This is a genomic window from Aneurinibacillus thermoaerophilus (assembly GCF_019603355.1).
Classification (GTDB): domain Bacteria; phylum Bacillota; class Bacilli; order Aneurinibacillales; family Aneurinibacillaceae; genus Aneurinibacillus; species Aneurinibacillus thermoaerophilus.
The window spans coordinates 1,026,477-1,257,162 of sequence record NZ_CP080764.1; the positions used below are offsets into that span (position 1 = coordinate 1,026,477).

Below are 230,686 nucleotides of genomic sequence, written 5' to 3' on the forward strand. Positions count from 1 at the left end.
GTGGGAGGTATTCGATTCTTTATCCGGGCAAGCGATGCTTGGTATTTCGAGGGAGGAACGTTATCGCATAATAAATATTTAGGAGAGTATGGATTTGAGTTTCACAATCCTTTGCTGGAATAGAGAAGAGGGGTGTGTATGAACCGGATATTGCAGTTTGATGAATGGACGGAAGCGGTCGGGGGGCTGTTTCATGAAATCGAACAAGCTCCACAACGCTTTGAAGCGCGTGCTGCTGAATTGTATGCCCAGCTGTCTCGGTGGAAAGAGCAAATGGATGAGGAGCAGCTTCGTCCGTGGGAAGCGATGTTGTACACATGCCTTGGGATTTTACAGTGGAATAGCCAGCCAGAAGGAAAAGGAGCGGAAAGCTGGTTGCGTCGGGCGGTTGATTTGGCACCAGAATTGGAAAAGGCATGGAAATACATGAAGCTTGTGCTGCTTGCCGAACTTGCTTCTCTGTTTGACGATATTTCCTTTTTTCCGCTGCGCCAGGTAGATCCGTCCGAGCGTCGTAAACAGAAAACACTTGAAGTTCTTCAGGGTATTGAGCGTCTTACCGGGGAAAAAATCAAGCTGGCCGAGCGGTGGATTGCAGAAGGGAAAGCAACGGAGAAACATCTTGCTGCAAAAGATATTGTATGGGAGGAAGCATCCGCCTGGCTGGCTGGACTGTCGGAATTGGTGCGCGAAGTGGAAGCGTGCGCTATGGCCTACCATCAGTCCATTAGTGGCTTGTATGCGCCCGAAGAGATGTTGCGGGAGTTTAACGAAGCGCTTGAGAGACTAAACGCTTATTTCGAAGACTGGAACACGGCGATGGTCGGCTATCGAAGGGAAGCGAAACAGTCGCCTTCCGCATTGGAACGTCTGGATGCGCTTGTCGGTATGAAAGATATCAAAAAGCGGATTCATGATTTGTATTATTTTTTGCTTTATTTAACAAAGCGCCGAGAGCTTGGATTCAAGATGCAGGACGAGATTGGACTGCACGCGATTCTCATGGGAAATCCAGGCACGGGCAAGACGACGATAGCCCGTCTTTTGGCAGAAATTTACCATGAACTTGGGCTTCTGGAACGCTCTTCCGTTATTGAGGTGGATCGTTCCCAGTTGGTGGGTTCTTATGTAGGGCATACGGAGCAGAAAGTAATGGAAGCGGTGCAGCGCGCGGTTGGCGGGGTGTTGTTTATTGATGAGGCGTATAGTTTAAAACGCGCAGGAAGCGCGGAAAACGATTTCGGACAGGTGGCGATCGATACCCTTGTCGCGGCGATGACCGGGGGGGAATATGCCGGTAAATTCGCTGTTATACTGGCCGGATATCCGGAAGAGATGAGAAATTTTCTGCTGGCTAATCCTGGTTTACGCAGCCGTTTTCCAGAAATTGGTCATTTTTACCTGCCCGACTTTACGATGGATGAACTGGTGGCTATTGGACAGATGGTGGCCCGCAATAATCAGTTTGTGCTAACGGAAAGTGCGGTTGCTGCTTTGAAAGAGCGGATTGAAGTGGAGCGTGTGGACGCTACGTTTGGCAACGCGCGTACAGTCAAAAATATCGTGCTTGACGCGATTACGGCAAAAGGACGTAAGCTGAAAGGCAAAGAAGAGCTGCCAGCTGATGAATTTACCATTTTATATGCGGAAGATTTTGCACGTCCGCTTCCGCAAGCGAAGCCGGCAACTGAACGCTTGCATGCTTTGGTCGGGTTGAAGGAAATTAAAGAAGAGATCAAGACATTGTTTGCGCTTTTATCCATTCAGCGGAAACGGAAAGAGCAAGGCTTACCCGTTACGCCGCTGCAGTTTCATGCCTTTTTTTCCGGCAATCCGGGTACCGGTAAAACGACGGTAGCAGAAATTTATGCTTCGATCTTGAAAGAAGCGGGCATATTGAAGCGAGGACATTTGGTTACGGTCGGAAGGGCAGATTTAGTAGCTGAATATGTAGGACAGACAGCCGTTAAAACGAGGCGAAAAATCACCGAAGCGCTGGGTGGCGTGCTATTCATTGACGAAGCTCACGCCTTGATCCCATCCGGCTCGAATGATTACAGTGCAGAAGCGATCGATACGCTGGTTGAAGAAATGACAAAACATAAAGAAAATCTTGTTGTTGTGCTGGCTGGATATCCCGGCTTTATCGAGCAGTTATTGGATACGAATCCAGGCCTGCGTTCCCGGTTCAAAAAGTATTTTCATTTTCCGGATTATTCATTACAAGAATTACTCGAAGTGGCAAGAACTTATGCCGCTGAACAGGGCTATCAGCTTTCGTTGGAAGCCATCAACCGTTTGCGTCGGTATTTCGAACAGCGAAGCGGAGAGCGAAGCGGCAATGCTCGGCTTGCGCGCGATGTTATTGAGGAGGCCATGCAGCGCCAGGCAAGGCGTTTGATGGATACGGGGCACACAGCATTTACGCGGGAAGAATTAATGCGATTGGAAGAAAGTGATATCCGCCCCTTCCCGTTTTTGTCATAAATATCTATGATAAGTATAGAAGAGCTACGGCAGAATAGGAGGAAACGGCATGATAATCCGGCGAAACGGATGGGTGCACCGTTTGTTGGTTGAGCTGGCCGGAAAAGCGCAAAAGGTAAAAGAAGAAAAAGACATGTTGCAGACGATTATTGATCATGCCTACGAAGGTGTGTTAATTGTCGACCCGAACGGATATATCTTAATGGCCAACGAAATTTACGCGAATTTTCTGGGCTGGAAGCTTAGCGATATGATTGGTAAGCATGTGACTGAAGTCATTGAAAATACGCGGATGCACATCGTGGGTCAGACTGGAAAGCCGGAAATTGCCCAAATTCAAAAAATTAATGGGCGCGAGATGATTGCCAGCCGCATTCCGGTGTTTAACCAGGGAAAAGTGGCAGCCGTTGTTGGAACGGTGATGTTCCAGGAAGTTGATGATTTATTTGCGCTTACCACTAAAGTAGAAAATCTGCGCAAAGAGTTGAATTATTACAAAGACGAGCTGGACAAGCGGTTGCAGGCGAAATACTCGTTTGATACGATTCTTGGCACAAGTGAAGAACTGGAAAAAGTAAAAATACTAGGGCGCCGTGTAGCCAAAAGTGATACAACTATTTTGCTTAAAGGGGAGAGCGGTACAGGCAAGGAATTGTTCGCCCATGCTATTCACCGGGAAAGCTACCGCAGCGCGGGGCCGCTTATTAAAGTGAACTGCGCCGCCATTCCGGATACGTTGCTTGAGTCGGAACTGTTCGGTTACAAAGGAGGTTCCTTTACAGGGGCGAAAAAATCCGGAAAGAAAGGGAAATTCGCCCTCGCGAAAGGCGGTACGATTTTTCTTGATGAAATTAGCGAAATGCCTTTAATGATGCAGGCGAAATTGTTGCGGGTACTTCAGGAAAAAGAAATTGAACCGATCGGCGCGGATAAGCCAGAATCAGTTGATGTGCGTATTATTGCTGCTACCAACAAAGATTTACTCACTCTTGTGGAGCAGGGAAAATTCCGCCATGATTTGTATTATCGCTTGAATGTTGTAATGCTTGAAATTCCGCCGTTGCGTGAACGAAGCGAGGATATTCCGCTGTTAATTGAATCGTTTTTGCAGCAGTTGGAGAAAGAGACAGGTATCCGTGCCAAAGGTGTAGAAGATGAGGCGATGCGTGCCTTGCTTGCTTACTCGTGGCCAGGTAACATTCGTGAACTTCGCAATGTGCTGGAGCGTGCTTTATACGTAAAAAACGGGGAAATGATTGCGTTGCAGGATTTGCCGCCGCTGCTGGCAACCAGCCCCCAGACAGAAAAGAAAATGGTAACATTAAAGCAAGCGGTGGAGAAAGCGGAAGCGGAGGTCATTCGCGAAACGATTCGTCGAACAAAAGGAGATAAGATTGCTGCAGCGCGGCAGCTTGGTATTAGCAAGTCCGGTTTATATGTCAAGCTGGCCCGGTACGGTTTAAACGAAGAAAGGTATCAATAATTGTTTGATACCTTTTTCTATTTTCTTGGAATTTTCGTCTATAATTTTGGAAAAGATGAAAGGGTTTTTATTTACAAATGATTTTGTTTTTTACATAAATAAGAAAAAATGAAGACTTTTCAAGCTCTATTTGTTATGCATAACGACCATCAAAAGTAACCAGAGTGTTTGGCACGATATTTGCTCCCTAAATCAGTAAGATTATTAAGAAAAAAAGAGAGGAGCGGGTATGGTACGTAGGTAGAAAGTAGAGCAAGAAAAGAATTGAAAGCGGTTCAATACATGGTATAGATAAAGGGAGGAAGCTGGATGGAAATTGTAGTTATTTTATTGGCGCTGTTTTTCCTGATGTTTGTCGCTTATCGTGGCTTTAGCGTCATTTTGTTTGCGCCCATTGCCGCACTGTTTGCGGTGCTTCTGACTGATCCAGGGTATGTGCTCCCATTTTTTTCAGGTGTATTCATGGACAAAATGGTCAGCTTCATTAAAAACTATTTTCCTGTATTCTTGTTGGGAGCGATCTTTGGTAAAGTCATTGAAATGTCCGGCTTCGCGAAATCGATTACGGGCGCGGTTATCAAAATGATCGGTCCGAGTCGGGCGATGCTGGCTATTGTATTGGTTGGCGCGATTCTTACGTATGGGGGCGTTTCCTTATTCGTTGTGGCGTTTGCTGTATATCCATTTGCAGCGGAATTGTTTCGAGCAGCTGATATTCCGAAACGCCTGATTCCAGGAACTATTGCACTTGGGGCGTTTACGTTCACAATGGATGCTTTTCCGGGAACGCCACAAATTCAGAATATTATTCCGACGACATTTTTCAAAACAGATACGTGGGCTGCTCCTTGGCTTGGTTTTATAGGTGGACTTTTTGTTTTCATTCTTGGTATGATTTACTTAGAATATAGGAGAAGAAAGGCAAAGGCAGCAGGAGAAGGGTATGGTACAGGTCACAAAAATGAGCCTGAGCTGGTTGCGGATGAGAAACTGCCGCATCCACTTATTGCTATCTTGCCGCTTGTTGTTGTCGGCGTATTTAACAAAATTTTCACAAATATGATTCCACAGTTCTACGGAAAGACGTTTGACTTTGCTGCCATCAATATTCCGAAAGTGGATCCGGTTGATATTTCTAAGGAGACAGCCATTTGGGCTGTTGAGGGCGCGCTTGTGCTCGGCATCTTGACGGTATTGGTTTTTTCATTCAACCGGATCAAAGAAAATTTCAACGCGGGAATTAACGCATCGATCGGTGGCGCGATGCTGGCGACGCTTAACACGGCTTCCGAGTACGGATTTGGCGGCATTATTTCGCTGCTTCCCGGATTTAAGGCTGTGAATGAGGCAATGGCGAATACGTTTACAAATCCGCTGGTCAACGAAGCTGTAACAACAACGACGCTCGCTGGTATCACCGGCTCCGCATCGGGCGGGATGAGCATCGCGCTGGCAGCTATGGGGGAGACCTATTTGGAACAGGCGCAGAAGATGGGCATCGACCCGGAAGTGTTGCATCGCGTAGCTTCCATGGCGTCTGGCGGCATGGATACGTTGCCGCATAACGGTGCTGTAATTACGCTGCTTGCGGTTACCGGGCTGACACATAAGCAATCCTATATTGATATTTTCGTGATGACTGTTATCAAGACAGTCGCTGTATTCTTTATTATCGCACTTTATTATATGTTTGGTATTGTTTAAAATTTCGCTTCATTGCAAGCGATTTCAATTCTATTCTCAGAGCAATGATTACTAATTTCGATGAGGAGTGAGTCGAGTGAGTGTCTACACATCCATTGAGGAAGCCTTAAGCGGAATTCAAGACGGGGCGACGATTATGGTGGGTGGCTTCGGCCTAGTAGGAATTCCAGAGAAGTTGATTCTCGGATTGCGCGACCTTGGCGTAAAGGATCTAACAATTATTTCGAACAACTGCGGCGTAGACGATTGGGGTCTGGGCGTGCTGTTACACAATAAACAAATCAAAAAAATGATTTCTTCTTATGTAGGAGAGAACAAAGAGTTTGAACGTCAGTTCCTTTCCGGTGAACTAGAAGTGGAATTGGTGCCCCAAGGGACATTGGCAGAACGCATTCGTGCGGGTGGCGCAGGTATCCCGGCATTCTATACGCCTGCCGGCGTAGGTACGCCGCTGGCGGAAGGACGTGAAGTGCGCGTATTTAACGGCAAAGAATATTTGCTGGAAACGGCGTTGACAGCTGATTTTGCCCTCGTGAAAGCGCAGAAGGGGGATACGATGGGCAACTTGATTTATAACAAAACTGCGCGCAATTTTAACCCGATGATGGCGGCGGCTGGTAAGATTACAATTGCTGAAGTAGAAGAACTTGTAGAGCCGGGCGAACTCGATCCGGATCACATTCATACGCCGAGCGTGTATGTACAGCGCATCATTCAATGTACAAATTATGAGAAACGAATCGAGCGCAGAACAGTGCGGGCATAATGGCTAGGGACAGTCATGCGGATCATAATGAGGAGGGGAATACAATGGCATTAACCAGAGAGCAAATTGCGATGCGAGCGGCGCAGGAGATTGAGGACGGTTTTTACGTGAATTTGGGAATAGGCATTCCGACGCTGGTGGCTAACTACATTCCGAAAGAAAAACGCGTAGTGTTACAATCGGAGAACGGTCTTCTCGGCATTGGGCCATATCCAACGGAGGACGAAGTAGATCCGGAAGTAATTAACGCCGGTAAAGAAACGATTACAATGATTCCAGGCGCGAGCATTTTTAGCAGTGCAGAATCGTTCGGAATGATTCGCGGCGGTCATATTGATTTAGCGATTCTTGGCGGCATGGAAGTATCGAAAAATGGCGATCTTGCCAATTGGATGATTCCAGGCAAAATGGTCAAAGGCATGGGCGGCGCGATGGATCTTGTGCACGGCGCGAAGCGCATTATCGTCATTATGGAACACGTTAACAAATACGGACAGCCGAAAATCCTGAATGAGTGCACGCTGCCGCTGACCGGAAAAGGCGTGGTAAACCGTATCATTACGGATCGGGCAGTCATCGATGTAACTGAAAAAGGGCTGGAATTGGTAGAAGTTGTTCCGGGATATACGGTACAGGATATTCAGGATTGTACGGAACCGGAATTAATAATTTCTCCAAAATTAGCAAGTCAGGCATAGTTGAATGATAGTAAGGAGATTTTGCTTTTATGACAAAATTGGTGAGGGATAAAGCGGTATTTATTACGGGAGCCGCAAGTGGCATCGGTCTGGAAATTGCGAAAGAGTTTGCCAAAGAAGGAGCAAAAGTAGCGATTAGCGATATAAATGCTGAAGCGGCTATAGCTGCTGCTTCCGAACTGGAAGCGCAAGGGTATACGGCCATCGGTATGGGATGCAACGTGGTGGAAGAGGAACAATTGAAAGCTGCGCTTGACGAAACGGTAGTGAAATTTGGATGTCTCGATGTATTAATTAATAACGCAGGATTGCAATATGTTTCCCCGATTGAGGAATTTCCAACCGAAAAATTCGAATGGCTGGTAAAAGTCATGCTGGTAGCGCCATTTATGGCGATTAAACACGCATTTCCAATTATGAAAAAGCAAAGATACGGTCGGATTATTAATATGGCTTCCGTTAACGGTCTCGTTGGCTTTGCTGGTAAAGCGGCGTATAACAGCGCAAAGCACGGTGTTATCGGGTTGACAAAAGTGGCGGCGCTGGAAGGCGCGGCGTATGGTATTACTGTTAACGCGATTTGCCCTGGGTACGTGGATACGCCACTTGTGCGCGATCAGTTGATCGACTTGGCAAGAACGCGCAATGTACCGCTAGAAAAAGTATTGGAAGAAGTGATTTACCCACTTGTGCCTCAGCGCAAGCTATTGTCTGTTAAGGAAATTGCGGACTATGCGCTGTTTATCGCAAGCGACAAAGCCGCCAGTGTCACCGGCCAGGCTATTGTTATTGACGGTGGTTATACAGCACAATAATTGGAAAAATTCCGGATGCTTATGCTCCGGAATTTTTTCTTATCCGATCGGACAGAAAAGGCTTGTGACTTACGCTTCTTCTCCCGATTCTTTACCGAAGAACAGCACGACGAGTACAGCGAGCATTGTCATGGTAAAGAACATGGTGAAAATGTACGGGAATCCGATGCCTATACTGATTAGCAATCCGACTAGATACGGAGCGATAATGCCGGCGATACGTCCGAAACCGGCTGCCCAGCCAGTACCGGTGGCACGGAAGGAAGTCGGGTACTGCTCAGCAGTATATGCGTAGGTTGCTCCCCAGGCACCGAGGTTGAAGAAGGACAGGCAAACGCCGGAAATAAGCAGTGTCCATACGTTAGGAGAGAGACCAAACGTAAGGGATGAGAGAGCGGCCAACACCATAAATGTTACGAGCGTAGCTTTTTTGCTCCACTTGTCAACAAAGTAGGCGGCGGTAAAGTAACCCGGAATTTGCACCAATGTCATGAGCAGTACATATTCAAAGCTTTTAATAAGAGTAAACCCTTTCATAACCATGATAGAAGGCATCCAGAGCAGCATGCCGTAGTAGGAAAACACGGAAGCGAACCAGAGAAGCCAGAGCACGAATGTTGTGCGGCGGTAGGAAGCGGACCAAAGCAGCTTAATTTTTTGCCCAATTGTTTGTTGATTCGTCTGTCTTGTAAAAGCGGGAGTTTCCGGAAGCGCCCGGCGTAAATAGAGTGCATATAGCGCGGGTAGAGCGCCTATGAACAGGGCGATACGCCAACCGTATTCCGGAATGACAAAGTAAGAGATAACAGCAGCTAAAAGCGCTCCACCTGCCCAGAAGCTTTGTAGCCAGACAACCCATTTTGCGCGATTTCGTTGTGGGGCAGATTCTAGCACGTACGTTGTAACAACGGGTAATTCCCCTCCTAGGCCAAAGCCAACGATAAAGCGAAATACCATAAAGATGATAAGGGAAGTGGCGAGCGCGTTGAGTCCGGTTGCGATGCTGTAAATTAATAGTGTAATAATAAAGAGCTGCTTGCGTCCATAACGGTCGGCCCACAAACCGGCCAGGGCTGCTCCTAACGCCATACCAATAAAGTTAATGGTACCAATAAATCCCATTTCAGTTGGTGCTAGGCCCCATTCTGCCTGTAGCGCAGCAAGAACAAAAGCTAGAATGCCGACGTCCATGGAGTCAAACAGCAGACCGACGCCGGAGACACTAAGCATTTTTAGCGCCCGGCGTTTTTTCTTTTTTTTGTGCATATCATTCACCCTTTCTTGTTATTTTAATGATACATTGGATCTTGGATGCTATATTGTATTCAAGCGCAGATGAATTGCTTATGTGAAAGAAACCGGTAAGAAAACTTTATTTTTGAAATAAAAAACAGGCGGATGGGTATCGCGCCTGTTTTGTGGTGATATGCTGTTATGCGATTTCAATCAGAGTATCTAGCTTGCAAATTTGGAGAATTCTTTTTACCGGAAGCGAACTATTAATCATTTTTACTTCATAATGAGAAAGCAGCGGATGAATCCAACTGATTAAGAAGCCGATTCCCGTACTGTCGATACATCGTACTTGGCGTAAATCGATAATAAGCTGATTCGGGTATTCTGGAAGCTCTACTTCTTTTACTTTTTCTTCCATTTGTCGTACAGTTTCAAAATGGATATCCTCTTGAAAAATAAATACCACTTGATTTTCCTGTACCTTATAATCAATCATTATTTTGTCCCCTTTATCTTTCTTTTTCATTATTTACTTTCTTTCAAAAATGAGGCCAGATGTTTTCTAAATTTTGTAAAATTTGAATTGTTTACTTAATTTTTATTTTTTGTTATGAGGTAATTTTTTAGATAAGGGTGACGGTACTCATTCCGTGTTCCACCTATGTTCCTTCGTAATGTCCTATTCCTGAATGTTGAATTTGCCATTTAACTGATTGCTAAGCAAGCTCAATTCTTCCGCCATCTTCGCCACCTGTTCAGAAGCGGTGGCAACTTCGCTAAATGTTTGCTGAAAATCGAGAATATATTGGCTTACATTCTGGATTTTTTCGCTGTTTGCGCGCACTTGAACGGAAGAATTATTCATAATCTCCATAATAGCGTTGTTCATCTCACGGAAACGGCTTGTTTGTTTTGTAATTTGTTCAAACGAGTCTTCAAAAGAATTTACATTGTTTTGCACCATAGAAATTTGTTCATGAATATGCTCAAGCGCTGCTTGCGTCTGCATGGCCAGATTCCGCACTTCTTTGGCAACAACAGTAAAGCCGCGCCCGTGTTCGCCAGCGCGCGCTGCTTCGATGCTCGCGTTAAGAGAAAGTACATTCGTTTTATTAGAGATCGCGTGAATAACTTGTACGATTTCGCCAATTTTATTGGCGCTTTCGATTAACTCTTTTGATTTCTCGCGCGTTTCGTCCATGATTGTTGCGATGCGGTCGATTTCTTTCAGCGCCGACGAAATTTCTGCTTTTCCTTCTTCTACATCTTTCACCATTTTTTGTGATCTTTCTTGAATGTCGCGCGTGCCTTCGAGCATTTGGGTGACATGCGCCTCTTTTTCGCAAATGGAAGCGCTGGTTTGTTCTGCGGTGGCGACAAGCATCTCCGATGATTCATTGAGGCGGTGTTGAATGTGCTCGATTTCGTTTAAGCGCATCATGGAAGCAGTATACGAATCGATATAGGTGGCAATAGCGATTTGCATATCAAGCGAACAAAGGCGCTGAAAGGAAACAAACGCTTCATACGCTTCTTCTACAGAGGGCATTTCTCTAAGAAGCACAGCAAGCACTTCGTTCTGTATAAGCGTGTAAGCACCAATATACCATTCTGGAAAGAGGTTAATGCGGTTGTGCACATTGCCAATAATTTTGCGGCGTATGATATACTCTTGGCCAATTTCGCCGGATACCATATCCATCAGGTAACGTTCCAACGTCTGGCGCAACTTATCTATGGAACTGTGATGATTAATAATCGTCATGAGGTCTGGAACTTGTGACAATTTCTCGTAAAAAGCATGTACAATGTCTTTTACATTTTTACTGAAAATAGGACGAATTGAAACAAGACGCTGCAAATCTTCCACAGTAAGCCCTACAAATTTGACTTTGGAAGCTTCTGTACTATTCATCAGTTCCTTGTAGTAGCGTGAGACGTCAACGGAAGGCGACGCTTTAGACGAAGGCGATTTTGTCCCTTTTAAAAATCCTAAAGCTTTTTTTTCGTTACCGGATAAATATTCAAACGGACGTCCTTTCATTTTTCTTCTCCTTTACACGTGATATATAAAATTCTAAATAAGTCAGCGGAAGAATAGTTAAAATCAATGAAGATTATACCATGACAGTAGGTTGTAAACTCATACTTTTATACTGAAAAAGTATAATAAATTTGTATATTTCTTAAAAACTGTTTTTTTTAATATCCATTATATGTAGGTCAAAAGGGTTGTTTTGTATGTAAATTGTTGAGGGGGAAGCAATTGCTACGACGCCAGCGTCATAGTAGGCACCAGCGTCGGTGGATTGGTGAGTTGTTCTTACTTTAATACAAGGTAGAACCCTAACATTGTCATAAAAGGAATAGTAGTAATGGAAGCCAATGTGGAGAATACGGTCATGGCTGCTCCGTATTCTTCATCGCGCGAATAACGTGCAAACAAAATAGATGCCAATGTAATCGAAGGCATTGTAGATTGCACGATAATAATCTGCGCCACTTCCTTCGGCAAAGAAAGAACATAGAGCAAAAGCGCGGTGATTACAGGAAAAATGCAGAGCTTCATCACAAGCGGCATGCTGATATGATGAAGGGTAACCGAGCTTTTTTTTCTAAGCATAGAAGGAATAAGCATCCCAATATATATCATGGCGAGCGGAGAAGCGAGACTAGCAAGCGTCTCCGTTAGTTTCATGACCCCGGAAGGCGGTGTAAATTGGAAGAATGCTACAAGCATGCCTGTAAAAATAGCCAACATCGGAATATTGATGAGCGCTTTTAATGCTTGGAAATTCAACTTTTTCTCCCTTTGCAGCATGATGACACCAAGCGTCCAGATTGTGAAATCGAGTCCGGCATCAAAGATAGCGGCCAAAAGCGCGCCTTTTGGTCCGAATAGCGCCGCACAGAGAGGGATGCCAATGAATCCAGTATTTCCGAGTCCGGATAAAAGCGCCATTTCTTTCGCCTTGTCGGGTGGGACACGCATGGCCTGTGCTGCCATCCAACCGAGGAACACACCTAGGCAGTTAATGATAATGGAACCGAGAAAAGTTAGCAAGACAAGTGAAAGGAAAAAACTGTCTATCTTTGTTTGAAAAACACCGTTTAAAATGATACATGGCATTGCCACATTAATAATGATAGCAATCAATAGTTGACGGCGTTCAGTGGTAAAGGGAATGCGGTTTGCCAATAAAGCTCCGATAAGGATCATAGCCGCCATAATTAGGATAGAAGATAAAACGGCTGAAATCTCCACCTTTCTCTCCCTCTTTCTTTCTATGTTTAAATATTTTGCCGAGAATATCATAATAAAAAGCGGCCTGTTCCGGCAATAGGAAGAGGCCACTTCCTGTTGGGTTATACGCTTTTCATACGTTCATAGAGTCCATCGTAGAAGCGCGCTTCAGAGCGGGTGATGTAAGCGCCAGCGCGGTACATCAATTCTAAATCCTGTGGTGAGGTATAACGGTTGAGTACGTTCTTGCATAATTGATAATGACGCGGTTCGTGGTGATCGGCGTGTACCGTCCAGAATGTTGTGTTCAGCTTATGTTCTTTGTTGTAATTCGGGTGTTCCAGGCCTTTGCCGATAAGTTTCATCACTTTGCCGGCGAACAGTTCGGAACCGAACCCAATGGCCGCCATCGCTTCCAGCGGAGTTGCATTGCGCAGAAAGTAGATGAATGTATCCACCGCTTCTTTCGCCGCCGGAGCAACCGGGTAGTCAGGCACGTATTTTTCATTGGTCGGCACATCAGGAGCTGCAGTAATAAGAAAAGAGTGATAGAGGCGGGAATGATAGGCTTTTGGATTGCCGCGTCCTCCTTCATCCCACAAGTTGTCGACAAGCGGTACCCACCAGTCGTCTTCAGGTTTCACCGCTGCTATCGCTGCGCCAAGAATGCGCGGGAAATTGCGGCTGTAATAGCTATATTGCAATGCGAATTCGCGCACTTGCGCCTGTGTCCATTGACCGGCCAGTAGCGTTTGCATGAATGTTCCCTGAATGATTTCTGCTTCAACGATGTCCCAAATTTTTTGTTCAATTTGCTCATAATTCTTAATCGCCATCAGACAAAACACTCCCTATATAATAATCCTTTGTTTTCAGCATTGTTCAGCAGTATATAAGTGTAACTACAGCCTTATGTATTTTACATCCTATGATTTTGTGAACATAAAAACTTACTTATTATACTCATAACTATTGCCAGAAAGTCAAGGTTGTTTTGTTTTGATTTGTCGTCTGAACGCGTGGTTGGCGAGTTTCGCTTTTATTGATAGTATTAAGAAGAAAACGAGTATAGTAAGCGTAGATTTTTAGCGTGAAATATAGTATGTCATATGTGGTGTATGAACAATGTTGTTTTTTATGGAACTCTTTTGACCAATGATGTTAAGGTGGTTGGCCTAGAAAAACCGGCGAAGATAAATTTTTCAGCTTTATCTGGCGTAGGAAAAAGAAAGGATGATGATGATGCAAAAAATAGCGGTTTTAACTAGTGGTGGAGATGCACCCGGCATGAACGCGGCCATCCGCGCCGTTGTGCGGCGCGGCATTTCATACGGGATGGAAGTGTACGGTATTTATCATGGCTACGCCGGACTGATGGAGGGACAGATCGAGCCGATGAACGTAGGTAGCGTCGGCGATATCATCCAGCGCGGCGGTACGATTCTTCACAGCAGCCGTAGCGAAAAATTTAAAACGGAGGAGGGACAGCAGGAAGCGATTGCGCAGCTTAAAGCGAAGGAAATCGAAGGGCTGGTTGTCATCGGTGGCGACGGTTCATTTCGTGGCGCACAAAATTTGGCTGATAAAGGGTTTCCAACGATTGGGATTCCTGGGACAATCGACAATGATATTCCCGGGACAGAGGTAACGCTCGGCTTCGATACTGCTGTGAACACTGTCATTGAAGCGATTGATAAAATTCGTGATACAGCCACTTCGCATGAGCGTATTTTTGTCGTCGAAGTTATGGGCCGGCACTGCGGCGATATCGCGCTTTGGGCAGGCTTAAGCGGCGGTGCGGAATCGATTTTAATACCAGAAGTTGATTTTGATATGAAAGAAGTGACTTATCGCTTGCTGGAAGGAAATAAGCGGGGGAAAAAGCATAGTATTATTATTGTAGCGGAAGGCGTGTGCCCGGCTGCGGAAATCGCTCAAATGATTAAGGAGGAAGCGGGGCTGGAAACGAGGGTTACGGTGCTTGGTCATGTGCAGCGCGGCGGTTCACCGACCGCTTTCGACCGTATGCTCGGCAGTCGTCTGGGAGCCAAAGCTGTTGATTTGCTGCGCGAGGGCCAGACCGGAAAAATGGTCGGAATTCAACGCAACCGGATTGCCGTGGTCGATTTTGCCGACGTATTTAGCGGGAAGCATAGCATTGACCTAGATATGTACGAACTCGGGAAATCACTTTCCATTTAATCTATTTTTATTGCTCTAGGAGATGCTCTCCGTGTAAAATAATGGTGTTTTGTTTAAGGAAGGAGAGCTTGAATGAAAAAGCGAGTTACATTCGATTATATACAAGCGGAGCAGTTTTTCACGGAGCGCGAATTGGAACAGATGGCTCCGCAGGTACGGAAGGCGCATGAGATGTTACATACGGGCGCTGGTCCCGGTGGCGAGTATACAGGATGGGTAGAGTGGCCACACGTGTATGACCGCGGTGAATACGGGAGATTGAAGCAGGTAAGCGCGAAGATTCGTGAAAAAGCGGATGCTTTTGTGGTAATCGGGGTCGGCGGCTCTTATCTTGGGGCACGCGCTGCGCTGGAAATGCTGAAGCCCGCGTTCTATAATCAGCTGCCTAGAGCGCAGCGCGGCGGCCCGGAGATTTATTTTGCGGGCCATCAGTTAAGCGCTTCATATACAGCACAATTGTTGCGACTTTTGCAGGATAAAGAAGTATATGTAAATGTTATTTCAAAATCGGGCACTACGTTGGAGCCGGCGCTCGCATTTCGCTTGTTTCGCGCTTTTTTGGAGAAGCGATACGGAAAGAAGGAGGCGCGAAACCGGATCATTGCAACGACGGACAAGGCAAGAGGAGCGCTGAAACAATTGGCTGATGAGGAAGGGTATGAAACGTTTGTTGTGCCCGACAGTATCGGTGGACGTTATTCCGTGCTGACGCCGGTGGGTCTTTTGCCGATGGCGGTGGCAGGACTTGATACTGACCAGATAATGGAAGGTGCCGCAGATGCAGTATCTTTGTGCAGCAAGTCTGATATTTACGCCAACCCGTCTTATCTGTACGCCGCGCTCCGTAACTTGCTTTATAATAAGGGGAAAACGATTGAACTTTTTGTCGGGTACGAGCCGTCTCTTCTTTATATGGCTGAGTGGTGGAAGCAGTTGTTCGGGGAAAGTGAAGGAAAGGGCGGCAAAGGACTGTTTCCGGCCAGCTTGAATTTTTCCACTGACCTTCATTCTCTCGGCCAGTATGTGCAAGATGGTCGGCGCGATTTATTCGCTACGACGCTTTGGATCGAAGGCACGCGCGAGCGGGTGGCCGTTCCGGAGATGGAAAATGATCTGGACGGATTGAATTATTTGGCTGGTGTCACATTGGACGAGATTAACGCGAAAGCATGCGCAGGCGCGATGTTAGCTCACACGGAAGGCGGGGTTCCGAATCTGAAGGTAGCTGTTCCAGAAGCAACACCTTATTATTTCGGACAATTGGTATATTTCTTTGAAAAAGCGTGCGGCATAAGCGGACATTTGCTTGGGGTTAATCCGTTTGATCAACCCGGTGTGGAAGCGTACAAGCGCAATATGTTTCGCCTGCTGGGAAAGCCGTCCGTAACATAGTAAATACTATACCGCCGCTCCGTTTCGGGGCGGCGGTATGGTTTGTGATGATAGAAGCTGTTTGCGCATAAATGTGTATCGTTTTACTAGAATAGAAAAAAAGAAAGGTTAACGTATGACGAAGCGAGAAAGATAGCGGCATGGATGGAATAAGCTTATCTTACGCAATGAAAGGAAATAAGTGGAGTATAATGGGAGAAACGGGAGCAACCCGCAATTTACCGAATGAGGAGAGGAAAAAATGAATTGGGAGCAAAAGGTTACCAAGTGGAGAACATATCCTGCGCTGGATGAAGAAATAAAACAAGAGCTGAACAAAATGCAAAACGACCGGAAGCAATTAGAGGACTGCTTTTATCGCACTCTTGAATTCGGAACAGGGGGCTTGCGCGGTGAAATCGGACCGGGTACGAATCGAATGAATATTTATACCGTACGCAAGGCGTCAGAAGGGCTTGCGCGCTATATGGAAGAGAAGGGAGAAGAAGCGAAGCGGCGCGGTGTGGTGATCGCGTATGATGTGCGCCGCAAATCGCGGGAATTCGCGTTCGAAGCGGCGCTGACATTGACCAGGCACGGCATTCAAACATACGTGTTCGATGATATCTGTCCTACGCCGGTATTGTCATTCGCGGTGCGCCATCTTGGAGCGTATGCCGGAATTGTCATTACAGCCAGTCACAATCCTCCGGAATATAATGGGTATAAAGTGTACGGCCCGGACGGTGGACAGTTGCCGCCTGTGACAGCGGATGCTGTGATTGCCAAAGTAAATGAAGTTGAAGACGAACTGGCAGTTGAGACAGCTGATGAGCAGGCGGCGAGAGCGGCGGGCTTGTTGCGTATCATAGGCGCGGAAATTGATGACGCATACATACGGAACGTTTGCGCGCTCAGCGTAAATCCTGAACTTATTAAACGGATGAAAGACAGGCTTAGCATTGTATTTACTCCGTTGCATGGCACTTCCAATAAGCTCGTGCGCCGCGGTCTTCGAGAACTTGGCTTTACGAATGTCACCGTCGTCAAAGAACAGGAAGCGCCGGATTCGGAGTTTTCCACAGTGGCTTCCCCGAATCCGGAGGAACATGCCGCGTTTGAAATCGCCATTCGCTACGGAAAACAGATAGACGCCGATATTTTGCTCGGAACAGATCCGGACGCGGATCGTGTTGGCGTTGCGGTGAAAAATACCCAAGGGGAATATGTCGTGCTCACTGGCAACCAGACGGGAGCGCTTCTCTTGCATTATCTGCTCAAACAAAAGTGTGACAGCGGCTCTCTGCCGAAAAATGGAGTCGTACTGAAAACGATCGTAACGTCGGAAATCGGGCGCGCCATTGCCGATTCGTTTGGCCTTCAGACCGTTGATACGCTGACAGGGTTCAAATTTATCGGAGAAAAAATCAAAGAGTTTGAAGAATCGGGCGACCATACATTTGTGTTTGGCTATGAAGAAAGTTACGGATATTTAGTAGGCGACTTCGTCCGTGACAAAGATGCGATACAAGCGTGCCTTCTAGCGGCGGAAGTGGCCGCATACTATAAATCGCGCGGGATGACCATGTATGAAGGTTTGCTTGAGCTGTTTGCAACGTATGGGTATTATCTCGAAGACCTAGCATCTATTACGCTGAAAGGAAAGGAAGGACTTGCAAAAATCAGGGCGATTCTGCAAGCGTTCAGGCAACAGCCTCCTGTAGAGCTGGCAGGGCAACAGGTTACTGTCATTGAAGATTATAGGGCGGGTTTGCGGACATTTGCCCGTGAAAAGCAGAGCGAGCGGCTGACGCTTCCTTCATCTGACGTTTTGAAATATATATTAGAAGACGGGTCATGGTTTTGCCTCCGCCCGTCCGGAACCGAACCGAAAATCAAGTTTTATTTTGGCGTAAAAAGAAACTCTATGCAAGAAAGCCGTCAATGGCTGGAACAACTAAAGGCGGAAGTGATGAAGAAAGTAAATAAAATTCTTGCATAAACAGGAGCTGAAGAAGTTCCGCATTCTGAGAGAGGGGAAGCCTCTCTTTTTTTCTTATCCCCTTACTTATCCTCTTCCTCTTCTTGCTTCATGAATTTCCAAAAACGTTGTAATTCTTCGCGTTTTTCTTTCGGTGCGCTCAAATAGTCCTTAAAAAATGTATTAATTTCAGGGTCATTGATGATAGCGGAAAAATGTTCGGCTTTATATGATAAAGGATTATTGGTACGCCCGAGTAAATAGTCTGTCGTCGTATCAAAGTAATCGGCCAATTTGCTAAGCGTTTCGTAATCAGGCTGCCTTCTGCCCGTTTCGTATGCCGTGTACGCAGGTCTGGTAATTCCCAGAAATTTAGCCATTTCCTCTTGGGTCTTCTTTTTTCTTTTTCGCATATGAAGTAAACGTTCCGCTAACATCATGATTCTCCCTTATCTTTATTTACTTATTCCTATTTTACTGTAACAATATGTTACGAATAAATATCAGTAACAAATCGCTCCATTACACGACCGAACCCCCTTGACTTGTAGCGTTTCGACACATATAATAAATGTCATGATGTGTCGAATTGTTACTTAGAAAGGAGGGGAACGGGTGAGAATATGGCTCCGGGAAAAACGGATCAGCAAAAAGATGACGCAGGAAGAAGTAGCGAAAGCAGCTAATATTCAACGCGCTTACTACACGATGATCGAGAATGGCACGAGGAACCCCAGCGTTGTTGTAGCCAAAAGAATCGGAGCGGTTTTGGGCGTTGATTGGACCTATTTTTTTAAACATAAAAGTAACGAAACGACACATTATAAAAAAACAGCATAAATAAGGAGGTGCTATATGTTTCCCACGGAAAAAATCCAATCGAGTAGTATGGAAACCATACTGTTCTACTGCGCCGTCTTGGGAATATTGCTGTTTATCGGCGTAGTGTTAAGAGTGAAAGTGAAGTTTTTTAAGAAGTTTTTTATTTCGGCTTCTCTTATTGCGGGAACATTAGGGTTGTTGTTAGGGCAGTATGGTCTGGGTGTTTTACCCGCCGAAATGACGGAAAGCTGGGGTGCTTTGCCCGGCGCACTAATTACAGTCGTTTTTGCTCCGATGTTAATGGGCGTATCCATTCCAAATCCAAAGAAAATGGGGAGACTTATCGTTCCACATCTTTTATTCGGTTATATGGGTGAATGCATACAGATAGCCTTACCCTTTATTATAACCGGTCTTGTACTGATTCCGGTATGGAATGTTAATGAAATGTTTGGGTCTATTGTAGAAATCGGCTGGTCGGGTGGACATGGAACGGCTGGAGGTATGGTTGACGTATATAATCGCCTGGACTGGTCTGATGGAGGACCATTAGGTTTAACATCGGCAACCGTAGGGCTATTGGTCGGGATTATCGTCGGTATGGTGATCATTAATTATGGTGTCCGTAAAGGGTACACGTCAGTGATTAAAAATGTTCAAGAGCTTAACGTAAACCAAAGCGAAGATATTTTACCGCGGGCAAAGCAACCGTCCGGCTCGGCGGTGACAATGAATAAAGACGTGGTGGAATCGTTAGCCTTCCACGGGTCGCTAATTTCAATCGCGATTTTGATCGGCTGGGTTTTACAGAAGTTGCTCGGCGGGCTCGTTCCGGGGCTGCCATTATTTCCGATGGCGATGGTCGGTGGTTTAGTGGTGCAATTGGTCATTTCTAAAACGAAATTTGCGGAAGCAATAGACACCGGATGTTTGCATCGAATTCAAGGGCTGGCTCTGGAGTTTCTGATTATGGCGGCGATTGCTTCGATTAAGATCCCTGTTGTTATTGAATATGCGTTTCCTCTGTCCATTCTCATGGTAGTGATGACACTCGTCATGGTCTGGTATTTCTTTTGGGCCGGACCACGATTGTTCGGTAAAGATTGGTTTGAACACGCGATTGTTAATTATGGATCGCTTACTGGTGTGACAGCGGTTGCTTTGATGTTGTTGCGCACGGTTGATCCTGAGATGAAAACCGAAGCGGGCACAGGTTATGCCCTAAGAGCGCCATTTATCAGCCCGATTATTGGGGGTGGTTTGCTTACCTCAATTCTGCCTGTGATGGCCCATAATTACGGGTCGCTAAACGTTGGTGTCGTTTTTTTGATACTATTGTTCGTGTTATACATTCTTGCCAGAAGGCTTGGTTTTTGGACAAGGACGACGTGAATGAAGGTTCGTTGCTGAGAGAGTGTGGTCTGTAATAAATCGAAGCAAAGGTAATATATACTAAAATTATAAAATACTAGGGAGAGGTGAACAACCTGTTGCTTATAGCAAGATAAATAAACTGAAAATTTCTTGTATTTTAAGTAGCAGGAATCTTTATGTCGAAATATGAGTTTCTTTATTTGTCTCAGAGTGATGTGGTTGCGTGCGGAGCTTTGGTTATGGATGATGTAATTAAAGATTTGGAGTATGTGTTTACACTTCATCATGCAAACGATTATATCTTACCTTCTAAAGTGGTGTTGCGCTGGGGAGATGCAGAAAGTGAAGGAACGCGGGGAAGGATTAATGCGATGCCTGGCTATGTTGGAGGAGGTGTGGATATTGCCGGGATCAAGTGGATTGGAAGCGCGCCGAAGAACCCTCATGAATACCGTTTGCCGCGAGCATCGGCTTTGATTGTATTAAATGACCCGGAAACGATGCTTCCTCTTGCCGTTATGGATGGTACGGTCATTAGCGCGATGCGTACGGGAGGCGTAACCGGAACGGCCGCCAAATATCTTGCCCGGCGCGATTCGAAGGTGGCGGGAATGATTGGGGCCGGCACCCAAAATAGAACACAATTAATGGCGCTTAAAGCTGCGTTACCCCAATTGTCCAAGGTGAAGGTATATGATTTGTCACTTGAGCGTGCGGAATCGTTTGCGGCAGAAGTGAGCGAAACGCTAAATGTGGAGGTTATCCCTGTTTCCAGCGGAGAAAGAGCGGTTGTTGGCGCTGATGTTGTCGTTACGGCAACGACGGCAAAAGAGCCTGTTATTAAGGCGGAATGGATCAGCGAAGGCTGCTTTTACTCTCATGTTGGAGGATATGAGGCGGAGTTTTCTGTCATTGAGAAAGCGGATAAAATCGTTGTAGATGATTGGGAAGAAATTAAACATAGAGGGGTACAAACGCTGGCGCTGATGCATGCAGAGAAACAATTCCATACCGAAAACATTTATGCTGAGCTAGGTGAAATTGTTGTAGGGCATAAGAAAGGCAGGGAAAATGCACAAGAGTTTATTTATTTTAACTCCGTCGGCATGGCGATTGACGATTTAGTTGTGGCGAAGCGAATTTATGAAAATGCGAAACAAAAAGGAGTAGGAACACCTTTAACATTGTGGGATAAACCAGTATTTGTATAATGTAAGATGAAGCAAATAAGAACATCTTCTATGATGCTTTCAGGTTGTTGACAAGGTATTAAGTCAACAGCCTTTTTTAATTTTTTTCTATTATGTATATAATGAAAAAGAATTTGAACGGAGCGGACGAGGGAGGTACAGGGGATGTCATCAAAAACATTGTGGCGGGTTTTTGTCGTTTTTGCGCTTTTTTCTACTCTGTTTTTAACCGTTGGATTTTATTTAGGGGTCAAGGATATTCTGTATCCGTCCGCGGTTTCGTGGAGTACGGATAAGGGCGCGGAAGAGAAGGCAGAGACGCAGTATGAAAGAAATGTGAAAATTGTTGCGCTGGGAGATTCGCTTACACGCGGCACTGGAGATCAAGCGGGGCTTGGCTATGTAGGAAATTTGCGTGTGAAGCTGTCAGAGGCGAACGGTAGAAATGTGTATGTACTAAATCATGGGGTGAACGGATACCGAACGGACGATCTGCTTAGTGACTTGCGGAATAAAGAAGACATACGGCGTACCATTAGGCAGGCGGACATTATTACGTTGTCTATCGGTGGCAACGATTTGTTCAACGTGCAGTCTGAAGAAGTGAACCCGGAAGCAAGCAGTGCCCGTATTCCAGGGGCTGTAGTGCGGTATGAAAAAATTGTGGAGATAATTACTTCACTAAATCCGAAAGCGAAAGTGCTATATATGGGTCTGTATAATGCGTTTGGCGATTTGCCAAACGCGAAGAAAAGCTATGACGTTGTACGGCGTTGGAACGAGGAAACGGCCCGCGTGTTATATCGATACCCGAATACGATTTTTGTTCCTACGGATGATTTGTTCCGTGTAGGCGGTACGAAATATTTATCAAGCGACCATTTCCATCCGAACCAAGCTGGATATCGTCGCATAGGTGAACGGATGGCGGAAGTTTTGAAATAGGAGGAAAGACGATGGAACGGGAAATTACGCTGGAACTTGAACACGTGGAAAAAGTAATTCGTGGTAAACGTATTATTAAGGGGATTTCATTTTGTGTTCATGCAGGTGAAGTGTTTGGCTTTCTTGGACCTAACGGCTCCGGAAAGACAACGACAATTCGGATGATGGTCGGACTTATTCGGCCAACCGCTGGCCGGATTAAGGTATGTGGTTACGATATTCAAAAGCAGCCTACAAAGGCATTGGCTAATGTCGGTTCCATCGTTGAAAATCCGGAGCTGTATCCGTACTTAACTGGAATGGAGAACTTAGAGCATTTCGCTCGCATGATTCCGGGTGTTACCAAGGAGAAGATTGACGATGTTGTACTGCGCGTCAATTTGAATGAACGCATCCATGACAAAGTAAAAGATTACTCACTTGGTATGCGGCAGCGTCTTGGCATTGCACAGGCTTTGCTTGGCGATCCGAAGCTGTTGATTTTGGATGAGCCTACCAATGGCCTTGATCCACAAGGAATAAAAGAGCTTAGGGACTTTATTCGTCAGCTGGCAAACGAAGGTTTGAGCGTTTTTGTCTCAAGTCATTTGTTAAGTGAAATCCAGCTGATGTGTGATCGGGTAGCGATTATCAATGAAGGCGAAATGATTCGGGTTGGGGAAGTAAATGAGTTACTTAAGCAGGATATGCGCCATATGGTGTGGTATGTCGAGCCGGAAGAGAAAGCGCGCCGTATACTCACTGCATTTTCACATGTCCGATTGCTTGACCGAGCGGATGAAGGAATGATAACGGAAATCGCTCCTGAGCATATTCCGCGCGTGATTGCCAGGCTTGTTGCCGGTGGAGTAGATATTTATGGCGTGGAATGGAAGAAGCTGAGTCTGGAAGACTTATTCCTCACTATGACAGGGGAAAAGTAGCATGTACAGTCTTGTGATGAATGAATCGATTAAAATGTTACGAAAAAAGAGACTTTGGGTTGTAGTGCTGATTCTGCTTGTGCTAGTGCCGATTTTTACATATGCGCAGCTTAGGGCTACGCTGAACAATCAAAAGCAACTTGGTACAACGGATTGGAAAGTGCAGGTGCGTCAGAGCATTAACGATACGACCAACCGGTTAAACAGCACGCGAATCCCAGAAGAATGGAAAAAATGGATGCGGATTCGCGTACAGCAGCTTCAATATTATCTCGACCATGATATTAACCCGACATCGCCCAACGGGGTCACGTTTACGCGCGACTTTATGAGCAATGCCGTTGCATTGTTTATTCCGCTTTTAATTGTTATCGTCTCTTCCGATATTGTTTCGGGGGAATATACGGGCGGAACAATTAAAGTATTGCTTACTAGGCCGGTGAAAAGGTGGAAAATTCTTACCAGCAAGCTAATTACCATTGTGTTGTTTGTTTCAGTCATTGTGGTGCTTACCGGGATTGTTGCTTACGCGATTTCAGGATGGGTATTCGGTTATAAAGGCTGGACATACCCTGTATTGACAGGGTTTCAAACCAAAGGGGAAGAGATTGAGACATCGGGTGTGCATGTGTTGCCGCAATGGCTTTACATGATTATGGAATATGGTTTGGCTTGGTATGCATGTCTTGCGGTGGCTTGTATTTCATTCATGGTGTCGGTGCTTGTGCGCAGTACGGCGGTCGGCATGGGGATTATGGTGTCGGCGCTCATTGCGGGCACGCTTCTTACCAATATGGCGTCGGCGTGGGAGTCAGCCAAATATTTTTTTATGGTCAATTTGCGGCTGACCGATTATCTTGCTGGCACGATTCCACCGATTCCTGGCCTGAGCCTGTCTTTTTCCGTTGTCAATCTTGCCGTGTGGAGCATTGGCTCCCTTATTATTGCGTACGTTGTCTTTATTCAGCGCGATGTTTTGTAAGAAAAACGAGGCCCGGATTGTTGCTCCGGTTTGCCTCGTTTTTGCCTGCAACAGTCATTCCGCTTTTTTGCCCGGTTCCGGTGACGGTGACGGGAGCGGAGCTATTTGATATCCTTTATTTTTCAGTAACTCAATAATTTTCGGCAGTAGTTTAACCGTTTGTTCTTTCTCATGCATGAGAATAATAGATCCTGGCTTCACTTCGCTTGCGATGTTGTTCATAATTAAATCCGGTCGTTTTCCGTATTTCCAATCCAGACTATCCACATTCCAATAGGTTAAAATTTGATTTGTTTCTTTTGATGCCAGCATCGTGTTTTGATCGACCGCGCCATACGGCGGGCGGAAATAAAAAATCGGGGCGCCTATTTTTTGAGAAATGTACTGTGTCGATTCGCGAATCATTTGTACTTGCTCATCTTTTGGCTTTTTACGCAGCGGTTGGTGATGCATCGTATGTGTACCGATAATATGACCATTAGCTATCATTTGCTTAGCTAACGCTATATGTTCGTCGGATTTCAAGTTCTCACCAATCCAGAAAAATGCGCCTTTCAGCTGATGTTCGTCTAAAATGTTGACAATGTCTTTCGTATATTTTCCTGGGCCATCATCGAATGTTAAATATACGGTGGGCCGCTTTTGCGAAATTTTGGCGATCATTTTTCCGACAGCTGGCATTGCTGGGGAAGTCGCCGCGTTAGCTGGGGATTTTTCTGGCTTAGCTGGATGCTGTTGTTTGGGTATCCTTGTTTCTTGAGGGGCTGACGGATTTGAGGATGTGTCTTTTTCCTTGTCCGGTTGTTGCCCTGTCTTCTCCTGTTCTTGTGCTGCTGGCGCTTTGCTGGACATCGAGTTTAAAAACGCGGTTGCCGATTTAACAGGTGAGCTGTCATTGAAAATCAAGTTGAGTTGTATAATGACACCGAATGACAATAAGGCAAGCCAAATTCTGTTTCTTCGTTTTCTCCTCCGGTCGTTCTCCACAACAATTCCCTTCTTTCTCTCTATAAAGCATAAACTTGGGCATAATGCCTATTTTACTATATAGACGGAAACAATGTATAGAAAGTTTCAGGAAAAATGAAGCTTTTCCAAGTCCGTGAGCTTGCTTTCGATCTTCACTATAAAATTATACATTAATAAACTTTTTTGGAAATAGGAAAAATCACTCAACCTGGCAACCTAGGCATAGCGGAATGCGCTGCGGAACTTTTCTCCTGAGAAAGAAATCGCTATAATGAAAGAAAATTATTTTTCGTTGCTGGCAATATATTAAGAGTGATGAAGAATATAAGAAATGACAACGGAGGGATTTATGTTATGATGTCGTATGACGAATATATGCGTTCGGTTATTCAGCCGATGCGCACAGAATTAACATCCGCAGGTTTTGAAGAATTACTGACACCGGAAGAGGTACAGGAGAAGTTCGAAGATATGAAAGGCACTGCTCTGGTGGTAGTGAATTCTGTGTGTGGATGCGCCGCAGGACTTGCGCGCCCGGCTGCCATTTATTCTGTACAGCACAGCGAGAAAAAGCCGGATTACCTTTACACGGTTTTCGCCGGCCAAGACAAAGAGGCAACTGCGAAAGCCAGAGAATATTTCACCGGTTATCCGCCTTCCTCTCCTTCTTTTGCCCTTATGAAAGACGGAAAGCTTGTTTATATGATGGAGCGCCATCAAATCGAAAACCGTCCTCTTGAAGTGATCGCAGCTGACTTAATGGGCGCGTTTGAAAAACATTGCGGGTAATTGGAATTTCTGAATCAGGAGCGTTGACTGACTTTTGTATTCGCTTTTTGCGAAGAAACTGTATTTGTGCGCCGCTTTGATCAAAGCGGCGCATGTAAAACATCAAAGGATGGAAACAGACTAAGGCCACTTTTTCGCTTTTGCTCATCATGCTGGTGGGAGAAAAGCCTAAGAGCGCAGACGAAGAATAGATGCAAAGCGGTCGTGTGATAAGCCTTTAAAAAACTATTGCATTCATAAAAAACTGATGATAAAATAAAGCTTGTCGCTGTTGATGAATATGGACAGGTGTCCGAGTTGGTCGAAGGAGCACGATTGGAAATCGTGTAGGCGGGGATAACTCGTCTCGTGGGTTCGAATCCCACCCTGTCCGCCATGCAATATGGAGAAGTACCCAAGAGGCTGTAAGGGGCTCCCCTGCTAAGGGAGTAGACGGGTCACACCGTGCGCGGGTTCGAATCCCGCCTTCTCCGCCATTTCACATTATTGCTATTGGGGCGGCGTAGCTCAGCTGGCTAGAGCGTACGGTTCATACCCGTGAGGTCGGGGGTTCGATCCCCTCCGCCGCTACCATATTACTTACTCTTGGTGAGTGCATTTGATGGTTTGAAATGTATGTTCCGGGAAGTGGCTCAGCTTGGTAGAGCGCCTCGTTCGGGACGAGGAGGTCGCAGGTTCAAATCCTGTCTTCCCGACCATTTTTCGTTTGGTGTCTGCATACATCGTGAATAGACAAGCCCTGATTCTTTTCTAAGGATTAGGGCTTTTTTTGTCGTATAAGTTGTATGAGAAGGTATGCATCGCTTTATTACTATAAAGCGATGCATACCTTCTCTTTATAAGTAAACGAGAAAACACTCGCGAGGCGCGTGCTACGCAGGGAGAGACAGACCGGCAACGTTTATTGATTCTCCTTAATATGTAAAAAATGCTTGTAGATGTAAAGTGTAAAGAGGATTTATATTGTCTTTCGATACATAACAATAAAGGGGGGGACAAACGTTTTTCTCCTTTTTTTAAATTGTAACTTGTTTCGATGAAGAAAATGGTGGATACTGGTATTGTAGGGTTTTTTGCCTAATTATTTTAGGAATGACTATATGAATGAGGGTGTTGCAATGCTTACCATCGTTGAATAGTAAAGGCTAAATGTAATTGCGAGAACCTTGAAAATACCGGGCTTTTCATGAAGTGCAATCAGTGGAGTTTTGCAACACCCTATTTGGAACAAATAGGAAAAAAGGAGAATATAGTATGGAAAAGAAATACTCCCCACGTGTAAAAAGAACAAGAGAGAAAATCTTGCAGTCCGCAGTGGAAGTCTTTTCACAAAAAGGGTTCCAAGCTTCAACGATTCGCGAAATTGCCCGTTTGGCTGGCGTAAATGATTTAACAGTATACCGTCACTTTGAAAGCAAAGAAAAATTGTTTAATGAAATGTTTCGACGCCACAGTTTGTTTACCGAAATTAGTGAGTATATCGTTCAGGGGATAAGTGATGACTTTGAGCGCGATATTCGTTTGATTATCAGGACATTTATTACGGTATTTAAAAAAGAATTGCCGTTGATTAAACTGTTGCTGAGCGAAGCGGAAAAAATGAAAGAATGCAGGAACTATACGTTTTTATTTACAAAAAATATTATCGAAGCGCTAACTTCCTTTTTCGAATATTATAAACTCGCTGGACAAATTCGTCGGGATGTTAACAGTCACGCGGTTGCTTCGGGGTTATACAGTATTTTGTTTGCCCGTGTATACGCTTTAATTTTATACGGGGAAGGGAAGCAGAACTCTGCCACGATTACAGAAGAAGAGCTTATGGAAGGTTGGGTCGATTTATTTGTTGCGGGAACGGTAAATTCCGAATATTCGTATGCTAAATAACGAACGAAAATATATGTTTAAAAAAAAACATTCGTTTTTTGTTGATTCTTTGCAGGCCAGGAGTTATAATCATGGAGGTCTCAATTAAACAATGTACATACCTCAAGGAGGCTTTCGATCATGAAATATGATGTAGTAATTGTAGGAGCGGGGCCTGCTGGTATTTTTACCGCGTACGAACTAACGAGAAAGAATCCTCATCTGGATGTTTTATTAATAGATAAAGGGCATGATATTTTTAAACGGCGCTGTCCGATTCTGGAGAAAAAAATTAAAAAATGTCCGCCACCAGCTGGAAAAAAAGAATTTAGCGGCTGTTTGCCGGCCTGTTCCATTACAAATGGGTTTGGTGGCGCCGGTGCATATTCTGACGGTAAATTTAATATTACGACTGAGTTCGGAGGCTGGATGACAGATTATTTGCCGCCTTCTCAAGTGCTTGAGCTTATCCGCTATGTGGACGAGATTAATCTAGAGCATGGCGCAACGCGCAACATTACGGATCCGACAACGCCGGCCGTGCGCGAAATTGAGCGCAAAGCAGCGGGTGTAGGATTGAAATTGCTTCGTGCCAATGTGCGTCATCTAGGAACTGAGCAGAATCTTGAAATTCTGGAAAGTATCTACCGCGAACTGGAAAAGAAAGTTCAGATGAAGTTTAAGACGGAAGTAGCCGATATTATTGTAGAAAAAACGGCCGTTGGAATGGAAATTCGCGGTGTAGAATGCCGTAATGGCGAAACATACTTGGCTGATAAAGTGGTTATTGTTCCGGGACGGGACGGTTCGGAATGGTTTGGCAATATGTTGAAACGCCAAGGGTTGCGTCTCTTAAATAACCAGGTCGACATTGGGGTACGCGTAGAAACAACGAATGTTGTCATGGAAGAAATCAACCATCATTTGTATGAAGGAAAATTTCTGTACAGATCTTCTACAGATCAGGTTATTCGCAGCTTTTGTTCTAACCCGAGTGGATATGTAGTAGTGGAAAATCACAGCGGCGTTATGGCAGCAAATGGTCACGCTTACAAAGATGAAAAGCTTGGATCGCCGAATACGAACTTTGCACTGCTTGTGTCCCATGTATTTACAGAGCCGTTTGACAAGCCGAATGAATATGCCAAGGAAATTTGCCGTCGTGCGAACGATTTGTCCAATGGCTCAGTTATTGTGCAGCGGTACGGAGATATTAAGCGCGGCCGTCGTACAACCGAGAAGCGCTTAAAGGAAGGATTTATCGAACCGACGCTTAAAGAAGCGGTACCGGGCGACTTGGGGTTAGTGCTGCCGTACAATACGATGAAGAGCCTGATTGAAATGGTAGAAGCGCTTGATCATGTTACGCCCGGGATTGCGAGCGACCATACGCTTTTCTACGGCGTGGAAGCGAAATTTTATTCCGCACGGCCGTATTTGAATGAAAACTTCGAGACAGAGATTAAAGGGTTGTACGCAGGCGGGGATGGCGCGGGTATTACGCGCGGCTTGGCTCAAGCCGGTGCCTGTGGCGTGCACATCGCGCGCGATATTTTAACCAAAAAAAAGACTATGTAATATTTCCTAACCCCCCGTGATTCTCTATATTTCGGGCGATGATGATGATTATGATATATAATGAAAGGGAGGACGGGATAAGGATTGAAAGGAAAACCGCTTGTACTTATTGTAGATGATGATGTGGATATTTGTTTTTTAATGGCGACGGCCATTCAGTCGGAACAAGTGGAAATTATAACAACGCATTCGGGGCAAGAGGCGCTGGAGCTATACGCTCAGCGTCACCCCGAACTCGTATTGCTGGATATTCAGTTGCCGGAAATGAACGGTATAGAAGTATTGAGCAAGATGAAGGAAATGGATGAAGATTGTCAGGTTATTATGGTTACCGCCTACGCTACGATTGAAACCGCCGTACAAGCTATGAAACTCGGCGCCTTGGATTATATATGCAAGCCCTTTAAGCTCCCACATTTGCGCGAAACGGTACAGAACGCAATTGATTTTATTATGAGCGTACCGGAGCATTTGCCGACGCTTGAAGAAGTTGAGCGCAGACATATTGAAAAAGTGCTTCACGAAGTGGAGGGCAACCGGCGTCTTGCGGCTGAGAAGCTGGATATTTCTCTTCGCACATTGTATTACAAGATTAAACAGTATAATATTCAGACCCATTAAAAATCCAGAATCGTATAACTCTGGATTTTTTTTCTGCAATTTTTGCACTACAGTCCGTTAAGGTGGGACGCTTACAATAGGAATATAGCCATGAAAAAGGGTGGGCTTTATGTTAAGAAAGTTGCTTTGTTTGCCGATTTTGGTGCTGTTCGTTGGCTGTTCATTGTTACCCCAAGCCGAAAACCCGGTCAATCCGTCCGTTGAAAAGCCGTTTAAAGTGGCGCTATTAGTGGAAGGAAAAATATATGACCAAGGATGGGATAACCAGGCTTATATGGGGTTAAAAGAAATCGAGCGCAAAATGCGCGCACAAATTCTTTGTGTTCAATATGTCAATACAGAAGAAAAACAGATAGCACAGGCGGAAAGTCTTGCTAAGCAGGGATATGAACTGATATTTGGAAACGGCCGGAGTTTCGAGGCCGTTTTTAATCGGCTTGCGCCTGCTTATCCGAATACCCGCTTTGTTTTTTTTAATGGTAAAGCGCTTGCGCTGAACGTCTTGGCTGTTAACTTTACTCCAGAATCGATGGGGTATTTCTCAGGGATGGTAGCGGGATTAATGACAAAAACAAAAAAAATTGGCTTGATTCCCGCTTACAGTTCCATGAAAGAAATCGAACCTTTTATCGCTGCGGTTAAACAACAAAACAGAGAAAATAGTGTTATGATGGAAGAAGTAGGAAGCTGGAGCGACGGTGCCAAAGCGATACAGATTGCTCGGCGCATGATAGATAAGGGCGCCGATATTCTCGTGCCAATGGGAGATGGGTTTAACATTGATGTCATAATGGAGGCGCATCGTGCCAAACGGTTTGCAATTGGATACATTTCTGATCAGTCGTTTGTATCCAAAGAAACCGTATTGACCAGCACGGTGCAGAATGTAACGTCCGTTTATCTGAAAATAGCGCGCCAGCATAAATCGGGACAATTACTTGGCAATTGTCTTACGCTTGATTTTGCGGACGGTTCGCAAGATTTGGCCGCATTCGGAGCGATGGTGCCGGAAGCAGTTCGAAAGAAAGTAAGGCAAAAGCTATATGAATATAAAACGGGCGTGTGGAATTTGCCTGTACAATACCATTCTTTGCGGTGCCGGTAGAAAGCGTGGGGTAGGCGATGGGACTGTTTCAAAAATGGAATAATCTTTCGATTCATCTGAAGTTTTTTAGCGTATTTCTGGTCATTGTGTTGTTCGCCGGATGCAGCATGCTCTTGTTAAATAACCAATTGTTACACGTTGTGCGTGACAACGATAAAATCATCAATCAATCTGTTCCTAATTTAACGACACAGCTTCAGGTTAAAAGCACGATTATGCAAAGAATTAATTATGTCATGCTATATATTACTACCGGGAATGAAGAATTCCACGAAAAGTTCGAAGAGGCAAGCGAACAGGCGCGGAAGATTGAAAATCAGTTGAAACAGATGGCGCTTCCTCATGAACGAGAGGCGATGGAACAGTTTATTATTCATAGCGAAAACTGGGAGAATATTTTGCGTGATAGGGTGATACCGGTTTATCAGCGGAATAATGCGAAAGATGCTATGGAAACATTGAATTCACAAGCTCATCCTATCGCTATTAAGCTTATGAATGAAGTAGAGAAGCTGTCACAGCAGAAAGTGCTGGAAATTAATCATGATAATCAAAAAATGCTGGATGATGCTTGGTTGTCAGTAAAGATTGGGTATGCAATTGCCAGCGTTACCTTGTTGCTGGCGCTATTATTCTCTTTCTATATGTCACGCAGCATGACCAACCCCATTCTAGCATTACTAAGCGGTGTGCGTAAAATGACGAACGGAAATTTCTCGGCTAGAGTACCGGCCGAGACTAAGGATGAGTGGGGAGAGTTGGGCAAAGCGTTTAACAGGATGAGCATCAGCATTGCCAATCTCGTGGAGGAATTGCGAGCGACGAACCTTAGACTACAGGAAGAATCGCGTCGTGCTCAGGAATCCACCCGTTTGAAATCGGAGTTTTTGGCAAATATGTCCCATGAGCTGCGGACACCTTTGACGGGCATTATTGGTTTTGCCGAATTGTTACATGAGGAGACGGAAGGAAAGTTGCTACCGTCGCAAAAAAGTTTTACGCAAAACATTATAAAAGCGGGCGAACACCTTTTGACGATGATTAATGATATTCTTGACTTATCAAAAATTGAAGCCGGAAAATACGAATTGGATTTGTCTTCGTTTGATATCGTTGAACTTGTTAAGAATACGTTAACGATGCTTCAGTCGAAAGTAAAAAAGAGAGGGATTTTGCTTCAGGTGGAAACGTCGTGCCCTTCTTTGAATATCGAGGCGGACGAACTAAGGATTCGCCAAGTACTGCTTAATCTTCTCAGCAATGCGATTAAGTTTAGCCCGGACCATAGCACGGTGCGGGTAAAAATAGAACGAACCTCCCAAACCGTAACGGTTCATGTGATTGATCAGGGGATTGGTATTGAGGAAGGTAAAATCGATAAAATTTTTGAACAGTTTTACCAAAACGATGGCCGCTTGGAACGCAAATATGAAGGCACGGGTCTAGGATTGACGCTTTCGCGGCAGCTTGTAGAGTTGCATGGCGGAACGATAGATGTGGAAAGCGAACCAGGGAAAGGAAGCGTTTTCTCCTTCCATCTTCCTTATCGGTCAGCACAAAAAGCTGATTGCGGGAAAAGGGAAGCGACAGCTGAAGCGGAACCACTGCTCATTTTGTATCCAGAAGATTTTTTGCCCTTTTTTCCTTGTTTTTACAAAAGAATCCAAGAATCCTCACTTTCTTTTTTGCCTTTTATGGTAGAATCAAAACAGAGAGCTGTTGAAGTTGTTCAACGCTATCCTGGAAAAAATGCGCTTGTTGTAGCTGTATCGTTTCATCCTGCATATGTCGAATTGCTTGAGGCGATACGTGAGCATACAGATAAAAAAATATTTACTTACATCAAGCATCCGCCCCGGTTGGTGGAACGTGGGCAGATTATGAGAGTGGCTGATGCGATTCTTTCTTCTCCAGAAGACATTCTTTCAGCTAGGTAATGATTCTTGAAAAGTAAAGGGGAAGTGCAAGATGGCACAACATATATTGCTTGTAGAGGATAATCCTTCTAATCGAGAATTGTTTGTGGAAATTTTGCAATTAAAGCCAGAATATACAGTGCATGTAGCTGAGAATGGCTTAAAGGCGTTGGAAATGCTAGAAGAATTCCATCCTGACTTAATTTTAATGGATATTCATATGCCGGGAATGGATGGACTAGCTGTAACGCGGGCGATTAAATCCATCCCCCAGCTTGCGTCTATCCCTATTGTCGCGCTTTCTGCCCTCGCGATGAAATCGGACATTAAATCCGCTTTGGAAGCGGGATGCGTAGGCTATATTACGAAGCCTGTCCGGATCCGCAGTTTTCTTGAGAAGATCGAGATGTATATGACCAAGGGAAAAAACGAAGAGTCGCCATCCGTTTCTTTGTCTTGTGAGGAGGAGTAGAAAAAAGCGGTGAAAAAGAAAATTTCGTTAGGTTTTGGCATGCTGTTTTTTTTGATCATTTTTCCTTTGGTAGGATGGCTGATTTATATGCTTATCGCCGCGCCGGAACGGATTTGTAGTACAGAGTTGAGAGTCAGCGTGCTGATTATTCTTTGGCTCATTGGCTTGCTTGGCGCTTTTATCGTTAAAATGTCGCGGCAAAATAAAATGCTGGAGGAAAATAACCGGCAATTAGCTGAGCTAGATCGTCTAAAAACGGAATTTTTAGCGAATGTATCCCACGAACTACGCACGCCACTTACGGTTATTATCGGATACTCAGAGCTTTTGGCCGAGCGTCTTTCCAAAGAAGAAGGGGACGCGACCAATTTAAAGTGTATTCAGACCGTTCACCGTAAATCAGAAGATTTGCTGCTCCTTATTAACGACTTAATCGATTTTTCACGCATTGAATCTGGAAAGTTGGAGATGAAAATATCTCGTGTTCAACTGGAAGAGATTGTGAATGAGACGGTTGAAGAATTTGCGACAAGCATAGTAAAAAAAGGGCACAAAGTAGAAGTGGTTCATAAAGACACTCCGCTTTGGCTTTATGCGGACAGAGGAAAAGTCAAACAAATTATTGCTAATTTGCTTCATAACGCCATTAAATACACGCCATCCGGTGGACATATTACCATCCGCACTTATACGTTAAAAGGATATTGCCGCCTAGAAGTAGAAGATAATGGTATAGGAATTTCCGAAGATCAGATTACCCAGATTTATCAGCCTTTCAAACAAGCAGACTCTTCCTACAACAAAAAATACGAAGGCTTTGGTTTAGGGCTTGCGATTACGAAAAGCTTGGTGCGCGGCCACCAAGGAAAAATTGAGGTGCGTAGCCAACTTGGTAAAGGTTCTTTGTTTATTGTTTCCCTACCCAGGGAAAAAACAATATAGGTTATGCATAGAGTAGTAGTGGGCGAAAAATTGGGAAGAAGAAAGGGTGATGAAGATGGCTAAATTATCGCAAGAGCAAATCGAATTGAATCTTTCCAAAATCTTTGGTTGGAACCTGGAAGGCGGCGCGTATATTGAACGAAACATTACGTTCGCGAATTTCCGTGAGGCGCTTGCGTTTGTCAATCGTGTAGGTGAGTTTGCTGAAGACGCAAATCATCATCCTGACATTGACATCCGCTATAACAAGGTCAAATTACGTCTCATCACGCACGACGAAAACGGGCTAACAGGCAAAGACTTTGCGCTTGCACAAAAAATCAATCAGCTCCTCGTATCACGACCGAAAGCGATTTAATTGTACGTAAAAGGTAATTAGAATCATTACAGAAGTAGTGTATTAAACACTACTTCTTTTTTTTGGTTAAAATTCCTTTAATTGTATTGTGTTTTTTCCTCCTTTTTATTTTATTTGGGGAACTATTCTTTTTGGTCCTTAAAGTTTTTGGTATAGTCAACAATTTACTATGTTAAGTAGCGAAAGTATATAGAGATGTACTGGCCACTTCCTGGCTCAACCATATACACAGTGCAACTAAATCTTGATTTAGAGACTTTGCTAGAAGAGATTATGGTTTAAAGATTAGGGAACCATTCATTCAGTTCACTTAACCGTATAGATAGATACCGATTCCTTTTTTATCTGATGTTATATATTCTAAGCGGGTGCGCATATATACAACTAATGAATGTACGAGCGGTTTAAAGGAGCTGAAGCAGGAGTGTGGGTACGCAACATTATCTGGTGTATCTTGCTGCTTGGTATTGTTATGCTTAGCATTTTGCTTTTTTTGTTTGTGATGACTCCCATAACGGATTATCAAGATACGGCTCCTGTGCAATCAATGGAATCGGATCATGGCGAAACGCAAGCGGCAAATGAGGGAAACAAGGCGGTGGAAGGAGAAGAGGGGGGAATCATTGAAACACCCGGACAGCAGGGTGAAGCACTCCATCAGTCCTCTCCTTCCAGTAAACAAAAAACGGAGGCGAATCCCAAACAAGGAAAGACGGTCGTATTGCCTATTCAGGAAGAAAAGCCTACACAAGAGCAGGGGCCGCCTGTGGAGAAAGCCGGCGGTGAACCGGCTGATGGCAGCATGTTGTATCAGATTGGACAGGGAATTGGTTATCTTGCGGTCATTGCTGCTTTGCTTCCATATACACTATTCGCTGTGTTAAGCCGCGGCGGCCGCACAGCATATCGCCGATCTGGCCGCGCGGGCGCTCATGGTTTGTCTTTTCTTTCACAGTTGGCGGTAGCGGTCGCTGCACTCCACGGTGCGATCATGCTAAGGCTGGTAGAGAATTGGAACCGGCATATGCTTGCAGGTGTGTGGCTATTTGTGCTTATCGTTCTTTTTTTTCTGTGTATAAGCATTTATAGCCTGGCTTCTTCGCTGAGAAAAAACAATCCGTTTTCCATACTTATGATTGGAATTTTACTATTGTTTATTATTCATACGATTGGCTAGTGCGGCCGATTGCGCAATTCCTTTTTGAGAATTTTTCCAGTCGCGTTTTTTGGTAACGAATCTACGATTTCTACAAAGCGCGGCATTTTGTAAGCCGCTAGGTGAGGTTTCAGGAAATCAAGCACCGTTCTGCGGTCCAGTGTTTCTCCTTCTTTCGGTACAACGAATGCTTTAACAACCTCGCCTTTTACCGAATCCGAAACGCCAATAACAGCAGCTTCCAGTACAGCGGGATGCTTGTACAATACTTCTTCAATTTCACGTGGATATACGTTCAGTCCGCGCGTAATAATGATATCTTTCTTGCGATCGACGATAAAAATATAACCCTCTTGGTCGATATAGCCGATGTCGCCGGTATGTAGCCAGCCGTCTACAATCGTTTCACTGGTCGCTTTCGGCATATGATAATACCCTTGCATGACATTTGGGCCGCGTACGATAATTTCTCCGCTTTCTCCAGCGCCAAGCTTATTTCCCTTTTCATCCACAATGCGTACTTCCACGCCCGGAAGTGGTTTGCCGATGGAGCCTGGTTTTTTCTCACCGTGCAACGGGTTTAAGCTTACTACTGGCGATGCCTCCGTGAGCCCATATCCTTCTACAAGCGGGATTTTATACTGGTGATTAAATAGGGTAAGCACTTCTACCGGCAGCGGCGAACCACCGGAGATGGCGAAGCGCAAGTCCGGAAATTCCACTTTACCTGATCGCATTGCCTGTGCCAACACAACGTACATTGCCGGTACGCCGCAGAATACGGTTACACGGTTTTGTAGTAAAGATTGTATAATTTCTTTAGGTTGGAACGCCTCATGGATGACAATGGTTGAACCCGCGTACAGCGGAAGTAGGACGGAAGTAGTGAATCCGAACGTGTGGAACATCGGAAGCACACACATAAAGACATCATTTGCGTTCAACTCCAGTAGGCGATTGCATGACGCGGTATTTGCCAGCAAGTTTTCATGGCTCAGCATTGCACCTTTCGGTTTTCCGGTTGTACCCGACGTGTATAGAAGGGTAGATATTGCTTTCGGGTTGACTTCCGTTGCTTCGTCTGGCGTAAGCGCGGCGATGGATGCAGATGTCTCGGCATTGATGACAAATACGCTATGCAGACCAAGCGCTGTTTTTAGTTGCTCGGGAGCTACTTTCAGCTTGGCTAAAATGTTTTCATGGACAAATATCGCTTTCGTATTGGCATTTCCGATAATATATGCAATTTCTTCCATTGTAAGCGTAAGATTAAGTGGTACAACAATCGCCCCAATGTGGGCAATCGCAAAATAGCTGTAGATAAACTCTGGAGTATTGTAGCAGCTAAGCGCTACCACGTCGCCCTTTTTTATGCCGTTTTGCCGCAAATAAGCAGCGTATTGCCGGATATTTTTGTCCAGCTTTTCATAGGTAATTTTTTTATCGTGGTAAATCAAGGCTGTATCGTTGGGCTTAGAATGAGTTAAATAAAAATTTCCGAGATGCAACCCTTTAATTTCATTGATTATCAAATGTTATTCCTCCTTTACCTTTATTCAGTATACATAGGGAACAATGAAGTGTAAAATAGCGTTTTTTCTAAAATTCCTTCTTTATTTATGATGGAAAAACCGGGTAAAATAGAATAAGTATGGAGTGATACGGAAGGGGATGTAGGATGGAAATTGCTTCATCGCAGTGGTTTATGGATGGAGTCATCTTGTCGATGGCTGAGAAAAAACCAAAAATCAAACAAAAGCTAGGAGAAGAAATGCTATCCGGACAATCCGGCACGTTTGCGGATATGCTGGCAGCTGCCGTAAAGGACGAAGCGGCTCTGCTTGCGATGAATCCGGATCGAGAAAGTATGGCACCGGATTTGATAGCGGCGATGATGGCAACGTCTTCACGGGCGACGACGAACATTGGACAATCCGTGGCCGGAGAAATTGCCGGACAGCGTGAAGAATTTACGCCTTTGCCAGCAGCGCTGACAGCACGGGCCGTGCCGATAAATCCATACGGGGGATCGGCAGGACGTGCGGAAATTGAAAGGGTGATTGTTGCGGCCGCTGAGCGGCATGGAGTGCCTGCGAAATTGCTTAGGGCTGTCATCCATCAAGAAAGTGGGTTCAATCCGAATGCGCGTTCCGGGGCAGGTGCGATGGGACTTATGCAGCTTATGCCCCGGACGGCTGCGGCGCTTGGCGTAAAAAATCCGTTTGATATTGAAGAAAACGTGAACGGCGGCGCTCGTTATTTAAAATCGCTGCTGGATCGCTACAACGGTAATATTGAATTGGCGCTTGCCGCTTATAATGCTGGTCCCGGTAATGTGAAGAAGTATGGTGGCATTCCGCCGTTTAAAGAAACGCAGAATTACGTACGCAAAATCACCGCCATGCTTGTATAGTTTGCGAAAAGCAGAAAGGCTCCTTACCGTTCTGTTTCAGAATCGGAAGGGGCCTTTTCTGCTTCAGCGATTTTTAGGCGTTCGGCAAGTTTTGGACTAAACGCCGGGATAAGATAATAACCGAGCGTGATGACTGCAGCTAATCCAACAAGAAACGCTGCAAAATTCATGTACGGTTTACCCCCTTTTCCATAGACGTTTGGTGTTACTGCGGTTTGTCCCATAGCCTGCCCTGGTTTCGTAAAAATATTCATTATAGGGAAGCAAGGTGGTTTGTCGTCTCGTCATCCGGTGAATTCACCATATGATGCGCCACTTGAATCAAACGCTGGTACATATATTCCCGGGCGGGACCTTCCATTCCGATTTCATCCATTGCCTCTTTCATCAATGCAAGCCAGCGTTCCGCACGCTTCGGGGTAATCTGGAACCGCATATGGCGTGCCCGCATCATCGGATGGCCATATACGTTGCTATAGAGCGGTTCTCCGCCTAAAAATTGTGTAAGAAACATGAATTGTTTCTGTGTAGTTAGCGTCAAGTCTTCAGGAAAGATCGGACGCAACAAAGGGTCTTTGGCTACCCGCAGGTAAAAAGCATTTACCAGTTTGCGAATCGTTTCTTCGCCCCCGATGGCTTCGTAAGGAGTTTGTGATATCATCGTTTATTAATCCCTCCAGATGCTCATGCTTTTTTCATTATACATTATTTTATCTGGAACGATAGAAAAAAGCGGTGCTAGATACGATAGCTAAAAAAAGCGCCCCTGTGGCAAGACAGGGGCAAAATAGAGGAGTGGTTATAGCAACAAGATTCCGATTGGCTACGGTTTACGGCTAGCATGACCTACACCCGCTATGACAGTGCCAATAGGAGATTACACATATATTATGCCACAGATTGCATGTGAATCTTGTCATAATTTGGTATTAAATTCCAAAGGAAATGATTCTATTTTTGTCGAATTTGTCAAAAAAGAGGAAAAATAAGAATTTCTATTTTCTTATGGTACATTTATTTCGTATTACAATGGCGAAAATCAGCGGGAAAGGGGAAAGAGACATGGAGAAACAAGCTTTTGCCAAAGCGCTCGTTTCGCTGTCCGATACGGTCGCGCGCCTGTTATTCGCTTTGATGGACAAAAGCAATGTATTAGAACTTTTGTCTGGCAAATTAAGCTTAACGATAGAAAGAGAAGCGGCCAGAGCCAGCGGATGGTCGCGCAACGAATTGCTCCTAAAGCTGTTAATTCGTTTAAATCAGGCCGTGCATAATGAAAAATTATCATACATAACGAAAGAGGATTTTGTGCAAAATACAAATTTTATTGTGCAGCAAGCGATTGAGGAACTTTCGAAATCGGACAAGGAGTTCCAAGGAGAGACATTGCTTGATTTGCTTGTGTACGAAGGCGAAAAGATCGAAACGATTCGGCGCGAAGGGGAAGGAATCCAGGAGACGCTGTGCCCGGACGCGCAGAGTATCGCCATATATGTCCAGCGCCTGCTTGAACCGACGGGCAAAACGTTGCCTGCGTTTTCTGCCCAGCGTTTGCGTGAGAAGTTGCTGCCGTTTGCGCTCTATGTCGTGTTTCTTTGGAACGAGCAATTGACTTCGGAAGAAACAGAGGCTAGGATTCAGAGCTTCTTGCGTTACTGGCAGGAAAAGAAAGGAATTTATGACCACCTTCAGAAAAAAATGAGCGAGCATACGTATGCGATTGAGTTGGAAGAACGTTTGCTGGAACAGAAGACAAGTAATATGAAAGTGCTGCAGCGTCAGCTGGATCAGATCGCTGAAGAAAGAGAAAATATTAAGGCGGCGCTAATGAATCGTATACCGCATGATATTCAAAAATTTGAAGGGATTTTCGGCGGGAAAGCAAAAGTTGTTTGGAACCGGATGGTAGAGCTTGCGGAACGGAGAGAAGAAGAAAAGGATGATGCCCAAGAGGAGGAAGGCTTGCTGCGCAGCCTATGGCACCGAATTGATACGAGCATTAGCGACGCGCAGATGGAACGGGAAACGAAACGGCTTGCGGCGAAACTGGTTGAAGAGATGGTCGCCATGAAGAAGGATATTATTCGGCTTCCGGTTTATTACATGGATCGTATTAAACAAATTCATGATTGCGACGGCAAGATTCAGGAAATTCGGCGCTGGCGTTATCAATTAGAGCAGGAAGTAGAAAAGCACAGAGAAAAAATCCAGCATCATAAAGTGCATCGTTCTACGCTGGAGCAACAAATGAAGCAGTGGGAGAAAGAGCTTTTTCTATAAAAACCGAAGCGGACATGCTTCGGTTTTTTTTGTGACATAAAACCGCAATGGACAAGAATAACATGTACAAGAAGGGAAAAGAGCGGAGGGGGATTGAGTTGAAAAAGAAAATCGGAAAATATTTGATTTTGTACATGTTCATTCTTACCGTTTTTTATCTTGGATTTATGAAATATCAACAGCATGTGGCAGCAAGTTATTTAACGGAATTCCAGGCGTTGCACGGCGAAGAAGTGATTGAACAGATAAGCACTATATATAAAGATATTCTGGAGTATCAGGCAAGGTATAAGTTAACCCCTCAGGTCAGCGCTCAATTGGCACAGAATTTGTTAGTGACAGGAAAGAAGTTGAAGGATGTAGACCAGAAGCTAAAGCAGAAATATCCGCATAGACATGTTGACTTCTCATACTTGTACCAAGATTTATTTCTTGTTGTTAAGCAATTGCAAGATAAAGCGAACGACACGAAACTGGGCATTATGGTTGTGCATGCTGTTGAAGGGTTGGGGAATGTGAAAGTGCAAATATACAGTTGTAAAAAGTAAAATCCCAGCGGTTTTTTCCGCTGGGTGATTGTTATAGAAATAGCGCCACAATTTTATAGAAAATGCCGGCAAGCAGCGCGGAAATTGGCAAAGTAATAATCCACGTGATAACGATCCGTCGAGCTACCCCCCACTTTACACCTTTGACCCTTTTGGCGGCACCTACGCCCATAATAGCCGAAGAAATTACATGGGTCGTGCTAACGGGTAAATGGAGCGCAGTGAATCCAAAGATAATAAGTGCCGAAGATAAATCTGCCGCAGCCCCATTGACCGGTTGCAATTTCATAATTTTTCCGCCGACTGTTTTGATAATTTTCCAGCCGCCAATTGATGTGCCCAGCCCCATAGCGAGTGCAGCGCTAAACCGCACCCACTCCGGGATATCGGTCGTACTCTGAAATCCCCCGGCAATTAACGCTAGCGTAATAATCCCCATCGCTTTCTGTGCATCATTTGTGCCGTGCGAGTATGATTGTAGGGCAGCGGTAAAGATTTGAAAGGTTCGGAATCCCCGGTTCGTTTTGCCAAGATTGAAATTTTTAAATATGATCGCAAACAGAGACATGATGATAAAACCGACTGCTAACGCGATAAATGGCGAAATGACAAGGGATTCAATAATTTTGATAAAACCGCTATAGTTCAGGGCATCAAAACCGGCAGCCGCAATGGCTGCGCCTGCAATAGAACCAATGAGGGCGTGCGAAGAGCTGCTCGGAATTCCATACCACCATGTAATCAGGTTCCAGGCAATCGCCGCCATCAAAGCTGCCAGTACAACGGCAGAACCGTTTTCCAGCGTAAAAGGGTCTACAATTCCTTTTGTTACCGTTTTGGCGACCCCGGTGAATGTAAGCGCGCCAACGAAGTTCATCGTAGCCGCAAGAATAATTGCCACGCGTGGGGAGAGCGCACGTGTCGATACCGAAGTCGCGATTGCATTGGCCGTGTCATGAAATCCGTTAATAAAGTCGAACGCCAACGCGAGACAAACGATCGCAATGATAAGTACCAGTGTTGTATCCATAAAAAAGAGCCTCTCCTTACGCGTTTCGCATGATGATCGTTTCGAGGGTATCGGCTACGTCTTCACAGCTGTCTGAAATGCTTTCAAAGATTTCATACAGCTCTTTATATTGCATAATTTTAATCGGGTCTTTTTCTTTGATAAACAGTTCTTTAATACAGACACGGAGCAATTCGTCGCACTGAGATTCCAAATCGTTGATTTTAATCGCGTGCGGACGGATATCCATCAATTTCTTTTTGTTCAGTAATTTGGTGGATTTAGCTACTTCCTCCGTACTTTCGAGAATTTTTTTGGTAAATTCGATCATGTAGTCATCGGCTTGTGTGATGTTATACATCTCAAAACGTGAAGCACATTGTTCCATGCCATCCAGAATGTCGTCCATCGCGTTCGCTAATTCGAGGATATCTTCTCTTTCCAGCGGGGTAATAAACGTCTTGTTGAGTGCTACAATAATTTCATGAATGTACTTGTCGCCTTTTGTTTCATATTCTTTCATCTTAGTGGCGAATTCTTTTAAATCTTCTTCGTTTTTAATTTTAAAATCAACGAAGTATTTCGCTGAGTCTCTGACATTGTCTGCGATTGTGGAAAGCATCTCCAGGAAAACATCTCGTTTTGCCGAGAAAATCATGCAACAATACCTCCAAAAATTTTTTCATACAAAGTTCATTTTAGCAAATCACGTTGGACATTGAAATCTTAATTAAAAATTTACCGAAAGACAACGTGGATCTTATAAAATTTACATAAACTTTACAAAGTAAAATATGCTTCTGCTTAGATAATAGTTTTTTTTATCAAAAATAACATGGAGATTGTCTTGTTTTTTTGCAGGGATTGCTGCATGCTATATTGAAAAGCAGGCACAATAGGAGGAGAAGAGAAAAAATGGAAACCATCGGCTTTATCGGAGCCGGGAGGCTAGGCACCGCTTTCGGCATTTATTTGGCGCGGCGCGGCAGGAGGGTCGCCGGCTATTATAGCCGCACATACGCGCATGCGCAAAAAGCTTCCGCATTTGTTAGCGAGACATGCCAGGCATTCCAAACAGTGCGTGACCTATTGGAACGCAGCGATTGGATCGCCATTACAACGAATGACGGAGCTATTGAACGTGTAACGGAAGAGATCGTCGATAGCGGAATACATATTGCAGGAAAGTTGATTTTTCATATGAGTGGAGCCGGTACTTCTGAATTATTGGCGCCGCTTACGGCCAAAGGCGCGCTAGTTGCTTCATTGCATCCTCTGCAAACGTTTGCTGATGGAGAATCGGGTGCACGAGCGATGGAGGAGGCAATGTTTAGCATAGAGGGTGAGGCGGCCGCAGTGGAAATGCTGAGCGCCTGGCTGGATGAATTGGGTCGCCGGTATTTTGTGATTGATGCCCGACAGAAGCCGCTGTATCATGCAGCTGCCAGCATCGCTTCCAATGGTCTGGTCGGTGTTATTGATTATGCATTGGAATTAATGAAGCTGGTCGGAATTGAGGAGGAACAGGCATTGCCAGCTCTTGTTCCTCTTATCAAAACGACGGTGCAAAATGTGGCTGAAAAAGGGACAGTTAGGGCACTGACAGGGCCGGTGGCGCGCGGAGATGTGGCAACGGTCGCGACGCATATCACGGCGATTCAAGGGTGCGCTTCTCATTTTGTGCCCGGTTATCGAGCGCTCGGACAGATGACGCTTTCCACAGCTAGGCGCGCGCAATTAAAAGATCAAGAAAAAATCACCGAATTGACGCGTTTATTTGAATAATTTATTTTTAGAGTTGCGCGGTAGATAGTTATAGAGAGAATGCTTAGTTAAGGTAGAAAAGGTGACATAAAATGATGATGCAACGCTTTTGGTTTGTTTTATTTATCGCGCTCCTCGTTTCGTATGAAATTGGCTTTAACAGCTTATTTATTATTTTGCTTTTTCTTCCCCTTACGGTAACGGAGCGTGACATGGAGCGGATACGATGTGCAAACCGCCATCAATGGCTTACGAACACACTTATTCTGCTGCTCATTGTTGGAATGGGCATTATTTCTACATTAATTTTCCAGGCCAATGAACCGTTGCATGCCTGGGCGCAGAAACAGCCGTTTTATTTTGACGCAAATGCATTCATGGCCTCTATTCCCTACAATGACGGATCATTTTTTTGGTTTCGGGAACCAACGGTACATGATCCATTGTATGACGTGTACGTTATTGGGTTTATCGCCGTATATCTTGTATACGCGGTGTATGCGTACATAACGGTGAATCGCCAAACCCTTGTTCGTCTTTTGTTCGTAAACTGGTTCGTGCACGGAATGATCGCCTTGCCGTTTTATTTATTTTTTAACGTGCATGAGGTGTGGTCGATCATGGGACATAACTGGGGTCACGTTCCTTATTCCGTGAAAAACTGTTTTCCGAGTCTGCATACGTCGGTCGCATTCTCTTGCTTGCTTTTGGCTTTGCGTGAGAACAGACGGTTTGCGACTCTGTGGAGCATTTATAGCGTGCTTATTATTTTTACGACGCTGTATTTGCGCATTCATTGGGTATTCGACGTGCTGGGTGGGCTTGTACTTGGCTGGGCGTTGTATCTTGTAGCCGAGCGGCTTGCACCGTTTATTATTGCGCGTTTGGAAGCAAGGGAAATGTTGCGGGCTTCACGCGCGGTAACGCGCGCCATTCCGATTCACGGAGAAAGCAAAGCTATACAGCGGATCAATCGTTAATAAAGAGGGGGCATAAGCCCTCTTTTTTTCTTTTAGATTGTCCCCGTCTGGTAAAGATGCGCGGAATTATAAAGTAGAAAGGCCGACGGGCCGAAGGGAAGGAGGGAGCAAAATGGCAGTAAAAGAAAACGTAAAGGCTATGCAGATGGTATTGTTGTTTGAAGACGGAATGGATGCCAAAGGAGACATGAAAGTAACGAAAAAAACGTATAAGAATTTGGCGCTGACCGTTAGCCAGGAAGACATCTGGGAGGTAGCCAATGCTTTAGGAGCGCTTCAAACTCTGCCGCTTGTTGGTGTCTATCAGATCGTAGAGCGCGAATTGATAGAAGCGTAAATCTTGATGTCTAAAAAGGTGAAGGAGGAAGACAAAATGAAAACGCTGGAATTGACGTTCACGATGAGCAGTGGCGGCACCATGCGGATTATAATTCCTAATCCGAAACTGCCGGTAGATTCGGTGGAAGTGGCCCGGGTGATGGACCTTATTGTGGATAAACAGATGTTTGTAACAAAAGCGGGCCATGTGGTCGGAAAGAAAGCTGCACGTTTGCTTGATCAGACCGTATCCTCTATCGTGGTGTAGGAGAAAAAGTGGTGAATGAGTGGGTAGCGTTTATTTCCAATGTCGGATTTCCGGTGACAATTACGCTTTATTTGCTTGTTCGCATTGAAGCAAAATTGGAGCAACTCGCATCCTCCATCACGCAACTGACGCAGACGCTTTACTCAATAAAGGAATAGGTGAAACAAAAGCGGCCCTTCCTCGCAAGCGGCGGGGCCGTTTCTCATGTAGACAAGTCATATTTATCTGGAACGGACGTATATATGACAGAAACGTTACGATTTTCATCACAAATTATGATAAATAAAAGTGTTATAATGTTGGTAAAGCGTTTTCATAAAGGAGGATTAAAATAGATGAAAGAAATAACGGATGTGGCTAGCCATCCGAAACTATATGAAATTCGTTTATTGATTTGTGTGGCGCAAGCAGATGGATACATGGATGAAGAAGAAAAGGAAAGAATTTTTCAGCAAGTAAACCTGGATACATTTACTGTGCGTGAGCGCCAGATCTTCCATGATGATTTGGAAAACCCGAAAGATCCGAAAGCGTTAGCATTAGAGGTAAGTCCTTATCTTACTACACTGGAGAAAATGATGTTGATTCGCAAAATGTTTAAGTTGGCGTCGCTGGACAAGGAAATTGTGTCGGAAGAAATTGCTCTTATCTACTCGATAGGGCAGGCGCTTGGTCTTGCCCTGGATAAAATCAAAGAAATCGAACAGTGGGTAAGGGAAGGGATTGCTTGGATGGCGCGTTGGGAAAACATTGTGACAAACCGTTAAGGAACTTTCGTTGCAAAATATATTTGTTGTGCTATTCATATGATTAGCATTAATAATAGAAGGAAAACGCATACATTTGTCGAACTTTTACTGCAAAAGTGTATGGAAAACGATAGGAAAAGTGAGGGCAAATGCATGAATAATGAAGGAGCGGCAAAATCGAAAGTACTGATGGAAAAAGAGGGACACCTTGCATTTGTAACACTGAATCGTCCCGATGAATTGAATTGCTTTGATTATGAAACGCTCACGCAACTTGAGCAAACTCTTGATCAGATCCGCTTTGACAGGGACATCCGTGCCGTCATTTTCACTGGGGCTGGAGAGCGTTCGTTCAGCACGGGTGCGGATCTGAAAGAAAGACGGACAATGAGCGAAGCGCAGGTACGCCAGTTTATCCATAAAATTCGCTTCGTGTTCGATATGGTAGAAGAGCTTCCCCAGCCGACCATCGCCGCGATTAACGGCTTTTGTTTCGGCGGCGGCTTTGAAATGGCGCTAGCCTGCGATTTTCGTTATGCGGTCGACTCAGCGAAGCTTGGCATGACAGAAGTAAGTTGGGCGATTATTCCGGGCGCAGGCGGGACGCAGCGCCTGCCCCGCCTTATCGGAAAAGGCAAAGCAAAAGAACTGATTTTGACAGCGCGTAAAATCGATGCGGCAACAGCTGAATCGCTCGGCATTCTTAACGGAGTGACAACGCGTGAGGGACTTATTCCTAAATGCCGGGAACTGGCGGAAGAAATAATGCAGAATGGGCCGCTCGCCGTTATTCAGGCGAAATATGCTATCAACTACGGGACGGAAGTTGATTTGAAAACCGGCTTGAAAATTGAAACGAAAGCTTATGAAACGATTATTCCGACTAAAGATCGCGTGGAAGCGCTCAATGCTTTCAGCGAAAAGCGCAAGCCGCAGTTCAGAGGAGAATAGTGAGAGGATGAGAAGACAAAAAACAGACCATAGCGAGGTATCAATCTCGTTATGGTTTGTTTTCTATCAGGCGTGTTGATTAGTCAATTTTAGCAGCATTTAGTTTGACACCCTGCTGTAAAAGCAGGGTGCGTATATTATTTAGTCACAGTAATAATTTTGTTGTAGTGGCCTGGTCGCGCATAGTCCGGTTCGCAGAGAATGACTATGCTTTTGTCATCTTCATATACTGAACTCACTTCCATTGTCCCGATGCTTTGCGTATTAATATCGAGGTAGAAATGCAAGCATTGGTGTTTATTTCCCATAATTTCGGCTGATACTTTTTTTAGAATTCCTTTCATTTCTTTCTTCTCTTGGTTTGTTTCCACTGTTACAGTCACTTTTTTCCCTATCAAAGCGGACAAGCATTTTTTAGCATCAGTTTGTAGTTCTTCCAGTGACTTTGCTTTATTTTCCCTCTTCAATACACTCCTGAAAAAGCTGACCATAATTCCTCTCCTTAACTTTGCCTACGAGGTTAGCTGACGGGTTCGGACACAAGGCAATGCCCTACACCAGAGGTGATTCACCCCTATTATATGGGTCCCCCGCTCCTTTCGGATTCGGCGATTGAATCATGATTGGATTATAATAAAGCACAGGCACGATTGTTGTCAATTAGATTTTTAGCGTGCACGGATTACGTGCTTTTGATGCTTTTCGTGTCGTTTTTTTCCCAGTAAAATAGTGTAGGAAAAAAAGAAAAGCGTGTCGAATACGTTGAGGAAAAGGCAACAGGAGGATGAAGCATGGTCAGACAATTCCTGCGCAAAGTATTTGCAGGACGAAAGCAGAAAGAACACGAAAGTGAGTGCGTGGATGCGGAACGGACGGGCGAGATACCTTGGGAAGAGCTAGCGGAGGAAAGTGCTTCTCTACCTAATTCGGGGGAAAATGAACATGGTTCAAACAGAGCGTTGGAACGACGTGATGAGCCGCAAATATATGTTATTACCCGGGAAAAAATTGAGCATCACAGTTATAAACAAATCGCTCGTATAGTGGAAGACATTTTAGGACAAATTGAGCTGGGGTTACGTCGAGAAGGTCGGCTGCAACTGCGTCTCTCTCCAGAACTGATGGCAGAAGCGGATGAATTTTTAGGCAAACGCATCGGAAAATACATTGAAGGGGCGGAGAGAGAAACCTATGATGCGACCGCATTTTTTGATTGGACAGATGAGGAGACGGCACAGATTTACCGGACGTTCGTGCTTCCTTCTCACCCGGAAAAACAGCGAACGTTTATGCAGAGCCGATTTGTGATGATTTATGATACGTGCGAGGCGCTTGGATGGGATGCTCGTGAACGGGCTACAGCGTTTGCCGAAGCCATTGGCTGGGAATTGGACGAAGCGGATTGGCGCCGTTTTGAAGAATGGTTGAAGATGATGTCGGAACGTATTGCGATGGAAGAAAAGCAGGCGGAGATAGGGGGGGAACCGGAGCGCGCAGAAGAGGAAGAAGAGCTGGCAGAAGATAATGAGTTCGCCCATATTACGCCCATCCAAATTTCGCGCGAAGAGGTTGAGCAGGAGGATATTTCAAAACTGGTTACTTTTTTTGACGAAGTGTTGCAAGACAAAGAACGGATTCGCCAGAAAAAGGCAGGACTTGTGTTTTCATTTTACGGTTTTTCCGGCGAACTGGAAGATGTTATGCAGAATGAAGCGGTGAACGCCTGGGCAAGTCGCCTTGTTGAACAATATCCGTACGTGTTTTATTTTCTTAATGACGAATACGTGCCGATGACGCGATTCGTTACTTCTATGGTGGTGACTTCGAGCGTTAACGGGGATGAAATTGTATTTAACGAGGAAGAACTGGAAAAGTTTATCGCATTTATCCGTGAGGCGCTTGCTCGTTTGGCGGAATGGACGGGAGAGAACCCGAATCTCATCATTCAGGAGTTTGAACAGAAATTGTTTTGGACATAGGAATGTCGCTTTTGGAACGAAGGTGCATCTTTCACAGAAAGGCAACGTAAGAGCGGAAAGAAGAGGTGAATGTTTTATCTCGATTTTGGCGAATGAATAGCGACGGGGAAAATATAAAGTGTAAGGAAGAGATAAAGATGGAGGAAAACAGAAAGCTGGAACTAAAAAAAGAAGTGCATCAGCGAGTCGTCCGAAATTTAAGCCGCTCGCTTTCAGAAGAATGGCAAGTTATAGGTGATATAGAGCGGCTGGAGACTATAACGCTGCGCCACTCCGAAAAGCAGGGCGGTGAACTAGAAATTAGGCTCACCCCGCTATTTACGAAAGTGGAGCAGCATGAATCAGAAAAAGAACAATGGATTGAGGATTTTGTGGCTAAAGTGGTTGTAACGGCCAGCGAAGCCGTGAAGGAGCATGCGCTACACGGCAATGAGACGCGGATTTATCCGGTTATTCGCCATCCTTCTTTTGTGAAAGCGGAGAAAAATAAAGAGGTGGTATGGCGCGAACATACAGCTGAAACTGTGCTGTTGTATGCGCTCGATTTGGAAACGAGCTATTTTTTGATTACTCGGGATATGGTCGCGGAGGCGAAGATAACAAAAGATAGATTGCACGAATTAGCGCTCGCTAACCTTGCGCGGCTTGAAAGTACGCCGAAGCAGGATCGTATTGGTAATAATGTATTTTACTTTTTTACAGGTGAGGATAGTTACAGCGCTAGCCGTGTGCTAAATCCGGATTTGCTATCTTGGATGGAGCAGAAAGTAAAAGGGAAAATGGGTGTGGCGCTGCCGCATCAGGACGTCCTTATTATTGCGGATTTGGCCGACGCCAAGGGAGCGTATATACTGGCGCAGATAGCGGTCGATTTTTCCATGCGTGGGGATGTGCCGATTTCACCGATTCCGTTCATGTACGAGAATGGGGAATTGGAACCGTATATGGTCATGCGGCATCCGAAATCGCGCCATAAATATCCGAGCTTGGGCGGTAAGAGAAAACGGCCACCAGAGCGGTAAGAATCCAAGCTTTTTTATGATACAGGAAAGGATATGTTACTTTACAGTGATAAAGAAACATATCCTTTTTCTCTACGAGGAAACACTATTTGTTGAATTTTGTCGACAAAAGAAATAGATAAAATATTCTGCTTTTTTTAAAAAAATATATTTATTTTGCTAACGTTTTCATATATAGTAGGAGGTGGAGTTACATTCCAAAAAAGTATAAGGAGGCATTTGTTCATGCAGTTAGCTTCCCCATCTTTACACCCGAATGTTGAAAAATTCCTCAAAGAGCCGAAAAAAATGCTTATTAATGGTCAATGGGTCGAATCGGCAAGCGGCAAAACATTCGAAACGGTCAATCCGGCAACAAAAGAAGTGCTATGCCAGGTGGCCGAGGGAGACGCTGAGGATATTAACAGAGCTGTTAAAGCGGCAAGAGAGGCTCTGAATGGCTCATGGAGCAAGATGACTCCGTCACAGCGGGGACAATTGTTGTATCGGCTGGCTGATTTGATTGAACAAAATGCGGAAGAATTAGCACAACTTGAAACGCTGGATAACGGAAAACCAATCCGCGAAACGCTGAACGCGGACGTACCGCTAACAGTTGACCATTTCCGCTATTATGCGGGGTGGGCAACCAAAATTTATGGACAGACGATTCCAGTATCCGTACCGAATTACTTTAACTATACAAAACGGGAGCCCGTAGGCGTAGTCGGGCAAATTATTCCATGGAACTTCCCGTTGCTGATGGCGGCATGGAAACTTGGAGCAGCGCTGGCCTGCGGTAATACAGTCGTACTGAAACCTGCAGAGCAGACGCCTTTGACCGCACTTCGTCTCGGGGAGTTGATTATGGAAGCTGGCTTCCCGGAAGGGGTCGTAAATATCGTGCCTGGCTTCGGCGAAACAGCAGGTCAGCCTCTGGTCGAACATCCTGACGTGGATAAGATCGCGTTCACCGGCTCAACAGAAGTAGGACGCCTGATTATGCAGAAAGCAGCGGGCACCCTGAAGAAAATTTCGCTTGAACTTGGCGGCAAGTCGCCGAACATTATTCTGCCGGACGCAGATATGTCGCGGGCGATTCCAGGTGCGCTAACAGGTATTTTCTTTAACCAAGGTCAGGTATGCTGCGCCGGTTCGCGTCTATTCGTTCACAAGAAAGTATACGATAACGTGTTAAGTGATATGGTATCGCATGCCCAGAAAATTAAAGTCGGCAATGGTTTATCCCCGGACACGGAGATGGGGCCGCTGGTGTCTGCTGAACAATTTAACCGTGTCATTGATTATATTGATATCGGACAGAGAGAAGGCGCACGCATGATAACTGCTGTGCGGGAAGAAGAAGCGTTGAAGCAGGGATATTTTGTGCAGCCGACCGTTTTCTCTGATGTGACGGACGATATGACAATTGCCCAGGAAGAAATCTTTGGTCCGGTATTGGCCGCGTTGCCGTTTGAAGACATAGATGATTTGGTTGAACGCGCGAATCGTACGATATATGGCCTTGCAGCGGGCGTATGGACACAGAATATTACCAACGCTCATAAACTGGCCGACAGAATCAAGGCAGGTACCATTTGGGTGAACTGCTACAATGTATTTGACGCCGCATCGCCGTTTGGCGGTTACAAGCAAAGTGGCATCGGACGTGAGATGGGAAGTTATGCGCTTGAACTTTACACCCAGGTCAAGAGCGTATGGGTCAACTTGCGTGGATAATATTTTAATGCAACTAAAACTCCTCGTAAAAATTACGGGGAGTTTTTCGTGTGTGCCCGGCATGAGTGTCATCTCTAGAGTTTAAGTCCCGAATGGCGAAGGTAGTAGTAGCCATTAGCTTATGGCAAGGGTGTCGACCGTGAGGTTAAATCTGAAGGAAGCCGGCGGCAACTCTTCGGCCTGAGGAACACGAATCTCATATGAGGCCAGCGTTCGTTGGATGAGCCTGCATGACAAGGCAAAGTTCGTATTGCTAAAGGCGAGCGAAGGTAAATGAGATAGCCGCAAAATAAGAAGCGATTCGACAACCTATTCCCCTGTACAGATGAAAGGAAAACAGAGAAAATAAAAGTAAAATTTTGTGCGGGGGGAAACGGGAAGGTGAAAAGGAACTTGGGAATCGTGCACTTTAGCAGGTACTTTTTGGTTCTTGCGATGTTGCTAGTGATGGTACGCATCTTCTTTTTCGCGCCATATGTAGTGGAAGGGGTCTCCATGTATCCGACTCTGGGAGACAATGAGCGTATCGTAGTTAATAAATGGATATATTATGTGCGAAACCCAAGATATGGCGATGTCATTGTTTTGCATGCGAATGATGAAGAAGATTATATTAAGCGCATTATCGGTGTCCCAGGCGATGAACTGGAATTAAAAAATGGTGTTTTGTACCGTAACGGCAAGATAGTGGATGAGCCGTACATTAACGAAGTTACGTTAGGGGAGTTTGACAAAATTAAAGTGCCGCCTAATTCGTACTTCGTGATGGGTGATAACCGGAACCGTAGTATGGATAGCAGAGAGATCGGTTTTATTTCTCGCAGCAAGGTGGTAGGAAAAGCGGAGTTTATTTTTTATCCGTTTCAAAACGTGAAATGGATAGAGTAGAAGAATGGTTTACACTGAAGTGTTTGTTAATGGTAAACACTGAAAAACTGGCGAAGCGTACCCGCCCGCGAGTTTTTCAGTGCTTTAATTTATGCTTTCGCGTATAGATGCTTCTTCATTTGTGTCCACTTCACTTTGAAAACCAATTTGCTTTTTGCTCCATATCCCATCATCCAAAACCCGTATGTTTCGTACATAAAGCTGGAAAAATGCATCTTTTGCCAGAATAGCAAATTTTCTGGTGCACTTTCAAGAATGATAACCCAGTGACGTTCTTTCGCATATTCTTTCATAATTCTAACCAGGTTAGCGCCGATATTTTTGCCGCGGTGTTTATGAGGAATGCGAATCATTCCGAGAAACATCGCTTCGTTTTTGTTATCAAAGAACAGATCAAGCATTATATTGTCAGCCGTCATGCCAGCATCCCGCATTTCCTCGTCAGTACGGTAGAGGTAGCGATATTCCCCTTTTTTTTCTGGATGATAGGGGATGCCGTGCGTTTCGAAAACACGTTGGAACTCCTCAAAAATATTCATGACTATTCCTTCCCATTTACTTTACGTTTTTGCTGATCCGAGTGTATTTTACATGATATTCCTACACCAATATACATGGATTTTATACGCATCGCACACGTTGTTTCTAAACAATTTGTGAAAAATGAAGATGCCCGGAGCAGTAAGGAGCTTTCTGGTTATTTTCTGCCTTTTCGTGATTTTTCCAGGTTGAAAGAGTAAAATGAATAAAAAAGAACATTTCATGTGGAGGATTCACAATGTATAAAATAGTAGTGACAAATGATGACGGGATTCATGCCCTTGGTATTCATAAATTGGTAAAGTCGCTGGAAGGACTTGCTGAAATTATCGTGGTGGCTCCTGATACAGAACGAAGCGCAGAAGGTCACCGTATTACTGTGCGGGAAGGATTGACCGTTAAACAGGTTGACTTCCATGGTATGAACGATGTTAAAGCATGGGCGGTAAATGGTACGCCGGCCGATTGCGTAAAAATGGCCCTTAATGTCATTTTAAAGGGACGTCCTGATCTGGTTATTTCTGGAATAAATGCTGGGGTTAATCTTGGAAAAGATATTTATTATTCCGGTACAGTAAGCGCAGCGCGTGAGGCGGTGATTTACGAAATTCCGGCGATCGCTGTTTCATATGATAACCATTTCCATAAAGATGATTTCGGAGAAGTGGAAAAACTTGTGCGTCCCGTTTGGGAAGAGATAAAAATTCATGACATCCCGGTCGATGTGCTGATCAATATGAACATTCCACATGTGAAAGCAGACGAATTGAAGGGCGTGGTTGTCACAGGACTTGACATTCACCACTATCGCGATCGCATTGATGAAAGGCCGGGTGCATTCGGTGTGCCGGAATACTGGCTGGATCGCGAATATAGTGAACTGAAGAAAATCAAAAACAATGATTACCATATGATCAAAAACAAATACATTACGATGACGCCAATTCATATCGATTCTACAGACTATAAATTTATAAAAAAAATGGAAAAGTGGAAAGTTATTAAGAAAAATTTGCTTGCGGAAGAATAGGGGAGGGCGCGGATGTGAGCGAAGCGTGGCAACGGTTAAAACCTGATATCCCTTTGCCGGAAGAACGGGTTTCGCCGGGGGAAGAAACGATGGGAGAGGTATTAAACCGCCTGGCGTTTCAGGATGTATACCATATGGTCGAAGAAGACGGAAAGCAATACTTTCCCCGATTGAATGCTAGGGGAGATGTAGAGATTGTGATTGTTTATGATGATATTGACGCGTTCGGCGAGCAAGCGGAGGCAAAGGTTTATCTGGATTTCACGCGTTATAAACAGAACTGGATCGCGGTGCTTTGGGTAGTGACTGACCCGGAAGAGCCACTCGGCTACCCGCTCCTGTTTGATGCGGTGGATGACACGATGCGGTATATGGCGGTTCGCTTTCTTGAACAGAACGCTGTTTGGGTTCATTACACAGCCCAGGCCGACTCCGGTCTTATTCACCTTTATTCAGAGGCGATTTCGTTTCCTGTGACCGAAAAGGAGAAAGCGACTACATTGTTGCTTGAAGCTTATCACTACGATCCAGGTGAAGAAGAGGATGAGGGGATGCCAGAGAAAACGGCACCAGGCCGAGAGCTTTCCTTTGAGAGACTTAGTGAAAAAGGTTTTTCGTTTTATTTTGATTATCGCTTAATGGAGAACCGTTTCGGGGAAGAGGGTGCACGGGAGCAAGCAATGGGGGCGATGTACCGGGCGCTTTGGATGATGCGGCGTCACCCGAACCCGCAGGCGCGCGAAGCTGAGATTTTGCTGTGGGTCGGTGAGAAAGTGGGAAAAAATAGAGCAGGAGAAGAAACCCGCCTGCTCGTCGTGACCATGACGCCGCAATTACTTGATGTATATCAGATCGTTAATCTGAGCGAACTGGAAGCAAACCCGTTAGCTACGATGCTAATGTCGCTTACAGAATATCAGAAATTGGAAGAGGAATACCCGCTTCAGCAGGGGTATATCCCGATTGCTGGATATGAAAACGGAACACTCTTGCATATCGAATGGGATGAGCGTTCGTTTAAACGGTTAGCTGATGCGTATGCAGGAGAATGGCCTGGTCATCAAACAAACCCTTATCAAACTATAGCGGACGCATAAAACTATCACGTTTTACTGTTTGGTTTGCAAAATATATGCTAAAATAAAAATAGAGCGGAAGGAAGTGAAACTAATGGGAAGTTCTATCGTATAGGAGAAGTAGCGGCACAAGCGCAGGTAAGCAAGCGCACGATCGATTATTACACGAATCTTGGACTTTTGAGTGCGGAGCGATCGGAAGCGAATTACCGCCTGTATCCTGAGGAGACGATCGATCGCCTGCGATTGATTGAGTGCTTAAAACGCCAGAAGCTAACGCTTGAAGAAATTAGGGAACGGATCGTTCAGTGGCAGGATGGCGAAATGACGAAAGATGTGGTAGATGTCGTACAAAGCGTGCAGGAAATCCAGGGCGAGATGCGAAACTTGGAACAACGCGTGCGGGAATTAACGCTACATCTTAGGACAATGGATGAGAGGCAGGCGCGTCTGGTCGCCAAACAACTCTCGCTACAGGGAAGTTCGCTTTTGCATACCCTTATGTTGCTTCTCGGCGACGCACCGTTTTAAGAAATCTTAAATCATACTGTTATAATGAATCAAGGAGGAGTTGCAACCGTGGTATTTACATGGATTACGCCGTTGATTTTGGCCGCTTTCGCGCTAACTATCTGGGCACAATTTAAAGTAAAAGGGAACTTCAATCAATTCGCCCAAGTAACGGCGCGGTCTGGGTTGAGCGGAGCGGAAGTGGCGCGCCGTATTCTGGATGATAATGGGTTGCATCATGTGCCGGTCGAACCAGTGCCTGGAACACTGACTGACCATTTTGACCCGATATCTAATGTGGTGCGTTTGTCAGAGCCGGTTTATTACGGAAATTCCATTGCATCCATTTCCGTTGCGGCGCACGAAGTTGGGCATGCGATTCAGCACAAGGAAGGATACAGTATGCTGGTATTGCGCCACCGCATGTTCCCGGTCGTGAATATTACCTCCGGAATTGCGCCGTTTTTGTTGCTTGCCGGGATTTTCTTTAAAATGACGAATCTTTTGCTTATTGGGATTATTTTCTTCGCTGCGGCAGTGGCCTTTCAGGTCGTAACGTTGCCGGTCGAATTTAATGCGAGTGCGCGCGCCAAGCGCCTGATGCTTGCTGAAGGGTTTGTTGCAGAGAGCGAAAAGCGTGGCGTCGATAAAGTGTTGGGCGCAGCCGCGCTGACGTATGTAGCTTCCACGCTGGTAGCCGTGCTGCAATTGCTCGAATACATTTGGATTTTTTCATCTAATGACAGAGACTAAGATGGACGGGCTGCGTGCGGTGCTCGCGGCCCGTTTATAAATTATCTATCATGTGGTATAAATAAACTATATGGGTAGATGTGCGTTTTTTGATTTTTTGAAGCGATAAGGAGGTGTATCTGTCATTCTTGCGAGTGACAGAGACTAGTTGAGTACTGATCCATTGTCTACCTTGCTTTACATTGCTGCCGTTTTCTTTTTGGTTTTTTTAAACGGTTTCTTTGTGGCAGCGGAGTTTGCACTTGTGAAGGTGCGAAGTACAAGAATTAGCCAGCTTATTATGGAAGGAAACAAGCGCGCCGGCTTGGCTAAAAAATTGATCGACAATCTGGATGCTTATCTTTCCGCGACCCAGCTTGGCATTACGCTCGCTTCACTCGGATTGGGATGGATCGGAGAACCCGCCATCGCCCAATTGCTCGGGCCGGTGATGCACGCGTTGCATGTGCCAGAACCGCTTGTTCATACGCTCTCTTTTGTGATTGCTTTTTCCATTATTACGTTTTTGCACATTGTCCTTGGGGAACTGGCGCCTAAATCCATGGCAATCCAAAAGTCGGAGTCGACGACACTATGGACAGCCGGGCCTTTGGTTTTATTTTATAAAGTTATGTACCCGTTTATTTGGGCTTTAAACAAAGCCGCATTTTTCTTCCTTAAATTCATAGGTATTCAGCCAACAACGGATCACGCTTCTGCGCATACGGAGGAAGAAATCCGAATTTTAATGCAACAAAGCCATAAGAGTGGTCTGATTGACCAGACCGAATTGACATTGGTAGACAATGTTTTTGAATTCGCGGAGCGCAATGCCCGGGAGATTATGATTCCACGTACGGATATGGTATGCGTGTTTCGGGACGATCCGTTTGAGAAAACATTAAAGACTGTCATGGAAGAAATGCATACGCGTTATCCGGTAGCGGCGGAAGATAAAGACAATATTATCGGGTTTGTCCATATTAAGGATATATATCGTCTTTACATGAGTGACAGGCAGAATGATTTGAGCACCATTATTCGTCCAGTGGAGCGCGTGCCTGAATCGATCCATATTAGCGATTTGCTGAAGCAGATGCAGCGCAACCGTTCGCAGATGGCGATCGTTATTGATGAGTACGGCGGAACAGCGGGGCTTGTGACCGTAGAAGATATTCTCGAAGAAATCGTAGGAGAAATTCAGGACGAGTTTGATGAGGAACGCCCGCATATCGAACAAAAAGGGGATACCTCCTATTCAGTTGACGGACGCTTATTAATTGAGGAAGTTAATGACCGCTTTGGTCTGGACATTGATTCGGATGATTATGATACCATCGGGGGCTGGGTGTTTTCCCAGGTGGAGTTTCCGCCACAAGTGGGGCAGACTGTATACGCTCACGGTTATGAGTTCAAAGTGACCGAGGTAGACCACCTGCGCATTGTCCGCCTATCGCTGCGTAGGCTAGAGAAAGACGAGAAAGAGGAGCTTGCGGGAGCGGCGGATGCAAAGGGTGAAAGAATGGTGTATGAGTAATAATAAGTAAAAGGCCGCGAGTCCGCGGCCTTTTACTTATGCTTTGGAAGGAACTTGGCTTTTGGCTTTCTTTTTGGAAGAGAAGCAGAAGAAATTCCAAGAGAAGCCTTTTTTCTTTTTAGTCTGCTGTTTTTGTACAGCACCGAGCATCTGGATTTCAAAGTTTATTTTGCGTATTTCAAGGCGGAGACTTTCCTGTTTTTTCTCCATTTCTTCCATTTTGCGTAGAATTTCTTTGTAATATTGTGTAAGCATCAAATCGGCCGGAGGGGTTTCTTCTTTCGGTTGGTAGGAAACGGATGCTTCGTATGCTTGCATAAATTCTTGCATGGTTTCCAATAGTTGTTGACTAAGATGGCGTTCCAGTTCATTCATCCGTTCAAACAGGCAACGTGTTGTATTGTCTTCAGGGGGACTCATTGGTTCGGTTTCTTCTTGGAATTTGTAGTTAATATCCAGGTTCTTTTTTTCGGGAAGAATTTTTTCCAGCAATAGCACTTCTTCTACTTCCTTTAGCGTTTGCACTCCAGAGTCTTTCACGCGCTTGATTTCAACAAGTAGATTAAATGCCTGCTCGCTTAAAAGAAAGTGTCCTTGGCTATTCTTTTGCAATACCATATATGAGCTGAATGTATCGATCCAGTTGCGGACAGTCCGAACGTTTACATCCAGTTTTTCCGCTACATCTTTTGACGCCATCCACATGCTATTGCTTTGCATTTTTTCCAACCTCCTCATTGGCTCGTGCTTTAAATTAAGAATACGGCATAAATAAAAAAGTTCCTACCCGCTCGACAAAGGTTATCAAAAGAAGTGTTCTTTCGCTTTTTTCGACATAAAAGCATAAAATGTACTAAGCGAGGGAAGCTATCTGTATACATTGAAGCTGAAAGGATGGATGGGGGAATATGGCTTTCATGCGAAGCAAACAGCAGATCGAGGAAATTCCATTGTACGAAATGAAGGTGTGGAGCTGTGATAATGATGAATGCAATGGTTGGATGCGGCAGGATTTTTCATTTTCCGAACAGCCGACCTGTCCTCTCTGTCAGTCGCGCATGACTCAGGAGACACGGATGTTGCCGGAGTTAGCTCACTATATTAATTCTTAGTAATATGCGACCCCTATAACGTCGAGTTACAGCGTGCTGGAAAAGAAATGCGGGAACACAGAACGAGAGTACGGATATGAAAAGCTAAGCGGATATTAGGGGGAAGGAAACCTTGTGAACGGATGGTACTCCGCATCACAAGGTTTTTTGTCGGTTGCAACAAAAAATAACCTGTAGTACGCTACCATTATAGGTATATTGAAATAAGGAGAGAGAGAAATGGATTGGCTACCTGTAGTACTGCTTGTACTTTTAGTTATCTTTATTATTATGCGTATGCTACCTCCGCGCGGTGTCAAAAGCGTCTCGGCCGATGAGTTGCAGGAAGTGCTTAAGCAACCAAAGGGCAAGCAGATCATCGACGTACGGGAACCGAACGAATACCGACGCGGCCATATTCAAGGCGCGCGTAACATTCCGCTTGGCCAGGTAAGATCCGCGGTCAGTGGTATTCCGAAGGACAAAGAGACGTATCTTATTTGCGAGAGCGGATTCCGTAGCGCGCAGGCAGCCCGCATTTTGAAAAAAGAAGGATTTAAAAATTTATACAACGTATCCGGCGGTATGAAACGCTGGAAGGGTAAAGTTGTAAGCAAATAACAGGAAAGAGAAGGAGGACGCCAGAGAGCGATTTTCCTTCTCTTTTTTTTGTATGGAACCTTTTCAACTCTTCCATACTAGAAAGTGAAGGAGATGATCGGTATTATGCTGTCGTACCTAAGAGGAAACAATCGCATAGTGAGAGGAAAGGTCAGATGCGGGCATGTGACGAAGCAGGTCGTGTCTGCACTTTGCCCTGGAGATATCGCCATCATTTCCCATACTAACATTGATGAATTAGCGGCCCGTGAACTGATTGAGCGCGGAGTGGGAGCGGTAGTGAACTGTGCTGTATCGTTTACCGGGGATTACGAAGCGCAGGGGGCGAGAGTATTGCTCGAACATTGCATTCCACTATACGATTGCCCGTCGCATCCTGACTTACTTACGCAATTGTCGAACGGTGAGAACGTTATTATTAACGGTCATTATTTGTTCCGCGAACGGGATCAATCGATGGTAACCCGTCTTGCTCCGGTTACGCCGGAACAATGGGAAGCTTTGCGTCACAACGCCGAAAAAAATATGCCTGAACAGCTTAAACGTTTTGTAGAGAATACGTTGCGCTATGCCGAGCAAGAAAAAAAACGCTTGTTTACTCCGCTTGTTTCGCTTCCCCTCCGTACGTCTATTGCTGGCCGGCCCGCACTTATTGTTTCGCGCGGCAAATATTATAAAGAAGATTTGCATGCGCTTAGCAATTATATTGTGGCACGTAGGCCGGCATTAATCGGTGTAGATGGCGGCGGGGACGCCTTACTTGAACAGGGGTGGTGTCCCGATATTATTATGGGCGATATGGACAGTGTAAGTGACAAGGCGCTGCGCGCGGCTCAGGATATTGTTGTTCATGGATATATGGATGGCAGTGCGCCGGGAGCGGAAAGAGTAAAACAACTTGGTCTTGCCTATCATGTGCTTCCAGCACCAGGCACGAGCGAGGATATGGCATTGTTGTACGCATATGACAACGGAGCTGATTTGCTGATCAGTGTGGGAGCACATTCGGCGATGGGAGATTTTTTAGAGAAAGGAAGGCAAGGGATGGCAAGCACATTGCTGGTACGCATGAAAGTGGGAGGACGGCTTGTCGATGCGAAAGGGTTACACCATTTATACCCGAAAAGCGGAAGGATGCGCCTGCCGCTTTTGCATTATTTAAAAACATGGGTGTAGGTGAAACGATGAAGCATGATACTTCGATAATTATACCGGCTTATAATGAGGCAGCCTGGATTAGAGAAACATTGCGCTCGCTTCGGGCCCATCCGTTGCTTCGCGAATGCCAGTTAATTGTGGTGGATGATGGAAGTACGGACGATACCGCTTTGCTGGCCGCCAGCTGGGCGGATCGTGTGGTGAGACTGCTTCAAAATGAAGGAAAAGGCAGTGCGCTTCGGCGTGGAATAGAAGTGGCGGAAGGCCAGCATTTTTTATTTGTGGATGCCGATCTTGGAAGTACGGCCCGGGAAATGATCCGATTGTTGGAGTTTTTGCAAAGCGAGAAGGTCGATATGGTGATCGCTTCCCCTTTGCACATTTTAAAAGGGGGATTCGGCTGGACAAAGCGTATGGCACGGCGGAAAATTTACCGGCTGACCGGCGCGCGGATCGAAGCGCCTTTGTCCGGCCAGCGGGCGCTGACACGCCGCGCGGTTGACGCGGTACGCAACTGGAATTGCGGGTTTGGCATCGAAGCGGTGATGACGCTCGATATTCTTAAAGCAGGTCTTCTTGTCTGCGAATTGCCGCTTTCATTTCGGCATCGGGAATATGGCCGCACGCTTGCTGGCTTTTGGCACCGTGGTCGGCAATACGCAGCCATTCAAAAAGCGATGACGGCCCGGGAGGTACGCTAAGGTGCTGGCTCTTGCGTTTTGGGCAGGAAGCGGGTGGCTTATCGGATGGTGGGGGATGAGAGCGATAGACTATATATTTTGCCGTTTCGGTTGGCTTGCGGCCAATTACCGTGGGGAGATGATTCCGCTTGGTTATGGACTCGTATTTTCAATGGCCCTTCTTGTCTACATCATTATTTGCGCGACTGTTGCGCAAAATGGGAGCAACGGGCAGGAGTTGCTGCTTGCCTGCGGTTTGAGCCTGGTGGTTTCTCTTGCAGGTTGGTTGGATGACCGGATAGGTCGGTATGACGTAAAAGGCATACGTGGGCATTTTAGGGCGCTTTGGTGTGAAAGACGCATCACGACCGGCGCTGCTAAAGCTGGGATGATCATGAGTTGTTCGCTCGGGATATCCTTTTTATCCGCTTCTTCTTTTGGGGAAAGGGTGGTGAATGCATTTTTGCTTGCGCTTGCGGCCAACTTTATCAATTTGCTTGATGTGCGTCCGGGGCGCGCGCTGAAAGGATTCTGGTTGATTATGCTGCTTTGTTTGGCGGCCGGCACTGTGCCGGAATCGGTGCTTCCTTTATTCGCTTATACATTGATGATTTCGTTTGCAGTGGCTCCGTACGATTTTTCAGGACGGGCGATGCTTGGGGATACGGGAGCCAATCTACTTGGCTTTTTGGGCGGAATTTTTTGCGTTTATGCCTGGAGTTTATCCGTTAAATGCATAGTTGTAACGCTGCTGCTCGGGCTTCATTTCTATGCAGAGGGGGCTTCCCTGACGGTTGCAATTGAAAAGAACCGCATTCTGCGCTGCCTGGATCAGTGGGGGCGGGTGAGGTGAAACAGAGGAACGAAATGCCGGAAGAAAAGGCAGATTGGTAGAAAAACTGCTACGGCTGCTCCTTTTTGCGAAACCGCGGTTGTACCAGATTTTTTTTACGATCCGTATGTAAAATAAAGCCGCCAATAAATGCGATTCCCAGCACGAACAATACGAAACCTAGCATGAATTTTCCGATGAGAAAGGTATGGATAGCAGGGTCGAAGTACAAATACAGCGTATCTCGCATCATTTTAAAACCGTAGGCAGCAACCGCGCCCGGAATAATATAAACAATAAAAACGGCGACAAATCGTAAAAACATCGTACATACCTGCCTTTTTTCATTTTACGTCCTCATCTTAACCGTTTCTTCCTTGTTTGTCCACTATTGCCGTCATAGCCATACTCTGGTTAAATAAAAAGGGGCCTGCAATTTTTTTCATAGGAAAGGGGGATGTGAATGAAAGTCGTTATTGTGGGAGGTAGCCGGGACGGAATGGCATTGCTCAATGTGCTGCATCGGATGGATAGTATTGAGGTTGTCGGTGTCGTTGATATTGATGAAGGGTCTCCGGGGTTTTTGCGTGCAAAAGAGCTTTCTATTCCTGTGAGCACGCGGATTGAGTCGTTTTTCGAGCGCGGAGTGGATGTGATACTAGAAGCGACCGGCGATGAAACAATGTACCGGAAACTACAGATGATAAAGCCGGGGGATGCGGTGATTATTCCGGGAAGATTAGCTTCTGTCATCATTCGCTTGGTAGAAGAGAAGACGGCATTGGTTCGCGTGCTGCATGAGAAGCAACGGGAAATCGATACGGTGTTAAATTCGACATATGATGGCCTGGTTGCTGTTAACAAAGAAGGGCTGATTTTCATTTATAACCGTGCGGCGGAACGGATTCTCGGCATAAAAAAAGAAGATGCGCTCGGCAAATGGGCGGAGGATGTCATTCCGAATTTAAGATTACATACTGTACTTCGCACCTGTATACAGGAATTAAACCAAGAACAGGCGCTGGACGAAAGCAGACGCATTGTAATGAATCGCGTTCCGATTTTGGACCGGGACGGGCGTGTTCATGGAGCGGTGGCAGTGTTCCGAGATATTACGAAAGTGGCGACCCTGACAAATGAGATTATTACGCTGAAAGATATGCAGAGTTTACTTATGGCGATTATTCAATCGTCGGATGATGCCATTTCCGTAGTGGATACGCACGGAAATGGATTGATGATTAATCCAGCGTACACACGCCTAACCGGGCTGACGGAAGCGGACGTGATTGGCAAACCGGCCGATGTTGATATTTCAGAAGGCGAAAGCATGCATATGCAAGTGCTGAGGACGGGAAAACCGGTACGCGGCGTCCCGCTTAAAGTCGGTCCAAAAAAGCGGGATGTCGTGGTAAATGTCGCGCCTGTCGTCGTCGACGGCGTACTGAAAGGCAGTGTCGGCATTATTCATGATGTGTCGGAGATCAAGAAGCTGACGGAGGAGTTGGAGCGGGTCAAACGGCTTGTACGTAAACTGGAAGCGAGCTATACATTTGATGACATCATCGGAACGAGCGAAGAAATACTGCATGCCATCGAGCAGGGGCGGAAGGCAGCACGCACGCCTGCGACCGTGTTATTGCGGGGAGAATCTGGCACAGGCAAGGAACTGTTTGCTCATGCGATTCATAATGAAAGCGATCGGAAGTACAATCAGTTTATCCGTGTCAACTGTGCATCCATTCCGGATACGTTGCTTGAATCGGAACTGTTCGGCTATGAGGAAGGCGCGTTTACCGGAGCGAAACGCGGCGGAAAGAAAGGTCTGTTTGAAGAGGCGAGCGGCGGCACCATTTTCCTTGACGAAATCGGCGAATTATCGATGAGCACACAGGCAAAGTTGTTGCGTGTGTTGCAAGAAAAAGAAATTGTACGCATCGGCGGCACGAAAGCCATTCCGGTAGATGTGCGTGTGATTGCTGCTACCCACGTTAATCTAGAGCGTGCGATTCAGGCGGGTGCGTTCCGCGAAGATTTGTATTACCGCATTAATGTATTGCCGATCGTGATTCCGCCACTTCGGTATCGAATGTGCGATATGGAGGAACTGGTTGAGCATCTTATTCATAAATATAATCAAGAGTATGGGCGGAACGTGCAGGGGGCGGCGCCGGAAACGCTGGAACGCTTAAAGCGGTATACGTGGCCCGGGAATGTCCGGGAGCTTGAAAACGTGATTAGCCGTTCCATTATCAATATGAAGTTTCAGGAGACGCTTATACAGCCGCACCATCTGCCGGAATTGTCAGCAGCCGGGCAGGCCTATACGCGGACAGAGGCGGGAGAAAGCGGGAAGCTGGAAGCGGTGGCGGATACGCGAACGTTAAATGAACGGCTGGAAGAGGTGGCAAAAGCGATAATTGCAGAAGCGCTGACACGCAACAATGGAAATAAAACAGCGACAGCCAAGCAACTTGGATTGTCGATTCGCAATTTGTATTATAAAATCGAAAAATACGGATTATGAGAAAAATATTGCCTGCATTTTTTTTCACATTATGAATTTTTTTGCAAGTGGAAGAGTGTAAAAATGTAATATTGCCAGGATATTTTTCGGAAGCGTTTACAAAGGAGGTTTTGGCATATTTTTTGCGAAACGCGATAAATGGAAAGGTAACAGGAGTTGTACTTTGCTATCTATTTCATTTCTTATTATCAAAGAACGTGTAGGTGATATGTTTACTTACCTATGCTTAGGAGGCATGAGTTTATATGAAAATCTTTGAGTATATGGAGAAATATGATTATGAACAACTGGTTTTCTGTCAGGATCAGAACTCCGGTTTAAAAGCGATTATCGCGATACATGATACAACGCTTGGTCCCGCCTTGGGAGGCACGCGCATGTGGATGTATGACACGGAAGAAGATGCGATCGAAGACGCGCTGCGGCTTGCGCGCGGGATGACGTACAAAGCGGCCGGTGCGGGCTTGAATCTGGGTGGTGGCAAAGCAGTCATTATTGGCGATCCGCGCAAGGATAAGAGTGAAGAAATGTTCCGCGCGTTTGGACGCTACATTCAGGGGCTGGGTGGCCGTTATATTACGGCGGAGGATGTGGGGACGACAGTGGCCGATATGGATATTATCCATATGGAAACTGACTATGTAACCGGTGTGTCGCCTGCGTTTGGCAGCAGCGGTAATCCTTCGCCTGTAACCGCATATGGCGTATACCGCGGCATGAAAGCGGCCGCCCGTGAAGCGTTTGGCACGGACGACTTAAGCGGGAAAACAATCGCTGTGCAGGGCGTGGGGAATGTGGCGTACAACTTATGCCGCCATTTGCACGAAGAAGGGGCAAACTTAATTGTCACAGACATTAATAAAGAAAATGTGCAACGTGCGGTCGAAGAATTCGGCGCAAAAGCGGTGGATCCGAACGACATTTACAGCCAGGAATGCGATATTTTCTCCCCGTGTGCGCTGGGTGCCATCATTAATGATCACACCATTCCGCAGCTCAAAGCAAAAGTTATTGCTGGTTCGGCCAACAACCAACTGAAAGAAGAATGCCACGGCGACATGCTGCAAGAACTGGGTATCGTGTATGCTCCCGATTACATTATTAATGCCGGAGGACTCATTAACGTGGCGGATGAGCTGCAAGGCTATAATCGCGAGCGTGCGCTGAAAAAAGTGGAAATGATTTATGATAATATTTTAAGGGTATTTGAAATCTCGAAGCGGGATAACATTCCCACGTATAAAGCGGCTGATCGGATGTGTGAAGAGCGCATCACGCGTTTGCAGCACTCGCGCAGCATGTTCCTGCAGAATGGCAAACATGAACTGTCTCGTATCCATCATAAATCATAATGAATGAGCGGGGGTGGCTTTATGTCGAATGAATATGACGTGGTTGTGCTTGGCGGAGGCACGGGCGGTTATGTAGCCGCTATCCGCGCTTCCCAGTTAGGCATGAAAGTGGCGGTAGTTGAGAAGGATAAGCTAGGCGGAACGTGCCTGCACCGCGGATGTATTCCGAGCAAAGCGCTGTTGCGAAGCGCCGAAGTATACCATACCCTAAAAAACGGCGCTTACTATGGCGTGGAAGTGAGCGATATCGGCATCAATTTCCTGCGGATGCAGGAGCGGAAACAGGAAATTGTTGACCAGCTGCACAAAGGCGTACAACATTTAATGAAGAAGGGAAAAATTGACGTATATGAAGGTACGGGCCGCATTATGGGTCCCTCTATTTTTTCGCCGCAAGCAGGAGCGATCAATGTGGAGTATACGAACGGTGAAGCGGAAATTCTTGTGCCCAAATTCGTCTTGATCGCCACCGGTTCTCGCCCTCGCACATTGCCTGGGCTTACGATTGACAAAGAGGCGGTGATCACGAGCGATGAAGCGCTGGAGCTTAAGGAACTTCCCAGGTCGGTGCTGATTATCGGCGGCGGTGTCATCGGAATTGAATGGGCGTCGTTGTTCAACGATTTAGGAGTAGATGTTGAAATTGTTGAATACGCAGATCGGATTTTGCCGTTTGAGGACGAAGACATCAGCAAGGAAATCGCGCGCCTGTTCAAAAAACGTAAAATCAAAGTACATACTGGAGCAAAAGTTCTACCCGAGACGCTCTCGCGCGGCGAAGGGAACGTTACAATTAAAGCGGAGCAAAACGGCAAAGAGCTTGCGTTTACGGCGGAGAAAATTCTTGTTTCCGTCGGGCGTCAGGCCAACGTGGAAGACATTGGCATGAATAATGTGGACGCGCGAATCGAGAACGGTGTGATTAAAGTGAATGAAATGTATCAGACGAACGAGCCGCATATTTATGCTATTGGAGATGTAATCGGAGGCTTGCAGCTTGCACACGTCGCTTCACACGAGGGAATTGTCGCCGTCGAGCATATGGCAGGTCTGCGCCCCCGGCCGATTGATTACACAATGGTGCCGAAATGCACATACAGCCGCCCGGAAGTGGCGAGTGTCGGTCTGACAGAGACGGAAGCAAGGGCCAAAGGATACAGTGTCAAGATCGGAAAGTTCAGCTTTCGCGCGATTGGCAAAGCGCTCGTATACGGCGAATATGACGGGTTCGTGAAATTCATTGCTGATGAGAAGACGAACGATGTGCTCGGTATTCATATGATCGGCCCGCACGTAACCGATCTGATCGCCGAAGGAGCGCTTGCACGCGTGTTGGACGCGACGCCGTGGGAGATTGCGCATACCATCCATCCGCATCCGACGCTATCCGAAATTATGGGAGAAGCAGCGCTTGCGGTCGACGGAAAAGCCATTCATTCTTAGTATGTACATTATCTATTCAAATATATAAGGAGGCGAGCCGCAATGGTGGAAAATCGTCATCAGGCAGCAGGCTTAACCGACGAACAAGTTATGGATATGTATTATTACATGCTTTTGGCCCGCAAAATTGATGAGCGGATGTGGCTTTTAAATCGCGCGGGAAAAATTCCGTTCGTAATTTCTTGCCAGGGGCAGGAGGCGGCCCAGGTCGGTGCGGCGTTCGCGTTTGACCGGAAAAAAGATTACGCCTGCCCGTATTACAGGGATATGGGCGTCGTACTCGTATTCGGTATGACGGCAAAAGACATGATGCTATCCGCGTTTGCGAAAGCGGAAGATCCGAACAGCGGCGGACGTCAAATGCCAGGCCATTTCGGCAGCCGCAAGCATAACATTCTGACCGGATCTAGTCCGGTAACAACCCAGGTGCCGCACGCAGTCGGCATTGCGCTTGCGGGACGGATGGACAACAAAAATCCGGTTGTCTATACATCGTTTGGTGAAGGGTCAAGCAACCAGGGTGATTTCCATGAAGGGGCAAACTTTGCCGGTGTGCATAAACTTCCGGTCATTTTCTTCTGCGAGAACAATAAGTACGCTATTTCCGTGCCGGTTACGAAGCAGCTCGGCTGCAAAAGCGTGGCTGAGCGCGCACAGGGCTATGGGTTCCCGGGCGTATCCATCGACGGTAACGATCCGATTGAGGTGTACAAAGCGGTAAAAGAAGCTGTGGATCGCGCCCGCCGCGGCGAAGGGCCGACGTTGATCGAGGCGGTGACGTATCGGCTTGTGCCACATTCGAGCGATGACGATGATCGCTCATACCGTTCGCGCGAAGAGGTAGAAGAAGCGAAGAAGAAAGATCCGCTTCTTCGTTTTGCCTCTTATTTGCGCGAAGTCGGAGTATTGATGGAAGAAAAAGAGCAAGAAATCAACGAGCGTGTGACCCGCGAGGTGGACGAAGCGACCGAATATGCCGAAAACGCGCCGTATCCGGAGCCGGAATCCGCGCTGCGGCACGTATACGCGGAATAAGGGGGTAGATGGAATGGCAGTTATTTCTTATATTGATGCGGTAACCCAGGCGCTAAGGGAAGAAATGCAGCGTGATAAGCGCGTATTTGTATTAGGAGAAGACGTAGGCGTGCGTGGAGGCGTTTTCCGCGCGACGAACGGTTTGTATGAAGAATTTGGTGAAGAGCGTGTGATTGACACGCCGCTGGCTGAATCAGCGATCGCCGGCGTGGCGATCGGCGCGGCCGCTTATGGTATGCGTCCGGTGGCGGAAATGCAGTTTGCTGATTTCATTATGCCGGCAGTGAACCAGATTGTAAGCGAAGCCGCGAAAATGCGCTACCGCTCAAACAATGACTGGCATTGCCCGCTCGTTATCCGCGCCCCTTACGGCGGCGGTGTGCATGGCGCGCTGTACCATTCTCAGAGCGTAGAAGCGATGTTCAACAGTGTTCCGGGTTTGAAAATAGTGGCCCCTTCGACTCCGTATGATGTAAAAGGGTTACTAAAAGCAGCGATTCGTGATGATGATCCGGTTCTCTTTTTTGAACATAAACGTTGTTATCGACTGATTAAGGGCGAAGTGCCGGACACGGACTACACGGTACCGATCGGCAAAGCCGATGTGAAGCGCGAAGGAGAGGACCTTACGGTTATCAGCTACGGCCTTACGTTGCACTTCGCTTTACAGGCAGCGGAAAAGCTGGCCGAGGAAGGAATCAGTGCGCATATTCTTGACCTGCGCACGCTTTATCCGCTCGATAAGGAGAGCATCGTAGAGGCGGCGCGTAAAACCGGAAAAGTGCTTATCATTCATGAAGATAATAAGGAAGGCGGCATTGGTGGGGAAGTGGCGGCAATTATTGCCGAAGAATGCTTGTTCGACTTGGACGCGCCGATTAAGCGCCTAGCTGGTCCGGATATTCCGGCGATGCCATACAGCCCGCCGCTGGAGAAATTCTTCATGCTCAATCCAGAGAAAGTGATGGTCGCAATGCGCGATTTGGCCGAGTTTTAACATAGTAAATGTATAGTATAGAAGCAAAAAGGAGGCAGTACGCGTTATGGCAACCGAAGTGCTTATGCCCCAGCTAGGCGAGTCTGTCACGGAAGGCACGATCAGCAAATGGCTGGTAAAACCGGGAGATAAGGTGAAAAAATACGAACCGTTGTGTGAAGTGACGACAGATAAAGTGAACGCTGAAGTTCCGTCAACGGTGGAAGGGGTCGTCAAAGAGCTGGTGGCGAACGAAGGCGACACGCTTGCCGTCGGAAAATTAATTTGTTATATCGAAACGGAAGATAAAGAACCTATCGCAACCCAGATGGCTGACATCCCGGAGTTTGAAGCGCCGAAGCAATCGGCTTCTGCCGGTTCCGCTTCCGGTGTGAGCATGGCAGCAGCAAAAGCGGCTGGCAAACGTTTTTCACCGGCAGTGATGCGTCTTGCCCAAGAACATAGCATTGATTTAAGCCAGATTGAGGGTACAGGAAGAGAGGGACGGATTACGCGCAAGGATGTGCTAGCCGTGATTGAGAGAAAAGGCACAACACAGGAAAAGCAGCCGGAAGCGGCGCGGGAGAGCGCTTCGCAGGCAGAGCAGTTATCCGTGCAGCAACAGCTAACAGAACGGCAGCCTAAGACCGCGCCGTCCCCGACTGTACGCCCTGCCGTAAGCACGTCAGAAGTGGCGGTTTATCCGGGCGATACGGAAATTTCGGTTACAAGCGTGCGCAAAACAATCGCGAATCGTATGGTCCAGAGCAAACATGAGATGCCGCATGCCTGGACGATGGTTGAAGTCGATATGACCAACCTCGTCAAATTGCGCAACAGCCTAAAGGCTGAGTTCAAGGCCAAAGAAGGGTTCAACCTTACGTTTCTGCCCTTTTTTATCAAAGCGGTTGTGGAATCCATTAAGGAATTCCCGATCATGAATTCCGTCTGGGCGGGCGACAAAATCATCATGCGCAAAAATATTAATATTTCTATCGCTGTAGCGACCGATGATGCATTGTTCGTTCCGGTCATTAAAGACGCTGATCAGAAAAGCATTTACGGATTGGCGCGTGCGGTAGACGAACTGGCCGCAAAGACGCGCCAGGGTAAGCTAACGGTGGACGACATGTCAGGAGGCACGTTTACTGTCAACAATACAGGTTCGTTTGGCTCCGTGCTTTCCGCGCCGATTATTAACTATCCGCAGGCTGCGATCATTAGCATGGAATCGATTGTCAAGCGTCCGGTTGTCATCGACGATATGATCGCCATTCGTGACATAGCGAATGTGTGCCTATCGCTTGACCACCGCGTGCTCGATGGTCTGGTGTGCGGACGCTTTTTGCAAAGCGTCAAACAAAAGCTTGAAGCGTATGGTTCGCATACAAGCATATATTAAGTGGATGCTAAGATGGAGAACCGGGAGCCCCGGTCTCCTTTTTTCGTATACAAAATTTTGCCGAAGGAGGGCAGGAATTTACGAAAAAAAGAAGAATATGTAGAAAGATTGGAACAATTCCTTTGTTTCAAAATAGAAAAAGAAAGAGAAACAATATGGAGTGTTCTATGAGGAGGGAAAACCATGGGTAAAAACAAAGCAAAGAAAGCGCTTCAGGCGTGGGAAGAAAAAGTAAAAGAACGCCTCGCCAAAGTACCGGAGCGCAAGGAGAAGTTCGAAACTTCATCAGGCATTGAAGTGGAACGGGTTTATTTGCCGGAAGAACTCACCGACGAATATATGAAAAAGGTAGGCTTGCCTGGCGAATATCCATACACGCGCGGCGTACAGCCGACGATGTACCGCGGACGTTTTTGGACGATGCGCCAGTACGCCGGTTTCGGCTCCGCGGAAGAAACGAACAAACGCTTTAAATATTTGCTTGAGCAGGGTCAGACTGGCCTGAGCTGCGCCTTTGACCTTCCGACGCAAATCGGCTACGATTCTGACGATCCGATGTCGACAGGCGAAGTCGGAAAAGTGGGCGTGGCCATTGATTCGCTTGAAGATATGGAAATTCTGCTGGATGGCATTCCGCTTGACAGGGTGAGCACCTCCATGACAATTAACGCTCCAGCGGCGGTGCTGCTCGCGATGTACATCGCCGTAGCTGAGAAGCAGGGCGTGCCCTCTGAGAAGCTATCCGGCACGATTCAGAACGATATTTTAAAAGAATATATCGCGCGTGGTACATACATTTTCCCACCAAAACCGTCCATGCGCCTTATCACTGACATTTTCGCATATTGTGCAAAGCATGTGCCGAAATGGAATACGATTAGCATTAGCGGTTATCATATCCGCGAAGCGGGCTCAACCGCAGTGCAAGAGGTCGCCTTTACGCTGGCGGACGCTATTGCATACGTCGAAGCCGCACTGGAAGCAGGACTTGATATTGACGAATTTGCGCCACAATTGTCTTTCTTTTTTAACGGTCATAACCATTTCTTTGAAGAAATCGCGAAATTCCGCGCGGCTCGCCGCATTTGGGCCCGCCTCATGAAAGAAAAGTATGGTGCAAAAAATCCGAAATCCTGGCAATTTCGTGTTCATACGCAAACGGGCGGTTCCACGCTGACCGCGCAACAGCCTGACAACAATATCGTGCGCGTGACCATTCAGGCGCTGGCGGCCGTTCTTGGTGGTACGCAGAGCCTGCATACTAATTCGCGCGATGAGGCGCTGGCGCTGCCGACGGAAGAATCAGCCCGCATCGCGTTGCGCACACAGCAAATTATTGCGTATGAAACGGGTGTGACCGACACGGTGGACCCGCTGGCAGGTTCGTATTATGTAGAAAGCTTGACTGATCAGATTGAGGCTCAGGTGCTCGATTACCTGAAAAAAATTGAGGATATGGGCGGTGCGGTAGCCGCGGTTGAGCAGGGATACATGCAGCGTGAAATTCATGAGAAAGCGTACGAATTCCAGAAGAAAGTCGAGTCCGGCGAAGAGGTCGTTGTCGGGGTGAATCGCTTCCGCATTGAAGACGAGAAGCAGCCGGAGCTTTTACGGGTTGATCCGAACCTTGGTAAAATTCAGCGTGAGAAGCTTGAAAAATTGCGGATGCGTCGCGATAACGATAGGGTGAAGCAGACGCTGGAAGCGCTGCGTAAGGGTGCACAAGGCACGGATAATCTAATGCCGCTCATTTTGGATGCTGTCCGCGCGTATGCGACGATTGGCGAAATCTGTGGCGTGCTTCGTGAAGAATTTGGCGAATACCGTCCAGTTTAAGGGGGAGGATGAGAGAGATGGAGAGAAAAATACGCGTATTAGTAGCGAAACCAGGACTTGACGGCCATGACAGGGGCGCGCTCGTTATCGCACAAGCGTTGCGTGACGAAGGAATGGAAGTGGTGTATACCGGCCTGCGCCAGACCCCGGCGCAAATTGTAGCGAGCGCGATTCAGGAGGACGTAGACGTGATCGGTCTTTCCTGCCTGTCCGGCGCACACAATGAACTGTTCCCGGAAGTTGTTCGCTTGCTGAAAGAACAGGGGGCAGATGATATTATTGTAATTGGCGGCGGCGTCATACCGGATGAAGATATTCCATTTTTGGAAAGCCAGGGTATCGCCAAGGTGTTTACGCCGGGAACGAATACGAAAGATACAGCCGATTTTATTCGCCATAAAGTGATGGAAAGGAATGGCGGGAGCGAACCATTGATGAACGCTCCTGAAAAGATCGAACATATCGGGATCGCGGTGAAAAACCTCGATGAATCTGTAAAATTTTATACCCAGATGCTCGGATTAAAGCTGGTTGGATTTGAAACGGTGGAGAGCGAGAAAGTACGGGTCGCTTTCCTTGAGATCGGCGAAACGTATATTGAATTGCTTGAACCGACAAGCGAAGAAAGCGCAATTGCCAAATTTATCGCCAAAAAAGGCGAAGGTATCCACCATATTGCGTTCAAGGTCGACAATCAGCAAGAGCGTCTGAACAAGCTGAAAGAAGCAGGTGTGCAGCTTATCAGTGATACACCGAAGCTAGGGGCGCACAACAATATGGTCGCGTTTTTGCATCCGAAAGCGACGCACGGCGTGCTGCTGGAGCTTTGCCAGAAAGCGGAGAGCGCAGAACCCGCTGGACATGAGGATAAACATTAAAATATAAAGAAAGGAAAAACGCGGAACATAGGGGATGTTTTGTGTGCGGACGCGGTGCGAAAGAGCCAGCGTCCGCTTGTCCTGAATCCCGGCCGTTATAGAAAAGAAGCGAGATAACGGCACGGATTTGTTTCCGCGGAGCGTCAAGGATAGGAGGGCTATACTAACATATGAGCACCATGTATGAAAAAATTGATGAAATGTATGAGCGGCGCCGTAAGGTCGAATTGGGTGGCGGAGACAAAAAAATCGACGCGCAGCACGACCGCGGTAAATTGACGGCACGCGAACGCCTTGATTTGCTGCTGGATGAAGATTCGTTTGTAGAACTTAACCCGTTTATTGAGCACCGGGCGACCAACTTCGGCATGGATAAGATCGAAGGACCAGGTGAAGGGGTCGTTACCGGCTACGGCAAAATCAATGGCCGCCTCGTATTTGTATTTTCCCAAGACTTTACCGTGTTCGGCGGCGCGCTTGGAGAGATGCATGCCCTGAAAATCGCGCGGATTATGGATCTGGCGGCAAAGACAGGAGCTCCTGTCATCGGTTTGAACGATTCGGGCGGTGCCCGCATTCAGGAAGGTGTAGAATCGCTGGACGGCTACGGCCATATTTTCTATCGCAATTCGATTTATTCTGGCGTCATTCCACAAATTTCCGTTATTATGGGGCCATGTGCCGGCGGGGCGGTATATTCCCCGGCGATTACAGATTTTGTCTGCATGGTCGAAAAAACAAGCCAGATGTTTATCACCGGTCCGAAAGTAATCGAAGCGGTGACCGGCGAAAAAATTTCGTCTGAAGATTTAGGAGGGGCGAAGGTACACGCCTCTGTCAGCGGCAATGCGCATTTCACTGCTCCGTCCGAGCCGGAGATGCTGGAGCAGGTGCGCCGCCTGTTGAGTTTTTTGCCGCAAAATAACAAAGAACAACCGCCTTTCGTACCTCCTAAGGAGAAGGATGACGGCTGGGATGACGACCTGGCGGAAATTGTGCCGATCGCGCCGACCAAGGTGTATGATGTACGCAAAGTCATTTATAAGATTGTTGACGGCGGCGACTTCATGGAGGTTCAGCCGGATTTTGCGAAAAACGTTGTGATTGGATTTGGCCGCATCGACGGATATAGCGTCGGTATCGTGGCAAACCAGCCGAAATTTATGGCGGGCGGGCTTGATATTAATTCATCCGACAAATTGTCGCGTTTCGTTCGCTTCTGCGATTCGTTTAATATTCCGCTTATTACGTTTGAGGATGTATCCGGCTTCTTTCCGGGCGTTAATCAGGAACACGGCGGCATTATTCGGCATGGCGCCAAAATTTTGTACGCATATTCCGAGGCGACGGTACCGAAGATTACCGTCATTTTGCGCAAGGCGTTCGGCGGTGCGTACGTGGCTCTGAATTCAAAAGCGATCGGCGCGGATATTGTATATGCGTGGCCGAATGCGGAAATCGCGGTGATGGGCGCGGAAGGTGCAGCCAACATTATTTTTGCGAAGGAGATCGAGAACAGCGAGAATCCGACCGCGACGAGGCAGGCAAAAATCCAAGAATACCGCGAACGTTTTGCCAACCCTTATGTTGCTGCCAGCCGCGGTATGGTCGATGATGTTATTGACCCGCGCGAGACGCGTAAAAAGTTGCGCGAAGCGCTGGAAATGTTGCGCAACAAGAAAGAGGAACGACCGGCGAAAAAGCACGGCAATATTCCATTATAATTTCCATTATAATAGCGAAAACCGGGGATTTCCCCGGTTTTTTTACTAGTCCAACAGCCTAAGCGCTGCGTGCACAAACATTTTACCCTGTTTTCCAAAGCGTCTTCATCAATCTTATGGGATGTACCGCCAACAAATCTTATAACAGAAATGACAAAGCTACCAAGCGGATTCATGTTTCTTGAAACGATATACTGCTAAAGGGGAAGGGCACATCATTTATTGAATTTCATCAAAAATTGGTAAAGAATAAGAATGTATAAAATATATAGAGAATAGGTGGGAACAGGACGATGATTCAGCAAGATCGAATGGTTGCAGAGTTTATGGAACTTGTCCGCGTCGATAGCGAAACGAAGCACGAACGCATCATCTGCGATGTACTGAAAGAGAAGTTTACCGCGCTCGATCTTGAAGTGAGCGAAGATGACGCGGCGGAAAAAACGGAACATGCAGCCGGAAATTTAGTCGCGACATTGAAGGGAACGATTAAAGACTGCCCGGTTATTTATTTTACGTCTCATATGGATACGGTTGTGCCGGGCAAAGGCATTCGGCCGAGCATACGGGACGGCTACATCGTCTCCGATGGAACAACCATTCTCGGCAGCGACGACAAGGCTGGCATCGCGGCGATGCTGGAGGCAATCCGTGTGCTGAAAGAGCAAAACAGGCCGCACGGCACGGTGCAATTTTTGATTACGGTCGGTGAAGAATCTGGCCTTATGGGAGCCAAAGTGTTTGATCCTTCGTTGCTTCAGGCTGAATACGGATTTGCGCTCGACAGTGATGGCAAAGTGGGAGATATTATTATCGCTGCGCCGTATCAGGCGAGAATCTCAGCTACTATCCGGGGCCGCTCCGCTCATGCCGGAGTGAATCCAGAAGCGGGTATCAGCGCGATTCAGGTGGCGAGTAAAGCGATCTCCCGCATGCCGCTTGGCCGTATCGATGAAGAGACAACAGCGAATATTGGCAGCTTCCAAGGCAGCGGCCCGACTAACATTGTTTGCGATCAGGTCGAAATTATGGCCGAGGCACGTAGCCTGGTGGAAGAAAAACTGAACGCGCAGACGGAAAAGATGAAGCGCGCATTTGAGGAAGCGGCGGCGGAATTTAGAGCTACAGCTGAAGTTGCGATTGCGCTTGCATATCCTGGATTTGCATTCAAGGAGGACGATCCGGTCGTGCAGCAAGCAATCGCCGGAGTAAAAGCGATCGGGCGTGAGCCGCGGCTTCTTGCGAGCGGCGGTGGCAGTGACGCCAATATTCTGTCCGGCCATGGCATTCCGACGGTCAATCTTGCCATCGGCTATGAAGACATCCATACAACAAACGAAAAAATTCCAGTGGAGGAGCTGGTGAAAGCGGCTGAACTTGTCGTGGCGCTTTGCGAACAAGCGGTAAAGCGATAAGAATAAGATATTATCCTATCTACTTTTTTGTCCTTTCCTGCTCTCTACATGCATATTCTTCCTGTAGAAAAGGAGGGATTGCATGATTGCATGGTCATACGGCACGGTCATGCGGATCGTGCGGGACGAGGAAGCGTTACAGGAGCTTGAGGTTCGACTTGTGAATGAAGAGGTGGCGTTGGCGCTTAACTATCCTGAGCTGACGGGGCGCGCAAGCCCAGAAGAGTGTGTCATTGTCAATACGACCGCTGTGGAACTTGGATTGGACAGCGGCGGCAAACACTTTGTCACAGCGAGACTAAGCCCGGAGGGGACGCCGTTATCAGGCAGAGGAGAGGTTCGGCGCGAAGGGCACATCGTGAAAATGCGCTATACCCCTTTTCAGCATACCGTACAATCAGTAGAAGAGAAGGAAAGCGAATACCACGAAATTTTCCAGAAGGTAGAGGGTAAAACATTAGGGAGGATTCCGGTCGTTATCGGCGAGGTTCATAGCATGCTCCCGGCGTTTGTGCTTTCGCTATGGCATTTGTGGCGCCGGGCGGGAGAAAGTAAAATGCCGCGTGTCTGCTATATCATGAGCGAAGGAGGAGCGCTGCCGCTCGCGCTCAGCGACCATGTTCGTTATTTGCAGTCTGCCAGCATGTTAACTGGTACGCTCACATACGGTCATGCTTTCGGGGGACAGACAGAATGCGTAAACTTGTACACAGCGCTTTTGGCGGCCAAATATGTATGGAAAGCAGATGTTATTGTCGTGGCACCAGGGCCGGGTGTGGCTGGCACAGGGACGAAATTCGGATTTAGCGGAATGGAACAGATTACGATTATTGAAGCGGCTCATAAGCTGGGCGGACTTCCTGTGCTAATTCCAAGAGTTAGTTTCGCTGACGGGCGCGAGCGTCATACAGGTATTAGTCATCATACGCTTACGGTGCTTCGTTTTGTTCCGGAAGTACCGCTTGTGCTGAATGTTGAACATCACCCAAAACTAATTGGACAATTGCAAGATCAATCCGTACGGCATACGATCGTATTTCATGAACCGAAAGATATGGAAATATGGCGGAATATAACTGAATCGTATCCTGTTCCGCTCGTGTCTATGGGCCGTACGATAGAAGATGATCCTGCATTTTTTGCCCATATGTATTATGCTGCACGCTTCATATGGATGAGGTGCTTGAAACGGGAAGAGATGAAAAAAATGGATTTGTTCTCCTGAATATGCTTCAATAGAGGGGAAGATCATACCGGAAAGGATGAACACAGAAGTTATGATGGAAAAAACCGTAGCAAGCCAAACCATTTATGATGGAAAAATTATCAAAGTAAAAGTCGATGACGTGCAGTTGCCGAACGGAAAAACCGCCAAGCGCGAAATCGTTAATCACCCGGGGGCGGTCGCGGTGATGGTGATAACCGATGACAATAGAATGGTGATGGTGCGTCAGTTTCGGAAGCCGCTGGAGCGGATGCTTGTGGAAATCCCGGCCGGAAAGTTGGAGCCGGGAGAAAATCCAGAAGCGTGCGCGCGCCGGGAATTGCAGGAGGAAACGGGATATACGTGCGCCTCGCTCCGCCATGTGGCTTCTTTTTATACCTCGCCGGGCTTTGCTGACGAAATTGTTCATCTGTACCGCGCGGAAGGGGCAAAACCGGGGACGGCACAGCCGGATGAGGACGAGTTTGTAGAAGTAATGTACGTCACGCCTGAGGAAGCGCAGCGGTTGATCGCTAGCGGCGACATTCGCGACGCGAAGACCATTCTTGCTGTCTATGCTTGGCAGTTGAATGCAAAATGACAGCGTATATGAACGAGTGTTTCGCTGACCTGCACATTCATATCGGCCGCACGATGCGGGATCGCCCGGTGAAAATTACGGCTTCGCGCAGCTTGACGCTTACGGCTATCGTGGAGGAGGCTGTAAAACGGAAAGGAATGCATATGATCGGCGTCATCGATTGCCATTCTCCAGAGGTACAGGAAGAAATCGACACTCATATCAGAGTGGGCCGTATGCAGGAATTGCCGGGTGGCGGTTATGTGTACCGGATACCGGAAGGGGAAGTCACGCTGATTGCCGGCGTGGAAGTGGAGCTTAAAGTCGGAGCTGGGCTGGCGCATTTTCTTGTTTATTTGCCGGATCGCGCCGCGTTTGCTGCGTTTCGTGGTTGGTATCACACCAAAGTAAAAAATATTCACTTGAGCACTCAACGTGTGTATGCGGACCTGGATGAGCTCGTGACGCACGTGGATTCGCTGGGCGGTATTGTAATCCCGGCGCACGCCTTTACGCCACATAAGAGCGTATACGGGGCCTGTGTTGATCGGCTGTCATCCGTTATCGATGTGAATCGATTTGCTGCGATTGAGCTAGGTTTAAGTTCCGACTCGAATTTGGCAGATGGCATACAGGAGCTTAGCGGTCTTACATTTGTGACAAATTCGGACGCTCATTCCGTAGGGAAAATCGCTCGCGAATACCAGGACTTGCGCGTTCAGCGCCCGGATTTTTCCGAGTTGTGTCTGGCGCTCAGGCGACGGGATGGAAGAGGTGTGCGCACAAATTATGGTTTGCATCCGCAGTTGGGGAAATACTACCGCACGCGCTGTACGAACTGCGAAGAATTGATTGCGCAATCCGATGCGCTGCGCTGCCCGCATTGCGGCAAGGAAGGAAAAAAGGTCATTACGCGAGGCGTATACGAACGCTTTTTGCAGATCTCAACACAGGCGGCCGGTACGCATCCAGCGCACCGGCCGCCGTACCGCTACCATATTCCGCTGGAGTTCGTCCCGGGCCTTGGCCCAGGACGCATGCAAAGGTTGCTGAACGCTTTTGGAACAGAAATGCGAATTTTACACCATGCAACGGTGGAGCAACTGGCTAACGTCGTGGGTACGGCTGTCGCGGAGAACATTGACCGCAGCCGACGCGGCGAAGTGATGTTTCTGGAAGGTGGCGCCGGGATTTACGGAAAAATCGCGCTTGAGTAATACGTCTAGTAATACGTCTCCCCTGTCTTTCATATATATCGTGATAAGAGACGGACAGGGGGGATTCCCATTGGTAAGGAGTAAAATTGGACAAACATTACAGCAGAATGTGCGAGAGAATTCATCGCTCTATTTGTTTACCATTGTGCTGTTCATTATGGGGGTTGGCTTTGGCGCCGTCGTCGTCAATTCGCTCGGCATGACGCAAAAGCAGGAGTTGTTCATGTATGTCAGCCAGTTTTTCCATGAGCTCACAAACGATGATATTACCGACCCGCTGCGCAGCTTTCAAAGTTCGCTCGGCCATTACCTGAAGTATATAGGTTTTATGTGGATTCTCGGACTTTCTATTATCGGTCTTCCGCTCATTCTCATAATGGTGTTTCTAAAGGGTGTCGTAGTCGGGTTTACGGTCGGTTTTTTGGTGAACCAGTTGCAGTGGAAGGGGCTATATTTCGCCGCGGTTTCTGTGTTGCCGCAAAACCTGCTGGTCATTCCGGCGATGATTATTGTAGCGACGGCAGGTATTTCGTTTTCTCTGCATCTTATCCAATCGCGTTTTATGAAGAAAGGCGGTGCATTGTATCCCCGCTTTTTTGTATACAGCGCGCTGATCTTAATTATGGGTGTTGTGATGACGGTGGCAGCCGGGTTTGAGGCGTTTGTTTCTCCTTCGCTGATGAAGCATGCGAGCGCGATGCTTTTAAAATTTATAATAATTATTATTTAAGAAGAGTTTTATTTGACTCCCTATTTACGCTCCACTATAATGAGAATGTAGGAAGCTGCTCGGGGAGGTCTTTGTATTATGGAAATAGAAGAAAGAATTGATAAAATTAGACAGCAATTGCATGCCCATAGCTACAAGCTGACACCGCAGCGCGAAGCGACGCTTCGTGTTCTATTGGAAAATGAAGAAGATCATTTATCCGCAGAAGATGTTTATTTGCTCGTCAAGGAGAAAGCCCCTGAAATCGGTCTGGCTACCGTATATCGTACACTTGAATTGATGAGTGATTTGCATATTTTGCAAAAGATTAATTTCGGCGACGGGGTAGCCCGTTATGAGTTTCGTAATGAAAATGCCGAGCACCATCACCATCATTTGATTTGTGTCATGTGCGGCATCGTAGATGAGATACATGAAGACCTTCTGGGCGAAGTTGAGCAAGCGGTTAGCGATAAATTTAAATTCCATATTCTTGATCATCGTTTGTCTTTCCACGGCATTTGCCATCGTTGCATTGACAAAGTGGATAAGAATGAACTTGCGAATGTAAGAAGCAATATTCCAGGCTGAAAAAGCAGTGGTACCTTTCCGGGCCCTGCTTTTTTTCGTAGTGAAGGAGAATGATCCGCAAAAGTAAAAAAGCATGCTGTTCCGCCCGGACAGCATGCTTTTTATGAAGTTTACTCAGTTTTTTTGTCTTTCGGCACGGCTGTTTTCGGATCGTATGGCTTATCCGTAGGGCCAAGGCCAATGTATTTGTCATATGCTTCATAAATGGCACGGGCGATGCGACCAGCGGATTGAGAGCCATAGCCCCCTTCTGGAACGATAACAGCAACAGCCAGTTTCGGATCCTCAACCGGAGCAAAGGAAACAAAGACCCCATTATTTATTTCTTTATACTTGCGCCAGTTTACCTTCTTCGTAAAATCTGTTGAATCAGGCACATAAATATCTTGTTGCGATGTTCCTGTTTTTGCTGCTACGCGATAAGGAAACCCGGCAAATGCGCTGGTCGCGGTACCGCCTTGGGTAACCATTGCCATGCCTTGATGTATTGTACGCCAATTAATATCCGATTCTTTTATTACATTTAGCACTTCTGTTTTATACGGACGAACAACATTTCCTTTAGCATCCACAATGCGATCCACCAGTTGCGGGCGCAAGCGCACGCCTTTATTCGCAATCGTGGCAACGTATTGTGCCAGCTGCATAGCCGTATAGCGGCCCTGCTGGCCGAAGGAAGCCTGCACCATCGCAGCGAGAGGGCCATAGCGCTTATTCATGACGAGAAAATCTTCGTTGCCGGCCGATTCTCCCGGCAAATCGACGCCTGTTTTCACGCCGAGACCGAAGGCGTGATAGTACTTCTGATAGACGGTAACGGAATTTTTTCCATGCTTTTCGCTCATAAGCTTACCAATGCGCGCCATATACGTGTTGGCTGATTTTTGAATCGCCGTTCTGGGCGTCAGCATGCCATAATTATGACCGCTGTCGTTGCGTACGACGTCGGAAGCGCCACCATAGTGGTACGCACCTGGGTCAGCCCAATAATCATACGGTGTAATTAAGCCTTCCGACAATCCCATTAGCACGGTGAGCGGCTTCACGACAGAACCGGCCGGTACGATGGAAGCTGGATGTTTATAGTTCTCCATCTCCGCAGCTTTTCCGGTTTTGGGGCGCACATCATACGGTGCGCTGCGGATTGTCCCGTTTGTAAAGGAATACTTATTTTGTTCGTATGTTTCTTTGTCAGGGCCGGATGTCCAAATGTTCGGGTCGTATTCCGGGTAGCTGACCATCGCAACAATTTTACCTGTCTTTACTTCCATAGCCACCGCGTACGCTGTTTTTGCGTAGGAGGCGTTACGACCTGTGGCCCGCAGTTTGGGCAGGAAACTCTTAATGAAGTCGCGCGTTTCAAGTTGCACGCGCTGGTCAATTGTTAGATACAAATTGTTGCCGCGCTTTGGCGGAACTTCCTTGATCTGTTTTAGGATGTTTTGATGGGCATCCACCTGATACAGACGGTAACCATTCTCGCCGCGCAGTTCTTCTTCATAGCTGCGCTCAATTCCGTCATAACCGACCGTTTGGTTCGGCAAATAATCGTCCTTTCGCTGTCGATAGTATTCGATGCCCTGATTATCCGCAACGTTAAACGGGCGCACATATCCGATGGTTTGCACGGCCACCTGTTTCGGATCGTATTCGCGGATCGGTTTCGTGATGACGGCTACACCATCCAATTCATTGCGGTGCTCTGATAGGTAGGCGATTTCTTTTTGGGATAGGTCGTGTTTCAAGTCTTTTTCCAAAAATTTTTGGGTCATGCGCGGGGATTTGACGACATTTCCGTTTTTATACTCGTATCCGACATCCATTTTTTTGAGCAAATCCTCTTTAGTCGTGCCTTCCAGAATTTTTTCCAGCTTGGTGGCTAGCTGGATGTAATAATCCTTGTCCATATATTCTTTTTCCTGGAAGACGGCAGTAAAGGAGCCACGACTATGCACGATTAGGTTGCCGTGCCGGTCGTATATGTTGCCGCGCATCGCCGGAATTGGCACTTTCTTGTCCGATTTGGACACCGCTTCTGCCTGATACTCCTCCCCTTTTACAACCTGCACGTAGGCCAGTCGGAAAATGATAAGGGCGAATATGAGGAACACGAGCAAAAGCAGCAGGTTCAAACGGTTGAACACTTGCTTGAGCCGGCTATTTTCTTTTTCTTGTTGATTGTACATCGGTTTGACCACACCTTGCCGATAATTGTTAATCACAAAAATAAATTGTATCATGCAAAACATAAATTGAAAACGAGCGAAAGGTATAAAATTGCTTGGAAATGAATAGGATGGGATAAAAACGTGTGCGGAAGGAGAAAGGTGCATGTTTATTCCGTATAATAGAATCGCGGAAATGCTGCGTTTGCTTGCCATTTTTGTATTTTGTACATTTATATTTTATTGTATTATCTCTTACCTAAACGATGCGATTAGGCCGGCGCAGCCGTACAAAGAACCGCAGGGGAAAGCGGTGAAAGTTATGAACGATGTTCCTTCTTTGAAAAAAACGTATCAAGAAATGAAGCAGCGATTGTTTGCGTTTTATTGGTACGGTGAATAAATTTTTGTTATCGGGCAGGAAACAAGGAACCCTTGTGGAATAAAATAATAAAGGACATGCTTATCTAACAGATAGAGGAGATCGGATGTTAAGGAGATTCGCAAATGAATGAATTAATCACCCAATTTATCCATTACTTAACAGTGGAAAGAGGGTTAGCAAAAAACACGCTTGAATCGTATCGCAGAGATTTGATAAGCTATTGTGCGTATTTAGAACGAGAGGGATTCAAGGACATAAGCGAAACAAGCCGCACGCAGATTATGGGCTATCTGCTCTATCTTCAAGAACAGGGACGGGCGACGGCGACGCTGTCGCGCAACCTTGCTTCCATCCGCGCATTTTACCAGTTCTTATTGCGGGAAAAGTTTATTGATAAAGATCCAAGCGTTAATCTTGAATCACCAAAAATTGAAAAAAAGCTTCCGCAGGTGCTTTCGGTGGCGGAAGTGGAAATGTTGCTGAACGGACCGGACACCCGCTTTCCGTCCGGCATGCGGGACAAAGCGATGCTAGAGCTTTTGTACGCGACCGGCATTCGCGTATCTGAGCTCGTATCGCTTAATTTATCAGACGTGAATCTGAATATGGGTTTTATTAAATGTTTTGGAAAAGGTTCAAAGGAGCGCATAATTCCGCTTGGACGTTTGGCTATTGTGAACGTACAGACGTACCTTGAACGCGGCCGCCCGTTTTTAAAGAAACGAGGACAGGAAGAAGCGTTATTTTTGAATCATCATGGCCGCCGCTTGTCGCGTCAAGGATTCTGGAAAATTATCAAGAAATACGCCCAGCTGGCGAACAGTCACAAAGAAATTACCCCGCATACGTTACGTCACTCGTTCGCGACACATCTGCTTGAGAATGGGGCGGATTTGCGCTCTGTGCAGGAGATGCTCGGACACGCCGATATCTCAACTACGCAAATTTATACGCATGTTACGCGTTCACGGTTGAAGGAAGTGTACGCAAAAGCCCATCCTCGGGCATAAAACAGGGTACTTCGGGGAAAAGTGTGAAGTGCCTTCCTTATTTTACGCATGATTTTCATGCGCTGGCTAAGAGGCTTGTCCCGCTGAATTGAAACGAGGAGGAGACAGCTGTATGAAGCGATTTAAACGCGTATTTCTTATCGTGCTTGATAGCGTCGGCATCGGCGAATTGCCAGATGCGAAAGACTATAACGACGAAGGGGCGCATACGCTCGGTCATATCGCCGAAAGAATGAATGGCTTGAACGTGCCGAATCTGTCGCGCCTTGGACTCGGACATATCGAGAAGTTGGAAGGCGTTTCTGCGGATGCTCCGCCTGAGGCCGCTTTCGGTAAAATGAAAGAAATTTCGATAGGGAAAGATACAACAACCGGTCACTGGGAAATTATGGGTCTTCGCATTGAGACACCGTTCAAAACGTGGCCGAACGGGTTCCCTGATAGTCTAATCAAGCCGTTCTCTGAGCGGATTGGCCGCGGCGTGCTCGGAAACAAACCGGCTTCCGGTACGGAAATTATTGCTGAATTGGGCGAAGAACATATGAGAACCGGTGACGTTATTGTTTATACTTCGGCGGACAGCGTGTTCCAGGTGGCAGCCCACGAAGAAATTGTGCCGCTTGAAGAGCTGTATGAAATTTGCAAGGTTGCGCGTGAACTTACGCTTGATGATGAACATTCCGTCGTGCGTGTGATTGCCCGTCCGTTTGTTGGTGAACCAGGCCACTTTACCCGCACGGCGAATCGTCGTGATTTCTCTGTATCGCCGCCGGGCAAAACGGTGATGAATGAGTTGCAGGAAGCAGGATTTACTTCCATCGCCATTGGTAAAATCTCTGATATCTACGCGGGCGAAGGCATAACGGAAGCGCTGAAAACAAAATCGAATATGGACGGTGTCGATAAACTGCTGGAAACGATGCGAAAAGATTTTACCGGACTTTCGTTCGTAAATCTCGTAGACTTTGATGCTATGTACGGGCATCGTCGTGATCCGATTGGCTATGGCAAAGCGCTTGAGGAATTTGATCGCCGTCTTCCAGAAATTCTGGGTGCGCTCGGCGAAGATGACCTGCTCATCATTACGGCGGATCACGGAAACGATCCGATTCATCACGGAACGGATCATACGCGAGAATACGTGCCGTTGCTTGTGTATTACATAGGCATGAAAGGCGGCCAACCGCTTGGCGTGCGCGAAACGTTCGCCGACGTCGGCGCAACCATCGCCGACAACTTTCAGGTGACAAAGCCCAGCATTGGTACGAGCTTTTTGCGACAGATTACTGAATAAAGAGGATAAGGGAGGCAGAGGGGATGTCGCTTACAGCAAACATTGCAGAAGTGAAAGCTTATATTGAAAGCATAACGGATATCAAACCGGAGATTGGCTTAATTCTTGGCTCTGGTCTTGGCGTACTGGCCGATGAAATTGAAAATCCGGCTGTTATTCCATATAAGGAGATTCCGCATTTTCCTGTATCTACGGTAGAAGGACATAAAGGCCAGCTTGTCATCGGCACGCTGAAAGGAAAGAACGTTGTGGCGATGCAGGGACGCTTTCACTATTACGAAGGGTATGGACTGGACGCAGTAACGTTTCCCGTACGTGTCATGAGAGCGATCGGGGTGGACAGGATGATCGTGACCAACGCGGCTGGAGGCGTAAACGAAAGTTATGCGCCGGGCGACTTGATGTTGATTAAAGACCATATTAATTTTACGGGGCGCAATCCGCTTATTGGGCCGAACGATGAAAAGTTGGGGGTACGTTTCCCGGATATGTCGACCGCATATTGCCCTGACTTGCGCGCACTTGCACACAAGGTAGCTAATGCGCACGGAATTAAGGTGCAGGAAGGTGTGTATGTGGGCCTATTGGGACCGAGCTATGAAACGCCGGCGGAAATCTGCATGCTGCGCATTCTGGGCGGGGATGCGGTCGGTATGTCTACGGTTCCGGAGGTTATTGTAGCGCGTCATGCAGGCATTCGCGTGCTCGGCATTTCTTGCATCAGCAACATGGCCGCAGGCATTTTGCCGCAGCCGCTGTCACACGAAGAAGTAATGGAAACAACAGAAAAAGTTAAAAGCGCATTTTTAACGCTAGTAAAAGCAATCATAAAAGAGATATAGGGCATGTAATCAAAAAGTCTGGAGCAAAAGATACGCTGTTTGTTTCAGGCTTTTTATTATAAGTATAAGAGGAGGTTTTTTCATGAGAGATTATGTTGCCAACTTGAAAGACGCAGCAGAATACATTCAAAGCCACATTTCTGTGAAACCAGAAATCGGTTTGATTCTCGGTTCCGGTCTTGGCGTGTTGGCGGATGAGATAGAAGATACGGTGTGCCTCAGTTATCATAAAATTCCGCATTTTCCTGTATCTACGGTAGAAGGACATAAAGGCCAGCTTGTCATCGGCACGCTGGAAGGAAAGAACGTTGTGGCGATGCAGGGACGTTTTCACTACTATGAGGGCTACAGCATGAAACAGGTTACCTTTCCGGTTTATGTAATGAAGTTGCTCGGCGTCCATTCGGTTGTTATTACAAACGCATGCGGCGGCATGAACCGCACTTTTGCGCCGGGCGACTTAATGATTATTGAAGACCATATTAATTTTACGGGTGATCATCCGCTTATTGGCCCGAATATAGAAGAGTTTGGCCCGCGTTTCCCGGATATGTCGGAAGCGTATGCGAAAGAATACATTCATCTCGCACAGGAAACGGCCAAAGAGCTGGGAATTTCCATACAGCGAGGGGTATATGTTGGAATTAGCGGGCCGTCGTATATGACGCCAGCAGAATTGACAATACTGGCTCGATTAGGTGGAGATGCGGTCGGCATGTCCACCGTTCCAGAAGTCATTGTGGCGCGCCACGCTAGTTTAAAGGTGCTGGGAATTTCCTGTGTAACCGATATGGCGATCGGTGAAGAACTGGAACCTTTGACACATGAGCAAGTAGTGGAAGTAGCGAACCGTACCCGTCCAAAGCTTATTTCTCTCCTTAAAGCTGTACTTCCAAAATTGAACGGATAATAGGAAAAACGTATAAATTCATAAATAATTTTACGAATTTAATAAAAATATTATTTACATTAATTGTATATCGTTTTATATTTATATTATGATGTATTAAGAAAATTGATTTACGAAAAACATAGATTTTTGGTGAAATTATGCCGCAATCGTAAGTCGAATTTTCTGAATGATTATTTTTTTTAGGAAAGGAGGGGGGTGGGTGAGAAAGTTGGATTTGCTTGATTTTCAGATTCTTCAAATCCTTCAGGAAGATGCTCGGAAATCATATACGGAGATGGGACATTTGCTTGGAGTAAGCGAAGGCACGGTTCGTTCGCGTATCAACAGGATGATTGAAGATAAAATTTTTTATTTTATCGTACATACTGACCCTATAAAAGTCGGTTTAAATGTGCAGGCTATCATCGGTATGTCCACCAGGCTCGGCTACCAGGAGAAAGTTGCCGAAGAGCTGGGAAAACTGCGGGCGGTGCGTTTTATTGGCGCGTTTTCCGGGCGCAATGATTTAATCATTCAGGCGTATTTTCGCTCGAATGAAGATCTGGTTACATTTGTGAACAAAGATTTAGCCAATGTTGAAGGGATTGTTTCGGCCGAAGTTTCAATTGAACTGAAGCAATATAAAGATTCATTTTCGTATGTGACGTTGGATGGGTTAGAGGACAACGCGGGCTAATGAATGGCCGTGTGGAAACGTCCTTTATAGGAAACATGATTTGAAACTAAGGGGGTTGATGACTGTGAAGAAAAGTTTCTCGATTTTCTTAAGTTTTGTTCTCTTATTTATGTTAGCGCTTACAGGTTGTGGCGGCGGAGAAAAATCGGCCGGAGGCGAAAAGGCCGGAGAAAAAATCCTTCGCGTCAATAACTCTACTGAGCCTGGCTCCCTGCATCCTGCGAGAGCGCAAGGTACGCATGATAGTTGGCCGATGCGTCATTTATTTGTTGGTCTGACGATGAAAGAAGAGGGCGGGAAAATTGTGCCGGCGATGGCCGAGAAGTGGGATATAAGCCCAGATAAGAAAAAATACACTTTCCATCTGCGTGACGGACTTAAATGGTCCAACGGTGATCCGCTGACAGCCCATGACTTTGAATACGCGTGGAAATATGTGCTGAACCCTTCTACACCTTCGGATTATGCTTGGATTTTATATTACATCGACGGAGCCCAGCAGTACAATGAGTCGAAAGAAAAGGATCCACAAAAATTGAAAGCGCTTGAAGACAAAGTGGGTGTAAAAGCGCTTGACGACAAAACGCTTGAAGTCAAACTGAAAAATCCGACCCCGTTCTTTGAAGAACTCGTATCTTTCTATACGTATTTTCCAATCGATAAAAAGGTGCAGGAACAAAATCCGAATTGGGCAAACGATGCTAAAACATTCGTTTCCAACGGACCGTTCAAATTGGTCGAATGGCAGCATAAAAGTCATTTGAAAATGGCGAAAAATGAAAATTATTTTGAGAAAGACCGCATTAAATTAGATGGCATACATTGGACGATGGTAGAAGATGAAAATACGGCATGGCAGTCTTTCCGCTCCGGCGATTACGATTTGCTTTATCCGCTGCCGAGCGATGTGATTGGACAGCTTAAGTCTAGCAATTCGCCTGAGTTTAAATCGGCGATTCAATTCGCTACGTATTTTTACCGTTTCAATACGACAAAGAAACCGTTCAATAACAAAAAGGTACGTTTGGCCTTAACGCTGGCGATTGACCGCAATACCATTACACAAAATGTCACGCAAGGCGGGGAGAAGCCTGCGTTTGGTTATGTCGGACCGGGTGCGAAAGAACCGAGCGGCAAAGAGTTTCAAGAAGTGAGCGGCAATTTCTTTAAAGAAGATGTAGCGCTGGCGAAGCGCCTGCTGGCGGAAGGTCTTAAGGAAGAAGGCATGACCAGCATGCCGAAATTTACGATTTTGTATAACACGCTTGATGCACACAAACGTATCGCGGAAGCGATTCAGGAAATGTGGCGCAAAAATCTTGGACTTAAAGTCGGACTAGAAAACGTGGAATTCCAGGTGAAAATCGATCGTGAGCATAAGCTTGATTACGATGTAAGCCGGTCCGGCTGGATCGCCGACTATACAGATCCGATGACCATGCTGGAAATGTTCACTTCCTATAGCAAACAAAATGACACGGGCTGGAAAAACAAAGAATATGATGCGCTGATTGATCAGGCTCAGAAAGCGGCTGACCAGGCAAAACGCATGGAACTCATGCATAAAGCGGAAAAAATTTTGATGGATGAGATGCCGATTATGCCCATTTACTTCTATGCGATGCCGTATGCGGTGAAAGAAAATGTAACCGGCGTTTATACGGTGCCGGATGAGTATCCGGTCATGAAATATGCGGACAAAAAGTAGTGCGCATAAATCAGGGGGTACCCGGCTTCTGGGTATCTCCTATTTCCTAAACATGAAGGAATGGAGGGGATAAGGTGTTACGATATACTTTGCAACGCTTGGGGTGGGCTCTCGTAACGCTGTGGGTGGTGATTACGCTAACGTTTGGTTTAATGCATGTAATTCCAGGTGACCCATTTGCAAAAGAAGGAAACATGCCGCCCGGTGTATACGAAAATTTACGAGCTTACTACAATCTGGATAAACCGTTAATTGTTCAGTACGGATTATATTTAAAATCGTTGTTACAACTTGATTTTGGTCCATCATTAAAATCGAGTGCGATCACAGTCAACGATTATATTGCGCAAGGATTTCCCATTTCGTTTTATCTTGGTTTACAGGCGCTGGCGATCGGGGTTACGCTTGGCTTAATTTTTGGGGTCATTGCCGCTTTATATCACAATAAATGGCCTGATTATTTGTCGATGATTCTTGCCATCGTCGGACTTTCTGTGCCGAGCTTTTTTTTGGCAACGGTTTTCATTAACTATATTGCTGTAGAAATGAACATTTTTCCGCCATCCGGCTGGGGAACATGGCAACATACCGTTTTGCCTTCGCTGGCGTTGGCGGCGATGCCGATGGCATTTATTGCGCGTCTTATGCGTTCCAGCATGCTGGAAGTGTTAGGGCAGGATTATATTAAGACGGCAAAATCAAAAGGTTTGACACGCAATATTGTTATTATTAAACATACGTTACGAAATGCAATTTTACCGGTTGTTACCGTGCTTGGTATTATCACAGCGAATCTTGTAACAGGAAGTTTTGTGGTTGAGCATATTTTCGGTATCCCCGGAATGGGCGAAATGTTTGTGAAAGGTATTTTTAATCGTGACTATCCGGTGATTTTAGGTTCTACCGTTTTTTATAGCGCCATTCTTATTTTTTTGATTTTCGTTGTGGATGTACTTTACACGTGGATTGATCCACGCATTAAGGTTGCAGGGGGGAGTAAGTAATGCAGCATGAACCGCAATTGACCGCTGATATGTTCCGACCTGTAACAGATCACTTTAAAGATGCGGAAAAAATCGAGCGCCCCAGCGTCTCCTATTGGGCGGATGTATGGCGCCGTTTGAAGATGAATAAATTGGCGATGATCGGTCTTTTGATGATTATCGCGCTTGTCATTATGGCTATTATCGGACCGATGATTAGCGGCTATACGTACTATAAACAAGATTTTAGTATAAAAAACATGCGACCAAGTGCCGAGCATTGGTTCGGTACCGATTCTTCCGGGCGTGACATTTTTACCCGAGTCTGGTACGGTGCGCGTATTTCTTTGTTTATCGGTGTCATGGCGGCTTTTATCGATTTTGTGATCGGTGTACTGTATGGCGGTATTTCCGGTCTGAAAGGCGGGCGCATCGACAATATTATGATGCGAATTGCTGAAGTGTTGTATGGTATACCGTATTTATTAATGGTTATCCTGCTTATGGTTGTTATGGGGCAGGGATTGTGGACGATCATTATTGCGATGACAATCACAGGGTGGATCCCGATGGCCCGCCTTGTGCGCGGACAGGTATTGCAGCTCAAAGAGCAGGAATATGTTCAGGCAGCGATGGTTCTCGGCGCTGATACGAAGTGGATTTTGCGCAAGCATATGATTCCGAATATGATGGGGCCGATTCTTGTAAATGTGACCCTGACGGTTCCAACTGCGATCTTTGCCGAAGCGACGCTCAGCTTTCTCGGTCTTGGCATTCCAGCGCCGCAGGCCAGCTGGGGTACGATGGTGAATGATGCGCTCGTAAGTTTGCTTGTCGGAAACGTCTATCAGCTGTTCATTCCGGGCTTCTTTATTTCGCTCACGATGTTCGCCTTTAACGTGTTAGGCGACGGTTTGCGTGATGCGCTTGACCCGAGAATGCGCAAATAACGTAAGCAAAGGGTGAAAAACCTATGGAAAATATACTTGAAGTGCGTGACCTGCATGTTTCGTTCCATACGTATGCGGGCGAAGTGAAAGCTGTGCGCGGCGTAACCTTTCATGTAAAAAAAGCCGAAACGGTCGGTATCGTAGGCGAGTCTGGCTGCGGAAAAAGCGTAACCGCTCAGTCGATTATGAAGCTTCTGCCGCATCCTCCGGTCAAGTATAAGAAAGGAAGCATTTTATTTAATGGAGAGGACTTGCTGAAAAAAAGTGAAAAAGAAATGCAAAAAGTGCGGGGAAACGATATTGGGATGATTTTTCAGGATCCGATGACGTCCTTAAACCCGACGATGAAGATCGGGCAACAAATTACGGAAAGCCTGATCAAACACCAGGGAATGTCGGCTGGAGAAGCGCACAAGCAAGCGATCGAATTATTAAAGATGGTCGGCATTCCACAGCCGGATAAGCGAGTGAACCAATATCCGCATGAATTTTCCGGTGGGATGCGGCAGCGCGCCATGATTGCTATTGCGCTGGCCTGCCGGCCGAAACTGCTGATCGCTGATGAACCGACGACAGCGCTGGACGTAACGATTCAGGCGCAGATTTTAGAGTTGATGAAAAAGCTTCAGGCCAAAACGAAAACATCGATCATTTTAATTACGCACGATCTCGGAGTGGTGGCCGATATGTGTGATCGTGTTGTCGTCATGTACGCAGGTGAGATTGTGGAGACAGGAACGGTCGATCAAATCTTTTATGAACCGCAACACCCGTATACAAAAGGGCTCTTGCAGTCGGTGCCACGCCTTGATATGAAAAAAGACGAACCGCTCAACCCTATTATCGGTACGCCGCCGGACCTTTTGCGTCCGCCTGCCGGTTGCCCGTTCTTTGCTCGTTGTGCCTATGCAATGGAAGTATGCCGTAACCATAAGCCCGCGCTTGAAGAAATGGACAGTAATCATCAAGCGGCTTGTTGGTTGCACCATCCATTGGCCAGACAGGTGAACCGGAAGGAGGGATTTGCACAATGAGTACGGTTGTAACAGAAACTTCGGTACAAAACGATAAAAATCAGGAGATTCTGCTGGAAGTGCGCAATCTGCAAAAATACTTCAATGTCGGAGGCGGTGTAGTAAAGGCCGTCAGCGACGTAACGTTTGATGTAAAACGCGGTGAAACGCTCGGCGTTGTAGGAGAATCCGGGTGTGGAAAATCGACGATGGGCCGCACCATTCTTCGTCTGTATGAAGCAACCGGAGGCGAGGTGCTGTTCGAAGGAAAAGATGTGCACCGAGCGAATCCGCGGGAGTTGAAAAAGCTGCGCCGTGATATGCAGATGATTTTCCAGGACCCGTATGCGTCTTTAAATCCGCGGATGACGGTGGCCGATATTATTGGCGAAGCGCTTGATCTGCATAGATTGGCGACCGGAGCGAAGCGCAGGGAACGCATTCAGGAATTGCTTCATCTGGTCGGATTGAAGCCTGACCATATGAACCGGTTTCCGCATGAGTTTTCCGGCGGTCAGCGTCAGCGGATTGGCATCGCCCGCGCGCTCGCGGTAGAGCCGAAGTTTATTGTCTGTGACGAGCCGATTTCTGCGCTGGACGTATCTATCCAGGCGCAGGTCGTGAATTTGCTGGGCGAATTGCAAGACAAAATGGGGCTGACATATTTGTTCATCGCCCATGATCTGTCGATGGTAAAGCATATTAGCGATCGGGTGGCAGTCATGTATCTGGGCAAAATCGCTGAACTCGCCGAAGGCGAGACGCTGTATGCGAATCCTTTGCATCCGTATACACAAGCGCTGCTATCTGCGATTCCGATTCCGGACCCGGAAGTGGAGCGCAAACGCCAGCGTATCGTATTGAAAGGTGATGTACCGAGCCCGATGAATCCGCCGAGCGGGTGCCATTTCCGTACCCGTTGTCCGCATGCCATGGAAGCATGCGCCAAAGTTGAGCCTGTTTGGCGGGAAGCGGAACCCGGACACTTCGTCGCTTGCCATCTTTACGATAGAAATGTGATGGGGGCCAGTGTAAGGAAAATGAATCATTTGAAGCATTAAATCATTGCCAGGAAATGCGCGCGTATTTGTGAAGTGTGCGGCCGTATATGTTTACGTTGCACAGAAGAATGCAGAGCTTTTGCCATGGCGTAAGTTTTGAAGGATAGGATCGAAACATTAAAGACGATGTATATCGATAAAAAAGCAGGGTGAGTGATGTGCGATCATCCTGCTTTTTTATGTTCAATGGAGGTATATAATGTCAAACTTCATGGCGAAAATAGATACTATTATGATTGGAGGGGACAAGTTTGATGAAGAAGCTGCCTATTGTATTGCTTTGCATATTTCTGATAATGTCACTGTTCAGCGGGCCTGTATCCGCAGAAGAAAAGACAAAGCAAACTACTGACCAGCAGCAAGGCGTAGACCTTACACCGAATGCGGTTTCGGCCGTGTTGATGGATCGTGACACAGGGGCGGTTCTGTACGAGAAAAACGGACATAAACCCCTACCGCCCGCCAGTATCACGAAAGTTATGACGATGCTCCTCATCATGGAAGCGCTTGATCGCGGCGAGATTAAGCTGACGGATAAAGTGCGGACAAGCGATTATGCGGCTTCTATGGGAGGTTCGCAAATCTTCCTTGAGCCGGGCGAGGAAATGACCGTGGATGAAATGCTGAAGGGTATTGCGCTCGCTTCTGGCAACGATGCGTCCGTCGCGATGGCGGAACATCTCGCCGGCACGGAACAAGCATTCGTTGAGAAAATGAACAAGCGCGCGAAAGAACTGGGCATGGACGACACATTATTTAAAAACTCCAATGGATTGCCGGTGGAGGGACATGTCTCTTCCGCCCACGATATTGCGCTCATGTCACGTGAACTCTTAAAGCATGAAAAAATTACAAAATATACGGGCCTTTATCAGGACTATTTGCGCAAGGACACGAAAAAGCCGTTCTGGCTGGTAAACACGAACAGGCTTGTCCGCTTCTATCCCGGCGCGGATGGCTTGAAAACCGGCTACACGTCTGAGGCAAAGTATTGTTTAACCGCGACTGCAAAGCGCGGCAATATGCGCGTAATCGCGGTAGTGATGGGCGCACCTGATTCCAAAACACGCAACCAGGAAATTGCCGCGATGATGGACTATGCGTTTAACCAGTATGACAGCCAGCCGCTTTACAAGGAAAACCAGGTGGTGAAAACCGTGCCGGTTGAAAAAGGCATGCAAGAAACGGTCGACATTATTGTGCCGTATCATTTTAGTATGCTGGTGAAAAAAGGGGAAAAAGCTTCTCAGTATGAAAAAGTGATTGCCATTCAATCGGAGTTGAAAGCGCCGATTAAAAAAGGGGTAAAAATCGGTGAGATAGTAATTAAAAAAGACGGCAAAACCGTCAGCACCGTTGATCTGGTTGCCGCAAGCAACGTGGAAAAAGCCGGATGGTGGAAGTTGTTTAAACGAGCGGCCCGCAAAATGTTCGGCGGATAACAGGTGCGAAAAATCGGGAAAAAGGAGAAAAATGCCACATTTCCCCGGTTTTTTTCTAGTTTTGTCGGGTGGCAGGAATCGTGACCGGCTTCGTAGAATCTCCCAGTATCACTTAAGCGAAGGAGTGGCTCTGCGTGAGTTTACGAGTTGATATGGAAACAGTTCATGGTGTTTTGATCGTCCGACTGGAAGGAGAGCTGGATCACCATACAGCGGATATGTTGCGAACAAACATCGAGAAGAAACTCGCGGAAGAACCTGTCCAGCATATTTTATTAAGCCTTGCTCATTTGCATTTTATGGATAGTTCCGGCTTGGGCGTTATTCTCGGGCGTTACAAGAAGATTTCTGCCCGTGGCGGGGATATGGTCATTTGTTCGATCAATCCGGTCATTTACCGTCTGTTTGAACTATCTGGTTTGTTCAAGATTCTAAAAATCAAGGAGTCTGAACAGGAAGCGCTCCTTGTGCTGGGGGTGGCGTAAATGGAAAACAAAACCGGTCACAATTTCATGCGATTAGAATTTGCGGCACGTAGCGAGAATGAAGGATTTGCTAGAATCGCGGTCGCTTCGTTTTTATCCAGGCTTGATATTACGCTGGAAGAAATGGAGGAAATCAAAACGGTCGTATCCGAGGCGGTTACAAATGCCATTATTCACGGATACGAAGGTGACGAGAACGGAACCGTGATGATTATGACGACGTATACGCCATCTTTCATTGAAATTATTGTGGAAGACCACGGCATTGGCATCGCTAACCTGGAAGAGGCACGGCAGCCGCTTTTTACGACAAAGCCGGAACTGGAACGTTCTGGAATGGGCTTTACAATTATGGAAAACTTTATGGATCAAATGGAAGTTGAAACGGAAATTAACCGGGGTACACGCATTCGGTTGGTGAAGAACCTGATAAAAAACGAAGCGCTATGTAATTAGGAGACATGCCGATGGAGACCAATGTAAGGAATGCCAATCACGCTTATCTATCCGACAAGGAAGTAAAAGAATTACTTGCGCAAAGTCAGGCGGGAGATACGACAGCACGAGATACATTGGTGAACTGCAACATTCGTCTGGTATGGTCGGTCGTTCAGCGCTTTTTGAACCGTGGTTATGAAGCGGACGATTTGTTTCAAATCGGTTGCATCGGCCTGCTAAAAGCGATTGATAAGTTTGATTTGACGTTTGACGTGAAGTTTTCAACATATGCAGTGCCAATGATTATTGGCGAAATTCAGCGGTTTTTGCGCGATGATGGTACGGTGAAAGTGAGCCGTTCGCTGAAAGAAATTGCCCATAAAGTCCGGCGGGTCAAGGATGAGCTGTCGAAAGATCTTGGGCGTCTGCCCACGGTAAAAGAAATCGCGGAAGTGCTTGGGATTACGCCGGAAGAAGTGATTTATGCGCAGGAAGCAAACCGGGCCCCGTCTTCCATTCATGAGACCGTATTTGAAAACGACGGCGACCCGATTACGCTTATGGATCAAATTTCGGACAGAGACGAAGACAAGTGGTTTGACAAAATTGCTTTAAAAGAAGCGATCGGCAAGCTTTCTGAGCGGGAGCGGCTTATTGTATATCTTAGGTATTATAAAGATCAGACGCAGTCCGAAGTCGCGGAACGGCTCGGAATTTCCCAGGTGCAGGTGTCGCGTTTGGAAAAGAAAATCCTCCGCATTATGAAGGAACAAATTGAAAAGTAAAAGCAAACGGCGCGAAGGAAGTGCAATTTCCTTCGCGCTTATTCGTTTTTTATGCATTTTTTTTCCTTGTTAATTTCAATCGAGCTGTACAAGAAGCAAGACGGAGCACGCAGCGGTCTTCATCAGCATAGCCTTCTTTCGTCAGACAAATACTATTTGGTGTAAGGAGGGATGGTGCATGGCCGATCCAGTCCGCGTGTATGTGAAATTAAAAGGAAAAGTGCAGCTTCCGCCAGGGGCAGTCGTTCGTGTGAAAGATGTAGCGGAATTGGTGACAAACAGCCCTGCTGAAACAGCGATTCGAGAGCAGGTGCTTCATGTACTGAAGCCCGGGGACGGGAACCGCTATGTTGTCGATATGATTCAAATCATTGAAACGCTTCAGCGCGCATATCCCGAATTGTTCGTGCATAACATCGGAGCGGAACAAATGATCATCGAAGTCCAATTGCCGAAGAAAAAAATTAGCCTGCTGCTTGTTGCATTTGTCTGGATTGTGCTTTTTATCGGCTCAGGACTTGCGATTATGAACTTTCATACTGATGTCAGCATGCCGGAAGTGCACCAGCGCATTTATGAACTGGTCACCGGGAAAAAGAATCCGCATCCGCTCATTATTCAAATCCCGTATTCGCTCGGTGTCGGTGCAGGCATGATTTTATTTTTCAACCATATTTTTCGTAAAAAGTTTAATGAAGAACCGAGTCCGCTTGAATTGGAAATGTTTTTGTATGAGCAAAATGTGGACGAGTATGTATTAGCGCATGAAGCGCCCGGAGCAAAGAAAAAATGATCATTTCTTTGTTTCTGGCTCTTGTGGGTTTAAGCGGAGGGCTGATTGTTGGCGGAGGCATTGTCGCTCTCATTACGGTGCTTGACTTAATTCCTCGTTTTGTCCAGATTACAAAAACCGATCAGTATCTTTTACATTTTCAATGGGCTGTCGTTTTTGGTGCATTTTTCTTCACAGTGTTTGACTTTTTTTCTGCTCCTTTGTATTTGCCTGTTTTCCTGCTGGGTATTGTTGGTGCGTTTATGGGGATTTTTGTCGGATTTCTTGGGGCCGCACTGACGGAAGTGCTGAATGTTATTCCCATTTTATCGAAGCGCATGCAGGTATATGACTATCTTCATTGGTTTATCATAGCGCTGGCGTTCGGCAAGATCGTCGGCTCTTTATTTCACTGGATGATTTATTTGAAATGACGTGAAAGGAGTATGAAACGTTTATGGCTTCTTCTGTAAAAAAGTGGAATCAAAACAGACTTATGAAAGCGCAACAAGCCTATAGCGAACGCGCAGCTAAATACAAGCCGAAACCACCCTATTTAGCAAACTGTGTAAAGGCGTTTTGGGTCGGTGGCGCAATTTGTGCGTTTGGCCAGCTAGTATCCAACTTTTATATTCGTTTTTTTAATTTCACTAAAGAAACGGCGGGCGACCCGACAGTGGCAACGCTTATTTTTATCTCTGTATTGCTTACTGGATTTGGCGTATATGATAAGCTCGGGCAGTATGCAGGAGCGGGATCGGCTGTGCCTGTCACCGGATTTGCCAATTCGATGTCATCGGCGGCGATCGAACATCGTGCGGAAGGATGGGTGCTTGGTGTCGGCGGAAACATGTTTAAACTGGCGGGGGGAGTTATCGTATACGGAGTCGTAGCCGCGCTTGTCGTTTCGCTGATCAAATGGCTCATTATCAAAGTGTAAGGATGTGAAAGGATGAAAGCAAGGCATCGATGTGGAAGCCAGACGTGGCGTTTTGTGAACGACATCCGTATACTGGGCAGCGCTGTTTCCGTCGGACCGCTCGAGGGGGAAGGACCGCTTGCGGCGGAATTCGACCATATCCATTCTGATATGTATGCAGGACAGGCTTCATGGGAAAAAGCGGAGCAGTTTATGATGTACGAGGCGGTGCAGACGGCGATTAAAAAGAGCGATTTGCTGGAAAGCGAGATTGATATTATTCTGGCAGGAGATTTACTGAACCAGACGATTTCCTCCAATTTTATGGCAAGTCAGTTAAATATTCCGCTTATCGGAATGTTCGGTGCTTGTTCGACTTCGATGGAAACGCTTTCGGTCGGTTCGGCGCTGGTGGATGCCGGATACGCATCGTACATTGTCGCTACCTGTAGCAGCCATAATTGTACGGCGGAAAAACAATTCCGTTATCCGACAGAATACGGCGGACAAAAACCGGAATATGCTCAATGCACGGTAACCGGAGCGGGAGCGGCGGTTGTCGGATGCGGCCGAAGCGGCCCGCGCATCACGTATGCAACCATCGGAAAGGTAGTAGATATGGGAATCAAAGATCCGTTTGATATGGGGAGCGCGATGGCACCGGCTGCGGTCGATACGCTTTCTACGCATTTCCGTGATACGGATCGGATGCCATCCGATTATGATTTGATTGTTACTGGCGATTTGGGCAAAGTCGGATACGCGATTTTAAAGGATGAAATGAAAGACCTTTCATATGACATGACCCCGGTGTATAACGACTGTGGCTTAATGATTTACAGTCCGGACCAACAGGTATTTTCCGGTGGAAGCGGCTGTGCGTCCAGTGCCGTGGTTACTTACAGTTATATTTTGAATCGGCTAAGAGAAGGAAGCATTAAGCGGGTGCTGATTTGCGCGACCGGCGCGCTGTTCAGTCCGGTCAGTTATCAGCAGGGTGAAAGCATTCCATGTATCGCGCATGCCGTGGCGCTTGAAGCGGAGGAGGTATAACAGCATGGGACAGGTGATGATCGCTTTTTTTGTCGGAGGATTGATTTGTGTCATAGGTCAGCTTTTATTGGATATAGCCAGGTTGACGCCCGCCCATGTGATGAGTATTCTTGTCGCCACCGGTGCGGTGTTGGATGGGCTTGGGTTATACGATCCGCTCATTGAATTTGCGGGTGCCGGAGCCACTGTGCCGATTACGAGCTTTGGGCACGCTTTATATCATGGTGCATGGCAGAAAGCGGAACAGACCGGGATTATCGGTCTGATTGCCGGAATTTTTGAAGTTCCGAGTGCTGGCATTTCGGCTGCCATCGCGTTCAGTTTTTTTGCTGCGCTTATTTTTAAGCCGAAAGGATAGGCCATGCAGCGCAGAAAACGGAGAATCATTATTATTACGGATGGGGATTTTGTGGCTCGCAGTACAGTAGAAGAAGTGGCGCGGCGAATCGGTGGCCGCTGCATCTCCCGTTCGGCTGGAAACCCGACGCCATTGAACGGTCCGCAGATCGTTTCCTTGATCAAAAAGGCCAAACATGATCCGGTACTGGTTATGTTTGACGACAACGGTGATGTTCACATGGGAAAAGGGGAAGAAGCGTTGTATTATGTATCTACCCACCCTGATATTGAGGTGCTGGGCGCTATCGCCGTTGCATCGCGAACGAAAGGCGCACTTGGTGTAAAAGTAGATATTTGCATAGATAGATACGGCCGAAAAGTCAGGCGTCCGGTAAATAAAAATGGGTTTGTGGAAGCCGGAAGTGAAGCATATATTATAGGTGATACAGTAGATGTTTTGAACATGTTGCAGATCCCGGTTATCGTCGGAATCGGAGATATCGGCAAAATGAAAGGACGTGATGAGACATGCGTGGGTTGCCCAGTGACACTGGCAGCGGTCAAATTTATTTTGCAGAAGAGCGGTTATTTCCCTAAATATTCGCGAAAATTGCGAAAGAAGTAAAATGTCTAGTTGTCATACTTTCGCAAGGTATGGTACTGTATAAGATATTTATAGGGTATAAAATGAGGAGGAAGCCGAGTGTTTTTACATGGAACGAGCAGAGTAAACGGGAGAGGGCATTTGGAAATCGGCGGCTGCGACACGACGGAACTGGCCCACACATACGGTACGCCACTTTATATATATGATGAGGCGCTCATAAGGGAGAAGTGCCGCGCTTATGTTAAAGCGTTCGAGGAAAGTGGATTCCGCTTTCAGGTAGCGTACGCCAGCAAAGCGTTTATGTGTATAGCGATGTGCCAGTTGATCGCCGAGGAAAATATGTCGCTGGATGTTGTATCAAGCGGCGAGTTATATACGGCGCTTAAGGCAGGATTTCCGGCAGAACGCATTCATTTCCACGGCAATAATAAAACGGAAGATGAGTTAAAGATGGCGCTTGACGCCGGTATCGGCTGCTTTGTCGTCGACAACTTTTTCGAGCTTGAGCTTTTGCATGACTTGGCGCAAAAAGAGGAACGAATTGTGTCGATTCTGCTTCGTCTAACGCCGGGAATTGAAGCGCACACGCACGAGTACATTTCCACCGGTCAGGATGATTCGAAGTTCGGTTTTGGCGTCGCCAGTGGACAGGCGCTGCAAGCGGTGAAGCGCGCGCTCGATAAGCCTTTCTACAAGCTGCTTGGCATTCACTCCCATATCGGTTCGCAAATTTTCGAGACGACCGGCTTTATCGGGGCGATTGAAGTGCTGGGCGAATTTCTGGAACAGGTACGCACTGAGACGAAATACGAGATCGAGGTTCTGAATCTGGGCGGAGGTTTTGGCATCCGCTATACGGCAGAAGACGATCCGCTGCCGGTAAGTAAATACGTACAGGTTATTACGGAAGAAGTGCGCCGTCAGTTTACGGCGCGCAATTATCCATTGCCGGAGATCTGGATTGAGCCGGGCCGAAGCATCGTGGGCGAAGCTGGCACCACACTTTATACGGTCGGAGCGATTAAGGATATCCCTGGCATCCGTAAATACGTGGCGATTGACGGCGGTATGTCTGATAACATTCGTCCTGCATTATATCAAGCAAAATACGAGGCAATGCTTGCGAATCGCGCAGATGAGCCGGCTGCCGAGGTTGTTTCGATCGCTGGGAAATGCTGTGAGAGCGGCGATATGTTAATTTGGGATTATGCACTTCCAAAGGCGGAGCCCGGCGACTTGCTCGCTGTTTCTTGTACGGGCGCGTACGGATATTCCATGGCGAATAATTATAACCGAATTCGCCGCCCTGCTGTCGTGTTTGTCAAAGACGGGCGCGCCGATGTGGCGGTGAAAAGAGAATCGTATGAAGACCTTGTGAGAAATGACCGCGTTATCGTATGCGCGTTAAGTCAGTCGGTGTAAACGATAAAGAAAGGAGCGAACGATTGGTTCGCTCCTTTATGTATACATGCCCTATGACTCGATGCCAGCGGCGATATGAGCAGCGATTTCTTGCAGATCGCTAGGTGTATACTGGGCGTTGTTCTCCTGTAATGTTGGATGGAATCCGTCTTCTTTGCCATAGCGCGGCAGGATGTGCAGATGGTAATGGAATACTGTTTGTCCCGCTACTTTACCGCTGTTATTGAGCAGGTTCACCCCTTCTATGTTAAACTGCTTTTTCATGGCGTTTGCGATCTTCGGCACGCATGCGAATAGATTGGAAGCGATGTCCGGTGTTAATTCGAAAATGTCTTGCTTGTGGGTTTTCGGAATAACAAGCGTATGGCCTTTCGTTGCCTGGCTGATGTCAAGAAACGCGACGACATGTTCATTTTCGTATACTTTGGCTGACGGGATTTCCCCTTTGATGATTTTGCAGAAAATGCAGGTATTGTTCAGTGCCATCGTATCATCCTTTCCATTTTCTTTTTATTCTATCATTATCACCTTCTCTGATTAAGCGGAAATGTACATAAAATTTTTAAATGCTATATAGCATTATATTGATGCAAATTAGCATTAAAAATAAATACAAAGTTATAAATAATACATAGGTTATAATTATTCAGTATATTAAAATAGATTTGAATGCGAAATTGCATTAATATTCTCTCCCTTCTTTTATAAGAATTCCTCAGAAATAAAGTTTTTAATTTTGGCATAGTATTTGCTATTTAGAAAATGTGCAGGGAAGAAAAATGAGAAGGGAGACGAGGAAGCAGGTGAGGGTTTTGGAAACGTATGCTGCACCGGATATTGACAAGCTGTGGATGCAGATGCCGTACGGCATGCTTGCCCTGTCTCCAGATGGATTTATTATTCATTGGAAGGGCAAGATGGAGAATTGGTTTATCTTTAAAGAAACGGACGTAGTACGCAAGCATCTGTCTGATGTCTTACCTCTTGTTTTTTCTTCCTATGAATCGTTTTGCCGGGTTGGACAGGACTTTTGGGAGACGCAGATTAAAACTCCTTCTTTTTCTTTGCGCGGGGAATGGAAGCGGTGTTACGAAGGTGGTATTCATACGGCGGATTTTCTTGTCCTGCGGCGCGATGATCAGTACTTTGAGCTGGAAAATATCTTTGATACGTCGTTTGATGAGATTTTGGTGACGGACGGAGAAGGAAGAATTTTGCGCGCTGGGCCGAAAAGTGAGCAGTTGTACGGAAGGCCCATTGGTGAATTACTGGGAAAAAAAACGACGGAACTTGCCGCAGAAGGCGTATTTACGCCGAGCATTACGCCGGAAATTATCAGAAAGCGGACAAAAGTGTCCGGCGTTCAGGTGACGGTAAATGGAAAAAAGCTGCACGTAATCGGAAACCCGGTATTCAACCCGGACGGCAGCCTCCATCGAATTATCTTTAACTCACGAGAGTACGAAGAAGTCGAGATGCTGCGCCAGCGTCTGGAAACGACGGAAAGCTTGCTGGATGCTTACCGTCTTGAATTGGAGAAGCTGAAGCAAAGCAAAGATGAACCTCAGGACGACATGGTGGTGCTTTCGCCGGAAATGCAGCAAATTTACCAGCTGGCCGAACGGGTGGCTCACGTTGACTCCACCATTTTAATTATGGGGGAATCTGGAGTTGGGAAAGGGATGATTGCGCAACGTGTGCATCGGGCGAGTCACCGCCGTACGAAAAACTTTGTCCATATCAACTGTGGGGCCATCCCGGACACATTGATTGAATCGGAATTGTTTGGATACGAAAAAGGGGCGTTTACCGGAGCGAATACGTCGAAAAAAGGTGTGCTGGAAATCGCGGACGGCGGTACCGTGTTTCTTGACGAAATCGGCGAAATTCCGTTAAGCGTGCAGGTGAAACTTTTGCAATTCTTGCAGGATAATACGTTCCGTCGGCTTGGCGGAAATCAGTTGCTAACGGTAAATACGCGTATTATTGCTGCGACCAATCAAGATTTACACAAGCTGATTGCAGAAGGTCGTTTTCGTGAAGATTTGTTTTACCGTTTGCACGTTATTCCGATCTCAGTTCCTCCGCTTCGCCAGCGTAAAGAAGAAATTCCAGCTCTTATTCAACACTTTATCGCTCGTTTTACAAAAAAATACGGGTTGTACAAGCAGTTCCATGAAGACACAATCGAGATTTTGAGCGCTTATGACTGGCCCGGCAATGTGCGAGAACTGGAAAATATGGTGGAACGCTTGATTGTAACAAGCGAAGGGACAGAAGTATTACCACACCATTTGCCGGCGAGTCTTTGGGAAGACAGCAAGAATTACCAGGAGGCCTGGGCAATAAAAATAAAAGGATTATGTCCACTGAAGCAAGCCGTCGAAGAAGTGGAAAAGCAATTGATTTCTATGGCCTACCAAAAATACGAAAATACGTACCGTTGTGCTGAGGCGCTAAAAGTCAACCAATCTACGATTGTGCGAAAGATGAACAAATATTTAGGAAAAGGAAAGGAAGAGAACAGATGACGACAAACGCACAAACATCACAAGGTCCAAAATCTGCAAAATTACATGCTCGCCGTCAAGAGGCGGTTCCTGTAGGTCCGTATCATGTAACTCCGCTATATATACAATCGGCGCAAGGAGCCATCGTTACTGATGTAGATGGCAATGAATTGATTGATTTTGCTGGTGGTATCGGTATGCAGAATATTGGTCACTGTCATCCGAAAGTGGTAAAAGCCATTCAAGAGCAGGCGGCGGCTTCTATTCATAGCTGTTTTCATGTTATGCCGTACGAAAGCTATATTGAGCTTGCAGAAAAATTGAACGAAAAAACGCCGGGCGATTTTAAAAAGAAAACCATGTTTGCGAACAGCGGCGCGGAAGCGGTGGAGAACGCTGTGAAAATCGCCCGGAAAGCGACCGGTCGCAGCGCTGTTGTTTCGTTTGAACGCGGCTACCATGGCCGTACCTTAATGACCATGTCTTTAACAAGCAAAGTAAATCCGTATAAACATGGCTTCGGACCGTTTGCCCCGGAAACATATAAATTGCCTTACCCTTATTATTATCGTGCACCGCAAGGAATGTTGCCAGAGGAACTGGACGAGCAAGTTTTACATCATTTTGAACAATTCTTCCTCGGTGAAGTGGGAGCAGATCATATCGCTGCTATTATCATGGAGCCAGTACAGGGCGAAGGTGGATTCATTGTTCCTTCCACTACTTTTGTACAGGGCGTACGCCGCATTTGTGACAAGTACGGCATTCTTATGATTGCGGATGAAATCCAAACCGGTTTTGCCCGTACAGGGAAATTGTTTGCGATGGAAAACTACGGGGTAGCGGCGGACATTACTACAATGTCCAAATCCATTGCAGCAGGTATGCCGCTTAGTGCCATTACAGGACGCGCTGAATTGATGGATGCACCTGGAGCTGGACAGCTTGGTGGCACATTCGCTGGAAGCCCAGTGGCATGTGCGGCAGGCCTTGCGGTGCTTGATGTTATTGAAGAAGAGAATTTGGTAGAACGTGCGCAAGTCATCGGCGATCGCATGATGAATGCCTTCCGCAGTTGGCAGGAGAAATACGATCTTATCGGAGATGTACGTGGGCTTGGTGCAATGGTTGCGCTTGAATTAGTAAGGGATCGCGTAACGAAAGAGCCGGCGAAAGAAGAGACAGGCAAAATCGTGACAGAATGCTGGAACAACGGCTTAATCGGTTTAAGTGCGGGTATCTTCGGCAATGTGCTTCGTTTCTTGCCACCGCTTGTGATTACAGATGAACACTTAGAAAAAGGGTTGCACATTTTAGAACAAGCGATTGCAAAAGCTTCTAAATAAGTAAATATGGGCGGATACCATTACATTTCATGTTGGTCAATTTTAGTGGTATTCCGCTCCTATTTAGCACTTTCTCAGGACAAAAATAAACAAATTTGTAAAGGCGGTGGAGCTTTTGGAACAGCAGGCACTACACAAAGATCTGAAAAAACGGCATATAACAATGATTTCTATCGGTGGAGTTATCGGCGCTGGCTTATTTGTAGGGAGCGGCGCCATCATTACCTCGGCAGGCCCCGGTGCTCTTCTATCCTATATAATTGGAGGCTTGATCGTAGTTCTTGTTATGCGTATGCTTGGAGAGATGGCTGTTTTGAATCCTGATAGCGGTTCTTTTGCTACGTATGCACATCAAGCGCTTGGGCCATGGGCCGGATATATGATTGGCTGGTTATACTGGTTTAACTGGGTGATCATTGTCGCAATTGAAGCCACGTTAGTAGGGGCTATGATTCATCAATGGCTCCCTTCCATACCTGCGTGGATAGGAAGTCTAGCTTTGACTGTTTTGATGACGCTTACCAATATCTATTCAGTCAAAACATATGGAGAATTTGAATACTGGTTAGCTTTTATTAAAGTAGTTGCTATTATTGCGTTTTTATGCCTGGGAACAGCGATGATCTTTGGTTTCGTACCGGGCATTGAATCACCGGGTCTTTCTAACCTTACCGGAAACGGTGGATTTTTCCCGAACGGATTTCTCCCGGTTCTTCTCAGCGTTGTCTTTATTACATTCTCCTTAGTGGGAAGTGAGGTCGCAGCCATTGCGGCGGGGGAATCGGAAAACCCGGAAAAGAACGTTATGAAAGCCATAAACAGTGTGGTTTGGCGCATTCTTGTGTTCTTTATTGGTTCAGTCGCTGTGCTGGTTACTGTTCTGCCGTGGAATGCTAAAGACTTGCTCAAAACTCCATATGCGAGTGTATTTGATATGGCGGGCCTGCCAGCTGCGGCTCAAATTATGAATATCGTTGTTTTCATCTCTTTGCTTTCTGTCTTGAATTCAGGGCTTTATACAAGCTCACGTATGCTGTATTCTCTTGCGCAAAAAGGAGAGGCGCACCGTATATTTTTACAGGTAAATAAGAGAGGGGTACCGGTTTGGGCGGTACTGGCAAGCACATGCTTTGCTTATATTTGTGCAATATTCAAATTTGTGTCCCCTGATAAATTGTTTGCTTTTTTGGCAAATAGCTCGGGTGGCGTTTCGATGCTTGTGTATATATTTATCGCTCTTTCACATATACGTATGCGGAGAAAGATCGAAAAAGAAAATCCGGGAGCCCTTAAGGTAAAAATGTGGTTGTTTCCCTACTTAACCTATGCGACTATTATCATCTTGTTAGGTATTTTTGTTGCACAAGCTTTTATTGAGGACATGTGTTTGCAATTCTATCTTACTTCACTTATCGCAGTTCTTGTTATTGCTTCCTATTTTGTATTTTATCGTAAGAAGCAACCGTCTTCGGGCTTCGAAGAAAGGCAAATCGAAAAAGTGATATAATCAAAAGACACTGACAAATGCAATTTTGTTAACTTAGGATTTCGTTTACATTTAACGCAGGCAGAAGATCGAAAAAGGAAGCACAAGGTAAAAATTTGCAATTTTTAAAATAGGTGTTTTAAAATAGGTGGTGGACAATAACATGCGTTATTTAAACTATATCAACGGTGAATGGAAAAAACCTGTGAGCGGCGAATATATCGAAAATCGTAACCCGCACAACTGGGAAGAAGTGCTAGGCGAGTTTCCGATGAGCGCAGCGGAAGATGTGTATGAAGCGGTCCAAGCAGCGAAAAAAGCGTTTGCGGTATGGAAAAAGCTTTCTTTTCAGCAGCGTGCATCCTACTTGCTAAAGGCGGCTGAATATTTAAAGGCAAATTTGGAAGAAGTAGGCCGCGATCTAACGCTAGAAGAAGGGAAAACGCTGGTGGAGGGAATCGGAGAAACACAGCGGGCCATCAGCATTCTCGAATACTATGCGGCGGAAGGACGGCAGCCGGTCGGTGAAGTGGTTCCTTCGGCGAACGCGGAAACGTTTCTTTATACGACCCGTGTGCCAGTGGGGCCGATCGGTCTGATTACGCCGTGGAACTTCCCGATTGCCATTCCTGTGTGGAAAATGGCTCCGGCGCTTATCTATGGCAATACCGTGGTCATTAAACCTGCCGAAATTACGCCGAAATCTGTGTACCATGTAATGAAAGCGTTTGAAGCAGCGGGCCTTCCTGCGGGTGTTGTTAACTGCGTGTTTGGCAGCGGTTCGGTTGTCGGGTCAGAGATCGTTGAACATCCGGATATTAAAGCAGTGTCTTTCACCGGCTCAAATACGGTTGGCCTGCGCATTCAAGAGCGCGCAACTGCAAAAGGAAAAAAAGTGCAGCTGGAGATGGGCGGTAAAAACCCGCTTATCGTGCTGGCTGACGCCGATCTGAACAAAGCGGTGAATATCGCTATTAGCGGCGCGTTCCGTTCCACAGGACAAAAGTGTACGGCCACAAGCCGTGTGATTGTGGAAGAAGGAATTTATGATGCGTTTCGTGACTTGCTTGTTGAGCGTACGAAAGCGCTCAAAGTGGGCAATCCTCTGGAAAAAGACACGTTTATGGGCCCGGCTGTTTCTAAAACACAGCGCGATGGTATTATGGCGATGATTGAGGCAGGAAAACAAGAAGCGACGCTGCTTTGCGGCGGTGAGGCGCCGGCCGATCCGGAACTTGCGAACGGCTTCTATGTGCTGCCGACGATTTTTGAAAACGTAAGCCGCGACGCCCGTATCGCGCGCGAGGAAATTTTTGGGCCGGTTATCGCGCTTTTTAAAGTAAAGAACTACGAAGAAGCAGTTGGACTGGCGAACGATACAGAATATGGCCTCAGCTCCGCGATTTGCACGAATAACCTTACCTTGGCGCAACGGTTCGTGGATGATATTGAAGCGGGCATTGTGCACGTGAATTCAGAAACAGCGGGAGCGGAGCCGCAAGTGCCGTTTGGCGGCTGCAAAAACTCCAGCACTGGATCCCGTGAACAAGGGAAAGCAGCGATTGAATTTTATACCCAAGTGAAAACGGTATACATGGATCGGATGTGACATTTTGTATTTCATCATAAAAAATTGACACCTGCAAATATGCAGGGGTATGATCAGGAGAAAGAAAATCTCCCGGAAAGTGGTGTTGTGGTTATGTTCACAGGCAAGACGTATTTTATCGCAGGCCATGCTCGTTTGCCGCAGGGAATGGCGGCACGCAGCATTTTTGATACGTTGACGATTACGGTTGAAGCGGATGCGAAATACCACGTGATTCTGGAAGCGTCCTGTACGCTTGCGACCGAACACGGCCGGGATTTTATCGGTCAATTGCTGCGCGGTTGCAGCCTGCAGGATGGCATTGAAGCGCTGAGCCGGCGCATCATAGACTTTTATCAAGGTAAAGCCCAGAATGCACTTGTCGCTGCTCTTCGTGATCTGCATAACCAGTATTTACTTTATAAAAATAGCGAAAATAGTAAAAAAAATGATTGACAAAAATTTAAGATTACGATACCATTAAAATATAAATGCAGTAGCAAATGACAGAACCTTGCAGAGAGGTTTTCCCTACTCGCATACCGGTTTCTGTCAAGCCTGTGAATGAATTGTTTTATAAGAATTGCATACATGAAACTGTCTAATTTACTGCCCTTCAAGTAATTGGAGAGGTTTCGTAAATGAGAGCCAGTTATACTTCAACCCTTGTTTTTGGGGAGAAGTGTAACTGGCTCTTTGTTTTTATGCGCAACAGGTTCACCCTTCATCTGTCGCGCATAAATAACCCCAAAGGCTGACAGGCCGGACTTGGTCGGACACCGACACGATCTTTTCAGCTGTATGACTCACATTTTTTATCAAATGGAGGAGGAACGAAACGATGACAATGGCTACCGAGACAAAAAGAGAGATGAAATTTGTGCAAAAACAACCAGGCTATGAAATTATGCCGCATCCTGACCACAAAAGGCTATATCACATTCAGTTAGATGACCGATTGCTTGAAACGTTTTTTGCCGGCTGCAAAGAGCACAGCGAACAATCCTTGCGCTATGTTCCGTATTCCCGGCAAGTGCTGGCGCACCAGTTCAGAGAATTGTTCGGTCAATCGTTCATGGATAATATCCGCGAAATTCTTCAGGATCGCGAATCAGGCGGCTTCACTATCAGTGTGCAGGGCAAAACGGAAGATGTAGAAGATTTTGTAAAATTTGGGACAGCTTTAACGCACCTGATCGGCATCCCGAACTTTGACGCGATGACCGGAACATTCTATGCGCGTTTTACAGTGAAAGATACAGACAACAGCGACTCTTATTTGCGTCAAGCGTATCGCCTGTTCACACTTCATACGGATGGCACATTCGTAGATGAGCCGACAGACTGGTTGCTCATGATGAAAATGGACGAGAAAAATGCGGTTGGCGGTGAATCTCGTTTGCTGCATCTCGATGACTGGGAAGATCTTGAAAAGTTCAGCAAGCATCCGCTCGCGAATGTGAAAATTACGTATAAAGCACCACCGAGCAAAAATGTGGAGCAAGTTGTGCATCGCGCTACTTTTTATGAAATCAATAACAAGCCTTGCATCTGCTTTATCGACCAATTCGCGTATCCGGAAACGATCGAACAGGCTCTTTATTTGAAAGAGTTATCTGAATCCCTGGAAAATTCTCCGGCAGTGCATGCGTTAAAACTTCCGGTAGGCGATTTGGTGATTCTGAACAATAGCTTCTGGATGCATGGTCGTGCCCCGTTTGAAAAACATCCGGAATTGTACCGTGAGCTGATGCGCCAGCGCGGGTATTTTGCCCGTGTATAAAAGGATTACAGGCAGGCCTCTCTTCTTGCAGGCCTGCCTTATATGGCATATAAATATAAATAATAAAAATAGACAAATACTAGCAGCATCCCATAAATGGGGATAGAGGAGGAACATAGCATGTATGATTTTGCGATTGTCGGCGGAGGGATCGTAGGCTTATCGACAGGGATGGCGCTCATGAAGCGGTTTCCGGGTGCAAAGATCGTCATGATTGAAAAAGAAGCCGATTGGGCCCGGCACCAGACGGGACACAATAGCGGTGTTATTCATTCCGGGATTTATTATAAGCCTGGCAGTTTTAAAGCGCGTTTTGCACGGGAAGGGAATGCAGCGATGGTGAAGTTCTGTGAAGAACACGGCATTGCATATGAAGTGTGCGGCAAGGTGATTGTAGCAACAGAGCCGGAAGAGTTGCCGCTGATGGACAATTTATATAAGCGCGGTTTGCAGAATCAATTGAACGTAACGAAAATTGGCCCGGAAGAATTGAAAGAGATTGAACCGCATGTGCGCGGCCTTGGCGCGATTCGTGTGCCGAGTTGCGGGATCGCGGACTATAAAGGAGTTGCTCGCACGTTTGCGCGAATGATTGAAGAGGGTGGCGGTGACTTGCGCCTGTCCACCAAAGTGGAGAATATTGCCGAGGAAAAAGGCGGCGTCACAGTTGAAACAAATCGCGGCACGATTAAAGCACGCTTCCTGATTAACTGTGCCGGCTTGCACAGTGACCGGGTAGCCAAAATGGCCGATATGCACACCGGGATGAAAATCGTGCCATTCCGTGGTGAATACTATGAATTGATTCCTGAAAAACGCCATCTCGTAAAACATTTAATTTATCCGGTGCCTAACCCGAACTTTCCCTTCCTCGGTGTTCATTTTACTCGTATGATTAATGGGGAAGTTCACGCTGGGCCGAACGCAGTATTAGCCTTCAAGCGTGAAGGTTACACCAAAAAGGATATCAGTTTGAAGGATCTGTTTGAGGTGTTAACCTATTCAGGCTTCTGGAAAATGGCAATGCCAAATATGAAGGAAGGTATCAACGAAATGGTTCGCTCTTTCAGCAAACAGGCGTTTCTGCGCAGTTTGCAACGTCTGATTCCAGAATTGACTGAGAAAGATATTGTCCCGACCCATGCCGGGGTGCGGGCACAGGCGATCATGCACGATGGAAGCATGGTGGACGATTTCGCCATTTTTTCAGGTAAACGCTCGATGCATGTATGCAATGCCCCTTCACCAGCAGCCACAGCCTCTATCAAAATCGGTGAAGAGATCGCAAATCGTGTGCCGGATCATATGATAGACAATATAAAGAAAACGATAGCCCCGGCCGTTCTGGTATAGTTCGATGAATACGGCCACGATGTCAATTCATTGCCACTGTACCTGTCCTCTCGTATCGCGCCCGAATCTGAGATTTTATCGTCCCTGCGGGAGTAATGGTACATTTGATAAAAATATCTACATATAAACCCGAAAGGCAAAAAGCCGGAAATCGGGCGCGCAGGAAGTTTATCCTTTGCGCCCGCTGGTGCATACATTATTCTTCATCCCATACTTTTACCGCAACCATTTTATCACCGTTGCGTAGATTTTTTGCGTGCTCAAGCCCTTCGATAACTTGCCCGAATACAGTATGCACGCCGTCGAGGTGCGGCTGTGCTTCATGCACGATGAAGAACTGGCTGCCGCCGGTGTCTCGTCCTGCGTGTGCCATGGAAACAGCGCCTGGGATGTGTTTATGTGGATTCCCTTCTGTTTCGCATTTGATCGTATAGCCCGGGCCGCCTGTTCCTGTGCCGTACGGGCATCCTCCCTGGCTTACGAAGCCTGGAATGACACGGTGGAACGTAAGTCCGTTATAGAAGCCGGAATTGGCGAGCTTTTCAAAGTTTGCAACCGTACCCGGAGCGGCTTCAGGAAAAAATTCGATCGTAATTTTGTTGCCGTTTTCAAGTTCAATGCTACCTTTTTTCTTTGCCATGTTTGTTCCTCCTTATTGGTTCGTTCGCTCTATTCTATCATAGGACGTTTTAAAGCCTCAATGTGCGTATGCTTGTTTCACATTATAAAATTTTCGTGTGGACAGCGGAATATCAATTGGCTATACTAAAAATACAACTGAATTATACAAATCCTTCGGGGCAGGGTGAAATTCCCGACCGGCGGTGATAGAGGCTACGAGCCTCTTCAGTCCGTGAGCTGCGGCTTTTTTGGCCAATGCTGACCCGGTGCAAGTCCGGGACCGACAGTATAGTCTGGATGGGAGAAGGATGGATCAGAGCACGCCAGGTGTTGCTTTCTTGTAGTTTTTTGTATGCATTTTATTTGCTGCTGTATTGCCTTTGCTTCGTGGAGCAAGGCGAAGATGCTGCGGTACAAATGTCAAAGTATTCAAGGTGATGTATACAGCTTTCCTTTTACAAGTTTGCTGTATCTGACTAAAGAAAACAAAGATTGTTCCTGGCCTAGACTAGATCTACCTTTTTGTGAAAAAGCCCTGAAAACGGTTGAACCGTCTTTCAGGGCTTTCTATATGTATGGCTTTTTCGAGGAAAAAGGACGAGGCATAAGTACGCGAGTTGCTCACAGTATGGCAACGGGAGAATTCAGATAAGTCAAAACGCTTTTGTTGCATAGATAAGGCAAGCAGAGCGCGCAATCCATCTCTCTTTTCTTACCCCAGGGAAATTCCGTGAAAAGAGATGGTATTGTGCGTTTTTGTTTTTGATGGAAGGAGAAGCGATGATGGAACACAGAGAGTACATGGAGCTTGCGCTTAAACTTGCGGCGGCGGCACGCGGGCAGACAAGCCCGAATCCCATGGTCGGTTGTGTGCTTGTAAAAAACGGGGAAGTCGTTGGTATGGGTGCCCATTTAAGGGCTGGGGAAGCGCACGCGGAAGTGCAGGCGCTGCGCATGGCGGGCACGAAAGCGAAAGGCGCCACTGCCTACGTAACGCTGGAACCGTGCAGCCATTATGGACGAACCCCTCCCTGCGCGGATGCGCTTATTGAACATGGTGTGCAGACGGTGGTTGTCGCCATGCTGGACCCGAACCCGCTGGTGGCGGGCAGAGGAGTAGCCAAACTTAAGGAAGCAGGAGTAAACGTCCTGACGGGTATATGTGAAGCGGAAGCGAAACGGCTGAACGAAGTGTTTATTACCTTTATTACAACAGGCCGGCCGTTTGTTACCGTGAAAACTGCGATGACGCTTGACGGAAAGGTGGCGACATATTCCGGAAGCAGCCGCTGGATTACAGGTGAGGAAGCGCGTCGGGAAGTGCACCGTATGCGACACGAGCACGACGCAATTCTTGTAGGAGTTAATACGGTGCTAGCCGATAACCCGCAGCTTACAACCCGGCTTTCACCTGGCGGCAAAAATCCGATTCGTGTCATCGTTGACACGACGCTGCGCATTCCGATGGATGCAAACGTGTTAACGGACGGACAGGCTCCGACCTGGATTTTTACGACGGAACACGCGGACAGGACGAAGCGGGCGCAGCTTGAAGAGAAGAGGATCCGCGTTTTCTCCACCGGGGACGGCCCGAAAGTCGACATTGACTGCTTGCTTGCGACCCTCGGCGAACAGCAGGTTTCTTCGTTGCTGGTTGAAGGCGGCAGCCAGATAAACAGCGCGTTCTTACACGCGCGGGCGATCAATAAAGTCGTTGCCTACGTCGCGCCGAAGCTGGTAGCGGGCCAGAATGCTCCCACGCCGTTCGGCGGCCTGGGAATTGAAGAAATGGCGGATGCCATTTCACTTATGGATGTCTCGTTCGAAAAAGTGGGGAACGATATGAAAATTTCTGGATATCCGGTCTGGAGGTAAGCGTATGTTTACTGGGATTATTGAAGAAATTGGAACCATTCGCCGCATTCAAAGAGGGAACCGTTCCGCCGTCCTGGAAATTGCGGCTGAAAAAGTGCTGACAGATGTGAAATTGGGTGACAGCATTGCTGTGAATGGTATTTGCTTAACGGTTGTTGAGTTTTCTGGCCGCCATTTTACGGTGGATGTAATGCCGGAGACGCTTGACAGGACAAGCTTATCCGCTCTTGGCCCGGGTTCTCCGGTCAATCTAGAACGGGCGCTGGCCGTAGGGGATAGACTTGGCGGCCATTTCGTCTCCGGTCATGTTGACGGGACAGGCGTTATTGTCGACAAGCGTCCATACGATAATGCCATGTTGTTTGAGGTGCGGACTGGAGAGGAGCTTTTGTGGTATATTATTCCAAAAGGTTCCATTGCTATTGACGGGATTAGTTTAACCGTCGTTGATGTAGCGGGAGATGGCTTTACGGTATCCATTATTCCGCACACGCTGGAGGAAACGATCTTGCAATACAAAGGAAAGGGCGACCTCGTCAATTTGGAATGTGATATGCTTGGCAAATACATTGAACGGTTCATCGCTCGGCGCGACTTGCGTGATCGGGAAAAACAACCGACGCTTACGAAGGATTTTCTCGTCGAACATGGGTTTTGTTGATTGAGCGCTGGAAAGGAGTGGGGAATATGTTTCATTCAATTGAAGAAGCGATTCAAGATTTGAAAAACGGCAAACCGGTAATCGTCGTGGATGACGAAGATCGCGAGAATGAAGGCGACTTTATTGCGCTGGCGGAAAAAACAGACGCCGCGATGATTAATTTCATGGTTACGTACGGTCGCGGTCTTGTGTGCGTGCCGATTACAGAAGAGCGCGCCGCTGAGTTGAAACTTGAGCTGATGGTAGACAGGAATACGGATGCGTACGGGACCGCGTTTACCGTCTCCATCGATGAGAAAACAACCACTACTGGCATTTCCGCGCATGAGCGGGCACAGACGGTGCAGGCGCTGCTTGACCCGGCCAGCAAACCGGAAGATTTTCGCCGTCCCGGCCACATTTTCCCGCTTATTGCAAGAAAAGGCGGCGTATTGCGTCGGGCCGGCCACACGGAAGCGGCTGTTGATTTGGCGCGTTTATGCGGCGCGTATCCGGCCGGTGTTATCTGCGAGATTATGAACGAGGACGGAACGATGGCGCGGGTGCCTGATCTGGTGCGGATCGCTGCAAAGCACGGACTCAAAATGATTACGATTGAAGAATTAATCCGTTATCGCATGCGTTTCGACAAGCTCGTAAGGCGTGAAGTCGAAGTGGAGCTGCCCTCTGAATACGGACATTTTCGCATGGTAGCATATACGAACGATACAGATGATAAAGAACATGTGGCACTGGTTAAAGGAGACATCCATCCAGATATACCGACGCTTGTAAGGGTGCATTCCGAATGTCTCACTGGCGATGTGTTCGGTTCGTTCCGTTGCGATTGCGGTCCACAACTTCATGCGGCGCTCAGACAGATCGAAGAAGAAGGGCGCGGCGTGCTGTTATATATGCGCCAGGAAGGGCGCGGCATTGGCCTTATTAACAAACTGAAGGCGTATAAACTGCAGGAGCAAGGGCTTGACACGGTGGAAGCAAACGAAAAGCTGGGTTTTCCCGCCGACTTGCGGGAGTACGGCATTGGCGCGCAGATTCTTGCCGATTTGGGGCTGGGACAAATCCGCCTTCTGACTAATAATCCCCGCAAAATTAAAGGCATTGAAGGCTATGGCCTGTGTGTAGTGGAGCGCGTGCCGCTGCAGATGGAGGTGGTGGAAGCGAACGAACGGTATTTGCGCACGAAGAAAAGCAAGCTCGGCCATTTATTGAATTTATAATCGCTTTGCATTTGAACCATAAAGATATAGTAGAAAAATGGAGGAATGATGATGGCAAAAGTATACGAAGGAAATCTTGTGGGAACAGGGCTTAAAATTGGCATTGTCGTTGGACGCTTTAACGAGTTTATTACAAGCAAGCTTTTGACCGGCGCATTGGATGCGCTGAAGCGTCATGGTGTGGCTGAAGACGATGTGGAAGTTGCTTGGGTACCGGGAGCTTTTGAAATTCCGCTCATTGTCAAAAAAATGGCAGAATCCAGCAGGTATGATGCTGTCATTGCGCTTGGCACGGTGATTCGCGGCGCTACACCACACTTTGATTATGTATGCAACGAAGCAGCGAAAGGCATTGCGTCCATCGGACTGACCACTGGCGTACCTGCGATTTTTGGTGTGCTGACGACCGATACGATTGAGCAGGCGATCGAGCGCGCTGGCACAAAAGCAGGCAACAAAGGTTGGGAGGCGGCGGCCACAGCGATTGAGATGGCCAACCTGACAAAAGCTTTTGCATAATGCGGATAGCTAAATAATGTGCCCCTGTTTTCGCAACGGAAAGCAGGGGTTTTTTCACGAAAACGGGAAAACGGCAGAATTGTGCAGATGACAGGCATATGGTAGAATGAGTTGCAGCTTGATACGGTAAGGGGGAGCGGCATTGTTTTATTTTGACTGGGATTCGTTGCTTTATCGAGTGATTGCGTTTGTGATCGCGTTTTCTGTTCATGAGTGGGCGCACGCGTATGTTGCTTATAAATTGGGAGATCGTACGGCAAAAAACGAAGGACGTCTGACGCTCAATCCAATTAGCCATGTTGATCCGTTCGGGATGCTGCTGATTCTATTCGGGCCGTTTGGTTGGGCGCGTCCGGTGCCGGTAAACATGTTTCATTTCCGCGGCAACCGCCGTTTAGGCATGGTATATGTAGCGGTCGCGGGACCGTTGACCAACTTGATTTTAGCGTTTTTGTTTTTGCAGCTACATGTATATTTGCTTACGAGTGGTGTGATGAATACGTGGCCGACATGGGCTGAAACGCTTGCGGTAAACACGGTCGCTTGGAGCTTTACTATTAATGTAGCTTTGTTTGTGTTTAATATGCTCCCGTTTGCTCCGTTGGACGGTTCGAAATTTTTGCGTTATATTATGCCGCGTCGCTATGATGCTTTCTTTGAGCGAATGGAGCCGTACGGCATGTTTGTTCTGCTCCTGCTTATTTTTATTCCTGGTCTTGGCTCGATCATTTTGTACACACCATTTGAATGGGTGCGAAACATGCTGGTTTCCTTTGTACAGTAGAAAGGTGGACGATCGGTGGGAGTCGATATCAAACTTGATACGTTTGAAGGGCCGCTGGATTTGCTGCTTCATTTAATTGAACGGGCGGAAGTCGATATTTACGATATTCCGGTTGTAGAAATTACCGATCAGTATATGGAGCATTTATATATTATGCAGGAGTTGCAGCTTGATATCGCGAGTGAATTTCTTGTTATGGCGGCGACGCTGCTCGCGATTAAAAGCAAAATGCTTTTGCCGCGTCGCGAAGAACCGGTGTTTGATGAATGGGGCGCGGAGGTTTATGAAGAGGAAGGCGACCCACGGGAAGAGTTGGTGCAGCGCCTTTTGGAGTATAAAAAATACAAAAAAATCGCGGAAACATTCCGTGATCGGGAAAAAGAGCGGAGCCGTGTGTATACGCGACCGGCGGAAGATTTATCTCGATTCATTCCGGAAGATGAGAACCCGATCGCCAACGTGACGATTTACGATCTGGTAGATGCGCTTCAGAAAGCGCTAAAGCGAGTGAGCCGCAAGGAGCGTGCGGTGAAAGTGCAACGCGACGAGATTTCGTTGCGCGATCGCATAGAGGAAATCGAGCGGTTGCTTGCGGTAGCTGGCGGAAAAATATACTTCTCTCAACTTTTAGAAAAAGGAAACTCCAAAATCGAGATCGTAACGACATTTCTTGCGATCTTGGAAATGATGAAGAAGCGAATCGTTGTTTGCGAGCAGGACGGATTATTTGAAGATATTACAGTATCGCGGATGCAGGAGGATGCGGTATGATTGACATAGAACGGTTGAAGGCGATTGTGGAAGGGCTCCTGTTCGTAGCCGGGGACGAAGGAATTGAAGCAAAGCAGCTTGCTTCGATTCTCGATCTGGAAATCCATGAAGTAGTTGCCCTTATGGATGAAATGAAAAAAGACTATAAAGAACAGAATCGCGGTTTGCAAATTGTCGAGATTGCACAGGCGTACCAGTTTACGACGCGTCCGGAATTCGCGGAGTATTTTGAGAAACTGGCGCATACGCCGTCACACGCAACGCTTTCGCAAGCGGCGCTTGAGACGCTGGCGATCATCGCGTACAAGCAGCCGATTACGCGTCTGGAGCTGGAGGAAATCCGGGGGGTAAAATGCGAGAGCGCAATTAATCGCCTAACGAGTAAAAATTTAATTAAAGAAGTGGGCCGGGCTGATACAATAGGCCGTCCGATTTTGTACGGTACAACCAAAGAGTTTCTTGAATATTTTGGCCTGCGCAGTCTGGATGAACTGCCGCCTCCACCCGAATTCCCTGCGGAAGGCTCCGAAGTCGAAGAAGAAGAAGCGTATCTTTTCTATCAGAAAAATAAAGCAGAACCTACACCCTAAGCGGATACAGAGCGCTTAGGGTTTTATTATTAGTGGTTGCGGGTGATAAGAAGCTAAAATTTGTTTGAACGCTCATAATCTCCTGGATGAGCCATATACATGTACATAGATGGGACAGGACAAACTGTGCAAATGGCAAAGGGGGATCGGAGTGAAAAAGCTCGTTTTTATACTCATTGCTTTTCTGATGATGCTGCCGCAACCGACGATCGCTGCCGGGCCCGCGCTTCCGCCCGTGTCTGCGGAAACCGCCGCACTTATTGACGTCGCCACCGGACGCATTCTCGCGGAAAAGCAAGCGGACAGACGAATGCGTATTGCCAGCCTGACAAAAATTATGACAGCTATTGTTGCGCTTGAAGAAGGGAATAGTCAGGATATTGTCACAACGCCGAATAGCGCATACGGCAAAGAGGGCTCCTCCATTTATTTGAAGCGTGGCGAAAAAATGAAAATGGAAGATATGTTGTACGGCTTGATGCTGCGTTCGGGTAATGACGCTGCCGTGGCGATTGCCGAACATGTGGGGGGCTCTATCGAAGGCTTTGCTCGTCTTATGAACGAAAAAGCGGAATATATTGGCATGCACTCCAGCCATTTTACGAATCCACATGGACTTGATGATAGCGACAATCACTATTCTACAGCGCGGGATATGGCGTTGTTGACCGCGTATGCCCTGCGCAACCCGGAATTCCGCAAAATCGTTTCCACACAAGTAAAATACATTCCGTGGGAAGAAGAGCAATGGGATCGCAAGCTGGTGAACAAAAATAAAATGCTCCGCCTGTATAAAGGAGCAGACGGGGTAAAAACGGGATACACAAAACTGGCGAAACGGTGCCTATCTTCTTCCGCTACCCGGAACGGACAACAGCTTGCTGTCGTAGTATTAAATGCGCCGCAGGATTGGGAAGACTCCATGAAATGGTTGGATTACGGATTCAGCCAGTTTCCGCGCACGGAGGTTATACGCGCGGGCGAACGGGTAGGCGAAGATAAGCGGGAAGATGGCGTACTTGCCTATTATACCAAGCAAGCATTCTCCTATCCGCTGTCGCAAGAGGAGAAATCGCGGATAGAAAAGCAATTGGTTCGCAATATTCGAGGGCCGTTCCTTGAGATTAGGCTTGATGGTAAACTCATTGGGCGGGTAGCGCTTACGATCGAACAGGAAACAGTGGCACAGGCGATCGGGAACCGCTTTACATCGAATCTGGAATCGTTCTTCAGGACGATGCTGGAGGGGATGTAGATGGTAAATTATATTTGGGCGGGTATGATTTTTATCGGAATTGTGACCGCGTTTGTAACAGGAAATGTGGACGCGGTCAACAAGGCGGTGTTCGAAGGAGCCAAAACCGGCGTGACTGTTACGTTTGGGTTAATCAGTATTCTTATTTTCTGGATGGGTGTGATGAAAGTGGCGGAAGAAGCGGGCCTGCTGGACAAAATGGCTCGCCTGCTTGGGCCGCTCGCCCGCTGGTTATTTCCTACCGTACCGAAAGATCATCCTGCTTTTGGCTACATTCTTTCAAATATGACGGCCAATCTCTTTGGTCTTGGAAATGCGGCGACGCCGATGGGGATAAAAGCGATGCAGGAGCTGCAAAAGCTAAATCCTGATCCGAAGACCGCCACCCCAGCGATGTGTACGTTGCTTGCTTTAAATACCGCTAGTATGACGCTGATTCCCACTACGATTATCGCGATCCGCATGAATTACAATTCGGCCAATCCGGCGGAAATCGTCGGAACGACCCTTCTTGCCACGTTTATCGCTACTACAGGTGCTATTCTGATCGATCGCTGGTACCAGAGAAAGGAGTGGAAGCGGTAATGTATGCCCTTGTTACACAATTGTCCGTCTGGGCGATTCCGTTCCTTCTTTCATACGTACTTGTATACGCGCTCTATAAAAAGGTACCGGTCTATGACACGTTCATCTTCGGCGCGAAGTCCGGTTTTGGAACTGCCATACGCATTATGCCCCACCTGGTTGGAATGATGGTAGCAATTACGATTTTTCGTGAATCGGGTGCGCTTGATGTGCTGCTTAGGCTGCTCCGTCCTGTGCTTGATCTTGTACATTTTCCAGCGGAGGTTCTGCCGCTCTCGCTTCTGCGTCCCATTACCGGTTCGGGATCGCTTGCGATTACAACTGATCTGATCGCGCAGTATGGTCCAGATTCATATATTGGTCGCCTGGCGAGTACGATTCAGGGAAGCACAGATACGACATTGTACGTGCTTACGGTGTACTTCGGCGCGGTGGCGGTGCGTAACACAAAGTATGCGCTGAAAGTCGGACTCATGTCCGATTTTATTGGCGTGATCGCTTCGCTTCTTGTCGTTTGGTTTGTGTTTGGATAAGTTTTATATCTTTTCCGGAGCGGGGGTAGTGTAAAGAGATAGCGCTACCCCGCTCCAAAATATACGGGTATAAGAAAGCGCATTCATCACATGCTTGACAAAAGGCCCCCTTATTCATTATATTTTACTTAAGTTATATTTTGCTTAAATCTTCCATCAAGCATGTTACCTTAAGTGGGCATAAGCTTGAGAAGCTAATTTTTTGCTTCTTAAGCTTATGCCCACTTTTATTTTTTTTTGAATTTTAAAAATAAAGGGAGGAAATAGGATGATGAATGTATTAAGTGCATTACAAAAAATCGGTCGCTTACTTATGATGCCGATTGCGGTCTTGCCGGCAGCCGCAATTCTTTTGGGAATCGGTGCCATGAAATTTCAAAATCCATTCATGGCACACCTGGCCAAAATTTTTTCGGCAGGCGGAGGGGCGATACTTGGAAATCTGCCGATGTTGTTTGCCATTGGCGTTGCCATCGGTTTGACGGATGGAGCCGGTGTTGCCGGGCTGGCTGCGACGCTTGGTTATTTTGTTCTAACCAATGTGTTGAATGTTTTTGATGTTATTGGGCCGAATGGAGAAAAGATTGTTCATTTAGATATGGGGGTAATAGGGGGGATTATTACTGGTGCTGTGACAGCTTTTTTGTATAGACGATACAAAGACATTCGACTGCCGCAAGCGCTTGGCTTTTTTAGCGGAAGCCGATTTGTTCCGATTGTTACTGCGCTGGTGATGGTTGTTTTTGGTGTGGTGATGGGCTATGTATGGTTGCCGGTGCAAAATGGTATTCATGCACTGGGAATGTGGATTGTTTCGGCAGGTGGAATCGGCATGTTTTTATACGGCTTGTTAAATCGCTTGCTAATCCCATTTGGCTTGCATCATATTTTGAATTCAATTACATGGTTTCAAATCGGGGAATTTACCAATGTAGCAGGGGATGTTTTTCATGGCGATTTATCCAGATATTTTGCGGGCGATAAGACGGCAGGGATGTTTATGACAGGGTTTTTCCCGATCATGATGTTTGGGCTTCCGGCCGCTTGCATAGCTATGGTCAAGGAAGCCAAACCGGAAAAAAGAGCTTTCGTTTCATCCGTATTGCTATCGGCCGCTTTCGCTTCGTTTTTGACAGGGGTTACGGAGCCGATTGAATTTTCGTTTATGTTTTTAGCGCCGCTATTATTTATCATACACGCGATTTTAACGGGTCTTTTTATGGCTTTCACGTATTTGTCAGGGATGCATTTGGGGTTTGGTTTTTCGGCAGGTTTCATCGACTATGTTCTTAACTGGCATTTGGCTACCAAACCGTGGTTGCTGATACCGTTTGGAGCCGCTTGCTTTATCGTGTATTATTTTGTATTCCGGTTTTTCATTCGCATGTTTGATTTGAAGACGCCGGGACGGGATGAGGTTCCGACTGAATCGGGAACAACGTTCAAAGAAGAGGGCAATGCTTTAGAAATGAAGGAAAGGGCGATGTCTATTCTTCCGTTGATTGGCGGAGTCGAGAACATCAGGAATATTGATGCGTGCATTACCCGTTTGCGGCTAATCGTAGGTGATGATTCCCTTGTGAAAGACGAGGAGTTAAAAAAGTTGGGCGCAGCCGGCGTTATGCGTTTAGGAAAAGGAAATGTACAAATTGTATTTGGAACAGAATCGGAACTTATTAAAGAAGAGATAAAATCACTACTGAATCAAAGCGCAAGCTAAAAATTTTTTATGAAATTTATACCATAAACTTTTGAAGTTAAGCATGAAATGGATAGGGGAGGTTGTTGTGGTGAAGACAGTAGTATCCGGAATTCTAAACCAAGAACGCCAGCAGATTTTAATTGAGGATGGAATAATTACAGCAACCGGGCAACTTTCGAAGACAGATTTGGAAGGCGCTACATTGATTGAGACAAATGGAGAGTTGTATCCGGGTTTTATCGATATTCATGTGCATGGCGGCGGGGGAGCAGATACGATGGATGCCTCGCCTGAGGCATTCCAAACGATTGCCAAAACGCATGCGGCACATGGTACAACAGGTCTCTATTTAACGACTATGACCGAAAGTCCGGAGCGTATTCAGCGAGTGATGGAAACATTGGAGCCTACCTTTCAATCTGAAGGAGCTCAGGTGTTAGGGTTTCATCTGGAAGGCCCGTTTATTAATCCCGATTATCCGGGAGCGCATGCACAGCAACATATTATAGAGCCGAATATTGAACTTCTTGCAGAATGGATCGAACGATCGCGACATCAAGTGAAGATTATAACAGTTGCTCCGGAGCTTCCGGGGGCGGAGGCATTGATTCGCTTTGCCACTGAACAGGGAATCGTAGTATCGATGGGCCACAGTGCCGCTGACCTTTCTGATGCGCAGCAAGGAAAAGCATGGGGGGCACAGAGTGTTACTCATCTTTTTAATGCAATGAGTAGATTTCACCATCGCGAACCGGGGCTTGCTGGATTTGGTTTATCGGATGAGGAGATTTATGTTGAGTTGATTGTCGATTATCGGCATGTCCATCCGTTTGTAGTCAAAGCGATGATGCGAGCTATGGGAGAAGAACGGCTGCTTTTGATTACTGATGCGATGCGGGCGGCGTGCATGAAGGACGGGATATATGAATTGGGTGGACAAATGGTTTTTGTTCGGCAAGGAGTGGCGACTCTTTCCAACGGAACGATCGCGGGTAGTACATTGACCATGGATCAGGCAGTCAGAAATTTGCTCGATGCAGGAACACTGGGAAAACAGGAAATATCCAGGGTCACTTCCCAAAATCAGTCCCGCCTTCTTAAACTTCGCAAAGGGGTGATTGCACCTTCATTTGATGGAGATATCATCGCATTCGATGAACGGTTACAGGTGACGCATACCATTGTCCGCGGAAACTTAGTATTTAGAAAGTAAATTAGGAGGATAGGGAATGGATATTCGGATTTTTTCGGCAGCCAGAGAAGGCGCTATTTATAGTGCAACTGTTATTGAACAGATTATCAAGAACCGTGCGTATCCGGTTCTTGGATTGGCCACAGGTTCGACGCCGATTCCTCTTTATTACGAGTTGATTCGAATGCATCAGTGGGGGCTTGATTTCTCCCGCGTGACAACGATTAATCTGGATGAATATGTGGGGATTTCTGCTGATCATCCGCAGAGCTATCGTTATTTTATGAAACGCTATTTATTTGATCATGTGAATATCGATCAATCAAGAACATATATTCCAAGGGGAGACGCGGAAGATCTTGAACAGGAATGCCAACGGTATGATCAGATTATTCAATTGAATCCTATTGATATTCAAATCTTAGGAATCGGCATTAACGGGCATATTGGATTTAATGAGCCGGATGTTTCTCTAAAATCGAAAACGCATATTGTTAAGCTTGCCCATGTGACCATTCAGGCAAATGCCAGATTTTTCGAAAGTCCAGGTGAAGTGCCTGAACATGCCATCACGATGGGGTTGCAGTCGATTCTATTATCCAAACAAATTTTGCTGTTGGCATTTGGGGAAGAAAAGGCGCAAGCTGTGGTAGAAGCTGTGTATGGGGATGTGCGGACAAGTTTGCCCGCCAGTATTCTGCAACTTCATCCTAACGTTACCTTTGTACTTGATGAGGCCGCTGCCGCCTTACTTTTGAAAAGAGAGAAAAACAGGGGATAAACATGCGTGAGGGGATTGATTATGGAACGAAAGATTGTGCAAGTTTTATCTCATAATGTAGTGCTTGCCAAACTCTTATCCGGAAATAATTCCATAGTATTTGGAAAAGGTATCGGATTTAAAAAAAAAACGGGGATTTAATCGATCCGGCCGCTATCTCGCAGGAGTTTCTCTTGCATACGGCAGAAGCGATTGAACATTATCAGCAAGTGATTAAGATGGTAAACTTTCCGATTATTGCAGCAACAGAAGAGGTGATTGCGCTGGCGATTCAAAAATTGTCGGGCCCTTTCTCTGATACAATTCATGCAGCCTTGATTGATCATATTAACTTTGCCATTGAGCGAATTAAAAGAGGGATTTATTTAAGCAATCCGTTCGTTTTTGAAATTAAGTATCTATATCCCGAAGAATATAAAATCGCGGAAGAAGCGGTTGCGTACTTGAATAAGAAGCTTGATGTTACTCTCCCGGAAGAAGAGATCGCATTTTTGGCTACACACTTTCATTCAGCCCGATCTTTTTCTGATAAAAAAGTAGCTTTGGGGATTGCACGGATTGTTTCCAAAATCTTAGATCAGCTAAAAGCCGAAGGGTATAAGATGGACGATTCGTTTTCTATGATTCGTTTTGTATCGCATTTAAAAGCCTTGATTGATCGTGTAAAGTCCGGCAAAACCATAGATAATCCACTTATTGAGAGTATTCGTGAGCGGTATTCGGACGGATTTGCAAAAGCGCGAAAATTAGCCGACATCATTGCTGAAGAGTTAGGCAAGGATGTACCGGATAAGGAGATCGGTTTTTTAACGTTACATTTGGAACGTTTGCCTTATGAATTTCAATAGGTAAAAGATGATTCGTTATCATTCATCGTAGAAAACCGCATGTTCACATAAGAATGGCAGGAGCGGTTTTGCTTTATAGAAAGGAGACAAATCATGTTTAAAAGGTGGTTTGGAGAGAAAGACACAAGAGAAGTCATTATGGCTCCCTTACATGGTGAAGTGGTCAGAATAGAAGAAGTGCCTGATCCCACCTTTTCAAAAAAAATGGTAGGGGAAGGAGTTGCGATTATACCAAAAGAAGGGAAAGTTGTCTCCCCTGTAAAAGGGGAAGTTGTTCAGGTATTTCCGACGAAACATGCTGTTGGCTTGCGTTCAGAAAAAGGAGTGGAACTATTGATTCATATTGGCTTAGAAACCGTCTTTATGCAGGGAGAAGGGTTTGTCGCTTATGTAAGAGCCGGGGATAAAGTAAAAGTTGGGGACCCGCTTCTTGAGTTTTCCATAGATTTGGTAAAAGAAAAAGCGAAAAGTGCGATAACACCGATTGTCATTATAAATCCAGATCGAATGGACCAAATCGAAATGGAATGGCCTAAAGAAGCGAAAATGGGAGAAACGTCCATTATGAAAATGAAAGTGAAATGATGAGAAAAGGAGTTCATTTTACTTATGATCGAAAAGAAAATAATCGTTAATCTTCAACAAGGTCTTCATGCTCGCCCAGCTGCTCAACTTGTAAGTAGAGTAACTTTATTTAATAGCGATATTTCCATTGGTAAAAATGGTAAATTTGTAAATGCGAAGAGCATAATGGGGGTTATGTCGTTGGTGATTGCCAAAGGGGAAGAAGTCACATTGACCGCAAATGGAATCGACGAACAAGAAGCGATTGCTTTTTTGGAGCAATTTTTGCTAGAAGAAAGAGGATGAGCCCAGCTTTTTTTGTTTGCGCGTTGTATCCGGGCGACGGGAAGGGTATGATGGGAAAGGAGGGTGATACATACATGGAACGATTGCAGAAAATTATGGCCCGGGCAGGGGTTGCTTCCCGCAGAAAGTGCGAGGAACTTATTGCGGCTGGTCGCGTGAAGGTCAACGGAGAAGTAATTCGGACGCTCGGTTTCAAAGCCGATCCAGAGCGGGATGAAATTGAAGTGGATGGACAAAAAATCGTGCTTGAAAAACATGTGTATTTTCTGTTAAATAAACCGGTCGGCTATATTACATCGGTCACTGATCCGCAAGGAAGAAAAACGGTGCTGGATTTGATGGAGCATGTTAAAGAACGGATTTATCCGGTGGGAAGGTTGGATTACGATACGTCCGGCCTGCTGCTTCTCACGAACGACGGCGCGTTCGCCAACCGTATCATGCATCCGCGTCATGAACTGGATAAAGTCTATGAAGCAGTCGTGAAGGGAAGAATAGGAGAAGAAGCGCTTATGCGGCTGTGCAAAGGTGTGATGCTGGAAGACGGAATGACAGCGCCCGCGCAGGCGGAGCGGCTTTCCTACGATGAAAGAAACAGAAGAAGTGCCATCCGGTTAACCATCCACGAGGGACGCAACCGGCAGGTGCGCCGGATGTGCGAAGCGGTGGGGCATCCTGTGTTGAAGTTAAAGCGGGTTCGGCTCGGGTTTCTGACGCTGGATGGTGTGCCAGAAGGAAAATACCGCCCGCTAACAAAAGAAGAAGTGGATGGGCTTTTGTCTCTTTAACATAGGCAGATGCAGTGCGCTACCAGTTGATTTCGTCGATATCCGCGCGCGCAATGACTTCAAACAAGTCTTGTTTATTCGGCACGATTAAAATCACCTGTTCATCGGTCACATTATATAAGTCGCCCGTAATCTTTTGTCCTTTTACAATTACGGTCACGGTCGCATGACGCTGCAACAAAGCGTTCCATTGCATTTCTGTCGGAATCATCTTATGTCCACTCCTTTTTCTTTGTGAAACATACAGGTAAGATAAATTCAATTCTACAACGAATAAATACATATGTAAATAAATATTTATGCATCATTTTTGTAGTCTTTAATGGAATTGTGTGTCAGTATTATAGACGTATTTGCATCTGACATAAATCAAGGTAAGTTAATTTATGAAGGAAAAGCCGCAGGCATATTTTTGTCCGGGTGTCACATAATGTTCAAAAAATGCGCAACGCAAAGGAGTAAATGTTATAAATGTTATGATGAATGCTAGGATGAATGTTATAATTTGTGTATAGTGATCCCTGATTTGACAATGGAACCAGTAGTTATTGCAGAGTGTAGAGGAGGTTACCTATGGAATCGAGAAAGGTAACGAGACTGCTCGTGCTTGCCGTCATTGTGCTTGCCGTTGGCTGGACATTTTACAGCGCTTATTTTAAAGACGAATCGACTGTGAAGGTAGGACAACCTGTTCCCGATTTCGTAGCTCAGCAGGTCGACGGGGATAAAGTGCGATTGAGCGATTTGAAGGGAAAAGCGGTTGTGTTGAATTTCTGGGGTTCTTGGTGTGAGCCTTGCCGTGATGAGATGCCGGCTTTAAACCGGGCGGCGAAAGAATTTGTAGATAAAAATGTCGTTATTCTTGCAATTAATGTTGGGGAGTCGGAAGTTCCTGTAAAATCTTTTGCGCGTCAGTATCAATTGGATGCGCTACCGCTTTTGATGGACCCGTCCAGAGCTATTACGCGTAAATACCAAATTGGAGAGATGCCGTCTACATTTTTTGTAAAGGCGGATGGAACGCTTTACAAGCATATTGTAGGAGGGCCGATGTCATATCAGACAATTCGGAACAATATGCAGCAGATTGCTCCGTGAAAATTTGAGGTGAAGCCATGTTAGAGAAAGTCAAATGCGAATGTGGACACGCAAACCCGGTGGGCACGATGCTTTGTGAATCCTGTGGCGCGCCGCTTGTTAGCGAAAGCAAGGGGCGAAAGCTTGATATGCGTTATGAAGGGGCAGCTCGACGTTCCCAAACATTTCAAAGAACATTCGTGGATCGCATCTGGAATTTTTTCTCCTCTGTGCGCAATGCGGTCATTATGATTGTGATTACGCTAATCGCTTCAGCTATCGGTACGATTTTTCCGCAGGAGCGCTACATTCCGGTGCCGAAACCGGCGGAGCAGTTTTATCCAGAAGCATATGGATGGTTTGGGCTTATTTACTACAAGCTTGGACTTCATAATTTGTATTCTTCCTGGTGGTATATTGCGCTTTTGCTCGGCATAGGTATTTCGCTTGTCGTATGTAGCCTGGATCGCGTGGTGCCGTTATATCGGGCGCTGAAAAAGCAGCGTGTTAAGCGAGATAGAAAGTTCTTGCAAATTCAAAAAGTAAGCGCTGAGCTGGAACTGAACGGAAGGGACGGAGACGGGCTTCTTGAAGTGCTGGGACGGTCGCTGGAGAAAAAACGCTACCATGTACGCCGCGAACAAAACGCTCTGCTGGGGGAGAAGGGGCGCTTTAGCCGCTGGGGGCCGTACATCAACCACGTTGGCCTTATTATTTTTTTAATCGGATGTTTGATGCGTCTTATTCCCGGCTTTTATCTCGATCAATACGTGTGGGTGCGCGAAGGGCAGACCGTGCCCGTACCAGAGACGAATTATTACATAAAAAATGAATCTTTTATTAAAGAGTATTATCAAGATAATGAATTTCCAGAAAAATTGGATTTAGATGGTCTTGTCGTCAAAGAGTACAAAACGAAAGCGGTGCTTTATAAAAACGAGAACGCTGAAATTCCGGGTGCCGAGCCGAAGCTTACGGAAGTTGCGCGGCACGATATCGAAGTGAACCATCCTTTGGAGTATGAAGGATTGCGGCTAATCCAGTCAGGGGAAGAAGAAAACAAGCTTCAGGCATTAAATTTAAGATTGATTGATACTGCAACCGGACAACATCTGGGCGATATAAAATTGGACTTGCTGTCGCCGCCGACGGAAATTAAAGTAAACGATCAGGTGAAAGTGCAAGTGTTGCAGTATTTTCCTGACTTTGCGCTGGATGAGAGAAAGAAGCCAATTACAAAAACGACGGAACCGAACAATCCAGCGTTTATCGTCAATACGATTTCGCCTAAAACACCGAATGGAGAGAAGCAATGGGTTTTCCTCGGCAGCACGCTGACGGCGGACGGTAAACCCCCGGTTGTAACGTATGAGTTTGAAAAGCCTGATCTTGTGGATGTAAGCGGACTCATGGTGCGTAAAGACAAGAGTCTGCCCGTCGTTTTCTTTGGATCTGGTGTCTGCATGATCGGACTGATCATGGGTTTTTACTGGCAGCACCGCCGCATCTGGTTCCAAATTGATGGGGACAAGCTGCTAGTGGCGGCGCATACAAACAAGAATTGGTTTGGCATAAAGAGAGAAATCGTGAAGGTGCTTGAGGAGAACGGATACCAAATATCGGCCGCGCAATTGGAAAAGGAGGATAAAAAACGTGAGTAATCTTATCGGGCTTAGCTACACGATGTTGACTATCGCTTTCATTTTTTATTGCGTTGCAACGATTTTTTTCTTTGTTGCTGTAACCGGGCGTAGCTTTCGCAACCGCACGCCGGAACAGCACGCGCGCCGGTTCGGACGTCTTGGGTACGCGGCAGTGGTCATCGGTTTTCTTTTGCACGCGGTCTTTATCGGTGTCCGTTGGTATGTAGGCGGACACATTCCGACTAGCAATATGTTTGAGTTTATGCAGTTTCTTGGCTTTGCGATGACGCTTGCGTTTCTTGTTATTTATCTTATATATCGCATTCCGCTCATCGGTATGTTTGTAATGCCCATAAGCGTCATCATTATCGCATACGCAGCAGTATTTCCACGCGAAGTGACACCTTTGATTCCGGCGTTGCAAAGCTATTGGCTGCAAATACACGTAACAACCGCGGCTTTGGGTGAGGGCGCATTTGCTATCGGTTTTGCGGGCGGACTGATGTATTTGCTGCGTACGGTGAATGCCTCCGAGAAGTCTGCGTCTGCCGCATGGCTGGAATTCGTAATGTGGGTAGTATTCTCATTGATCGCTTTTATTGTGCTCGTGTTTTACTTTCAGTTCATCGGTTATCAGGCTGTGTTTAAAGCACCATTTCAGACGCCAACAGGCCAGGTTGTCGAATCGGAAATTAAATATCATATGCCGCCGATCGCTGGTCCGAAAGGTGGCCAATTGTTGACGGTGGACAAAATGAAACCTTGGTTTGAGGCGCCTGGTTTTATGAAAGGAAATCAGGCAGCACGTAAATTTAACACGTTTATCTGGTCCGTGGTAGGTGGTACGTTGTTATACGTGGTTACGCGTCTTGCCTTGCGTCGCCGCGTTTCATCATTGGCTGGACGCCTGGTGCGCCATTTGGATCCGGATCTTGCAGACGAAATCAGCTATCGGGCTGTGGCGATTGGTTTTCCTATTTTTACGCTTGGCGCGCTCATTTTTGCGATGATTTGGGCGCATGAGGCGTGGGGTCGCTTCTGGGGATGGGACCCGAAAGAAGTATGGGCGCTAATTACGTGGCTATTCTACAGCGCGTATTTGCATCTCCGCTTGTCTCGAGGCTGGCACGGCAAAAAATCGGCGTGGATGGTCGTAATCGGATTTATTATCGTGATGTTCAATCTTGTTTTTGTCAATCTTGTCATTTCCGGTCTTCATACTTATGCATAGGAAAAATAAGAAAAAATTCGCCTTGCCCAGACATTGTCCGGGTAAGGCGGATTTTTATTCTTCAAAGTCATCCGGGCTCTTATCTTCGAACATCTCTTCCTGTGCTGCATTTTCGGTATGGTGCCACGGGTTATCGCCCATTTCTGAATAATCCCAACCGTCTTCGATGACGCCGCTTTGATAGGCGTTCATAACATTCTGCTGCACAATTTTTTCGCCTTCTGCGTCATAGCCAAATTTTTGTTCCGGCTTTTTCATAAAATCCCCCCCTTCCTCTCCTATAGTGTGTCCATGAAGTTGAAGTATGAAACAAAAACGGATGAGCATGCATAGCCTGTGAGTTTTTCTTATTTTGGGAACGATATAATTTGTACGATTATCGCCATGAATTTGTAAGGTTATGGTCACAATTCACTGCTAAAAATGGTAAAATAAGCAGAAAAGAAAGCTTTGCATGAAAATGCCAACCGAGGTGAGAGTAAATGGAACATCAAGCAAAAGTGCTCGTAGTAGATGATGAAGAACGCATCCGACGTCTGCTGCGCATGTATCTAGAGAGAGAAAACTTCATTATCGAGGAAGCGGAGGACGGGGAAAAAGCCTTGGAAATGGCGCTTGCCAACGACTATGATATTATTTTGCTTGACTTGATGCTTCCGGGAATTGACGGCATCGAGGTATGTACACGACTCAGAGAAAAAAAAGCAACGCCGGTCATTATGCTCACCGCTAAGGGAGAGGAAGCAAACCGGGTGCAAGGTTTTGAATCGGGCACGGACGATTATGTTGTCAAACCGTTTAGCCCGCGTGAAGTTGTCTACCGGGTGAAAGCGCTGTTGCGACGTTCTTCGGCGACCGCGTTTTTAACGACACAGAACAGTTCACACAATGTTATCGTATTCCCTGAATTGTCTATAGATCACGATGCACACCGGGTGACAGTGGCGGGAGAGGAGGTTAGCCTGACGCCGAAAGAATACGAATTGCTGTATTATTTGGCGCGCCACCCCGACCGCGTATTCTCCCGGGAAGATTTGCTTAAGGATGTGTGGCACTATGAGTTTTTCGGAGATTTGCGCACTGTTGACACTCATATCAAGCGCTTGCGTGAAAAGTTGAACAAGGTATCTCCCACGGCTGCCAATATGATCGCAACCGTATGGGGAATCGGTTATAAGCTTGAGGTGCCAAAATAAGTGTTGAACCGTGTTGTTGTCAAACTCTGGTTTACGATTATTGGGCTTGTCGCGGTTGTGTTGACCGTGCTCAGTCTTACGTTGATGTCATTTTTAGACGGTTTTTATGAAAAACAGCGCACGGAAGATTTAAAACAACTGGCGCAAAATATCGCGCACGTTATTCTGGTTTATAAGGATAGGGAAAAAACGCTCAGCATTGCGCGAGAGCTGGTGGATGTATATGATACCCGTATGGTGATTACCGGTTCGCTTGGCAAATACATCAATCAGGATGTAGATCGGCGCGATAAAACGATCCCGGAAGTGAAAGCGGAAGAGTTTTTGAAGCATCCAGTGCTGAGACAGGCACGCAATGACCGGATCGCTGTGACGCGTGACTTTTTTCAAGTGGTGCCGGATAAAGGCAGGGTTCCGCGTTATGAGGAATTCGTGGCTGTAGCGGTGCCTTTGCATTCGCCCGATTTGAACAATGAATTGATTTTATACCAGACGATGGATGAACTGCGTGAAACGACCAATAAGACGACATGGCTCATTTTCTATGCCGCAGTCATAGGCATTATTTTGACTACCTTTTTCGCTTTTTTCTTGTCTACGCGTATTACCCAGCCATTGCATTCAATGAAAAAGGCGGCCGATTTATATGCACAAGGGGATTTTTCAGCACAAATCTCCATTCGTACCAACGATGAAATCGGAGATTTGGCCAGTACGTTTAATCATATGGCCTCACGTTTGAACGATTTAATCGTAGCCCTATCCAGAGAAAAAGAGCAGTTGTCCAGTGTGCTTAAAAGCATGGTGGATGCTGTGATGACGTTCGATCACCACGGACGGATTATTGTTACGAATCCTCCGGCAGAGGCGCTTTTGAAAGCATGGGAGTACGAACAGGGAATGGAGGAAGATAATGATGTAGAAAAGGGCATCAAATTTCTCCCGGATTCCATGCGCTCCATTCTGGAACAAGCCGTGCGCAACGCGGAAGAAGTCGTAACGGATGTCGTTGTGCAAGGTCGCATATACGCCGTTGTGATGGCGCCGTTGTACGACGATGATCAAATTCGTGGCGCTGTTGCGGTGTTGCGCGATATGACACAAGAGCGGAGGCTGGATAAGCTGCGCCAGGATTTCGTCGCCAATGTGTCGCATGAATTGCGCACACCGCTTATGATGCTGCAAGGATACAGCGAAGCGATTATTGACGATATCGCCCAGACGGCGGAAGAAAAGAAGGAACTTGCGCAAATTATTTATGATGAGTCGTTGCGCATGTCTCGTCTGGTCAACGAATTGCTCGACATAGCCCGCATGGAGGCCGGTTATACTCAGCTTGATATCCGGCCGGGTAACTTGCTTCAGCTTGAAGACAAAGTGATTCGTAAATTTAATGGTGTGGCGAAAGAGCAGGGGATTTGTTTACAGATGGATTGGCAGGCGCCGGACAGTATGTTTTATTTTGACGCCGATCGCTTGGAGCAAGTGTTGACGAATCTGATTGACAATGCGATACGGCATACCGGCCAGGGAGGTAGAGTAACGTTAAGAACGTTTATGCAGGATGAGATGTACATCATTGAGGTAGCGGATACTGGAAGCGGAATCCCGGCCGATGATTTGCCGTTTGTGTTTGAGCGCTTTTACAAAGCCGACAAGGCCCGAACGCGTGGTCGTGCCGGTACAGGACTTGGGCTTTCCATCGTAAAAAATATCGTAGAAGGCCACCATGGCACGATTACCGTGCGCAGCAAGCTGGGAGAAGGGACGACATTCTCTATCCAGCTTCCGATTCAGCCTGAGGAAGGAAGAAACAGATGAAGACATTTGCTGAAAGCTCACTGGCCCCTTTCTTAATCCAGGGACTTGAAAGAATGAACATTAAGACGCCGACACCGATCCAGCAGCGCACCATACCGCTGTTGCTTGCTGGGCAAAGCGTGGTCGGTGAATCACAGACTGGAACGGGGAAGACGCTTGCGTATTTGCTGCCGATTTTGCAGCGAATTGATAGCACGTCCGTAGCTGTTCAGGCGCTCATTCTTGTTCCAACGCGCGAGCTAACAGTACAAATTCGCGATGTTTTGGACGAGTTGTGTGCCGGTACGGACATTCGCTTTCAGATTATTATGGGCGGGGTGGATAGTAAGCGGCAGATAGAGAAATTGAAGCAGAAGCCGCATGTGATTGTCGGCTCTCCAGGGCGTATGTATGACTTAATCGAGAAAAAGAAGCTCAAGGTTCACGAAGTGAAAATGGTCGTGATTGATGAGGCAGATCAGATGCTGGAAGCGAACATCATGCCGGAAGTGGAGGCGGTAATAAAGCGCACGCCGCGGGATCGTCAACTGTTTGTTTTCTCTGCGACGATTTCTTCTTTGGTGGAAGAATGGGGAAAGAAATGGTCAGAAGAAGAACCACAGGTGATTAAGATGAAAGGAAAGTCCCGCTTACCGGAAACGATTGAGCATTATTTTATTGTGACTTCGGAGCGGGAAAAGTTTGATATGTTGCGTCGCCTGCTGCATGCACTAAAACCTGATCGTGCTCTTATTTTCGTAAAGAAGCAGCATCAAGTTGGGGAGATTGTCAGCTGGCTTTCCAAAAAAGGAGTAAATGTCGCCGGTATTCATAGTGAAGCAAACAAGCAGGAACGTGAGCAGGCGATGAATGGTATCCGGGGCGGTCGCATCCAATATCTGGTCACCACTGATTTGCTGGCGCGCGGGCTTGATGTCGAAGGCGTCACACATGTGGTTAATTTTGATCTGCCGTTGGATACGGACGGTTACATTCACCGTGTTGGGCGTACCGGTCGTGCCGGAAAGTGCGGTATGGCGATATCGTTGCTTGCGCCGAAGGAGAAGTTCATGGCCGGTAAGCTAGCCAGACAGCTTCGTATCGAGATCCCGGAGCGTGTACTATTTCAGGGACAACTCATTTCCCCGGAAGAGCACCGTGGCCACCCGATGTTTACAAAGAAAAAAAACGTCCAAACGAAAAAAATGCATACGAAAAACGGGGACAATGGCTGAATAGCCGATCTTGTTAGGTCGGCTGTTTTGGATTAACAGCTGCATATGAAGTATGTAGATTTTACCTTTCTTCATCTGGAAAAAGGACTTGCGAGCATCAGCCCGCAAGTTTTTCTTATGCGCACTCAGGAAGCGGAGCGGTCGAACAGGCGGGCCAGTTTTGTTGGAACCGGACGGCTTTTGCGGGTCTTGCTGTCCATGGTTACGCTTGTGACCAATGCATCCGCGACGAGCTCGCCGCGCTGGTTATGTATTTCCTGTTTCAGGACATAACTGGTTCGGCCGAGCCGTTCCGGCTTGGTCGTAATCGTTAGGCGATCGTTTTGCAGGCACTCTTTGCGGTAGTTAATATTAATATTAACCGTTACGGTCTGGATTCCCATCTCAAGAAACGTATCATAGGGCAGTTCGGCTTGTTCATACCATTCTTCCCGTCCCCATTCCAGATACTCAAGATATTTGGCATTGTTAACGTGGCCATTCACATCGATTTCGGTTGAACGTACTACAATTTCAAGCGAAGCTTCCATCCATTTTCCTCCCATTTGTAAACGTTTTTTCTTCTATCTTACCTTTTCTCAAAAGCTGTGCCAACCTGGGTTTTGTATATGGGTTAGATGATAAGAACATAAATTGATCATATTTTTATCAAAAAAAGTTCTTATCTGCTTCACGAGCTTGTTACATTTTTCTTGTAAAGTAAAAAGCGTTGGGAGGTGAGAAACGGAGCATCAACGGACGGTATGCTGCTTCATTAACGATCAATCGTGGGAAATGACATCAAAAGACCAATAAACGAGCAAAACGCCTGTACAATACCACAGCAAATAAATGCCGTCTATTTATAATACGAAAGTTTATAATCATTACTTTAAAGTTTCCATAAAAAATAAAATATAAGCTTCACGCTTCTTCTTCCTAAAATAACCGGTACAAATGTACCGGTTATTTTAATTTTAGAAATCGCTTCCTTTATCCTGGACACTCGGTACATGTTGCATGCGAATTTTATAAACAAACGCTGCGAACTTACAAACAGAAAGCGAAAAATATGGTATACTAATAAAATAGCAACGATTGCGGAGCCGGATTCCGCCTGATTTTTTGCATGCGGAATGGAGGGGAAGAGATAATGAACGGAACAAAAGTACTTGTTGCTGATGATGATACGAATGTGCTGGAGATTATTCGCCTCTACTTCTCACAGCAGCAAATTGATTTGATAGAAGCGCATGATGGAAGCGAGGCGGTTGCGCTTGCGGAGCGCGAGAAACCGGACGCTATTATCCTGGACGTAATGATGCCGAAGATGGATGGGTATCAGGCGTGCCGTGAAATTCGCAAGACTATGGACACGCCGATTATTATGCTTTCTGCTAAAGGAGAAGAATTCGACCGGGTGCTTGGACTGGAATTGGGAGCGGATGATTATGTAACCAAGCCGTTTAGCCCGCGTGAACTTGTAGCACGGATTAAAGCAATTTTTCGCCGGATGCAGCCACGGACAAATGAGGAGAAAGAAGCGGAGTCAGCAAACGTGCTTCAGTTTCAGGATCTTCACATTGACTTGCAGGGGCGCCAGGTGACCGTATCGGGCGAAAAAGTAGCTTTTCGTCCGAAAGAGTTTGATTTGCTGGTGTTTCTGGCACGTTCACCGGGAAGCGTGTTTACTCGGGAACAGTTGCTTGAGCGAATCTGGGGCTATGACTTTTTTGGAGATATCCGGACTGTGGACGTACACGTTAAAAAAATTCGCCAGCATTTGGCGAAGTTGCCGTATGAGTGCATTCATACGGTATGGGGGGTCGGTTACAAATTTGAGGTGGAAGCTTCGTGCTCAGCATAGTGAGAGAATGGTTCGGAATTAATAAAAGTATTTTTCGCAAACTCTTGTTCAGCTACATGATTACGATGTTGCTAGGGCTGGGCGCTCTTGGCCTTTCCATGTCAGTGCTGGCCAAAAATTACATATATGATGGAACAAAAGAAGAATTGCTGCGCAAAGCGAAAAAGGTAAACCTTGCCATTCAAAACGATCCGATGCCGTCCGATCAGACGACGGCGATGCTCGCTTTTTTAGATCAGACATTCGATACGCGTATTTGGGTGTTTGACCGCCACGGGCGAATTATTTCCACTTCGACGCAGGATGAGGTGTTTATTGGTAAATCGGTAGCCCGTTCGATTGTTGAGCAGGTCATGCAGGGTAAGGACGTGGTTCAGGATTTGAAATTTGAAGGGCTCAGCAAGCCGATGCTGTCCGTCGTCGTGCCATGGGGACAGAAGAATGAAGTGTTTGGGGGCATTGTGCTGCATGCGCCGGTAGAAGGCATTGATGAGACAGTCGGCAACATGCGGGAAATGATTGTATGGGCAACGCTTTTCGGTATTTTGCTATCGACGGCGATGGTTTCTTATCTTTCCTGGACAATTTCCCGCCCGTTGAAGCGGATTGACGAAGTAGCGCTGGAGATTGAACGCGGGAACTACAAACAGCGGGTAGCGGTAACGACCGAGGATGAAATCGGTGATTTGGCGCGGACGATCAATCGGATGGCCAGTACGCTGGAACAAGTGGAAGTGGAGAGAGTAGACTTCGAACAGACACGTCAGGATTTCTTGGCGAATGTTTCACACGAATTGAGGACACCGCTGACCGCGATGCAAGGCTTTCTGGAAGCGTTGCAGGATGGTCTTGTCACCGACGAAACGTCACGGCAGAAGTATTATGATGTCATGTATAAAGAAACGATGCACATGAGCCGATTGGTCAATGATTTGCTGGAACTTGTACGCCTGGAAAAACAGGAGGTCAACCTTGTGAAGCGGCCGATTGATATGAATTCGTTTTTGAATCGGCTCGTATTTGCTTTTAAAGAAGAAGCGGCCAAACGCAACCTCGATTTACGACTGGAAGTGGTTGATCCGCTGCCGACGATCATTGCTGATCCGTACCGTGTTGAGCAGATTTTTACGAATTTAATCGGCAACGCTTTAAAATTTACGGAGCAGGGACATATCAAGCTTGCGGCACGGGAAAAGGCCGACGGCATTGAAGTGACGGTGGAAGATACGGGCATCGGCATTTCTCAACATGATCTTGATTTTATATGGGAGCGTTTTTTCAAGGTGGATCGGGTACGTTCCCGCAGAGAAGCGGGGACAGGGCTTGGTCTTGCGATTGTCAAAGAACTGGTTGAACTTCATCATGGAAATATTCGCGTAGAAAGTAAGATAGGGGAAGGGACACGCTTTGTCGTATGGCTCCCTTCGGAGAAAAAAGTAGGATAGGCTGCGTTGCTAAAGGAGATGTTGGTGCCTCGGAATGATGGAGCGCGCAAACGTGAAAAAATGAGGGAGGGTATGGAAGGCATGGATATACAGGGTACGCTTGTAGAAGTGCTGGGAATTGAGATAAAAGAAATGACACCAGAACGTGTGGTGGCAACGATGCCGGTGAACAAAACGGTGCATCAGCCGTTTGGACTGTTGCACGGAGGCGCTTCAGTTGTCCTTGCGGAAACGGTGGCCAGCATGGGCACATGGAGTGCAATCGACCAAGAGAATGAAATGGCGGTCGGACTTGAGATTAATGCCAACCACGTGCGCCCGAAGCGGGACGGGCTCGTTACGGCAGTAGCTACGCCGCTCCATAAGGGACGGACAACGATGGTATGGGATATTAAGATTACTGACGAAGAGGATAAACTCATTTGCGTTTCCCGCTGTACTGTAGCGATTGTGAAGAAGAAAAAGGTGTAAGCAAATTAAAAAAATGCGCCTCTTTTTCCGTGCGTTTTGTTGACTGGCTGCCAAGAGGGAGTAGCCAGAAGCGCGCGGCAAGAAGAGGCGCATGTATTGTCATGTGCTGTTACAATAGCGAGAAGTTATTTTTCTTCAATCGTAATGGTCTTGATAAATACATTTTCTTTCGGAAAGCTAGGTGTAGGTTCCTTGTGTATGCCTTGCTCAACAGGTGTATTAGCGATCGCTTCCACAACATCTATACCTGCAATCACTTTTCCGAAAATCGTGTAATAAGGTTGCGTATTTAATGTTTCTACTCCAGCACCGCTCCCGATGAAGAATTGGCTTCCATTCGTATTCGGTCTGGAATTTGCCATCGCCACAATCCCTTTTTCATATTTATGCTTGGAAGATAATTCATCTTCGAACTGATAGCCTGGACCCCCGGCCCCGATTTGAGGATTATTTTTTAGATTTTGGACATTCCCTTTTGCTTGCGGATCGCCAACCTGGATAACAAAATCTTTGACGATCCTATGAAAGATAATGCCATCATAAAATTTTTCGCGCGCCAGAAATACGAAGTTGTTCACTGTTTTTGGCGCATCTTTGGCGAATAGTTCAATAGAGAATGAGCCTTTGTTCGTGTCCACATGTGCGATGTATGTTTTGTTCGGGTCAATTTGCATTGCTGGCGGCTTGTCCCACTGTTGGAATGCTCGTTTGTCTGCCTTCTGCGCAGGGGCGGCGTTTTGCTGGTCGTTGCTTTGCTGCTGTGAGCAGGCAGTTATGCTCAAGCCGGCGGCAAGCATAAGTGCAAGCAGAAAAACTCCTTTTTTCTTCATGTTTTTCCCTCAGCCTTTTTTGTTGTATTCCCTTATTTTTGGTATTCTTTCGGCACAACCGGACGCATAATCACCTGGTTCATAATAACGCCTTCCGGTGCGGCTGCCATCTGGTACGCGATATATGCTACTTCTTCCGGTTTGAGCGCATAGGATTTGGGGTCGCTCTGCCCGAAGTATGTTTGCACCGAACCCGGACAGATGACAGATACTTTAATATTGTGCGGCTTTAGCTCTTGCGTTAAAACGTCCGTGAACGCCATCAGACCGAATTTGGACGTGCAGTAACCGCCGCCGCCCGGGAACGTAACCGTGCCGGCCACGCTGGAAATATTGATAATGTGGCCGCTTTGCTGCTTAAGCAGGTGGGGCACTACATACTTGGTACAGAGGAACACGCCTTTCAGGTTCACATTCATCATTTCATCCCACTGCGTTTCTGTCAATTCGTGAATCGGGCCGAAATGGCCAAGTCCGGCGTTATTGATCAATACATCGATCCGTTCTTTTTCACGGACAATTTGGCTAATAAGCCGTTGCACCGCTTCGCTGTCGGTTACGTCGCACGGTGAAGCGATGATGTTGCCACCTTTCGTCTTAGCTTTTTCCGCCAGTTTGTGCAGTAACTCTTCGCTGCGCGCAATGGCATATACGGTGGCGCCTTTTTCCGCGAACAGCAGGCACATAGCCTGGCCAATGCCCTTGCTTGCGCCGGTAATGAGTACAACTTTGTTATGTAAGGATTGAAATTCCATAAGCTCAGCCTCCTTTTTTTTCATTTTATCATACTTTACTTTATCACCGGAAAATTTGCGGAAAAAGGCGATTATTTTGCTTAAAATATGTTAAAATGTTCGTGTTGGGTCGATTACAATGTTAGAGGAGCTGGAGAAGAAGAAATGTTTCGTACCATTTTATTTGATGTTGACGGTGTTTTACTAAGCGAGGAGCGCTACTTCGACGCTTCCGCGCTGACGGTATGGGAGATGCTGTATAGCCCGAAATATTTGGGGCTTTCCGGTGACACGTTTGAGCCGGCGCCGGAGGAGGGTACGATCCGCCGCGTGCGCAAGGAAGTGTTTGATGATGATAAAGTGTTAAATTTCATAAAAACAAGAGGTATTAACGCCAACTGGGATATGGTCTATCTTGTGTTCTCCTACGAGTTGGTGCGTTTGCTGGCGGAGTTGCATAAGACGAAGTCCGCAGAAGTGGAGACGATCTTAACATCGCAAATTCATCGTGAAGCGATCGCCAAAGTGCAAGAGATGGCGAAAGGCGTAGAATTTAAAGTGGACTACGCGTCCTTCGTTGCAGACTTCGAAAAAAGCACGGCAGAAAAACAGGCGCTGCTTCTTTATTTGAACGATTTGGTTCGTGAGAAAACAGGGATTGAGACGGACATTTTCTCGCGCAATAGTGAATTGTGGGATCTTTGTCAAGAGACGTTCCAGGAATGGTATCTCGGTGACCGCTTGGTAGCCCAATCGATCGGTCGTCCAGCGTATCAAGAAGGCAAACGCGGATTTCTTGATGACGAGATTCCGATTGTAGAACCAAAGAAAATGGCGAAAGTGCTAGCCGAATTGAAAAACCGCGGCTATGTGCTCGGCATCGGCACCGGTCGTCCGCGCATCGAAACGGTGGAACCGCTCAAAACGATGGGATTGCTTCAATATTTTGATGAAAACCGTGTGGTGACCGCAAGTGATGTACTGGAGGCAGAGAAGCGTTATCCGGAGCGCGCGCCGCTCGCCAAGCCACAACCGTATTGCTACATTAAGGGCATGCTTGGCATGGATGCGCATGATGAGGAATGCTTCAACCTTGCGCTGCCGATTGAAAACGGGGAAGAAATTTTAGTTGTGGGCGATTCGGTCGCTGACTATATGGCTGCCCGCAGCATCGGCTGTAAGTTTGCCGCCACGCTGACCGGCCTGACGGGACAGGAAGCTCGCGCCAAATTTGAAGAATTGAAAGCTGATTATATTCTGGATGATATGACGCACATTTTAACGATTTTATAATTATGGTGAAGTGAAAGGCGGGCGCACGGGGCGGAGTGCCCGCTTTTTTTGGTGGATAAGAAAGCATATGTTGTTGTAAAGTAAGAAAGCGGCTGTCCTGCTTCCACAAGGAAGCGGGACAGCCGCCTTTGTATCACTGCGGGCACATCTTATAACTTTCAAGACAGGCCGAGAGAAACCAGCCTGTCTTGAAACGGCTTATAGTTCGAGTTGCGTTACGCTTGTAATCTCATTTAGTTCACCTAGCGTGTCCAGTACGTTCGGACTTACTTCCTTGTCGACAGTTAGAAGCATGATGGCTTGGCCGCCTACATCGCGACGTCCTACCTGCATGGTTGCGATGTTCACATCGTTGTCGCCAAGGATGGTACCTACGCGGCCAATGGCACCCGGACGGTCATTGTGATGGACAAGCAGCAGGTGTCCTTGCGGAACGAGGTCGATGGAATAGCCGTCAATTTTAACGATGCGCGGACCGTAGCCATTCAGCAGTGTACCGGACACGGTTCGTTCTTCCTGGCTCGTTTTCAGCGTAACTGTAATCAGGTTGCTGAATCCACTGCTGTATGTTGATTTTTGCTCAGTTACATGAATGTCACGGTTTTTCGCAAGAATCGGTGCGTTTACATAGTTTGCGGCCGAGCCGAGATGATAGGACAGAATGCCTTTCAGCGTCGTGCGCGTCAGAGCCGCCGTATCAATATCATTCAGCTCGCCGGAATAAGTAATGATTACTTCTTTCAAGCCGCCGACCGCAATCTGTGCGATAAAGGAACCGAGTTTTTCGTTCAGTTCAAAGTACGGCTTTACTTTTTCCATGACATTGGCCGGAATAGACGGTAGGTTCACCGCGTTTTTAAATGGCTCGTCATGTAGAATATGCAGAATTTCTTCAGATACGTCGATGGCAACGTTCTCCTGCGCTTCGACGGTAGACGCCCCAAGGTGCGGCGTCACAATGACTTGTGGCAATTTCAACAGCGGATTGTCCACGGGCGGTTCTTGTTCGAATACGTCGATGGCGGCGCCGGCAACCTTGCCACTTACAATCGCTTCATACAGCGCTTTTTCGCTGATAATTCCGCCGCGGGCACAGTTAATGATGCGTACGCCGTCCTTCATTTTTTCAAATTGTTTCGTATTAATGAGATATTTTGTATCTTTTGTCAATGGAGTGTGGACTGTAATGAAATCGGCTTGCGTAATCACATCATCGAGCGTGCCGAATTTAACGCCCAATTTGTCGGCACGTTCTTGAGTCAGGAACGGATCGTATGCGATCACGCTCATATTAAACGCTTTAGCACGTTTTGCTACTTCAGCGCCAATTCGTCCCAGACCGATGATGCCCAGCACTTTTTTGTTCAATTCTACGCCCGTGAACGACTTGCGATCCCATTCGCCTTCTACCAGTTTTTTGTATGCTGGTGGAATACGGCGAGCCAAAGCCATAATCATTGCAAAAGTATGTTCTGCCGTAGAAATCGTATTTCCGTCCGGCGCATTGATGACAACGATTCCCGCATTTGTTGCAGCTGTCAGGTCGATGTTATCCACTCCAACCCCTGCACGGCCGATTGCTTTTAGTTTTTTACCTGCTTCAATAACAGCGGCCGTTACTTTTGTTTGACTGCGCACAAGCAGCGCGTCATATTCTCCGATAATATCGATCAGTTCCGCTTCGGAGAGTCCTGTCTTGCGGTCAACCTGAACGTCTTCCGCCTCCAGCAATTTTTGAATGCCAAATTCACTTAATGGGTCGCTTACTAATACTTTAAACATGTAATTTACACCTCCGCGGCGCTTGACGCCTTTTCCCCCTAGATATATTTTTGTACTAAAAAAACCTTTCGTGCTCACTACATTCCTGTAGTGAGGGACGAAAGGCTTTGTTTCGCGGTACCACCCTCATTCGCTACTGTCTCGCAACAGCAGCCTCGACCGGTTCTATACACGAGAACCGCAGCTTGTAACGGAGCATCCGTTCAGACCTACTTCTTTCGGTTCAGCCTGACAACTCAGGAGCGCTCAAACGGCAGGGGATTCACCGGTTCGCAGCGACCACCGGCTCTCTGAAGAATCACGTCTGCAGTTCCTCTCCGTCATTGTTGTTTTACGATATTGTTTGTTGTCTGAAAACAATTTATCACGAAAAAAGGATGGAGTCAAGTGTTTTTGGATTAAAAACTTAACATTCTTTATTAAAAAATTATTAATGTTCGGTTTTAGCCCGAATCTTTATTTTTATTCTACCAAGTTGTCGCTAGGATGTAAAGCTGTTTTATATCTCAAGAGTTTAAAAATGTAGAAAGCAAGTTTTATGATATTATTTGTTTCAGACGTGCGAAAATGGTGCCTGCATGATAAAGTTAAAGATAACTCGCAAGCTTTTCTTATTCATCAAAAAAAGGAGAAAGCACAATGGAGATTCGCAAATTGCGCGGCCATCATTTGTTGTGTGTGCACGGGTTTCAAGGCATGGGGTATAGCCCTTCTTTTATCAAGACGATGCGCGAAATGGTAGAATGTATTCGCGACCCGGAATGTGACATCCGGCTGGAAGTAACTATCGGATTTGATGAAGTATGTGGTGCTTGTCCCCATAAAGGACAAACGAAGTGTGAAGCGGGGGAAGATTCCGACCTTCATGTCAGACGGATGGATGCCAAAGTTATCCGCCATCTACATATTGAGCCGGAAAGAACATACAGTAAAAAATGGCTGGTACAGCGTACCGCGCAAATGGTGAAGCCGGATGATCTTGACTTCTTGTGCCTCGGTTGCTCATGGTTGTCTTACGGAGTCTGCAAGGAAGGCATTCGCCGACTCAAGGAAAGATATGGAGACACGGAAAAAGAATAAACTCCCGCTTAGCGGGAGTTTTCGTATGTACATATCGTTTATTTGTTTTCCGTGTAGCGGGCAAGGCATTCGTCAATAAGCTGAGCCGCTTTCTCTGGACCTTCCCAGCCTTCGATTTTCGTTTCTTTGTTTTCTAGGTCTTTATAGCGCTCGAAGAAGTGTGCGATTTCTTTCAATACATGACCTGGAACGTCGTCAAGCGATTTTACGCCATCCCAGCGTGGATCGTCAACAGGTACGCCTAACAGTTTTTCATCTTGGCCTTTGTCATCGGACATAACAAGCACGCCGATGATGCGGGTGGAGATGACACAACCTGGGAATGTCGGGAATGTGGTTAACACAAGCGCATCCAGCGGGTCTCCATCAAGCGCCAGCGTATTTTCTAGATATCCATACTCGGTAGGATAGTGCATTGGGGAGTATAGTACACGATCCAAGCGGAATACGCCTGCTTCTTTATCGTACTCATATTTGTTCTGGCTGCCAGCTGGAATTTCGACGAACACATCAACGACTTTGTTTTCGAATGCCATGAAAATTCCTCCTTTTTGTTCTGGGTTAGCTAGGTTAGTCCAACAAGGGATTCTGCTTCATTATAACAAGTTCTATGTTACAAGAAAAGCGTGTTGTAAGGAGAGAGAAGTAGGAATGAAACTTTTTATTGGATTTGTGGGAAGCCTGTTGATTGCCATAGTAGCATACCGGAAACGTTCGCTGTCGGCGAGCGGAGCTGTGGCTGTAGTAATTATAGGAACACTGATATACGCATTGAGCGATATCAAATGGTATGGTGTGTTGCTTGCATTTTTCATCTCTTCCAGTTTGTTATCGCATCGAAAGAAGGAAGCGAAGCAGGAGGTGGAGAGTTTATTTGCCAAAACTGGCACAAGGGATTTTATGCAAGTGTTTGCAAATGGTGGAGCAGGACTTGTGGCTATCCTTGGTGCATTTATTGCGGCGATGGAAGAAGGGTGGTATGCGTTTTATATCGGTTCGATCGCGGCGGTAACGGCGGATACGTGGGCAACGGAAATTGGTGTGCTGGCGAAAGGAAAGCCGCGCCATATTTTTACATGGCGCAAGGTAGACCCGGGAACGTCCGGTGGGGTGAGCGGGGCGGGACTTGCCGCTTCGTTTGCAGGCGGGACGTTTATTGGAGGCTGTGCCTGTCTGTTTTCCTTGCTTGCGCAAGAAGGGGTGAATGTCCATTATGTAGTGGCGGGAGCTGTAGGAGGTATGATCGGCAGTCTGATTGACAGCGCGGTCGGCGCGGCTTGGCAGCGGATGTACCGCTGTCAGATATGTGGCAAAGAAACGGAACGCAAGCTTCATTGCGGACGGGATACGATTGCAGTGAAAGGATACGCCTGGTGCACGAACGATGCGGTGAACGCGCTGGCGTCTATAGCCGGGGGGCTGACGGCGCTCATCATAACAGGATAAAAAAGAGACCTGCTCTTCGGAGAGAGCAGGTCTGCCGATTTTTCGATGGTTCGTTATTACAAATAAATTACAAAAAGAACCATCGAAAAAAATGTCCAATCCCTTGAGAGAGGAGATTGGACAATCCTCTCTGTGATGAAGCATGTTGCTCCGCTTGTCATTGCCCTGTTAGTGGCGGCGTTTTATCATTTGTTCCTGTTCTTCTTGTGATAGAATACCTACCAAATACAAAAGCTTCACTACTTTTTCGATGCGTCCGGTTTTGCGTGTTTTTTTCATGAAGTACGCCTCCCGGCTGAACCATTTTATTAATTTTATTATACTCAATAGTTTTGACTGCGTGCAACATTTAGTTTTTACTCTATTGTGTTTAACCTTTACCATTCAGTCATTATGCGTTTTACAACATCCTTGATATATCAGTATTTTTTGTCTGTCAGGAAAAACTCTCGGGCGAAAAACGGTATGCCTCACCCAGAGGGTATGCCCTGTGAAGAAGCCCATTTTCAGTTTATGACCATGAGCTTTTTATGACATAAATTTTTTGCGCAAAAACCACCACATCCACCAAGAAAGCATGGACAGAAGTACGAAAATAACCAGTGTGGTATAGGGCGAATCTTGAAACGGGAGCGGTACGTTCATACCGAAAAATCCTGTTATGAAGGTAAGCGGCAGCATAATGGTAGAAATCATGGTCAGGATGTTTAAGTTTTCCGTCGTCTTAGCGCTTACGATAGAATAATACGTATCAAGCGCGCTGTTTACTAAGTCTTTGAACGTTTCGGTCGAGTCGGCGATCCGTTCCAGGTGGTCTTTTAAGTCAATATAGAATGGAATATTCTCTTCTTGAATCGGAAATTGCCAATGACCGTTTATTGTAGCGAATACTCGTTTTTGCGGTAGAATGACGCGGCGGATCAAAATGAGTGTACGCTTAAGCGCGAGGAACTCTTCGGTGACAAGTTCCATATCGTATTCGTACATCTCGTCTTCGATTTCATCAATACGGATGCTTAGCCGGTCAAGAATCGGGAAGTATTCGTCCGTAATGCCGTCAATGATGGAATACAGCAAGTAATCTGCTCCACGGTTCATGTACTCTTTGCTTTTTAAACAGGCGGCCGCAATTCGACCGATGGAAGGCATGGGTCGTTTATGGATGGTTACGATGTAGTTCGGCCCCATAAATACGTTTAGCTCAAGGGTTGTAATCTCTGTGTCGCTTTCCTCATGGTAGCGCAGCGCATGGAATACGAAAAAATAGTAATCTTCGTAATTATCCACTTTTGCGCGCGGACTGTGTTGAAGGCAGTCCTCAATTGCCAGCGGGTGAAAGTTAAACAAATTGGCGATATATTGCAATTCCTGGTTGCTTGTATTAAACAGATCAATCCAGAGCAAGTCTTCGTTGGAATGCAGGAATTCGTTGATTTTATCCAAATCGACATCATGAATCATTTCCTGCTTGGAGTGGTTGTAAAAATACGTTTTAATCAAGAAAATCCCCTCCTTTGCCCTTTAATATATTGATATCATTGAAAGAACAAAAGAAGCCTCTCCCGCGCAAGATGACGCCAGGAGAGGCTTTTGTGCCCACAACAAATAGATGCATGCGAAAAAGCTTCGTATGCTTCCAGTATTCTCCTGGTTGAGCTTCGGCACAGAACAACGTAGAGTCACATGACTCAGCCACCTTAAGTAGAGCCTTAATCCGGCAATACCTGTTCTACCCATTGGCGTCTCTCGACGTTTCCGGGCAGTGGCCTATGTTTGAACTGGAGCCTCGCCTAACGAGAATGCATATGAATCTTTATGACATACTTAGGATATAGACAATTATTGCACTTGTCAATAATCTTTTTAACATCTCCATTTTACATATCTGTTGCAAAACTGGCTGGAGGAAAAGGAGAGAAAGTTTGCTCGTTCAAGAAAATAGCGGGATGAAGCGAGGGATTGAAGAGTTGAGAAGGGATATTAATTAAGATGGTGATAATATGCTGTCCATGAAACCGTGAGAGCCTAACCGGGAAATTGGTCAGGCTCGGATTTACGTTATGAGAGCTTGTTCGATGCAAAAAGCATTTTACTCTTCAACTTTGATTGAATCAGTCGGGCAACCTTCAGCTGCATCGCGAACGTCGTCTTGCAGAATGTCCGGGATTTCAGCTGTATTGGAGTTGTCATCCAATTTGTTGAAAGCCAAGCCTTCATCATCGTAATCGAATACATCAGGAGCGGTTGCGCCACAAGCTCCACAAGCGATACAAGTGTCTTTATCAACCCAAGTTGTCATTCTCTTCTCACCTCCAGAAATTCTGAGAAAAGACGTTGTCCATTTCTCATACCTCATTGTAAACATTGTATTCGTGAATATCAAGATGGTTGAAAAAAAATCGTGAAAGGGCACCAAAAACATCTTTTCTGCTCCACATGGCAGAATGATGGACTATAATTAGATTACAGTAATTACTTACCCGAAATCGGGGGATGAAATTATAACAATGAACATTCAATTTATGGAAGGGCTTTTTCTCCTTGCAGCGTCAAAGTTCCAGGGCGAAAGAACGCCGCAGGCAATCGTACATTTACTGAAAGGGCGGAAAAATAACCAGGTGATTGCAGACGCTGCTTTGTTCGGCGTATCCATGTTGTATGGAGCATTACACGCGTTTTCTGTGGAAGAAGTGAGGAGAATGCTGGACGATTTGATCGCGCGCGGCTGGCTCGGAGTGCGGCCGGGAAAGAAAGCGGGCGTCTTCTGTTTACCGGCCGGCGAAGCCGCACTAATGAAAAGGGAGGCACGCTTCAGATATGAAGCCTGTTGCAGGTCCGTTTCGTCTGTTCATGAAAAAGTGCGTGCCGCACGCTTCTGGAAAAAACTCTCTCTTTTGATTCAGACGTTTTCATATTGGATTGCGGGAGAGACACTGTTTTATCCGGTGGTGGAACAGCGGGAACTTCAGTACGAAGTCAAGCGTGTAATAAAAACGTACCCGGACAAACTTGAGGCGGCACGCCGTATGAAAGAAGAAATGGTACGCTGGATGGAAGGATTGGCAGAAGAAGAGAGGATGCTTCTTTTGCGTCGTTTGAGCGGAAAGGCAAGAGCGGGACTAACGTATCGTCAGCTGGCCAGTATGCTTGATACGGCGGAAGGAGCGGTTGAGATGCACGTGCTTCGCTTGGCTGCCGAACAGTTGCGCCGCCTTAGTTCCGGAGCCTATCCGATGCTTGCAAAGGTAGCTGGAAGCCGTTCCGACGATGCCGCGCTTACGCAAACAGCCCGCTGGACGAAAGCGTTGCTTGCAGCGGGGTTCTCGCTGGAAGAAATTGTTCGTCAGCGTGGTTTGAAGCCCGGTACGATCGAAGATCACATTGTTGAAATTGCCATTGCCGATCCCGCTTTTGATATCCACCCATTTGTTTCTCCAGAGAAAGTGGAACGCATTCATGCGATTGTACGCGAAAAGGGTACAAAAAAAGTTGGGACGATTAAGCGTGAAGCGGGCGATTCTTACAATTATCTTGAAATTCGTCTTGCTTTGGTACGCGCTTCCCAAGGAGGAAGGTGAAACATCGTGAATGCGGCGGTAGACGAAGCATTGCGCACGGCCTTGAAGCGTTATTTTGGGTATGAAGAATTCAGGCCGGGCCAGTTGGAAGTTATGCGTTATCCGTTTGCGGGCGCGAACGCGCTTGGCATTTTAGCGACCGGAGGCGGGAAATCATTGTGTTACCAGCTTCCTGCGCTGGTGCTTCCCGGAATGACGGTCGTTGTTTCGCCGTTAATTTCACTGATGGCGGATCAGGTGCGGAATTTGCGTTGCCGGGGGATTCGGCACGCTGAATATATTAACAGCGCACTTTCTGCGCGAGAACAACGCTGGAAGCTGGCGCAAGTTATCGAGGGAAAAGTGAAAATCCTGTATGTTTCTCCAGAAAAATTGCAGCAAAACGATTTCATGGAGCAACTGGAACGCGTGCCTGTATCGCTGTTTGTAGTCGATGAGGCCCATTGTATTTCACAGTGGGGACACGATTTCCGCACGGATTACCAGCGTTTGCATTCATGTATCTGCAGGTTGGGCGCACCGCCGGTGCTAGCGCTGACGGCAACCGCTACAAGGGCCGTGCAGCAGGATATTTGCCGTGCGCTTTCGATTCCACATGAACATATCGTGCTTACATCGATTAATCGGGAGAATATTTGCTATGATGTTGCATTTTTGGGCGATGAACGGGAGAAGGAAGCAGCGATGTTGGACAAGTTGAGGACGCTTAAAGGACCTGGACTTGTCTATTTCCGCTCCCGAAGCGCGACAGAACGCGCGCACAAGCTGGCGCAGGAGCAGGGGATTGAGCGCTGTGCTGTTTATCATGGCGGTATGGGAGCAGAAGAAAGGTTGTTGATCCAGCAACAATTCCTTGGAAATGAACTGAATGTAATATTTGCGACGAACGCGTTCGGGATGGGCATTGACAAGCCCGATATCCGGTTTGTACTGCATTATCATATGCCTCCTGACATAGAGTCATATTTGCAAGAGGTCGGGCGCGCCGGAAGGGACGGACAATTAAGCTATGCCTGTCTTCTTTTTACACCGGATGACCATATTTTACCCGGCCAGTTGATTGCCGAGGAATATCCGAACGAGGTACAGATTCGAAATTTCTACGATGCTTTGTTCTCTGCTGATAGGCGGATGAAGGGGGTGTCTGAACAAGAGGCGCTTGCGGCATGGGGGCTGGAAGCGCAACAGCTTTCCATTTTGCTGTATCATATGGAACGTCTTGGATTGTTCAGAAGGTTGCGCCGAACAACGAATGGCTGGGAATGGGAAGGCGCAGATTCGCAACCGAAAAGCTTTCAGTCCCTGGCACAGATCGTTTTCCAGCGGCGTGCGGAGAGATACGAAAAGCTAGCAGAAATGCGACGTTGGGTGTCCAGTTCAGAATGTCGACGGCTTACGATTGGACGCTATTTTGCACAGGAGCATCGCGCGGCTTCGGGCAGTTGCTGCGACCGCTGCGGAATCGATATGACCCTTTATCAAGACGGGGAAGAGAGAGACAATATGTTAGAAGAAGCATGGGACTGGAGACAAGAGTTAGATAGTTTGCTTCCGGTTTCTCATGCGAATGGAAGTGACGAAAGATATGGATTCAAGATATACAAATTTAGATAGCCGGACATTGGCTTTAAATGTGTACATATCCCAGGCGATTTTATTTGCGCTCGGTCTTGCCGGGCTGTATTTTTTCTATATTCGCACCGGGGTGGACTGGACGCGTCCTTTTGCTTTGCAGGACGCAGCGGATGTATTCATATACGGCACATTGGCTGCGGTTTTGGTGATCGTCATAGAGGTTATTCTTATTTTGTTTTTGCCGCGTGATATGTTTGATGACGGCGGGCTTAACGAACTGTTGTTCCGTGATTTGTCTGTTGGGCATATTGCCATCGTATGCGCAGTGGTAGCGATAACGGAAGAGTTCTTGTTTCGTGCCGTTATTCAGCCTGGATTAGGAGTTTGGTGGACGAGCGTTTTATTTACACTCGTTCACGTACGCTATATGAAAAAATGGGTAATGATGACAGTGGTATTTGTCATCAGCGTACTGTTCGGCGTACTATTTGAGAAGACGGGAACCGTTTGGACGGTGGTATGGGCTCATTTTTTAGTAGATTTTGTTTTAGGATGCTTTGTGAGAAAAGGATGGTTTCTTGAGCGAAAGGAAGGAATTAGAACCGAAGGGTCGAATACGGAAGACAAGAATACAAACGGGGAGAATGAAGATGTCGATGAATAGGGAAAGACAAACCTCTACTGATCAGGCGGATTCGCTGCGGAAAATAGTGGCACAACAGCAAGGGGCACAGCTGGAAAAAGTGCCGACAGGAACGCTGCCGCCGCGCAGTACGATTCACAAGAAGCCCCCGTTGAATCTTACTCCTTACTATATCGGGGGAACTGTTCTTTTGTTGCTTGTAGCAGTGCTTTGTTTCTGGTGGTATGCGACAAGGAGTGTGCCGTCCGTCGCGCAACCGCGCCCGGAGGTAGGAAGTCAAACGCCTGCAAAGAAGGAATTGACATCTGTATCCGGAACAGCGGTATCCAAGCTGGAACCATCTCAGCAGGCCTCTCAATTTTCAGAGAAGCTTTCCGGTATGCAATCGTCGAAACCGCTGCCGGCTGCGCCGCCGAACGCGAACCAGGCGCCTAAATCCCCTTCTTCAGCGAAGGCGACTCCCGTCAATCCAAGCCAAACGCCGCCGAAAGCCAAGCCTGTGCAAGCAAAGGCAAAAGTGGAAACAGTCCATGCTTCAAAGAGTGCGCCGCCCTACAAAAAAAGACGGCTCCTGAGGCATAGGGTACAGCCGGGCGATACGTTGTACAAAATTTCCGTCATGTATTACGGAACAGGAAAATACCAGTTTTATTTGGCACGGTACAATGGTATCCGCAATACGAACAACGTATATGCGGGTTCAGTGATTAAAGTGCCGCTGCCTCCCCGTTAAAAAACAGACGCTTTTAGGCGCCTGTTTTTTCATTGAGTGGACAATGCCAGCGAGTTTTTCTCATTTTTGGATACACTACAGCGAAGAGGGAACTTTTATATAAGGAGGGACAATATGCCGCATATACGCAATCCGTTGATCGTACAGGCGGATCGTACACTGCTTCTCGAAGTGCGTCATCCGATGTACAGCGAAGTGCGGGATGCGCTTACTCCGTTTGCTGAACTGGTCAAAAGCCCTGATTATATTCACACGTATCGCTTGACGTCGCTTTCACTCTGGAATGCGGCCGCGCTTGGTTTAAGGGCGGAGACAGTACTCAGCGTGCTGAACAAGTACGCGAAATTTCCGGTTCCACCTTCTATCCGGGAAGAAATTACGCGGACGATGGGGCGTTTTGGGCAATTGCAATTGTTCGTGAGGGGCGGCGAGCTTGTGCTTGCGGCCGCCGAGCCGCGGATTATGGAAGAGATTATGAGCTATGTATCCATCGCTACTCTTGTCGGGCGACAGGTAAACGAATGTGAGGTTATAGTCCCGATCGCACAGCGCGGAATGATTAAGCAAACGCTGTTAAAGCTTGGATTTCCGGTGCAGGATATGGCAGGCTACACCGACGGAGAGCGGGTTACAATGGCCTTATGCGAGAAGAGAGGTTTTCAATTGCGGGACTATCAGAGAGCGGCGGTGGACGCGTTTTATGCCGGGGGAAGCGCCTCCGGCGGGAATGGTGTGGTTGTGCTTCCATGCGGTGCCGGCAAAACGTTGGTCGGTATCGATACAATGGTGCGCTTTGGCATGGCGACGCTTGTGCTGACAAGTAGTACTACTTCGGTTAGGCAATGGAAGAACGAAATTTTAGCTCGTACCACGCTTGCAGAAGAACAGGTCGGAACATACACGAGCCAGGAAAAACAGGTGCGCCCGGTTACGATTAGCACATACCAGATGATTACACATCGGGAGCCGGGCTCGGACGATTTTCCGCACTTGTCGCTGTTTCATAAACGCGACTGGGGATTGATTATATATGATGAAGTCCATTTGCTGCCCGCTCCTGTTTTCCGAATGACGGCTGACATTCAGGCTAAGCGCCGCTTGGGATTAACTGCCACGCTGGTGCGCGAAGACGGGCGGGCGGATGATGTATTTAGTTTGATCGGACCGAAAAAGTACGAATTGCCTTGGCGTCAATTGGAGGAACGGGGATTTATTGCGAGCGCAGTATGCATGGAAATTCGGGTGCCCCTTTCCGCTTCGCTGCGCGCAAAGTATACGGATTCTGGTGAGCGGCAGAAATTCCGGATCGCGGCGGAAAATCCGAGTAAAGTACCGGTCGTTAAAGAGGTGCTTAAGCAGCATCAGGGAGAACAGATTTTAGTCATCGGTCATTATGTTTCACAACTGGAAATGGTCGCGCGTGAAATTCAGGCTCCGCTTATTACTGGAAAGACACCGCAGGAAGAACGGGAGAAGCTGTACCGAAGGTTTAGGTGTGGCGATATCCCTACACTTGTTGTGTCGCGCGTCGCCAATTTTGCCGTCGATTTGCCGGATGCGAGCGTAGCGGTGCAAATTTCCGGCACTTTTGGCTCGCGTCAGGAGGAAGCGCAGCGCTTGGGGCGGATTTTGCGTCCGAAAAAGGATGGCCGGATTGTGCATTTTTATTCGCTCGTTTCCGCGAATTCGAAAGAAGAATATTATGCGCATAGAAGACAGATGTTCCTTATCGAACAAGGCTACCAGTATAACTTAAGGATATTAGAATCTTTGCCTTCATAAACCTTCTAAAAATCGCTCGAAATGGGAAGATGTTGTGAATGCGAGAAGGAGAGATGGATGTATGTATGATTGCGCGATCATTGGCGGAGGGATTGCCGGGTTGCAGGCAGCCATTCAACTTGGGCGCTATATGCACCGGGTAGTGGTTATCGACGCGAAAGGTGGACGCTCAACTTTGGCAAGGCGATACGGCAACATTCTCGGGTTTCCCAATGGTGTAAGTGGCAGGGAATTGCGGGAGGCCGGACGGGCGCAGGCGCGGGAGATAGGCGTTGAGTTCATTGAAGGAAGGGTAAGCAGTGCACATAGGAGAGGCAAAAAGTTTGAACTTGTCATCGGCAATAATGAAAAAACTGTATCGGCGAAGCGGCTGCTTATTAGCACGGGGCTTACAGACCGGATTCCGGAAGATATCGAAGGTTTAAAGGAAGCGCTCGGTTTGGCTGTTTACGTTTGTCCGGATTGCGACGGTTACGAAATCCGCGGCTTGCGCACAGCTGTGCTAGGCGCGGGGAATACTGGCGCAGCCATGGCTTGCGTGCTGCGTTACTGGACAGATGATGTGACGTATATTAATCATGAACCGGAGAAAAGCCCCGTTTCGGAGCGCTGGAAAGAAAAATGCACAGAAGCGGGCGTGCGAATGGTGAACGGACCTATTCTTGAGGTGCGAAGCAAGACGGAGGACAAACTATCGGGCGTCCGACTGGCGGACGATCGGATGATTGAAGTAGAAAAAGGATTTATCGCTTTTGGTCATAAAGCTGAGTCTGATATCGCCACTATGCTTGGCGTAGAACGGTTGGAAAACGGACATATTCCGGTGGACGGCAGAACGAAAGTAACAAATATCAAGCATGTATGGGCAGCTGGTGATGTGGCGGCTCATTCCCAAATGCTCTCAGTGGCGATTGGCGACGGTGCCCAGGCGGCGATCTGGATTCATAAGAGCCTGCAGGAATGAGAACAGTTTCTGGATGTATACAAAATTTGGATGCTGATTCTGGCTCGGACTTTAGATTACAAATAAACTCCCTCCACTGCCAATGGCAACGAGGGAGTTTGTTTGCAATCTAAAACGGGACATAAGGTACTCACTTTATATTTCGTTTTTTTATTTTATCCTATTATCCCGCCTTCTTTTCCTTCTAAAAATGCTGCGAGCGGTTCGGCGAATAAATGCGTATCCAGTACTCCCGCCATATGACCGTGCGGACTGTCGATTTCATAGTACGACGCACACCCTCCTTGCCGATTCATGATTTCTACCACATGACGGCTATACTGCGGCGGGAATAACAAATCCGATGTGCACGGAATCATTAATACGCGCGCCTGAATTCGCCCCAGCGCCTCTTCAAGGGAAGCGAACCCACGGGCAATATCATGCATCATTGCGGCACGTGCGGTGTAAATATAATGATTGGCATCATATAAAGCCATACGTTCAGATACCGCTTTTTTAAACTTTTCTGTAAAAGGAGGGGCTTTGTCATAAGTAGAAATAACATCATGTTTCGCGTGGCGTGGAAAAGTTTCATCATACCATTCATAGTGGAAAGCAGCCAGGTGCATTAACTGGAGTCCCAAGCGCAGCCCATCCTCCGGCTCTTCTCCCGTTGCATACTGCCCGTTTTTCCACTTTGGATCAAGCGTAATCGCGTCGATTGCTGACTGCAAATAAGCGAGCGATGTAAGCACAGGTGTCTGCGCACCGCTGATGACCGCGATGCAGGCATCCATCATTTCCGGATAATGAACCGCCCAATTGAGCGCCTGCATTCCACCAGCGGATGGACCAAGCACCGCCACCAGCCGTTCAATGCCAAGCGAACGGATTAGTTCGCGCTGAATGCCTGCCATATCCCGGTAAGTAAAGCTTGGAAACGAAAGGCCATATTTTTCTCCTGTTTTTGGGTTAACTGTACTTGGCCCGGTTGTAATGACATGCGGATTTTTTAACTGGATATTACATAATGTGTCAGAACATATAACAAAGTATTCATTCGTATCGATCGCTTTATCAGGGCCAATGAGTCCATCCCACCAACCTGGTTCTGTATCTTCCGGACTGTATTTTCCAGCCGCATGGCTTGTCGCACTGAAAAAATGACAGACAAGAACCGCGTTGCTTTTTTCAGCGTTTAATTTACCGTATGTTTCAAATCCGATCGTTACCGGAATACTTTCCCCGCATTCTAAGCGGTAACTTTCCAATGAAAATGCCTGCTTTTTTATGTGTTCCATTGTCATGACGCGCAGCTCCTCCTTTTTTTGGCCTGTTCGCCGGTATAATTTTGTCGTCATTTCTATTATTATACAAGAGATGAAAAATAAGGGGACGCATTATAGAACATTTGCTATCCAAGCCGATGTTGCGGAGAAGTTTGGTGTTTTTTCTTATCTCTTATCTTGTTTATATGTAATATTTTGGTTTTTCCTCTTGTATAGTAGGGTATAGAAAAATACAGGCAAATTCACGATTTCATTTTGAGAAGAGTATGGTAAAATACAGAAGGATAGCGGCAGTTGAAGGGGGAAGACAATCTGGTGGATGACAGAAGCTGGGAAGAGTTCCTCATTCCTTACGAACAGGCAGTTGAGGAATTGAAAGTAAAATTTAGAGGTATTCGCAAAGAATTAAAAAAGAAAAATGAATATTCACCGATTGAATTCGTAACAGGTCGTATCAAAAAAATCTCAAGCATTCTAGAAAAGGCGCAAAAGCTTGGAATTCCGATGGACCGTCTGGAAGAAGTAGAGGATATTACAGGTATCCGGATCATGTGCCAATTTGTACAGGATATTGATCGTGTGGTAGAGCTTGTTCGCCAACGTAACGGCAAAGATATGACCATCGTCTACGAAAAAGACTATATAAAAAACCAGAAGCCGAGCGGCTATCGCAGCTATCATATTATCATTAAGTATCCTGTGCATACATCACAGGGTGAAAAAGAAATATTGGCCGAAATCCAAATACGAACGCTGGCGATGAATTTCTGGGCAACCATAGAGCATTCGTTAAACTATAAGTACGAAGGTAATATTCCCGAAGATATCAAAGAAAGGTTGCGAACAACAGCCGAAGCGGCGTATTTACTTGATACGGAGATGTCGGAAATCCGTGACGAAATCCGAGATGCTCAGCAAATGTTCGAATACAAATCAAATATCGTCTCTCGCATTTTGCAGGGGATTCAAAGTTTGTATCAGCGCGGGTTTGTGGTGGAAGCGACAGAGTTTCAAAACCAGTTCCGCCGGATGCGGGCGCGGGGTGATGTGGTAGAGCTCAGGCAGCTTTCCCGCACCATTCAGGCAAAGTTGCAAGAAGTCGAAACACTCGACTGATGTCGGGTGTTTTTTATCGTATTATCGGATGTTCCCGATTCGTGTTCAACCATTTCCTCGCTTTGTGGAATGATGCCTTGGCCGATGTATCATGGTCGGAATTTCGCCGGATGCTGGAATACAAAGTGGAATGGTACGGACGTACAATCAACAGTGGTGGGAGTGTTCAATTTTTGATAAAAGAATATAGAAAAGAGGGGAGATGATCATACTAAAAAGAAATACATTTTTATGCATACATATAGGAAGGTGGGTAGGCAATGAACCGCGATGAAAGGAAAGAGTATTGTGAAGACGAACCGAATTCGTACGGCGCGGGCATGCTTGTTTCGTTTATCATCGGAGCGCTTATTGCTATCGCAATGGTGTGGGGGATTTCGCGGCTAGAATTATGAAATTCTAGCCTTGCGTTTATGTCTCTGTCTCATATTTTTTCTTCTCCCACCTTGTACCTTGCTTTCACTCCATGTTATCATTAAAAAAGTCGCATAATATTTTTGAACAAAAGAGGATCATGCAACGTATTGTAATACTACCACCGAATTTGCGGAGGGAGGGGTCATAATGCGCGTTGAACGTCTGAATCAGGATAAAATAAGAATCTTTTTAACATTCGATGACCTGATGGAACGAGGAATTGAAAAGGATGATATGTGGCGTGACATTCCAAAAGTGCACGAACTTTTCAATGATATGATGAATCAGGCTCAAGACGAAGTGGGGTTTACGGTTAATGGACCCGTGGCAGTCGAAGTATTCTCCCTGCCGGCCCAGGGTATGGTTGTTATTGTAACGCGCGGCAAGACCGAGGTACATGATGACATGGATGATATGGACTACGATGACATATATGAAATGCAGGTCACATTGGAAGAAAGTGAAGATATTGTGTATGTATTTCAGGACTTCGAGCATTTGATTGCGCTTGCGCATCGCGTTAACGCCAAATTGATTGACGGCGGCAGCGCGTACGCGTACAACGGGCGCTATTACCTTGTGTTCGAAGAAATCGATCTACCTCGAGATGAATACAATGATTTCATAGCTTTGCTATCGGAGTACGGCGAAGCTTCCACCCTAACTAAGCACGTCTTACAAGAATACGGAAAAGTAATTGTAGATGGAGATGCGGTGAAAGTTTTCTGCCGATATTTCAGCTGATTGTGCATAAAAAGCGAAGCGCATGGCATGTTTCCATGCGCTTTTCTTATCTTTATAAAAATAATGAAGGCTGGCACTATTTGTAGGTGCCAGCCAAGTTTTTATACAGTAAGATTATTTTGTAAGTTTAACGGCATTTTTCTCGCCGCGTTTTACGTGCGAGCCAGGTGTCACGATAACTTTTTCACCGGAAAGGTTTGTGAAAATAATCGGTGTAATCGTTGACGGTACTTTGCCTTTGATTTCATTTAAGTTTACACGAAGCAAAGGTTGTCCGGCTTTGACTTTCGCACCCTGTTCCACAAGCGCTTCAAAGCCTTCTCCTTGCAATTTGACCGTGTCGATTCCGAAGTGAATCAGAACTTCGCGACCATTGTCAGCCAGAAGGCCGACCGCATGCTTCGTCGGGAATAGCGTAGTAACCGTTCCGTCTATCGGTGATACGACTTCTCCGTTATCCGGCTCAATCGCGAAACCATCGCCCATCATTTTTTGTGAGAAGACTTGATCAGGTACATCTTTCAGGTCTACCACTTTCCCATCGATTGGCATAATAAATGCAGCTTCTGTGTTTTCGCCCGATAGTGACGCATCTACAGGAAGTGGCGCTACTTCTTCTACATAAACAGGTTCTGTTGGGATTTTACCTGCCATTATATCCTTAATTTGTTCTTTCAACTGGTCGGACTTTGGACCGAAGATGGCTTGAATGTTATTGCCAACTTCGAGTACGCCAGCCGCACCAAGTTGCTTTAGTTTTTCCTTGTCCACTTTTTTAATGTCATTCACAGATACGCGTAAGCGTGTAATGCATGCATCTAAATGCTTGATGTTTTCTTTTCCACCAAGTCCTGCCAATACGCCAGTCGCAAAACGATTTGCGGATGCGTTCTCTTGATTGGTTGTTTCTTCTCCTTCACGTCCGGGTGTTTTTAAATTCCATTTGCGAATGGCAATACGGAACCCGAAGTAGTAAATGACAGAGAATACAAGACCTACCGGAATGACTAACCACCAGTCAGTGCGATTTTGGATAATCCCAAGCAGGATATAGTCAATGACACCTCCGGAGAATGTTAGCCCGATTTTTACATTCAGGAGATGCATAACCATGAATGAAAGACCGGCAAACACTGCATGTATCGCAAACAAAACAGGGGCAACAAATAAGAATGTAAACTCGATTGGCTCTGTAATCCCTGTTAGAAATGACGTTAGTGCCGCAGAACTTAAAATACCACCAACGAGTGCGCGTTTCTCAGGACGCGCTTCATGGTACATTGCCAGTGCGGCGGCCGGAAGTCCGAACATCATGAAGGGGAATTTTCCTGTCATGAATGTACCGGCTGTAAGTTCTACACCGTCTTTCAATTGAGCGAAGAAGATTTTTTGATCCCCATGAACGACCTGGCCCGCTTTGTCCACATATTCACCGAATTCGAACCAGAACGGTGCATAGAAAATATGATGGAGTCCGAATGGAATTAAAGAACGCTCAATTAGACCGAAAACAAAGGCTGCGAGTGTTCGATTCGAATCGATCATGCTGTGCGAGAATGTGTTCAGTGCATTTTGAATCGGCGGCCATACAAAAATCATGATAATGCCCAGCACAAGAGTGGAAGCAGCTGTCACAATTGGTACAAAGCGTTTTCCGGCAAAGAATCCTAAAAATTGGGGGAGTTCAATGTTGGAGTATTTTTTATACATAAAGGCAGCCAACAGACCGATGATAATTCCACCGAATACGCCAGTTTGTAAGGTAGGAATACCCATCACCATGGCATACCCTTTGCTTTGTGTTATTGTTTCAGGCGTTACATTTAGGAGAACCCCCATTGTCTTGTTCATGACTAGAAAACCGATAATGGCAGCGATTCCGGCTACGCCTTCACCGCCTGCCAGGCCAACGGCAACACCAACGGCAAAAAGCAGGGCCAAATTGCCGAAGATAACATCTCCAGCTTGCTCCATCACCTTGAAAACCATCTGGAAGGCTGGTGATGCTAAGAATGTAAGCCTTTCCAATAATGACGGATTTTGCAGTGCGTTACCGAGACCTAGCAAAATACCGGCAGCAGGCAAAATGGCAACAGGAAGCATGAGTGATTTACCAACTTGTTGCAATACGCCAAAAGCCTTCTTAAACATGCTTATGTTCCTCCTTTTCCTTTACACGGATGCCACCACGCAAAAAAGGGCATGAGCAATAGAAAGTAGGTAGAATATACAGATACTGTTCTATAAAAAAACAGTGATATATTCTACATGCTTTCCATTACTCATGCCTGGTCGAACACAGTAACACGTCATGGATCGTGTAAATGATTTTTAGTGTGAAGTTTTTGAATCCGTTTTCAAAAGCGAACTCGGGCGCTTTATGAAAAATAATATAGTACAGGCTTTCTTTTTTTGCAATTACTTTTTAATGTAATTGACGTAATTGACAGATTTTACGTATAAACTTTATAGTAAACATGTATTATCATTTATAGGAAATTTATCCATGAACGTGGGGTGAAAAACATATAAGAGGGATAAAGTAAGTCTCGTTATAATTGTGGGAGACAGGAAAAAGAAAAGCTGAATACGGGCACATGCTGCTATGAAGATGGATTTTTTAGCTACTTCAATATATGAAAAGTAAGGGTGAGCGTGATGCGAAAAATAGCGGAGGAACCATTCTGTACAGCAGCCGTTGTGAAGCATTCAAAACGGATGAAGGACAGCAGCAAGGAATTGAACAGCTTCGTGCAAAAGGCATTGAAGGGCTTGTTGTTATCGGGGGAGATGGTTCTTTTCGAGGTGCACAAAAACTTTCCGAAAAAGGGTTACCGACAATCGGAATTCCGGGTACCATTGACAACGACATTCCGGGAACAGAGACGACGCTTGGATTTGACAGACAGAAGGAGGCTATTTGGTGAATAAACAAATTACGTTTGACTACAGTAAAGCGCGGGAGTTTTTCACACGGCATGAACTGGAATATATGGAACCGGACGTGCGCCGGGCGCATGACATGCTTCATGGGAAAACGGGGGTAGGCCATGAATATACAGGCTGGGTAGATTGGCCGCACTCCTACGATCGAGAAGAATATAAGCGCCTAAAACAAGCGAGTGCAAATATTCGCGAGAAGGCAGATATGCTGATTGTTATCGGTATCGGTGGTTCCTATCTGGGGGCGAGGGCCGCTTTGGAAATGTTACGCCCAGCTTTCTATAACCAGTTGCCAAAAGAACAGCGGAAAGGACCGAAAATTTATTTTGTCGGCAACCATATGAGTGCGGCGTATACGGCTCAGCTTTTGCAGATGGTACAGGACAAGGAAGTATACGTAAACGTGATTTCGAAGTCCGGTACGACGCTGGAACCGGCCATTGCGTTTCGTTTGTTCCGCAACTTACTAGAGAAGCGCTATGGTAAAGAAGGAGCAAGACAACGGATTATTGCGACGACGGATAAAGCAAAGGGTGCGCTGAAACAACTGGCGGAGCAAGAAGGATACGAAACATTCGTCGTACCGGATGAGATTGGCGGGCGTTATTCCGTGTTAACATCGGTAGGTCTATTGCCAATCGCGGTAGCCGGAATTGACACTGACGACATGCTGAGAGGAGCCGCTGACGCAGTTAAGCTGTACAGCCAGCTAGATATGAACGTCAACGCTGCATACCAGTACGCGGCCATTCGTAATATTTTTTACAGCAAAGGAAAAAGCATTGAGCTGCTCGTAAACTATGAGCCTTCTTTGCAGTATGTTGCGGAATGGTGGAAGCAATTATTCGGGGAAAGTGAAGGAAAAGATGGGAAGGGGTTATTTCCGGTCAGCATGAATTTTACTACCGATCTACACTCGCTCGGACAGTACGTGCAGGATGGACGACGTGATATGTTTGCAACAACCCTCTGGATAGAGACACCGCATACGCAGCTTGCGATTCCGGAATCAAGCGATGATCTTGATGGGCTGAATTACCTTGTGGATAAAACAATGCATGAGGTAAACGAAAAAGCGTGTGAGGGTACAATGCTTGCCCATACGGAGGGCGGCGTACCGAATTTGAAGATTAACATTCCGGAAGCAACACCTTACTATTTTGGTCAACTTGTTTATTTCTTTGAAAAAGCATGTAGCATTAGCGGTTATGTGCTTGGGGTCAATCCGTTTGATCAACCGGGTGTAGACGCATATAAAAAAAATATGTTTGCTTTGCTTGGAAAGCCGGGCGCAAAGTAAGCGGAAGAAAGCAAAATCATTGCGTTCTCTGTGGGCCATGTTTTACAATGCATTCATCAGAATGAGGAGACGAGGAGACAAGGATGAAGTGGTATGGGCAATGGAAAACGTTATGAGATTAAACGTGTATTAAACAATAACTCGCTAGTTGCCCGTGATGAGCAAAAACGGGAAGTAGTTCTGTTAGGCAAAGGCATCGGCTTTCAGAAAGCCAAAGGGGAAATCATTACTAGCCAAGCAGCTATTGAGAAAGTTTTCGTTCTTTCTACAGAAGAAAATAAAGAGCGAGTAATATGCATGTTTTCAGAAGCGGACGAAGATGTAATTCGAGTGGTGAATGAATATGTTCAATATCTAGAAAAAAAGCTGGATAAGAAAATGAGCGATTGGTTTATGTTGGCATTGATGGATCATATTTCATTTGCGGTGAAGCGGTTGCGGCAGGGAATCCAGATTCATAATCCGTTTTTACATGAAGTACGCAGCCTGTATGCCTACGAATATGAACTGGCTCGCGAAGGAGTATGTATGCTGGAAGAAGGGTTGAATATGACCATTCCTGATGATGAAATCGGTTTCATTGCTCTGCATCTACACAGTGTTCGCGAAAATCAGAGTTTAAGCAGAATCAATCGTTCCTCTATGTTAATTTCCCGTCTGGTTCAGACTATTGAATCTGAACTGGAGATTGAAATCGATAAAACGTCTTTTGATTATGCCCGTTTGCTTACGCATTTACGGTTTGCCATTCAACGGGCGGAAGAAGGAATTGGCCTCGGTGAGAACCATCCATTGAGCGAATTGTTGCGTAAAGAATATCCGATATGTTATAGTTTAAGTTATAAGTTGGTAAAAATTATGCAGAATGAGCTACAATTAACCGTTCCAGAAGCTGAAGCAAGTTATTTAACCTTACACATTCAGCGAATGATTAATCATGTTACAACTCCATAAAATATCGGTACGTGTGACTGGTTCGACCAGGCATGAGTAAGTTTCCTGCAATTGCGATCCGTTAATCGTAAAGCAGGTGATTTTCTCGTGCTTTTTTATTTTTGTGGGAGAAGAAAGCGGTATCATATTCCGTATTTTTTAGGAGGTTAGTAGCGTTGCATTAAAAACTGTTCGCTCTCGTTTTTATGCAACGCTAGTGTATAGGAGGTATATAAAATGGCAGAAAAAGTATTTACAATAAAAAATCCTTCCGGTCTTCATGCAAGACCTGCAATGATGCTGGTGCAAAAAGCAAGCGCGTTTCCATGTGAAGTCACAATTATTAAAGACGATAAAAAAGTGAACGCAAAAAGCATTATGGGTATTATGTCGCTGGGGATTCGTCAGGGAGAAACTCTTACAGTTGTAACGGAAGGTGAACAAGAACAGGAAGCATTGCAAGCAGTAGGTGAAATCATTGAGTCCGTCTTAGAGTAAAGAAAAGACAGGCGGGAGAGGAAGATATACAGTGATGAAATGGACAGGAATCGCCGCAGCTTCCGGATATGCGATGGGCCCTGCTTTTTTGCTGCATGAAGCCAAAGTAGAAGTGGAACGCCGCGCACTGGACGCGGCTGAAATAGCGGGGGAAATCGCTCGTTTCGAGGAAGAAGTGGCGCAGGCTATTCGTGAGTTGGAAGGCATCCGCGAACAGGTGCGTAAAAAAGTAGGAGATGAAGAAGCGGAAATTTTCTCCGCTCATATTCTTGTATTGCAAGATCCGGAGTACATCGGTGCGGTCAAGGATAAAATCAAGAATGAGTTGTTGAATGCAGAAGCGGCATTGCAGGATGTAACGGACAGCTTTGTTATGTTGTTTGAAAGCATGGACAACGAATATATGCGGGAAAGAGCAACGGACATTCGCGATGTTAGTGGTCGTGTCATGCAACGTCTGGCAGGCATCGAAGGCCAGTCGCTGGCCGATTTTGCCGAACCGGTTGTGCTGCTGGCACACGATTTAACACCATCTGATACTGCGCAGCTGGATCGGGAGAAAGTGGCTGGATTTGCCACCAATATCGGTGGACGTACGTCTCATTCGGCCATTATGGCACGTTCGATGGAAATTCCTGCTGTTGTCGGCTTGAAAGAGATTACGTCTGTCATTCAGCAGGGAGATTATATAATTGTGGACGGAAATGAAGGGGTTGTGTATCAGAACCCTGATGAAGCGACCACTTCTCTGTATCGGGACAAGCAGGCGAAATACGAGGCTTACCTTGCGGAATTGAAGAAGTTGAAAGATGAACCATCCATCACTGCCGACGGACATCATGTCGAGGTAGTAGCCAATATCGGAAACCTTCATGATGCAATCGGAGCGAAGAAAAACGGGGCGGAGGGCGTCGGTCTCTATCGGACGGAATTTTTGTATATGGGTCGCATCGGATTGCCTTCTGAAGAAGAGCAATATGAGGCATATAAGGCGGTAGCGGAAACATTCGGCGCGCGTCCAGTTGTGATTCGTACATTGGATATTGGTGGCGATAAAGAATTGCCATACCTCGATGTACCGGAAGAAATGAATCCGTTCCTTGGTTATCGGGCCATTCGCCTGTGTCTGGATCAGCCGGGGATATTTAAAACTCAACTGCGTGCCATTTTGCGTGCGAGCGTACATGGAAATGTTAAATTAATGTACCCGATGATTGCGACACTGACAGAATTGCGTCAGGCGAACCAGTTGCTTACGGAAGTAAAGCAGGAACTGGATGCTTCAGGTATTCCATATAATCCAAAGATGGAAGTTGGAATGATGGTGGAGGTGCCTGCGGCTGCGATGATTGCAGACCAGCTGGCAAAAGAGGTAGACTTTTTCAGCATTGGTACAAATGATTTGGTGCAGTATACGCTAGCAGCGGATCGCATGAATGAACGTGTATCGTATTTAGCGCAGCCGTTCCATCCGGCGGTGTTGCGCCTGATTCGGATGGTGATTCGGGCGGCACACAGCCAGGGGAAATGGGCAGGTATGTGTGGTGAAATGGCAGGTAATCTTACGGCCATTCCGCTTCTGCTCGGCTTGGGGCTGGACGAATTCAGCATGAGCACGAGCTCTGTATTGCCTGCACGTGCCTTGATTCATAAGCTGAACCGTACGGCATTACAATCGCTGGCAGAGCAAGCGCTTGAATTGGGAACAGCTGAGGAGATTATGGCGTTTGTGAAGCGCAACGTACCTGAAATTGCAGAAATTAGAGGATAAGCATAAAAAACGAGACGCGAGATCGTGCTCTCGTTTTTTTCATGTGGTGATGAAGGATATAGGAAAGACAAAACGAAAAAACTAAAAAAGTTTATATTTCATGCTTGCTGATAGATATATGTCATACTGTTTATTTATTTGTAATCAGTAAATAGCAATAAATATAAAAATAAACAGGTGTATTTTTTTTAATATTTGTTTATAAAAAAACATAATTTTTGGTTTTAAAACATACTTTTTTTGATTTCATAGTGAAAAAGCCAGATTTACACCTTCCAAAACGTAAGAGAAAGAGTTATACTGGCTATGTCGTTGTTACCGACTTATGAACAATTTTTGAGGTGGTAAGTTATGGGAGAAAAAGATGTGGTAACCGAAACTTCTGCGAATGGGAGCGCAGAACAGCAGCAAGAGAACCTGAATGTGCTTAAGGCAACACAGACGGTTATTGCTGAAGCCCTTGAAAAAATGGGGTATCCGAAAGAAATGTATGAACTCCTGAAAGAGCCAATGCGCATGCTTACCGTACGTATTCCGGTACGCATGGACAATGGTGAGACAAGGGTATTTACCGGTTACCGGGCCCAGCATAATGATGCGGTAGGGCCGACAAAGGGCGGGGTGCGCTTTCACCCTGATGTAACAGAAGATGAAGTAAAAGCCCTTTCCATCTGGATGAGTTTGAAGTGCGGGATCGTTGACCTGCCTTATGGTGGAGGAAAGGGCGGTATTATCTGCGATCCGCGTGAAATGTCTTTCCGTGAATTAGAGCGCCTGAGCCGTGGTTATGTGCGTGCCATCAGCCAGATTGTAGGGCCGACAAAAGATATTCCGGCGCCGGACGTATTCACCAACTCGCAAATTATGGCGTGGATGATGGATGAGTACAGCCGCATTCGCGAATTCGATTCTCCGGGCTTTATCACGGGTAAACCGATTGTACTGGGCGGCTCTCAAGGACGTGAAACAGCAACGGCGAAAGGGGTAACCATTTGCATCGAGGAAGCAGCTAAGAAAAAAGGCATTGATTTGCAAGGTGCCCGAGTAGTTGTACAAGGCTTTGGAAACGCAGGAAGCTTCCTAGCGAAATTTATGCATGATGCAGGTGCAAAAGTTATCGGTATTTCTGACGCATACGGCGCGTTGTACGACGAAAACGGTCTTGACATCGAATATTTGCTTGATCGCCGTGATTCGTTTGGCACGGTTACAAAACTGTTCAGCAATACGATTACGAACAAAGAGCTACTTGAACTGGATTGCGACATTCTTGTGCCGGCCGCAATCGAGAACCAAATTACTGCTGCAAACGCGCACAACATTAAAGCGAAAATTGTCGTTGAAGCTGCAAACGGGCCGACTACGCTTGAAGCGACTCGCATCCTGACCGAGCGTGGTATCCTGCTCGTGCCGGACGTATTGGCAAGCGCCGGCGGTGTAACGGTATCCTATTTCGAATGGGTACAAAACAATCAAGGGTACTACTGGACAGAGGAAGAAGTAGAGTCCCGTCTGCGTGAAGTGCTTGTACGCGCCTTCAATAACGTGTACAATATTCACGTGACGCGTGACGTAAATATGCGTCTCGCTGCTTATATGGTGGGCGTTCGCAAAATGGCGGAAGCATGCCAGTTCCGTGGCTGGATCTAATTGAAATAGACGGACAAAATCCTCTACAATGTAGATTGTAGGGGATTTTTGTATTTACGAAAAAGAACTCGTTTTTTGATTTCGAATTGCAAAAGATCGGCAAAAAGGTAAATGGAGTCGCAGGAGGGAGAGTAAACATGGAACAGGTCATTATTGTCGGCGCAGGACCATGCGGCATGTCGGCGGCTGCCGAACTGCAGAAAAGAGGCATCGACCCGCTTATTATCGAAAAAGGGTGCGTTGTGAATTCGATTTACGGATATCCTACATTTATGAACTTCTTTAGTACACCGGAGTTGCTGGAGATTGCGGACATACCGTTTATCATCTCTCATGAAAAGCCGACGCGTCAGGAGGCGCTTGCTTATTATCGTGAAGTGGCTGAACGCCGTAAGTTGCGCATTCGTACATATGAAAAAGTGGAGGAGATCAAGAGGCGAACAGATGGAACGTTTGCGGTGCGCACAACCAAGCGAAACGGCGTGCGTGCCGAGTACGGGACCCGCTTTGTCGTGATCGCGACGGGATATTATGATAATCCGAACTATATGAATATACCCGGCGAAGACCTGCCGAAGGTATCGCATTATTTTAAAGAGGCGCACCCATACCACGGTATGAAAGTGGCTGTTATCGGCGGCAAAAATTCGTCGGTGGACGCGGCGATGGATCTGTACCGTGCGGGAGCAGATGTAACATGGATTTATCGCGGAGGGGAGTATTCTCCTTCCATTAAAGCATGGGTGCGGCCTGTATTTGAATCGATGGTAAACAAAGGTTGGATCAAGGCCATGTTTAATACAGAAGTGAAAAGTATTCATGAAGACCACATTGTGGTTGTGCGGAACGGTGAGGAAATAAAGCTTGAGAATGAGGTTGTATTCGCGATGACAGGTTATCGACCGGATCGCACGTTTTTTAACGCGCTAGGCGTTAAGGTGCATGAAGAAACGGGGGAGCCGGAACATAATCCGGAGACGATGGAAACGAATGTGCCTGGCGTCTTTATTGCCGGAGTCATTGCGGCGGGGAATGACGCGAATGTAATTTTTATTGAAAACGGTCGTTTTCATGGTGGGATTCTTGCGCAAGAAATCTCCCGCCGGATGGCCGGGTAGCAGATACGAAGTTACCAGAAAGGAAAAACGAGATGGCACGAACGTTTGGCCATCTCGTTTTTTGCAAAGTTAATTGGTAGTCTGAAAATGTGATTGCAGTGTGCTTAAATATTTCTTTCATCAATATTACGTGGTACCATGATAAAAGGAGAACCGGAAACAAAGGGAGTCGAAAGCTATGTTATCGACCGTGGGAGCTGCGCTTGCTCCTGGTATTGCTATTTTAAGTTATTTTTATCTAAAAGACAAATACGAAACAGAACCGCTTCATATGGTTGTCAAAAGCTTTATCATGGGTATTTTGCTCGTTTTTCCCGTGATGGTTGTGCAGTTTGGATTTCAGGAAGAGCTTCATCTTGGCGTGTTTGCACAGGCTTATTTTTCGGCTGGATTTCTGGAAGAGTTTTTTAAATGGTTTATTATTTATTACACGGTATACAAGCATGTGGAGTTTGACGAACCGTACGATGGAATCGTGTACTCGGTCGCTGTTTCGCTCGGATTTGCTACGCTGGAAAACTTTTTTTACCTGTTATCCCATGGAGTATCGACCGCGTTTTACCGGGCGTTACTTCCTGTATCAAGCCACGGGCTGTTCGGCGTACTGATGGGATACTACCTCGGCAAAGCAAAGTTTTCTCCTGCTTCTAAACAGCGTTGGTTTTTGGTGCTCAGCCTTTTTATTCCTGTGCTTTTGCACGGTACGTATGATTTCATTCTCATGGTTGGGGGAACGGTTTGGCCGTGGCTTATGATTCCGTTTATGCTGTTTTTGTGGATGGTCGCTATTAAACGCAGCCGGGCTGCACTTAACAGGTCTATCGCTGCCGCTTTTGGGCAACACTATGAGCAAGAGGAGGCGGAAAAGATATGACGACAGAACGGGAGCGGTGCAAAGTCACCATTTATTGTCCGGTTTGCGGTGAACGCTACGTTTTGCGCGGTACTCGCGAGAAAAACGGAAAAGTCGAAACAGGGTTTAAACAATGTATTTGCAGCAACAAAGAAAAACTTCATATTCGTTCCGAACCGATCTAAAAGCGAAAGGGAGGATTCTCCTTTTCGCTTTGTTGCATAAATAAGCATCTCTTTCCTCACACTACTACCAAGAACAGGTGCAAAGGCATACAAGGAAAGGTGATGCGGACATGTATTGGAAAATTGCGGGCGTGTTGGCGCCCATTCTCGCGGTCGGGGCTATCGGCGCCGGGATGTGGGGATACCAAGAAAACCAAGAGAAAAATTCAGTGCTCATTAAAGCAGAAAACCAATATCAACGTGCGTTTCATAACTTAAATTATCATATCGACAAACTGCAGGATGAGCTGGGCAAAACAATTGCTGTCAATTCGCGCCAGCAGCTCACCCCGTGTTTGACGAACGTATGGCGTCTTGCTTATTCTGCGCAAAATGACGTGGGGCAACTGCCGCTTACATTACTTCCGTTTAACCAGACGCAAAAGTTTCTTGCCAATGTGGCGGATTTTAGCTACCAAACCGCAGTGCGCGATTTGGAAAAAAAGCCTCTGTCAGACAAAGAATACAAAACACTGCAAGCTTTGTATCGCCATTCTCAAGAAATACAAAGCCAGCTGCAAAAGGTGCAGACCGCCGTCATCGATAAGCATTTGCGTTGGATGGATGTCGAGTCGGCGCTGGCCACTGAAGAGAAGCAAGAAGACAATACAATCATCGACGGATTAAAAGTCGTTGACAAAAGTGTGGGAGGGTACAAAGATGTCGATTTCGGTTCCGGGATTGGCAGCCTGAACGCTGCCCGCAAGCTAAAGATTCAATCGATAAAAGGAACTCCAGTCACTGCCGAAGAAGCAAAAAAGCGAGCGCTTGCGTTTGTCAACATTACGCCCGCGCAGCTTGCGGAAGCGACGGTAGTTGATAATGGCAGCGGCAGAGACTATGAATCGTTCAGCGTGCGTATTGTACGCAAAGGCGATCCCACTCCTGTACATGTGGATGTTGCGAAAAAAGGAGGCAAAGTTGTCTGGGTACTAGACGAACGCGATGTAACGGCGAAAAAATTAAAGATTGAAGAAGCAAAACAAAAGGCGGATCGTTATCTTGCTGAGCGCGGATACCGTTCCATGGAGGCAGTATCGTACGGCCAATATGAAGGACTTGCGGTATTTACATATGTGTATAAACAAGGAGATATACGCATTTATCCGGATACGGTGACGGTTAAAGTGGCGCTTGACAAAGGGGACGTTCTCGGTTTCCAAGGTGAAAGCTATTTGCTTAACCATCGTCCGCGTACACTTGCGAAGCCGGGCTTGACAGAAGCGCAGGCGCGCGCGAAAGTGAATCCGGGTCTTAAAGTGAAGGAAGCAAGGCTCGCCGTAATTGAAAACGAGAGCGGCCAAGAGGTGCAGGCATATGAGTTTTACGGAGGATTAGGTCAAGATCGTTACCGCGTGTATATAGACGCGTCTACCGGAGAAGAAGTGAAAATAGAAAAAATCAAAGCGATCGCTCTTTAGGAGGAATAAAGGCGGATAGGCGCGGCAATACTTGGAAACACAGAAAGGAGTGTTGCGCGTGAGGCGAAGCAAGGATACAGCATATGAGAAGCGTTTTATCTTCTTAGCCGCTTGGGTTGAGAAGTGGCTTACCATAGCGATTGTAGGGGGATGGGTGCTTCTTTTGGCCAGTCAGTTCCTGCTTGCATTCGATTCTGTTCGCTACTTTCTTGTCGATACGGTGAGACTGGAAGGCATTGCATCCCCCTGAGGGCTATGTTACTATGAAAGTAATTGAATAGCATGTTGCCCGCTATCCTTAATTAACACTATCGCTTAGTTTGAATCAAATACAAAAGAAAGAAGCAGGCACGCCCTGCTTTTTTGTTTATTAGCATAATATAAAGCATGTAGCAGGCGTATAGGTAGGGTGAGATGGTATTGTGAAAATTGCGATTGATGGACCGGCTGGAGCCGGGAAAAGTACAGTAGCGCAGCTTGTGGCGAAGCGGCTCTGTGTGCTTTATGTTGACACTGGTGCTATGTATCGAGCTGTGACGCTGACAGCGCTTAAACAGGGGTGTTCAGTAGAGGATGAACATGGCCTACGTGAGCTGCTGGATAAAATGAATCTTACGCTTGAAACGAAGAAGGGCATACAGCGCGTATATGTGGATGGCGAAGACGTAACGGAAGCGATTCGCTCGCCTGAAGTGACCCGGTGTGTATCCACGGTAGCGGCACATCCGCTCGTGCGGGAGAAACTAGTAGAAATGCAGCGAAAAATGGCCAGTACACAGGACGTCGTTATGGACGGACGCGACATCGGAACGGCGGTATTGCCGGACGCAGAACTGAAGATTTTTTTGACTGCGTCGATTGAAGAACGGGCACGGCGCCGTTTTCAGGAGTTGGAGCAGAAGGGGATAACGGTCGATTATAGTCAACTGTTGCACGATATTGCCGAGCGTGACCGTAAAGATAGCGAGCGAAGGACGGCTCCGCTTAAAAAGGCGAAAGACGCTGTGCTGGTCGATACAACGGGGTTAACCATCGAACAGGTGGTTGATCGCATCGTCGAGTTGCACCGAGAAAAAGTTGGGGAGAGAGCGTAACAGTGGGCATTCATTTATATCCTTTCTTTCGCTCGCTTTTTCGCGGGATTTTCGCGAGCGTATATCGCTGGCGTGTAATTGGGCGGGAAAACATTCCGGATGGCGAAGGGATCGTGTTGTGCGCTAACCATATCAGTAACTGGGATCCAGTTCTGCTCGGCTGCGGCATCGAACGTCAGGTGCATTTCATGGCCAAGCAGGAACTTTTTAAGGTGCCGGTGCTTTCCTGGCTTATCAGGAATTTCGGCGCGTTTCCGGTGAAGCGAGGGGCTGGCGATCGTCAGGCGATTCGCAAATCGCTGGAGGTAGTCAATCAAGGAAAAGTGCTCGGAATTTTTCCAGAGGGCAGGCGGAACCGGGCAGGCGCAGGCGATGTGGGCAAAGTGCTTCCAGGTGCGGCTATGATCGCGTTAAAAGCTGGTGTTCGTGTCGTACCGGTTGCGATTATCGGCCCGTACCGCTTATTTCGTCCAATCACAATTATTTATGGCAAGCCTATTGATATAGTTGCCGAGGTGGCGGGGAAAGAAAGCGGGGAACGCACGCAGTACGCCGCTGAAGTCATCCGACGCGAAATTCAGGCGCTTATGGACATACATAAAAAACGTGCGTAATTCGAATTTTTATTTCGTTCAAGCTGTAAGTTGTTTCGCTTACCCAAGGAAGGTGCAGGTTCGCAATTTAGCATGTTTGGCACTAGCGCTCTTATAGATAACTTTGGTAAGCTAAGATAAATATGCTGCTGTTTGTTATAATTGCTTGTTGTTCCTTTTTGGGAAGCAAGAAGCATTTATTGTTATGAATGGCTTTTATTTCAAGGAGGTATGGTCTATGGTAGAGGAAAATCAAATGGGAATGAATGGTCAACAAGGTTTGAAAGGGGTGGAGGTTAATCAGGTATTGACTGGAACCGTAACCCGTGTAGATGAGAAACAAGCCTTGGTTGATGTAGGCTATAAGTATGATGGCATCCTTCCAATCAGCGAAGTATCCAGCCTTCATATCGAAAAAGTAGCTGATGTTCTTTCTGAAGGTCAAGAAATTCAGGTGAAAGTGATTCGCATTGATCAAGGAAAAGACGAGATGATCGTGTCCAAGCGCGCGGTTGACGCGGAAAAAGCTTGGGGCGAGCTGCAAAAAAAATTCGAATCTGGAGAAGTGTTCGGTGTAGTTATTGCTGACGTTGTAAAAGGCGGCTTGGTGGTCGACCTTGGTGTGCGCGGTTTCATTCCAGCTTCACATGTGGAGCGTCACTTTGTGGAAGACTTCTCTGACTACAAAGGAAAAACTCTCTCCGTTAAAGTTATTGAACTAGATAAGGAAAAGAACAAGGTTATCCTTTCTCACCGTGCTGTGCTTGAAGAAGAAGCGAATAAGCAGAAGCAAAAGGTGCTTGAGAGCCTTGAACCAGGTTCTGTTATTGAAGGAACTGTACAACGTCTGACCGATTTTGGTGCGTTTGTGGATGTGGGCGGTGTAGATGGCTTGGTTCACATCTCCGAAATTGCCTGGCACCATGTCGAAAAGCCGGCTGATGTACTGAAAGAAGGCCAGAAAGTCAAAGTAAAAGTGTTGAAAGTGGACAAAGAAAACGAACGCATTAGCTTGAGTATTAAGGCGACGTTACCGGGTCCATGGGAACAGGCAGCTGACAAGTTCAAAGCAGGTGATGTTGTAAAAGGAACCGTGAAACGTCTTATAAGCTTCGGAGCGTTCATCGAAGTAGCGCCTGGCGTAGAAGGGCTTGTTCATATTTCACAAATTGCCAACCGCCATATCGGCACGCCGGATGAAGTGCTAAAAGAAGGCGAAGAAGTTAACGTAAAAATTCTGGACTTCAATCCGAGCGAAGAACGGATGAGCCTAAGCATTCGCGAAGCGTTGGATGAAAAGCAGAAGCAAGAAGTGAAAAAAGAAGTAGCCGCTTACCAGGTGGAAGAAAATGCGCCTGGCAGCATGAGTGTTACTATTGCTGATCGCATGGGCAATATGAGCGACTTGCTTAAAAAATTTAAATCTTAATAGATGACAGAGGGGCGCAATGTCAAGAACTTCACGAAAACGAGAACATGTAGAACATGCGCTGGCGACGGGCCAATCTGAAACCCATGGATTGGATGATGTGAAGTTCGTTCATAATTGCTTGCCTGATCTCACGATGCAACAGGTGGATATAAGGACATCGATCGGCGGACTCGCATTGAGTTCGCCGATTGTTATAAACGCGATGACAGGCGGTGCAAAAGAAACATACAACATTAACCAGTCGCTTGGTATTTTGGCCCGGGAGGCAGGGTTGGCGCTTGCAGTCGGCTCGCAAATGGCAGCCGTGAAAGATCCTTCGCTTGTCGATACATATCGGATTGCGCGCCAGGAGCACCCGCGGGGTCTTTTGTTTGCCAATTTGGGCGCGGAAGCAACACCGGATATGGCGCGGTACGCGGTAGAAATGATCGAAGCGGACGCGCTGCAAATTCATCTGAATGTGATGCAGGAGTTAATTATGCCAGAAGGCGAGCGGGATTTTCGTGGGGCGCTTCGCCGCATTGAAGAGATTGTATCTGTCCTTGACGTACCGGTAATCGTTAAGGAAGTCGGGTTTGGTATGTCGCAGGAAGCGGCCAAACAGCTTGCAGAATGCGGTGTGGCCGCAATTGATGTTGGTGGGCGTGGCGGTACGAATTTTGCACGTATTGAAAACATGCGCCGGGTACAGCCGCTTGATATGCTGAATGAATGGGGCATTTCCACGGCGGCGAGCCTGCTTGAAGTCGCATCGCTTTCCGAAAAGCCCGATATTGTGGCAACCGGTGGCATAAAGAACGGTCTTGATATTGCCCGCTGTCTGGCGCTTGGCGCTTCTTGTGTCGGCATAGCTGGCGCGTTCCTTCGCTATGCGGTAGAAGGCCGGACGGAAGAAGCGGTCAAATATGTGCATAGCCTGCATGAACAGCTTACGATCATCATGACGGCGCTTGGTGCACCAACCATTGCTATGTTGCAGCAAGTTCCGCTTGTCATTACAGGTGAAACGTACCATTGGGCCACTCTCCGTGGCATTGACTGCGCCGCGCTGGCGAAAAGGAAGAAATAAGTCATCAGACAAAGAAAGGAAGAAAAAAAGCCATCCGAAGCAATCATTCGGATGGCTTTTACTTTTTCTTATAGCATTTGTGTCTTGTTTTTCCCGCTTTTCGGCAATAATACAGACAGAAACGCAAAAAGGGGAATCGACTATGAATCCGGGATATTTATCGTTCGTTTGCTTGTTCTTTATTTTGGTGTTTAGCTGGATGGGTACCATGGACGCTTTGTTTTCGCGTCTGCGCATCCAAGCGCGCACATTTTTTATCCTTCTTGGCGTTTTCTATCTGACGAGCGGCTGGTTTATTCCATTCGGGATGGGAGCATGCAGTGTTGGTGCATTTTTGTTGCCCTTTGTTTTCTTTTTTGCCTTATGGAGCAGGCAGGAACGCGACATACGACAATATTCTTTTACCGCCGCTCTGCTTTGCGGCGTTACGCTGTTTTTGTTCCGGTATATGTTGATGATAGATCCGATACTTCAGGTGGCGGATGAAGTGTATCTTGTTGCCGGCGTGGCTGCTTCGCTTGCACCTTTTATGACCCGAAAACCAGAACAGGCTTTTATAATTATCGGTTTTGGGCTTTGTCTTATGGAAGTTTTGGTGCAGTTTTTCTTATACTCGTACGCGCCTTCCGTTACACTGGGTGGATTCATTTTTCGCGATATGCTTGTTTTATCGCTTCTTGTCGGTATGGCGTTGCATTCTGTTTTATTCTTTTGCCTTCGCATAAGTATGTCCCTCATGCGCAAAGTTCTTGTGAAGAGGGGGCGATAAGAGGTGGATTATGTCATTCCAGTGACGTTGGGGGTGCTGTTTGGGGTAGCCGCCCGCGTGTATATGCTGCGCACGGACTATCGGCAATATCCGACCTATCCGCATGGACGGATCATCCATTTGGCGCTTGGGTTTATTGCCGCGCTTATCGGTTCGGTAGTAATTCCGGCTATTCTGAAGGCCGACTGGACGGCGGTGACATTTCTCGGGTTGGCCGCTCAGCAATTCCGTGATGTACGAAACATGGAACGAAACATGCTGCAACAGTTGGACAACATGGAACTTGTGCCGCGCGGTGTCTCTTATATCGAAGGCATTGCCCAGGCATTTGAAGGACGCAATTATCTTGTGATGCTTACCTCGCTCGTGGTTACATTGATTATCCTTAAAGTATCGGTATGGACAGGGGTTTTGGGGGGCATCCTTATGTTTTTTATAAACGGTTGGCTTATGTCGGGAAAAGTAATCGGGCAAATTGCCGATATTGATGAAGGGGAAGTGACCCTCGACGGCCCGAATTTATATGTTGATGATATTTATATTATGAATATTGGGCTTAGGTCGGATCGTGAGGAGATTCGCCGACACGGGGTCGGAATTGTTATCACGCCAAAAAACGCCAATAGCCTGATCACTATTTCTAATTTGGGTCAGCGCCAAGCCATTCTGCATGACGTGTCGGCGATTCACGGTGTATATCGTGATTCCGGTGAACCGGCGCTTGTTCCGCTGGCCAAGCGGAATATGAAGAATGGCAAACTCGGTATTTTCCTTCTACCTGAAGAAAAAGATAGAAGTAAAATTTTAGAAACCATATCCCAAGTACCGGTGCTGGACAGTGCGATTCGCCTGCCTCGCGCGGCTGATGTTAACCAACGAGGGAAGGAGGCACGTTAGGCGGTGTCCATTTCACTTGAAAAATACATTCTTGCTATTATTACGACAGATCGAACCCATGTTGGCGGAGGCGCGCCGATTTTTTATGCCAAGCAGGAAAAAGAATTGCAGCAAATTGCGTTTACGCTGGAGAAAATTCTTGATGGGATAGCGCATGAAATCACGCCTGACACGCTAATTATTGTCAAACATTCGTAGCGGGCGTCTTCCCGTTTGTCTTGCCTGTCCTTACAATTCATTCTATGATAGTAGAGATATTGAAAAAGAGAGGTAGTAAGTTATGGCAAATCCTGTAGTAGCAATTGTCGGCCGGCCGAATGTTGGTAAGTCGACGCTGTTTAACCGAATTGTAGGGGAAAGATTGGCGATTGTCGAAGACGTGCCCGGTGTAACAAGGGATCGCCTGTACAGCAAAGCGGAATGGCTCGGCAAATCGTTTTATTTAATTGATACAGGCGGCATCGCCTTTGACGATCATGACGCTCTTATTGATTCCATCCGGCATCAGGCTGAACTGGCGATCGATGAAGCGGATGTCATCATCTTTGTCGTAGACGGTACCGTCGGCATTACCGAGGAAGATCAGAGCGTGGCTCGCATGCTATTTCGCTCGAAGAAGCCGATTGTACTTGCGGTCAACAAGATCGATAACACAAAGCGCTTGCACGATATTTATGAATTTTATTCGCTCGGTGTCGGTGAGCCGTATCCGGTATCCGGCGCTCATGCGACGGGAATTGGTGATTTGTTGGATGAGGTCATAAAGCATTTTCCAGAACATGAAGAGGATGCATACGATGAGGACGTGATTCGCGTTTCGCTTATCGGCCGGCCAAATGTCGGCAAATCTTCGCTTGTAAACGCGTTGCTCGGGGAAGAACGTGTGATTGTGAGCGATATTGCAGGCACGACGCGCGACGCGATTGACACGCCGTTTATGTTTGAAGGTCAGGAATATGTATTAATTGACACAGCCGGTATGCGTAAACGGGGAAAAGTGTATGAATCGACGGAGAAGTACAGCGTGATGCGCGCGCTCCGCGCGATGGAACGTTCTGATGTTGTGCTCGTTGTGCTCAACGGGGAAGAAGGGATTATCGAGCAGGACAAAAAAGTAGCTGGGTATGCGCATGAAGCAGGGCGCGGCGTTATCATTGTCGTTAACAAGTGGGATGCAGTCGAAAAGGATGAACGGACGATGAATCGGTTTGTTGCTGAAATCCGTCAAGAATTTAAGTATTTATCATACGCGCCTATTTTGTTTGTATCAGCGAAAACAAAGCAGCGTGTTCATACTATTTTGCCGAAAGTGGCTCAAGTGGCGGAGCAGCATGCGTTTCGTATCGCCACTCCTGTGCTGAATGATTTAATTCAGGAAGCGACGACAGTAACGCCGCCGCCGAGCGATAAAGGACGCCGCTTGCGCATTAACTACGCGACCCAAGTATCTGTTAAGCCACCAACGCTTGTGTTGTTTGTCAATGATAAAGAATTGATGCACTTTTCCTATCAGCGCTACCTGGAAAACAAGATTAGAGAAGCGTTTCCACTGGAAGGAACTCCGATTCGCATTCTTGTGCGAAACAAGTCCGAATAGGAGAGGAGATAGAGCCGATGATGGGAGCGGTTGTCATTCTACTTTCGTATTTGCTGGGCTCAGTGAGCTTTAGTATTCTTGTAGTGAAAAAAATTGCAAAAATTGACATCCGGGAGCACGGTAGTGGCAACGCGGGCGCGACGAATACATTGCGCGTGCTTGGTAAAGGCCCGGGCATTGCCGTGCTTTTGCTTGATGCGGCTAAAGGCGCGATTGCCGTCGGTCTAGCAAGCTGGCTGACCAAAGGAAACGATTGGGTGATTGTGCTGTCGGGGATCGCTGCGATTGTCGGTCATAACTGGCCTGTATTTTTCGGGTTTCGCGGCGGCAAAGGCGTGGCGACCACCATTGGTACGTTGCTTGCTCTGACCCCTGTTCCAGCGCTTATTGCTGTGGCCGTTACTATAGTTGTTATCGCTATTACACGCTATGTGTCACTCGGTTCACTTGTTTTCTTTACCCTTATTCCTATCATTTTACTGACACAAGGCGCGTCTTTCGTTTATATTGCCGGAACATTTATGATCGCTATTCTTGGCTACATGCGTCATGTCGGAAACATTAAGCGGTTGCTTCAAGGGACAGAGCGGAAACTGGGAGAGAAGAAAGCGTAAGGAGGGTTGCACATGGAACACGTAGCGGTTATCGGGGCAGGAAGCTGGGGAACCGCTCTTTCGACCGTACTTGCGGAAAACCACGAGCGCGTAGTTCTCTGGGCGCGACGGAAGGAATTAGCGCAAGAGATGAATGACATGCGGGAGAATAGGCGTTATTTGCCCGGCATTAGGCTTTCGGAAAACATTGTTGCTGACGCGTCCATTGAGCGTGCTGTGCAGGATAAGACGCTTATATTGCTCGTTGTCCCGTCTCATGCGATGCGAGAAACTGTCCGAAGCTTGGCGCCTTATTTGCGTAAGAATGCCATCCTTGTTCATGCGACTAAAGGTATGGAAATTGATTCATTAAAACGCATGAGCGAGGTCATCAAAGAAGAAGTACCGGAACATTTTCACGGGCGTATTGCTGTTTTGTCTGGTCCGAGTCACGCGGAAGAGGTTGGCCTTAAAGCGCCAACGACGGTCGTGGTTGCGTCAGAACGCATCCAAATAGCGGAAGAAGTGCAGGATGCGCTGATTACAAATCATTTTCGCGTCTATACGAACCCTGATGTGGTCGGTGTGGAGATAGGGGGAGCGCTGAAAAACATCATTGCGCTCGGCGCTGGAGTAAGCGACGGCTTGAACTTCGGCGACAACGCCAAGGCCGCCCTGCTGACGCGCGGACTTGCTGAAATTAGCCGCCTTGGAATTAAACTGGGGGCAAATCCGCTGACATTTACGGGACTTGCTGGTGTCGGAGATCTGGTTGTAACGGCTACAAGTCGGCACAGCCGTAATTGGCGGGCTGGAAATATGCTTGCGCAAGGTTTTACGCCGAATGAGATCATTTCGCGAATGGGCATGGTTGTAGAAGGCATTAAAACGACGCAGGCCGTTCATAGGCTGGCACAGGAGCTAAAAGTGGAAATGCCTATTACGCGTGAGTTGCATGCGCTATTATTTGAAAATAAAGCGCCGCGCGAGGCTGTCCGCGATTTGATGGGCCGTGTGCGCCGCCATGAAACAGAAGAACTGGCGCTTAAATATTTTGAAAACCATTAACGAACGACATGTAAACCCGTCCTGCTGTGGAAGCCGCACTTTTTTCCTTTCTTGCTCATACACTGTTGTTGTATAGCGGAAGGAGGGAGATGACGGGTATGGCAAATATCCCGAAAAAATTTCTTGATAAATTACAGGCGAAGAACGTAGATACTTCTGAGTTGCAGAAATTGGCGGGTGGTGTGAAAAAAAGCGATTTGAACGATGAGCAGAAGCTTCGCCAGTTGATCCGCCAGCTAGCGGTCATTGCAAGCGTGTCCATAACGAAAGAGAAGGAAGATAAAATCATTTCGTATATTCGCAAGAACAATATTCAGGGCGGTGACATGAAGACGTTAACCAACTTGTTGAAAAATAAGCTGTAAACGATAAGAAATAGGCGTATGAGATGTTACAGGCTTGAAAAAACTAGCATAAAGTATAGCATGATTCACGAAAATAAGGGCTCTCGAAGACGACGCGAGGATACAGAAAAGGATAATGCCAACGGCATTATCCTTCTTTTTTGCTTAACAATAAAGTTCAGGAGGCTTATACTTAAGCCTCCTCGGATGACGCGGTTTCATCCATCTCCAGCAGTGCCTGCACGAGCGGGGAATTCAACAGAGAGATTACTTGGCGGAAATCGATATGATTCAGCGATTTGATAAATGAAAGCGGAGAACGGTCTATCGTTGTTCCGCTTTCCTGTTTCGCCTCCCGGAGCGTCGCTCTTTTGCGGTTATTTTCAACCCAGCGTTCGTACATGCTGATTAAATTTGTTAACGTGCTAAGCGTTTGTTCCAGCTCCGCCATTGTGCCCCGCATTTGGCTTGACCATTCCCGAACAGTGTTGATGGAAGAACGCATCTCTTTCGGGGATTTAGTCAAGAGAGAAGGAAAGTTTTTTAAAAAAGAGGCGGCGGCCCTCGTTTCCGCTTTTGTTGCGGTTGGAACGACGGCGACAGCCGTTTTTTTTGTTTGGGCGGATCCGTTTTTTTTGTGTTTTTTGTTGGCGGCCGCGCGTGTGGAACGCTTCGTGTAAGGACTTTGCCGCTTTTGACTGATCATGTTTGCGCCCCCTTTATCTTGTAGTCAACATTATAGTATGCGTCCATCCCGTGAGAGGTTCGATTGTCCCGGATTTGTGCTATAATGTGAATACATCTATTTGCAGGATAATTTTTGAAGAAAAAGGGGAGCTTGCATGCAGCTAATGTTTTATGCGCTTAGCGCGATCGGTTTGATGATTCTAGCGAGCGTTACTATTGTTGTTGCGCGTACAAGGAAGCGCCGCGTATGGCGTTTTTTGTTGTCGACTGTTGCGTACGCCAGTTTAGTCGCCTCTTTTTTCCTAATGGTTGCTGTGCTGATTACCTTTTAATTCTGCTTTATATGATTGGCTTTTATGTATTTATGAAGCGCAAACAATACAATGTACAACACGGTGAGCGAAATGCCCAACCAGAGCAGTGTCCGGGCTGTGTCTTCCGTCGAGGCAATCAGAAAGACCGGGACAAAAAACACGACGCCGAAAAAAAAGGTGCCTTCAAGAGCTACTTTGATCCATTCGCGGCTCATCAGCATGCTTTCATGCCTCCTATGAATCTTTTTCATGTCTTTACCTTTTCCTTTAAACGACAAAACAGCGTTGATATATCGGTTCAGGTTCATGTATATATAGTAAGTATGCCTGATGATATTGTTTTTATGTATTTTTATTTAGGAGTTGTTGTCATGCCGAAACTTACATTTATCCCGGTGAACAGGAGTGTGCAGGTGCGTATTGGGGAAACGATTCTGCGCGCCGCATCAAGGGCCCGGGTGGCTATTTCCCAGCGTTGCGGCGGCAAAGGTGCATGCATGATGTGCAAAGTGCAGGTAGCGGAAGGAAGCAAGGTTTCTTCGCCGAAAGAGCTGGAGAGGCGAATGATCGGTGCACAGAATCTAGCCCGAGGGATTCGCCTTGCCTGTCAGACGAGAGTGCAGGGTGAAACGCGGGTTCACCTTCCTGAAAGCCGGCTTGCGGCCGTTGTCCGGGCCCAGCTTGAGAAACAACGCCAGGAGTTAGATGAAGAATGAAAAAACGGAATTTTTCCCCATTTTTACAGGTGACAGGTTTGCTGTTCCTGTGTATGCTGGTGCTCGTGGGCTGCGTATATCCTAGGAGCAGGATGCTGCAAAATGCCGCTCCACCTGTCCAACAGATTAAAATGGTGCAGGATGCGGTGGATCAATACCAGAAAGATACAGGTGTGTTGCCTATCGTTACCAAACCGGCCGTGACGCCCGAATTTGAACGTTATCCGATAGACTTTTCCAGAATTGTGCCAAGATACATTCCATACATCCCCGGCGCCGCCTTTGAAGAGGGGGGGAATTACATGTTTGTGCTACTGAATTTGGAAACGAAGCCAGAAGTACGCCTTATCGATTTGACCGTTTCACAAGGTGTACAAAGCATACAACAAAAAGTTAGTCGTTATTTTTTGACCAAGAGGGAATTCCCGTTCGGACAAAAAGTAGCGGACGGCTACTATTTTATCGACTTCGGCAAGCTACATATGAATGAAGAAACGATTTTAAGCCATTTTAGCGGACAGCCGCTTCCGTATATCATCGATGAACGGGGGCGGGTCGGCGTCGATTATTCGATGGATTTGGCAATGGCACTAAAAAGCGCGCCAGATAAGCCGAAACCAGACGAGGACATCCGTTATATACTGCCTGACGTTTCACCGCTCGCACCAGTGAAATCGTTTCCGTATCGCTTAGTAAACGGAGAGCCGAAACTAGTGCGAATAAAATGATAAGAAATATGCACGTTGTTTCTTACCGCTTTATTTTTGGAATATCTTTCGTCTCCTCGCATATTTTTGTACAAAACAGGACAGGGCGGGGCACAGGCGAAAAGCGGGGGCCCCGGAGCGGCTCCCGCTTTTTTCACCTTGGTCGGGCCGTCAGACGGTCTATTTTTCCCGTCGCCCTCATAAGATGAGTAGTGGTCTTATAGTACAAGAAGTAGAAGGGAAAGAAATGCGAGGAGGTATCTAAGTGGAACGTGTAGATATTTTTAAAGACATTGCCGAGCGTACGGGGGGAGATATTTATATTGGTGTCGTCGGCCCTGTTCGCACTGGTAAATCGACATTCATCAAACGTTTTATGGAAGCGATCGTCATTCCGAACATCCCATTCGAAGCGGAGCGGGTTCGTGCTGTTGACGAGTTGCCGCAGAGCGCCGCAGGCAGGACCATCATGACAACCGAACCGAAGTTCGTACCGAACAACGCGGTCGCTATTCATGTCGCCGACGGCCTGGATATTAACGTGCGCCTTGTGGATTGCGTTGGCTATACGGTGGCAGGCGCACGCGGTTACGAAGATGAAAACGGTCCTCGTATGGTAACGACGCCGTGGTATGATGAACCGGTACCGTTTGAAGAAGCGGCAGAATTAGGTACGCGCAAAGTTATTCAGGAACATTCTACGATTGGCGTCGTCATTACCACGGACGGAACGATCGCTGAAATTCCGCGCGCCGAGTACAAAGAAGCAGAAGAGCGTGTCGTAAACGAACTTAAAGAAGTCGGTAAGCCATTTGTTATTATTATAAACTCTACTCATCCGGGACGCCCGGAAACGCTTGCGTTGCGGGCAGAATTGGAAGAGAAATACGATGTGCCTGTACTGGTGATGAGCGTCGATTCCATGGATGAGCGCGAAGGAATCGCTGTCCTGCGTGAAGTGTTATTCGAATTCCCGGTTCACGAAGTAAACGTAAATTTGCCTTCCTGGGTAATGGTGCTACATGAAGACCACTGGTTGCGCGAGAATTTTGAGGAAGCGGTGCGCGAAACGGTTAAGGATATCCGCCGTTTACGCGATGTTGACCGGGTTGTCGGATATTTTGGTGAATATGAATTTATTGAGCGTGCCGCTTTGGCGGATATGAATATGGGGCAAGGGATTGCTGAGATTGATTTGTATGCCAACGATGAATTGTACGATCAAATTTTGATGGAAATTGTTGGGGTGGAAATCCGGGGCAAAGATCATTTGCTTCAATTGATGCAGGAGTTTAGCCTTGCGAAGAAAGAGTATGACAAAATTTCGGGTGCGTTGAATATGGTGCGCCAGACGGGATACGGCATCGCACCGCCTTCGCTTGAAGAAATGAAGCTTGACGAGCCTGAAATTATCCGCCATGGTTCCCGTTTCGGTGTGCGTTTGAAAGCGACCGCTCCCTCCATTCATATGATTCGCGTTGATGTGGAATCAGAGTTTGCACCGATTATAGGCACTGAGAAACAGAGTGAGGAGTTAGTCCGGTACCTTATGCAGGATTTCGAAGAAAATCCGCTCAGCATTTGGAACTCCGACATTTTCGGACGTTCTCTTAATTCGATCGTCAATGAAGGCATTTCTGCCAAGCTATCAATGATGCCGGACAATGCACGATACAAGCTGCAGGAAACGCTGGAGCGCATTATTAACGAAGGTTCAGGCGGATTGATTGCTATCATTTTATAAGCTTTATCTTCGCGGCTATGTTATTCAGCTGCACCCCATCAGCCAAAAAATGTTTAAAAGCAACGACTGACTGTGCGTAAAAAATAGGGAAAAGGGCAAGAACACCGGCTTCTCCTGACAGGCAGAAGCCTTTTTCCTTTTTGTAGCCTGATTCGTTACCATATGGTCCCGGGGCCATAGATTGGGGAAAATCCCTTGAATTACAGTGCTTTCTATATTAATATTAGCTTGTCTACATCTAAAAACATTTGGATTGTGTATATTTATTCAGTATTTGGTTAACAACGTATAACAAGATGCTCCCGTTGGGAGGAGGTGAAAGACATGAACAAAACAGAATTAATTGCGAAAGTGTCCGAAATGGCAGAACTTACGAAGAAAGATGCAACAAAAGCGGTAGACGCCGTGTTTGATGCGATCACGGAAGCGCTGAAAAACGGGGAGAAAGTACAACTGATCGGATTTGGAAACTTTGAAGTGCGCGAGCGTGCAGCACGCAAGGGTCGCAATCCGCAGACTGGCGAAGAAATTGAGATCGCTGCTAGCAAGGTGCCTGCTTTCAAGCCGGGCAAAGCATTGAAGGAAGATATTCAATAGCGGCGTACATATCGCCATTGGGTCGAATTTATTTTATTCATGGCAAAACGAAGGGAGAGCTGTACGTGGGTACAGCTCTTTTCCTATTTTTCGATAGGTTGCCTCTAGTTTGCCCACAGATAGCGGAGCGAGCTGTGTTTAAAATATTCATCTTTGACGCACGTTAAGATAGAGGTGAATGTGTCATGAACAAAATAAAAACGATGTACTGGCTATGGCTGCTTCCGTTAGCTTTGGTTATTGCGCTGGTATATATCGGCTTCTGGCTATATAGATAATCATTGACAGCGCTTCCTTTTTGCGCGATAGTTAAATCCGTAGCCATCTACACGCAAAAGTAAAGAGGGGGAGCGTTTATGAACGGAACAGGTAGTGATTTTATCGTAATTAAAGCTTTAGAGAACGGCGTAAACGTTATTGGATTGACGCGTGGAGAATCGACGAGATTTCACCACTCCGAAAAATTGGATAAAGGCGAAATTATGATCGCTCAGTTCACCGAGCATACGTCAGCCATTAAAGTGCGTGGAAAAGCGATTATCCAGACGAGCAACGGCACAATTGACACATTGGTGGACGAATAAAAGAAAAAACAAGCAGGTACCTGCTTGTTTTTTCTTAAGGATGCGAACGCTGCATCACGCTTTGAAAGCGCAATGTATCATGATAAAGGGGGACGTAAGAAACATGCTTACAATTATAAGACAAGAATTATATAATAGCATAGTGTAGTGCGATAGAAATATGATATACTTTATAAGTATGTTTTCAGCGAGCGTGGAACGTTTTGTTGGGGGATGAACGGATGAACCTTTTGCGACATGACTTTCAAGAAGAAATAAAAGAAATTTTGCGGCAGATTAAAGAAAATGCTGAGCAACGCATTCTCTACCAATACATTGATAATCCGCCCATTTCGCAGCTCCGCGTATGCCTGCTGTATCTTTTTTTACGGCAGTGCGGCGTGCGGGCGTCTGCCATTCGTAGGTATGTTGTTACGGCGATGCTGATTCAACTCGGGCTGGACAGTCACGAACAGGTAAGCCTTGAGAAGGAAGATACGCCGTTGGGGGTACGGACGCGTCAGCTAACCGTGCTTGCCGGAGCTTATTTCAGCAGCCGCTATTATTATTTGCTTGCAGAAATGGAGGATGTACGTGCGATTGGTCAACTGGCGCGGAGTATTCAGGAGATCAACGAGTGGAAAATCAATCTGTACTGGGAAAATGGCTGGACAGCTGAGCAGTATTTACGGCGGAAAGTGGACATTGAATCATCACTGCTTAAATCTTTTGGAAAAGCATACGGCGGGGAGAAAGCAGACGTATGGGTGAACATTTTTTCACAGATGATTTTAGTAGAGCAATTGCTCGGGGAGTATAAAGCCTGTCGTTGGGAAGAAGGGGCAGGGACGTATTTTCGGCTGTTGAGCAAGGAAGAGGGAACACACAATGCGTACCAATCTATGCTGCAGTATATTCACAAAGCGTTGCACCAATGCCGCAAACTCAGCGCACTTTTGGATGATGAGGAAGGACGCGTCGAGCTGAAGCATCTTATCGATCGGTGCGTCGAAGAATTGGACAACCAGAAAGTAAGGGCAGAGGAGATGTAACCATGCGCGAAAAATTGCAGGGGGAAGAGAAAGCGGAGTATGTTCGCTCAGTGTTCGAATCGATCGCCAAAGAATACGACCGGATGAACTCTGTGATCAGCTTCGGGCGCCACGTTGCTTGGCGCGAGTACACGAATAAGCGGATGGGTGTGCGCCCGGGGCAGAGCGCCATTGATTTATGCTGCGGTACATGCGATTGGACCATTAGTCTCGCGGAAGCAGTCGGCCCAACAGGAACAGTGGTCGGCCTTGACTTTAGTCAGAATATGCTTGATGTCGGAGCGGAAAAAATTCGTGCCAAAGGTCTAAAACAAATTACGTTGGTTAACGGCGACGCAATGTGTATTCCGTATCCGGATCATTCATTCGATTATGCGACGATCGGATTCGCGTTGCGTAACGTTCCTGATTACAAGCAGGTTCTCCGCGAAATGATGCGGGTGGTCAAGCCTGGGGGACAGGTAGTTTCGCTTGAAGTGAGCAAGCCGCCGTTCATTCCTTATCGTAAGCTGTTCTTTTTTTATTTTTATAATATCTTGCCGCTCATTGCTCGGTTTGTAGTGGGCAAGTATGAAGAATACAGCTGGCTGCCGCAGTCGCTGACTAACTTTCCTGACAGCAAAGAGCTTGCAGACACATTCCGGGAGATCGGGCTGGAAAACGTACAGACCAAACTGTTCGTTGGCGGGGTTTCCGCGCTGCATATCGGATACAAAAAGCAGGTGGATAAGCCATGAGAAAACTGAAGATTATTCTGGAAATGATTAAGTTTGAACATACGGTTTTCGCGCTTCCGTTTGCGTTTATGGGTGCGATCCTTGGCAGCTTTATCGTAAACGGTACGTGGCCGACGTGGTGGCAGATTTTCTGGATTATTGTGGCGATGGTGGGCGCGCGCAGCGCGGCGATGGCGCTGAACCGTTTGATCGACCGTCATATTGATGCCGAAAATCCAAGAACAGCGATGCGGGCGATCCCAGCAGGACTGATAAAAGAAAAAGAAGTTGTGCTTTTTATCCTCGGTTCATTTATTTTGCTGTTTATTGCCGCGTTTCAGCTGAATATGCTCGCAGTGAAACTGTTGCCGATCGCCGTCTTTTTTCTGGTGTTTTATTCGTACACAAAGCGCTTTACATGGGCATGTCATCTCGTGCTTGGCATCGCCATCGGCCTTGCGCCGCTTGGCGGATGGGTAGCGACGACAGGACAGGTAGACTGGATGGGCATGCTGCTGTTTGTATCTGTCGCGCTTTGGACGGCCGGATTTGATGTGATTTATGCTTGCCAGGACGCCGATTTTGATAGAAAGCGCGGCTTGTATTCCATTCCGAGTTATTTTGGCATCTCTAAAGCGTTGAAACTTGCACGCCTGTTTCATCTGATTACGATGGCCGGATTTGTCGTGCTTTATTTTATTACCAGTTTGCACATATGGTTTGCGGTCGGCATTATCATTGCGGCGCTTATTCTTATTTATGAACACCGCCTAGTGTCGCCGAATGATCTGTCCAAGCTAAATACAGCTTTCTTCACGATGAATGGAATTTTGAGCGTGGTCGTATTTTCTTTCACGCTGCTGGACTTGGTGATGAGATGAGAAAAATTGTTGTTGTCGGAATTACCGGCGCGAGCGGCGCGGTGTACGGAGTGCGACTTGTACAGCAGCTGCTTGACGCTGATTGTAAAGTACACTTGATTGTAACGGAAGCTGGCTGGCAAGTGTTCCGGGAAGAATTGGACTGGGATACGAGCGATCGGGAGGCGGTGATTCGGAAGTATTTTTCACACGGGCAAGGAGAACTTTATTACCATACGTTGCGCGATTTCACGGCGCCTGTAGCGAGCGGTTCGTATCTTAGTGACGCCATGGTGATTATTCCTTGTTCAATGGGAACGTTGTCTGGTATCGCGCACGGTGCATCTGGCAATTTGCTAGAGCGCACCGCGGATGTGATGCTTAAAGAGGGGAGAAAGCTGGTAGTAGTGCCGCGCGAAACGCCGCTTAACGTTATTCAATTGGAGAATATGACGAAGTTGGCGCGGGCTGGAGCGCGCATTGTACCTGCCATGCCCGGGTATTATCACAAGCCGAAAACAATGGATGATCTGATCGACTTCGTGGTGGGAAAAGTATTGGACACTCTAGATGTGCCGCACCAATTATTCCGCCGTTGGGGAGAGTGAGACTATGTCTTCAATAAAAATTGGCAAAATCACATTCAGTAATATTATGCCTATTTATCACTTTTTTCGTATGGATCAATTTGATGAGCATCAAGTAGAATTTATTCCCCAGGTGCCAACGCAGCTGAATCGCGGCATGGCTGAGGGCACGATTGATATGGGACCGATTTCGTCGTTTGAATACGGGCGGAACTATAAGGAGTATGAGGTATTGCCCGGTTTGTCTATCAGTTCGCTCGGCAAGGTACGTTCTATTTTTCTGTTTTCGCGTAAACCGATTGAAGAGTTGAAAGAAGCGAAAATTGCGCTAACGGACAAATCCGCTACATCTATCAATTTGCTTCGCATTATTATGGAGAAATTTTATCAAGCATCGCCAGCGTATGAGACGATGCCAGCCAATTTCGAGAAGATGATGGCGACGGCAGATGCTGCATTGTTAATCGGGGATGATGCGCTGCTTGCTTCTTGGAACAATCACGGCTATTATATGTATGATCTTGGAGAGTTATGGTACCAGCATACAGGGCTTTGGATGGTGTTTGCTGTTTGGGCGGTGCGCCGCGAGGTTACGCGCGGCAAGCCTGAACTTTTGCGCAGTATTCATAACGAGTTTTTACATAGCAAAAAGAAAGGTCTCGCAGAATTGGATGCTGTGGTAGCGCAGGCCAAAAAAGAGTTCGGTGCCACGGCGGAGTTCTGGAAAGTATATTATACGGGGCTGTCGTATGACTTTACCTTGGAACACAAGAAAGGGTTGGAATATTATTATGCGTGCGCGGCGGACCTCGGACTTTTGAAAGAACCCGCTAAAGTAGAGGTTTGGAACACCGATTCCAATAAGTCGGCTGTGTAGGATAAGGAAGAGAAGAACCAGTTGGGTGGAGCGTAATGAAACTAACGGATATTTTTTGGCCTTTTCGGTCGGACATGGATTATATTGAACGCGAGCTGGATCGGGCGATTGATACGAAAGAGCCTGTGCTCCAGAAAACTTCTAGCCATTTGCTCAAAGCGGGAGGGAAACGTATCCGCCCTGTCTTTGTGCTGCTAGGGGGGAAATTTGGCAACTATGATATTGAGCGACTGAAACATGTAGCCGTGTCGCTCGAATTGATTCATATGGCGTCGCTCGTACATGATGATGTGATTGACGATGCCGAACTTCGACGCGGTAAAATGACGGTTAAGTCCAAATGGGACAACCGAATTGCGATGTACACAGGCGATTATATTTTCGCTCGCGCGCTTATGATTGCGACCGAGTTGTCCAATCCGCAAATTCATAAAATTTTGTCGCGTGCTATCGTTGATTTGTGTACCGGGGAAATTGAACAAATCCGCGATTTGCATAACTGGAATCAAAGTTTGCGCAACTATTTGCGTCGGATTAAGAGGAAAACAGCGTTGCTTATTGCTATAAGTTGTCAGCTAGGCGCGCTGGCGGCGGATGCGACGCCCGATGTGGTACACCGTCTTTATGTTTATGGCTATAACGTAGGAATGGCTTTTCAAATTACCGATGATATTCTCGATTTCATCGGTGATGAAAAGAAACTTGGCAAGCCGGCGGGCAGCGATTTACGGCAAGGCAATATCACATTGCCGGCTCTATATATGTACCATGTCAGTCCTGACGCTCGGTGCTTCCGTGAATTAGTAAAAGAAAACAGGGTAGATGAGATGATTCGGGTTATTCGGGAGAGCGAAGGAATTCAGGTAGCGCGCAGATTGGCGGAACGTTATCTGACACGGGCGGCTCAGGCATTGACTCCTTTACCAGATAATAAAAGCAAAGATGCGCTTTTAAAGATCGCGCGTTTTATCGGAGAGCGGCAATTTTAGCATACGCATCGGGAAGCCTATTGCCTCGAAAACTCGCTTTTTTATAGAAAAGAACTTCCCACTTCTACGAGTGGGGGGGAGAGGTTCATGCATAAGTTGAAAAGAGACCTTGAATTTGTTAAAATTCACGATGTGTATTTACACACTGTACATAACAAAAAATGATTTTGAAACATGGAGGGTACAATACATGGCGAAACAACGTACTTTCATTATGGCAAAGCCTGATGCCGTGCAGCGCAACCTGATTGGCGAGATTATGCAACGGTTTGAACGCAAAGGATTTCATTTGATTGGCGCAAAATTAATGAACGTACCGCGTGAGTTGGCGGAAGAGCATTACGCCGAACACAAAGAAAAGCCGTTCTTTGGCGAACTGGTTGACTTTATCACTTCCGGCGCCGTATTCGCGATGGTGTGGGAAGGTGAAAACGTCATCGCAACCGCACGCAACATGATGGGCAAGACAAACCCTGCTGAAGCCGCTCCTGGCACGATTCGTGGCGATTTCGGCATCAGCATGGGCATGAACATCATTCACGGTTCCGATGCACCGGAAACGGCAGAACGTGAAATCAAGCTTTGGTTCAAAGAAGACGAACTGCACGTATACGAAAAAACAATTAACAAATGGATTTAAGTTTGAAGAGAAGGGAGGCTTCTAGTAAGGAGCCTCTTTTTTCTGCTTCTCCGGTGCAGCCAGTCATCCATGTGAAAGATAAAAGCTCAAACGTGTTGCATCTCGAAAATCCGACAATGAAATGAAAAATAAGCAGGAAAAGATGAATAGGACGCGAATACTATTTCTATTGAAGACAATGTTGCAAGTAAGAGAAGGGGATAGGATAGGTGGAAGACAAAGATTTTTTGCAGTTTATTGACAAAGTAAAGCACAAGACGGGGATTGATTTGGCGTTGTATAAAGAAGCACAAATGAAACGCCGTTTGACTTCGCTTCGTGTAAAGCGGGGATATCATACATTTGATAGCTTTTTTGAAGCGATGACCAAAAATCAGGAATTGTTTAATGAATTTTTGGATCGCATGACGATAAACGTATCCGAATTTTTTCGTAATCCGAGCCGCTGGCAGGTGCTTGAAACGAAAATTATTCCGCGACTGTTAAAAGAAAAAGGACGACTAAAATGCTGGAGTGCAGCCTGCTCCACCGGGGAAGAGCCTTACTCGCTCGCCATGCTGCTGTCGCGTTTTATGCCGCTTTCGGAAATTGATATCACGGCGACCGATATTGATGAAGGCGCCATTGCGAAAGCAAAGCGCGGTGTATACGTGGAACGTTCGCTACAGAATATGCCGAAAGATTTGGCTGCAAAATACTTTAGAAAAGAAGAGGCGATGTATGCCATCTCCGACGATATTAAGCGCCGCATCAAGTTTAAGCGCCATAACTTGTTGGCTGACCCATTTGATAAAAATCATGACTTGATTGTTTGCCGCAATGTGATGATTTATTTTACTGAGGAAGCGAAGCATGATTTGTATCATAAGTTTGCCGCATCGCTTCGCACCGGCGGGGTGTTGTTTGTCGGGAGCACGGAGCAGATTTTTCAGCCCCAGCATTATGGCTTTGAGCCGGAAGACACATTTTTTTACCGTAAAATGTAGAGCAAAGAAGAAGATGAGGGCCGCGTCCTGGACTATCACCCAGGTGCGGCGCTTTTTCTGAATTTTGTCTAGGATTTTCCGGGCAGCTATACTATAATAGCACTTAAAAATGAAAAAGGGTGGAGGAAGAACATGCGGTATCTTACAGCAGGAGAATCACATGGACCACAACTTACAGCAATCATCGAAGGAATACCCAGCAATTTGCCCCTTTCTATCGAAAAAATTAATGAGCAACTGTTGCGACGTATGAAAGGATATGGCAGAGGCAGACGCATGCAAATCGAAAAAGATCAGGTGAAAATTGTCGGTGGGGTGCGCCACGGCAAAACGACCGGCGCACCGATTTGCCTTGTCGTAGAGAATAAAGACTGGACTCACTGGCAACAGATTATGAGCCCCACACCGGTGGAAGAAGGGGATGATAAGCGCCGCGTATCCCGTCCCCGTCCTGGCCATGCCGATTTAAACGGGGCGTTGAAATATAACCAGCGCGACATGCGCAACATTCTGGAACGTTCAAGCGCTCGCGAAACTGCGATTCGTGTAGCGGTAGGCGCAGTGGCACGACAATTATTAGAACAATTTGACATTAAAGTTGCCGGACATGTACTTCGCATCGGCGAAGTGGAAGCGGAGCGTGTCGATGTGAGTTTGGAAGAAATGATGCGGATTACGGAAGAGTCTCCTGTACGTTGCCTGGATAGCGAAGCGGCGCAAAAAATGATGGAGCGAATTGATAAGGCAAAAGCCGATGGCGATTCGCTTGGAGGTATCGTGGAAGTCATCGCGGAGGGCTTGCCGGTTGGATTGGGCAGCCATGTACAATGGGATCGCAAGCTGGACGGTCGCCTCGCGCAGGCGGTGATGAGCATTCAGGCGTTTAAAGGTGTGGAGATCGGTATCGGGTTTGAAGCAGCGACGCGGCCCGGTTCTCAGGTGCATGATGAAATCATTCTTGACGAGCAAGGGAACTACTCCCGTAAAACGAATCGTGCCGGCGGGCTGGAAGGCGGTATGACAACAGGGATGCCGGTCGTTGTGCGCGGTGTAATGAAGCCGATTCCGACGTTGTATAAGCCGCTGAACAGCGTTGACATTGACACCAAAGAGACATTTGCTGCAAGCATTGAACGTTCGGATAGTTGCGCCGTGCCAGCGGCCAGCGTCGTGGCAGAAGCGGTTGTGTGCTGGACGCTTGCTGATGCGCTCGTTGAGAAATTTGGTGGCGATTCGCTTGAAGAGATGAAGAAAAACTACGAGAGTTATCGAAAGCATGTAGAGAGGTTTTAGACAATGAAGAGATTACAGGTGGAGCTGGGGGAGCGTTCGTATCCGATTTGGATTGGGCCTGGGGCGCTTGGAAGGCTGCCCGGCTTGCTTGAAGAAGCCGGGATCGATACCGGACGCAAACTGTTTATTGTAACGGACGAGCATGTGGCATCGTTATATCTTGAAAAGACAACAACCATTTTACGTGATGCTGGATATGCTGTATCTCATTTTGTAGTTGTGGCAGGAGAGAAAGCGAAAAGCCTTGCGGTGTACGAACAAATCATTACCGCAGCGCTTAAAGCGGGCCTTGACCGGAAATCGGCGTTTCTTGCGCTCGGAGGCGGCGTGGTTGGTGATCTGGCAGGTTTTGTGGCTGCTACCTATATGCGCGGCGTCGCGTTCGTGCAAATCCCGACGACGCTTCTGGCTCATGATAGCAGTGTTGGGGGCAAAGTGGCAGTGAACCATCCGCTCGGCAAAAATATTATCGGCGCATTTCACCAGCCGAAGCTTGTCGCGTATGACACGGAACTGCTCAAAACGCTTCCGCCGCGCGAAGTGGCAGCGGGATTTGCCGAAGTTATTAAGCATGGAATGATTTGGGACGAAACGTTCGTGACATGGCTGGAAGAAAACGCGGAAGGTTTGCAGCGCTTTGACCATACGCTATTGCAAGAAGCGCTTTTGCGCGCCTGTAGCGTAAAAGTGGCGGTCGTCTCGCAAGATGAGCGCGAGCAGGGACTGCGCGCCATTTTAAATCTTGGCCATACGTTTGGTCACGCGTTTGAAGCGTTGTGCGGCTATGAGAAGCTAAATCATGGCGAAGCGGTTGCGATCGGCATGGTTGCTGCCGCCATGCTTTCGGAGAAAATGGGGATCGCGCACGATGTAAGCAAACGAACGCGGCGCGTTCTTATGAAGTATCGCTTGCCTGTTTCCCTTATGCTCCCGCTTAAAGCGGATGATGTTATCGCAGCGATGCGGCGCGACAAAAAAGGGGAAGGCGGCAAACTTGTGTTTGTACTACCGACTGCAATCGGAAAAGTGGAAATTAAAAAAGATGTAGCAGAAGAGCAGGTGCGTGAAGTATTGCGTGCTTTGCAGGAAGGAGGGGAGTCGTAGTGACGGTTCGGGGAATTCGCGGGGCCATTACCGTTGCTGCCAATGAAGAGACGGCCATTCTGGAAGCGACCGAGCGGCTTATGCGCAACATGATTGAAGCAAACGGGATAAACACGGAGGATATAGCGAGCGTCATAATTACGGTAACGCGCGATTTGGACGCGGCGTTTCCGGCGCGTGGTGTGCGGGCGATTCCGGGATTTGATTTAGTACCGCTCATGTGTTCTAACGAAATTCCGGTGCCGGGCAGCCTGGAGAAATGCATTCGTATTATGATGCTTGTCAACACAGAGAAATCGCTTCGCGAAATCCGGCATATATTCCTGGAAGGGGCAGTTGTGCTACGTCCAGATTTGAGTTCACGGCTTACATAACGTCGTTCTGCCAGAAGAATGGTTGACAGCGCATGAAAAAGCCGATATGCTGAAAATATCTGTAAGACAGAGGAAACAAGCAGAGTGTAAGGATGAAGAAGAGCTTAGATTGAGTCTTAGAAGAGCGGAGCCTAGGAAGAAAATCTGTCTGTATTTGAACGGAACAGACGAACCCGGGGCTGTGCGGCCCCGGGTTTTTGTCCTTTCTTTTCTTCTTTGGCCCTCTTCCAAATATGAGGAGAGGTGAAAACATGATATTTACCCCATCTTTATCCGAAGTGTTGCAACTTAGCCGCAGCTTTACGTTTATTCCTGTCTCCTATTCCTTTTTGGCTGACCAGGCTACCCCAATTCATTTGTATCAGACGCTAAAACAAAAAGATTCGTTTTTATTGGAAAGTGTAGAAAATGAAAGTCGTTGGGCACGTTACTCATTTATCGGCCTGCGTCCTTTTTTAAAACTTCGTGCCGGACATGAGGGGGCCGAATTTATATACCGTGATGCCAAGCGCATCAGGGTAGAAGGGAATCCTTTAGAAGCATTTCGGCGTCAACTTAGCCGTTTTCGCAGTCCAAATCTACCGAACATGCCGCCATTTACAGGCGGTGCGGTCGGTTTGCTTGGTTACGATACGCTCCGTTTTGTAGAAATGTTGCCTAAAGCCTCGCATGACGAATTGCAGCTGGATACGTTGCATTTACTGTTTGTCGACGAGGTGATTGCATACGATCATCTTAAACAGGAAGTCAAGGTAATCGTGAATATGCGGGTGAAAGAGGGGATGTCAGAGGCGGACGTACGAGCCGCGTACGAAGCTGCATGTGGGCGTATTCGCGAACTGGTAAGCCGGATCGCGAAGTCGGAGACCCGGGCATTTGCGCGTGTGGATAACATTCCGTCTGAAGGCATACCGCTTGCCGCAGTCAGCAACATGACAAAGCAGGAGTTTATGTGCCGGGTGGAGCGGGCAAAAGAATACATCGCGGCAGGCGATATTTTTCAGGTAGTGTTATCTCAGCGTTTTGCTGTACCGCACAAGGCGGATCCGCTGCTGGTGTACCGCATTCTCCGGCTGACGAACCCGTCGCCTTATATGTACTATTTTGAAATAGACGGTGCGACGATCGTCGGCACGTCGCCGGAGCTTTTGGTGAAAGTAACAGATGGCAAAGTGGAAATGCGTCCGATTGCGGGCACGCGGCGCCGGGGGATGGATGAAGCGGAAGACGCGGCGCTTGTCGCCGATATGCTTGCCGATGAGAAAGAGCGCGCGGAACATCTTATGCTACTGGATTTGGGGCGTAACGATGTCGGACGTGTTTCCCGTTACGGCAGCGTCGAAGTGACCGAGCAAATGGTGGTCGAGTACTATTCACGAGTCATGCATCTTGTATCTCACGTCCAGGGAACGCTTGCCGAAGATAAAGAACCGTTTGATGCTCTCCTATCTTGTTTTCCAGCAGGTACGCTCTCAGGTGCCCCAAAAATCAGGGCAATGGAAATTATTGCGGAGTTGGAGGGCGAAGCGCGCGGCTTTTATGGCGGCGCGGTAGGGTATTTTGGTTTTGGCGGTAATCTTGATTCTTGCATTGTTATTCGTACCATCCTGTTTAAAGATGGTATGGCGTATGTGCAGGCCGGTGCCGGCATCGTCGCTGATTCCATACCTGAGAATGAATACGAAGAGACACGGAACAAGGTGCGGGCGATGCTGCATGCGCTGAGCTTAGCGGAGAAAATGACGAGCGTAGAGGAGATGAGTGCACATGTTTAAACAGTTGCTTGGCCAGGTGGCCCAAGGGAAGTCATTAACGCGGGAAGAAGCGCGGGAGGCGATGCGTCTGATTATGGACGGGGAGGCGCACCCGACGCAAATTGCCAGTTTTTTAACCGCTTTACGCATGAAAGGTGAAACGGTGGATGAAATTATTGGCTTTGTAGAAACGATGCGCAAGAAAGCGGTCAGTCTGGAGACAAAAGGCGAAGAGCTTCTTGATACGTGCGGAACGGGCGGGGATGGTGGTATCTCGTTCAACATCTCGACAGCGGCGGCCATTGTAGCCGCGGCGGGTGGTGCCCGCGTTGCCAAGCATGGCAATCGAGCTGTATCCAGTAAAAGCGGCAGCGCGGATGTTCTTGAAGCGTTGGGCGTCACGATTACAAGTTCATCAAAAGAAGCGATTCGTTGCTTGGAAGAGACAAATCTTTGCTTTTTGTTCGCACCGCAGTACCATCAGGCGATGAAACACGCGGTTGAACCCAGGCGCCAGCTAGGTTTTCGCACCGTGTTCAATCTGCTGGGACCGCTGACGAATCCGGCGTGCGCCGAACGTCAATTGCTTGGCATTTACGATAGAAACCTGGGGGTAAAGGTGGCGGAAGTGCTGGTGGAACTGGGTGTCAAGCGCGCGCTTGTGGTGGCGGGCGCGGACGGTTTAGATGAAATTAGCATAAGTGGATTTACTTATGTGGTGGAAGTTGATTGCGGGATGATTTCTCCATATACGATTCACCCGGAAATGTTTGGTCTGTCCGTTCATCCTCTGGAAAATGTAGCAGGGGGGGACGCTGTCGAAAACGCGCGGATTATTCGTCGCGTTTTTGATGGGGAGAAGGGAGCATATCGCGATATTGTCGTGTTGAACACGGCTGCTGCATTTTATGTCGGTGGTCAGGTCGCCTCTATCGGAGAAGGTGTTCGGCTTGCGCAGGAGATGATCGATATTGGGGAAGCGAAGCGGAAGCTTGAACAGCTTGTAGAAGTGACGGGAGGTGTTAGCCATGCTTCATAAGATTGTGGCTACAAAAAAGCAAGAAGTGGAGCGGTTGCGCGCGGAAGTTTCCTTGGCGGAAATGGAACGGCTGATAGCAGACTTGCCGCCGTGTTTATCGCTGAAGCGTCGTTTCTTAGAACGGAGACGTCCCGTCGGCGTCATTGCTGAAGTGAAGAAAGCGTCCCCTTCCAAAGGGCTTATCCGCGATCCGTTCGATCCGCTCGCCATCGCACGTGCGTATGAAGCGGCGGATGTGGAAGGGATGTCGGTGCTTACGGACGCGCCGTATTTTCAAGGACACTTATCGTATTTACGTAATATTAAAGAAGGGCTAACGAAGTCAATTCCGCTTTTGCGCAAAGATTTTCTTATTGACCCGCTTCAATTGTACGAGGCGCGGGCGCACGGTGCTGATGTCGTGTTGCTTATCGCTGCGATCCTCGATAAAAAAAGCTTGTGTTGGATGGCGGAGGAAGCCCGGGCGCTGGGACTCGAGATTTTGGTCGAGGTGCATACGGCAGAAGAGCTTGATACGGTGCTTGATGCGGTCGAACCAGATTTACTTGGCATTAACAATCGGGATTTGAAAACATTCACCACGTCGCTTGCGACGACGCTGAACCTTCTCGGACAATTGCCGCAGTCAACTGTGACGATTAGCGAAAGCGGCATTCATTCGCCGGATCATATCATGACCCTTATGGAAGCTGGGATTGATGGAGTGCTGGTCGGGGAGCATTTCATGCGGCAAGCGAACGTAGAGCAGGCCGTTTGCTCTCTTGTTGGACACGCGGCTTATGCTAGCAAGGGGGCCAGCCGATGAGGCCTTTATTGAAAATTTGTGGCATTACAGAAGAAGCGACGCTTGCGCTGATTGCGGAACGGAATCTTCACGTTGATCAGCTCGGCTTCGTGTTCGCCGAAAGCCGTCGCAAAGTCACGCCCGCTGAATGGGAGAGACTGGCGCATACCGTGCCGTTTGGTGCGCGTTCGGTGGGCGTATTTGTTAATCCTTCACTGCAAGAAATTGCGGAAGTATTCCGCGCCGCTCCGCTTGATATCATCCAGCTGCATGGCGATGAAACGCCGGAATTTTGCCGGGAAGTGCGGAGGCGGTTCAAGTGTGCCGTTACGAAAACGTTCAGCATTTCAGATGGGAAAGAGGAGCGCAGGGGGCAGGATGGAACGCGGCATGTAATCGAGTATGCAGGAACCGTTGATTATGTCTTGCTGGATACAGCGTGCGGCGCGCGCCGCGGAGGGACGGGGAGAACGTTTGCTTGGGAGCGGATTGAAGAGTATCATACTTGGGCCAAAGCGCATAATCTACCGCTTTTGGTTGCAGGTGGGCTTAATGCGGGGAATATCGCAGCGCTGCTCCGGCGGTATCGGCCGGACGGCGTTGATATTTCCAGCGGCGCAGAGACACAAGGGCGAAAAGACATCGAAAAAATACAGACGATTATCGAAAGGATGGATGAGTATGAGCAGAGTGCAGTTGAGTAAGAAAAGCAAAGGGCGGTTTGGCGCGTTCGGCGGCCGGTACGTTCCGGAGACGCTGGTAAATGCGCTTGACGAACTGGAAGCGGCGTACGAAGAGGCGCTGTATGATAAGACATTTCAGGAAGAACTTGCGGAATTGTTGCAGCGGTATTGCGGGCGGCCAACGCCGCTTTATTTTGCCGAACGTTTGACCGAGAAGTTGGGTGGCGCGCGCATATACCTGAAGCGTGAAGATTTAAACCATACCGGCGCCCATAAAATCAATAATGCGCTGGCTCAGGGGCTTCTTGCTAAAAGAATGGGCAAACGGGAAATTATCGCCGAGACGGGAGCCGGACAGCACGGCGTGGCGACGGCTACGGTCGCAGCGCGTCTCGGGCTTTCATGCAAAGTGTTTATGGGTGAGAAAGACATGGAGCGGCAGAAGCTGAATGTGTTCCGTATGGAATTGCTCGGGGCGGAAGTGGTACCGGTCACATCGGGTACGCGAACGCTAAAAGACGCTACGAGTGAAGCCATCCGTTTCTGGGTTGGCAATGTAGATACAACCTTTTATATCATTGGAACTGTAACCGGCCCCCATCCGTACCCGCAGATGGTGCGCGATTTCCAGCGCGTTATCGGCGACGAGACAAAGATGCAAATGCTTGAACAGGAGCGCCGCTTGCCGGATTATATTGTCGCTTGTGTAGGCGGTGGCAGCAACGCGATGGGCATTTTTTATCCGTTTCTTGAAGATAATGATGTATCACTGATTGGTGTGGAAGCGGCTGGCCAGGGGCTGGAGACGAAGAAGCACGCAGCGACGCTGACGAAAGGAAGCCGGGGTGTGCTTCATGGTACGATGACCTATTTGTTGCAGGATGAGTTCGGACAAATTATCGAACCCCATTCCATCTCCGCCGGGCTAGACTATCCAGGCGTGGGGCCAGAACACGCCTATTTGCGCGAAACCGGGCGGGCTGAGTACCGCGCGATTACCGACGAGGAAGCGCTGGCCGCGCTCAGATTGTTGTGCCGCGAAGAAGGCATCATTCCCGCTCTAGAAAGCGCACATGCGATTGCGGAAGCGGTAAAGCTAGCGCCGACGCTGGCAAAAGACCAAGTGATTGTCGTTTGCTTGTCCGGTCGGGGGGATAAAGATGTGACACAAATTTATGAACGGGAAGGGAGAAAGTGCTGATGATGAATGTAAAAACGGGAGCTGAACGGATTATCGCCGCATTTTCTGCTGGGAAGCAGGCGTTTATACCTTTTATTACGGCAGGCTATCCTACGCCGAATATAACAGTGGAACTGGCGCTTGCATTGCAGGAGGCGGGTGCGGCCCTTTTGGAGCTTGGCGTGCCATATTCCGACCCGCTTGCGGACGGACCGACGATCCAGCGGGCGTCCGCACAGGCTTTATCCTATGGGGTTACCATTCGACGTGCGCTCGAACTTGCAGCGGATATGCGCGCGCGCGGATTGCGCATCCCTGTTGTGTTGTTTACATATATTAACCCGGTGCTTCAGTATGGAGAAGAAAGAGTATTTAAAGAGATGGAAGCGGCCGGGGTGGATGGCTTGCTCATTCCGGATCTGCCACCGGAAGAAGCTGAAAATATTGAACGGCTAGCTGAAGAATTCAATCGCCCGCTTATCTTCATGGTAGCTCCTACTTCGGAGCAGCGAGTCGCGATGATTGCGACCCGTGCCAAGGGATTTTTGTACTGTGTATCTTCGCTTGGTGTTACAGGGGTTCGCTCCGCGCTCGATCCGGGCTTGACTCGTTTCCTTGCTCGGGTGCGGCAATACGCATCTGTACCTGTAGCGGTCGGATTCGGCATTTCTACAGCCGAGCAGGCCAGTTTGGTCGCGTCGTACAGCGACGGATTTATTGTTGGAAGCGCCTTGCTTGAAAAAATCAAGGAGGCGGAGCCACTGCTTTTAAATCCGGAAACAAAAGAAGAAGGTTTTTGTATAATAAAAAGATTTGTAAAACAATTGCAATCTAGGGTATGATGGATGACAAATAAAATAAATTGGGCAAGAGGTGAGAGTATGATTCCAAAAACCCGGATTGTAAACTTGCCTGTGTATGAACCAGGCAAACCGATCGAGGATGTAAAGCGGGAACTAGGTTTAACTGAAGTGATCAAGCTTGCATCCAATGAAAACCCCTTCGGTTGCTCGCCAAGAGTAAAAGAGACAATCGTGTCACAGCTTGACAACTTGCCGATTTATCCGGACGGCGCCTGCCTTGAATTACGTTCTGCGCTTGCTTCTTTTTTGAATGTAAAAGAAGAAGAGCTTATTTTTGGCAATGGTTCGGACGAAATAGTGATGTTACTTGCCCGCGCGTATTTAGAGCCAGGTACGAATACCATAATGGCAGCCCCGACGTTTGTCGTGTACAAAACGAACGCAACGATCGAAGGTGCAGAAGTGATTGAAGTTCCGTGCGTTGAAGGCAAGCATGATTTGAACGGTATGCTGGCGAAAGTGAATGAGAATACGCGCGTCGTATGGGTGTGCAATCCGAATAATCCGACCGGAACGATCGTGACGGAAGAAGAGCTTATCCGCTTCCTGGATCAAGTGCCGGAGCATGTGCTTGTTGTGCTGGACGAAGCGTATGTAGAGTATGTAAAAGATGACGCGTTCCCGCGTTCGCTGGAGCTTTTGAGAAAATACAAAAATCTAATTATTCTGCGCACATTTTCAAAAATTTATGGTCTTGCGGCGCTGCGCGTCGGCTATGGCATAGCGGCAGAGGAAATTATTGATAAACTAAACCGCGTGCGTGAACCGTTTAACGTAAACCATCTCGGTCAAAAAGCGGCCCTCGCCGCACTGGCGGATCAGGAATTCGTCGCACGTTGCAAAGCGGCCAATATGGAAGGATTGGAGCAAGTGTACGCAGGACTGGACGAGATAGGCGTTCCGTATTACCGTTCGGAAACAAACTTCGTATATGCGATAGTGGAGCGGGATACAAAAGAGGTTTTTCAAGAGATGTTGAAACAGGGTGTAATTATTCGCGCGTTCCCGCAGGCGATTCGTGTGACGATCGGAAGCAAAGAGCAAAATGAGAAAATGCTGGCTGCATTGAAAGCGGTGTTGGCCCCCGCGAAACAATAATGCCCTGCATGAAGCAGATGCAAAGTGGAGGAGAAAGCAGACGTATGACAGAAATTGCAATTCTAGGGGTAGGGCTCATCGGGGGGTCGTTGGCCCTTTCCCTGAAAAAAAACGAAAATGTACATGTTACTGGATTTGATGTAGTGGAAGAGAATTTGCGCATGGCCGAGTCCCTCGGCGTTATTGACAGAGGAACGACACATTTGGCCGAAGCGGTGGTGCAGGCCGATTATATTTTTTTATGCGCTCCTGTGGGCAAACTGCAGGAGTTGATTTCTTTCCTGCGCTATACACCTCTGAAAAAAGGCGCGGTCATTTCAGATACTGGCAGCACAAAAGTGTCCATCATGGAGCTATCGCACGGGTTTGCACAACGGGGCGTATATTTTATCGGCGGACATCCGATGGCCGGTTCTCATAAGTCAGGTGTGGAAGCTTCCCATGATCGTTTATTTGAGAATGCGTATTACGTTCTAACGCCGGCTGAGGATACGCCTAAGACGATCGTGAATGAGCTGACCCGGCTGCTGGCTCCGACGCGCGCGAAAGTGGTGCTGATGGATGCAAAAAAGCATGATGAGGTAGTCGGTGCGATCAGTCACTTTCCGCATATTATCGCGTCCACGCTGGTTAACCAGATCGCTTCGTACAACGATGAAGAAGATTGGTACCGCAGCCTGGCGGCGGGCGGATTCCGCGATATTACCCGCATCGCTTCCAGTAACCCACGGATGTGGCGCGACATTTTGCTGAACAACCGGCAGGTCATGAAAAAGCTAGCTGAAGATTGGAAAAAGACGCTCGAGCGGATTTCTGACTTAATTGAAAAAGCGGACGGGGAAGGGATTGAGAAGTTTTTTGCTGATGCCCGCCGGTTTCGTGATGGATTGCCAGAAAAGAAAAAGGGAGCTCTTTCCCCCTATTTTGATTTATATGTCGATGTACCGGATGAACCGGGGGTCATTGGCCGAATAACGACTTTGCTTGGAAAGCAAAATATTAGCATTACAAACATCCGGATTTTAGAGACACGGGAAGACATTCTTGGGGTATTGCGGATTTCGTTTCGCAGTCAGGAAGATATGGAAAAAGCGAGGGCCGCACTGCAAGCTGAAGGGTATGGCGTATATGAGCGTGAGTAGGAAGGTGGATGACATGAAAAAAATACAAGGCGTAAACAGCGTCCGGGGCGAGGTTACAGTTCCCGGCGATAAATCGATTTCGCACCGGGCTGTGATGTTTAGCGCGCTGGCAGAAGGAACGACAACCATCGAAGGATTTCTTCCGGGTGCCGATTGTTTAAGCACGATTTCTTGCTTTCGCAAAATGGGCATTGATATTGAACAGGAAGGCGAGCATGTGCGTATCACGGGGAAAGGTTGGTACGGTCTGACGGAGCCGGCAGAGGTTCTGGATGTCGGAAACTCCGGTACGACGATCCGCCTGATGCTGGGCATTCTGGCAACTCAACCGTTCCATAGCGTGCTTGTAGGCGATGAATCCATTGCCCGTCGTCCAATGGGACGGGTCACGATTCCGTTGCGCCAGATGGGTGCTGATATCGCAGGAAGACAGAACGGGGGCTTCACGCCATTATCCATTCGCGGCGGAAACTTAAAAGGAATTGAGTATCGTTCCCCGGTGAGTAGCGCCCAGGTGAAATCGGCGGTGCTGCTGGCAGGATTGCAGGCAGAAGGAGAGACTGTGCTGTATGAACCGGGATTGTCGCGCGACCATACGGAACGGATGCTTCGTTCATTCGGTATAGAAGTACAATCATTTGAAGGCGGTGTGCGTGTCCGCGGCGGGCAGCGCCTTGTGTCGCCCGGTCGTATTGAAGTTCCTGGAGATATTTCTTCGGCAGCGTTCTTGCTGGTAGCGGCTGCGATTTTGCCGGGCAGTCATCTTATGATTCGTAATGTTGGTATGAATCCAACCCGGACCGGTATTATTGATGTATTGAAAGAGATGGGCGCCGATTTGATTCTGTACAACGTGCGGGAGACGAACGGTGAACCGGTAGCCGATATTGAAATTAAGCATGCGCCGCTTAGAGGCATAGAAATCGGCGGAGCTATCATTCCGCGCCTGATTGATGAGATCCCTGTCATTTCGGTGTTGGCGACGCAGGCAGAAGGTGTTACGGTTATCCGTGATGCAGCCGAATTAAAAGTAAAAGAAACGAACAGGATTGATACGGTGGTAGCGGAACTCGGCAAGCTTGGTGCGGATATTGAACCGACGGAAGACGGCATGATCATCCGAGGCAAAACACGACTTACGGGTGCTACGTGCGATAGCCATGGCGATCACCGGATCGGCATGGCGGCAGCGGTTGCTGCGCTGGCGGCTTCAGGAGAGACAACCATTCAAAATACTGAGTCCATCAATGTATCGTTCCCGGGATTTTTTACAAAGTTAGAACAAACGATTGAATGAATCATTTAAAAAATTAAATAAATCTGAATAAGTTATTGACTTTTTACCGTTTTTTTCTATAATGGAGATTATAGTATGGTTTCTCTCCACTCCTATCCATATATGGGAACTTCCCATACCGCTTCGTCTATCATGGCGAAGCGGATTTTTTTTGTCGAATCAAAACACGGTTGTTGCTATTTGAAAAGAAAAAAAATCCGGCTGCCAGTTCTTCAGGCTTATTTCCGGATTTTCGTCCCAGAGATGTCATTCATTCGCCCTGAGGAAGTCTGAGTGACTATCTATGTTATGCAAACAGACTTCCATTTTTGGTTGCAGCGTTTTTTAAAAGCATTCGGATGACCGGTACGTCCGCTTTTAGCAATGAATTTTACTGCGCGCAGACATTCTTTGCTTCATTACAACATTAATCAGACGGTCTACCTCTTTGCTTGCTGCCAGCACCTTTTCATCCCGCAAATTCTTATTCGCTTGAATGTAAAGAGAGTGCATCGAGCGCCGCTTTTCCATAATGAGATGAATTAATCTCTTTTCTTCCATCTATAACCACGCCTCCTTGATAAGTCGCATGATTTGATATCTTTATCCAGTCACATGTCTCATTGTATTACTTCGTCCGGTGCCAGAAAAGCCCTAATCAATCGACAAATTATAACAGAATATTTTTCTAGCATTTTTTTTTCGACGCCTCATATGCATGTAGAAATGGACATGTTATGACGTTGTAAAACGTTATCGTGGCGCTTGGCAGCACCTGAAGCGACCTGAAACAAAGCGAATAAACGGAGGGATAAGATGGAATTTATCGTGCGCGGTGTGACCATTGTAAATCCGGAACGCTGTTTTACGGCTGATGTCTGGGTGAAAGGAGAAAAAATTTATTATATTCACGAACATATTGCTCCGAAACCGCCGATAAAAGAGATAGATGGAAGTGAACAATATATGCTGCCTGGCTTTTTCCATTTCGGTTCTTCGCTCGGCAGCACGCGAACAACCAATGATGAATTTAAGGAAGTACAGAAGTCCTGGTTAAAAAAGGGGTTTACAATTTATGTTGATGAGCTTACGATAGTTCATGTGCCTGATTGGCGCAAATGGTTAGGATATGAGTTGGCTATGCATCATAACAGCCGCCTTGCGCATCGCGTCCGGCTTCGTGTGCCGTATCGGCACGTAAGCGAAGCGCTTATCAGAAGCGTATTGGCGCATCGTATTCCTATGCTGGAGATGATGGTGGCCCCATCCGATGAATTGACAGGGTCATTCTGGTCCATCCTCCTTGCCGGCTTTGCAAAATACCGCCTTAGCGTAAAGATTTCGTTTACCGGGGAATGGTCTCTGCGTGAGAAAAAGCGCTGGTTATGCGATAAGCTTTCTCTCCTTGTTTCCATGCTGGAAGGGCGGGGGATTCCGCTTGTGCTGGACGAAGACGAAGGGATCATTCGCTTCCTTTCCTCTGTAAAATATTTGCCCTGGGGATATGTCGCCTGGGAAATGAACAATCGTTCGTCCCTTTCGTTTCGCTGGAAACAGTTTGGCCAGGTTTCGCTGGCTTATGCCTATACGGAACAGGAGGAGAAGCGTGAACACAGGCTGCGCCGCTTGGTGGAAGCTGGAGCCCGGCTTCCCGCCAAGCTGTTTTCTGCTTATCCGGACAAAGGAGCGATCGTACCTGGCACAGAAGCTGACTTTTTTTTGCTTCCAAAAAAAAATTTGGCGAATGATGCAACATTTTGGAGCCCTACTTTCGTCTATACGAAAGGAAGAAGAAGCAAACAATTATTTTTTGCAACGGTATAGCAAACTTCAACTTTTTATCTTTAGATGTTTTTAGATAATGGAGATATCGTTTTTTACAGAGCGTAATAGTAGGGAAGCAAAGAGAAAAGAACAGATATGTAGATATGCTCCCCGGAGCTGCCGAATTTTCATGGGGTATATGGGTGGCGCCGGGGAGGATTGGGAGTCAATGAAGGGGGGAACCGATCTTGGCTAGTATTGATTCTCAGTTAACTGACTCTCAGTTGATCCGTGAGATTAAAGACGGTCGGGTAGACTATTATGCTGAACTTATCAACCGTTATGAGCGCAGAATTCTCGCTTTTATTCTTCATATGTTAAAAAGTTATAATATGGAAAATTTGGCGGAAGATTTGACGCAGGAGACATTTTATAAGGCGTTTCGCAGCCTGCAAACGTTCAGGGATGTAGAAGCATCGTTTTCCACTTGGCTGTATACGATTGCCCGTAATACCGTATTAAGCGAATTACGAAAGAGTCGGAATTCCGAGGTATATCTCGAAGATAGCAAGCAACAGCCTGCGCGTATCGCGCTCGATAAGTTGCCGGAACAGGAACTGCTTCGCACGGAACGTGTGCATCTCGTGCGCCAGGCGATTAACCGATTGCCTGAAAAACAGCGCACAGCCCTTATTCTTCGGGAATACGAACAATTGGATTATAAAGAAATCGCTATGATTCTAAATTCCACCGTAAGTTCTGTTAAGTCTCTTTTGTTTCGCGCCCGTCATAGTATTAAGCAACAGTTAGAACCATACATATTGGACACAGCGCTCGATGAAGCGGAAGGAATGAGATAGGCATGAATTGTAAAACCTTTCGACGACTGCTGCCGGACTATATGGAAGGCAAGTTATCTTCCTCGCTTGAAGAAGAAGTGGAGGAGCACCTCGAACAGTGCCCGGCTTGTCAGGAAGAGCACGCTGTTTACATAGATTCGAATCAGACGTTCCTTCATTCCCCTGTTTTGCCTGCCGCATATGAACATGTTACAGTTTCTGATAAAGTGATGGAGCGAATTCTAAAAGAAAATAAATGGGCATCTCCTGCGCCGGAACACGCCAGGCCTATTTCACCTGTGGTGCGTCGGCTGATTACCGGTTTCGCATTTGCTGCGTTGCTTGCCTGTCTGTTACCTTTGATTATGCTTGGACAGCAGTTAAATGAGGCCATGCAGGCGATGCCCATAGATACAGCGACGGACACGGTTCTATCGGCAGAGGCGTTGTCGCTTGTGCCAGATGCGGGTAAAGGAGCTGGAAAAAACGCTCAATACGGTGTGATCGCCAGCCTTGCTGATCCGATTCCATACAGTTTGTCTGCCAAAGAACGTGTGCCTCGCATTCATTATGGTTTACTTATGGCGTTATTTGGTATACTGGTTACTGTGATCAGCATGAACTGGCTTTCGCGCGTGAAGAAACATACAGGCTGACCGTTCGTTCCGGACGGTTTTTCTTTTTGATGAAGTAAGAAAGCATATGTCATCGTGCAGTGAAAAAGTACCTAATTAGCGCAAAAAGAACCGGGAGGTTTTGCATGGAGCAAAAATGGCAGAAACGGCTGAATCAGGCTCTCGCTTTGCTTGAAGCTGGAGAAATTGCAGGAGGGCTTGAGGGCCTTGAAGAGTTGAAAGAAGAATATTCTGGAAATACTGAGCTTGAGATGCAGCTTGTTACTATATATCATGAGTTAGGACATCATGAGACGGCGCTTGCGATATTAGATAAGCTGGAAGCGCAGTGCGGCGGACAGAGCGAAGAGGCGTGGCACGAAATAGCTGTGTATCGGGCATCGCTATATATTGATTTGGACAGGCTGCAGGAAGCAATGGATATATTGCTTGCTATAAAGGAAGGAGGAACGGATGATTACCGTGTATACGCTTTGCTTGGCGAAGTGTTCTTACTTGAAGGTCTTGAAGAAGTAGCGATCCGGTATTTGGAGCGGGCTGCCGAACTTGCGCCGGACAACGAGGAAGTTCAATATTTATTGGGCAAATTGTACGCCGAGCAGGGAGAAAGTGGACGGGCGATGGAGAAGTGGCAGGCGCTTAAAAGATTTGAAGATGATGCGGCCATTTTATTAGAACGAGCCCGCATGGCAGCACGACAGGGGGAGTTCGAGACAGCGCTTGCGTTATACGAAAAAGCAGCGGAAAGCGAAGAAGTGCCAGAAGCATTGTACGGAGCGGGGATGATCGCATATCAAACGGGAAACTGGCAGCGGGCAGTACGAAGTCTTGCGCGTCTGATTGAAGTCGATCCTGATTATGTGGTCGCTTACCCGTTGCTCGCGGAAGCACTATGGAAGTTAAACATGCGTGAACAGGCGCTGGTAATTTATGAACGGGCGCTTGCGCTCCATGTTGAAGAAGAAGAGTTGTTATGCGGATATTTGCGTCTCGTTGTTACGATGGAAGAATGGGCCAGGGCCGAAAATGCGCTTTCGCGCCTGTATAAATTGGATGAAGAGGCTGCGGCATATTGGTACTGGCGGGGACGTGTGGCAGAAGCAAAAGGAGATAAGGAAGAGGCGCTGCTGTCTTATGAGCGGGTACTATCGACCGAAGATGAGTTTTGGGATACGCGGCAAAGGTATGAGGGTTTGCGTCAGCAGATAAACGGACAGTAAAAATGAGCGCGGTTGTCCGATGGGACACGAGGTATAGTCTGCTTTTCTTTCTGTCAATAATGACAGGTAACAGAGGATAATCGCGAAAGGTGAGATGAGGGTGAATCTGGCTGACACGCTTGTATATGCCGATATCCGGCAGCTTCATCAACTTGCTTCTATTTATAACTTGGAATGCAATCGTAATTCGAAACATGAGCTTATTCAAAGTCTCCATAACCGTTTGACTTCTGCTGCTTTTTTTCAAGATTTGCATAAAGGGCTAAACTGGGAGGAGAAGCGTTTTTTGCTCCCGATTATTTATGAGCGGAAAAAGGAATATACGCGTGAAGCGCTGCTGAGCCGGGCACGGAAAGCATATTGTGAGAAGATCGAACACAATGAACACGAGGAGCTGCTTCATAAAGCGCTGGAGCGCGGGTGGTTATTCCGCATGCAAAAGCAATTTGCCCCAACATTTACAATGCCTGAGGATTTGCGACATCGTTTTCGGGAAATTTTTGTTAAAGAAGTGCGTGCACTTGCATATGGTAATTATACGAAGCCAGATTTATACCGCGACGACACGTATGTAATGGCTCATGATTTGCAAAAGTTTTTGCTATATGTACAAACACATCGTGTACCGCTGTCCAAGGAAGGGGTAATGTATCGTAAGCAGCAACAAAAAATGATGGAACTGATGTCTGTACGCGAAAATTTGACTGATGGAAAGGAATGGCGTTTCGGATACGGAAGGAGATTCCGGGATTATCCCGACCGCCTGGCTCTGTTGTATGATTTTGCACACTATAGGCAATGGTTAAGCGAGCGGGAAGAAGAATTGGTGTTAACTGATGAAGGCATGCGGCAGGTGGCTTGTCAGGAGCAGGGAAGAGAAGAAAGAGCGGAGCGCCTTGTCGAGTTTTGGTTGTTATCTTACAAAAAAGCAATTCCTTCGATTGAAAGTTTGTGGAAGTTAGTAGCTTGCGTTTGCGAGGCGGAATGGTTGGAAGAAGAGAGCCTTATTTGTGCGTTGCGGAACTGGGTTCTTCCCTTTTATTACGATTCACAAGAAGCTGTGATCCGTCGCCGCTTGCTAGCCATGATGGTTCATCTTGGACTTTTGCGCCGGGGCATGTTTCCTGAAGGAAAGGTTGTTTATAGTCTAACAAGTTGGGGTAAATCTTTATTAGATACTAGATAAGTTATAAAATTGTAACTAATACAAGGACACATTACGCAGGTGGGAATATGATAAAGTAGGAAGGTCGTCATTCTTCTTTGTGGAACAGAGCATAGGTGACGCAAAGTTGTTTAATTCTGAATATTGTGGTTATTTTAGGCGCAAGGAGTAAGAAGGCGTTCGACACAGTGAGTAAACATCTATACATTCGGCTACACGGTGCAACATTGATTTGGAGGGAAAACCAATGGGAAAGCAAAAGCTAAACCTTGTTCATCCTTCGACGTTCAGTTTGTTGGCAGAAATGATTTTGGATGAAGCGATTCGCAAATACCGACTTGATACCTTGTATAAGCATATTGATGAGGCACTGGAAGCAGGAGATGAAGCGAAATTTAAGGAACTTAGCAGCGAGTTGAAAAAAATGTTGGATGAAGAAGTGAATGAGTAGCGTTTCTCAGGCAGTTTATGGTAAGCTAAACCCGGAATCTCCGGGTTTTTTTAGTAAAGGAAAAAGGCGAGCGACAACGCCCGCGAGTCTTTTTCATAATTTTGAAAAGAAAACGAAAGGAAAGAAGGGAAAATCATGCGGTGGAAAACGGAAGATATGGAGCAAATGATCGGAATGGAAGAATATGTGGACACGCTTGTTTACCCTGTATGCGTCTTGGGTACTTGTTGGGATATCAATTGGGTAAAGCAGCAGCTTTGGTTGGAGAGAGTATGTGGTTATGTAGAAAGACAGTTGACCGGGCGTCTTTTTTTGTTCCAGCCGTTAAGCGTTATATCTAAAAAAGAAAGTTCCGTGAAGATTGCCTGTGATTTCATCGCACAAAATATTTATGGTCTTATCGACAGATTTCCACATTGTTTAGTGGTTACAAATGATAGCGCTATGTCGACAGCATTAATGAAAAAACAGATCAATACCTATATTGTTTCTGCACCGCCAGAAGAGAAAACGGATTCAAAAACATTTTTGGAAAAAGCGCGGCACGAAAGCGATCGGCTTGTAAAACACTGTATTGCACTGTGGCTATGATGAATAGAAAGCAAATTGTGACAAATTATATAACAAGAAGAAAAGCGCAACAATCTATATTCTTTCCTCGGATGCAAATTCTTGACAGTTCATTCCCCCTTTCAGTATGATGATTATGTCCTGGTAAAGATGTGTTGTAGCATATGCAGCCATTATCATAAGGATAGGAGGTTAGAGTATGAGTGAACGAGACAACAAGGGGGTATCCAGAAGACAATTTCTCAATTATTGTCTCACTGGAGTCGGTGGGTTTTTAGCGTCTGGGATGTTAGCACCGATGATTCGATTCGCGATCGATCCCGCGCTGCAAAAAGCAGACGCGGCCGGCGGAAAAATTCCTGTAGCGAGCTTAAGCGAAATTACCGAAGAGCCGAAAAGTTTCAATTTCAAGAAGAAAATTAAAGATGTTTGGACCGGCGAGCATGAGACTCCTCTAACAGCCTGGGTGTACAAACAGGGCGATCAAGTGATTGCGCTTTCACCAATTTGTAAACATTTGGGGTGTACAGTAAGCTGGAACACGAGTCCAGAGCATAAAAACCAATTCTTCTGTCCATGTCATTTGGGACGTTATGAGAAGAACGGAAAAAACGTGCCTGGGACGCCGCCAATGAAACCGCTTGATCAGTATGAGGTCGAAGTGAAAGGCGGCAAAGTACTGCTTGGTGATGTTAAGGCAAACACGATTGCAGAGGGGGCATAATGTGACATGATTCGCAAAGTGTATGATTGGGTTGACGAGCGTCTCAATGTGACCCCGATGTGGCGTGACATTGCAGACCACGAAGTGCCTGAGCACGTAAACCCGGCCCATCATTTTTCGGCGTTTGTTTATTGTTTCGGTGGACTTACATTTTTTATCGTTGTCATTCAAATTTTGTCCGGTATGTTCCTGACCATGTATTATGTGCCCGATATTAAAAACGCATACGAATCCGTTAAGTATTTGCAGAACGAAGTAGCTTTTGGGGTCATTGTTCGCGGTATGCATCACTGGGGTGCAAGTCTTGTCATTGTTATGATGTTTCTACATACGCTGCGCGTATTTTTTCAAGGAGCATATAAACGTCCGCGTGAATTGAACTGGGTTGTAGGGATGTTAATTTTCTTCGTTATGCTGGGATTGGGTTTTACAGGGTACTTGCTTCCTTGGGATGATAAGGCGTTTTTTGCGACGAAGGTAGGTATCCAGATTGCCGAACAAGTGCCGTTAATTGGCGGATTTATCAAAATATTGCTACAAGGTGGTCCGATTGTCGGTGCCGGAACGCTCGCGCGTTTCTTTGCGATCCATGTGTTCTTCCTGCCCGGCGCTTTGCTTGCTCTTCTGGGCGCACACTTTATTATGATTCGGAGACAGGGAATTTCTGGACCGCTATAAGATGGGGTTCGATCTAAGGATAAGGGGGGTAAAAGAATGGCAAAGCATGACAAGACGATTGAGTATGTCGGTGACTCGCGCGTGCCCGCGAAACGGACGCCGAACATCGCTCCGTCTTATGCAGAATTTCCGGGCAAATCCGAAGCGTTTTGGCCCGACTTCTTATTGAAAGAATGGATGGTTGCTGCGGTTGTTCTAATCGCTTTTCTTATCCTCACCGTTAGCCATCCGGCGCCGCTTGAAGACAAAGCAGACCCGAACAATGCAAGCTACATTCCGCTTCCGGACTGGTACTTTCTGTTTTTGTATCAGCTGCTGAAATATCCATGGCAATCTGGGAACTGGGTCGTATTTGGGGTTGTGGTTATCCCGGGCATCGCGTTTAGCGCGCTGCTTCTGGCTCCATGGCTTGATACATCGCCGGAGCGTAAGCCGTCCAAGCGTCCGGTGGCGACAGGTCTTATGTTGCTTGCATTGGTGAGCATCTTCTATCTAACCTGGGCTGCGGTTGATGAGCACAACCGTTTACATCCAGAACCGGCTCCGGGCGCAGGTGGAGTGGCAGCGAAACCACCTGCTGACTTTAAATCGGATCCGATTTGGACAAAACAAGCAAGCTGTCAAGGTTGCCATGGCGCGAATATGGAAGGCGGACAAGGCCCGGCGCTCTGGAATGTCGGAAGTCGCCTGGACGAAAAACAAATCCGCGATGTGATTACGCATGGACGCGGCGGCATGCCACCTGGTATGTTCCAGGGCTCTTCGGAAGAGCTTGATCAGCTTGTTAAATACCTGGCTGGCCTGAAAGGCGATGGTCAAGGCGCGGCTCCGGCACCGAACGGCGGTACGGTGGCTCCTGCTGAACCAAAGGCAGGAGGCGGCGAAAGCGCTGCGGCACCGACCGGTGGCACAGCCGAGGAAGGCAAAACGATAGCAAACCAGTGCATGGCTTGCCACGGACAGGATTTGAATGGTGGTGCTGGAGCACCGACTCTTCATGGTGTAGTTGATAAGCTAAAGCCGGAAGGTGTGGCTGAAGTGCTTAAGAACGGCCGTGGCGGTATGCCGCCGATTGGCGCATCTTGGTCTGATCAGCAAATGAGCTCGATGATTGAGTACTTAAAAACGCTAAAATAAACGAAAAGAGGCCAGATGGGAAACCGTCTGGTCTTTTTTGGCGGAGAAAATACATAATAAAGGATGAGTAGCATGACAACATTGTGGAAATGGTTTATGGCTTCTTTGCGCGCTTCTTGGTTTCTCTGGACAATGATTATCGTTAACGGTCTAGGTTCGATCTATGGTTTTATCTGGTACGCATATCAGCTGGAGTCGACTTCGCCCGCTTTTTTACGGTTGTTCGTACCGGATAGCCCGACAGCGAGCACGTTGTTCACCTTAGTGCTCATCGCTTTGCTTGCCGGACGTAGCATTCCGTCTTTGGAGGCGTTCGCGGCGGTGCTGAATTTTAAATACGGTGTCTGGGCTGTTGCTGTGATTATCGCTGGCGCCGCGCTCGGAGACGAGCTGAATTGGCAGCATTACATGCTGATGTTTTCACATGGCGGTATGGCGCTGGAATCTTTGTTGTACGCTCGTTTTTATACGCTTAAGATGGGCCATATTTTCTGGGTAGCTGCTTGGACACTGCTCAATGATTTGCTCGACTATACGCTCGATATTCATCCATGGCTGGCGGATGAATTGGAGCCGTATGATCAAATCGTAGGTTTTGCGACGTTTGGGCTAAGCCTTTTTAGCCTTTGGTTGATATACACTCTTGTTCAATATCATCGGCGGTTCGCCCGATAATAAGCATATCCTTGTCCTTTTCCCCATACATATGTAAGTAAGAAGGGGAGGACGAGTCGTGAAAAAAATTGTTTTTATCGTAATGAGTGTTGCTTTCCTTTTTATGGCCTTGTATACAGGATGGATGGTGCTGGGTAAACGTGTCTCCTCCACCCAAGTGCCCGAACAAACGCTGTCTGCATACCAGCGAATGGATCAGTTGTCGCAGGATATTTATCAGCTAACAAAAGAGGAAAAATACAGTGAAGCGAAGCAAAGCCTGACGGAGCTTGGTGTGCTGTTTGCGGAAACGAAGCCGCCGAAAGGACTTTCTCTTGAAGCGGTAAATGCGCTTTCTGATACGATACTGAAAGCGAAGCGGGCGTTTGCCGCTGTGGAACCTGAATCGGATCGTTTGCTCTGGCACGCGCTTCAAGTGCGCCTTTCGATCGACAGTTTGACGCATGAGAGGCAGCCATTATGGAAGAATTATTACAACTCGTATAAGGAACATATCAATAAAATGATACTGCTGGCAGCCGGACGGAAGGAAAGCGATTTTTCTCGGACGTTTATGCAAAATTTGCAGCTATACCAGACACTAAAGCCTGCGTTTACTGTTTCCGCCACCGCACAGCAGATAGAAATGCTGTATTCGATTTACAGTTTTTTATTGCAGGAAACAAGAAAAGCCCAATACAACTGGGACGCGATTGCAAATGCGCTCAATGAATTGAATCGAGTTGTAGACGCCATATTTGTTGGCGAAGACACTTCCGCTTTCGCGTTAGGTATGCCGCCGGAATCGCCGTTCTTAATTATCGCTCTTTTTGCCTCTGTTATTTTTACTGCCTTAGGTTATGTCGGATGGAAAAAGTATAAGGCAGAGCAGAATCTGAAGAAGAAAAGAAGAAGAGAGTTGTAACTTTTCGACTTGCTACTACATCTGCCTCTTCTTCTCGCGCTTGTATTAACTTATTGCATATTATCTATCCGCCCTTCTTCGGCAAAAGCGGCATCCGCAAAACATCTGGGCCGAGACGGTTGTCGTTTTTCTTGCTTTTTCTTCCTAGCGCCTATCGTATTGGCTGTTTCTTCTCATCCAGCGTAAAACCTTCGCCAAATACTTCATGCACATCATTGATGATGATAAATGCGTGGGGATCGGTTTCATGGATGAGATTCTTAAAGCGAACGATCTCATTGCGGCTTACCACGCAGTATAACACCTCTTTATCAAGTCCGGTGTAGCCGCCCCGGCCCTTTAGCAGCGTCGCTCCACGTCCCATTTCTTGCATAATGCGTTGGGAAATATCCACTGCATGATCGGAGATAATCATAACCGCTTTGGCTGCATAAGAGCCTTCTTGTACGAAATCGATAACACGCGCCGCCACAAACAATGCAACCAGCGTATACATCGCCAAATCAAGATTGAGATAATACAGAGACAGGCCGATAACGAACAAATCAAAGATGAACAGCGTACGGCCAATGCTCCAGCCGAAATGTTTATTGAACAGCCGGGCTATAATATCGACGCCACCGGTTGTGCCGCCGAAACGGAATACGATGCCAAGCCCAAGTCCGACCGTCACGCCCGCGTACAGCGCGGCAAGAAGCGTATCATTTTCCATCGGATGGCGAAATGCTGAAAACAGTGTGAGGAAAAAAGACACGGCTACTGTACCGATGATCGTATATATGGCCGACTGTCGTCCGAGCATTTTCCATCCGATAAAAAGCAGGGGTATATTCAATACAAGATTGGTGATGCCTGGATCCAAGTTTAACGTGTATTTAAGAAGCAGGGTAATCCCGGTAATCCCGCCTTCCGCCAGCCGGTTGGCGATGTTAAAGTAGTTAATGCCAAATCCCATGATAGCGGAGCCGACCAAAATAGCGAAGATATTGCGTAGATGATGGTTCATGTATGCCCTCCTGCGATAATGCTAGATCATGGTTATTATATCGAGAAATTTGTCAATCTTCCACCTCTGCGGTAACATAAGAATACATACAAATACCATAAACGTAAAAAGGAGGGGCGTGCATGGAAAACGGGAAGCAATTGCTTACGCTTGCGGAGATGCAACGCATTGTCGATGATTATATTAGCCAGTTTAAAGAAGGCTACTTTTCACCGTTGGCGCTCATGGCGCGGTTGACGGAAGAAGCCGGTGAACTTGCGCGCGAAGTGAACCATTATTATGGTGAGAAGCCGAAACGGAAAGATGAGGCGGAAAATACGATTGATATGGAACTGGCGGATTGTCTGTTTATTATTCTTTGTTTCGCTAATTCATTGAACATTGATCTTGAAAAAGCGTTCCATGATATGATGCACAAATTTAATACGCGGGACAAAGACCGTTGGACAAAAATTGACACCGAGTAAATGGATAATACATATACTGTCATACCATAGGCCAAACAGGGGTGGTGCCGATGGATACAGAAGAAAACATCCACCCGCAATCAGCAGCTGACGCTAGCAGTGCGAACGATTGAGAAGGCCATGGCGCTTGCTCCCCTTTATACGGAGGCCCATTATGTGGCCGGAGAAATTTATTTTTAACGCGGGCAATATATTCTTGCCCATAAGTCAGCCCGCCAGGCGGCAAGGTTGGCTCCGAATTCGCAGAGGGCGAAAACTGCTTGCGCGTCGCCGGAAACAAGCGATGCAGGAGAAAAAAGAGAAGAGGGAGAATGGGAAATGAAGCAAATTCGTATAGCGGTAGCCGGCCCGCGTGGCCGGATGGGCCAAGAATCGGTAAAGATGATTATAAAAGATGAGACGCTGCGGTTTGTCTGCGGCATTGACCCGAAATATAATGGAGAAGATGTTGGCGAGGTGCTCGGTCTTGGAAGCCTTCAAGCTCCGTTTGTTTCCGATATCAGACGGGCGTTAGAGGTATATCGTCCGGATGTGTTGGTCGATTTTACCACACCCCACGTCGTAAAGCAAAATATGATCGCAGCTATCGAGGCGGGCGTACGCCCGGTCGTGGGCACAACGGGCTTTACGCCGGAAGATATTGAAGAGCTGGACAAGCTGTGCCGCGAGCATCAGATCGGTGGCATTATCGCTCCGAATTTCGCCATTGGCGCTGTACTCATGATGAAATTTGCTCAAGAGGCTGCCAAGTATATGCCGCATGTAGAAATCATTGAGTTACATCATGACAAGAAACTGGACGCACCTTCTGGAACAGCGGTAAAAACAGCGGAGATGATCCAGGCGGCGCGCGACGAAATAAAGCAAGGACATCCAGAAGAAAAGGAAACGCTTGAGGGCGCGCGCGGCGGTTATTATGGCGGATTTCGCATCCACAGCGTACGCCTGCCCGGTCTTGTGGCGCACCAGGAGGTTATTTTTGGCGCGGTGGGGCAAACGCTGACGATTCGGCACGATTCCATCAACCGCGAGTCATTTATGCCAGGCGTCAATCTAGCGATCAAAAAAGTCATGGAGCACACAGGCCTTATTTACGGTTTGGAAAACATTATGGTATAAGAGGAGAACAAGGATGAACATTGCGTTAATAGCCCATGACAATAAGAAAAGTGAAATGGTCAACTTTGCGATTGCCTATCGCGACACGCTGACCAAGCATACCGTTTATGCGACCGGCACAACCGGAACAAAGATCATGGAGGCGACAGGAATTCCGGTTCAGCGGGTGCTTTCGGGTCCGATGGGCGGTGATCAACAAATCGGGGCGCTGATTGCGCAAGATGAAATGGACCTTGTTATTTTTTTACGGGATCCGCTAACCGCGCAGCCACATGAGCCGGATGTTACAGCTTTGTTGCGGCTGTGTGATGTGCACAGTATTCCGCTGGCCACGAATATCGCAACCGCGGAAATGCTGATTCATGCTTTGGAACGGGGGAACTTTGCATGGCGCGAGATCGTGCACAAATACAAAGGAGAGGATCAGAAATGAGCGGACGGTTTCCGGCGCCGCTGCACGCGCTGGCATTTGGCGCCCATCCGGACGATGTGGAGATCGGGGCTGGTGGCCTGTTGCGCAAGTGGGCGAACCAGGGGAAGCGGACAGGCATTTGCGATCTGACAAAAGCAGAGCTTTCTTCTAACGGGACGGTGGAGCGCCGCCAGCAGGAGGCGGCAGAAGCGTCTCGCTTGCTCGGTCTGCATGTCCGATTGAATTTGGAATTGCCGGATCGTGGACTTGCCCCGGTTCCGGAGCAAATCCAGGCTATTACCCGCATCATTCGATTGTACCGGCCGCGTGTTGTTTTGATGCCGTATTGGGAGGATCGCCATCCCGATCATGGCATGTGCAGCGTTCTTGTGCGGGAAGCGGTGTTTAACGCGCGAATTCGCAAGTATAATGCTGGAGGGGAAGAAACGTTCCCTCCGCACAAAGTGGAGCATGTAATCGCTTATTTTATTAATGGACAGACTGATCCGCAATTTTTGGTAGATATTAGCAAAGAAATGGAAGCGAAAATGGCGGCACTTGGCGCGTATCGCTCACAGTTTGAAATGGAGCCCGGATCCGTGGCTACGCCGCTCACGGAAGGGTATCTTGAGAGAGTGCGCGCCCGGGAGTATATTTTTGGGCAATCAGCTGGCGTCGTTTATGCGGAAGGATTCGTTAGCTATACCCCGTTGCTGTTGAAAGACTTCCTATGAGAGGGAGCGAGCGATGAAAATTGGAATTACATGTTATCCGTCTGTTGGCGGTTCCGGCGTTGTGGCGACGGAGCTGGGGAAATTACTGGCCGAGCGTGGGCATACGGTGCATTTCATCACGTCGGGCATGCCGTTTCGGCTTGGCAAGTACTATCGCAACATTTATTTTCACGAAGTAGATGTAAATAGCTATTCCGTGTTCCAATATCCACCGTACGACTTAACGCTGGCCAGTCGAATGGCGCAGGTCGCCAAAACGGAGAAGCTGGATCTGCTGCATGTCCACTACGCAGTGCCGCACGCGATTTCTGCGTATTTGGCGAAACAAATGGTAGGTGATCACCTGAAAGTGGTGACGACTTTGCATGGAACCGACATTACCGTATTAGGCTATGATCATACGCTAAAGGATATGATCCGGTTTGGCATTGAGCACAGCGATGCTGTAACGGCCGTATCACAAAGCTTAATCAATCAAACACGGGAAGTTCTTCAGGTTAAAACACCGATTGAGCTTATTTATAACTTTATTGATAAGCGCGAGTACTATCCGCGTGATATGTGCGACATACGTGAGGAGTATGCGCCGAACGGTGAGAAAGTCTTTATTCATATTTCCAATTTTCGCGCCGTAAAGCGGACGGACGATGTGGTGCGCATTTTCCATCATATTAAAAAGCGTCTCACCGCTAAACTGCTTATGATTGGCGAAGGGCCAGAGCTACCGGTCGTGCGGGATCTAGCGTCGGAACTGAATCTGCGCGAGGACGTAATTTTTCTCGGCAAACAGGAAGATATCGCATGTGTGTTGTCTATAGCGGATGTGCTCCTGCTTCCATCGGCCCAGGAAAGTTTCGGCTTGGTGGCTCTTGAGGCGATGGCATGCGGGAAACCCGTTATCGCAAGCAATGCCGGCGGGCTTCCGGAAGTGATCAAAGATGGGGAAACCGGATTTATTCGGCCGATTGGCGACGTGGAAGGCATGGCGCAAAAAGCGGTAGAACTCGTGTCTGACCCGGCGATGTATGAGCGCTTTTCACGTCAGGCGATCGAACGGGCGTACCATACGTTCTGCCATAAAAAAATCACCCGTCAGTATGAAGCCATTTACCGGCGCGTGCTAACCGGCGAAACGGAGCCGTGTCCGAAGTTATGAAAACGGACGTAATCGAAGCCGGAAAGCAAGTGCTCAAGAAGCTGGAGGAAGCTGGATACAGCGCTTATTTTGTCGGCGGATATGTACGCGATACGTTGCTTGGCCGACCTGTGCATGATCTTGACATTGCCACGTCAGCCAGACCCGAAGAGGTAATGGTGTTGTTTTCGCGCACCGTGCCTACCGGTCTTCAGCACGGGACGGTCACTGTGCTTGAAGGAGGAGTACCGCTCGAAGTAACGACATTTCGGACAGAGAGCGGGTATAAGGATCACCGTCGTCCGGACGAAGTACGGTTTGTTGCAACAATTGAGGAAGACCTTGCGCGCCGGGATTTTACGGTTAACGCGATGGCGCTTGATTTGCGCGGGCGCGTGGTTGATCCCTTTGGCGGTCAAAAAGATTTGCAAAACCGGATCATTCGTGCAGTTGGCGCACCGCAGGAACGGTTTGCCGAGGATGCGCTGCGCATGTTGCGCTGCATCCGTTTCGCCAGTCAGCTTGGGTTTGCCATTGACCGCACTACATATGAAGCAGTCCGGGAACTTGTGGAAGATATTCGCTATGTAGCCGTGGAACGTATCAATGCGGAATGGAACAAAGCGCTCGCCAGCCGTTATCCGGATCGGGCTGTAATGGATGTGTTGGAAACAGGGCTTGCCCGGGTTATGCCGGGGCTTAACGTATTGCTTTCCGGCAAGCAGGAGTGGAGCGAGACAGAGCGGGAACGACTTCGTGAAGTCAATGGTCTTGCCGCCCGCTGGTCGTATTTATTTTTAGTCTGCGGCCGGGAAGCGGACGTGGAGTCCGTGCTGCGCGCGCTGCGCAGCGAGAAAAAACTTATTAAATCGTGCCGGCAAATGATTGACTTGGTAGAGATGCTGCGGTTGCCGGAAGCGGAAGAAAGAAGCGAGAGATGGCTGCTTGAATACGGATGGGATGCGTTGAGCAACGCCGCTTCCTTATACGAAATCATATATCAGGCTGCAGGCGTCACGGCGCGCCTTGCGCGTACGTACGATGCTATGCAGGTGAAAACGCTCCAGGAGTTAGCTGTAAGTGGGGCGGAGCTACAGCAGGTGCTGGGCCGCAAGGGTGGACCGTGGATTCGCGCTATGTTACTGAGGCTTTCGCTTGATGTAAACAAAGGAGAGGTGCCTAATGAGCGGCACGCCTTATTATTGCAGGCAAGGAAGGTAATCGATGAATATACGTGAGAATTTGTTGCAAATGTTTAAGCAGGCTGGCGGCGAATTTATCTCAGGCGAAGAAATTAGCCGCCGCTTAGGTGTTTCCCGGACGGCGATCTGGAAGCATATTGAAGAGTTCCGGGAAGAAGGGTATGTGTTTGAAGCGGTACGTCGCTCCGGTTATCGGCTCGTTTTTGCGCCGGACGTTATGATTGCTGAGGAAATTAAAGTGGGTCTTTCCACACGGGTGCTGGGCCAGAAGATTTATTATTATCCGTCGATTGATTCTACTCAGAACAAGTGCCAGGAACTGGCGAAAGAGGGTGCGCCGGAAGGTACGCTTGTGGTTGCTGATCAACAGACAGAAGGAAAAGGGAGACTTGGCCGTGTATGGCACTCTCCACCGGGCGCGAACATCTCCATGAGCCTTCTCTTGCGCCCGGCGCTTGAGTTACAAAAGTGCCCACAACTGACGCTTTTGACAGCGGTCGCTGTGGTGGAAACGCTGCATGAGTTTTGCGGCATTAGCGCCCAGATTAAATGGCCGAACGATATTTTGATTAACGGCAAGAAAGTGTGTGGCATTTTGACGGAATTGAATGCAGAATCCGACCGTATTCATTCTCTTATTGTTGGGATCGGACTGAATGTTAATACGCTGCCGGAACACTTTCCGGAAGACGTGCATGGGATTGCGACTTCGCTTCGCATCGAAAAGGGCGAACCGCTGCGGCGCGTGCCGTTGCTCCAGCAGATTTTGACACGGCTTGAAGAATTGTATGATCTATATCTTGCCAAAGGATTCGCTCCGGTGAAGAAACGTTGGGAAACGTATGCTGTTACGATCGGCAAAAAAGTGACGATTCGTACGCTGCAGGGATCGCTTTCGGGGTACGCTGAAGGCATTGACGAATCAGGTGTGCTGCTGGTGCGCCGGGAAGATGGTTCGGTAACGAAAGTGTATTCGGCCGATGTCGAAATCCATGGTTAAAAATTAGCAAATTTCAACATAAAGAAACAAAAAAGATTGATAAACCATCATTTTTAAGCTTATAATGAGGATGTCAGGGCCGTATCCACGCGGAATGGCACCAGGATGTGTTTTGTTGTTGTCAGTGAAAAAATATTTGAATCTGCTCTGAGCCGATGAGGACCGAGACAGAGGAAACAAGATGCGACCATATCCATAGAAAATGGTTTCAGTACGCCTTCTCCTCTGTTTGAAGGCGTTTTTCTGTGCCTTCAAGCGCCTTTTTTGCCTTAATCGCTCAAAGCGCAAGGAGGAATGAAAATGGGGGGCAATTCACCGATCACGACTCTCTCTTTAAAAGAAATGAAACGGAATGGACAACGCATCGTCATGCTGACCGCGTACGATTATCCGTCGGCTAAATTGGCGGACGAAGCAGGAGTCGATATGATTCTTGTCGGCGATTCGCTTGGCATGGTAGTGTTGGGGTATGATTCAACGCTACCGGTCACGCTCGACGATATGATCCATCATACGAAAGCGGTTACGCGTGGGGTAAAGCGTGCGTTTGTGGTGACGGACATGCCGTTTTTAACGTATCACGGCACGATCGAAGAAGCGCTGCGCAACGCCGGACGCATCATGCAGGAAGGGCTCGCTAAAGCCATAAAGATCGAAGGCGGAGCGGAGCTTGCACCGTTGATTCGCCGCTGCACGCAGGCTGGCATTCCGGTGGTGGGGCATATCGGACTAACTCCGCAGTCTGTACATCAACTTGGAGGATACAAAGTGCAAGGCAAAACGCCGGAAGCGGCTCAAAAGCTAATGGATGATGCGCTGGCGCTTGAGGAAGCGGGAGTATTTGCGCTTGTTATGGAATGCGTGCCAAAGCAACTTGCGGAGTTTATTTCACGTAAGCTTTCGATTCCGACGATTGGCATTGGTGCTGGATCCGGCTGTGATGGTCAGGTACTGGTGTATCATGATATATTATCGTACGGCAGCGACCGCGTGCCAAAATTTGTGAAGAAGTACGCGGACGCGGGCTCACTCATCAAACAGGCGATTTCTAGATATGCGGAAGAAGTGCGCAGCGGAGCGTTCCCGGAAGATACGCATACGTTTGCAATAAGCGAAGAAGCACTTGAACAATTGTATGGAGGGGTGAAAGCATGAGAGTGGTCTCCTCCATTCGAGAGTTGCGGGCCATGCTGAAGGAAATGCGCCCAAAGACGATAGGTTTTGTGCCGACAATGGGCTATTTGCACGAAGGGCATTTGAGCCTTGTTGAGAAAGCGAAGGAAATGTCCGATGTGGTCGTTATGAGTATCTTTGTCAATCCGCTGCAATTTGGTCTGAATGAAGATCTAGAGAAATATCCGCGCGATATCGAGCGGGATTGTCGTCTCGCGGAAGCGCAAGGAGTGGACATCCTGTTCTTCCCACCGGTTGAAGAAATGTACCCGCCAGGCAGTAAAACAATCGTTTCTGTTAAAGAGATTACTGAATGTATGTGCGGCGCGTCGCGTCCAGGACATTTCGACGGCGTGGCAACGGTTGTGACCAAGCTGTTTAACATTGTGCAGCCAGATTACGCGTTTTTCGGTATGAAGGATGCACAACAGGTGGCAGTGATTACACAGATGGTTCGTGATTTAAACATTCCTGTTGAGATCGTGCCATGCCCGATTGTACGTGAAGCGGACGGGCTTGCGCTCAGTTCGCGCAATGTATATTTGTCCCCGGAAGAAAGGAAGCAAGCGCTTGTTTTGTCACGTTCGCTGAAACGGGCACAGGAAATGGTAGAATGCGGGGAACGTGACGCGACAGTGCTGCGTACAGCCATTGAATCCGTCATTCAAGAGAGCCCGCTGGCGGACATCGATTATATCGAAATCCGGAGTTATCCGGAGCTTGTGCCGCTTGAGGAACTGCGCGGCGACTGTCTTATTGCGCTTGCGGTGCGCTTCGGTCGCACGCGTCTTATTGACAATATTATGCTTGTGGCGAGTCAGGAGGATATTGCATGTTCCGTACGATGATGAAATCAAAAATCCACCGGGCGACGGTGACGGAAGCGAACTTGAATTATGTTGGCAGCGTCACGATTGATCGGGACATTATGGACGCCGTGGACATTTTGCCAAACGAGAAAGTACAGATTGTCAACAACAATAACGGCGCTCGTCTGGAAACATACGTAATTGAAGGGGAGCGCGGCAGCGGCGTAATCTGTTTGAATGGTGCAGCAGCCCGTCTCGTTCAGCCGGGCGATATCGTGATTATTATTTCCTATGCGATGATGACGAATGAGGAAGCGAAAACGTACAAGCCGAAAGTGGCCATTATGGATGAAAATAATCGGATTGAGCAGATGCTTGGTGAAGAGATTCATGCGACCGTGCTATAAGTAATGTGAATAGGGAATGGAATAAAACCGGCTTATCAGCCGCAGTCTTGGCAGGTTATTTTCGTGTCAAGACTGCGGCCAGCCGAGGTGGTGCCAAGCGAAAGAAACTTTATTGTAACGGAATTTTAATTTCTAAAAAATTTTGTCTTTTTTTACTGTAATTGTACCGTTTTTTCATGTCTGATTATCCTCCTTCACCCTAATTTCCGCACTGCATATTCATTTTTCTTTGCCGGATTAACTAATTCTTCAGTACTACTTATGAACTGGTTTATCGCCTGGTATGCCTTGATCAAAACTTCTTTTACACAATCCCCCACCTTTTTCTAATTATGAATATACGTATATTTGAAATTTTTTACAAATCAAGTATGACAGAATACGCTCATATTCTTTTCTCTTTTGTGTCACACTGAAAGTAATATGTTGATGCGAAAGGTGGTTTTTTTGTGCTGCTTTCCCACTATTTTGCCGCCCTTAAAGATCGGCTGAATCTCATTGAGCAACAGATGGAGACTGCATCGGAGGGTGACAGGAATCAATTGTATTGCGAAGTGCTGAAACTGCGCCAGATCAGCGATCGAATTGTTGAAGAATGGCTTAGTTTTGAAGACCGCCTTATTAAAGTACAGCGGATGTTTGAGGAAGCGGAAGATGCTTCCGTGTCTTCCCAGCTTCACGATGTAACGGCTGAAGAAGAGACGGAGGAAGAAATTTATTTGCCATATACGCTGGCGGCGACGTTTCGTCAAGGACAAGGTTATTTCACGCTATCCATGTACCATGAAGCGGTGGAGTCCTTCAGTAAAGTTCTGGAAGAGGCTCCCGATGTAGCTGTGGCCCGGCTATACCTCGCATTCGGCTTTCTCATGTCTGGGCGCCTGGATGTGGCATATCGCCAGTTTCATTTGTTGACGGAAACGTGTGTACATCCTTTTATTTGTGCCGCTTCATACAATGCGATGGGGTGTATTGCCATGATGGAAGGAAATCCCGAACAAGGGCTCGGCTGGTTTGAGCAGGCGCTGGGGGCATTCGACCAGTTTGCAGACGCCAGATATAACCAAGCGCTTGCACTGTGCCATCTCGGTCGGTACGAAGAAGCGATACAAACTGCTCGGCCATTGCTTAGAGGGACGGCTCCTGATGTGGATGTGCTTTTGTTGCTTGGTGCATGCTGCGCAAAAAGCCATCGCTTTGATGAAGCATACACGCTGCTTCAGCGCGCCGAGGCACTTGCATATCAGGGAAAGCAACACCAAGCGATCGCCCGCATTTATGAGCAGACTGGAAAGTTCGAGGAAGCGGCCCGTTGTTACCGTGAGATGCTGCCTGCGTCACGTGCCGATGCATCGGTGTGGCATGGATTGGGCTGGTCGCTTTGGCAGTCCGGCCAAAAAGAACAGGCACTTGCCTGCATGAAACGTGCGCTTACTCTGTCTCCGGATCAGCCGGATTACGCGTGTTCATACGCTTGGATTCTGCTGTGCGAAGGAGAGGCGGAAAGGGCATGGAAGGTGTTTGAACAGACGGCGCGTAAATATCAACATCCGTTGGCAAGAGCCGGCATGGTGGAAACTTTGCTCAAACAACACCACTTTGTTGCCGCTGAAGAAATCATAAGCAACCTATCCGAAGATCAAAACGCACATATACGGGCACTTGGTCAGTATTTGAAAGGACGGCTGTTGCTTATGCAGGGCAAACGTGAAGAAGCGCTAGAATATTTTTCACTCAGCCACAGGGCCGGCGTAATTCGGGAGAGCGGATTGTATGCCGGACTTCTTCACTATGCTGATGGCGCCCATGAAGAGGCGTACGAAAGGTGGAAAGAATTTATTCCGGCCCCATAAGCACCGGTTTTTCTTTTTTTATATTGCACTTCCTTTCTGAGTGATAGAAAATAATAAGTGCATCCCTCTCTTTGGAGAAGCGAAGGAAGCGGAAAATGATGAGGTGAAACGATTGAACACGTTTGTTGTGGTCGATTTTGAGACGACGGGCAATCGACCGAAAGAGGGGGATAAAATCATTCAAATCGGTACGGTGCTTATCCGGAATGGTAAAATTGCGGAACGGTTTTCAACCTTGGTTAACCCGCAGACTGAAATTCCCCCTTTTATTGAGAATTTAACGGGTATCACGAATGACATGGTGGTGCATGCTCCGATGATAGAGGAGGTGCTGCCGCCATTGTTGAAGATGTTAGATGGAGCTGTGTTTGTGGCTCATAACGTCTTTTTTGATCTGGCGTTTTTACAGAATGCGTTGCAGGAAGCGGGATATCATCCGTTTACCGGACCTTTGATTGACACGGTTGAGCTATCGCGTCTGTTGCTTCCAAGACAGGAAGGATATCGATTATCCGATCTGTCAGTTAGTCTCGACATTATGCATGAACATCCGCATCAGGCTGATTCCGATGCCGAGGCGACTGCGCATATTTTGTTGCATTTGCTTGAGAAATTACGCAATCTGCCGCTCGTTACGATTCAACATCTACAAAGGCTAAGCAGACTCTTTCATTCCGATATTCAGATGCTGCTATCGGACATTGAACACCAAAAAGTTCGTGAAGGTACGTACGAACCAGGAACAGATTTGGAAGTTATTCACCAAATCTGCTTGAAAAAGAGAAAAGCGATCAAACAAGAAAGTGGCAGATCACTGGAACAAGCGATTGATTTTGATGGGTTTGCCGATGGTCTGTTTGGGGAGCAGGGGTTATTAAAAAAATGTATGCCCGGCTTTGAGTTGCGCCCTGCTCAGGTTGCGATGATGAAACAGGTGTACGAATCATTTGCGTCAGGTCGACATCTTATGGTAGAAGCAGGCACAGGAACAGGTAAATCACTCGCGTATTTAATTCCTGCTGTCTTCTGGGCGAAGCAGCAGGAAGAGGTCGTTGTTGTTTCCACGCATACGATTCAACTGCAGGAGCAGATGTACACACGTGATTTGCCGATTTTGCAGGCGATATTTGGCGATGATGCGCCGCGTATTTCCATATTAAAAGGAAGAAATAATTATTTATGCCTGCGAAAGTTTTCACATAGTCTACAGGAAGAGCAGGATAATTACGATATTCAGTTAAGCAAGTCGCAAATGCTTGTCTGGTTGACGGAGACAGAGACAGGCGACGTGGAAGAAATCAGCCTCCCGTCCGGCGGACAGGTATATTGGAAACAGGTGCAGAGCGACGCGGGTTCATGTTTGAACCGACAGTGTCCCTGG

The 230,686-nt window shown here is 47.0% G+C and carries 239 protein-coding genes, 4 tRNA genes, 3 pseudogenes, 3 riboswitches and 1 other annotated feature (2 of these 250 only partly in view); of the genes and pseudogenes, 212 read left to right on the top strand and 34 right to left on the bottom strand.

The window, feature by feature from the left end; translation table 11 throughout:
• From K3F53_RS05545 to K3F53_RS05575, 7 genes are all read left to right on the top strand, one after another.
• Positions 1-123 carry the final stretch of an iron-sulfur cluster biosynthesis family protein gene (locus tag K3F53_RS05545; RefSeq protein WP_057899478.1) on the top strand. 177 nt of this gene lie to the left of the window's left edge, so 123 of the gene's 300 nt are visible here — the last part of the coding sequence; the start codon falls outside the window, past its left edge; it ends in the stop codon at positions 121-123.
• Between the two features lie 15 nt (positions 124-138).
• Entirely contained in the window at positions 139-2,487 is a 2,349-nt protein-coding gene (locus tag K3F53_RS05550; RefSeq protein WP_057899477.1) for an AAA family ATPase, read from the top strand.
• Between the two features lie 49 nt (positions 2,488-2,536).
• Positions 2,537-3,970: a sigma-54 interaction domain-containing protein gene (locus K3F53_RS05555; protein ID WP_082706062.1), complete on the top strand. Its 1,434-nt coding sequence runs from the start codon at positions 2,537-2,539 to the stop codon at positions 3,968-3,970.
• A gap of 309 nt (positions 3,971-4,279) precedes the next feature.
• On the top strand, positions 4,280-5,674 hold the full coding sequence (locus K3F53_RS05560) for a GntP family permease (RefSeq protein ID WP_057899476.1): 1,395 nt from the start codon (positions 4,280-4,282) through the stop codon (positions 5,672-5,674).
• A 76-nt stretch (positions 5,675-5,750) separates the two neighbouring features.
• On the top strand, positions 5,751-6,440 hold the full coding sequence (locus K3F53_RS05565; protein WP_057899475.1) for a CoA transferase subunit A: 690 nt from the start codon (positions 5,751-5,753) through the stop codon (positions 6,438-6,440).
• A 44-nt stretch (positions 6,441-6,484) separates the two neighbouring features.
• Positions 6,485-7,138 carry a CoA transferase subunit B gene (locus tag K3F53_RS05570; RefSeq protein WP_057899474.1) on the top strand — a complete coding sequence of 218 codons (654 nt, stop codon included), beginning with the start codon at positions 6,485-6,487 and terminating at the stop codon, positions 7,136-7,138.
• 38 nt (positions 7,139-7,176) lie between these two features.
• Entirely contained in the window at positions 7,177-7,953 is a 777-nt protein-coding gene (locus K3F53_RS05575) for a 3-hydroxybutyrate dehydrogenase (RefSeq protein ID WP_057900384.1), read from the top strand.
• Between the two features lie 69 nt (positions 7,954-8,022).
• Here K3F53_RS05575 and K3F53_RS05580 read toward each other — a convergent pair whose 3' ends face one another.
• The 5 genes from K3F53_RS05580 to K3F53_RS05600 form a co-directional block, all read right to left on the bottom strand.
• Positions 8,023-9,219, bottom strand: coding sequence for an MFS transporter (locus K3F53_RS05580; RefSeq protein ID WP_057899473.1), 1,197 nt, complete (start codon positions 9,217-9,219; stop codon positions 8,023-8,025).
• Between the two features lie 166 nt (positions 9,220-9,385).
• Entirely contained in the window at positions 9,386-9,685 is a 300-nt protein-coding gene (locus tag K3F53_RS05585) for an STAS domain-containing protein (RefSeq protein ID WP_162265039.1), read from the bottom strand.
• Positions 9,686-9,868: 183 nt separating this feature from the next.
• A complete protein-coding gene (locus K3F53_RS05590) occupies positions 9,869-11,233 on the bottom strand; it encodes a globin-coupled sensor protein (protein ID WP_057899471.1) in 1,365 nt (454 codons plus the stop codon).
• Positions 11,234-11,512: 279 nt separating this feature from the next.
• Positions 11,513-12,454, bottom strand: coding sequence for an AEC family transporter (locus tag K3F53_RS05595; RefSeq protein ID WP_057899470.1), 942 nt, complete (start codon positions 12,452-12,454; stop codon positions 11,513-11,515).
• A gap of 101 nt (positions 12,455-12,555) precedes the next feature.
• Positions 12,556-13,269, bottom strand: coding sequence for an iron-containing redox enzyme family protein (locus K3F53_RS05600; RefSeq protein WP_057899469.1), 714 nt, complete (start codon positions 13,267-13,269; stop codon positions 12,556-12,558).
• A gap of 406 nt (positions 13,270-13,675) precedes the next feature.
• Between K3F53_RS05600 and pfkA the strand changes: the two genes are divergently transcribed.
• The 3 genes from pfkA to K3F53_RS05615 all read left to right on the top strand — a co-directional run bounded on the left by pfkA (position 13,676) and on the right by K3F53_RS05615 (position 18,008).
• Complete coding sequence (pfkA, locus tag K3F53_RS05605) at positions 13,676-14,635, top strand: 6-phosphofructokinase (RefSeq protein WP_057900383.1); 960 nt, start codon at positions 13,676-13,678, stop codon at positions 14,633-14,635.
• Positions 14,636-14,707: 72 nt separating this feature from the next.
• Positions 14,708-16,027 carry a glucose-6-phosphate isomerase gene (locus tag K3F53_RS05610; protein WP_057899468.1) on the top strand — a complete coding sequence of 440 codons (1,320 nt, stop codon included), beginning with the start codon at positions 14,708-14,710 and terminating at the stop codon, positions 16,025-16,027.
• Between the two features lie 241 nt (positions 16,028-16,268).
• On the top strand, positions 16,269-18,008 hold the full coding sequence (locus tag K3F53_RS05615) for a phospho-sugar mutase (protein ID WP_057899467.1): 1,740 nt from the start codon (positions 16,269-16,271) through the stop codon (positions 18,006-18,008).
• Positions 18,009-18,070: 62 nt separating this feature from the next.
• On the opposite strand, the gene K3F53_RS05620 is transcribed toward K3F53_RS05615, so the two are convergent.
• A complete protein-coding gene (locus K3F53_RS05620) occupies positions 18,071-18,427 on the bottom strand; it encodes a helix-turn-helix domain-containing protein (RefSeq protein WP_327860313.1) in 357 nt (118 codons plus the stop codon).
• Between the two features lie 175 nt (positions 18,428-18,602).
• Between K3F53_RS05620 and K3F53_RS05625 the strand changes: the two genes are divergently transcribed.
• The 6 genes from K3F53_RS05625 to K3F53_RS05650 all read left to right on the top strand — a co-directional run bounded on the left by K3F53_RS05625 (position 18,603) and on the right by K3F53_RS05650 (position 24,223).
• Positions 18,603-18,827 (top strand): helix-turn-helix domain-containing protein, encoded by a 225-nt coding sequence (locus K3F53_RS05625; RefSeq protein WP_057899465.1) that lies wholly within the window; start codon positions 18,603-18,605, stop codon positions 18,825-18,827.
• Positions 18,828-18,842: 15 nt separating this feature from the next.
• Positions 18,843-20,201: a sodium/glutamate symporter gene (locus K3F53_RS05630; RefSeq protein WP_057899464.1), complete on the top strand. Its 1,359-nt coding sequence runs from the start codon at positions 18,843-18,845 to the stop codon at positions 20,199-20,201.
• Positions 20,202-20,359: 158 nt separating this feature from the next.
• Positions 20,360-21,394 (top strand): ornithine cyclodeaminase, encoded by a 1,035-nt coding sequence (locus K3F53_RS05635; protein WP_057899463.1) that lies wholly within the window; start codon positions 20,360-20,362, stop codon positions 21,392-21,394.
• Between the two features lie 144 nt (positions 21,395-21,538).
• Positions 21,539-22,318 carry a GDSL-type esterase/lipase family protein gene (locus K3F53_RS05640; RefSeq protein ID WP_057899462.1) on the top strand — a complete coding sequence of 260 codons (780 nt, stop codon included), beginning with the start codon at positions 21,539-21,541 and terminating at the stop codon, positions 22,316-22,318.
• Between the two features lie 11 nt (positions 22,319-22,329).
• Complete coding sequence (locus tag K3F53_RS05645) at positions 22,330-23,241, top strand: ABC transporter ATP-binding protein (protein ID WP_057899461.1); 912 nt, start codon at positions 22,330-22,332, stop codon at positions 23,239-23,241.
• Between the two features lies 1 nt (position 23,242).
• Entirely contained in the window at positions 23,243-24,223 is a 981-nt protein-coding gene (locus K3F53_RS05650; protein WP_057899460.1) for an ABC transporter permease, read from the top strand.
• Positions 24,224-24,277: 54 nt separating this feature from the next.
• On the opposite strand, the gene K3F53_RS05655 is transcribed toward K3F53_RS05650, so the two are convergent.
• On the bottom strand, positions 24,278-25,210 hold the full coding sequence (locus K3F53_RS05655; RefSeq protein WP_139184905.1) for a polysaccharide deacetylase family protein: 933 nt from the start codon (positions 25,208-25,210) through the stop codon (positions 24,278-24,280).
• 336 nt (positions 25,211-25,546) lie between these two features.
• On the opposite strand from K3F53_RS05655, the gene K3F53_RS05660 reads away from it, so the two are divergent.
• From K3F53_RS05660 to K3F53_RS05725, 14 genes are all read left to right on the top strand, one after another.
• Entirely contained in the window at positions 25,547-25,981 is a 435-nt protein-coding gene (locus K3F53_RS05660) for a BrxA/BrxB family bacilliredoxin (protein ID WP_057899458.1), read from the top strand.
• Between the two features lie 282 nt (positions 25,982-26,263).
• Positions 26,264-26,357: transfer RNA gene (locus K3F53_RS05665), tRNA-Ser, on the top strand.
• Positions 26,358-26,365: 8 nt separating this feature from the next.
• A tRNA-Ser gene (locus K3F53_RS05670) sits at positions 26,366-26,457 on the top strand.
• A 20-nt stretch (positions 26,458-26,477) separates the two neighbouring features.
• Positions 26,478-26,554 (top strand) — tRNA-Met (locus tag K3F53_RS05675).
• 48 nt (positions 26,555-26,602) lie between these two features.
• Positions 26,603-26,679, top strand: a tRNA-Pro gene (locus K3F53_RS05680).
• Positions 26,680-27,235: 556 nt separating this feature from the next.
• Positions 27,236-27,868: a TetR/AcrR family transcriptional regulator gene (locus K3F53_RS05685; RefSeq protein WP_057899457.1), complete on the top strand. Its 633-nt coding sequence runs from the start codon at positions 27,236-27,238 to the stop codon at positions 27,866-27,868.
• 120 nt (positions 27,869-27,988) lie between these two features.
• On the top strand, positions 27,989-29,425 hold the full coding sequence (locus K3F53_RS05690) for an NAD(P)/FAD-dependent oxidoreductase (RefSeq protein WP_057899456.1): 1,437 nt from the start codon (positions 27,989-27,991) through the stop codon (positions 29,423-29,425).
• Positions 29,426-29,509: 84 nt separating this feature from the next.
• Positions 29,510-30,046, top strand: a complete 537-nt coding sequence (locus tag K3F53_RS05695; RefSeq protein WP_057899455.1) for a response regulator — start codon at positions 29,510-29,512, stop codon at positions 30,044-30,046.
• Positions 30,047-30,155: 109 nt separating this feature from the next.
• Positions 30,156-31,151: a BMP family ABC transporter substrate-binding protein gene (locus K3F53_RS05700; protein WP_057899454.1), complete on the top strand. Its 996-nt coding sequence runs from the start codon at positions 30,156-30,158 to the stop codon at positions 31,149-31,151.
• 17 nt (positions 31,152-31,168) lie between these two features.
• The gene (locus K3F53_RS05705) at positions 31,169-33,088 is read left to right on the top strand and encodes a HAMP domain-containing sensor histidine kinase (RefSeq protein WP_057899453.1); all 1,920 of its coding nucleotides are present in this window, start codon (positions 31,169-31,171) and stop codon (positions 33,086-33,088) included.
• A gap of 31 nt (positions 33,089-33,119) precedes the next feature.
• Positions 33,120-33,539, top strand: coding sequence for a response regulator (locus K3F53_RS05710; RefSeq protein WP_057899452.1), 420 nt, complete (start codon positions 33,120-33,122; stop codon positions 33,537-33,539).
• Between the two features lie 9 nt (positions 33,540-33,548).
• Complete coding sequence (locus K3F53_RS05715; RefSeq protein WP_057899451.1) at positions 33,549-34,481, top strand: sensor histidine kinase; 933 nt, start codon at positions 33,549-33,551, stop codon at positions 34,479-34,481.
• A gap of 55 nt (positions 34,482-34,536) precedes the next feature.
• Positions 34,537-34,839, top strand: coding sequence for a 4a-hydroxytetrahydrobiopterin dehydratase (locus tag K3F53_RS05720; protein ID WP_220559669.1), 303 nt, complete (start codon positions 34,537-34,539; stop codon positions 34,837-34,839).
• 424 nt (positions 34,840-35,263) lie between these two features.
• The gene (locus K3F53_RS05725; RefSeq protein ID WP_057899450.1) at positions 35,264-36,016 is read left to right on the top strand and encodes a hypothetical protein; all 753 of its coding nucleotides are present in this window, start codon (positions 35,264-35,266) and stop codon (positions 36,014-36,016) included.
• Here the strand turns inward: K3F53_RS05725 and K3F53_RS05730 are convergent.
• A complete protein-coding gene (locus K3F53_RS05730; protein WP_204244837.1) occupies positions 36,013-37,527 on the bottom strand; it encodes a long-chain-fatty-acid--CoA ligase in 1,515 nt (504 codons plus the stop codon). The genes K3F53_RS05725 and K3F53_RS05730 overlap by 4 nt on opposite strands.
• Positions 37,528-37,673: 146 nt before the next feature.
• On the opposite strand from K3F53_RS05730, the gene K3F53_RS05735 reads away from it, so the two are divergent.
• Positions 37,674-38,408: a lytic transglycosylase domain-containing protein gene (locus tag K3F53_RS05735; RefSeq protein ID WP_057899449.1), complete on the top strand. Its 735-nt coding sequence runs from the start codon at positions 37,674-37,676 to the stop codon at positions 38,406-38,408.
• A 23-nt stretch (positions 38,409-38,431) separates the two neighbouring features.
• Here the strand turns inward: K3F53_RS05735 and K3F53_RS05740 are convergent, their stop codons facing one another.
• Positions 38,432-38,578, bottom strand: coding sequence for a hypothetical protein (locus K3F53_RS05740; protein WP_156424077.1), 147 nt, complete (start codon positions 38,576-38,578; stop codon positions 38,432-38,434).
• A gap of 83 nt (positions 38,579-38,661) precedes the next feature.
• Positions 38,662-39,069 carry a globin domain-containing protein gene (locus K3F53_RS05745; protein ID WP_057899447.1) on the bottom strand — a complete coding sequence of 136 codons (408 nt, stop codon included), beginning with the start codon at positions 39,067-39,069 and terminating at the stop codon, positions 38,662-38,664.
• 401 nt (positions 39,070-39,470) lie between these two features.
• Between K3F53_RS05745 and K3F53_RS05750 the strand changes: the two genes are divergently transcribed.
• Positions 39,471-40,688: a hypothetical protein gene (locus tag K3F53_RS05750; RefSeq protein ID WP_139184903.1), complete on the top strand. Its 1,218-nt coding sequence runs from the start codon at positions 39,471-39,473 to the stop codon at positions 40,686-40,688.
• Between the two features lie 98 nt (positions 40,689-40,786).
• Positions 40,787-41,236, top strand: a complete 450-nt coding sequence (locus K3F53_RS05755) for a hypothetical protein (protein WP_057899445.1) — start codon at positions 40,787-40,789, stop codon at positions 41,234-41,236.
• A 31-nt stretch (positions 41,237-41,267) separates the two neighbouring features.
• Here the strand turns inward: K3F53_RS05755 and K3F53_RS05760 are convergent, their stop codons facing one another.
• On the bottom strand, positions 41,268-42,266 hold the full coding sequence (locus tag K3F53_RS05760; RefSeq protein WP_057899444.1) for an inorganic phosphate transporter: 999 nt from the start codon (positions 42,264-42,266) through the stop codon (positions 41,268-41,270).
• A gap of 16 nt (positions 42,267-42,282) precedes the next feature.
• Positions 42,283-42,903, bottom strand: a complete 621-nt coding sequence (locus tag K3F53_RS05765; RefSeq protein ID WP_057899443.1) for a DUF47 domain-containing protein — start codon at positions 42,901-42,903, stop codon at positions 42,283-42,285.
• Positions 42,904-43,160: 257 nt separating this feature from the next.
• On the opposite strand from K3F53_RS05765, the gene K3F53_RS05770 reads away from it, so the two are divergent.
• The 7 genes from K3F53_RS05770 to K3F53_RS05800 all read left to right on the top strand — a co-directional run bounded on the left by K3F53_RS05770 (position 43,161) and on the right by K3F53_RS05800 (position 47,275).
• The gene (locus K3F53_RS05770) at positions 43,161-44,030 is read left to right on the top strand and encodes a Rossmann-like and DUF2520 domain-containing protein (RefSeq protein WP_057899442.1); all 870 of its coding nucleotides are present in this window, start codon (positions 43,161-43,163) and stop codon (positions 44,028-44,030) included.
• Positions 44,031-44,101: 71 nt separating this feature from the next.
• Complete coding sequence (locus K3F53_RS05775) at positions 44,102-44,989, top strand: phosphatase PAP2 family protein (RefSeq protein WP_057899441.1); 888 nt, start codon at positions 44,102-44,104, stop codon at positions 44,987-44,989.
• A gap of 112 nt (positions 44,990-45,101) precedes the next feature.
• Entirely contained in the window at positions 45,102-45,326 is a 225-nt protein-coding gene (locus tag K3F53_RS05780) for a DUF1659 domain-containing protein (RefSeq protein WP_057899440.1), read from the top strand.
• A 36-nt stretch (positions 45,327-45,362) separates the two neighbouring features.
• Entirely contained in the window at positions 45,363-45,575 is a 213-nt protein-coding gene (locus K3F53_RS05785; RefSeq protein ID WP_220559678.1) for a DUF2922 domain-containing protein, read from the top strand.
• A gap of 11 nt (positions 45,576-45,586) precedes the next feature.
• Positions 45,587-45,733: a YvrJ family protein gene (locus K3F53_RS05790; protein ID WP_091259984.1), complete on the top strand. Its 147-nt coding sequence runs from the start codon at positions 45,587-45,589 to the stop codon at positions 45,731-45,733.
• A gap of 177 nt (positions 45,734-45,910) precedes the next feature.
• Positions 45,911-46,342 carry a DUF533 domain-containing protein gene (locus K3F53_RS05795; RefSeq protein ID WP_091259982.1) on the top strand — a complete coding sequence of 144 codons (432 nt, stop codon included), beginning with the start codon at positions 45,911-45,913 and terminating at the stop codon, positions 46,340-46,342.
• A 135-nt stretch (positions 46,343-46,477) separates the two neighbouring features.
• On the top strand, positions 46,478-47,275 hold the full coding sequence (locus K3F53_RS05800) for an enoyl-CoA hydratase-related protein (RefSeq protein ID WP_057899437.1): 798 nt from the start codon (positions 46,478-46,480) through the stop codon (positions 47,273-47,275).
• A 137-nt stretch (positions 47,276-47,412) separates the two neighbouring features.
• Here the strand turns inward: K3F53_RS05800 and K3F53_RS05805 are convergent, their stop codons facing one another.
• On the bottom strand, positions 47,413-47,766 hold the full coding sequence (locus tag K3F53_RS05805) for a hypothetical protein (RefSeq protein ID WP_057899436.1): 354 nt from the start codon (positions 47,764-47,766) through the stop codon (positions 47,413-47,415).
• Between the two features lie 3 nt (positions 47,767-47,769).
• Positions 47,770-47,896, bottom strand: a riboswitch (cyclic di-AMP (ydaO/yuaA leader).
• A 170-nt stretch (positions 47,897-48,066) separates the two neighbouring features.
• Here K3F53_RS05805 and K3F53_RS05810 point away from each other — a divergent pair.
• The 4 genes from K3F53_RS05810 to lepB all read left to right on the top strand — a co-directional run bounded on the left by K3F53_RS05810 (position 48,067) and on the right by lepB (position 52,883).
• A complete protein-coding gene (locus tag K3F53_RS05810; RefSeq protein WP_057899435.1) occupies positions 48,067-49,254 on the top strand; it encodes a hypothetical protein in 1,188 nt (395 codons plus the stop codon).
• Between the two features lie 137 nt (positions 49,255-49,391).
• Positions 49,392-50,276, top strand: coding sequence for a DUF1444 family protein (locus K3F53_RS05815; RefSeq protein ID WP_057899434.1), 885 nt, complete (start codon positions 49,392-49,394; stop codon positions 50,274-50,276).
• A gap of 225 nt (positions 50,277-50,501) precedes the next feature.
• The gene (locus K3F53_RS05820) at positions 50,502-51,995 is read left to right on the top strand and encodes an aldehyde dehydrogenase family protein (RefSeq protein ID WP_057899433.1); all 1,494 of its coding nucleotides are present in this window, start codon (positions 50,502-50,504) and stop codon (positions 51,993-51,995) included.
• A 381-nt stretch (positions 51,996-52,376) separates the two neighbouring features.
• On the top strand, positions 52,377-52,883 hold the full coding sequence (gene lepB, locus K3F53_RS05825; RefSeq protein WP_156424076.1) for a signal peptidase I: 507 nt from the start codon (positions 52,377-52,379) through the stop codon (positions 52,881-52,883).
• A gap of 89 nt (positions 52,884-52,972) precedes the next feature.
• On the opposite strand, the gene K3F53_RS05830 is transcribed toward lepB, so the two are convergent.
• A complete protein-coding gene (locus K3F53_RS05830) occupies positions 52,973-53,422 on the bottom strand; it encodes an N-acetyltransferase (RefSeq protein WP_057899431.1) in 450 nt (149 codons plus the stop codon).
• A 239-nt stretch (positions 53,423-53,661) separates the two neighbouring features.
• Here K3F53_RS05830 and surE point away from each other — a divergent pair, with 239 nt between their 5' ends.
• The 5 genes from surE (at position 53,662) to K3F53_RS05855 (ending at position 58,308) form a co-directional block, all read left to right on the top strand.
• Complete coding sequence (gene surE, locus K3F53_RS05835; protein WP_057899430.1) at positions 53,662-54,453, top strand: 5'/3'-nucleotidase SurE; 792 nt, start codon at positions 53,662-53,664, stop codon at positions 54,451-54,453.
• Positions 54,454-54,467: 14 nt separating this feature from the next.
• Positions 54,468-55,550: a hypothetical protein gene (locus K3F53_RS05840; RefSeq protein ID WP_057899429.1), complete on the top strand. Its 1,083-nt coding sequence runs from the start codon at positions 54,468-54,470 to the stop codon at positions 55,548-55,550.
• Positions 55,551-55,682: 132 nt separating this feature from the next.
• Entirely contained in the window at positions 55,683-56,060 is a 378-nt protein-coding gene (locus tag K3F53_RS05845; protein WP_246615710.1) for a MerR family transcriptional regulator, read from the top strand.
• 24 nt (positions 56,061-56,084) lie between these two features.
• Entirely contained in the window at positions 56,085-56,792 is a 708-nt protein-coding gene (locus tag K3F53_RS05850) for a zinc metallopeptidase (protein ID WP_057899427.1), read from the top strand.
• A 148-nt stretch (positions 56,793-56,940) separates the two neighbouring features.
• Positions 56,941-58,308 carry a hemolysin family protein gene (locus tag K3F53_RS05855; RefSeq protein ID WP_057899426.1) on the top strand — a complete coding sequence of 456 codons (1,368 nt, stop codon included), beginning with the start codon at positions 56,941-56,943 and terminating at the stop codon, positions 58,306-58,308.
• A 36-nt stretch (positions 58,309-58,344) separates the two neighbouring features.
• On the opposite strand, the gene K3F53_RS05860 is transcribed toward K3F53_RS05855, so the two are convergent.
• Positions 58,345-59,028 carry a MerR family transcriptional regulator gene (locus K3F53_RS05860; RefSeq protein WP_220559696.1) on the bottom strand — a complete coding sequence of 228 codons (684 nt, stop codon included), beginning with the start codon at positions 59,026-59,028 and terminating at the stop codon, positions 58,345-58,347.
• A gap of 197 nt (positions 59,029-59,225) precedes the next feature.
• Here K3F53_RS05860 and K3F53_RS05865 point away from each other — a divergent pair, with 197 nt between their 5' ends.
• The 5 genes from K3F53_RS05865 (at position 59,226) to K3F53_RS05885 (ending at position 62,711) form a co-directional block, all read left to right on the top strand.
• On the top strand, positions 59,226-59,420 hold the full coding sequence (locus K3F53_RS05865) for a cold-shock protein (protein WP_322787644.1): 195 nt from the start codon (positions 59,226-59,228) through the stop codon (positions 59,418-59,420).
• Between the two features lie 219 nt (positions 59,421-59,639).
• Positions 59,640-60,020 (top strand): rhodanese-like domain-containing protein, encoded by a 381-nt coding sequence (locus tag K3F53_RS05870; RefSeq protein WP_057899423.1) that lies wholly within the window; start codon positions 59,640-59,642, stop codon positions 60,018-60,020.
• A gap of 138 nt (positions 60,021-60,158) precedes the next feature.
• Complete coding sequence (gene steA, locus K3F53_RS05875; RefSeq protein ID WP_220559705.1) at positions 60,159-61,196, top strand: putative cytokinetic ring protein SteA; 1,038 nt, start codon at positions 60,159-60,161, stop codon at positions 61,194-61,196.
• Between the two features lie 8 nt (positions 61,197-61,204).
• Positions 61,205-61,879 (top strand): glycosyltransferase family 2 protein, encoded by a 675-nt coding sequence (locus K3F53_RS05880; RefSeq protein WP_057900380.1) that lies wholly within the window; start codon positions 61,205-61,207, stop codon positions 61,877-61,879.
• A 1-nt stretch (position 61,880) separates the two neighbouring features.
• A complete protein-coding gene (locus tag K3F53_RS05885; RefSeq protein ID WP_220559707.1) occupies positions 61,881-62,711 on the top strand; it encodes a hypothetical protein in 831 nt (276 codons plus the stop codon).
• A 49-nt stretch (positions 62,712-62,760) separates the two neighbouring features.
• Here the strand turns inward: K3F53_RS05885 and K3F53_RS05890 are convergent, their stop codons facing one another.
• Entirely contained in the window at positions 62,761-63,015 is a 255-nt protein-coding gene (locus K3F53_RS05890) for a DUF2627 domain-containing protein (RefSeq protein WP_057899420.1), read from the bottom strand.
• Between the two features lie 138 nt (positions 63,016-63,153).
• Here K3F53_RS05890 and K3F53_RS05895 point away from each other — a divergent pair, with 138 nt between their 5' ends.
• The 15 genes from K3F53_RS05895 to fur all read left to right on the top strand — a co-directional run bounded on the left by K3F53_RS05895 (position 63,154) and on the right by fur (position 81,579).
• Positions 63,154-65,217 carry a sigma-54 interaction domain-containing protein gene (locus K3F53_RS05895; RefSeq protein ID WP_057899419.1) on the top strand — a complete coding sequence of 688 codons (2,064 nt, stop codon included), beginning with the start codon at positions 63,154-63,156 and terminating at the stop codon, positions 65,215-65,217.
• 245 nt (positions 65,218-65,462) lie between these two features.
• A complete protein-coding gene (gene bcd, locus K3F53_RS05900; RefSeq protein ID WP_057899418.1) occupies positions 65,463-66,569 on the top strand; it encodes a branched-chain amino acid dehydrogenase in 1,107 nt (368 codons plus the stop codon).
• Between the two features lie 21 nt (positions 66,570-66,590).
• Positions 66,591-68,012, top strand: coding sequence for a dihydrolipoyl dehydrogenase (gene lpdA, locus K3F53_RS05905; RefSeq protein WP_057899417.1), 1,422 nt, complete (start codon positions 66,591-66,593; stop codon positions 68,010-68,012).
• A gap of 42 nt (positions 68,013-68,054) precedes the next feature.
• Complete coding sequence (locus K3F53_RS05910; protein WP_091259973.1) at positions 68,055-69,047, top strand: thiamine pyrophosphate-dependent dehydrogenase E1 component subunit alpha; 993 nt, start codon at positions 68,055-68,057, stop codon at positions 69,045-69,047.
• A gap of 13 nt (positions 69,048-69,060) precedes the next feature.
• On the top strand, positions 69,061-70,044 hold the full coding sequence (locus K3F53_RS05915; protein WP_057899415.1) for an alpha-ketoacid dehydrogenase subunit beta: 984 nt from the start codon (positions 69,061-69,063) through the stop codon (positions 70,042-70,044).
• A gap of 46 nt (positions 70,045-70,090) precedes the next feature.
• Entirely contained in the window at positions 70,091-71,425 is a 1,335-nt protein-coding gene (locus tag K3F53_RS05920) for a dihydrolipoamide acetyltransferase family protein (RefSeq protein ID WP_057899414.1), read from the top strand.
• Between the two features lie 183 nt (positions 71,426-71,608).
• Complete coding sequence (locus tag K3F53_RS05925; RefSeq protein ID WP_091259969.1) at positions 71,609-73,261, top strand: acyl-CoA mutase large subunit family protein; 1,653 nt, start codon at positions 71,609-71,611, stop codon at positions 73,259-73,261.
• A gap of 17 nt (positions 73,262-73,278) precedes the next feature.
• The gene (gene mce, locus K3F53_RS05930; RefSeq protein ID WP_057899412.1) at positions 73,279-74,139 is read left to right on the top strand and encodes a methylmalonyl-CoA epimerase; all 861 of its coding nucleotides are present in this window, start codon (positions 73,279-73,281) and stop codon (positions 74,137-74,139) included.
• A gap of 170 nt (positions 74,140-74,309) precedes the next feature.
• A complete protein-coding gene (locus tag K3F53_RS05935; protein WP_091259967.1) occupies positions 74,310-75,863 on the top strand; it encodes an acyl-CoA carboxylase subunit beta in 1,554 nt (517 codons plus the stop codon).
• 293 nt (positions 75,864-76,156) lie between these two features.
• On the top strand, positions 76,157-77,278 hold the full coding sequence (locus K3F53_RS05940) for a M20/M25/M40 family metallo-hydrolase (protein ID WP_220559717.1): 1,122 nt from the start codon (positions 76,157-76,159) through the stop codon (positions 77,276-77,278).
• An 82-nt stretch (positions 77,279-77,360) separates the two neighbouring features.
• Positions 77,361-78,503, top strand: a complete 1,143-nt coding sequence (locus K3F53_RS05945; RefSeq protein WP_057899409.1) for a DUF3866 family protein — start codon at positions 77,361-77,363, stop codon at positions 78,501-78,503.
• Between the two features lie 52 nt (positions 78,504-78,555).
• A complete protein-coding gene (locus K3F53_RS05950) occupies positions 78,556-79,083 on the top strand; it encodes an NUDIX hydrolase (protein ID WP_269465341.1) in 528 nt (175 codons plus the stop codon).
• Positions 79,080-80,279 (top strand): endonuclease Q family protein, encoded by a 1,200-nt coding sequence (locus K3F53_RS05955; RefSeq protein ID WP_246615688.1) that lies wholly within the window; start codon positions 79,080-79,082, stop codon positions 80,277-80,279. The genes K3F53_RS05950 and K3F53_RS05955 overlap by 4 nt, the downstream gene beginning before the upstream one ends.
• 70 nt (positions 80,280-80,349) lie before the next feature.
• The gene (spoIIM, locus tag K3F53_RS05960; RefSeq protein ID WP_220559734.1) at positions 80,350-81,009 is read left to right on the top strand and encodes a stage II sporulation protein M; all 660 of its coding nucleotides are present in this window, start codon (positions 80,350-80,352) and stop codon (positions 81,007-81,009) included.
• 84 nt (positions 81,010-81,093) lie between these two features.
• On the top strand, positions 81,094-81,579 hold the full coding sequence (gene fur, locus K3F53_RS05965; RefSeq protein ID WP_156424131.1) for a ferric iron uptake transcriptional regulator: 486 nt from the start codon (positions 81,094-81,096) through the stop codon (positions 81,577-81,579).
• A 110-nt stretch (positions 81,580-81,689) separates the two neighbouring features.
• On the opposite strand, the gene K3F53_RS05970 is transcribed toward fur, so the two are convergent.
• The gene (locus tag K3F53_RS05970; protein WP_091259965.1) at positions 81,690-83,765 is read right to left on the bottom strand and encodes a peptidoglycan D,D-transpeptidase FtsI family protein; all 2,076 of its coding nucleotides are present in this window, start codon (positions 83,763-83,765) and stop codon (positions 81,690-81,692) included.
• Positions 83,766-83,910: 145 nt separating this feature from the next.
• Between K3F53_RS05970 and K3F53_RS05975 the strand changes: the two genes are divergently transcribed.
• From K3F53_RS05975 to lysA, 22 genes are all read left to right on the top strand, one after another.
• Positions 83,911-84,147 (top strand): DUF4227 family protein, encoded by a 237-nt coding sequence (locus tag K3F53_RS05975; RefSeq protein ID WP_057899405.1) that lies wholly within the window; start codon positions 83,911-83,913, stop codon positions 84,145-84,147.
• A 104-nt stretch (positions 84,148-84,251) separates the two neighbouring features.
• Positions 84,252-85,139, top strand: coding sequence for a site-specific tyrosine recombinase XerD (gene xerD, locus K3F53_RS05980; RefSeq protein ID WP_057899404.1), 888 nt, complete (start codon positions 84,252-84,254; stop codon positions 85,137-85,139).
• A 112-nt stretch (positions 85,140-85,251) separates the two neighbouring features.
• Positions 85,252-86,433 carry a phosphopentomutase gene (gene deoB / locus K3F53_RS05985; RefSeq protein WP_057899403.1) on the top strand — a complete coding sequence of 394 codons (1,182 nt, stop codon included), beginning with the start codon at positions 85,252-85,254 and terminating at the stop codon, positions 86,431-86,433.
• 23 nt (positions 86,434-86,456) lie between these two features.
• Positions 86,457-87,275: a purine-nucleoside phosphorylase gene (locus tag K3F53_RS05990; RefSeq protein WP_220559744.1), complete on the top strand. Its 819-nt coding sequence runs from the start codon at positions 86,457-86,459 to the stop codon at positions 87,273-87,275.
• A gap of 82 nt (positions 87,276-87,357) precedes the next feature.
• Positions 87,358-88,185: a purine-nucleoside phosphorylase gene (locus K3F53_RS05995; RefSeq protein ID WP_091259963.1), complete on the top strand. Its 828-nt coding sequence runs from the start codon at positions 87,358-87,360 to the stop codon at positions 88,183-88,185.
• A gap of 202 nt (positions 88,186-88,387) precedes the next feature.
• Positions 88,388-88,864 carry an Lrp/AsnC family transcriptional regulator gene (locus tag K3F53_RS06000; protein ID WP_091259961.1) on the top strand — a complete coding sequence of 159 codons (477 nt, stop codon included), beginning with the start codon at positions 88,388-88,390 and terminating at the stop codon, positions 88,862-88,864.
• Between the two features lie 58 nt (positions 88,865-88,922).
• On the top strand, positions 88,923-90,572 hold the full coding sequence (locus K3F53_RS06005; RefSeq protein ID WP_246615689.1) for a peptide ABC transporter substrate-binding protein: 1,650 nt from the start codon (positions 88,923-88,925) through the stop codon (positions 90,570-90,572).
• Positions 90,573-90,646: 74 nt separating this feature from the next.
• The gene (locus K3F53_RS06010) at positions 90,647-91,576 is read left to right on the top strand and encodes an ABC transporter permease (RefSeq protein WP_057899398.1); all 930 of its coding nucleotides are present in this window, start codon (positions 90,647-90,649) and stop codon (positions 91,574-91,576) included.
• A complete protein-coding gene (locus K3F53_RS06015) occupies positions 91,576-92,505 on the top strand; it encodes an ABC transporter permease (protein ID WP_220559769.1) in 930 nt (309 codons plus the stop codon). Before K3F53_RS06010 ends, K3F53_RS06015 begins: the two co-directional genes overlap by 1 nt.
• A 23-nt stretch (positions 92,506-92,528) precedes the next feature.
• Positions 92,529-93,539: an ABC transporter ATP-binding protein gene (locus tag K3F53_RS06020; RefSeq protein WP_091259957.1), complete on the top strand. Its 1,011-nt coding sequence runs from the start codon at positions 92,529-92,531 to the stop codon at positions 93,537-93,539.
• Positions 93,536-94,579 (top strand): ABC transporter ATP-binding protein, encoded by a 1,044-nt coding sequence (locus K3F53_RS06025; protein WP_220559778.1) that lies wholly within the window; start codon positions 93,536-93,538, stop codon positions 94,577-94,579. The genes K3F53_RS06020 and K3F53_RS06025 overlap by 4 nt, the downstream gene beginning before the upstream one ends.
• A 254-nt stretch (positions 94,580-94,833) precedes the next feature.
• A complete protein-coding gene (locus tag K3F53_RS06030; RefSeq protein ID WP_057899394.1) occupies positions 94,834-96,021 on the top strand; it encodes a D-alanyl-D-alanine carboxypeptidase family protein in 1,188 nt (395 codons plus the stop codon).
• Positions 96,022-96,155: 134 nt separating this feature from the next.
• Complete coding sequence (gene spoIIAA / locus K3F53_RS06035; RefSeq protein WP_057899393.1) at positions 96,156-96,506, top strand: anti-sigma F factor antagonist; 351 nt, start codon at positions 96,156-96,158, stop codon at positions 96,504-96,506.
• Positions 96,507-96,962, top strand: coding sequence for an anti-sigma F factor (gene spoIIAB, locus K3F53_RS06040; protein WP_057899392.1), 456 nt, complete (start codon positions 96,507-96,509; stop codon positions 96,960-96,962).
• Between the two features lie 11 nt (positions 96,963-96,973).
• Complete coding sequence (gene sigF / locus K3F53_RS06045) at positions 96,974-97,729, top strand: RNA polymerase sporulation sigma factor SigF (RefSeq protein ID WP_057899391.1); 756 nt, start codon at positions 96,974-96,976, stop codon at positions 97,727-97,729.
• A gap of 178 nt (positions 97,730-97,907) precedes the next feature.
• A complete protein-coding gene (locus K3F53_RS06050; RefSeq protein ID WP_057899390.1) occupies positions 97,908-98,522 on the top strand; it encodes a stage V sporulation protein AA in 615 nt (204 codons plus the stop codon).
• Positions 98,519-98,935 carry a stage V sporulation protein AB gene (locus tag K3F53_RS06055; RefSeq protein ID WP_057899389.1) on the top strand — a complete coding sequence of 139 codons (417 nt, stop codon included), beginning with the start codon at positions 98,519-98,521 and terminating at the stop codon, positions 98,933-98,935. The genes K3F53_RS06050 and K3F53_RS06055 overlap by 4 nt, the downstream gene beginning before the upstream one ends.
• Positions 98,936-98,958: 23 nt before the next feature.
• Positions 98,959-99,441 carry a stage V sporulation protein AC gene (gene spoVAC / locus K3F53_RS06060; protein ID WP_057899388.1) on the top strand — a complete coding sequence of 161 codons (483 nt, stop codon included), beginning with the start codon at positions 98,959-98,961 and terminating at the stop codon, positions 99,439-99,441.
• A 12-nt stretch (positions 99,442-99,453) separates the two neighbouring features.
• Positions 99,454-100,473 carry a stage V sporulation protein AD gene (gene spoVAD, locus K3F53_RS06065; protein ID WP_057899387.1) on the top strand — a complete coding sequence of 340 codons (1,020 nt, stop codon included), beginning with the start codon at positions 99,454-99,456 and terminating at the stop codon, positions 100,471-100,473.
• A 4-nt stretch (positions 100,474-100,477) separates the two neighbouring features.
• On the top strand, positions 100,478-100,831 hold the full coding sequence (gene spoVAE, locus K3F53_RS06070) for a stage V sporulation protein AE (RefSeq protein ID WP_408863291.1): 354 nt from the start codon (positions 100,478-100,480) through the stop codon (positions 100,829-100,831).
• Positions 100,832-100,834: 3 nt separating this feature from the next.
• On the top strand, positions 100,835-101,437 hold the full coding sequence (locus tag K3F53_RS06075; RefSeq protein WP_057899386.1) for a stage V sporulation protein SpoVABEA: 603 nt from the start codon (positions 100,835-100,837) through the stop codon (positions 101,435-101,437).
• A 78-nt stretch (positions 101,438-101,515) separates the two neighbouring features.
• The gene (gene lysA, locus K3F53_RS06080) at positions 101,516-102,841 is read left to right on the top strand and encodes a diaminopimelate decarboxylase (RefSeq protein WP_057899385.1); all 1,326 of its coding nucleotides are present in this window, start codon (positions 101,516-101,518) and stop codon (positions 102,839-102,841) included.
• Positions 102,842-102,892: 51 nt separating this feature from the next.
• Here lysA and K3F53_RS06085 read toward each other — a convergent pair whose 3' ends face one another.
• Positions 102,893-103,327 carry an HIT family protein gene (locus tag K3F53_RS06085; protein ID WP_057899384.1) on the bottom strand — a complete coding sequence of 145 codons (435 nt, stop codon included), beginning with the start codon at positions 103,325-103,327 and terminating at the stop codon, positions 102,893-102,895.
• Positions 103,328-103,644: 317 nt separating this feature from the next.
• On the opposite strand from K3F53_RS06085, the gene K3F53_RS06090 reads away from it, so the two are divergent.
• The 7 genes from K3F53_RS06090 (at position 103,645) to lhgO (ending at position 112,907) form a co-directional block, all read left to right on the top strand.
• Entirely contained in the window at positions 103,645-105,372 is a 1,728-nt protein-coding gene (locus K3F53_RS06090) for a sigma 54-interacting transcriptional regulator (protein WP_062731159.1), read from the top strand.
• On the top strand, positions 105,369-106,697 hold the full coding sequence (gabT, locus tag K3F53_RS06095; protein WP_057899382.1) for a 4-aminobutyrate--2-oxoglutarate transaminase: 1,329 nt from the start codon (positions 105,369-105,371) through the stop codon (positions 106,695-106,697). Before K3F53_RS06090 ends, gabT begins: the two co-directional genes overlap by 4 nt.
• A 163-nt stretch (positions 106,698-106,860) precedes the next feature.
• Complete coding sequence (locus K3F53_RS06100) at positions 106,861-108,204, top strand: amino acid permease (protein ID WP_082706196.1); 1,344 nt, start codon at positions 106,861-106,863, stop codon at positions 108,202-108,204.
• Between the two features lie 142 nt (positions 108,205-108,346).
• A complete protein-coding gene (locus K3F53_RS06105; RefSeq protein ID WP_057899380.1) occupies positions 108,347-109,792 on the top strand; it encodes an aldehyde dehydrogenase family protein in 1,446 nt (481 codons plus the stop codon).
• A 93-nt stretch (positions 109,793-109,885) separates the two neighbouring features.
• Positions 109,886-110,227 carry a DUF3870 domain-containing protein gene (locus K3F53_RS06110; RefSeq protein WP_057899379.1) on the top strand — a complete coding sequence of 114 codons (342 nt, stop codon included), beginning with the start codon at positions 109,886-109,888 and terminating at the stop codon, positions 110,225-110,227.
• Positions 110,228-110,612: 385 nt separating this feature from the next.
• The gene (gene glaH, locus K3F53_RS06115; protein WP_057899378.1) at positions 110,613-111,554 is read left to right on the top strand and encodes a glutarate dioxygenase GlaH; all 942 of its coding nucleotides are present in this window, start codon (positions 110,613-110,615) and stop codon (positions 111,552-111,554) included.
• A 120-nt stretch (positions 111,555-111,674) separates the two neighbouring features.
• Entirely contained in the window at positions 111,675-112,907 is a 1,233-nt protein-coding gene (gene lhgO, locus K3F53_RS06120; protein ID WP_057899377.1) for an L-2-hydroxyglutarate oxidase, read from the top strand.
• A 196-nt stretch (positions 112,908-113,103) separates the two neighbouring features.
• On the opposite strand, the gene K3F53_RS06125 is transcribed toward lhgO, so the two are convergent.
• Positions 113,104-113,547, bottom strand: a complete 444-nt coding sequence (locus K3F53_RS06125) for a peptidylprolyl isomerase (protein WP_057899376.1) — start codon at positions 113,545-113,547, stop codon at positions 113,104-113,106.
• A gap of 147 nt (positions 113,548-113,694) precedes the next feature.
• Positions 113,695-113,841: riboswitch (FMN riboswitch) on the top strand.
• 467 nt (positions 113,842-114,308) lie between these two features.
• Between K3F53_RS06125 and ribD the strand changes: the two genes are divergently transcribed.
• The 18 genes from ribD to K3F53_RS06210 all read left to right on the top strand — a co-directional run bounded on the left by ribD (position 114,309) and on the right by K3F53_RS06210 (position 128,502).
• Positions 114,309-115,403 (top strand): bifunctional diaminohydroxyphosphoribosylaminopyrimidine deaminase/5-amino-6-(5-phosphoribosylamino)uracil reductase RibD, encoded by a 1,095-nt coding sequence (ribD, locus tag K3F53_RS06130; RefSeq protein WP_057899374.1) that lies wholly within the window; start codon positions 114,309-114,311, stop codon positions 115,401-115,403.
• A gap of 4 nt (positions 115,404-115,407) precedes the next feature.
• Positions 115,408-116,064, top strand: coding sequence for a riboflavin synthase (gene ribE / locus K3F53_RS06135; protein WP_057899373.1), 657 nt, complete (start codon positions 115,408-115,410; stop codon positions 116,062-116,064).
• 26 nt (positions 116,065-116,090) lie between these two features.
• Positions 116,091-117,284 (top strand): bifunctional 3,4-dihydroxy-2-butanone-4-phosphate synthase/GTP cyclohydrolase II, encoded by a 1,194-nt coding sequence (locus K3F53_RS06140; RefSeq protein ID WP_057899372.1) that lies wholly within the window; start codon positions 116,091-116,093, stop codon positions 117,282-117,284.
• Between the two features lie 51 nt (positions 117,285-117,335).
• Positions 117,336-117,803, top strand: a complete 468-nt coding sequence (gene ribH / locus K3F53_RS06145) for a 6,7-dimethyl-8-ribityllumazine synthase (RefSeq protein WP_057899371.1) — start codon at positions 117,336-117,338, stop codon at positions 117,801-117,803.
• A 142-nt stretch (positions 117,804-117,945) separates the two neighbouring features.
• Positions 117,946-118,587 carry a site-2 protease family protein gene (locus K3F53_RS06150; RefSeq protein ID WP_057899370.1) on the top strand — a complete coding sequence of 214 codons (642 nt, stop codon included), beginning with the start codon at positions 117,946-117,948 and terminating at the stop codon, positions 118,585-118,587.
• Positions 118,588-118,602: 15 nt separating this feature from the next.
• On the top strand, positions 118,603-119,358 hold the full coding sequence (locus K3F53_RS06155; protein ID WP_057899369.1) for a segregation and condensation protein A: 756 nt from the start codon (positions 118,603-118,605) through the stop codon (positions 119,356-119,358).
• The gene (gene scpB / locus K3F53_RS06160; RefSeq protein ID WP_057900377.1) at positions 119,358-119,948 is read left to right on the top strand and encodes an SMC-Scp complex subunit ScpB; all 591 of its coding nucleotides are present in this window, start codon (positions 119,358-119,360) and stop codon (positions 119,946-119,948) included. Before K3F53_RS06155 ends, scpB begins: the two co-directional genes overlap by 1 nt.
• A gap of 151 nt (positions 119,949-120,099) precedes the next feature.
• Complete coding sequence (locus tag K3F53_RS06165; protein ID WP_057899368.1) at positions 120,100-121,203, top strand: D-alanyl-D-alanine carboxypeptidase family protein; 1,104 nt, start codon at positions 120,100-120,102, stop codon at positions 121,201-121,203.
• Positions 121,204-121,788, top strand: a complete 585-nt coding sequence (locus tag K3F53_RS06170) for a nucleoside recognition domain-containing protein (RefSeq protein ID WP_057899367.1) — start codon at positions 121,204-121,206, stop codon at positions 121,786-121,788.
• Positions 121,788-122,321, top strand: a complete 534-nt coding sequence (locus K3F53_RS06175) for a spore maturation protein (protein ID WP_057899366.1) — start codon at positions 121,788-121,790, stop codon at positions 122,319-122,321. The genes K3F53_RS06170 and K3F53_RS06175 overlap by 1 nt, the downstream gene beginning before the upstream one ends.
• A 268-nt stretch (positions 122,322-122,589) precedes the next feature.
• Positions 122,590-124,041 (top strand): N-acetylglucosamine-specific PTS transporter subunit IIBC, encoded by a 1,452-nt coding sequence (gene nagE / locus K3F53_RS06180; RefSeq protein WP_057899365.1) that lies wholly within the window; start codon positions 122,590-122,592, stop codon positions 124,039-124,041.
• A gap of 70 nt (positions 124,042-124,111) precedes the next feature.
• Complete coding sequence (gene nagA / locus K3F53_RS06185; RefSeq protein ID WP_062731158.1) at positions 124,112-125,236, top strand: N-acetylglucosamine-6-phosphate deacetylase; 1,125 nt, start codon at positions 124,112-124,114, stop codon at positions 125,234-125,236.
• A gap of 16 nt (positions 125,237-125,252) precedes the next feature.
• Positions 125,253-125,996: a glucosamine-6-phosphate deaminase gene (gene nagB, locus K3F53_RS06190; RefSeq protein WP_057899363.1), complete on the top strand. Its 744-nt coding sequence runs from the start codon at positions 125,253-125,255 to the stop codon at positions 125,994-125,996.
• A gap of 21 nt (positions 125,997-126,017) precedes the next feature.
• The gene (locus K3F53_RS19340; RefSeq protein WP_236781884.1) at positions 126,018-126,137 is read left to right on the top strand and encodes a CAT RNA binding domain-containing protein; all 120 of its coding nucleotides are present in this window, start codon (positions 126,018-126,020) and stop codon (positions 126,135-126,137) included.
• A 32-nt stretch (positions 126,138-126,169) separates the two neighbouring features.
• Positions 126,170-126,844 carry a BglG family transcription antiterminator gene (locus K3F53_RS06195; protein ID WP_236781883.1) on the top strand — a complete coding sequence of 225 codons (675 nt, stop codon included), beginning with the start codon at positions 126,170-126,172 and terminating at the stop codon, positions 126,842-126,844.
• A 93-nt stretch (positions 126,845-126,937) separates the two neighbouring features.
• Positions 126,938-127,429 carry a PTS sugar transporter subunit IIA gene (locus tag K3F53_RS06200; protein WP_057899362.1) on the top strand — a complete coding sequence of 164 codons (492 nt, stop codon included), beginning with the start codon at positions 126,938-126,940 and terminating at the stop codon, positions 127,427-127,429.
• 24 nt (positions 127,430-127,453) lie between these two features.
• Positions 127,454-127,714, top strand: a complete 261-nt coding sequence (locus K3F53_RS06205; protein ID WP_057899361.1) for an HPr family phosphocarrier protein — start codon at positions 127,454-127,456, stop codon at positions 127,712-127,714.
• Positions 127,715-127,788: 74 nt separating this feature from the next.
• Positions 127,789-128,502: a pseudouridine synthase gene (locus K3F53_RS06210; RefSeq protein ID WP_057900376.1), complete on the top strand. Its 714-nt coding sequence runs from the start codon at positions 127,789-127,791 to the stop codon at positions 128,500-128,502.
• Positions 128,503-128,521: 19 nt separating this feature from the next.
• Here K3F53_RS06210 and K3F53_RS06215 read toward each other — a convergent pair whose 3' ends face one another.
• Complete coding sequence (locus K3F53_RS06215; protein WP_057899360.1) at positions 128,522-128,713, bottom strand: hypothetical protein; 192 nt, start codon at positions 128,711-128,713, stop codon at positions 128,522-128,524.
• Between the two features lie 362 nt (positions 128,714-129,075).
• On the opposite strand from K3F53_RS06215, the gene resA reads away from it, so the two are divergent.
• The 3 genes from resA to ccsB are packed head-to-tail and all read left to right on the top strand — an operon-like array spanning position 129,076 to position 132,453.
• Positions 129,076-129,600 carry a thiol-disulfide oxidoreductase ResA gene (gene resA / locus K3F53_RS06220; RefSeq protein WP_057899359.1) on the top strand — a complete coding sequence of 175 codons (525 nt, stop codon included), beginning with the start codon at positions 129,076-129,078 and terminating at the stop codon, positions 129,598-129,600.
• Between the two features lie 17 nt (positions 129,601-129,617).
• Positions 129,618-131,240 (top strand): cytochrome c biogenesis protein ResB, encoded by a 1,623-nt coding sequence (gene resB, locus K3F53_RS06225; RefSeq protein WP_057899358.1) that lies wholly within the window; start codon positions 129,618-129,620, stop codon positions 131,238-131,240.
• Between the two features lie 22 nt (positions 131,241-131,262).
• Positions 131,263-132,453, top strand: coding sequence for a c-type cytochrome biogenesis protein CcsB (gene ccsB, locus K3F53_RS06230; RefSeq protein ID WP_057900375.1), 1,191 nt, complete (start codon positions 131,263-131,265; stop codon positions 132,451-132,453).
• A 54-nt stretch (positions 132,454-132,507) separates the two neighbouring features.
• Here ccsB and K3F53_RS06235 read toward each other — a convergent pair whose 3' ends face one another.
• Positions 132,508-132,711: a hypothetical protein gene (locus K3F53_RS06235; RefSeq protein ID WP_057899357.1), complete on the bottom strand. Its 204-nt coding sequence runs from the start codon at positions 132,709-132,711 to the stop codon at positions 132,508-132,510.
• A 224-nt stretch (positions 132,712-132,935) separates the two neighbouring features.
• Here K3F53_RS06235 and K3F53_RS06240 point away from each other — a divergent pair, with 224 nt between their 5' ends.
• The 3 genes from K3F53_RS06240 to K3F53_RS06250 are packed head-to-tail and all read left to right on the top strand — an operon-like array spanning position 132,936 to position 136,684.
• Entirely contained in the window at positions 132,936-133,649 is a 714-nt protein-coding gene (locus K3F53_RS06240; RefSeq protein WP_057899356.1) for a response regulator transcription factor, read from the top strand.
• Positions 133,650-135,470 (top strand): HAMP domain-containing sensor histidine kinase, encoded by a 1,821-nt coding sequence (locus K3F53_RS06245; protein ID WP_057899355.1) that lies wholly within the window; start codon positions 133,650-133,652, stop codon positions 135,468-135,470.
• Positions 135,467-136,684, top strand: coding sequence for a DEAD/DEAH box helicase (locus K3F53_RS06250; RefSeq protein WP_057899354.1), 1,218 nt, complete (start codon positions 135,467-135,469; stop codon positions 136,682-136,684). The genes K3F53_RS06245 and K3F53_RS06250 overlap by 4 nt, the downstream gene beginning before the upstream one ends.
• Positions 136,685-136,809: 125 nt before the next feature.
• Here the strand turns inward: K3F53_RS06250 and K3F53_RS06255 are convergent, their stop codons facing one another.
• Positions 136,810-137,214 (bottom strand): acyl-CoA thioesterase, encoded by a 405-nt coding sequence (locus K3F53_RS06255; protein ID WP_057899353.1) that lies wholly within the window; start codon positions 137,212-137,214, stop codon positions 136,810-136,812.
• A gap of 602 nt (positions 137,215-137,816) precedes the next feature.
• Here K3F53_RS06255 and K3F53_RS06260 point away from each other — a divergent pair.
• From K3F53_RS06260 to K3F53_RS06270, 3 genes are all read left to right on the top strand, one after another.
• Entirely contained in the window at positions 137,817-138,530 is a 714-nt protein-coding gene (locus tag K3F53_RS06260) for a response regulator transcription factor (protein WP_057899352.1), read from the top strand.
• Positions 138,518-139,975: a sensor histidine kinase gene (locus K3F53_RS06265; protein ID WP_327850969.1), complete on the top strand. Its 1,458-nt coding sequence runs from the start codon at positions 138,518-138,520 to the stop codon at positions 139,973-139,975. The genes K3F53_RS06260 and K3F53_RS06265 overlap by 13 nt, the downstream gene beginning before the upstream one ends.
• A gap of 81 nt (positions 139,976-140,056) precedes the next feature.
• A complete protein-coding gene (locus tag K3F53_RS06270) occupies positions 140,057-140,446 on the top strand; it encodes a hotdog fold thioesterase (protein WP_408863292.1) in 390 nt (129 codons plus the stop codon).
• Between the two features lie 125 nt (positions 140,447-140,571).
• Here K3F53_RS06270 and K3F53_RS06275 read toward each other — a convergent pair whose 3' ends face one another.
• Together K3F53_RS06275 and K3F53_RS06280 are read right to left on the bottom strand one after the other, a co-directional pair.
• Complete coding sequence (locus K3F53_RS06275; protein WP_057899351.1) at positions 140,572-141,276, bottom strand: peptidylprolyl isomerase; 705 nt, start codon at positions 141,274-141,276, stop codon at positions 140,572-140,574.
• 32 nt (positions 141,277-141,308) lie between these two features.
• Positions 141,309-142,031, bottom strand: coding sequence for an SDR family oxidoreductase (locus tag K3F53_RS06280; RefSeq protein WP_175493552.1), 723 nt, complete (start codon positions 142,029-142,031; stop codon positions 141,309-141,311).
• Positions 142,032-142,175: 144 nt separating this feature from the next.
• On the opposite strand from K3F53_RS06280, the gene K3F53_RS06285 reads away from it, so the two are divergent.
• Positions 142,176-143,303: an HAD family hydrolase gene (locus tag K3F53_RS06285; RefSeq protein WP_057899349.1), complete on the top strand. Its 1,128-nt coding sequence runs from the start codon at positions 142,176-142,178 to the stop codon at positions 143,301-143,303.
• Between the two features lie 198 nt (positions 143,304-143,501).
• On the opposite strand, the gene serA is transcribed toward K3F53_RS06285, so the two are convergent.
• Positions 143,502-145,085, bottom strand: coding sequence for a phosphoglycerate dehydrogenase (serA, locus tag K3F53_RS06290; protein ID WP_220559788.1), 1,584 nt, complete (start codon positions 145,083-145,085; stop codon positions 143,502-143,504).
• 90 nt (positions 145,086-145,175) lie between these two features.
• Positions 145,176-145,418: a binding site (T-box leader), on the bottom strand.
• A 306-nt stretch (positions 145,419-145,724) separates the two neighbouring features.
• On the opposite strand from serA, the gene K3F53_RS06295 reads away from it, so the two are divergent.
• A complete protein-coding gene (locus K3F53_RS06295; protein WP_057899347.1) occupies positions 145,725-146,165 on the top strand; it encodes a DUF1284 domain-containing protein in 441 nt (146 codons plus the stop codon).
• A 38-nt stretch (positions 146,166-146,203) separates the two neighbouring features.
• Here K3F53_RS06295 and K3F53_RS06300 read toward each other — a convergent pair whose 3' ends face one another.
• Entirely contained in the window at positions 146,204-146,701 is a 498-nt protein-coding gene (locus tag K3F53_RS06300) for an inorganic diphosphatase (RefSeq protein WP_057899346.1), read from the bottom strand.
• Between the two features lie 115 nt (positions 146,702-146,816).
• Between K3F53_RS06300 and K3F53_RS06305 the strand changes: the two genes are divergently transcribed.
• Positions 146,817-147,611, top strand: a complete 795-nt coding sequence (locus tag K3F53_RS06305) for a DUF92 domain-containing protein (RefSeq protein WP_057899345.1) — start codon at positions 146,817-146,819, stop codon at positions 147,609-147,611.
• 528 nt (positions 147,612-148,139) lie between these two features.
• On the opposite strand, the gene K3F53_RS06310 is transcribed toward K3F53_RS06305, so the two are convergent.
• Both K3F53_RS06310 and K3F53_RS06315 read right to left on the bottom strand, forming a co-directional pair.
• Complete coding sequence (locus tag K3F53_RS06310; RefSeq protein ID WP_057899344.1) at positions 148,140-149,111, bottom strand: magnesium transporter CorA family protein; 972 nt, start codon at positions 149,109-149,111, stop codon at positions 148,140-148,142.
• Between the two features lie 137 nt (positions 149,112-149,248).
• Positions 149,249-149,416, bottom strand: a riboswitch (M-box (ykoK) riboswitch).
• A 284-nt stretch (positions 149,417-149,700) separates the two neighbouring features.
• Complete coding sequence (locus K3F53_RS06315) at positions 149,701-149,910, bottom strand: ferredoxin (protein WP_057900372.1); 210 nt, start codon at positions 149,908-149,910, stop codon at positions 149,701-149,703.
• A 208-nt stretch (positions 149,911-150,118) separates the two neighbouring features.
• Here K3F53_RS06315 and K3F53_RS06320 point away from each other — a divergent pair, with 208 nt between their 5' ends.
• The 6 genes from K3F53_RS06320 (at position 150,119) to K3F53_RS06345 (ending at position 156,886) form a co-directional block, all read left to right on the top strand.
• Positions 150,119-151,189 carry a YpbB family protein gene (locus K3F53_RS06320; protein WP_057899342.1) on the top strand — a complete coding sequence of 357 codons (1,071 nt, stop codon included), beginning with the start codon at positions 150,119-150,121 and terminating at the stop codon, positions 151,187-151,189.
• A 6-nt stretch (positions 151,190-151,195) separates the two neighbouring features.
• Positions 151,196-152,803, top strand: coding sequence for a RecQ family ATP-dependent DNA helicase (locus K3F53_RS06325; protein ID WP_057899341.1), 1,608 nt, complete (start codon positions 151,196-151,198; stop codon positions 152,801-152,803).
• Complete coding sequence (locus tag K3F53_RS06330) at positions 152,775-153,428, top strand: CPBP family intramembrane glutamic endopeptidase (RefSeq protein ID WP_175493551.1); 654 nt, start codon at positions 152,775-152,777, stop codon at positions 153,426-153,428. The genes K3F53_RS06325 and K3F53_RS06330 overlap by 29 nt, the downstream gene beginning before the upstream one ends.
• On the top strand, positions 153,415-154,140 hold the full coding sequence (locus K3F53_RS06335) for a LysM peptidoglycan-binding domain-containing protein (RefSeq protein WP_057899339.1): 726 nt from the start codon (positions 153,415-153,417) through the stop codon (positions 154,138-154,140). Before K3F53_RS06330 ends, K3F53_RS06335 begins: the two co-directional genes overlap by 14 nt.
• 114 nt (positions 154,141-154,254) lie before the next feature.
• Positions 154,255-155,922, top strand: coding sequence for a DNA repair helicase XPB (locus K3F53_RS06340; RefSeq protein ID WP_220559797.1), 1,668 nt, complete (start codon positions 154,255-154,257; stop codon positions 155,920-155,922).
• A gap of 61 nt (positions 155,923-155,983) precedes the next feature.
• A complete protein-coding gene (locus tag K3F53_RS06345; protein ID WP_220559807.1) occupies positions 155,984-156,886 on the top strand; it encodes an NAD(P)/FAD-dependent oxidoreductase in 903 nt (300 codons plus the stop codon).
• Positions 156,887-157,041: 155 nt separating this feature from the next.
• Here K3F53_RS06345 and K3F53_RS06350 read toward each other — a convergent pair whose 3' ends face one another.
• A complete protein-coding gene (locus tag K3F53_RS06350) occupies positions 157,042-158,169 on the bottom strand; it encodes an alpha/beta fold hydrolase (RefSeq protein ID WP_057900371.1) in 1,128 nt (375 codons plus the stop codon).
• Positions 158,170-158,472: 303 nt separating this feature from the next.
• Between K3F53_RS06350 and K3F53_RS06355 the strand changes: the two genes are divergently transcribed.
• From K3F53_RS06355 to K3F53_RS06365, 4 genes are all read left to right on the top strand, one after another.
• Positions 158,473-159,273, top strand: coding sequence for a GTP diphosphokinase (locus tag K3F53_RS06355; RefSeq protein ID WP_057899336.1), 801 nt, complete (start codon positions 158,473-158,475; stop codon positions 159,271-159,273).
• On the top strand, positions 159,273-159,479 hold the full coding sequence (locus K3F53_RS19880) for a helix-turn-helix domain-containing protein (protein WP_082706048.1): 207 nt from the start codon (positions 159,273-159,275) through the stop codon (positions 159,477-159,479). Before K3F53_RS06355 ends, K3F53_RS19880 begins: the two co-directional genes overlap by 1 nt.
• Positions 159,480-159,533: 54 nt before the next feature.
• A complete protein-coding gene (locus K3F53_RS19615; RefSeq protein ID WP_257721572.1) occupies positions 159,534-159,668 on the top strand; it encodes a hypothetical protein in 135 nt (44 codons plus the stop codon).
• A gap of 169 nt (positions 159,669-159,837) precedes the next feature.
• Entirely contained in the window at positions 159,838-160,434 is a 597-nt protein-coding gene (locus K3F53_RS06365) for a genetic competence negative regulator (protein ID WP_057899335.1), read from the top strand.
• Between the two features lie 114 nt (positions 160,435-160,548).
• Here the strand turns inward: K3F53_RS06365 and ptsG are convergent, their stop codons facing one another.
• Positions 160,549-162,585, bottom strand: coding sequence for a glucose-specific PTS transporter subunit IIBC (gene ptsG, locus K3F53_RS06370; protein ID WP_220559825.1), 2,037 nt, complete (start codon positions 162,583-162,585; stop codon positions 160,549-160,551).
• Between the two features lie 485 nt (positions 162,586-163,070).
• Between ptsG and K3F53_RS06375 the strand changes: the two are divergent.
• From K3F53_RS06375 to K3F53_RS06480, 22 genes and pseudogenes are all read left to right on the top strand, one after another.
• Positions 163,071-163,337: pseudogene (locus K3F53_RS06375) on the top strand (6-phosphofructokinase); the annotation flags it as partial.
• Positions 163,338-163,357: 20 nt separating this feature from the next.
• Positions 163,358-164,677 carry a glucose-6-phosphate isomerase gene (locus K3F53_RS06380; protein WP_057899332.1) on the top strand — a complete coding sequence of 440 codons (1,320 nt, stop codon included), beginning with the start codon at positions 163,358-163,360 and terminating at the stop codon, positions 164,675-164,677.
• Between the two features lie 93 nt (positions 164,678-164,770).
• On the top strand, positions 164,771-165,631 hold the full coding sequence (gene glcT, locus K3F53_RS06385) for a glucose PTS transporter transcription antiterminator GlcT (RefSeq protein WP_057899331.1): 861 nt from the start codon (positions 164,771-164,773) through the stop codon (positions 165,629-165,631).
• 216 nt (positions 165,632-165,847) lie between these two features.
• Positions 165,848-166,108: an HPr family phosphocarrier protein gene (locus tag K3F53_RS06390; protein ID WP_057899330.1), complete on the top strand. Its 261-nt coding sequence runs from the start codon at positions 165,848-165,850 to the stop codon at positions 166,106-166,108.
• A 34-nt stretch (positions 166,109-166,142) separates the two neighbouring features.
• Positions 166,143-167,879, top strand: a complete 1,737-nt coding sequence (ptsP, locus tag K3F53_RS06395) for a phosphoenolpyruvate--protein phosphotransferase (RefSeq protein WP_220560803.1) — start codon at positions 166,143-166,145, stop codon at positions 167,877-167,879.
• A 351-nt stretch (positions 167,880-168,230) separates the two neighbouring features.
• Positions 168,231-169,529, top strand: coding sequence for a Glu/Leu/Phe/Val family dehydrogenase (locus tag K3F53_RS06400; RefSeq protein WP_057899328.1), 1,299 nt, complete (start codon positions 168,231-168,233; stop codon positions 169,527-169,529).
• Positions 169,530-169,666: 137 nt separating this feature from the next.
• A complete protein-coding gene (locus K3F53_RS06405) occupies positions 169,667-170,647 on the top strand; it encodes a YpdA family putative bacillithiol disulfide reductase (protein WP_057899327.1) in 981 nt (326 codons plus the stop codon).
• 178 nt (positions 170,648-170,825) lie between these two features.
• Positions 170,826-171,521 (top strand): glutamic-type intramembrane protease PrsW, encoded by a 696-nt coding sequence (gene prsW, locus K3F53_RS06410; protein ID WP_057899326.1) that lies wholly within the window; start codon positions 170,826-170,828, stop codon positions 171,519-171,521.
• A complete protein-coding gene (locus K3F53_RS06415) occupies positions 171,518-171,685 on the top strand; it encodes a hypothetical protein (RefSeq protein WP_175493549.1) in 168 nt (55 codons plus the stop codon). The genes prsW and K3F53_RS06415 overlap by 4 nt, the downstream gene beginning before the upstream one ends.
• A gap of 110 nt (positions 171,686-171,795) precedes the next feature.
• Positions 171,796-173,145, top strand: coding sequence for a germination protein YpeB (ypeB, locus tag K3F53_RS06420; RefSeq protein WP_057899325.1), 1,350 nt, complete (start codon positions 171,796-171,798; stop codon positions 173,143-173,145).
• A 58-nt stretch (positions 173,146-173,203) separates the two neighbouring features.
• Complete coding sequence (locus K3F53_RS06425; protein ID WP_139184899.1) at positions 173,204-173,395, top strand: hypothetical protein; 192 nt, start codon at positions 173,204-173,206, stop codon at positions 173,393-173,395.
• 169 nt (positions 173,396-173,564) lie between these two features.
• Positions 173,565-174,239, top strand: a complete 675-nt coding sequence (gene cmk / locus K3F53_RS06430; RefSeq protein WP_204244868.1) for a (d)CMP kinase — start codon at positions 173,565-173,567, stop codon at positions 174,237-174,239.
• A gap of 8 nt (positions 174,240-174,247) precedes the next feature.
• Positions 174,248-174,853 (top strand): lysophospholipid acyltransferase family protein, encoded by a 606-nt coding sequence (locus K3F53_RS06435; protein ID WP_057900370.1) that lies wholly within the window; start codon positions 174,248-174,250, stop codon positions 174,851-174,853.
• 217 nt (positions 174,854-175,070) lie between these two features.
• Positions 175,071-176,261, top strand: a complete 1,191-nt coding sequence (rpsA, locus tag K3F53_RS06440; RefSeq protein ID WP_057899322.1) for a 30S ribosomal protein S1 — start codon at positions 175,071-175,073, stop codon at positions 176,259-176,261.
• A gap of 19 nt (positions 176,262-176,280) precedes the next feature.
• Positions 176,281-177,333 (top strand): type 2 isopentenyl-diphosphate Delta-isomerase, encoded by a 1,053-nt coding sequence (gene fni, locus K3F53_RS06445; RefSeq protein WP_057899321.1) that lies wholly within the window; start codon positions 176,281-176,283, stop codon positions 177,331-177,333.
• Between the two features lie 142 nt (positions 177,334-177,475).
• The gene (locus tag K3F53_RS06450; protein WP_057899320.1) at positions 177,476-178,102 is read left to right on the top strand and encodes a YphA family membrane protein; all 627 of its coding nucleotides are present in this window, start codon (positions 177,476-177,478) and stop codon (positions 178,100-178,102) included.
• A gap of 3 nt (positions 178,103-178,105) precedes the next feature.
• On the top strand, positions 178,106-178,999 hold the full coding sequence (locus tag K3F53_RS06455) for a YIEGIA family protein (protein ID WP_281423723.1): 894 nt from the start codon (positions 178,106-178,108) through the stop codon (positions 178,997-178,999).
• Positions 179,000-179,002: 3 nt separating this feature from the next.
• Complete coding sequence (locus K3F53_RS06460) at positions 179,003-179,197, top strand: capping complex subunit for YIEGIA (RefSeq protein WP_057899318.1); 195 nt, start codon at positions 179,003-179,005, stop codon at positions 179,195-179,197.
• 82 nt (positions 179,198-179,279) lie between these two features.
• A complete protein-coding gene (gene der / locus K3F53_RS06465) occupies positions 179,280-180,596 on the top strand; it encodes a ribosome biogenesis GTPase Der (protein ID WP_057899317.1) in 1,317 nt (438 codons plus the stop codon).
• 17 nt (positions 180,597-180,613) lie between these two features.
• Entirely contained in the window at positions 180,614-181,210 is a 597-nt protein-coding gene (plsY, locus tag K3F53_RS06470; RefSeq protein ID WP_246615690.1) for a glycerol-3-phosphate 1-O-acyltransferase PlsY, read from the top strand.
• A gap of 12 nt (positions 181,211-181,222) precedes the next feature.
• Positions 181,223-182,257, top strand: coding sequence for an NAD(P)H-dependent glycerol-3-phosphate dehydrogenase (locus K3F53_RS06475; protein WP_220559837.1), 1,035 nt, complete (start codon positions 181,223-181,225; stop codon positions 182,255-182,257).
• A gap of 98 nt (positions 182,258-182,355) precedes the next feature.
• Positions 182,356-182,622: a stage VI sporulation protein F gene (locus K3F53_RS06480; protein WP_057899315.1), complete on the top strand. Its 267-nt coding sequence runs from the start codon at positions 182,356-182,358 to the stop codon at positions 182,620-182,622.
• A 172-nt stretch (positions 182,623-182,794) separates the two neighbouring features.
• Here the strand turns inward: K3F53_RS06480 and K3F53_RS06485 are convergent, their stop codons facing one another.
• A complete protein-coding gene (locus tag K3F53_RS06485; protein WP_057899314.1) occupies positions 182,795-183,307 on the bottom strand; it encodes a hypothetical protein in 513 nt (170 codons plus the stop codon).
• Positions 183,308-183,443: 136 nt separating this feature from the next.
• Here K3F53_RS06485 and K3F53_RS06490 point away from each other — a divergent pair, with 136 nt between their 5' ends.
• Positions 183,444-183,620, top strand: a complete 177-nt coding sequence (locus K3F53_RS06490) for a DUF2768 family protein (protein WP_082706047.1) — start codon at positions 183,444-183,446, stop codon at positions 183,618-183,620.
• Here the strand turns inward: K3F53_RS06490 and K3F53_RS06495 are convergent.
• Positions 183,617-183,823, bottom strand: coding sequence for a hypothetical protein (locus K3F53_RS06495; protein ID WP_057899313.1), 207 nt, complete (start codon positions 183,821-183,823; stop codon positions 183,617-183,619). The genes K3F53_RS06490 and K3F53_RS06495 overlap by 4 nt on opposite strands.
• Positions 183,824-183,973: 150 nt before the next feature.
• Here K3F53_RS06495 and K3F53_RS06500 point away from each other — a divergent pair, with 150 nt between their 5' ends.
• The 25 genes from K3F53_RS06500 to aroA all read left to right on the top strand — a co-directional run bounded on the left by K3F53_RS06500 (position 183,974) and on the right by aroA (position 207,247).
• A complete protein-coding gene (locus K3F53_RS06500; protein WP_057899312.1) occupies positions 183,974-184,318 on the top strand; it encodes a 2Fe-2S iron-sulfur cluster-binding protein in 345 nt (114 codons plus the stop codon).
• Positions 184,315-185,046 (top strand): hypothetical protein, encoded by a 732-nt coding sequence (locus tag K3F53_RS06505; protein ID WP_057899311.1) that lies wholly within the window; start codon positions 184,315-184,317, stop codon positions 185,044-185,046. The genes K3F53_RS06500 and K3F53_RS06505 overlap by 4 nt, the downstream gene beginning before the upstream one ends.
• 244 nt (positions 185,047-185,290) lie before the next feature.
• Complete coding sequence (gene spoIVA / locus K3F53_RS06510; RefSeq protein ID WP_057899310.1) at positions 185,291-186,769, top strand: stage IV sporulation protein A; 1,479 nt, start codon at positions 185,291-185,293, stop codon at positions 186,767-186,769.
• 324 nt (positions 186,770-187,093) lie between these two features.
• Positions 187,094-187,366: an HU family DNA-binding protein gene (locus tag K3F53_RS06515; protein WP_057899308.1), complete on the top strand. Its 273-nt coding sequence runs from the start codon at positions 187,094-187,096 to the stop codon at positions 187,364-187,366.
• Positions 187,367-187,722: 356 nt separating this feature from the next.
• Positions 187,723-187,950 (top strand): trp RNA-binding attenuation protein MtrB, encoded by a 228-nt coding sequence (gene mtrB, locus K3F53_RS06520; RefSeq protein WP_220559847.1) that lies wholly within the window; start codon positions 187,723-187,725, stop codon positions 187,948-187,950.
• A gap of 221 nt (positions 187,951-188,171) precedes the next feature.
• The gene (locus tag K3F53_RS06525) at positions 188,172-188,981 is read left to right on the top strand and encodes a heptaprenyl diphosphate synthase component 1 (protein ID WP_057899306.1); all 810 of its coding nucleotides are present in this window, start codon (positions 188,172-188,174) and stop codon (positions 188,979-188,981) included.
• A 2-nt stretch (positions 188,982-188,983) separates the two neighbouring features.
• Positions 188,984-189,718 (top strand): demethylmenaquinone methyltransferase, encoded by a 735-nt coding sequence (locus tag K3F53_RS06530; RefSeq protein ID WP_057899305.1) that lies wholly within the window; start codon positions 188,984-188,986, stop codon positions 189,716-189,718.
• Entirely contained in the window at positions 189,715-190,578 is an 864-nt protein-coding gene (locus K3F53_RS06535) for a UbiA-like polyprenyltransferase (protein WP_057899304.1), read from the top strand. Before K3F53_RS06530 ends, K3F53_RS06535 begins: the two co-directional genes overlap by 4 nt.
• Complete coding sequence (locus K3F53_RS06540; RefSeq protein WP_057899303.1) at positions 190,575-191,165, top strand: UbiX family flavin prenyltransferase; 591 nt, start codon at positions 190,575-190,577, stop codon at positions 191,163-191,165. Before K3F53_RS06535 ends, K3F53_RS06540 begins: the two co-directional genes overlap by 4 nt.
• A gap of 4 nt (positions 191,166-191,169) precedes the next feature.
• The gene (locus K3F53_RS06545) at positions 191,170-192,021 is read left to right on the top strand and encodes a menaquinone biosynthetic enzyme MqnA/MqnD family protein (RefSeq protein WP_220559857.1); all 852 of its coding nucleotides are present in this window, start codon (positions 191,170-191,172) and stop codon (positions 192,019-192,021) included.
• Between the two features lie 35 nt (positions 192,022-192,056).
• The gene (hepT, locus tag K3F53_RS06550) at positions 192,057-193,010 is read left to right on the top strand and encodes a heptaprenyl diphosphate synthase component II (protein ID WP_057899301.1); all 954 of its coding nucleotides are present in this window, start codon (positions 192,057-192,059) and stop codon (positions 193,008-193,010) included.
• Between the two features lie 190 nt (positions 193,011-193,200).
• Positions 193,201-193,650 (top strand): nucleoside-diphosphate kinase, encoded by a 450-nt coding sequence (gene ndk / locus K3F53_RS06555; RefSeq protein WP_057899300.1) that lies wholly within the window; start codon positions 193,201-193,203, stop codon positions 193,648-193,650.
• Between the two features lie 209 nt (positions 193,651-193,859).
• Positions 193,860-194,636, top strand: a complete 777-nt coding sequence (locus K3F53_RS06560) for a CheR family methyltransferase (RefSeq protein WP_057899299.1) — start codon at positions 193,860-193,862, stop codon at positions 194,634-194,636.
• Positions 194,637-194,768: 132 nt separating this feature from the next.
• Positions 194,769-195,929 (top strand): chorismate synthase, encoded by a 1,161-nt coding sequence (aroC, locus tag K3F53_RS06565; protein ID WP_057899298.1) that lies wholly within the window; start codon positions 194,769-194,771, stop codon positions 195,927-195,929.
• A gap of 3 nt (positions 195,930-195,932) precedes the next feature.
• Positions 195,933-197,033 carry a 3-dehydroquinate synthase gene (gene aroB, locus K3F53_RS06570; RefSeq protein ID WP_057899297.1) on the top strand — a complete coding sequence of 367 codons (1,101 nt, stop codon included), beginning with the start codon at positions 195,933-195,935 and terminating at the stop codon, positions 197,031-197,033.
• On the top strand, positions 197,033-197,407 hold the full coding sequence (gene aroH, locus K3F53_RS06575; RefSeq protein WP_057899296.1) for a chorismate mutase: 375 nt from the start codon (positions 197,033-197,035) through the stop codon (positions 197,405-197,407). The genes aroB and aroH overlap by 1 nt, the downstream gene beginning before the upstream one ends.
• A gap of 254 nt (positions 197,408-197,661) precedes the next feature.
• Entirely contained in the window at positions 197,662-199,182 is a 1,521-nt protein-coding gene (gene trpE / locus K3F53_RS06580) for an anthranilate synthase component I (protein WP_057900368.1), read from the top strand.
• Complete coding sequence (gene trpD, locus K3F53_RS06585; protein ID WP_057899294.1) at positions 199,175-200,200, top strand: anthranilate phosphoribosyltransferase; 1,026 nt, start codon at positions 199,175-199,177, stop codon at positions 200,198-200,200. The genes trpE and trpD overlap by 8 nt, the downstream gene beginning before the upstream one ends.
• Complete coding sequence (trpC, locus tag K3F53_RS06590; protein ID WP_057899293.1) at positions 200,190-201,005, top strand: indole-3-glycerol phosphate synthase TrpC; 816 nt, start codon at positions 200,190-200,192, stop codon at positions 201,003-201,005. Before trpD ends, trpC begins: the two co-directional genes overlap by 11 nt.
• The gene (locus K3F53_RS06595; RefSeq protein ID WP_057899292.1) at positions 201,002-201,688 is read left to right on the top strand and encodes a phosphoribosylanthranilate isomerase; all 687 of its coding nucleotides are present in this window, start codon (positions 201,002-201,004) and stop codon (positions 201,686-201,688) included. Before trpC ends, K3F53_RS06595 begins: the two co-directional genes overlap by 4 nt.
• Positions 201,666-202,868, top strand: a complete 1,203-nt coding sequence (trpB, locus tag K3F53_RS06600) for a tryptophan synthase subunit beta (protein WP_057899291.1) — start codon at positions 201,666-201,668, stop codon at positions 202,866-202,868. The genes K3F53_RS06595 and trpB overlap by 23 nt, the downstream gene beginning before the upstream one ends.
• Entirely contained in the window at positions 202,868-203,689 is an 822-nt protein-coding gene (gene trpA / locus K3F53_RS06605) for a tryptophan synthase subunit alpha (protein ID WP_236781880.1), read from the top strand. The genes trpB and trpA overlap by 1 nt, the downstream gene beginning before the upstream one ends.
• Before the next feature lie 39 nt (positions 203,690-203,728).
• Entirely contained in the window at positions 203,729-204,808 is a 1,080-nt protein-coding gene (gene hisC / locus K3F53_RS06610) for a histidinol-phosphate transaminase (protein WP_057899290.1), read from the top strand.
• Between the two features lie 44 nt (positions 204,809-204,852).
• On the top strand, positions 204,853-205,950 hold the full coding sequence (locus tag K3F53_RS06615) for a prephenate dehydrogenase (protein ID WP_091260713.1): 1,098 nt from the start codon (positions 204,853-204,855) through the stop codon (positions 205,948-205,950).
• 13 nt (positions 205,951-205,963) lie between these two features.
• Entirely contained in the window at positions 205,964-207,247 is a 1,284-nt protein-coding gene (gene aroA / locus K3F53_RS06620; protein ID WP_220559867.1) for a 3-phosphoshikimate 1-carboxyvinyltransferase, read from the top strand.
• Positions 207,248-207,604: 357 nt separating this feature from the next.
• On the opposite strand, the gene K3F53_RS06625 is transcribed toward aroA, so the two are convergent.
• Positions 207,605-207,787, bottom strand: a complete 183-nt coding sequence (locus tag K3F53_RS06625; protein ID WP_057899287.1) for an aspartyl-phosphate phosphatase Spo0E family protein — start codon at positions 207,785-207,787, stop codon at positions 207,605-207,607.
• A 255-nt stretch (positions 207,788-208,042) separates the two neighbouring features.
• Between K3F53_RS06625 and K3F53_RS06630 the strand changes: the two genes are divergently transcribed.
• The 13 genes and pseudogenes from K3F53_RS06630 to K3F53_RS06685 all read left to right on the top strand — a co-directional run bounded on the left by K3F53_RS06630 (position 208,043) and on the right by K3F53_RS06685 (position 217,988).
• The gene (locus K3F53_RS06630; RefSeq protein ID WP_057899286.1) at positions 208,043-209,050 is read left to right on the top strand and encodes an amidohydrolase family protein; all 1,008 of its coding nucleotides are present in this window, start codon (positions 208,043-208,045) and stop codon (positions 209,048-209,050) included.
• A 188-nt stretch (positions 209,051-209,238) separates the two neighbouring features.
• Positions 209,239-209,850, top strand: coding sequence for an RNA polymerase sigma factor (locus K3F53_RS06635; protein ID WP_236781879.1), 612 nt, complete (start codon positions 209,239-209,241; stop codon positions 209,848-209,850).
• Positions 209,851-209,852: 2 nt separating this feature from the next.
• Positions 209,853-210,485 (top strand): zf-HC2 domain-containing protein, encoded by a 633-nt coding sequence (locus K3F53_RS06640; RefSeq protein WP_057899285.1) that lies wholly within the window; start codon positions 209,853-209,855, stop codon positions 210,483-210,485.
• Positions 210,486-210,589: 104 nt separating this feature from the next.
• Positions 210,590-211,684, top strand: coding sequence for a tetratricopeptide repeat protein (locus K3F53_RS06645; RefSeq protein WP_220559878.1), 1,095 nt, complete (start codon positions 210,590-210,592; stop codon positions 211,682-211,684).
• A 100-nt stretch (positions 211,685-211,784) separates the two neighbouring features.
• Complete coding sequence (locus K3F53_RS06650) at positions 211,785-212,870, top strand: hypothetical protein (protein WP_057899283.1); 1,086 nt, start codon at positions 211,785-211,787, stop codon at positions 212,868-212,870.
• Between the two features lie 226 nt (positions 212,871-213,096).
• Positions 213,097-213,300 carry an IDEAL domain-containing protein gene (locus tag K3F53_RS06655; RefSeq protein WP_057899282.1) on the top strand — a complete coding sequence of 68 codons (204 nt, stop codon included), beginning with the start codon at positions 213,097-213,099 and terminating at the stop codon, positions 213,298-213,300.
• A 135-nt stretch (positions 213,301-213,435) separates the two neighbouring features.
• Complete coding sequence (locus K3F53_RS06660) at positions 213,436-213,891, top strand: DUF2487 family protein (protein ID WP_057899281.1); 456 nt, start codon at positions 213,436-213,438, stop codon at positions 213,889-213,891.
• Between the two features lie 178 nt (positions 213,892-214,069).
• Positions 214,070-214,594: a ubiquinol-cytochrome c reductase iron-sulfur subunit gene (locus K3F53_RS06665; RefSeq protein WP_057899280.1), complete on the top strand. Its 525-nt coding sequence runs from the start codon at positions 214,070-214,072 to the stop codon at positions 214,592-214,594.
• Positions 214,595-214,600: 6 nt separating this feature from the next.
• A complete protein-coding gene (gene qcrB / locus K3F53_RS06670) occupies positions 214,601-215,272 on the top strand; it encodes a menaquinol-cytochrome c reductase cytochrome b subunit (RefSeq protein WP_057899279.1) in 672 nt (223 codons plus the stop codon).
• Positions 215,273-215,308: 36 nt separating this feature from the next.
• Positions 215,309-216,079 (top strand): annotated as a pseudogene (locus tag K3F53_RS06675) (c-type cytochrome); the annotation flags it as partial.
• Between the two features lie 117 nt (positions 216,080-216,196).
• A pseudogene (locus K3F53_RS19345) lies at positions 216,197-216,409 on the top strand (c-type cytochrome); the annotation flags it as partial.
• A 72-nt stretch (positions 216,410-216,481) separates the two neighbouring features.
• Positions 216,482-217,084, top strand: coding sequence for a DUF1405 domain-containing protein (locus tag K3F53_RS06680; RefSeq protein WP_057899278.1), 603 nt, complete (start codon positions 216,482-216,484; stop codon positions 217,082-217,084).
• A gap of 58 nt (positions 217,085-217,142) precedes the next feature.
• Positions 217,143-217,988, top strand: a complete 846-nt coding sequence (locus K3F53_RS06685) for a sporulation protein YpjB (protein ID WP_057899277.1) — start codon at positions 217,143-217,145, stop codon at positions 217,986-217,988.
• 151 nt (positions 217,989-218,139) lie between these two features.
• Here K3F53_RS06685 and K3F53_RS06690 read toward each other — a convergent pair whose 3' ends face one another.
• Entirely contained in the window at positions 218,140-218,994 is an 855-nt protein-coding gene (locus K3F53_RS06690) for a YitT family protein (protein WP_057899276.1), read from the bottom strand.
• 122 nt (positions 218,995-219,116) lie between these two features.
• Here K3F53_RS06690 and K3F53_RS06695 point away from each other — a divergent pair, with 122 nt between their 5' ends.
• The 13 genes from K3F53_RS06695 to dinG form a co-directional block, all read left to right on the top strand.
• Positions 219,117-219,461, top strand: coding sequence for a nucleotide pyrophosphohydrolase (locus K3F53_RS06695; protein ID WP_057899275.1), 345 nt, complete (start codon positions 219,117-219,119; stop codon positions 219,459-219,461).
• 154 nt (positions 219,462-219,615) lie between these two features.
• Positions 219,616-219,783 carry a hypothetical protein gene (locus tag K3F53_RS06700; RefSeq protein ID WP_156424074.1) on the top strand — a complete coding sequence of 56 codons (168 nt, stop codon included), beginning with the start codon at positions 219,616-219,618 and terminating at the stop codon, positions 219,781-219,783.
• Positions 219,780-220,580 carry a 4-hydroxy-tetrahydrodipicolinate reductase gene (dapB, locus tag K3F53_RS06705; RefSeq protein ID WP_220559888.1) on the top strand — a complete coding sequence of 267 codons (801 nt, stop codon included), beginning with the start codon at positions 219,780-219,782 and terminating at the stop codon, positions 220,578-220,580. Before K3F53_RS06700 ends, dapB begins: the two co-directional genes overlap by 4 nt.
• Positions 220,581-220,593: 13 nt before the next feature.
• Positions 220,594-221,013, top strand: coding sequence for a methylglyoxal synthase (locus tag K3F53_RS06710; RefSeq protein ID WP_057899273.1), 420 nt, complete (start codon positions 220,594-220,596; stop codon positions 221,011-221,013).
• On the top strand, positions 221,010-221,726 hold the full coding sequence (bshB1, locus tag K3F53_RS06715) for a bacillithiol biosynthesis deacetylase BshB1 (RefSeq protein WP_057899272.1): 717 nt from the start codon (positions 221,010-221,012) through the stop codon (positions 221,724-221,726). Before K3F53_RS06710 ends, bshB1 begins: the two co-directional genes overlap by 4 nt.
• A 13-nt stretch (positions 221,727-221,739) precedes the next feature.
• Positions 221,740-222,882: an N-acetyl-alpha-D-glucosaminyl L-malate synthase BshA gene (gene bshA / locus K3F53_RS06720; protein WP_057899271.1), complete on the top strand. Its 1,143-nt coding sequence runs from the start codon at positions 221,740-221,742 to the stop codon at positions 222,880-222,882.
• A complete protein-coding gene (locus K3F53_RS06725) occupies positions 222,879-224,099 on the top strand; it encodes a CCA tRNA nucleotidyltransferase (protein WP_091260717.1) in 1,221 nt (406 codons plus the stop codon). Before bshA ends, K3F53_RS06725 begins: the two co-directional genes overlap by 4 nt.
• A complete protein-coding gene (locus tag K3F53_RS06730; protein ID WP_057899269.1) occupies positions 224,086-225,063 on the top strand; it encodes a biotin--[acetyl-CoA-carboxylase] ligase in 978 nt (325 codons plus the stop codon). Before K3F53_RS06725 ends, K3F53_RS06730 begins: the two co-directional genes overlap by 14 nt.
• 300 nt (positions 225,064-225,363) lie before the next feature.
• Positions 225,364-226,218: a 3-methyl-2-oxobutanoate hydroxymethyltransferase gene (gene panB, locus K3F53_RS06735; protein ID WP_220559897.1), complete on the top strand. Its 855-nt coding sequence runs from the start codon at positions 225,364-225,366 to the stop codon at positions 226,216-226,218.
• Positions 226,215-227,084: a pantoate--beta-alanine ligase gene (gene panC / locus K3F53_RS06740; RefSeq protein WP_091260718.1), complete on the top strand. Its 870-nt coding sequence runs from the start codon at positions 226,215-226,217 to the stop codon at positions 227,082-227,084. The genes panB and panC overlap by 4 nt, the downstream gene beginning before the upstream one ends.
• Positions 227,069-227,452 (top strand): aspartate 1-decarboxylase, encoded by a 384-nt coding sequence (gene panD / locus K3F53_RS06745; protein ID WP_057899266.1) that lies wholly within the window; start codon positions 227,069-227,071, stop codon positions 227,450-227,452. Before panC ends, panD begins: the two co-directional genes overlap by 16 nt.
• A gap of 449 nt (positions 227,453-227,901) precedes the next feature.
• Positions 227,902-229,305, top strand: coding sequence for a tetratricopeptide repeat protein (locus K3F53_RS06750; protein ID WP_057899265.1), 1,404 nt, complete (start codon positions 227,902-227,904; stop codon positions 229,303-229,305).
• A gap of 112 nt (positions 229,306-229,417) precedes the next feature.
• A protein-coding gene (dinG, locus tag K3F53_RS06755; protein WP_220559908.1) for an ATP-dependent DNA helicase DinG crosses the window boundary here: on the top strand, positions 229,418-230,686 show its beginning. The gene runs 1,635 nt beyond the window's last position; 1,269 of the gene's 2,904 nt are visible here — the first part of the coding sequence; the start codon lies at positions 229,418-229,420; the stop codon falls past the right edge of the window.

Excerpts from the sequence above, each read along its gene's own strand:
- K3F53_RS05550 (WP_057899477.1), top strand. The coding sequence starts at position 139 with ATGAACCGGATATTGCAGTTTGATGAATGGACGGAAGCGGTCGGGGGG.
- K3F53_RS05555 (WP_082706062.1), top strand. The coding sequence starts at position 2,537 with ATGATAATCCGGCGAAACGGATGGGTGCACCGTTTGTTGGTTGAGCTG.
- K3F53_RS05560 (WP_057899476.1), top strand. The coding sequence starts at position 4,280 with ATGGAAATTGTAGTTATTTTATTGGCGCTGTTTTTCCTGATGTTTGTC.
- K3F53_RS05570 (WP_057899474.1), top strand. The coding sequence starts at position 6,485 with ATGGCATTAACCAGAGAGCAAATTGCGATGCGAGCGGCGCAGGAGATT.
- K3F53_RS05580 (WP_057899473.1), bottom strand. The coding sequence starts at position 9,219 with ATGCACAAAAAAAAGAAAAAACGCCGGGCGCTAAAAATGCTTAGTGTC.
- K3F53_RS05585 (WP_162265039.1), bottom strand. The coding sequence starts at position 9,685 with ATGATTGATTATAAGGTACAGGAAAATCAAGTGGTATTTATTTTTCAA.
- K3F53_RS05590 (WP_057899471.1), bottom strand. The coding sequence starts at position 11,233 with ATGAAAGGACGTCCGTTTGAATATTTATCCGGTAACGAAAAAAAAGCT.
- K3F53_RS05600 (WP_057899469.1), bottom strand. The coding sequence starts at position 13,269 with ATGGCGATTAAGAATTATGAGCAAATTGAACAAAAAATTTGGGACATC.
- pfkA (WP_057900383.1), top strand. The coding sequence starts at position 13,676 with ATGCAAAAAATAGCGGTTTTAACTAGTGGTGGAGATGCACCCGGCATG.
- K3F53_RS05610 (WP_057899468.1), top strand. The coding sequence starts at position 14,708 with ATGAAAAAGCGAGTTACATTCGATTATATACAAGCGGAGCAGTTTTTC.
- K3F53_RS05615 (WP_057899467.1), top strand. The coding sequence starts at position 16,269 with ATGAATTGGGAGCAAAAGGTTACCAAGTGGAGAACATATCCTGCGCTG.
- K3F53_RS05620 (WP_327860313.1), bottom strand. The coding sequence starts at position 18,427 with ATGATGTTAGCGGAACGTTTACTTCATATGCGAAAAAGAAAAAAGAAG.
- K3F53_RS05630 (WP_057899464.1), top strand. The coding sequence starts at position 18,843 with ATGTTTCCCACGGAAAAAATCCAATCGAGTAGTATGGAAACCATACTG.
- K3F53_RS05635 (WP_057899463.1), top strand. The coding sequence starts at position 20,360 with ATGTCGAAATATGAGTTTCTTTATTTGTCTCAGAGTGATGTGGTTGCG.
- K3F53_RS05640 (WP_057899462.1), top strand. The coding sequence starts at position 21,539 with ATGTCATCAAAAACATTGTGGCGGGTTTTTGTCGTTTTTGCGCTTTTT.
- K3F53_RS05645 (WP_057899461.1), top strand. The coding sequence starts at position 22,330 with ATGGAACGGGAAATTACGCTGGAACTTGAACACGTGGAAAAAGTAATT.
- K3F53_RS05650 (WP_057899460.1), top strand. The coding sequence starts at position 23,243 with ATGTACAGTCTTGTGATGAATGAATCGATTAAAATGTTACGAAAAAAG.
- K3F53_RS05660 (WP_057899458.1), top strand. The coding sequence starts at position 25,547 with ATGATGTCGTATGACGAATATATGCGTTCGGTTATTCAGCCGATGCGC.
- K3F53_RS05685 (WP_057899457.1), top strand. The coding sequence starts at position 27,236 with ATGGAAAAGAAATACTCCCCACGTGTAAAAAGAACAAGAGAGAAAATC.
- K3F53_RS05690 (WP_057899456.1), top strand. The coding sequence starts at position 27,989 with ATGAAATATGATGTAGTAATTGTAGGAGCGGGGCCTGCTGGTATTTTT.
- K3F53_RS05700 (WP_057899454.1), top strand. The coding sequence starts at position 30,156 with ATGTTAAGAAAGTTGCTTTGTTTGCCGATTTTGGTGCTGTTCGTTGGC.
- K3F53_RS05705 (WP_057899453.1), top strand. The coding sequence starts at position 31,169 with ATGGGACTGTTTCAAAAATGGAATAATCTTTCGATTCATCTGAAGTTT.
- K3F53_RS05710 (WP_057899452.1), top strand. The coding sequence starts at position 33,120 with ATGGCACAACATATATTGCTTGTAGAGGATAATCCTTCTAATCGAGAA.
- K3F53_RS05720 (WP_220559669.1), top strand. The coding sequence starts at position 34,537 with ATGGCTAAATTATCGCAAGAGCAAATCGAATTGAATCTTTCCAAAATC.
- K3F53_RS05735 (WP_057899449.1), top strand. The coding sequence starts at position 37,674 with ATGGAAATTGCTTCATCGCAGTGGTTTATGGATGGAGTCATCTTGTCG.
- K3F53_RS05740 (WP_156424077.1), bottom strand. The coding sequence starts at position 38,578 with ATGAATTTTGCAGCGTTTCTTGTTGGATTAGCTGCAGTCATCACGCTC.
- K3F53_RS05745 (WP_057899447.1), bottom strand. The coding sequence starts at position 39,069 with ATGATATCACAAACTCCTTACGAAGCCATCGGGGGCGAAGAAACGATT.
- K3F53_RS05750 (WP_139184903.1), top strand. The coding sequence starts at position 39,471 with ATGGAGAAACAAGCTTTTGCCAAAGCGCTCGTTTCGCTGTCCGATACG.
- K3F53_RS05760 (WP_057899444.1), bottom strand. The coding sequence starts at position 42,266 with ATGGATACAACACTGGTACTTATCATTGCGATCGTTTGTCTCGCGTTG.
- K3F53_RS05765 (WP_057899443.1), bottom strand. The coding sequence starts at position 42,903 with ATGATTTTCTCGGCAAAACGAGATGTTTTCCTGGAGATGCTTTCCACA.
- K3F53_RS05770 (WP_057899442.1), top strand. The coding sequence starts at position 43,161 with ATGGAAACCATCGGCTTTATCGGAGCCGGGAGGCTAGGCACCGCTTTC.
- K3F53_RS05775 (WP_057899441.1), top strand. The coding sequence starts at position 44,102 with ATGATGATGCAACGCTTTTGGTTTGTTTTATTTATCGCGCTCCTCGTT.
- K3F53_RS05780 (WP_057899440.1), top strand. The coding sequence starts at position 45,102 with ATGGCAGTAAAAGAAAACGTAAAGGCTATGCAGATGGTATTGTTGTTT.
- K3F53_RS05785 (WP_220559678.1), top strand. The coding sequence starts at position 45,363 with ATGAAAACGCTGGAATTGACGTTCACGATGAGCAGTGGCGGCACCATG.
- K3F53_RS05795 (WP_091259982.1), top strand. The coding sequence starts at position 45,911 with ATGAAAGAAATAACGGATGTGGCTAGCCATCCGAAACTATATGAAATT.
- K3F53_RS05800 (WP_057899437.1), top strand. The coding sequence starts at position 46,478 with ATGAATAATGAAGGAGCGGCAAAATCGAAAGTACTGATGGAAAAAGAG.
- K3F53_RS05805 (WP_057899436.1), bottom strand. The coding sequence starts at position 47,766 with ATGGTCAGCTTTTTCAGGAGTGTATTGAAGAGGGAAAATAAAGCAAAG.
- K3F53_RS05810 (WP_057899435.1), top strand. The coding sequence starts at position 48,067 with ATGGTCAGACAATTCCTGCGCAAAGTATTTGCAGGACGAAAGCAGAAA.
- K3F53_RS05815 (WP_057899434.1), top strand. The coding sequence starts at position 49,392 with ATGGAGGAAAACAGAAAGCTGGAACTAAAAAAAGAAGTGCATCAGCGA.
- K3F53_RS05820 (WP_057899433.1), top strand. The coding sequence starts at position 50,502 with ATGCAGTTAGCTTCCCCATCTTTACACCCGAATGTTGAAAAATTCCTC.
- K3F53_RS05830 (WP_057899431.1), bottom strand. The coding sequence starts at position 53,422 with ATGAATATTTTTGAGGAGTTCCAACGTGTTTTCGAAACGCACGGCATC.
- surE (WP_057899430.1), top strand. The coding sequence starts at position 53,662 with ATGTATAAAATAGTAGTGACAAATGATGACGGGATTCATGCCCTTGGT.
- K3F53_RS05850 (WP_057899427.1), top strand. The coding sequence starts at position 56,085 with ATGAATCAAGGAGGAGTTGCAACCGTGGTATTTACATGGATTACGCCG.
- K3F53_RS05860 (WP_220559696.1), bottom strand. The coding sequence starts at position 59,028 with ATGCAAAGCAATAGCATGTGGATGGCGTCAAAAGATGTAGCGGAAAAA.
- K3F53_RS05865 (WP_322787644.1), top strand. The coding sequence starts at position 59,226 with ATGCGAAGCAAACAGCAGATCGAGGAAATTCCATTGTACGAAATGAAG.
- K3F53_RS05870 (WP_057899423.1), top strand. The coding sequence starts at position 59,640 with ATGGATTGGCTACCTGTAGTACTGCTTGTACTTTTAGTTATCTTTATT.
- K3F53_RS05880 (WP_057900380.1), top strand. The coding sequence starts at position 61,205 with ATGAAGCATGATACTTCGATAATTATACCGGCTTATAATGAGGCAGCC.
- K3F53_RS05890 (WP_057899420.1), bottom strand. The coding sequence starts at position 63,015 with ATGTTTTTACGATTTGTCGCCGTTTTTATTGTTTATATTATTCCGGGC.
- K3F53_RS05895 (WP_057899419.1), top strand. The coding sequence starts at position 63,154 with ATGAAAGTCGTTATTGTGGGAGGTAGCCGGGACGGAATGGCATTGCTC.
- bcd (WP_057899418.1), top strand. The coding sequence starts at position 65,463 with ATGAAAATCTTTGAGTATATGGAGAAATATGATTATGAACAACTGGTT.
- lpdA (WP_057899417.1), top strand. The coding sequence starts at position 66,591 with ATGTCGAATGAATATGACGTGGTTGTGCTTGGCGGAGGCACGGGCGGT.
- K3F53_RS05910 (WP_091259973.1), top strand. The coding sequence starts at position 68,055 with ATGGTGGAAAATCGTCATCAGGCAGCAGGCTTAACCGACGAACAAGTT.
- K3F53_RS05915 (WP_057899415.1), top strand. The coding sequence starts at position 69,061 with ATGGCAGTTATTTCTTATATTGATGCGGTAACCCAGGCGCTAAGGGAA.
- K3F53_RS05920 (WP_057899414.1), top strand. The coding sequence starts at position 70,091 with ATGGCAACCGAAGTGCTTATGCCCCAGCTAGGCGAGTCTGTCACGGAA.
- K3F53_RS05925 (WP_091259969.1), top strand. The coding sequence starts at position 71,609 with ATGGGTAAAAACAAAGCAAAGAAAGCGCTTCAGGCGTGGGAAGAAAAA.
- mce (WP_057899412.1), top strand. The coding sequence starts at position 73,279 with ATGGAGAGAAAAATACGCGTATTAGTAGCGAAACCAGGACTTGACGGC.
- K3F53_RS05935 (WP_091259967.1), top strand. The coding sequence starts at position 74,310 with ATGAGCACCATGTATGAAAAAATTGATGAAATGTATGAGCGGCGCCGT.
- K3F53_RS05940 (WP_220559717.1), top strand. The coding sequence starts at position 76,157 with ATGATTCAGCAAGATCGAATGGTTGCAGAGTTTATGGAACTTGTCCGC.
- K3F53_RS05945 (WP_057899409.1), top strand. The coding sequence starts at position 77,361 with ATGATTGCATGGTCATACGGCACGGTCATGCGGATCGTGCGGGACGAG.
- K3F53_RS05950 (WP_269465341.1), top strand. The coding sequence starts at position 78,556 with ATGATGGAAAAAACCGTAGCAAGCCAAACCATTTATGATGGAAAAATT.
- K3F53_RS05955 (WP_246615688.1), top strand. The coding sequence starts at position 79,080 with ATGACAGCGTATATGAACGAGTGTTTCGCTGACCTGCACATTCATATC.
- K3F53_RS05970 (WP_091259965.1), bottom strand. The coding sequence starts at position 83,765 with ATGTACAATCAACAAGAAAAAGAAAATAGCCGGCTCAAGCAAGTGTTC.
- K3F53_RS05975 (WP_057899405.1), top strand. The coding sequence starts at position 83,911 with ATGTTTATTCCGTATAATAGAATCGCGGAAATGCTGCGTTTGCTTGCC.
- xerD (WP_057899404.1), top strand. The coding sequence starts at position 84,252 with ATGAATGAATTAATCACCCAATTTATCCATTACTTAACAGTGGAAAGA.
- deoB (WP_057899403.1), top strand. The coding sequence starts at position 85,252 with ATGAAGCGATTTAAACGCGTATTTCTTATCGTGCTTGATAGCGTCGGC.
- K3F53_RS05990 (WP_220559744.1), top strand. The coding sequence starts at position 86,457 with ATGTCGCTTACAGCAAACATTGCAGAAGTGAAAGCTTATATTGAAAGC.
- K3F53_RS05995 (WP_091259963.1), top strand. The coding sequence starts at position 87,358 with ATGAGAGATTATGTTGCCAACTTGAAAGACGCAGCAGAATACATTCAA.
- K3F53_RS06005 (WP_246615689.1), top strand. The coding sequence starts at position 88,923 with ATGACTGTGAAGAAAAGTTTCTCGATTTTCTTAAGTTTTGTTCTCTTA.
- K3F53_RS06015 (WP_220559769.1), top strand. The coding sequence starts at position 91,576 with ATGCAGCATGAACCGCAATTGACCGCTGATATGTTCCGACCTGTAACA.
- K3F53_RS06020 (WP_091259957.1), top strand. The coding sequence starts at position 92,529 with ATGGAAAATATACTTGAAGTGCGTGACCTGCATGTTTCGTTCCATACG.
- K3F53_RS06025 (WP_220559778.1), top strand. The coding sequence starts at position 93,536 with ATGAGTACGGTTGTAACAGAAACTTCGGTACAAAACGATAAAAATCAG.
- K3F53_RS06030 (WP_057899394.1), top strand. The coding sequence starts at position 94,834 with ATGAAGAAGCTGCCTATTGTATTGCTTTGCATATTTCTGATAATGTCA.
- spoIIAB (WP_057899392.1), top strand. The coding sequence starts at position 96,507 with ATGGAAAACAAAACCGGTCACAATTTCATGCGATTAGAATTTGCGGCA.
- sigF (WP_057899391.1), top strand. The coding sequence starts at position 96,974 with ATGGAGACCAATGTAAGGAATGCCAATCACGCTTATCTATCCGACAAG.
- K3F53_RS06050 (WP_057899390.1), top strand. The coding sequence starts at position 97,908 with ATGGCCGATCCAGTCCGCGTGTATGTGAAATTAAAAGGAAAAGTGCAG.
- K3F53_RS06055 (WP_057899389.1), top strand. The coding sequence starts at position 98,519 with ATGATCATTTCTTTGTTTCTGGCTCTTGTGGGTTTAAGCGGAGGGCTG.
- spoVAC (WP_057899388.1), top strand. The coding sequence starts at position 98,959 with ATGGCTTCTTCTGTAAAAAAGTGGAATCAAAACAGACTTATGAAAGCG.
- spoVAD (WP_057899387.1), top strand. The coding sequence starts at position 99,454 with ATGAAAGCAAGGCATCGATGTGGAAGCCAGACGTGGCGTTTTGTGAAC.
- spoVAE (WP_408863291.1), top strand. The coding sequence starts at position 100,478 with ATGGGACAGGTGATGATCGCTTTTTTTGTCGGAGGATTGATTTGTGTC.
- K3F53_RS06075 (WP_057899386.1), top strand. The coding sequence starts at position 100,835 with ATGCAGCGCAGAAAACGGAGAATCATTATTATTACGGATGGGGATTTT.
- K3F53_RS06085 (WP_057899384.1), bottom strand. The coding sequence starts at position 103,327 with ATGGCACTGAACAATACCTGCATTTTCTGCAAAATCATCAAAGGGGAA.
- gabT (WP_057899382.1), top strand. The coding sequence starts at position 105,369 with ATGACGACAAACGCACAAACATCACAAGGTCCAAAATCTGCAAAATTA.
- K3F53_RS06100 (WP_082706196.1), top strand. The coding sequence starts at position 106,861 with ATGATTTCTATCGGTGGAGTTATCGGCGCTGGCTTATTTGTAGGGAGC.
- K3F53_RS06105 (WP_057899380.1), top strand. The coding sequence starts at position 108,347 with ATGCGTTATTTAAACTATATCAACGGTGAATGGAAAAAACCTGTGAGC.
- K3F53_RS06110 (WP_057899379.1), top strand. The coding sequence starts at position 109,886 with ATGTTCACAGGCAAGACGTATTTTATCGCAGGCCATGCTCGTTTGCCG.
- glaH (WP_057899378.1), top strand. The coding sequence starts at position 110,613 with ATGACAATGGCTACCGAGACAAAAAGAGAGATGAAATTTGTGCAAAAA.
- lhgO (WP_057899377.1), top strand. The coding sequence starts at position 111,675 with ATGTATGATTTTGCGATTGTCGGCGGAGGGATCGTAGGCTTATCGACA.
- K3F53_RS06125 (WP_057899376.1), bottom strand. The coding sequence starts at position 113,547 with ATGGCAAAGAAAAAAGGTAGCATTGAACTTGAAAACGGCAACAAAATT.
- ribD (WP_057899374.1), top strand. The coding sequence starts at position 114,309 with ATGATGGAACACAGAGAGTACATGGAGCTTGCGCTTAAACTTGCGGCG.
- ribE (WP_057899373.1), top strand. The coding sequence starts at position 115,408 with ATGTTTACTGGGATTATTGAAGAAATTGGAACCATTCGCCGCATTCAA.
- K3F53_RS06140 (WP_057899372.1), top strand. The coding sequence starts at position 116,091 with ATGTTTCATTCAATTGAAGAAGCGATTCAAGATTTGAAAAACGGCAAA.
- ribH (WP_057899371.1), top strand. The coding sequence starts at position 117,336 with ATGGCAAAAGTATACGAAGGAAATCTTGTGGGAACAGGGCTTAAAATT.
- K3F53_RS06170 (WP_057899367.1), top strand. The coding sequence starts at position 121,204 with ATGGTAAATTATATTTGGGCGGGTATGATTTTTATCGGAATTGTGACC.
- K3F53_RS06175 (WP_057899366.1), top strand. The coding sequence starts at position 121,788 with ATGTATGCCCTTGTTACACAATTGTCCGTCTGGGCGATTCCGTTCCTT.
- nagE (WP_057899365.1), top strand. The coding sequence starts at position 122,590 with ATGATGAATGTATTAAGTGCATTACAAAAAATCGGTCGCTTACTTATG.
- nagB (WP_057899363.1), top strand. The coding sequence starts at position 125,253 with ATGGATATTCGGATTTTTTCGGCAGCCAGAGAAGGCGCTATTTATAGT.
- K3F53_RS19340 (WP_236781884.1), top strand. The coding sequence starts at position 126,018 with ATGGAACGAAAGATTGTGCAAGTTTTATCTCATAATGTAGTGCTTGCC.
- K3F53_RS06200 (WP_057899362.1), top strand. The coding sequence starts at position 126,938 with ATGTTTAAAAGGTGGTTTGGAGAGAAAGACACAAGAGAAGTCATTATG.
- K3F53_RS06205 (WP_057899361.1), top strand. The coding sequence starts at position 127,454 with ATGATCGAAAAGAAAATAATCGTTAATCTTCAACAAGGTCTTCATGCT.
- K3F53_RS06210 (WP_057900376.1), top strand. The coding sequence starts at position 127,789 with ATGGAACGATTGCAGAAAATTATGGCCCGGGCAGGGGTTGCTTCCCGC.
- K3F53_RS06215 (WP_057899360.1), bottom strand. The coding sequence starts at position 128,713 with ATGATTCCGACAGAAATGCAATGGAACGCTTTGTTGCAGCGTCATGCG.
- resA (WP_057899359.1), top strand. The coding sequence starts at position 129,076 with ATGGAATCGAGAAAGGTAACGAGACTGCTCGTGCTTGCCGTCATTGTG.
- resB (WP_057899358.1), top strand. The coding sequence starts at position 129,618 with ATGTTAGAGAAAGTCAAATGCGAATGTGGACACGCAAACCCGGTGGGC.
- ccsB (WP_057900375.1), top strand. The coding sequence starts at position 131,263 with ATGTTGACTATCGCTTTCATTTTTTATTGCGTTGCAACGATTTTTTTC.
- K3F53_RS06235 (WP_057899357.1), bottom strand. The coding sequence starts at position 132,711 with ATGAAAAAGCCGGAACAAAAATTTGGCTATGACGCAGAAGGCGAAAAA.
- K3F53_RS06240 (WP_057899356.1), top strand. The coding sequence starts at position 132,936 with ATGGAACATCAAGCAAAAGTGCTCGTAGTAGATGATGAAGAACGCATC.
- K3F53_RS06250 (WP_057899354.1), top strand. The coding sequence starts at position 135,467 with ATGAAGACATTTGCTGAAAGCTCACTGGCCCCTTTCTTAATCCAGGGA.
- K3F53_RS06255 (WP_057899353.1), bottom strand. The coding sequence starts at position 137,214 with ATGGAAGCTTCGCTTGAAATTGTAGTACGTTCAACCGAAATCGATGTG.
- K3F53_RS06260 (WP_057899352.1), top strand. The coding sequence starts at position 137,817 with ATGAACGGAACAAAAGTACTTGTTGCTGATGATGATACGAATGTGCTG.
- K3F53_RS06270 (WP_408863292.1), top strand. The coding sequence starts at position 140,057 with ATGGATATACAGGGTACGCTTGTAGAAGTGCTGGGAATTGAGATAAAA.
- K3F53_RS06275 (WP_057899351.1), bottom strand. The coding sequence starts at position 141,276 with ATGAAGAAAAAAGGAGTTTTTCTGCTTGCACTTATGCTTGCCGCCGGC.
- K3F53_RS06280 (WP_175493552.1), bottom strand. The coding sequence starts at position 142,031 with ATGGAATTTCAATCCTTACATAACAAAGTTGTACTCATTACCGGCGCA.
- K3F53_RS06285 (WP_057899349.1), top strand. The coding sequence starts at position 142,176 with ATGTTTCGTACCATTTTATTTGATGTTGACGGTGTTTTACTAAGCGAG.
- serA (WP_220559788.1), bottom strand. The coding sequence starts at position 145,085 with ATGTTTAAAGTATTAGTAAGCGACCCATTAAGTGAATTTGGCATTCAA.
- K3F53_RS06295 (WP_057899347.1), top strand. The coding sequence starts at position 145,725 with ATGGAGATTCGCAAATTGCGCGGCCATCATTTGTTGTGTGTGCACGGG.
- K3F53_RS06300 (WP_057899346.1), bottom strand. The coding sequence starts at position 146,701 with ATGGCATTCGAAAACAAAGTCGTTGATGTGTTCGTCGAAATTCCAGCT.
- K3F53_RS06305 (WP_057899345.1), top strand. The coding sequence starts at position 146,817 with ATGAAACTTTTTATTGGATTTGTGGGAAGCCTGTTGATTGCCATAGTA.
- K3F53_RS06315 (WP_057900372.1), bottom strand. The coding sequence starts at position 149,910 with ATGACAACTTGGGTTGATAAAGACACTTGTATCGCTTGTGGAGCTTGT.
- K3F53_RS06320 (WP_057899342.1), top strand. The coding sequence starts at position 150,119 with ATGAACATTCAATTTATGGAAGGGCTTTTTCTCCTTGCAGCGTCAAAG.
- K3F53_RS06330 (WP_175493551.1), top strand. The coding sequence starts at position 152,775 with ATGGATTCAAGATATACAAATTTAGATAGCCGGACATTGGCTTTAAAT.
- K3F53_RS06335 (WP_057899339.1), top strand. The coding sequence starts at position 153,415 with ATGTCGATGAATAGGGAAAGACAAACCTCTACTGATCAGGCGGATTCG.
- K3F53_RS06340 (WP_220559797.1), top strand. The coding sequence starts at position 154,255 with ATGCCGCATATACGCAATCCGTTGATCGTACAGGCGGATCGTACACTG.
- K3F53_RS06345 (WP_220559807.1), top strand. The coding sequence starts at position 155,984 with ATGTATGATTGCGCGATCATTGGCGGAGGGATTGCCGGGTTGCAGGCA.
- K3F53_RS06350 (WP_057900371.1), bottom strand. The coding sequence starts at position 158,169 with ATGGAACACATAAAAAAGCAGGCATTTTCATTGGAAAGTTACCGCTTA.
- K3F53_RS19880 (WP_082706048.1), top strand. The coding sequence starts at position 159,273 with ATGTCGGGTGTTTTTTATCGTATTATCGGATGTTCCCGATTCGTGTTC.
- K3F53_RS19615 (WP_257721572.1), top strand. The coding sequence starts at position 159,534 with ATGAACCGCGATGAAAGGAAAGAGTATTGTGAAGACGAACCGAATTCG.
- K3F53_RS06365 (WP_057899335.1), top strand. The coding sequence starts at position 159,838 with ATGCGCGTTGAACGTCTGAATCAGGATAAAATAAGAATCTTTTTAACA.
- ptsG (WP_220559825.1), bottom strand. The coding sequence starts at position 162,585 with ATGTTTAAGAAGGCTTTTGGCGTATTGCAACAAGTTGGTAAATCACTC.
- glcT (WP_057899331.1), top strand. The coding sequence starts at position 164,771 with ATGGGCAATGGAAAACGTTATGAGATTAAACGTGTATTAAACAATAAC.
- K3F53_RS06390 (WP_057899330.1), top strand. The coding sequence starts at position 165,848 with ATGGCAGAAAAAGTATTTACAATAAAAAATCCTTCCGGTCTTCATGCA.
- ptsP (WP_220560803.1), top strand. The coding sequence starts at position 166,143 with ATGAAATGGACAGGAATCGCCGCAGCTTCCGGATATGCGATGGGCCCT.
- K3F53_RS06400 (WP_057899328.1), top strand. The coding sequence starts at position 168,231 with ATGGGAGAAAAAGATGTGGTAACCGAAACTTCTGCGAATGGGAGCGCA.
- K3F53_RS06405 (WP_057899327.1), top strand. The coding sequence starts at position 169,667 with ATGGAACAGGTCATTATTGTCGGCGCAGGACCATGCGGCATGTCGGCG.
- prsW (WP_057899326.1), top strand. The coding sequence starts at position 170,826 with ATGTTATCGACCGTGGGAGCTGCGCTTGCTCCTGGTATTGCTATTTTA.
- K3F53_RS06415 (WP_175493549.1), top strand. The coding sequence starts at position 171,518 with ATGACGACAGAACGGGAGCGGTGCAAAGTCACCATTTATTGTCCGGTT.
- ypeB (WP_057899325.1), top strand. The coding sequence starts at position 171,796 with ATGTATTGGAAAATTGCGGGCGTGTTGGCGCCCATTCTCGCGGTCGGG.
- rpsA (WP_057899322.1), top strand. The coding sequence starts at position 175,071 with ATGGTAGAGGAAAATCAAATGGGAATGAATGGTCAACAAGGTTTGAAA.
- fni (WP_057899321.1), top strand. The coding sequence starts at position 176,281 with ATGTCAAGAACTTCACGAAAACGAGAACATGTAGAACATGCGCTGGCG.
- K3F53_RS06450 (WP_057899320.1), top strand. The coding sequence starts at position 177,476 with ATGAATCCGGGATATTTATCGTTCGTTTGCTTGTTCTTTATTTTGGTG.
- der (WP_057899317.1), top strand. The coding sequence starts at position 179,280 with ATGGCAAATCCTGTAGTAGCAATTGTCGGCCGGCCGAATGTTGGTAAG.
- plsY (WP_246615690.1), top strand. The coding sequence starts at position 180,614 with ATGATGGGAGCGGTTGTCATTCTACTTTCGTATTTGCTGGGCTCAGTG.
- K3F53_RS06475 (WP_220559837.1), top strand. The coding sequence starts at position 181,223 with ATGGAACACGTAGCGGTTATCGGGGCAGGAAGCTGGGGAACCGCTCTT.
- K3F53_RS06480 (WP_057899315.1), top strand. The coding sequence starts at position 182,356 with ATGGCAAATATCCCGAAAAAATTTCTTGATAAATTACAGGCGAAGAAC.
- K3F53_RS06485 (WP_057899314.1), bottom strand. The coding sequence starts at position 183,307 with ATGATCAGTCAAAAGCGGCAAAGTCCTTACACGAAGCGTTCCACACGC.
- K3F53_RS06490 (WP_082706047.1), top strand. The coding sequence starts at position 183,444 with ATGCAGCTAATGTTTTATGCGCTTAGCGCGATCGGTTTGATGATTCTA.
- K3F53_RS06495 (WP_057899313.1), bottom strand. The coding sequence starts at position 183,823 with ATGCTGATGAGCCGCGAATGGATCAAAGTAGCTCTTGAAGGCACCTTT.
- K3F53_RS06500 (WP_057899312.1), top strand. The coding sequence starts at position 183,974 with ATGCCGAAACTTACATTTATCCCGGTGAACAGGAGTGTGCAGGTGCGT.
- K3F53_RS06505 (WP_057899311.1), top strand. The coding sequence starts at position 184,315 with ATGAAAAAACGGAATTTTTCCCCATTTTTACAGGTGACAGGTTTGCTG.
- K3F53_RS06515 (WP_057899308.1), top strand. The coding sequence starts at position 187,094 with ATGAACAAAACAGAATTAATTGCGAAAGTGTCCGAAATGGCAGAACTT.
- mtrB (WP_220559847.1), top strand. The coding sequence starts at position 187,723 with ATGAACGGAACAGGTAGTGATTTTATCGTAATTAAAGCTTTAGAGAAC.
- K3F53_RS06525 (WP_057899306.1), top strand. The coding sequence starts at position 188,172 with ATGAACCTTTTGCGACATGACTTTCAAGAAGAAATAAAAGAAATTTTG.
- K3F53_RS06530 (WP_057899305.1), top strand. The coding sequence starts at position 188,984 with ATGCGCGAAAAATTGCAGGGGGAAGAGAAAGCGGAGTATGTTCGCTCA.
- K3F53_RS06535 (WP_057899304.1), top strand. The coding sequence starts at position 189,715 with ATGAGAAAACTGAAGATTATTCTGGAAATGATTAAGTTTGAACATACG.
- K3F53_RS06540 (WP_057899303.1), top strand. The coding sequence starts at position 190,575 with ATGAGAAAAATTGTTGTTGTCGGAATTACCGGCGCGAGCGGCGCGGTG.
- K3F53_RS06545 (WP_220559857.1), top strand. The coding sequence starts at position 191,170 with ATGTCTTCAATAAAAATTGGCAAAATCACATTCAGTAATATTATGCCT.
- hepT (WP_057899301.1), top strand. The coding sequence starts at position 192,057 with ATGAAACTAACGGATATTTTTTGGCCTTTTCGGTCGGACATGGATTAT.
- ndk (WP_057899300.1), top strand. The coding sequence starts at position 193,201 with ATGGCGAAACAACGTACTTTCATTATGGCAAAGCCTGATGCCGTGCAG.
- aroC (WP_057899298.1), top strand. The coding sequence starts at position 194,769 with ATGCGGTATCTTACAGCAGGAGAATCACATGGACCACAACTTACAGCA.
- aroB (WP_057899297.1), top strand. The coding sequence starts at position 195,933 with ATGAAGAGATTACAGGTGGAGCTGGGGGAGCGTTCGTATCCGATTTGG.
- trpD (WP_057899294.1), top strand. The coding sequence starts at position 199,175 with ATGTTTAAACAGTTGCTTGGCCAGGTGGCCCAAGGGAAGTCATTAACG.
- trpC (WP_057899293.1), top strand. The coding sequence starts at position 200,190 with ATGCTTCATAAGATTGTGGCTACAAAAAAGCAAGAAGTGGAGCGGTTG.
- K3F53_RS06595 (WP_057899292.1), top strand. The coding sequence starts at position 201,002 with ATGAGGCCTTTATTGAAAATTTGTGGCATTACAGAAGAAGCGACGCTT.
- trpB (WP_057899291.1), top strand. The coding sequence starts at position 201,666 with ATGAGCAGAGTGCAGTTGAGTAAGAAAAGCAAAGGGCGGTTTGGCGCG.
- trpA (WP_236781880.1), top strand. The coding sequence starts at position 202,868 with ATGATGAATGTAAAAACGGGAGCTGAACGGATTATCGCCGCATTTTCT.
- hisC (WP_057899290.1), top strand. The coding sequence starts at position 203,729 with ATGATTCCAAAAACCCGGATTGTAAACTTGCCTGTGTATGAACCAGGC.
- K3F53_RS06615 (WP_091260713.1), top strand. The coding sequence starts at position 204,853 with ATGACAGAAATTGCAATTCTAGGGGTAGGGCTCATCGGGGGGTCGTTG.
- aroA (WP_220559867.1), top strand. The coding sequence starts at position 205,964 with ATGAAAAAAATACAAGGCGTAAACAGCGTCCGGGGCGAGGTTACAGTT.
- K3F53_RS06625 (WP_057899287.1), bottom strand. The coding sequence starts at position 207,787 with ATGGAAGAAAAGAGATTAATTCATCTCATTATGGAAAAGCGGCGCTCG.
- K3F53_RS06630 (WP_057899286.1), top strand. The coding sequence starts at position 208,043 with ATGGAATTTATCGTGCGCGGTGTGACCATTGTAAATCCGGAACGCTGT.
- K3F53_RS06640 (WP_057899285.1), top strand. The coding sequence starts at position 209,853 with ATGAATTGTAAAACCTTTCGACGACTGCTGCCGGACTATATGGAAGGC.
- K3F53_RS06645 (WP_220559878.1), top strand. The coding sequence starts at position 210,590 with ATGGAGCAAAAATGGCAGAAACGGCTGAATCAGGCTCTCGCTTTGCTT.
- K3F53_RS06655 (WP_057899282.1), top strand. The coding sequence starts at position 213,097 with ATGGGAAAGCAAAAGCTAAACCTTGTTCATCCTTCGACGTTCAGTTTG.
- K3F53_RS06660 (WP_057899281.1), top strand. The coding sequence starts at position 213,436 with ATGCGGTGGAAAACGGAAGATATGGAGCAAATGATCGGAATGGAAGAA.
- K3F53_RS06665 (WP_057899280.1), top strand. The coding sequence starts at position 214,070 with ATGAGTGAACGAGACAACAAGGGGGTATCCAGAAGACAATTTCTCAAT.
- qcrB (WP_057899279.1), top strand. The coding sequence starts at position 214,601 with ATGATTCGCAAAGTGTATGATTGGGTTGACGAGCGTCTCAATGTGACC.
- K3F53_RS06680 (WP_057899278.1), top strand. The coding sequence starts at position 216,482 with ATGACAACATTGTGGAAATGGTTTATGGCTTCTTTGCGCGCTTCTTGG.
- K3F53_RS06690 (WP_057899276.1), bottom strand. The coding sequence starts at position 218,994 with ATGAACCATCATCTACGCAATATCTTCGCTATTTTGGTCGGCTCCGCT.
- K3F53_RS06695 (WP_057899275.1), top strand. The coding sequence starts at position 219,117 with ATGGAAAACGGGAAGCAATTGCTTACGCTTGCGGAGATGCAACGCATT.
- K3F53_RS06700 (WP_156424074.1), top strand. The coding sequence starts at position 219,616 with ATGTGGCCGGAGAAATTTATTTTTAACGCGGGCAATATATTCTTGCCC.
- dapB (WP_220559888.1), top strand. The coding sequence starts at position 219,780 with ATGAAGCAAATTCGTATAGCGGTAGCCGGCCCGCGTGGCCGGATGGGC.
- K3F53_RS06710 (WP_057899273.1), top strand. The coding sequence starts at position 220,594 with ATGAACATTGCGTTAATAGCCCATGACAATAAGAAAAGTGAAATGGTC.
- bshB1 (WP_057899272.1), top strand. The coding sequence starts at position 221,010 with ATGAGCGGACGGTTTCCGGCGCCGCTGCACGCGCTGGCATTTGGCGCC.
- bshA (WP_057899271.1), top strand. The coding sequence starts at position 221,740 with ATGAAAATTGGAATTACATGTTATCCGTCTGTTGGCGGTTCCGGCGTT.
- K3F53_RS06725 (WP_091260717.1), top strand. The coding sequence starts at position 222,879 with ATGAAAACGGACGTAATCGAAGCCGGAAAGCAAGTGCTCAAGAAGCTG.
- K3F53_RS06730 (WP_057899269.1), top strand. The coding sequence starts at position 224,086 with ATGAATATACGTGAGAATTTGTTGCAAATGTTTAAGCAGGCTGGCGGC.
- panB (WP_220559897.1), top strand. The coding sequence starts at position 225,364 with ATGGGGGGCAATTCACCGATCACGACTCTCTCTTTAAAAGAAATGAAA.
- panC (WP_091260718.1), top strand. The coding sequence starts at position 226,215 with ATGAGAGTGGTCTCCTCCATTCGAGAGTTGCGGGCCATGCTGAAGGAA.
- panD (WP_057899266.1), top strand. The coding sequence starts at position 227,069 with ATGTTCCGTACGATGATGAAATCAAAAATCCACCGGGCGACGGTGACG.